This is a genomic window from Sphingobium lignivorans (assembly GCF_014203955.1).
GTDB lineage: Bacteria > Pseudomonadota > Alphaproteobacteria > Sphingomonadales > Sphingomonadaceae > Sphingobium > Sphingobium lignivorans.
On the sequence record NZ_JACHKA010000001.1, the window covers coordinates 728468 to 955272 of the forward strand.

Genomic DNA, 226805 nt, shown 5'->3' on the forward strand with positions numbered 1-226805 from the left:
ACGGTCTCGACCTGCGGATGGGCGAGGTAGAAAGCGCGCGCTTCCTTGAGCACCTGCGCCTGCTGTGCGGGCGTGAGGCTGCGGTTGACGTAGACGTCACCAAAGGGGCCGGTGCCGAGGATGAGATCGCCGGTGAGGCCGGTCTTCGCCGCCAGCGCCGCGCTGACCGCCTTGGGGTAAAGCGACGGCTGCACGCGCGCGGCATCGCTCGCTGCCTGTTCGCGCTGCCGCTCGGGCAGGTCCTGCCCGCCATGATCGGCCGTGAGCGCGACCATATAATCGATCCCCGCGGCATCCAGCCGGTCGAAGAAAGCGCCCAGCTCGCGATCGAGGCTGTCCATCTGCAGGCACATTTCCGCGCCGCGCGTGCCAAAGCTGTGGCCGATATAATCGGTGGCGGAGAGGCCGAGGATGAGCAGGTCCGTCGCATCGCCCCGGCCCAGCTTCTGGTCCTCCAGCAGGCTGGCGCCGAGCGCGAGCACTGCCGCGTCATATTCCGGCGAGGCGCGGAAAGCGCGGATGTCGCCTGCCTTGCGCGCGAAATGGCCGGCGCCCACGGAGACGGTCGGCGTCACCTGCACGGGCCGATCCACCGCGCGGCACTGATCGGGGATGTCCATGGCGGGGCGATCCTGATCGATCAGCATCTTCACGCCCGCATTCACGCGCTGCACCAGCGGCGTCACCGCCGTGCCCTTGTAGCTGGTGAACCCATCCGCGCCCCACCACCAGATCTGATCGAGCTTGCGCCCGCCCATCATGATCGCCGCGCGGTCCTTGCCCGCGACGGACACGACCTTCGAGGCGGGATTGGCAGTCTTCATGTAATCGCCGAGCGTGGGCACGCGCAGGAACTGGACCGACGCGACATAATCGCGCGAGCTGCTGCCGGGTTGCGCGGGATCCTCCGAGCAATAGACCGTCTTGTCCGCCCGGGCGACGGACTGGTCGATCCAGTCATTGGCGACGATGCCGGTATGGCCCGGGCGATTGCCGGTGAGGATCGTCGAGTGGCCGGGGCAGGTCTCCGTCGCGGCGTGGCTCTGATAGCCCTTGGGGAAGACGGCGCCCTGCGTCAGCCGGGCAAGGCCGCCGGTCCATGAAGCGCGATGGGCCGCGAAGACGTCTGCCGAGAACTGGTCGACGGAAATCACCACCAGCAGCCGGGGCGGTTTGGCGGGCGTCGCGGCGGGCGCGGAAACGGGGGCAGGGGCGGGCTGGGCGCTTGTCGGCACCGATAGGGCCAGCATGGTGCCTGTGAGAAAGCCCGCGAGCATGCGCTTCATGAAATTCTCCTTGGGATGACGATAGGCTGCGCCTAGATATCCGGCCGATGGATCGCTCCATGGACCTTCCCTTGCGCCTGCTCAATGGCCTTTTGATGGCTGCCTGCCTGCTGCTGGCGGCGCTGGCGAGCGCCTCGGGCGCCCATGCCCAGGCGGGCGGCGCCTTCGCGCAGAACGGCACGCCGCATATCCGCGCATCGCTGGCGGCCGAGACGCCGACGCCGGCGGCGGGCGAAACGGTGACGCTCGCCATCGTCATGCGCCCGGACAAGGGCTGGCACGGATATTGGGAGAATCCGGGGGATGCAGGCGCGGGCATGCGCGTGGCATGGGACCTGCCCGAAGGCGTGAAGGCGGGGTCGTTCCGCTATCCGGTGCCGGAGCGGCTGCTGATCGCGGGCCTCATGAACCATGTCTACGAGCATGACTATGCGGTGCTGCTCGACGTCACCCTGCCGGCCGGTCTGGCGAAGGGGACAAGGCTGCCCATTCGCGGCAAGGCGCAATGGCTGGCCTGCACGGACAGCATCTGCGTGCCCGAGCAAGGCGAGATCGCGACCACGCTGACCATTGGCGACGGCGCGATCCGGCCCGGGGACCGGGCGCTGTTCGACGGTTTCCGCGCGGCGCTGCCTCGGCCGCTCGACCAGCAGGCGAGCTATGCGGCGCAGGACGGGCGCATCGCCATCGCTGTGCCTTATCCCGCCGCCGCGCCGGTGAGCGAGCCGTGGTTCTTTGCACAGACACCGCAGCGCGTGCGCTATGCCGAGCCCCAGCGGGCGCGGCGGATGGGCGATGCGCTGGTGATCGAGATGCAGGCAAGCGACGGCGCGGCGACGGACGGCGTGATCGAGGGCGTGCTGGCGATCTCGCCAGGCGTTGCGCTGCAGATTCGCGCGGCGCCGGGAACGGTGCCGTCCGGCGGGGCCTGGGTCGACGGTGGCGGCGATATGGCAGCCAGCGGGGGCCTCAGTCTGGCCGGCGTGCTGCTGGCGCTGGGCGGGGCCTTCCTCGGCGGGCTCGTCCTCAACATCATGCCCTGCGTCTTCCCGATCCTGAGCCTCAAGGCGATCAGTCTCGCGAAAGCCGGGGGTGACCAGCGGCAGGCGCGCGGGGAAGCGCTGGCCTATACCGCCGGCATCCTGCTCACCTGCCTTGCGCTGGGCGCGCTGATGCTGGCCATTCGCGCGGGCGGCGCGCAGATCGGCTGGGCGTTCCAGCTCCAGGACCCGCGCGTCATTGCGCTGCTGCTGGTGCTGATGGTGGCGATCACGCTCAATCTGGCCGGCGCCTTCGAGATCGGCACCATCGGCGTGGGACAGGGCAAGGCTGGGCAGGGCGGCCATGTCGGCGCGTTCTGGACCGGCATCCTCGCCGCCTTCGTCGCCACGCCCTGCACCGGGCCCTTCATGGGCGCGGCCATGGGCGCCGCGCTGGTGCTGCCCTGGCCGCTCGCGCTGACCGTCTTCGCCGGGCTGGGACTGGGCCTCGCCACGCCGTTCATCGCCATTGCCTTCGTTCCCGCGTTGCGCCGGCTGATGCCGCGCCCGGGCGGCTGGATGACGCGCTTCCGCAGGATCATGGCCGTGCCGATGGGGCTGACGGCGCTGGGGCTGGCGTGGCTGCTCTCGCGCCAGCTCGGGACGGGCGGCATCGCGCTCGGCGCGGCGCTGGCGCTGGTGACCGTCGTTCTGCTCGTGCTGCTCGGCCGCCGCCAGCGACTGGGCCATGTCACGCCCCGGGCGGCGGGCGCGCTGGCGCTGGTGCTGCTGGGCACGGCAGCGATCGCCGCGCCGCCGCTGGTGCGCTCGGACCGGCCGGCCACGGGCGCGGCGCTGGCGGGAGAACCCTTCAATGCCGCGCGCCTTGCCGCGCTGCGGGCGGAGAAGCGCCCGGTCTTCCTCTATTTCACGGCGGACTGGTGCCTCACCTGCAAGGTGAACGAAGCCAACGCCATCGACCGGGCCGAGGTGCGCCGCGCCTTCGAGCGGGGCAATGTGGCCGTGATGGTGGGCGACTGGACCAATGCGGACCCCGCCATCAGCCGCTTCCTGGAGGAGCACGGGCGCTCGGGCGTGCCGCTCTACCTTCATTATGCGCCGGGCGCCGCGCAGCCGGCCGCGCTGCCGCAAGTGCTGACGCCCGCCATGCTCACCGCCCTCGTGAAGAACTGAGCCCATGGCGAAGAAACGGCTCGACCAGCTGCTGGTGGACCGCGGGCTGGCGGAGAGCCGCACCCGCGCGCAGGCGCTCATCATGGCCGGCAATGTGCTGGTGGGCGACAAGCCGGTCGACAAGGCGGGGCAGGCGGTGGCCGAGGATGCCGCGATCACCCTGCGCGGGCGCGATCATCCATGGGTCTCGCGCGGGGGGCTGAAGCTCGCCCATGCGCTGGCGCATTTTGCGCTCGACGTGAGCGGCCGCGTGGCCATGGACGTGGGCAGCTCCACCGGCGGCTTCACCGACGTGCTGCTGACGAACGGGGCGGCGCGGGTCTATGCGATCGACAGCGGCACCAACCAGCTCGCCTGGAAGCTGCGGCAGGACCCGCGCGTCGTCGTCCATGAGCAGACGAGCGCCCGCATCCTCACCGAGGCCCATGTGCCCGAGCCGATCGACATCATCGTGTGCGATGCGAGCTTCATCAGCCTTGCCAAGGTGCTGGAGCGTCCGCTCGGCTTCGCGGCGCCCGGCGCGCTGCTGGTGGCACTCATCAAGCCCCAGTTCGAGGCGGGGCGCGCCGATGTCGGCAAGGGCGGCGTGGTGCGCGACCCGGCGATCCATGCGCGCGTGTGCGATGATGTGCGCAGCTGGCTCGCCGCGCAGCCGGGCTGGCAGGTGATCGGCATCACCCCGAGCCCCATCACCGGGCCGGAAGGCAATGTGGAATTTCTCATCGCGGCACAGCGCGCCACGACCTGACACGATCCTGTCTCGCATCTGCGGCATTTCCGCTTGCGTGGCAGGATGAGAGGCCGCAAACCTTGCGCATCCGGGATTTCAGCGGTTGGGGGATTCGGAAAATGAGCTCTGGCTTCGAGGCGTACGCGTGAACGAAATAGCCTCGCGAGGACAGCTTCGCCTTTCCTATCTCCGCTGGGCACTGGTCACCGTGCCCACCATCATGTTCCTGGGCGTGGTCTCGGGCTATGTCTCCGGCAGCGGCTACGGCAATCGCTGGTTCGCCGCGCTGGACAAGCCGGACGTCACGCCGCCGGGCTGGGTGTTCGGCACCGTCTGGCCGCTGCTCTACCTGCTCATGGGCCTCGCGCTGGCGATGGTGCTCCATGCGCGCGGCGCGCGGGGGCGGGGCATCGCGATCACATTGTTCCTCGTCCAGCTCGCCTGCAACCTCGCCTGGTCGCCGCTGTTCTTCGGCGCGCACGAAGCAACGCTGGCTTTCTATCTCATCCTCGTGATCCTCGCGCTGGCGGTGGTCACGACGCTGCTGTTCGGCCGCGTGCGGACGCTGGCGGCCTGGCTGATGGTGCCCTATCTCGTCTGGCTATCCTTCGCGAGCATACTCGCCTACCAGATCGACCGCGCAAATCCTGACGCGGAAAGCCTTGTGCCGCCCGGTGTGCGTACCCAAATCTGATGATATGCCGCCACGGGGGCGGAAAGGAATTCGAACGATGCAGAGCGAGAACCGTTTTTTCGACGACCTCTCAAGGATCATCAACGGGGCCGCGGGCACGGTCGCGGGCATGACCCGCGAGTTTGAAGGCAATGCCCGCGAGCGCGCGCGCGAATGGATCGGCGGGCTGGATTTCGTCAGCCGCGAGGAATTCGATGCCGTGAAGCAGATGGCTGCCGAGGCGCGCGAGCAGGTCGCGCAGCTCGAGGCCCGGCTGGCCGCGCTCGAGGGCAAGGCGCCGGCCGCGCCTGCCGCCGCAGCGCAGGCCAAGCCCCGCGCCCGGGCCGCCCGGAAGCCGGACTGAGCGCCGGCCGCGTTTCGGCGCAGACCTATCTTTCGCCTGCCCTGCCGGAACGCGGGGCAGGCGCATGCTTGTCCGTTGAAAGCGCGCCGGATCGGCTGTGGCGCATCGGCGTGCCGCCCGAGGGACGAGCGCGTTTCGTCCCCGCCTTATCCACAGCTTATCCACCATTTGGCGCACAATGGCGGCCTCGGATGGCGGTGCCGGTGCCCCCGGCGCTTTGCGCTCCAGCGGCGCCATGCTAGATATGGTGTGACAAGGGCGGACTGCGGCCGGCCCCAACAGACACGGATTTGCGATATTTTGAGATGATGGACCGGGACGGATTTACCATCGGCGAGCAGGAAGCCGAACCGATCGACATGCTCGCTGCCTATTTCGAAGCGCATGAATGGGCCTTCGAGCATGTCGGCGAGGACGAGATCGTGGCGCGCCACCGCGGGAGCTGGACCGAATATGAGGTCCGGGCGATCTGGCGGGACGACGACATGGTGCTCCAGCTGCTCGTCCTGCCCGACATCCGCGTGGCGGACGACAAGCGCATCGCCATTTGCGAGACCATCGCGCTCATCAACGAGCAGCTCTGGCTCGGCCATTTCGAACTCTGGTCGGCCAGCAGCACATTGCTGTTCCGCCATGGTGCGCTGCTGGGGCCGAGCGGATCGCTCACGCTGGATCAGGCGCAATTGCTGGTGGAAAGCGCGATCGACGAGTGCGAGCGCTTCTACCCCGTGTTCCAGTTCGTGCTGTGGGGCGGCAAGACCCCTCTCGAAGCGATGGCGGCAAGCATGATCGAGACGCATGGCGAAGCCTGACGCGGACGCCGGCTGGCCGGCGCGACTTCTGCTCATCGGTTGCGGGAACATGGCGGGCGCCATGCTGGCCCGCTGGCTGGAACTTGGCCTGCCGGCGGAGCGCGTGACCGTCGTCCGCCCGAGCGGCCGGCCCGTCGCGCCGGGCGTAACCGTCGTCACGCAGGTCGAAGGGCCACTGGAGCCCGGCACGGTGGTGATGCTGGCCTTCAAGCCGCAGCAGCTCGGCGCGGTCGCGCCCGGGCTGACCGGACTGATCGGCCCCGAGACCGTGCTTCTTTCCATCCTCGCCGGCGTTCCCGCCGCGCGGTTGCGCAGCGCCTTTCCGCAAGCAGGCGCGATCCTGCGCTGCATGCCCAATCTGCCGGTGCGCATCGGCAAGGGCGTCTCCACGCTCTATGGCGAGCCGGGCATGCCGGACGGCGTGTGGGCGCAGGCCGATGCCCTGTGCCGCGCGCTGGGGCTGGTGGAATGGCTCGAGGACGAAGCGCTGTTCGATACGGCGACCGCGCTGGCCGGTTGCGGTCCCGCTTTCGTCTACCGGTTCATCGACGCGTTGAGCACGGCCGGCGCAGAGCTCGGCCTTGCGCCCGACATGGCGGCGCGCATGGCGCTCGCGACCATGGAAGGCGCCGCGCTGAGTGCCGCATCGAGTGACGTGGCACCCGCCGCGATGGCCGATGCGGTGGCCAGCAAGGGCGGCATGACCCGGGAAGGGCTGAACGTGCTGGACGAGGAGGACGGGCTTGCCCCGCTCATTGCCCGCACCGTGCGCGCGGCACGCGATCGCGGCGCAGCGCTGGCAGCGGCATCGCAGCAGGCGGACTAGGGCTAATCGACATTGTCCTACGGACGCCTTCAGCTCCAGCGCTGTCGGCCTGCAAATCGCGGTTTCCCGGGCTTCCGGTGCTCACGTACCTTGAGTACGCTGCGCGCCGGGTCCCGGAAAACCACCATTTTCGTCACGCCATCATCTGAATGTCGATCAGCCCTAAGCCTCAGGCCGAAAAATAAGCGTACCAGGCGACGAGCAGGACAAGGCGGGGCGCGAAGGGGCCGCCGCTGAGCATCGCCAGCCCGAGCGCCCCGGCCGAGGCCGCCGCCCCGGTGCCGAGCGCGAGCAGCAGCGGATCGGGCGAGAGGCGGACCAGCGCGGCAGGCAGCGCCATCAGCAGCGCCCAGAGCGTGCCCGCCGCCAGGAAGGCAGCGCGGCGCGCGGCCGGCGTGACGCATGTCGTGCGGGTCAGCATGAGCAATCCGCGCGCCTCGCACCGGCCCGCATGGGCACTCAGCGCGAAGGCGAGCAGCAACAGCGCAGCGACGCTGCCCCCGCGCCGATAATCCCCGGCCAGCCCGATGGCGGCGGCCGCGCTCGCCAGCAGCAGGAAGACCCGGCCCGTGCCGATGAGCCTGAGCTCGCTCCACAGCAGGCCCGCGAACGGCCGGCGCGCGGGCAGGGCGGGCGACGCTGCCGGATCGGCGGGAGGCGGGGGGCCGGCCGAGAGAAGGCGGGCGAGGCGGCCCTGCATCGGTGCGCGCCGGCCGGCCCGGTGCGGCCGATAAGCGAGCCCCGAGAGGATCACCAGGAGAATGGCGATGCCGATCCACGCCATGCGCGAGGCGGCATAGCCGGGTGCGCCCAGCGCCTTCGCCACGTCCAGCACGACGCGCCCGGGCTCGACCTCCACCCCGCCGATGGCGAAATCGCTGGCGCCGCCCGGCGCCCCGGCGACCAGCGGCCGGTAATAGCCGGCGAAATCGAGCAGATTGCTGCTGAAGGAGGAGGCGCTGCCCTGCATCATGGCGGGCATGGCGATGGACGTGAGCCACAGCAGGACGAACAGCAGATCGCCCGCCCCGCCGCGCAGCCAGGGCCGCGCGCTCAGCCAGCAGCGCAAGGCGGCAAGACCGATGAGCGAGGGCGCCGCGATGATCCACAGGCCATAGCTCATGCCCGGCAGATCGAGCGGGCCTTGCGCGAGCAGCCAGCAGAGGAACCAGCCGGCCAGCGTGAGCGCGGTGAGCGCGGCGAGGAGGACCGCCGCATCGGCAACGAAACGCCCCAGCATGATCGCGATGCGGGACGCCGCGGTCACCTCCTCCACCTGCCAGGGCTGGCGACGTGTGACGTTCGCGCGCAGATAGGCATAAGCCACCGGCAGCAGCAGCGTGGAGACCACGATGCCCAGCCACAGGCCGAGCACCGGCGCGGTGAGCAGGGGCAGCCGATTGTCGATGGCGATGTGCACGCCGCCGCTCTCGTCCCCGATCATGAAGCGCGCGCCGACCGGCGCGACAAGCAGCAGCAGCCACAAGCCCCAGCTGCGGCGATAGCGCAGCAGGCCCGCGCGGGCGGCCGAGCGGACTACGCCGGCCGCGCTCATGACGCGGCAGTCATCTTGCCCGCCTCGACCCGCAGCACCTGCACGGCCTGCGGCGCCAGCGCATCGGCCAGATGCGTCGTCATGATGACGCAAGCCTCCTGCGCGCGCTCGAGAATGAGCAGGCCGACATGATGCGCGGTCTCCGCATCCAGCTCGGCCGTCGGCTCGTCAAGCACCAGCAGGCGCGGCGTGCCGAGCAGCGCCTGCGCGAAGACCAGCCGCCGACGCATCCCGCCCGAATAAGTGGCGATCCGCCCGTTGATGTCCGCATGAAGGCCGATGCGATCGGTGATGGCACCGAACTGCGCATCGGCGGTCCGCAGATCGAGCCCCTTGAGCGCCGCCATGTGCATGGCGAACTCGCGGCCGGTGAGTTCCTCGGGCAGGTCGACGGCCTGCGGCGCATAGCCGAGCGTCCGGCGCAGGGCCGCGCGGGCGCGGGGAAGCGGCACGCCTTCCCATCCGATCACCCCGCCATCGGGCTTTTCCGCCGTGGCGATGAGGCGCAGCAGCGTGGACTTGCCCGCGCCGCTCGGCCCGACAAGCAGCGAAAGGCCGACCGGGAAATGCGCGGACACGCCAGCCAGCACCGCCTTGCGGCGGTAGGATCGGGACAATCGGGTGACGGTCAGCATCATCGTGTACTATACCAATAACACAGTTCGTGCAATCATTGCAGGTGGCGGGCGCGGCGCGCACGCGCGGTTCATTCAGGCCGTAATCCTGGACCTGAGCGGCTAGGCGCCGATCTGGAGCCCCGCGACCATCCGCTGATGATCGGCATCGAGCAGGTTTTCGAGCACGCGCCAGAAGCCGGTCACGGAGCCCTGTCCGGCGGCGGAATAAGCCGCGGCGACTCGCTCGCGCATGGCATCGAACAGGGCTCTTTCGATCGCCTCGCCGCTCGCGGTGAGGCGCAGCAGCCGCTGGCGCCGGTCCCGCAGGCCGGGCGCCATCTCCACGAAGCCGCGCTCGGCGAGCTCGTCCAGCACGCGCCCGAGCGACTGCTTGGTCACCCCCAACAGGCGGATCAGCGCGGAGACGCTGAGATCGGGCCGGCGGGCAATGAAATAAAGCGCGCGCTGGTGCGCCCGGCCGAGCCCGTGGGTCGCCAGCACCGGCTCCATCACCTCCGCCAGCGCGGCATGGCCGAACTGCAGCAATTCGATGCCGCGCCGGATCTCCTCCTCGCGCAGGAAGAGGGGGGAGGCGGCGGGACTGGAACCGGGCAACGTCATGACTGCCTCCTAGCCCATCGCGCGCCGGGCGCAAATCCGCTCGCGCGACGGACACGGCCGCTTGGCTTTTGCCCCCAGCGCGCTATATGACGCCGCTCTCGGCGCGATGCCGCGATGCTGGGGCGTAGCCAAGCGGTAAGGCAGCGGTTTTTGGTACCGCCATGCGGAGGTTCGAATCCTCCCGCCCCAGCCAAATTTCCAGATTTCGATCGGGCCTAGGCGATCGCGACATCCGAACCGGCGCGTTCGATCTGTCCCCGGCCGCGCAGGATGCGTATCGCCACGACGGCCCCGATCATGACCGGTGCGCAATGCAGCAGGCGGATCGCCACGGTGCGCAGGTCATCCCACGCTTCGCCCGAAACCAGAGCGAGCCCCCAGAGCACGCCGCCGCTGCCGAGGCCCATCGCGATCTTCAGGGCAATGCTGCTCACGCCATAATAGCTGCCGGCCACGGTCGTGCCGTCCGCATCCTTGTCCGACAGATCGGCAACCATCGCGCGCAGCAACATGAAGTCCACGCCCCAGCCAAGGCCTTTCAGCACCAGGATGCCGGCGAGCATGAGCGGTGCACCCGGGGGCAGGGCCAGCAGCATCGCGACGCAGACGGCCTGCCAGCCATAAGAGATCATCAGGACGTTGCGCCGCCCGATCCGGGCACTGAGGCGACTCCAGACCGGCAGCGCGACCAGCGCCACCACGGGCTGGATGAGCAGGAGCGAGGCGCCCCACCGCTCCAGCGACAAGGCATCCTCCACGAGATAAAGAAAGCTGCTCGCCGCGGCGGCATCTCCGATGCCCGTGACCATGTAGAGCATCAGCAGCGCGCGCATCGCGGGATCGCGGAGCATGGCGAGGAAGAGGCGCGCCGGATGCCGGGGGGCGTGCGCGACCGGCGTGGCGCGCTCCTGGAACAGGAGAATGACGCACAGCACCGTCAGGGGCGCGAGAAGCGCGATCGTCCAGCCGACCAGCGCCATTTCCGCGCGCAGCGATATGCCGAAGCCGCGCTCCAGAATCGCCAGAATGCCCAGCATGGCGAGGGACCCGAGCACCCCGAACCACACCTTGGCGCCCATAATGCGCGTGCGCTGGTGCCTGTCCCGCGAAAGCTCCAGTCCCCAGCCGCCATGAGGCGTGATGATGAACGAATAGCCGATGTGAAGGAGCAGGCTCGCGATGACGATGGTCCCGAACGCCGAGCCCGCCGGGGCCAGGAACAGCGGCAGCGCACCGAGCGGCACGAGGATGGCGCCGACCGCCATCCACGGCTTGCGCCGGCCGAAGCGCGTCGGCCGCATGTCGCTCAGCCAGCCCAGCAGAGGGTCCGCCATCGCGTCGAGCAGCCGCGCGCCCAGCATCAGCGCACCGACGAGACCCAGCGCGATGCCGACATCGAGGTTGAGGAACCGGGGAAGATAAGCGCGCCAGGCCATCTCGATCGCCTGGAACAGCAGCACCGGCAAGGTGAAGGCCGCCAGATGGAGGCGGCTGATGCGCACGTCCGCCAAAGGCGGTGCGGCGGCAGTCGCCTGCGAGTCTGGGCTGGCTTGCATGTCCCGCCGTTAGGGGGCGGCGATGACATTGCTGTGACCGCGCGTGTCAGAGCAGGGAGACCATGTTCTCGATCGCCTGCCGGATGCGCGGGCGCGCATCCCCCGGCGCGTCATCGGCATGCATGCGCGGCAGCGAGGACAGGAAGCTGGACAGCAGGGCAGCCTCCAGATGGCTCGGCTCGGCACGATCGGGCCGGAGCATTGCCAGCAGCGACCCCGAGGTCATGCCGCGCAGGTAGCGCAGCTGCAGGCCGAAGGGGCGCAGGGCCGGATCGCGGGCAACGGCGAGGTGCAGCGCGTGAACGCCCTGACCGCGCAGGGACTGGCTCATGAAGTCCGCCAGGCCATCGAGTGTCGCGTCCGCCGTCGCGGGGCTGATCGTCGAGGTGTGCTCGCGCAGGCGAATCACCGCGGTGAGATAGACAGCCTCGTAACCGGCCTGAAGCAGGTCCGTCTTGGTGCGCAGCTTGTGCGAAACAACGCCAAGCGTGAGGTCGGTCCGCTCGGCGACGGCGCGGTGCGTCACGCCGGACGGGCCAGCCTCCTCGATCAGGGCGGCGGTGGCAGCGGCGATGCGGCTGGTCGTGCCGTCGTGGCTCGGCATCACGGGCGTCGCCCGGAGCGCCTCGGTGCGGGCGAAGTCGCGCCAGGGGGCCGGCGGCACCGGCTCGCCGCTCATCCAGGCACTGACACCCCGCGCGAACTCGTCAAGTCCGGCCCGGTCAACGGCCCTGTGCCAACCGATCATGTGGACGAAGGACTCATTCTCGAACAGGTGCTCGGCAAGCCAGGCGCGATCCCCGAGGCCAAATCGGTCGCAAGCTTCCTGCCAGAAGGCGGCCCACAGCTGGCGCCAGCCGAGTCGCATCTGCATGCCGGGCTCGCCATCGATGCGCAGCATCTGTCCTTCCCGCCATGCGAAGGCGAGTCGCCGCTGCTGATGCACCCAATCGTCGATGGTCGCCGCGAAGAAGGGGGCGAAGGCCCGTGCATCCGCGGAGAAGCCCGCCAGCTGGTCGAGTCGCGTCTCGCACCAGTCGCGCGCGCAGGCTTGCGCCTGTTCCTGAGCCAGAACCAACAACTGTTCCAGAGAGCCGAAGTGATGATAGATGGACGACACCGGCACGGCGGCATTGGCAGACACCTGACGGGCGGAAACCACCTCATTCCCGCCGCTCTCCCAGAGGTCGATAACCGCGTTCAACAACCTGTTATCTGAGGATAATTCAGCCATTTTCATTGTTATTACCCAAGCGTTGCTCGGCGCGCAGCATAGCCATGTCCTCCCCGAGTGACGAGAGTGTTTCCGCAGGGAACGATCGTTCCATCATCTTCGACAACTGTCACATAGCTTACATACAAGCGTTCTAGTCGCCGCGGCAAGCCAGACCAGATCCACCCAGGGAGCCGACCATGACCTTGCCCAGCGCCTTGCTTTTGCGCACGACCGCGATTTGCGGCGTGCTCCTGTTGACTCAGCCATCCGTTGCCCTGGCGCAGCAGACGGTCGCGCCGGAAGAGGGCGCCGAAGAAGCCGACGAAATCGTCATCACCGGCTCCATCCTCTCGGCGCAGCAGGACTCGATCGCCCTCAAGCGCAATGCGCCCAACCTCTCGGACGTCGCGGCATCGGACGCGGTGGGCCGCTTCCCCGACCAGAATGCGGCCGCAGCCTTGTCCCGCCTGCCCGCCGTCGCCGTGCAGCGCGACCAGGGGCAGGAGCGCTACATTCAGGTGCGCGGAGCGCCCAATCGCTGGACGTCCGTCAGCATCGACGGCATTCCGATGGTCGGCGTGGACGAGGGCGGCGACACGCGCGCTTTCCGCTTCGATGCCATTCCCGCAGTGCTGCTCTCGCAGATGGTCATCAACAAGTCGCTGACCAGCGACCTGCAGGCCGACGCGGTGGTCGCGACCATTGACCTTCGCACCTATTCGCCGATGGATCGCAAGGGACTGCATGTCTCGGGCGATCTCGGCTATGGCCAGATGAGCCTGGGTGGGGGCGAGCAGCGCCAGGGCTCGCTGCGCCTCTCCTGGTCGAACGACAATTTCGGCGTGGTGATCGGCGGCTCGCATTATCGCCGCAAGCAGCTGACCGACAATCGCGAGGTGGGCGCGTACGACGCCAAGGGCCCGACCGAGTTCGATATCCGCCAATATGAGATCGAGCGCTGGAACAACGGCCTGTTCGGCGGCGTGGAGTTCGATCCGGGCAATGGCCTGCGCCTCTACGCCAAGGCGATCTTCTCCGAATTCAACGACAATGAGCAGCGCAACCAGTATGAGTTCCGCCTCGACCGCGCGACCGGCGGGACGCGCACGCAGGACAGCGGTTCGCTGACCGGCGTGCCGCTGCGCGGCAGCTTCAACTTCGGCGAATATCGCAACCGCAACTATATCGGTACGATCGGCGGAGACTATGACACGGGCGACGGCCTCACCGCCTCGCTCAAGCTGAACTACACGAAGACCGAGAACACGAGCTACCTGCCCCTCGTCCAGGCCTCGACCAGCGGCGCCAACAACCTCTCGCTGAACTACGACAACAGCAACCCCAATTTCCCGATCGTGACGATCAACGGAACGTTCAATCAGGCCAGCATGACGAGCGCCGGCGCCTACATGATCGCGGCGCGGCAAAAGACGGTGTCGGACAGCTACACGGCCAAGCTCGACGTCGCGAAGGAAATGGGTGACCTCACCCTGTCCGCCGGCGCCCTCTATGCGGACCGCGACATTGACGGGACGCTCTTTTCGACCTCCAACCTGGCGATGATCGGCGCGCAGGGCGCGGCTGTCGGCCAGCCCTTCGATATCAACAGCTACGTCACCAACCGGCCGTGGGACACCGGCTTCCCCCTCGGCGTGACATTCAATTATATGGACAATGTCGCCATGCGCCGCGACATCGACACGCTGCTGGTGCGGATGCAGGCGGCCGGCCTCTACAACCCCGCGCTCGATACGCCCGCGAGCGATCGCTACGCCCAGCGCGAGAAAACGCTGGCCGGCTATGTCATGGGCAAGGTGGAAAGCGGCGCGCTGACCGCCGTGGGCGGCATCCGTGTGGAGCGGTACAGCATGGACAATCGCGGCACCGTGATCGCGGGCGGCGTCGCCACGCCGCTCAGCTACGACCGCACAAAGACCGACATCTTCCCCAGCCTGAACCTCAAATATGCCGCCACCGACAATCTGGTGCTGCGCCTGGCGGGCCAGCGCGGCGTATCCCGCCCCGCTTATGGCGCGATCCGCGTCGGCGCCTCGATCAACGACACGAACAGTCCCGGCACGATCGGCGGCGGCAATCCCATGCTGCGTCCCGAATATACCTGGGGTGCGGACGCCAGCATCGAATATTATCTGCCCGGCAACGGCATGATCTCGGTCGCCGCCTTCCATCGCTGGGTCGACAATGTGCTTTACCAGAGCCAGGCGGTCGTCAGCACGGACTTCTATAATTTCGGTGGTGTCGATCGCTCCGGCTACCTGCTGAGCGGCACTTACAATGGCGAGAGCGGCAAGCTCTACGGCGTCGAGTTCAATCTGCTCAAGCAGTTCGACTTCCTGCCCGGCGCGCTCGACGGCCTGGGCTTCCAGGGTAACGTCACTCTGCTTGATGGCAGTTTCGATACGCCGACCGAGAAGGACATCGCGTTCCAGGGCATGTCCAAGACCATCGCCAATGCCTCGCTCTTCTACGAGAAATACGGCATCTCGGCACGCGTGAGCTATCAGTGGCGCTCGCACTGGCTGGACACGCTCGGCGGCCTGGGCAGCGGCGAATATCGCCAGGGCTACGAAAATCTCGACGTGTCGCTGCGCTACGCGCTCACCGACAATCTGACGCTGTTCGCCGATCTCGCGAACCTCACCGACGAAACCTACATCGCCTATCAGGGCACACCCGCCACGCCGACCGAGGTCGAGCAGATCGGTGCGCGCTACCTGTTCGGCGTCCGCTTCAGCTTTTGACGGGAGCCAGACCCATGCGCATCACTCACATCACCTTTTTCGCGGCCCTCGCCGCATCGACCGCCAGTCCCGCCCTCGCGCGGGAGGCAGCCACTGTCACGCGCATCGATGCCCAGAGCGTGACGCTCGACCGGGGCGAAACCGCCCCGGTCGCGATCTGGATCAGCAAGGATGCGATAATCGACGCGTCCGACCAGAAGGTCGACGCGGCGACCATCAAGGCCGCGGGCAAGGACGGCAGCATCAGGCTGGCCATCCCGGCCAGCGAGCGCCGCTATGTGCTCCTTGACGATGGCAAGGGGGGGCGTCACGGTCGTCGCCGAACGCGTGCTGCCGTCCGAGCAGGGCAGCAACTTCCGCGACATCGGTGGCTATGTCACCAGGGACGGGCACATCGTCCGCTGGGGCAAGGCCTTCCGCTCCGGCGCCATGCCCATGCTGACGAAGGCCGACTACAGCCTTATCGACCAGCTCGGGCTCAACGCCGTGGTGGACCTGCGTTCGCTCGAGGAACGCGAGGTGGCGCCCGATCAGGTGGACGATCGCACCGGTGCCCTGTTCGTCGCCAATGATTATTCGCTCAAGCCGCTGCTTGCCGCTTACGGAAAGGGCGATGGCGAGAATGCCTATCGCGGCATGGAGAAACTGCTGATCCCACAGCTTCGCTCGCTCTATCGGCTTCTCGCCGCCGATGACGGCGCCGTTCTCTACCACTGCTCGGCGGGGCAGGACCGCACCGGCATGGCGACGGCGCTGCTCTATGACATGCTTGGCGTCGATCGCGAGACGATCCTCAAGGACTATCATGCCTCGACGGCGCTGCGCCGGCCGCAATGGGAAATGCCGGACGTCGACCCGGCCGACTATCCCAACAACCCGATCCTGCGTTTCTACATCGACAAGGACGGCAAGAAGCGCACGGTGGCCGAGCCGCTCTACACGCCGAGCGGCGCCTCGCATCTGGCGCAGTTCTTCACGTATATCGACACGCAATATGGCGGTTCGGAAGCCTTCATGAAGCAGGCGCTGCGTCTGGACGAAAGCGATATCGCCAAGCTGCGCAAGACCATGCTGGACTGAGTGATGTAGCCGATATGCCGCCCCGAACAGCGGCATATCGGCCGGGCTTCTCCGCCGTCGCCGCGTTGCCTCGGCTTGCTAGGCGGTTTCGGATGCCCGGCTGCGTCGGCGGATTTCCATGCAGAAGCAGGCGCCGCCGTTCAGCGGCTCATAGGTCGCCTCACCGCCATGCGCCCGGGCGATGACGCGCACGACCGAGAGGCCGAGGCCGCTGCCTTTCGCGCTGCCGCCCTGCGCCATGTAGCGCCGGAATGGGTCGAAGGCGTGCCGCGCGAAATCCCCGTGCAGGCCGGGCCCCTGGTCCGCGACGCTGAGACGGACATGCTCTTCCCCGATCCGCAGCGCAACGTCGAGCCGTGCCGGGAGCGCATGGCGCCGGGCATTGTCCAGGAGGGCAAGGAGCGCCTGGCGGATGCGGGCGGTATCGACTTCGCAGAACCCCCTGTCGAGGCTGGCGGAAATGGTGAAGCCGGCTGACTCGAGAGAGGGCTGCATGAGGCGGATGACGGCCTCGATCTCTTCCGACAGCTCCACCGATTGAAACTGCATCTCCATCCGTCCGCCCTCAAGCAGGCTGACGGTGCGCAGGTCCTCGATCAGCCGCGCCAGCGCATCGACCTGCGCCACGAGCGAGCGGAACAAGGCCTCGTCCGGCTTGAACACCCCGTCGGCGAGCCCCTGCAGGCGGCCGCTCAGGATCGTGACGGGCGTACGCAGTTCGTGCGCGATGGTCGCGTTCCAGCGCAGCAGGGCTTCCGAGGCGCGCGCCAGCTCATCGGCGAGATGGTTGAAATCCTCGACCAGCATCGTCGCCTCGATCGTGGCGCGATCGCCGGCTTCGGCCCGCGCCGTCAGATCCCGCGCGACAATGCTGCGCGCGCTCTGCGCCACCGAGACGAGCGGCTTGACCACGCGGCGGGCAAGACGCGTCGCCATCGCTGCGGAAATACCCGCCGCGACGAAGCACAGGGCCAGGATCACCAGCCATTCGACTCCGCGCGGCAGCCACTGGTCGTTGAGTGGAAACAGGAGGTCGGGCGCGACGCGGATGACGACGCCGTAGAAGATATAAAGGCCGGCGATCGCGACCATGACGGAGGTCAGCGTGGCGATCACCGTGGAGAGGATGATCTCCCGGCCGAGGCCAGAGGAGGAGCGCTTTCTCACGACACGTCCGCCAGCCGGAACCCGACGCCCCGGACGTTATTGACGAGCCCCGGCGCGCCTGCTTCCTCGAGCTTGCGGCGCAGCTTGCTCAGATGCGTGTCGACAGTGCGGTCGAGCGCCTCACCCCCGGGGAGGCAGGCATCGACCAGCTCGCTGCGCGAGAAGGCCCGGCGGGGTGCACGCGCCATATGGGCCAGAATGCGGAACTCGGTGAGCGTCAGCGGCAGCGTCACGCGATCTGCATTTTCCTGCGCGACCACGCTCGCGAGATGACTGTCGAGATCGACCTCGACGGCCCCCACCCGCAATGTCTTGCCATTGCCGCCACCCGAGCGGCGCAGCACCGCCCGGGTGCGCACCGCGACTTCCATGGCATTGAACGGTTTCACCACATAATCGTCCGCGCCGATCCGCAGGGCCTGCAGCTTGTCGATATCCTGATCCAGCGCCGTCAGCATGATCACCGGCGTGTCGCCCCGCCGACGCAGTTCCGCGAGCACGGCCCATCCATCGAGGCGCGGCATCTGCACGTCGAGCATCACGAGATCGGGCTTGAGAGCGAGATGAAGCTCCAGCGCCGAACGCCCGTCGGCTGCCCGCACCGTGCGGAAACCCTCGCGTTCCAGATAGGCGGCGATGACCTCGGCAATCTCGGGCTCGTCTTCGGCCACCAGGATGAGGGCATTGTCGGTATTCATGGTGGGCACGCTCTCCGTTGGCCGTATAATGCGCGACATACAGCCTGCGCGCTATGCATCTCCACACTCTCTCCACATTGTTTCGACAATTGTTCGACAAGGCGAGTGCAAGGCCGCAGCGACACGAAAGCCAGAGCAAAGCGATGATGATACCCTCCCGCCCCGGGCGTTGCCACGCCCTGTTCGTCATGGCCTCTGCGCTGACGCTGTCCGCCTGCTCCGGAGACGCGCCGCCCCCTGCGCCTCCGCCGCCAGACGTGTCCGTCGTGCGGGTCTCCCCCACGCAGATGGCCGTGGCGGACGAACTGCCGGGCCGGGTCGTGGCGTTCCGCGTGGCCGAAATCCGGCCCCAGGTGAACGGCGTGATCCAGCGCCGGCTGTTCGAGCAGGGGACGGAAGTGCGGGCCGGGCAGCCCCTGTTCCAGATCAATCCCGCGCCTTTCCGTGCCGATGCCAACAGCGCCGCCGCCGCCGTGCAGCGCGCGCAGGCGGCGCTCGCGCGCGCCAGCCTGCAGGAAAAGCGCCTCGCCCCGCTGGTGAAGGCCGACGCGGTGAGCGGGCAGGATTATGACGATGCCGTGGCCACCCGCGACCAGGCTGCCGCCGATCTCGCGGCGAGCCGGGCGGATCTGGCGCGCAGGCAGGTCGATCTCGGCTTCGCCACGGTGCGCTCGCCGATCAGCGGGCGGATCGACCAGGCGGTGTTCACCGAGGGCGCCCTTGCCAGCATGACCAGCGAGCAGCCGCTCGCCACCGTTCAACAGATTGACCGCGTCTATGTGGACGTGCGTCAGCCGGCCGCCCGCCTCGAAATGCTGCGCGAGGCGGCGCGTGCCGGTACTGCCGCCAAGGGCGCGCCAGTGGAAATCGTCTCCAGCGACGGACGCGCGCTGCCGGTCAAGGGCCGGCTGCTCTTCTCCGGCATCAGCGTGGACCCGAGCACTGGCGAAGTGATCGCCCGCGTCGAGGTGCCCAATGCCGACCGCGCGCTGCTGCCCGGCATGTTCGTGCGTGCCCGCCTGCCGCGCCTCGCCATTCCCGACGCCCTGACCGTGCCCGAACAGGCCGTGCAGCGCGACCCGACCGGAAAGGCGAGCGTCAGCGTCGTGGGCAAGGACGGCAAGGTCGCGCCCCGGCCGATCCAGACCGGCGACACGCGCGACGGCAAGATCATCGTGACCGGCGGCCTCAAGGCCGGCGAGACGATCATCGTCGAGGGGCAGGACCGCGTCCAGCCCGGCATGGTCGTGAAGCCGCAGCCCTGGCGCGGCGCCGCGCCGGCGCAGCGCTGAGCCGCGCCGATGCCCCGTTTCTTCATCGACCGGCCCGTCTTCGCCTGGGTCATCGCGATCGTCATCGTGCTGATCGGCGTGATCTCGATCCCGCAATTGCCGATCGAGCGCTATCCGAGCATCGCGCCGCCGAGCATCCAGATCACCGCGACCTATCCGGGCGCCACACCGCAGACGATGAACGACAGCGTCGTCAGCCTGATCGAGCGCGAGCTTTCGAGCGTCAAGAAGCTGCTCTATTTCGAGAGCTCGGTTGATACGTCGGGACAGGCGACGATCACCGCGACCTTCCAGCCGGGCACCGATCCGGAGCTGGCGCAGGTCGACGTGCAGAACCGCCTGAAGACCGCCGAGCCGCGCCTGCCGCAAGTGGTGCGCCAGCTCGGCATCGTGGTCGAGGCGGCCAATCCGAACTTCCTCCAGCTCGTCAACATCGAGTCCAAGAATGGCGATCTCGATGCGACCGCGCTGACCGATTATGCCGCGCGTTACGTGGTCGAGGACCTCAAGCGCGTGAACGGCGTGGGCCGGGTGCAGCTGTTCGGCTCCGAGCGGGCCATGCGCATCTGGGTGGACCCGGCCAGGCTTGCCGCCGTCAACCTCGCCATGAACGATGTGACGCAGGCGATCGGATCGCAGAACGCGCTCATCGCGCCGGGCGCGCTCGGCAGCGAGCCGACCGCGAGCGGCCAGCGCGTGACCGTGCCGCTGCTCATCGACGGGCAGCTCCAGACGCCCGAACAGTTCCAGCAGATCGTGCTGCGCGCCAATCCTGACGGATCGAGCGTCAAGCTCGGCGACGTGGCGCGCGTCGAGCTCGGCTCGCAGGCCTTCTGGTTCAAGACCCGCTCCAACGGCAAGCCGGTGGCGCTCGTCGCGGTGCAGCTCGCACCCGGCGCGAATGCGGTCGCCACCTCCGCCGCCGTCAGCGAGCGGATGGCGGAACTCGCCAAGGCGATGCCGCAGAACATCACCTATCGCATCCCGTTCGACACCGCGCCTTATGTGCGGATCTCGATCGAGAAGGTGGTGACCACGCTGATCGAGGCGATGGTGCTCGTCTTCCTCGTGATGTTCCTCTTCCTCCAGAAGTTCCGCTACACGCTGATCCCTGCGATCGTCGCGCCGATCGCGCTGCTCGGCACTTTCTCGATCATGCTGATCGCGGGCTTTTCCATCAACGTGCTGACCATGTTCGGCATGGTGCTGGCGATCGGCATCATCGTCGACGACGCCATCGTGGTCGTCGAGAATGTCGAGCGCATCATGGCCGAGGAAGGTCTGTCGCCGCTCGAAGCGACGCGCAAGGCAATGACCGAGATCACCGGCGCGATCATCGGCATCACGCTGGTGCTGACCGCCGTGTTCATCCCGATGGCCTTCTCCTCGGGCTCGGTGGGGGCGATCTATCGCCAGTTCACCATCTCGATGGCAGTTTCCATCCTATTCTCCGCCTTCCTCGCGCTCACGCTGACCCCGGCCCTTTGCGCGACTCTGCTCAAGCCGGTGCATGGCCATGAGGAAAAGCGCGGCTTCTTCGGCTGGTTCGACCGCAAGTTCGACGCGATGGCCAATGGCTACCAGAGCTGGGTGGCGAAACTGCTCAAGCGGACCGGCCGGATGATGGCGGCGTTCGCCGTGGTGATCGTGCTGCTCGGCGTGGGCTTCATGAGCGTGCCGTCCGCCTTCCTGCCCGAAGAGGACCAGGGCTATTATCTGACCCTGTTCCAGCTGCCGCCCGACTCCACCGCGGAGCGGACGCTGGAAGCGATCAATGTGCTGGAGAAGCACAGCGTCGGCCGCAAGGGCGTGGCGGATATCGAGGCTGTGCAGGGCTGGGGCTTTTCCGGCGCGGGCTCGAATGTGGGCATCGCCTTCACGATCCTCAGTCCCTGGGGTGAACGCGAGGGCGCCACGGCTGCCGGCGAGGTTGCCGCCGCCAATCAGGCGACATCCGTGGTGCGCGAAGGCATGATCATGAGCGTGATGCCGCCGTCCATCGACGGGCTCGGCACGACCAGCGGCTTCTCGCTGCGTCTCGAGGATCGCGCCGGGCATGGCAATGCGGCGCTGATGGCGGCGCAGTTCCAGCTGCTCGGCATGGCCGCGAAGAGCCCGGCGCTGGTCGGCGTCTATCCCGAAGGCCTGCCGCCCGGCAGCGCCATCAAGCTGGAGATCGACCGGCAGAAGGCGCAGGCCTTGGGCGTTCCCTTCGAATCCATCGCCGCCACGCTCGGCACGGCCATGGGCTCGACCTATGTGAACGACTTCCCCAGCAATGGCCGCATGCAGCAGGTGATCGTGCAGGCCGAAGCCTCCGCGCGCATGCATCTGGAAGACGTGCTCAAGCTCTATGTGCGCAATAGCGCCGGCCAGCCGGTGCCGCTCGCCGAAGTGGTGACGCCCAAATGGGAGCAGAGCCCGCTGCAGCTCGTGCGCTACAATGGCTATCCGGCGATGCGCATCTCCGGCGCGGCTGCGCCCGGCCATTCGAGCGGCGAGGCAATGGCCGAGATGGAGCGGCTTGCAGCCCAATTGCCGCCCGGCTTCGCGGTCGAATGGAGCGGGCAGTCGCTGCAGGAGATCCTGGCGGGCGACGAGGCGCTGGTGCTGATGGCGCTTTCCATGCTGGTGGTGTTCCTGGTGCTTGCCGCGCTTTATGAGAGCTGGGCGATCCCGCTCTCCGTGATGCTGGTGGTGCCGCTCGGCCTCATCGGCGCGGTGGCGGCGGTGCTGCTGCGCGGCTTCCCCAACGACGTGTTCTTCAAGGTCGGCCTCATCACGCTGATCGGCCTCTCTGCGAAGAACGCGATCCTGATCGTCGAGTTCGCCAAGAGCGCGCGGGAGCAGGGCATGTCGACGATCGACGCGACGATCCACGCCGCGCGGCTGCGCCTGCGTCCGATCCTGATGACCAGCCTTGCCTTCACGCTCGGCGTGGTCCCGCTGATGATTGCGGGCGGCGCCAGCAAGGAGACGCAGCAGGCGATCGGCACCGGCGTGTTCGGCGGCATGATCAGCGCGACGGCGCTCGCGATCTTCTTCGTGCCCGTCTTCTTCGTCGTCGTGCTCGGGCTCGTCGAGCGGTTGCGGCGGCGGCGCGGCAAGGCCGGCCCGGCTGCCGAACAGACGGTGGAGGGATGACCATGCGCAAGCTTTCGCTGATCGCCCTGCTCCTGACGGGCGCCTGCTCGATGAACCCGAAGCTGGAAGTGCCGGCGGCGCCCGTGGCGCAGACCTATCCGGATGCGCAGGCGGCGGAAGCGGCGAGCGCGGCAGGCATCGACTGGCCCAGCATGTTCGGCGATCCGCGCCTGCAGCGGATCATCGCGCTGGCGCTGGAGAATAATCGCGACCTGCGCATCGCGGCGCTCAACGTCGAGGCGGCGCGCTCCCAGTTCCGCGTGGCGCGCGGCGCGCAATTGCCGCAAGTCGATGCGACCGGGAGCTATACCCGCCAACGCGTTCCGACTGCCGCCGCGACGGCCGGCATTGGCGGCGTTCCGGGCAATGGCGACACGCCGAGCGGCTTCGAGTTCGAGCAATATACGGCGAGCGCCGCGCTCACGAGCTTCGAGATCGATCTGTTCGGCCGGCTGCGCTCGCAGAGCCAGGCGGCATTCGAGCGCTATCTCGCGTCCGACGAGGGGCGGCGGGCTGCCCGCATCGCGCTGATCGGATCGGTGGTCGACGCCTATCTGGAGGAGCGGCTGGCGCAGGAGCAGCTTGCGCTCACCGAGCGGATGCTGGCGGACTGGACAGCTTCGCTCGACATCACGCAAAAACGCCATGCGGCGCGGCAGGCGAGCGGGATGGATCTGGCGCAGGCCGAGGGGCAAGTGCGTCAGGCGGAGGCCGATCAGGCGATGCGGACGCGCGCGCTCTCCCAGGCGCGCAATGCGCTGCAACTGCTCGTGGGCGGGCCGCTGCCCGATGACCTGCCCGCGCCGATGAGTCTCATGGACCAGCCGGTCCGCACGCAATTGCCCGCCGGCCTGCCGTCCGACCTTTTGCGCAACCGGCCCGACATCCGCCAGGCGGAGCATACGCTGATCGCCGCGAATGCCGATGTCGGCGCGGCGCGGGCGGCCTTCTTCCCGCGCCTTTCGCTGACCGCGATGTTCGGCTTCACCAGCCTGGCGTTCGACGGGCTGTTCGACAACGACAACCGCAACTGGTCCTTCTCCCCGCAAGTGACGCAGCCGATCTTCCGGGGCGGCAGCCTGCGCGGCGAGTTGCGACTGGCGGAAGTGCGCAAGTCGATCGCGGTTGCCGAATATGAGCGTGCCATCCAGGCCGCCTTCCGCGAGGTGGCCGACGGGCTTGCCGGTCGCGCCACCTTCGCCACCCAGTCGGAGGCGCAGCGCAAGGCAACGCAGGCCGCGGCGCGGCGCGTGGAGCTCTCGACGCTGCGCTATCGCGCCGGGCTCGACAGCCGCCTCGAACTGCTCGATGCCCAGCGCAGCGACTATGCCGCGCAGCAGGCGCTGCTCGACCTGCGGCGGCAGGAACTTTCCAGCGCGGCGGGCCTGTATCGCGCGCTCGGGGGCGGGGACGAAGAGCCTGACGGGAACTGACCGGCCGGGCGGGATCGTCCGGGCCGACGCCCGCGATCAGATCTTCGGCGACAGACCCTTCACGGCGGAGGCGATCAGAAGGCCGGACGAATTGACGAATTTGGGGATGGGCCCGCGTTGGGGGGTCGTGTCTCCGCCGAAATCGATCTCCACCTCGTCGACATAACACCAGCCCCAGCCTTCGGGCGGATCATAGCCCTCGATGATCGGATGGCCCGTCGCGTGGAAATGCGCGGTCGCGTGGCGATTGGGGGAATCGTCGCAGCAGCCGACATGGCCGCAGGCACGGCACAGGCGCAGATGCACCCACCAGCTGCCGCTGGCGAGGCACTCGGCACAGCCGAGGCTCTGTGGCGTGACGTCGTTGACGGTGGCGGCATGATCGCAACCTTCGGCCATGCTTTACTCCTTCGCGCTGTCCTCATCCTGACTTACCATGGCCTCATCGCGTCGCGAACGATTCGATCCGCTGCCGAGCGAGTGCCTGAATGCGCGTACAATGAGCCAAAGTTTCGATGCCATCATCATCGGTGCCGGGCAGGCGGGGCCGCCCCTTGCAGGTCGCCTGACCGCGGCGGGCATGAACGTGGCTCTCATCGAGCGCAAGCTGATCGGCGGCACCTGCGTCAACACGGGCTGCATGCCGACCAAGGCGCTGGTCGCAAGCGCTTATGCCGCGCATCTGGCACGGCGGCACGACCTCGGCGTGATCGCCCGCGACGTGCGGGTCGACATGAAGGCGGTGGCGGCGCGCGCGCAGAAAGTGGCGAGCGATGCGCGCGGGCGCAACGAGAGCTGGCTCGGGAAGATGGATGGCCTCACATTGCTGCGCGGCCATGCGCGGCTGACCGGCCCGACCAGCGTGACCGTGGACGGCGCGGCGCTGACGGCGCCGCGCATCTTCCTGAATGTCGGTGGACGGGCGAGCGTGCCGGACATGCCGGGCGTGGGCGACGTGCCGCATCTCGACAATACAGACATGGTGGCGCTTGACAGCCTGCCCGCGCACCTCGTGGTTGTCGGCGGCAGCTATATCGGCCTTGAATTCGCGCAGATGTACGCGCGCTTCGGCGCCCGGGTCACGATCGTGGAGCGGGCCGGGCGGCTGATCGCGCGCGAGGACCCGGAAATTTCCGAGGCGATCCGCGATTTTCTCGAAGCCGAAGGCATCACGGTGCGCACCGATGCCGATTGCATCGGCTTCAAGCCGCATCCCAATGGCGCCATCGTGACAGTCGCTTGCCGGAGCGGCGAGCCGGAAGTGGTGGGCAGCCATGTCCTGCTGGCGGTCGGGCGGCGGCCAAACACGGATGATCTCGGCCTGGATGCCGCGGGCGTCGCGACCGACGAGCGCGGCTATATCAAGGTGGATGACCGGCTCGCGACCAATGTGCCGGGGATCTGGGCGCTGGGCGATTGCAATGGCCGGGGGGCGTTCACCCATACGGCCTATAATGATTTCGAGATCGTCGCGGCGAACCTGCTCGACGGGGAGGACCGCAGGCTCAGCCAGCGCATCACGGGCTATGCGCTCTATACCGATCCGCCGCTCGGCCGCGCGGGCATGACCGAGACGGAGGCACGCGCGAAGGGGCATGACATCCTTGTCTCGACCCGGCCGATGTCCCGCGTCGGCCGTGCCGTCGAGAAAGGCGAGACGCTTGGGCTGATGAAGGTGATCGCCGAGCGGACGACCCGGCGCATCCTGGGCGCGGCGATCCTGGGGACGAGCGGCGACGAGGCGATCCACGGCATTATCGATGCCATGTCGGCGGACGAACCGTTCGACACGCTGCGCTGGGCCGTGCCGGTGCACCCGACCGTATCGGAACTGATCCCGACATTGCTGCTGGGGCTGGACGAGGGGAAAGCATGAGATGAGCGTGGTCGAGGAGCGGGCGGCACAGCTCTTTCCGGTGCTGGACAAGACGCAGATCGAGATCGCATCCCGCTTTGCCAGCGGGCCGGCGCGACGCTTCGGGCCGGGGGAGGCGCTTTATACGATCGGCGACACCGGCGATCCGGCATGGCTGGTGCTGGAGGGCTGCATCGAGGCGATCCGGCGCGACGGGATCGCGGGGGAAGCGCTGATCCACCGGCATGGCCCGGGCGAACTCAGTGGCGAGGTCAACCAGCTGGCGGGCCGGCCATCTCTGGCGAGCGGGCGTGCCGGCGAGGAGGGCTGCCTCGCGCTGCCTTTCGATGCGCCGCATCTGCGCGCCTTGATGGTCGGCGCGGCGGAGCTGGGCGAGACGATCATGCGGGCGCTGATCCTGCGGCGTGTCGGGCTGATCGAGGAGGGCGCCGGCTCGATCCTGATCGGCCGGCCCGGGTCCGCCGATCTCGTGCGGATCCAGAATTTCCTGACGCGCAGCGGCTATCCCCATCTCGTGCTCGATGCCGACGCCGAAGGGGAAGGCCATGATCTCGTGGCGCAATTGGGCGTCGGCCCTGCCGACCTGCCGATCATGGTCTGTCCCAATGGCAGTTTCCTCAAGCGGCCGCAGGATGTCGAGGTGGCTGCCTGCCTCGGCATGGCGCCGGAGATCTCGCCGGACACGCTTTACGACGTCGCAATCGTGGGAGCAGGGCCGGCAGGCCTCGCTGCAGCTGTCTATGCCGCGTCCGAGGGGCTCTCGGTGCTGGTGCTGGACGAGCGGTCCTTTGGCGGACAGGCGGGCGCATCGATGCGGATCGAGAATTATCTCGGCTTTCCGACCGGCATCACGGGGCAGGCGCTGGCCGGCCGCGCTTTCAACCAGGCACTCAAGTTCGGCGCGGAGATCGCGATCCCGAACTGCGTTTCCCATCTCGACTGCGGCGGCGATGACGGCGTGCATCAGCTCGTGCTGGCGGGCGACGAGCGCGCCCGGGCCCGCACGGTCATCATCGCATCGGGCGCGCGATACCGCCGGCCCGACATTCCGGGCATCGAGGCCTTCGACAATGTCGGCATTTCCTACTGGGCCTCGCCGATCGAGGCCAAGCTGGTGCAGGGGCAGGTTGTCGGGCTCGTCGGCGGCGGGAATTCGGCGGGGCAGGCAGCCGTCTATCTCGCGCCCTTCGTGGAGCGGCTGCACCTCGTGGTGCGTCGCCCGCTGGAAGCCACCATGTCGCAATATCTGATCGAGCGCATCGCCAGCCAGCCCAATATCGAGGTGCATGTCGGCAAGGAGATTTCCTCCCTCGAGGGGCCGGGCGACGGCAGCATTTCTGCGGCCAGCTTCCGGTGCCGCACGCATGGCGAGATCGTGAGCCAGGCGATGCAGCATCTGTTCCTGTTCATCGGCGCGGAGCCCAATGCGGACTGGACACGCGGCTGCGTCGCTACCGATCCGGGCGGCTTCATCCTGACGGGGCGCGATATTCCCGGGGATGCGCGGACGCCGGGCAATGACGCGCAATCGCTCGAGACGAGCATGCCGGGTGTCTTCGCGATCGGCGATGTGCGCGCGGGCTCGACCAAGCGGGTCGCGGCGGCCGTGGGCGAAGGCGCCGCCGTCGTCGCGCAGATCCATCAGGCGCTGCAGGCGGCGCGCTGAACGTCGATCAGCCCTCGGCGCGGCGCAGCAGGACGCCCTGATCCACGAGGCGCGACTGGAGACTGGCCATGTCCACCTGGCGGGGCGGCACGCCGGTCCGGCAGGCAAGGCTGGCGGCCGCTCCCGCAGCCTCGCCCATGGACATGCAGGTCGCCTGATCCCGCACCGCACCGAGCGCCGCGAATGTCGTCGAGACGCAGCGGCCCGCGACGATCAGGCCGTCCACATCCTTGGGCAGCAGGCAGCGATAGGGAATGTCATAGGGCGCCTTGAACGGTGAGGCCACGCCTTCGCCCCACAGGCCGGTGACCGAATGGAGATCGGGCCCGCGCGGGCCGCCCATGGCGATCGCGTCGTCGAACCGGCGGCCCGCGAGCACGTCCTGCTCGGTCAGGACATAATCGCCAATGATCCGTCGGCCTTCCCGGGCGCCGCCGGTCGGCGATTCCATGACGATATAGGCATCCTCGAAGCCGGGGATGCGCTCGCGCAGGAAATTGAGATAGACCCGGTTGAGCTTGCGCCGATAGATCAGCGACTTGCTGACTTCCTCCTCATTGGTGTGGTCGTACCAGACTTCATAGACGCCGGACATCATCTGGCCGTCGCGCATCTTGCCGTGGCGGAATATGCCGGGGCTGCCAAAGCGCGGGGGCGGGTAGACCGGCGCCACCGCGCCAAGCAGCAGGGGCACCTTGCCGGCCTTGATATAATCCACCCATTCCCGGTCCAGCCCGGCCGGCAGCGGCACATATTTGCCATCCACCCTGGGGGCCGTGGCCTTGCCGGGAATGGGTCCCCCGGCGGCCGGCGAGAGGCGTAGCCTGGGAATGCCCCCGGCCGCGCGGATGCGATCGACCTCGTCCCAGTCGGTGGGCTGCACCACCGGCTCGCTGTAGAGCGTCTCGCCATCGAGGGACTTGTAGACATTCGGCGGGCGGCCGCCGCCCATCAGTTCGGAACGCTCGCGGTCCAGCTCGGCGCGCTCCTCTTCGGTGAGGAGGGGCTGGGCGCGCAGATAGGCGATCAGCCTGTCGACATCGATGCCGCCGATCTGCATGTCCATGGACCCGCCATGATGGCGCCCGTCCTCCTCGCGCCCATGGTTGAATGGCGCCCCGGCCCAGGCGGCGATATCGGCATCGGCGGACGCATCGATGACGACATCGGCCAGCACGACCTGGCCGCCGGACTTGTTGGCGATCGCCACGCCTTTCACCCGGCCATCCTCGACGAAGGTATCGAACACCATGGTGTTGAACAGGACCTCGACGCCGGCTTCCTCCATCATGTCGTCGAGGAGGCTCGTCATCATGACCGAATCGGTCGGATGCCGGGCGATGGGGTCCCCTTCGGGCGCGCCGCCGATGGCCTGGATGCGATGGAGAATCTCCAGCGAGATGCCCTTCACGACGGGCGTGCCGACGCCCTTCTCGATGATATAGCCATTGATGCCGATGCCGCCGATGCCGCCGCCGGTCATCATGCCGCCAAGATAGCCGACGCGTTCGATCAGCATGACGGCGGCGCCGTTTCGCGCTGCGCTCAGCGCGGCGACGCAGCCGGCAGGTCCGCCGCCTACGACGACGACATCCTTCTTCTTCGCAAGCCGCAACGACGTGCTGAAGCCGTCATCCTGATTGTTGATCGACATCCTGTCCTCCCGTCGCGCGGTAAGCCCCCGCTGATTGCATCGCTTCACCGCGTGCGCAGTGAAGGATTGTATAATGAATAAATAGTATTACAGTTTAAGCAGGGAGCCGCAAGGCCGGCCTTGATCCGGGCCGTGTAGCTCTTGGGCAAAAGCGCATGTTGCTTCTGCCCAGAGCCGGCGAACCGTGGCAGAACAGGTTCAAGCGCTGGCGGCGAGTCTGCCGTTCGACCTGATCGAGCGCGGCAATTCCGACTATGATCGCGACGTCGTCGTGTCCTGGCTGACCGCTTTCAGGCGCCGTCGAGCGGAAGCGGAACGGCAGAGAAGTTGTGAAAAGCGGACCTTAGGAAACACTGCGAACTAGGCGGCGAATGCCTCACGCACCGCTGTGAAGCTGCGCAATCCATTTTTCACGGGTCTCTTTGGAATGAAGGGGGAAGATTGTTAGTTCGCCATCTGTCACGAACTCCACACAATCTTCACTCCCAAGGAACGCGAAGTGCTGAACGTTGGGATAAATGGCACGCAGAATGTCGCCCTCATAGGTTTGCAATAATGAAGATCGCCGTGCGCGCTTAATGTAGGTCTTGCCGTCATATGCGAGGGTAGGAAGACCGTGAGCCGTTACCGAGTAATCGAATTCATCGACAACCCAATGCAACAGCGTACGCGCGGACACGCCGTAGCCCTCGATGGGTGTTTGATCCCCCGTAACGAGCAAGTTAATGGTGCCGGGCAAGCCCCCAATCAGATGGACATACGGGTAACGTATCCCATCCATGATCGACGGATATCCTTCCCACTCGCTGTTGGTGTCCGGGAACAAGGCACGATCCTCTGATCATCGAAGCTGTCCCCGCCGCTCAGCCTTTCGGAGCGGCATCCGCGGCGGCGCGGGCCTGATCGCTCATCTGCTTGAGGCGGTAGAGCATGGATTGCCGGCGATCGAGCAGGTGGGCGCGCATGGCGGTGAAGGCGCCTTCGGGGTCATGCGCCGCGATGCGATCGTAGATGCCCTGAAGCGCCTTGTAGCCGATGCGGCTGCTTTTCGGTGAGGCCTCGATCGCCGTGAAAAGGTTCAGCAGCGCGTGTTCGAGCGCATGCATGAGCGTGACGAGCGTGCGCGCGCCGGACGCCTCGACGATCGCGCGGTGGAAGGCGAGAATGCGCTCGACGGCTTCGGGGCGGGAAATGTCCGGCTCCATGATGCGATCCAGCGCGGCCTTGAGCGCCGCCAGCTGCGCATCGTCGATCCGCTCGGCCGCCAGCTCCGCCGCCCGGCATTCGATGCCGAGGCGAGCGTCGAAAACCTCTTCCGCCGTCACCTGGATGAGCATGAACTGGACGGCGAGCGCCGTGGCGAACTGATCGGGCTTGCCTTCGGCGATCGTGGCGCCGCCGCCGACACCGGTCTTCACGGTGATCACGCCCAGCGCCTCGAGCCGCCCCAGTGCCTCGCGGATCGGCACGCGGCTGGTCTGGAAGGTTTCGGCCAACTGCGCCTCGGTGCCGAGAAACTCGCCGGGCTTGAACTGCCCCGCGAACAGGGCGGCGATGACCTGCGACACGATGCGCGACGCCAGCGATTGCGACCGGATGGAGCTGAAAACGGGTTCTGAATCGGCCACGCGCAAGCAACTTTCTCTGGAACAGCCCCGGAAGCGGGCAGGCGGCATTCTGTCTTTTCGTATGATGAATCCCCGCAATTCACCAGATGCCGCTTGAGAGCTGGCTTGACAAGCCGAACCCTTCCTTCGAAAAGAAATAACGATAATATAGTTATATATTCGAGGAGGCGGCATGCGGGCAGACGAGAACAGGACCCTGACGCAAACGGGCCCCGAAACGCCGATGGGACGCCTCATGCGGCAATACTGGATCCCGGCCTTTCTCCCGGAGGAGACCCCGGCCGGCGGCGCGCCGCTGCGCTTGCGCCTGCTGGGCGAGAACTTCCTGGCGTTCCGCTCGCCGGACGGGAACCTCGGCGTGGTGGACCATCGCTGTGCCCATCGCTGCGCCTCGCTTTTCTACGGGCGCAACGAGGAGGGCGGCATCCGCTGCGTCTATCATGGCTGGAAGTTCGACCGGACCGGCCAGTGCATCGAGATGCCCAGCGAACCGCCCGAAACGGACTACAAGCATCTCGTGAAGATCCGCGCGCTGCCGGTGGTCGAGCGCTATGGCGTGGCCTGGGTCTATATGGGGGATCGTGACGTCCCGCCGCCCTTGCCGCATTTCGACCTCGACGAACTGGGCGCGGACGAGCCGATCTCGGTGAGCTTCATGATGCGCGAGTGCAACTGGCTGCAGGCGCTGGAAGGCGACATCGACACTTGCCATGTCGGCTTCCTGCATCTGGGCGGCGCGAGCCCGGACCAGTTCGAGGAAGGCTCGATCAATTATTATCGCCAGCTGCCGGAGAATCTGGCGCCGCGCTACGAAGCCATCGAGACGGATTATGGCGCCGTCTACTGCGCCTATCGCCATGCTGGGCCGGACAATCTCTATCACCGCATCGGCCATTTCGCGCTGCCCTTCTGGACCATGTCGCCGTCCGAACCGATGGATCATATCCGGGTACGGGCCTGGGTGCCGATCGACGATCATCACGCCATGCTGGTCGTCATCGGCGGACCGCGTACGGGTGGCACGACGCTGACCAGGGAGGGCAAGCCCCTGCCGGGCACGACCTCGCCGATCAAATTCCTGCCCAACAGCAGCGACTGGCTGGGCCGCTGGCGCATCGAGGCCAATCTGCGCAACGATCATCTCATCTCGCGGGAGGTCCAGTCGACGCAGAGCTACAGCGGGATCGAGGCGATTCCGGTGCAGGACCAGGCCGTCACCGAAAGCATGGGGCCGATCGTCGATCGCACCATGGAGCATCTGGGCACCAGCGACCGGATGATCGTGCTCACCCGGCGCAAGCTCCTGCGGACGGCTGCGGCGCTCAGCAATGAAGGGGTCGTGCCCGCCGGGGTCGATGAGGCCGGCATCTATCACGACATGCGCTCCGGCTTCGCCGTGCTGCCCGCCGATGAGGACTGGCTGGCTTATTATAACGCGCGCCGCGCAGCCTGGAGCGGCGGCAAGGCAAAACCGATCGCCCGCAGACCAAAATCCCTGCCCGTATCCGCTTGAGGAGCAGCCATTCATGTCCGATTCCGTGAAGCCCGGCCCGCATTTCCTGCAATTGCCGGGGCCGACGACCACGCCGCTGCGGATGATGGAGGCCATCGCACGACCGACCATCAATCATCGCGGCCCCGAGTTCCGTGCGCTGACCGTCGAGGTGCTGGAGGGGATCAGGACGATCTTCAAGACCTCCGGGCCGGTCATCATCTACCCCTCCTCGGGGACCGGCGCGTGGGAAGCGGCGCTGGTCAACGCCCTGTCCCCGGGTGACGCGGTGCTCATGTACGAGACCGGCTGGTTCGCCACGCTCTGGTGCCGGCTGGCGCGCAAGATCGGCCTTGAGCCCGAGCTTCTGGCAGGCGACTGGCGCAGCCCGGTCGATGCCGAGGCAATCGGCGCGCGGCTGCGCGAGGACAAGGCGCACCGGATCAAGGCGGTGTGCGTTGTCCATAACGAGACATCGACCGGCGTCACGTCCGACATCGCCGCCGTGCGGCGCGCAATCGACGCGGCGGGGCACCCCGCACTGCTGATGGCGGACCTCGTGTCGTCGTTGGCGTCGGTCGATTATCGTCATGACGAATGGGGCGTGGATGTCGCCGTCGGCGGTTCCCAGAAGGGGCTGATGCTGCCGCCCGGCCTGTCCTTCAATGCGCTGTCCGAAAAGGCGATCCGGGCCGCCGAAACATCGCGCATGGCGCGCGCCTACTGGGACTGGGCCGAGATGCTGGACGCCAACCGGCGGGGCTTCTTTCCCTACACACCTGCCATCAACCTGTTGCAGGGGCTGCGCGTCGCCATCGAGATGCTGAACGAGGAGGGGCTGGACGCCGTATTCGCCCGTCACCGGCGCGCGGCGGCCGCCACGCGGGCGGCGGTGGCCCGCTGGGGCTTCGAGACGCAGTGCAGCGATGCGACCGCGCATTCGCCGGTGCTCACCGCGGTCCGGATGCCCGAGGGCGTATCCGCCGACGCGGTGCGCGACCATGCGCTCGAGCGCTGCAACATGAGCCTGGGCAATGGCCTCGGGCAACTCGATGATCGCGTGTTCCGCATCGGCCATCTCGGCGATTTCAGCGAGCCGCTGCTGCTCGGGACGATCGCCGGCATCGAAGCCGCGCTTGGCTATGCGGGCGTCGCGCATCGGCGCGGCGGGACCGAAGCGGCCATTGCGGCGCTGAGCGGCACCGGGATGGCCGGCGCGGCCGATATGGCGGCATGACCGCGCCACGGGAACGATGCCGCGGCTGACGCAGCGAGAAGGGGAGAGCGGACGATGACGAGCCTGTCGGTCTTTCAGGAGAAGCTCGGCATCCTCCGGGCGAACTGGCGCTACCCCGGCTGGGGGATCGTCGCCAAGGCGTTCGTCATCTTCTTCCTGGCGTTCGGCGCGCCGCTCACCATGCCGTTCGTCTATCCGGAGGTCATGAAGGAGTTCGGCTGGACGCTGACGCAGGCCACGCTGATCTACACCTACAAGAGCATCACCGGCGCCATCATGGCGCTGTTCATCATCGGACCGCTCGTCGAGCGGCTGGGGCTGAAGGCGGTGCTGGTGACCGCGATGGTCGCCGAGGCGATCGGCCTCGCCAGTTTCCTGTTCGTCCAGTCGCTCTGGAGCTATTATCTCGTCGGCTTCATGATCGGTACTGGCCAGGCAGCGGTCATCATCAGCCTCAAGCTGCTGGTGTCGCGCTGGTTCATGCGCAATGTGGGGCTGGCCGGCGGGATCGCGATCGTGGGCGCGAGCTTCGGCGGTGTCGTCTTTCCGTTAGTCACCAGCCAGCTCATCCCGGTCTATGGCTGGCGCGTGGCGTTCGCGTGCCTCAGTCTCGGCATCTTCCTCGTGTCGATCCCGCTGGCCCTCTCGGCCCGGGCCAATCCGACCGAGGAGGACGTGCTACCCGAGGCAGTGCAGGCCAGCGCCGGCGTGAGTGGCGAGCGGCTGCGGGCGGTGGAGCTCGATTTCGGATTTCGCGACCTGTTCCGGCAACGCAGCTTCTGGTTCATTGCGCTCGCGACCTGCCTCTCCGCGGCAGTGGACCAGGCGCTGTTCCAGCACAGCATCTTCTACCTCACCAACGAAGTGGGCCTGACGCGGACGCTGGCGGCCAGCGCATGGTCCGTTACCTTCCTGGTGGGCATGGCCGCGAAATTCGTGGCCGGCGCGACGTTCGACCGCTTCTCGCTGAAAGGCGTCGCTTTCTGGAACCTGCTGCTGGGCACGGCAATCATCCTGGCGCTGCCCGCGCAGGGCCTGCTCACCGCCCTCGTCTTCACGTCCGTGCTGGGGCTGGCGCATGGCGGGCTGGTGGTGGACAGTCCCGTCGTCGCCAAGCATGTCTATGGGCCGCGCCACATGAACCGGCTGCTCCCGCTGCTCTCCGGCTTCAACACGCTGGGGTCGGCGATCGGGCCAGTGCTGCTCGCGAGCACATATGACCGGACGGGGACATATCTGGCGGGCTTTATGCTGTATCTGGGCCTGACCGTCGTCGCGGCGCTGCTGCTCTGGCGCGTGCAGCCCGTCTATCGGGACCGATTGCGCGCCCTGCTGCACGGCTGACCGGCGACCGGCAGGGCGCGCAGGCGCTCAGCCGACCGGCACGGTCACGACCTGCATTTCCATGTAGGAGCGCATGCCCTCGACGCCCTGCTCGCGGCCATAGCCTGAATATTTGGCGCCGCCGAACGGCACGTCCCGCCCGTTGCCGCCATGCCGGTTCACCCAGACGAGGCCGGCCTGCATATGCCCGGCCACGCGCGCCCCCTCGCGCAGGTCGCGCGTCCAGACCGACGCGCCAAGGCCGAACTCGGTGGCATTCGCGCGCGCGATCGCATCGTCGACATCGTCATAGCGCAGGATGGGGAGGACCGGCCCGAATTGCTCCTCGCGGACCAGCGGCGCGTCGTCCGGGAGGCCGGTGACGATCGTTGGATCGATGAAATAACCGCTGCCCTCGTGGACGGTGCCGCCTGTGACGATGCGCGCCCCGGGGGTTTGCTTCACCTCGCGGAGGAGAGTGACCACTTTCTCGAACTGCATGCGGTTCTGGATCGGCCCCATGCGCGTGTCGGGCGCAGTGCCCGGTCCGGTCCTGATGGCCGCGGCGCGCGTGGCGATGGCCTCGACCACAGCGTCATAAAGGGAAGCATGAACGAAGACGCGCTTGATCGCCATGCAGACCTGCCCGCAATTGGCGAAGGCGCTGCGGACGATGCCTTCGGCGGTGAGGTCGAGATCCGCGTCGGGCAGGATGATGGCGGGATCATTGCCGCCCAGTTCCAGCGTCACACGCTTGAAGGTGCCCGCCGCACTTTCCAGCACGCGCCGGCCGGTGGCGACCGTGCCGGTAAAGCTGATCTTGTCGATGCCGGGATGGCTGGTGATCCACGCGCCGAGATCATTGCCGCCGCTCACGATGTTGACCGTGCCCGCCGGCGCGATGTCCGCGATGGCCTGGCCGATCGCCAGCGTGGAGAGGGGCGTGAAGGGGGACGGTTTCAGGATGATCGTGTTGCCGGTGTAGAGCGCCTGCGCGACCTTCACCATCGCGAGCATCACGGGCACGTTCCAGGGCGTGATGCCGCCGACCACGCCGAGCGGCCGGTAGCGGATCTCGACGCGCTCGCGCGCGTCCTCGCGCAACAGCTGGTCGGAAAGATCGAGCATGGTCAGCGCTTCGATATGATCGGCCGCGCGTCGGATTTCGCCGATCGCGTCGCCCAGCGGCTTGCCCTGCTCGGCCGTGAGCAGCGCGCCGATCGGCTCGGCCCTTTCCCGCAGGCGCGCGGCAATGGCGTGAACGACCGCGCGCCGGTCTTCCGGCGATCGGGCCGTCCAGCCCGGGAAGGCGGCCCGCGCCGCTGCGACGGCCCGATCCAGATCATCGCGCGTGGCCGCCGGGGCAAGGGCGAAAGCCTCGCCCGTCGCCGGATCGATCACCGGCAAGGGCTGACCATTCCCGGCGATCATCTCCCCGCCGATGAGTATTGCGGTTGCGAGGGGATGCCGTGTGAGAGACGGCGCGATCATTGTCTGGACATCGTTCATTTGCTCTCCTGGGGGCCGTGGCGCTTGCGACCTGCGACTTAAAAGATATGATGGTTGTACAGTTATAGCAATGAGTGCTGGGAGGGGTGATGCTCGACGATTTCGTGACCTTCGGTCGATCCGGCCTGCGGGTCAGCCGCATGGCGCTGGGTGGTTTCAATTTCGGCGGCGGGCAGCCGTGGAGCCTCGATGGCAAGGCGGCCGGGCAACTGATATCGCGCTATCGCGACCTCGGCGGCAATCTTCTCGACGTTGCCAACAGCTATGGCGGCGGGGAAGCGGAGACGATCGTCGGGGACTATCTTGCCGCGCATTCCGGCGTCCGTGACCGGATGGTCATTGCCAGCAAATTCGGATCGAACGTGCATGCCGGCGATCCCAATGCCGGCGGGGGCGGTCGCAAGGCCATCATCCAGAGCTGCGAGGACTCGCTGCGCAAGCTCAAGACGGACCGGATCGATCTCTACTGGATGCATATCCATGATCCGATGACGCCGGTGGACGAGACGCTGCGGGCGCTCGACGATCTGGTGCGGGCGGGCAAGCTGCTGCATGTCGGCCTCTCCAACCTGCCGGCATGGCAGGTGGCGGAAGCGCACTGGCTGGCGCAGTTCCGCGACAGGACACCGATCGTCGGGCTGCAGCTCCAATATTCGCTCATGGAGCGGAGCATCGAGATCGAGCATGTGCCGATGGCGCAGGCCTATGGACTGGGGATCGCGGCCTGGTCGCCGCTCAAGAGCGGGGCGTTGAGCGGCCGGTACCGGCGCGACGATACGGCCAATCATGACGCCGAGGGCCGCGGCGCCTTCCTGGCGCGCATCCTCGATGAGAAGGCGGAACGCATTCTCGCGGTCGTGACGGAGATTGCGGATCGGATGGGCGTGAGCCCTGCGCAAGTGTCGCTGGCATGGCTGCTCGCCCGGCCCTGCGTGTCCACGATCCTCATCGGCGCGAACGATGTCGCGCAGTTGGAGGAAAATGCCGGCGCGAGCAGCATCATGCTCGCGCCGGAGGACCTCGCCGCGCTGGAGGAGGTGGGGCGGCCCGCCATGCCTTATCCCGCCGACTTCGCCCGGCGGGCGATGGGATCGATCAGTGGCGGGACACGGATCAACGGCGTCGCGCCCCCCACCGGTGGCGGCTCGCCGAGCCAGGCACGCCGCTGATCCCGCTCCGCGCTACAAGGTGAGGGCGGCATAGCGTTCGAGATGATGGTTTCGATCGCCATATGAGAGCTCGAACAGGCCGAGCCGCGCGAAGAGATGGGCGGCCTGATATTCCTGCACCAGCCCCATGCCGCCGTGCAGCTGCACGCATTGCTCGCCGACGAGGCGCGCGGCTTCGCCGACCCTGACCTTCGCCGCCGAGACGGCGCGCATCCGCGCGGTCGCATCGCTCCCGTCGCAGGCGGCGATGGCGGTATCGGTGATCGCGGCGGCAAAGGCCTCATCGATGAGCATGTCGACGAGGCGATGCTGGAGGACCTGGAAGCTGTCCAGGCTCCGGCCGAACTGGCGGCGCGTGTGCGTATGATCGCGCGTCAGCCGGTTGGCGGCCCGGATGCTGCCGACCGCATCGGCGCAGGCCAGTGCCGTCGCTTCGTCCAGAGCGGCAGAGAGAGCGTCCTCGCCGCAAGGCAGCCGTGCATCGTTCGGCAGGTCGACATTGTCGAGCAGGATGTCTGCCGCGCCCGTCCAGTCGAAGCAGCGATAGGCGCGCCGCTCCACTGCGCCGGCCGGCACGAGGAAGAGCGCGATCGCATCGTCAAGCCGGGCTGAGACGATGAGCAGATCGGCGCTGTCGCCGCCCGCGACGGTGAGCTTGCGACCCCGGAGGCGCCAGCCATCCCCATGCCGGATGGCGAGGACGGGACGCGCGCCGTCATCCTCATGCGCCAGAGCCGCGCGGACGCGGCCTTTCACGATGCCGGGCAACCAGGCCGCTTGCTGCGCTGGAGTTGCACCAGCGGCGATCAGGCGCGCCGCCACCATCGTAGGGATATAGGGTTCCAGCACCATGGCGCCGCCCATGGTCTCGGCGGCCATGGCGATGTCTGCAAAGGCAGCGGGCAGGCCGCCCTGCTCCTCGGGCAGGGACAAGGCCAGCAGGCCGAGCTCGGCATAAGCCGACCAGGCCGCCGCCGATTCCCGCGCTTCGGATTCATGGGCATCGCGCCGTTGTTCGAAACTATAGTGGCGGGCCAGAACCGTCTCCAGCGACTGGCGCAACTGGTCACGGATGTCCCCGGAGTCGTCGGTCTGGTCGATGGCCGGTGCGGGGTCTGCAAATGTCGAAATGGTCATTTCCCGCCTCCAAGGCCAAGTGTCTTTGCGATGATGTTGCGCTGGATCTCGTTCGAGCCGCCGTAGATGCTGACGACGCGCGTATCGAAGTGGTTCTTGAACAGCCGGTGTGCCCAGGGTCGGTCCGGGTCGCGGGCCTCCGCGCCATGGCGGGCGGCGCTTCGACCCGCCGCTTCGACCAGCAGGCGCGTGAGGCGTTGCTGCAACTCGGAGCCCCGGATCTTGAGCATGTTCGCCTCGATGCCCGGGACGAAGCCGGCCCGGACCCGAGCGAGCATCCCCATGGCGAGGGCTTCGATCGCGGCCAGCTCGATCTCCGCTTCCGCGATGCGCGCGCGGAAGGTCGGCGATGCGGTGAGGCCCTGCTCACCGGCGATGCGCTTGAGCCGGGCGAGCTGGCGGCGGTTGATGCCGATCCGTGCGATGGAAAGCCGCTCATTGCCGAGCACCACGCGCGAATAGGTCCAGCCCTTGTTCGCCTCGCCGACCAGATTGGCCGCCGGGACCTTCACATTGTCGAAGAAGACCTCGTTGGTCGTGCGCTCGCCGTTCAGCAGGATGATCGGCCTGATGTCGATGCCCGGCGTGTTGGCCAGATCGATCAGCAGCATGGAGATGCCCATCTGCGGCTTGGGCGCCGCCGGATCGGTGCGGACCAGAGCGAACATCATGTTCGCCTCATGGGCCATGGTCGTCCACATCTTCTGGCCATTGACCACCCAGTGATCGTCGACAAGCTCGGCGCGCGTTTTCAGGGATGCGAGGTCGGACCCGGCGCCCGGTTCCGAGAAACCCTGGCACCAGATGTCCTCGCCGGAGAGGATGCGCGGCAGATAGCGGCTCTTCTGGGCCTGCGTGCCATAATGCATGAGCGTGGGCCCAAGCATCTTCAGTCCGAAGGAGCCCAGGTCCGGCGCGCCTTCCTCGGCGAGCGTCTCCGCGAAGATATAGCACTGGATGGCGCTCCAGCCCGTGCCGCCATGCTCGAGCGGCCAATGCGGCGCTGCCCAGCCGCGCGCATGGAGCGCCCTGTGCCAGGCCTGCCGCTCGGCAGCGGTTATGCCTGCCGCCTCGCTGACCTTCGCGCGGACCTCCGCCGGACAATGCGACCGGACGAACTGACGCACTTCCTCCGCAAATTCCTGTTCCTGAGCCGTAAACATCTCTCTCCCTCCGCAAGGCGGCTTTGGCCGCTTCGACGCGTTTATATGACAAGCAGCTTTATATAAAGCGACTGAAGAAATATAGTTGTCATTAGCATCGATATGCGCAACAATCGAATCGGCCATGCGAGTGGCTTGAAGCCCGGCCCAGGGCTGGGAGGAGGCGGAGGAATCGCAAGCGGACGGCCACGCCAAGGCAGCGCGGCTCTGACTGGAAGTGCCATCCGGCTCTGGCGAATAAAGATAATATAGTTATACCATCGTATTGACTTGACCGGTGCGGTCGCTAGTTTTTTCAAACGCCAGCGGGACACTCGATCTCGCGGCCAAGGAGGAGAGGAATATGGCTCGCGGAACGTACTTGCTCGCATCCGTCGCGGCTTGCGGTGTCCTGGCATTCGTGTCGCCGGCGCATGCGCAGCAGGCGGCTCAGGAAATGACGGCGCAACAGGCTCAGGACATCATCGTCACCGGGTCGCGCGTGGCCCGAAGCGGGTTTGACGCGCCGACGCCGACACTCGTCATGACCGCGGAGACGATCGCGGAGCGCGGTGCGACGAATATCGGCGACTTCCTCAACGAAGTGCCTTCGTTCCGGCCGAGTGTGACCAACCAGACCAACACCCAGTCATCCAATCTTTCCGGCGCGACCTTCGCGGACCTTCGCGCGCTGGGGAACATCCGCACGCTGGTGCTGGTCGACAACCGGCGGCACGTGCCGACATCGCCCACCGGCCAGGTCGATCTCAATCTCATTCCGACCGTGCTGATCGAGCGTGTCGATGTCGTGACGGGCGGCGCGTCCGCCGTCTACGGCTCGGACGCCATATCGGGCGTGGTCAATGTGATCGTCAACAAGACGTTCGAGGGTTTCCGGGGCGATCTTTCGCTCGGCCTCTCGGAGGAGGGCGACAATTTCGAGCGCCGCGTCGGGCTTGCGTGGGGCACGAGCTTCGCGGATGGGCGCGGGCATTTCGTCATCGGCGGCGAATATGTGAAGTCGGACGGCATCGACTCGTTCGAGGAGCGGGCTTGGAGCCGGCGCTACGATGAATCGGTGTCCTTCGCTGCCAACCGGCCGGCGGGGACGCCTTCTCGCATGTTCGCGAGCGGCGTGCGGTTCATCAATTCCCTCTTCGGCGGCGTCATCCTCGGCAACAATGCCGACGAGAACCCGGCGAACGGCGCGGATGTGCTGCGCGGAATCTATTTCCCCGATCCCGGCGTCGTGGGCTCGTTCACTTATGGCGAGAATTCGGGCGGCTCCTCCTACAACATGTCCAGCTCCGTGGGCACGCCCCCGCGCGCGGGCCACACGCTGGTTCTCCCGATCGATCGCCATGTCGTCATGGGTCACATGGACTATGAACTGAGCGATTCGATCGGCTTCTTCGCCGAGGGCAGCTACGGTCGCTCGGGGTCCGATTATTCGGGGCCGATGCCGCGCGACACTGCCGTGAGCGGTGCCCGGGCGGTCATCATCCAACGGGACAACGCCTTCCTGCCGGCCGAGGTCGCCTCGATCATGGACGCCAACAATATCCGCTCCTTCGTGCTCGGCCGGTCCAATCCCGATTTCTCGTCGACCCGGATCGTCAATTTCAACAGCACTTATCGCCTTGCTGCCGGCCTGAAGGGTGATCTCGGCAATAGCTGGGGATGGGATGCCTATGTGCAATATGGCGAGAACAAGCTCGACTCCCAGATCCGCAACATGCGCATCCAGCAGAACTTCATGTGGGCCTTCGATGCGATCCGGCTGCCCAATGGCCAGATCGTCTGCCGGAACGAAACGGCGCGTGCGCAAGGCTGCGTGCCGCTCAATCTCTTTGGGCTGGGCGCCATGTCGCCGGAGTCAGTTGATTATGTGAACGGGACGCAGTTCCAGTCGATCACCACGACCCAGACGGTCGCGGCCGTCAATCTTCAGGGCCAGCCTTTCTCCACCTGGGCCGGGCCCGTGGCCTTCGCGATCGGCGGCGAGTATCGGCGGGACAGCGCGCAGAGCATTGTGGACTCGCTGGCCGAGGCCGGTGCGTATAATTTCTCGAACCCCGCTCCCTATTCCGGCGCGTTCGTCACCAAGGAAGGCTATGTCGAAGTGCTCGTTCCGCTGGCGCGAGACATGCCGTTCCTCCGCTCGCTCGATGTGAACGGCGCGGTTCGCTACACCGACTATGAGACCTCGGGAGGCGTCACCACCTGGAAGCTCGGCGCGACCTGGGAGCCACTGGACGGGCTGCGGTTCCGGACCACGCGCTCGCGGGACATTCGCGCACCTAACAGCGCGGAACTCTTCTCGGTTACCTCGACGCAATCGACCTTGCGCAATCCGTTCAACGGCGTCTCGCGCTCCTACACCGTCGCCTTCGCGCCGAGCGCCACGCTGGCCCCGGAAAAGGCGAATACCTTCACCATCGGTGCCGTGGTTTCGCCGCCCTTCCTGCCCGGGCTCTCCGCGTCGGTCGATTATTACAACATCGATATCGGCGGCGCGATCGCCAGCTTCCCGGCGCAGCAGATTCTCGACAATTGCTATGCGGAGATCCAGGCCGGAAGCCCTGGGAGTTTCTGCAACAATGTCGAGCTCTCGGGCAGCGGCGCGGCAACCGAGATCGACTCCGTCACGGTGCAGCTGCTGAACCTCGCCTCGCTCAAGACGCGCGGCGTGGACTTCGAGCTGAGCTATCGCTTCAACATGGGGCCGGGCCGGGTGACCACGCGCCTGTTCGGCACCTATGTCGCGGAGCTGACCTCTGACGATGGCCTCGGCGTGGCGCCCTCCTATAATGCGGCGGGCATCATCCAGACCCGCGGCAGCGTGATCGACCGCGCGGGGCAGCTCGGCGGATTTACGTCCGGCCTCAACACGGGCGCGACGAGCGTTCCTCACTGGCAGCTCAATGCCAGCCTCAACTACGAGACAAGCAAGTGGGGCACTTCGCTCACCGCACGCTGGATCGACGGCGGCATCGTGGATGCAACGCTCGTTCAGCCCGGGGACCCCGACTACAATCCTGCCTCGCCGATCTCGGTCGCGGACATGAACGTCAATTCGCGCCTGTATCTCTACTGGTCGGGCAACGTCACCCTGATGGAGCGCGACGGCAAGCGCGTGCAGCTCTACGCCGTCATCAACAACCTGCTCGACAAGGATCCGCCGTTCCCGAACACCCAGCTGGCCGGCTTCTACGACCGTATCGGCCGCGCCTACAAAGTCGGCGTGCGGTTCGGCTTCTGAAGACACAGGAGCGGCGGCCGATGCATGCGGCCGCCGCTCTCATCCCCTCACTGGCAGGGCGGACGGAAAGCGCCCCGGATTCACGATTGGAATGACATGACTGCCACCTTGCTGCCCGCCAGAACCGAATCACCCAGGGGCGCGGAGGCAGTTGCCCTCTTCATGCGACCGAGATCCATCGCGGTGATCGGCGTCTCCGCCAAGCCAAAGACGGCGGGCCGCACCGTGCTCGCCAATCTCCAGCTCAACGGATATGCAGGCGACGTCCATGTCGTGGGCCGCGCCGAGGGCGAGATCGACGGCTATCCCGTCACGCAGAGCGTGGACGAGCTTCCCGAAGGCATTGACCTGGCGGTCTTCACCTTGCCCGCGGCGGGGGTGAAGGATGCGCTGGAGGCCTGTGCGCGGCGTGGGGTGCGGGCGGTCACGGTCTTCTCCTCGGGCTTCGCCGAAGCGGGCAATCGCGCCGGGCAGGATGAGCTGGTGAAGATTGCGCAGGAGGGCGGCGTTGCCCTGCTCGGGCCGAACTGCCTTGGCTACACCAATCTCGTGCAGGGTCTCCCGATCGGCTTTGCAAATGCCCGCAAGGTCGCGCGGCTTGAAAAGGACAATCCCAATCCGGCCGTCGCGATGGTGTCCCAGAGCGGTGGCCTGATGGCTTATGCCAGCACCAACCTTGCCGCGCGGCACTTGCCGGTCGCCTATACCGTCTCCACCGGGAACGAGGCCGGCATCGGCATCCCCGACTTCATCGATTTCTTCGCGCAGGACGAAGCAACCGCCGTCATCGCGCTCTACCTTGAGGAAGTGCGCGATCCGCAGGCCTTTCTCGCGGCGGCGCGGCGCGCGCGGGCCGCGGGCAAGTCGCTCGTCGCGATCCATCCCGGCCGGGGCGAGAAGGGCAAGGCAGCGATCCAGTCGCACACCGGCGCCCTCGCCGGCGACTATGCGACGATGCAGCTTCATCTCGAACGGGCAGGCGTCGTGCTGGTCGAGACGCTGGAGGAATGGGTCGACGTCATCGAACTGCTCGCCCGCTATCCCGTCCCGCCCACCAAGGGGCCGGGCGTGCTGACCTTCTCCGGCGGCTTCTGCGCCATCGCGCATGATTATTTCGAGAAGCTGGACATGGAAATGCCGGCGCTCTCGGAAGAGACGCGCGCGTCGCTGGCGCCGCAATTGCCTGTCTTCATCCCGCCCCGGAATCCGCTCGATCTCGGCACGCAGGCGATCTTCCAGCCCGAGCTGATGCCGATGGGGACCAATGCCCTCATGGCGGACAGCGAGGTCGGCAGCGTGCTGATCGCCATCAACAGTGGCACGGCCGCCTCGCAGCGTGGCTATGGCCATTATTTCGTCGATGCCATCAAGGGGAAGGCGCGCCCTGCCATCCTCGCATTTCCCGCGCCCGAACTGGACCCCGGCTTCGAGGCATCAATCCGCGAGAACCAGCTCATCCTCAGCCGGTCGATCGAGCGATCCATGACTGCGCTCGCACGCGTGACGCATCATGGGCGGTCGCTCGAACGTGCCGCGCGCTCGGTAAGCCATGCGCCGTTCGCCGATCTTCCCGCGCTGGGCGCCGGCCCGCAGCCCGAGTGGCTGGGCAAGCAGTTGCTCGCGGCCATCGGGGTGCGCGTGCCGGACGGCGGGCTCGCCCGGAGTCCAGATGAGGCGGAAGCCATTGCCGAACGCGTCGGCTACCCGGTCGCCATCAAGGCGCAGGCAGGCGCCCTGGCGCACAAGACGGAAGCGGGCGGCGTGCTGCTGGGCATTCGCGATGCCGCGCAACTGCGCGCGGCATGGCAGGACCTGCAGAACAATATCGCCCGTGCCCAGCCCGGCCTCGTCCTCGACGGCGTGCTCGTCGAGCGGATGGCGCCCAAGGGCCTCGAACTGATGATCGGCGCGAAGCGCGATGCCAAGTGGGGGCCGGTTGTGCTCGTCGGCCTCGGCGGCATCTGGGTCGAGGCGTTGGGCGATGCCCGCTTGATTCCGGCGGACATGGCGGAAGCGGACATCCTGGCCGAGATCATGAAGCTGCGCACCGCGAAGCTGCTCAAGGGCTTCCGGGGTTCGCCGCCGGTCGACGTCCAGGCCGTGGCGCGCACGGCATCGCTGGTCGGCCGCCTGATGACGACCGTGCCGGACATCGAGGAGATCGATCTCAATCCGGTCTTCGTTCATCCCGAGGGGGAGGGGCTGACCGCTGTCGACGCCCTTGTCATCACGAAGAAGGTGGGGTGAGGCGATGAGCGACACATTCGCAACCTATGCGCTCGAAGGCGATGTCGCCCTCATCGGCATCAACCGGGCGGCCAAGCGCAACGCGGTCAGCGCGGCCGTCATGGCCGATCTGCACGAGGCCTTCGAGCGCGCGGTGTCCGAAGCGCGGGTCGGCATCCTGTTCGGCCATGGCGGCAATTTCTCGGCCGGGCTCGATCTGGCCGAGGCTGCCTCACGCATGCAGGGCGGCAGCGCGCCGAAACCCTGGGAGCGCGGGCGCTGGACGGTGCCGCTCGACCTGATCGCGCGCGGTCCGATCCCCTGGATCGCCGCGCTCGAAGGCGCCTGCATCGGCGGAGGGCTTGAGATCGCATCGGCTTGCCATGTGCGCGTGGCGGATGCGACGACCTTCTTCGCCTTGCCGGAAGGCAAGCGCGGCATCTTCGTCGGGGGTGGGGGTGCGGTGCGCATCCAGCGGCTGATGGGCTATGCGCGCATGGCGGACATGATGCTCACGGGGCGGGTGCTCAGCGCGGCGGAAGGCGAGCGGGCCAATCTTTGCCAATATGTCGTGCCGGCGGGTCAATCCATGGAGACGGCACGCGAGCTGGCGCTCAAGATCGCCAGCAACGCGCCCAACACCAACTGGGCGATCTGCGCCGCGCTGCCACGCATTGGCGACATGGGGCATGGCGACGGCCTGTTCTTCGAGGGGCTGATCGGCGGCGCGTCGCGCAACAGCGAGGGCGCCAGCCGGATCGCCGCCTTCATCGAGCGCGGCGAGAACAAGGTGGCCGCGCCGCCGCCCTCCTCCGCGGACGGGGAGGACTGACCGGTGGCGCTCAGTGACATGGCGATCGTCGGCTATGCCGAGACCAAGATCGTGTTGCGCAGTGAGGTCGATGTCTGGGAGCTGGGTGCGGAAATCCTGGACTCGCTGCTGGAACGCACCGGTTTCGAGAAAGGGGAGATCAATGGATTGATCCTGTCCTCATCCTCGACCGGCGCGGGCAATATCTTCTGGTCGCAGACCACGGCCGACCAGCTCGCGGTCGAACTGGACTTCTGCCAGACGGTCGACATCGGCGGGAGCTCGCCGGTGGGTACGGTCGCGCGGGCCGCCGCCGCGATCGATGCGGGCCTTTGCGATACGGTGCTGTGCCTTTTTGCGGACACCGCCGTGGCGGAGAATAATGGCCGGCCGCGTTCCTATGGCGCGGAATGGACCACGCCTTATGGCTATCTCGGCGCGCCGGCCGCTTTCGGCATGCTGAGCCGCTACTATGATGATCGCTTCGGCCTCGATGCGCGCGCGCTGGGCAAGCTCGCGGTCGCGCAGCGTGCGCACGCGGTCCTCAACGAGAATGCCTGCGAGAAGCTGCGCAAGCCGATCACGGTCGACGATTATGTGCACTCGCGGATGATCAACGATCCGATCCGCCTGCTGGACTGCGTGATGCCCTGCGACGGGGCGAGCGGCATTCTCATCACGCGCCGCAAGACTGCCGAGCAGCGGGGCCTGACGCGCTGCGCCGTGCCGGTGGGCTATGGCGAGCGCACCAATGTCGGCGCGGCAAGCGCAATCGTCGATCCGACGCTGACCGGCCATCGCGAAGCCAGCGAGCGTGCGTTCGCACAGGCCGGATTGCGCCCGGCGCAGATCGGCTCCTTCCATCCCTATGACGACTTCATCATCGCCATCATGATGCAGCTCGAGATGCTCGGCTTCTGCGCGCACGGGCAGGGCGCAGCCTTCATCCGGGAAACGGACTTCAGCTTCTCGGGCGATCTTCCGCTGAATACGGGTGGCGGGCAGATCTCCGCCGGCCAGTGCGGGCTCGCGGGTGGGGGCACCAATCTGGTCGAGGCTGTGCGGCAGCTTTTCGGGGAAGGTGGCAGCCGGCAGGTCAGTGATACGGCTCATGCGCTGGTCACCGGGATCGGCGGCATTCCTTACGGCCGAAACTGGAACAGCAGCACCGTGCTGATCCTCTCTTCCAATGCATGAGGCGAGGCATGACCGACATCAATGACCTGCTCTCGATCGATCGGCCGCTGCCCCCCGAGCGGAGCTTTTCACGCCCCTTCTGGGAAGCCAGCCGGGAAAAGCGGCTGCTCGTCCAGTATGACAAGGTCGCCGGCGCCTATCAGTTCTATCCGCGCCCGACGAGCATCTACACGGGCCGGCGGGACAATCTGGAGTGGCGGGAAGTGTCCGGGCGCGGCGTGCTCTTCAGCCACACGATCGTGCGGCGTGCCCGCCCGCCCTTCCGCGATCATGAGCCCTATGTGCTGGCCATGGTGACGCTGGACGAGGGCGTGAACGTGATGAGCAACATCATCCATTGTGCCGAAGAGGATCTCAGGCCCGGCCTTCGCGTGAAGCCCTACTGGCATCCGCTGCCGGACGGTCGGCACCTGCTCCTGTTCCAGCCCGACACATGATCGCGGACATTCCCTATCGGCACCTCGCGGGCTGGCAGGGAATGCTGGATATCCATCTGCCCGCTGGCGATGGTCCGCATCCGGCGCTGCTCTACCTCCATGGCGGCGGCTGGCGCATGGGCGACAAGACGGCCGTCGCCGCGCACGCGCCTTTCTGGTCCGCCATGGGCCTGGCCGTCGTCTCGGCCAGCTATCGACTTGCGGATGAAGCGCCAGCACCCGCCGCGTTCGAGGATGCGGCTGCTGCGCTGGACTGGCTGGGCGACGAGGGCGCTGCCTATGGGATCGATACAACCCGCTTGCTGATCGGCGGTCATTCGGCGGGCGCCACGCTTGCCCTGGCGGTCGCCTACACGCATGCGCGGCAACCCCGCGCGGCGCTGGCCTGGAGCGCCCATGCCGATCTCGCCGCTTATCATGACGAGCGCAAGCGCGCCGGCGAGCCGGTGGCATGGCTGGCGGCTTCGGCGGACCCGAATGGCCTTGCGCGGGCGCTGTCTCCCCAGGCCCTCGCGCGGCCGGGACTGCCGTCCACGCTGCTGGTCCATAGCGATCGCGATCCGCGCGTCCCTTATGCCGCGGCTGCGCGGTTGGCGGCAAGCCTCTCGGGACATGGCGTCTGCGCGGAACTCGTGACGATGCGCAGCGATCATCATTTGCCCAAGGATCATCCGCCGGACGAGATCGCCCGCGCTCATGCCCGCACCCGGGCGTTTCTCCACAGGGTCGGGTTGATCGGCGAAGCGGTTCCTCATCCGGCGGAAGCTGGTTAGTTGTCTATGACAACGAATATGTTGACACCCCCGGCAGCCGCATGGGATGCGTTGCCCTCAAAAGATAAACCAAAAGATTCGCGGACTCCATGGAGAGGATGACGATGGCAACCAATCTCGCGCCGGACGGCAAGCTTGCCACCGGCATTCACTATCCCGGCTGGTGGGTCGTCGCGGCGGGCTTCGTCATTTTCTTCCTGTCGTTCGGCGGGCCCACTTACTCGCTGTCGCTCCTCTATAACGAGGTCGTGGCGGAGTTCGGATGGACCCGTGCGCAGGCGACCGGCATCTATGCCTGGAAAGGGGTGACCGGCGCTGTCGTCGCCATCTTTCTGATCGGGCCCGCAGTGCAACGCTTCGGCCTGAAGCCGGTGTTCCTGACCGTGCTCGTTATCCAGGCGCTGGGGTTCTTCACCTTTCTCAACGTGACCTCCATCACCACCTATTTTCTGGCCGGTTTTCTGATCGGTCTGGGCCAGGGAGCCGTGCTGCTCTGCATCAAGCTGATGGTGGCACGCTGGTTCATGCGCAATGTCGGCTTTGCGAGCGCCATGGCGTTGATCGGCGGCAGCGCGGGCGGCGTCGTCTTCCCCATCGTGATCGCCTCCCTACTGCCGGACCTGGGCTGGCGCACGACCTATGCCCTGATCGGCGTCGCCATCCTCGCGATCTCGGTGCCTCTCGTCATGTTCGTCAAGCAGAACCCGAGCGAGGAGGACCTGCTCCCTGAAAGCCTTTCTTCCAAGGGCGTTCCGCCCAGTCCCGCGCTGACCGCAGCGACGCGCGCGGCGGACATTCCGGTGACCTATGGCGAGCTGATCCGCAAGCCGATGTTCTGGGGCATCACCATCGGCGTGTTCATCATCGCCGGCGTGGACCAGGGACTGTTCCAGAATATGCAGCTCTACTTCGTGCAGGAGGTGGGCCTCAGCCGGGAGACCGCCGCCTGGCTGCTCTCGCTGACGTCGCTTATCGGCCTCTTCTCGAAATTCGTGGCCGGCAAGTTCTTCGATGTCTTCTCGGTCAAGGGCATCTCGGCCTGGTATCTGCTCATTGCCGTGATGGTCCTGCTGGCATTTCCGGTGTCCAGCCTCTCCACCGCCATCATCTTCACCTGTGCGCTGGGGCTCGCCCATGGCGGCCTCGTGTGCGAGGGGCCAGTGCTGGCCAAGCATGTGTTCGGCCCGCGCAACATGGACAAGGTACTGCCCATCGTGACGGGGTGCTTTGCGCTCGGTTCCTCGGTGGGGCCGGTCACGCTGGCCTATATCTACGACACGACCGGCCATTACAGCTGGGGCTTCGGGCTGTTCTCCGCGCTGGCGGTATTCGCGGCCTTTCTGCTGACGTTCGTCCGCCCGCTCTACCGGGACAGGCTGCGCACCGCGACCGCTAAAATCCCGGACTGAGGAAGCGCGGTCGGGACAATTGCGTGATCGAACAACGTTGCATATGACATTTATATTGTTTACTCAGTCTACAATATAAATGCGGTGCCGAAGAGGAGGCTGGGAGAGGATATGGCGGAAATCGTGCTGGGTATGTGGACGTCGCACGGGCCGACCCTGTCCACCACGCCGGAGCAATGGACGCTCCGGGTTTCCGCGGATCTGAAGCGGAAGCACCCGTTCCGTGGCGAGGAATACAGCTTCGAGGAACTGGTCTCGCTGCGCAGCGAAGAGAAGCTGGCGGAGGCCTGCTCCCTTCCCGAGCGCGAGCGACGCGCGGCCGGGTGCCAGAGCGCGATCGCCGACATGGCCGACCGTTTTTCCGCCGCGAAGATCGACGTCGCGGTTATCATGGGCAACGACCAGCGCGAGCTGTTCCTCGAGGATGTTACCCCGGCCATCACTGTCTATCTCGGCGAGACGATCTGGGACCAGCCGGCCACGCCCCAGCAGGCCGCGCGGATGCCGCCGGGCATTCACGAGGCGGAATGGGGGCATAGCCCGCCCGAGCGGCGGGAATATCCCTGCCAGCCCGATCTCGGCATGCATGTGTGCAAATCCCTGGTGCCCCAGGGCTTCGATCTCGCCGTCTCCAAGAAGCTGCCCGAGCCGGCCGGGCACTGGTCGAGTGGCGCGCCGCATTCGCTCGGCTTCATCTACCGCCAGATCATGCGGGACCAGGTGGTGCCCAACCTGCCGATCATCATCAACACCTTCTTCCCGCCGAACCAGCCGACCGCCCGGCGCTGCTTCGAGCTTGGGCGCGCGGTGGGCAAGGCGATCCGGAGTTGGAAAGAGGACCTGCGTGTCGGGGTGTTCGGCTCGGGCGGGATGAGCCACTTCGTCATCGACGAGGATTTCGACCGCATGTTCTTCGAGGCGCTGCGCACGCGCGACGCGGAGACGCTCTGCGCCATCGAGGACAAGCATCTGCAGTCCGGCACGTCTGAACTCAAGACCTGGATCGCGGCCGCCGGCGCGCTGTTCGACACGGACCTGAAGGGCGACGTGGTGGGCTATGAGCCCTGCTACCGCTCCGAAGCCGGGACCGGCACCGCCAACGGCTTCGTCGCCTGGCAATAAGCCCACGCGTTTTCAAAGGACGGATGATGACTGCACCAGACCCCCATGTCGCGCGCCTGCGCAAGCTGGATGCCTGCGCGGTGTCGGACACGCTGGACAAGCTGGGGCTTGCCGGTTGCGTGACCGGCCTGCGCTCGGCCTCGCCGGGCAGGCGGATCGCGGGGCGAGTGCATACGGTGAAGCTCAAGGCTGGCAACGCGCCTGCCGATCGCCCGCCGGTGCATCTGGGCGCGGCGGCGATCGATGCGAGCGGGCCGGACGATGTGATCGTGGTCGAGCAGCGCACGGGCATCGATGCGGGCTGCTGGGGCGGCATTCTGTCGCGCGGGGCGCAGCACAAGGGCGTCGCTGGCGTGATCTGCGAGGGACTGGCGCGGGATGTCGACGAGGCGCGCGAGATCGGCTTCCCGGTGTTCTGCCGGGGCTACACCGCCCGCACCGCGCGCAACCGGGTATACGAGGATGCGACCGATGTACCCGTGACGGTGGGGGATTTCACGGTCGAGCCCGGCTTCTACGTCATCTGCGATTCCAGCGCGGCCGTGTTCATCGCGCCGGCTGACATCGCCCGCGTGCTCGATGCCGCCGAGGATATCGTGCGCCGCGAAGGCGAGATGACGCGCAGGCTGGCCACCGGTGAGAGTGCCAGCGCCGTGCTCGGTGCGAATTACGAATATATGCTCAAGGGCGATGATTGATGAGTGAAGACGCCAACGTCGCGCGCGCCGCCGCGCTCGACACTGCAACGCTCAGTGATGCGCTCGATCGGCTCGGCATTGTCGGCCAGTGCTACAAGATCGCGGGGCGCGACCCGGACTTCCGCATGGCAGGGCGCGCCTACACCATGCTTTGCGGCCCGGCCTCGACGCCGCCCGGCACGGTCGGCGATTATATCGATGACGTGCCCCCCGGCCATGTCGTGGTGATCGACAATGGCGGGCGGGACGATGCCACCATCTGGGGCGATATCCTGACCGAGATCGCGCATCGCCGCGGCCTTGCCGGCACGGTGATCGACGGCATCAGCCGCGATGTCTCGCTGTGCCGGGCGCTCGGCTATCCGGTGTTCAGCAAGGGCCACTGGATGCGCACCGGCAAGGACCGGGTGCAGGTGGAAGTCACCAATTGCCCCGTCAACATCGGCGGCGCGCGTGTGGCCCCCGGCGACATTTTACGGGGCGACCCGGACGGCGTCATCGTCATCCCGCAGGCGCATGAAGACGCGGTGCTCGATGCCGCCGAGGAGATCCACGCCGCCGAGGAAAGCATCCGCGCCGCCTGCCGCACCGGCATGCGCCTCGATGAGGCGCGCAAGCAGTTCAAATATCACAGCCTTCAGACACGTCAGAAATAAGGGGATCACCCGATGATCATCGACTGCCATGGTCACGTCAGCGCTCCGGTGGAGCTTTGGGCCTATAAGGCGAGCCTGCTCGCGCATCGCGGCTCGCACGGGCGCGGGGGCGTCAAGGTGACGGACGAGCAGATCATTGCCGCCGCGCATCACAAGGAGACCTGGCCGGACGGGCACATCGAACTGCTGCACAATCACGGTACGGACATGCAGCTCATCTCGCCGCGCCCGTTCCAGATGATGAACTCGGCCAAGCCCGCGCGCGTCGTCCACTGGTTCTGCGAGGAGGTGAACACCCTCATCCACCGCCAGTGCACGCTGATCCCGGAGATGTTCATACCGGTCGCTGGCCTGCCGCAGGTGGCGGGCGAGCCCATCGAGAATGTGTTTGCGGAGATGGACCGCTGCGTCGCCATGGGCTTCAAGGGCTTCCTGCTCAATCCGGACCCCTATGAGAATGGCGCCGAGGAAGCCCCGCCGCTGGGCGACCGCTACTGGTATCCGCTCTATGAGAAGCTGTGCGAGCTGGACCTGCCCGCGCATATCCACGCCACCGGATCGCAATCCGAGCGGACGCCTTATTCGCTGCACTTCATCAATGAAGAGACGATCGCCACCTATAACCTCTGCACCTCTTCGGTGTTCGATGATTTTCCGCAGCTCAAGGTGGTGGTGAGCCATGGCGGCGGCGCCATCCCCTATCAGCTCGGCCGCTTCGAATCCCAGTCGCGCCGCAGCAAGCACCTCTTCTCCGAGCGCATGGCCAAGCTCTATTTCGATACCGTGCTCTACACCGAAGGCGCCTTGCGCCTGCTCATCGAGACCGTCGGCCCCGAGCGCTGCCTGTTCGGCTCCGAATGTCCCGGCGTGGGCTCCACCATCGATCCCGCCACCGGCAAGCAGATGGACCACATCGCGCCCTTCATCCAGAAATTCGACTTCCTGAGCGACGCCGACAAGAAGCTGATCTTCGAGGATAATGCGCGGAAGGTGTTTAATTTGGAGGTTTGAGGGGGGAGGCATAAGTCTTGGATGGCAGAGGGTGCGAGAACACCAATACCAGTCTGTGTGTGCTTGATCGCGTCCTAAAGATCGCGACTTCAGCGCCGGAACGAATTGAGTTGCTCAACCCGAGCCGTAAAGTCCCCGAGGGGCCTAGTCTCTGGCGTTAGATGTTCTCGCAAAAACTATGTATCAGTATTCTCTGCCGCTTCGCAACTGCCGGCGGACAAGGGTGTGACGGAGGCGCACTCCGGCCCAATCGACAAAACCGATAAGTTTCGCGATTTCTAATGTCGCTTGGGAGGTGACCAAGCCTATCCTGCCCGCAGCCGAATCGGGTTGCAGCGCTAGGTTCAGTAAAGCCGTCTTTCTGTGAATATCGAGGTCGGGCGAGCTGAGCATGTCGCAGAACAGGAGATATGTTTCAGTTTCTATCATGAGCTGGGCCGTGCGAGTTTCTAGCCATCTTTCAGTGCGATTATTCAGTTCTGCCAGCACAAGGGCGAAATGAGTACTGTCGCGGAGCATGCAAAATTTCGCGGTGATATAGGCTCGATAGTCGCCGGTGCGGCCAGCCAAGTCTATGATCGCAGTCTCGGCAGTGCGATTTCGAACGAAGCGATCGTTAAAGGCATGCGAACCCGTGAGCAGCAGGTTGCAAACCTCCACCGAATCCAAAGGGCGATTTCCGATCACGATCGTGAGTAGCTCAATCAGTTCTTCGAAGATGAGGTTGTGTAGCCACTCCGACTGCTCTGACCTCATTGAATCGATAACTGGCAGAACAGAAGTGACCAGCAATGCGAGATTAAAACCGGTCCGGACACGGAAATCGAGCGCCGCCACGTAAAACGCAATCTCCATTATCGCGGCGGTTATCTGTGCTGCGCAATCTCGTGACACGTCGTCGCGAGCTGACTTCAAGTAAGTTATGGCTTCGCTGCAGATACGACGCAGCTTCCACATGAGCCAGCCGCTGATGTTGTGGAACCCCACCTCAGAGGGGGACGCCGCTAGCCGCAAGTCGCGCAGCTTTTGTCGAATATCGGTTACAACGGACCGGTGCTCACTAAATTCAGGTGCGCAAGTCGCCGTTCTAACACTCCTTCCAACGGCGTCCACGATTTCTGCCATCTCACGTTTCAATCTGCTGATCGAGCTCACAAATGGCCGCAGTGCGACAGATCGCTTCTCTACATTGAGGTACAATTTATACTCGGCCAGAAGTTCAGCTAGTGTTCGCTCGACTAGTTCGATATCTGCGTCGCTGTTGCCAAAAATGAAATAATCGTCGACGTAGCGGCGAACGACGACCGCGTCATCTCCTAAACGAGTGGCCGAAAGGCGCTCGTGCAATGATTTGTCAATTGCTTGAAAGATGATTTCAGCGAAGATTCGGCTGATCTCTGGGCCGACAACGATACCATTAGTTTCGTTGTAATTAGCTAACTGCATCAGATGGTCGAACTCACCCTCGAAAGTGAAGGCCTTCAGCTGGGATTTCGCGAACGCCTTGGTTTTGACGGCCCAAGAAATTGAATGAGTATAAATGTTGTAAAAGCACTTCGAAATATCCAGCGACAGCATATGAGAATACCGGCGCTCAAGATCAACTATTTCCGTCGAATCCATAAACTTCGCGAGAATGTTAAACCGTCGCAGACGAAAATAGGAAGCCATCCGGGAGAAATCTGGCGTGTTGCCTTCAAGTAATTCGTGGGGCAAGCCATCGCGCGCGGTCGCTTCACGTTCCAATGGTGCATTGGTATGCTGACTGACTACCGCGAAAGGATGGCGCAGGGAAGTTTCGGTCTTATTGCAATAGGCGATGATTGTCTCGGCATAATTGTCGATGAAAGCCGACCATTTGAGTTGTATCGCAGGATGAATAATGCTGAGCTGCGTTGTTCGACCCCGATCCTTCACAATGTTATAGTTATAGGGTATTGTGAACCCCCGAGCTTTTCTCAAAAGCGCCAAAGCCTGGCCAGTCTGTGGATCGCCCCGCAGGGGCAGCGTACTCGCAAAAAAGAAGTCGTTGGTGAAAATGACAGGTACTTCGAAGGGAAGCACGTCGGCAATGAGCGCGCGATTGCGCAGGCTGCGTGGCTGAAAGTTAGACATTCTTCCAAATCTGCTTGATAAGCTTCACATCTGTGCTTTTGAATCCAGTCGCAAATATTTTCGAGTGACCCTGGGCGAAGGACATTTTTCGTAAGGCGGCCAACTGCCGTGTATTGAGCTTTGCGAGAACTTTTCTTCCAATTTCCGCTCGACTGCCGAGAACGGTGTTCTGAAGGAACCAGTCGAGTTGCCTGAGTTCCGACATCGGATGAGTCGAGCGCGCCGCACCTTGGTACTCGCCACAGTAGCGGTAATTGTAGAATATGCCCGATCTAACCATCGACCGTCCCGAACCTGCGAGTGGTCTCCGCTTTTGGAACTTATAGTTACCTGCCAGGTAACGAATACGTGCGTGAAAATGATCGAATCGTCCGCCTCTAGAAAAAGCCATCGCAGAAAGAAGTAGCCTCGTCTTGATCCGATCTATTTTCGACTTGGCAATCGTCACGCTTATTTTACGAGGCTTTTCCCGGCTATGCTGAAGATTGATCGTATACCTATAGCCGAGGTACTCAAAATACTCGCGCCGATCAATATCGCCACTTGGCCGTTCAAGGCTAATATCTATTGACTTGGAACGATTCAGCTTGAGTGGTGATGGAAGCAGCTTCTCAAGTTCCGAGGAGATATTCTGGGCGTCCCCGCTCGTGAAAAGGATTATGTCGTCGACAAAGCGATGATAGCGGTACACGCCCGGAATCAGTCGGATTGACTGGTCCACTGGCCTCAAAACATATTCCGAGAGAATTGCGCTGAGTCCGAGCCCGCGTGGAAGTCCGACGCTATCTTGGCAATGTGCTGTAAAGAAAGCCTCGAGCATACGCCGTGCGCGGGGTGGCAGAACATCCCGATAGAGAAGTTCGTCTCGCACTGCCTCGGTTGGGACATGCTCATAGAAGGACGAAATATCCCGTCGCAGGATGTTCATTTCAGAGGAGTCGGACAATGCCTGAATGATGCCACGCGTGATTGTATGGCGCGTATCCGATTGGAGAGCGTAACGTCGTTTAAGATAGGTTCCCAGTATACGCAGTGCTAAGACTGTGGAATAATTGCTATAGGAAACGGCTTGGCGAGGCCCCACTTGGAAGCGATTGAAATTGCTGAGAAATGAATGGGGTTCCGCGATTATTTGTTCAGCTTCGGAGATGTAGTCGTCGAGCGGCTGATCGAACTCGATGCCATAATCTGGTCCATCCGTGGACCGTATTTCTGCTCTCAAGCTTCGGCTGGTGAAGCGCGCTGTCCCCATAAGTTAATCCTTCCCCCTCATTATGCGGGCATGTTCATTCCTCCGGTGCGGAATTTCAAGTGCGTCGGCGCTGCGAGGGGCTGCCCACGTCCGAGTGAGGCGCAGTTATCCGTAATTTCTTAGCGGGTAGAAAATTCGGCTTTTAGGCGAATCAGCCAAACTTATCCGGGGATTTGTCTATTTCCGGTTCTCTCAACAAAAAGCCCGGCCAGATCACTCCAGCCGGGCCAGTCTGATGCCGAGAGAGGTCGGCCGATCCGTCGTAGGCTCCCCCGCCGCCGTCAGGCGTCGACATAGCCCTTATTGTCCTGGCTGATGCGCATCGCTTCCTGCTGCATCTTCAGCACATGGTCGGGCTGGCCATATTGGAAGATGAAGCGCTTGAGGTGCAGCGCGCCGCCGGCTTCGATTTCCTCGGCGGTCATGCCTTCCATCACGGCGTCGCGGTGGATGGTCGGCAGGGGGATCGCCTTGTTGATCGCGGGGTCGCGAATGATCGCCTTGGGGTCTTCGCCGCGGCTGATCTTCTCCATGTCGCGCAGGAACTGGCGGCGCATCATGCCGATGCCCTTGTCGCTGAGGCCGAGATTTTCCTGCGTCCGGTCCGAGATGGTGCCCTGGCCGATCCAGGCGACGAAATCCTGGTTCATCACATGGCTGGTGATCCACTCGCCCTTCTCGTCCTTGATCGGGCCATGCCAGACGGGGATGGACTCCTGCACATAGGGCTCGGCATCGCGCGGCACGCGGGTGAAGAACCAGCCGACGCTCATCATCGTCTCATCGTCGATGGGCACGCGATATTCGAAATGGTCGCCGGTGAACATCGCATTGGGCCACAGGCAGGCGCGCCCGATGGTCCACAGCGGATTGGTCTCGTCCGTATCCTCGCGGATGCGGTTGTAAGTGAAGCCATAGTCATATTCGCGGAAGTCGATCTTGAGATGCTTGGGGCCATAGGGGCCGGTCTCGCCGCGCAGGCGCTTGCTCCAGTTGGCGTGCATCCACTCGAAATGGATCGGGTCCATCGAGTTTTCCTGCCCCTGCAGCCAGTTGCACGGCAGCACGGAAATGACGATCTGGCGGAAGCCGTTCTTCCAGGAGAAGGGCTCCCAGTCCGGCAGCTCGGGCGCGGGGAGGGGGCCCATATAGGCCCAGAGCAGGCCGCCCAGCGCGCGGACGGGATAGGCCTTGATGCGGACCTTGTCCTTGTAACGCCCCTTGGGATTGGCGGTATCCTCGAAGGGCTGCTCGGTGCAGGCGCCCTGCGCATCGAACATCCAGCCATGATAGCTGCAGCGCAGGCCATCCGCCTCCACCATGCCGCACGCCATGTCCGCGCGGCGATGGGGGCAGTGGCGATCCATCAACCCGTAATTGCCGGAGAGATCCTTGTAGAGGACGAGGTCCTCGCCCATCAGGCGGACGGGGCGCGTGGCCCGGGTCTCGAACTCGCTCTCGCCGCCGATCGGATGCCAGTAGCGACGCAGCAATTCTCCCATGGGCGTCCCCGGCCCGACGCGCGCCAGCTTGTCATTCTGCTCTGCGGACAGCATTGGCCTCTCTCTCCTGGCTGCTGGCGCCCTGCGTGGGCGCGTGTTTGTGTCGAACCATTTCGTTGTCATAGACAACAAACAAGGTCAAGCCATGCCATTGCGTCCCGCGAGAATTGTTGTGCTCGCCAACATCCTCGCCCTATAGTGCCGGTCCACGCATGAGGGGGACTTATCCTGTGGCCACCCAGAAGGCCGATGCTGCGGTGAAGCGTCCGAACTTCCGCAGCCTGATGACTTTTCGCCTGCACATGGTCGCCAGATTTTCTGAAGGTATTTCAGAGGATTATTATCGCAAGCATCTGGGGCTCTCGCTGCCGGAATGCCGGGTGATCGGCATCACCGCGAGCTATGGTTCGGTCTCCTTCAAGCAGGTGGCAGCCGACGCGCATCTGGAGAAAAGCTATGCGAGCCGGGTCGTGTCCTCGCTGGTCGATCGGGGCCTGATCGAGAAGCTCGCCAACCCCGCGGACAGCCGCTCCGTGCTGCTGCAGCTGACCGAATCGGGCCGCATGATTCACGAGCAAACCTATGCGCTTGCGCTGCGTTTGAACGAGGTTCTGCAGGCGCCGTTCACGCGCGCGCAGGTGGATGCCTTCACCGCGTTCCTCACCACGCTCGACCAGCAGCTCAAGCGCGTGAGCGGTGTCGTCGAGGATGTGAGCGCCCTTGGCGCCATGCCGCGGCTGGAGATGGTGAGCGGCGGCGATCGGGAAGGGCGCCCGGCCGAGGAGACGCTGCCGCTGGATCGCGATTTCGCCCGGCGGCTGCATGATCTGCTCGGGCAATATCTGGCGTCCACGCCCTGAATTCCACGCTCGTACGAATAAGGGTTGTGGATTCAGGCAACAATATTCATGCTCCCCGCATTGTTGAGGGAGAAGGATATGAGCGAGGTGGACGGGCTCAACCGCTTGCAGTTTGCGGATGGTGCCGATGCGCATCTGATCGGCGGGCGGCCAGTGACGGGCAATGCAGGGTTCGAGGTGATCGATCCCGCCACGGGCCGCGCGTTCGCGCTGTGCCCCGATGCGTCCCGCGCGGATCTGGATGCCGCCGTGGCGGCCGCGCGCGCCGCTTTCCCGGGCTGGGCCGCACGGACCTATGAGGACAGGCGCGCGCTGATCGCAGCCCTGGCCGACCGGATCAGCGCGGCGGCCGACGATCTCGCGCCGCTGCTCACGCGGGAGCATGGCAAGCCCCTCGCGCAGGCGCGCATGGAACTGGCGGTCTCGGGCCATCACATGAAGCAGCTCTCCGCGCTCGACCTGGCTGACGAGGTGCTGCGTGACGATGAGCGCGGGAAAGTGGAGCTGCGCTGGCATCCCCTGGGCGTCGTCGGCGCGATCGCGCCCTGGAACTTCCCGATTGCGCTCGCCATGCACAAGGTCGCGCAGGCGCTCTATACCGGCAACACGCTGATCCTGAAGCCATCGCCCTACACGCCGCTCACCACGCTGGCGATCGGCCGTCTGGTGGCTGACCTGCTCCCGCCCGGCGTGCTCAACATCCTGGCCGGTGGCAATGATCTGGGCGCCTGGATGACCGCGCATGAGGGGATCGACAAGATCAGCTTCACCGGCTCGGTCGCCACCGGCAAGAAGGTGATGGCCAGCGCCGCCGCCACGCTCAAGCGCATCACGCTGGAGCTGGGCGGCAATGATGCGACGCTGGTGCTGGAGGATGCCGATCTCGATCTGGCGGCGGCCGGGGTGGCGCGCAGCGGCTTCTACAATTGCGGGCAGATCTGCATGGCCATCAAGCGCGTCTATGTGGCCGAGCCCGTGCGCGATGCCTTTCTCGGCAAGCTGGTCGAGAAGGTGAGCGCGCTCAAGGTGGGCCCCGGCAGCGCGGGCGGCATGGACATGGGGCCGATCCAGAACGGACCGCAATATGAGAAGGTGAAGGCCTATCTCGCCGATGCCCTTGCCCGTCCCGGCGCGCAGGTGCTGACGGGTGGGCAAGTGCTGCCGGGAGAAGGCTATTTCATCGAGCCGACCGTCATCGCCGGGCTGGACGAGACCGTGCCGCTGGTCTGCGAGGAGCAGTTCGGCCCGGTCATGCCCGTGCTCAGCTTCGCCAGCGAGGATGAAGCCGTGCAGCGCGCCAATGACAGCCGCTTCGGCCTCGGCGCCTCCGTCTGGAGCACGGACGAAACCCGCGCGCGCGCCGTCGCCGGGCAACTGATGGCCGGCACGGTCTGGATCAACCGCCACGGCCTCAATGAGTCAGACGTGCCCTTCGGCGGCATGAAGGAGTCCGGCTACGGCCGCGAGCATGGCGTGCTGGGGATACGGGCGTATCAGGAACTGCAGGTGGTGAGCCGGCCGGTGGGGTGAGGGGGCTGGCGAAAACTGAAGCTGGGACCGGGGCGCTTTTAAATTGTGCTATGAGGCCAAAAGCGCATTCAGCGACCTTACGCTAGAATACGCTTCGTGCATTCATCTGGGAAAACTAGATGAGCATTTTGTGCTCGGACGGCGTCGATTTCCTTGGCCTCTTCAAATGTCATTAAAGAGAGATCCAGTGGAAGCGGGAGATACTCCGGATCCACCTCATGGCGCAATGTATCAGCCTGTTGATCGCTTATGCATAGTATCAGTAAATCGATATCGGCAGCCGCGGGATCGTCCCGATCAACCGAACCAAAAAGATACCACTCGCTTCCGTCCGGAAGGGTTCCGAGGCTTCTCGCCAAATTGATTATAGATCGAACTACGGAATCGCGCATCAGTGTCGAAGTCTCTGCATCAACCCTTTGAATGTTAATACTTCCGCGCCCATGGAAGCGGCGGCCTCTTCAGCGGCGCTTGTGACTGAACCATAGCTGGTCTTTTTGACTGCAAGATCAAATGTTCCAAACCGATCACGTGCGCTTCTTACATCTTCTGCACTTACGTGATAGCCATCTACAAGCGCGATTTTCAGAGCTCCTCCCTTTCGGCGATGAGCTTCGAAAACCTCGTCATAAATTCGGGTGACGGAGCGAACGTTAGAATGCTGGCTGATCGCCTGCTCGAAGAAAGCCCAGTTTTTATTGCGATAGCCGGTGACGTCGCCGCTACGAGCGGCTTTGCTAAGGTCTCCTAACGTTCCAAAGGCCGCTGGAGCTGCAAAAATTACCGATATCGCACCTCCGCTCCAGAGCGTCTTCGAAGGCACATTAACGACAAACTGTGGTTTATCTGAATTCGAAAAGAGCGGCTGTACGTGCTCACGCAAAATCACATCTTTGATACCGATGACAGCGACGTGGATTGGATCGAAATTATGAGGTTTAATCAAAAGAAAGTTTGAAGGTGTGCGGCCAACAACAGTCAGGCCATCATCCGGATCGATCTTGCTTACGACCCAGTCGGTGACATTTCCCATCGATCAACTCCCCAAAATGGAGGCCATTGCGTCTGGAAAGCGCGAGGCGTCATTATTCAAGTTCTCGATATGATATGCCTCAAGGTCATCAATATGCTGACGGAACAGTTCCAGCGTCGCTCGCTCATTTCCACGGAGCAGTATTCGGTTCGCGTCCAGCAGTGCAAGCATGCGTTTGTTGTTCGGTAAGATGCAGGTGAGCATCTTCCGCTTCCACCGCTCAGCCGCCCCGCTTTCAGGATTTTGAGCAGCTTCAATGTGGGGGCCATATCGGTCGAACACTACCCGGTTCTGGCACAAGGTTGGTTCTATTGCCGCCCTAGCTGCTTCGCGCGAATCGAAGGCTACGACACCAAACAACGTCTTGAGTTTCTCGGCATGGCCGCGCTTCCAGCCCAATATCGTCTCGTCAGTGTAAGCGTCGGGAGCCTTGTCAACGATGGTGTGACAGTTCGCGCAAAGCATCACAAGATTGTCGAACGAACCTCGCTCAGCCTCTGTCAGACCGCCCGTGCCCCTAGGGCCTGCCCCGCTTGCAGCGAAGACATGGGCCATTTCTGCAATGTGAACGGACCTGCCATCTGCATCGATGAATAGCTCACGTTCGCAGGCAGGATTCTGGCAATATCCGGCCGAGGCGGCAAAGAGCCGTCGCTGTGTGTGGGAGTCTGGCGAGGCCGCGCCACGGGGACAGGCCATTTCGTTCGTTACCTATTTGGGTTAATCGTAGAAATGAAGGTTATGATTTGCGCTGGCTCGGCGATGACCGAATGACGGCGCGTTTTAGTCAAAATAGGTTTACAAATCTACTCCCCCTACCGCCCCACCTTCACCTCCACCAACACCTGCCGCTTCTCCTCCCGGATCACCCGCGCCGCCTCGCGCAGCGTGTCGGCCAGCGCGGTCGGCTCGGCCACGCGTGCGGTCCAGGCGCGTGAGGCCTGCGCGATCTTGCAGAAGTCGGGCAGCGGCTCGAGCGAGGTGATCGGCATCACATTGGCGCGCGCGGCGTGGCCCTTGGGGTAGATGCCCAGGGTCGATCCGCGCACCGCGCCCCAGATGCCGTTATTATAGACGATGGTGAGCAGCGGCAGGCCGTGCGCCTCGGCGATCTGGTGGCAGGCAACCGGATTGGCGAACATGTAGCTGCCATCGCCCACCGTCGCGATGACGAGCCGGTCACGGTCCGCCAGTTGCACGCCCAGCGCGGCGGGGAGCCCCCAGCCGAGCCCGCCGGAAATCGGGTTCTGGAAGAACTGGTTGCCGCGCAGGCCGGTCACGAATTCCGGCTTGGCGCCCAGCTCGCTGACGATGCAGCCCTCCGCGCCGATCAGCTCCACGATGGTGCGGGTGACGAAGGCGGCGGACATGGGCGGCCCGGCGCGCACGGCGCTGTCCAGCTGCGCGCGCCGCGCGGCGTGGCGCTCGGCCAGCCGGGCGAAGCGGGCGGTATGGTCGCGCGCGGGCGTCATGGCCTGCATCGCATTGTCCAGCGCGGCGATGATGTGAGCAGACTCGCCGGTCAGCGCCAGATCGGTGGCGAAGCCGCGCAGGGGCACTTCCAACTGGTGCGGGTCTGCCCCGGCCTGGATCACCGTCGCCTGCTCGGCAAAGCCGTGGCGGTGCGGCAGCCAGGGCACAATGGCATCGAGAACCAGCACCACGTCCGCCGCCGCCAGGTCCTCGCCCGGGTCGAACCCGCCATGCATGGGCGAGGCGCCGTCGATGGAGAGCTGCGAGGGCCAGAACTCGACCACGGGGATCGCGTGGCGCTCGGCAAAGGCTGTGAGTGCGTCGAACCCGCCGCCGCGTGCGCCAGTACGAAAGGCGATGATCAGCGGGCGCTCCGCGGCATCGAGCAGCCGCGCGGCCTGCGCCAGATCTTCCGGGTGCGGCGCGGCGCGGGCGGGGGCATTGCGTGGCTTGCTGTCTCGATAGGTCGTCACCTCGCACAGCGCCTCGCGCGGCAGGCCCAGATACACCGGGCCGCGCGGGCTGGAGGTGGCGATGGCCACGGCGCGATCGACCAGCGGGGCGATCTGCTCGGGGCGGGAGAGGGTGGCGTCCCACTTCACCGGCTCGCGCACCATCGCGGTCTGGTCGCGCATGTTCTGGCCCCAGTTGATCGGCGAGTTGCGGTGGCCGAGGGGGCCGTGTTCCGTATGCGGGGTGATGCCGCTGGCGAGGATCATCGGCACCTGGTCGGATGCCGCGTTGAGCACGCCCATCACGCAATTGGCCAGCCCGACATTGGTGTGGACCATCACCGCTTGCGGGCGTCCGGTCGCGAGGTAATAGCCATGCGCCATGCCGAGCGCGGCCGTCTCATGCGGCACGATGACCGGGGTGGGCACCTTGAAATCGGCGGTCTGCGCATGGGCATAGCCCTCGATGATGGGTGCGAAATCGGTGCCGCCATTGGCGAAAAGATAATCGATGCCGTTGGCCGCGAGGCGTCGCAGGAAGATCTCGCCAGCGGAGGCCTCGATCTCGTCGCTGCCAGCGGATCGGAGCGCGTGGGCGGTCGGCGTGGTCATGGTCTCTCCCGGTCCATTGTTGCTGTTATGGTTGTCATTGATAACGAAATTGATATCTGGTTCAAGGAAACAAGAGAGAGGGCCCGGGGAATCGGGTCGTGCCGATTGTTTCCTTGATCCACAAAAATGCCACGCCAGCGGGAGAGATTTTCGATGAAGCCAGCGCCGTTCCGTGCCGACCATGTCGGCAGTCTGATCCGCCCCGATTATCTCATCGAGGCGCGCAATCGCCATGCGAACGGGGAGATCGACGCGGACGAGCTGACCACCATCCAGCAGAAAGCCATTCGCGAGGTGGTCGCGCTGCAGGAAGGGCTGGGGCTCAAGTCCATCACCGATGGCGAATATAATCGCGGCAGCTGGCATACCGACTTCCTGCTGCGCTTCGAGAATGTCGAGCCGTGGCAGTCCAAGTACAAGACGACGTTCCACAATGAGCAGGGCACGGTGGAGAGCAAGCCGCACACCGTGCGCGTCGCCGGCAAGCTCGCGCGGCCGAAGCCGATCTTCGTGGAGGATTTCAAATATCTGAAGTCGGTGACGAAGGAGACGCCCAAGATCACCATTCCTTCGCCCTCGATCATGCATTTTCGTGGAGGGCGCGAAGCGATCGACACGGAAGCCTATCCGACGATGGAGGAATTCTATGCCGATCTCGCGGCCGTCTATGCCGAGGAGATCGGGGACCTGATCGATGCAGGCTGCCGCTATCTGCAGATCGACGAGACGAACTTTGCCTATCTGTGCGATCCCAGCCTGCGCGCGCAGGTGCAGACCAGCATCGGCGAGGATCCGGACGAACTGCCCCATGTCTATGCCCGGCTCATCAATGCGGCGATTGCCGCTCGCCCGGATGACATGGCGGTCTGCATGCATGTGTGTCGCGGCAATTTCGCGGGGCGCTGGGTTGCGGAAGGCGGCTATGAACCAATCGCGGACGTGATGTTCAATGAGCTGAATATCGACGGCTATTTCCTCGAATATGATTCGGACCGCGCGGGCGGTTTCGAGCCGCTGCGCTTCGTGCCGAAGGGCAAGACCGTCGTGCTGGGCCTGGTGACGACCAAGCGCGGCCAGATGGAAAGTGCTGACGAACTCAAGCGCCGCATCGAGGAAGCTTCGAAGTTCGTGAGCATCGATCAGCTCGCGCTTTCGCCGCAATGCGGCTTCTCGAGCGGCATCGGCGGCAACACGATGGGCATCGAGGACGAGAAGCAGAAGCTGGCGCTGGTGGTGAAGGTGGCCGAGGAAGTCTGGGGCTGAGCCGAGGCGGTCTGACGGGCGTCGCAAGGGCGCGATGCCCGCAGGGCCTCAGGCGATGCGGAAGATGCGCGCGGCATTGCCGCCCGCGACCATCGCCTTCACATCCTCCGGGATCGGCGCCGTCCTGATGAACTGCACGGCCGGCGCCATCGGCTGATAGGGATAGTCGATGGCCCACATCACATTTTCAGGCCCGAGCACCTCGATCGAATAACGCAGCGCCGCGTGGCTCTCCACGCCGCTGGTGGTGATCGCGAAGTTGCGGCGGAAATATTCCGACGGCCTGAGCTTGAGCTTCGGCGCTCCGCCGAACGTCGTTGCATTGCCGTGCATATAGTCGAGGCGCCAGAGCCAGAAGGGAATGGCCTCCCCCATATGCCCGAGCACGATCTTCAGCCGGGGGAAACGGTCGAACAGGCCGGAGAGGATCATGCGCACCGCATTGGTGCTGGTCTCGATGCCATAGCCCCAGATCGCCGAGTTCATGCCATAGTCGCGAAACGCCCGGTCGATCTGCTTTGAGGGCGCGCGGGGATGGATGTACAGCGCGAGACCGCTCGCCTCGATCGCTTCGAAGATCGGATGGAAGAAGGGGTCGTCATAATAAAGATCATTGGTGTGGCTGTTGATCACCAGCCCGTTGAGCCGAAGCTGCGTAGCGACGCGCTCGATCTCGCGGGCCGCGCTGGCGGGATCCTGTGGCGCGAAGGTGCCGAGCCCCGCGAAGCGCGCCGGATTGGCCGCGACCGTCTGGGCCATGAGGTCATTGGCGATCCGCGCGAGCCGGGTGCCCGTCTCCGCGTCGAACATCTGCACGCCGGGCGCTGTGAGGGACAGGAGATGCATGTCGATCCCATTGCTGTCCATCTCGGCAAGCCGCTCGCCGGTCACGTCGCTGAGCCGACCGATCATGGCGGGGCGGGCAGGCTCGTCGCCATAGACATCCCGCACCAAAATCATGTCGAGGCTGGCATCGTCCGTCCGCGAATGGGCGCGGAGCGCGTCCACCACGGGCTGAAAGGTGACGGCTTCCTCGGTGGCGATCAGTCGCATCGGCACGCTCTCCTCTTTTCCGCAGCTTGACATCAGCCGGTTTTCATATCAAGCAACTTGATATAAATTCACTTGTCAATTGGGCGGACTCTTCATGGCCATTGCTGCCGAGAAACGGGCGATCACGGGGGGGAATGGCCGCGCGCGCTATCGGCTGCTCTATCTGCTCAAGCGGAGTTACACCGTCGCCAAGCTCGGACTGGATGACGTTGTCCGCGAGCATGGCCTGTCCGCGAGCGATTTCACGCTGCTCTCCTTCCTGCGCCAGCTTGAGCCCTGCTCGGCCGCCGACCTCGCCCGCGCGCAGAATGTGACGCCGCAGGCCACGACGCAGCAGGTCGCCCAGCTGAAGGCCAAGCAACTCGTCGTCAGCGAAGCCAGTCCGGTCAATCGGCGCATCTCGCTGATCACCATGACGCCGCTGGGGCGCGCTCGGCTCGCCGAAGTGAGCAAGCAGGCGCGGCGTCTGGAGGACGAGATGATGGCCGGCCTGAGCGATGCGGAACGCACCGCGCTCATCGGCCTGCTGGGGCGCATGATCGAAACTGTCGAACACAAAGAGAATGAGGATGCCGATGTCGGATGAACTGACATTCGAGACCGTGAAGGTCACGCTTGATGACGGAATTGCCTGGGTTGCGCTCAACCGGCCCGAGAAGCGCAATGCGATGAGCCCCACCGTCAACCGCGAGATGTGGGTTGCGCTCGACGAGCTGGAAATCCGCGACGACGTGGGCGTCGTCGTGCTGACGGGCGAGGGCGAAGCCTTTTCCGCCGGCATGGATCTCAAGGAATATTTCCGGGAAACCGAGGGCGAGTCGGCGATCGTGCAGGCGCGCTATCGCCGCGCAGCGACGGACTGGATGTGGCGGCGCCTGATGCATTATCCCAAGCCGACCATCGCCATGGTCAATGGCTGGTGCTTCGGCGGTGCCTTCACACCGCTCGTCGCCTGCGATCTTGCCATTGCCGCCGACGAGGCGACGTTCGGGCTTTCCGAGATCAACTGGGGCATCATCCCGGCCGGCAATGTCACTCGCGCCGTCGCGCAGGTCATGAACCACCGCGATGCGCTCCATTATATCATGACCGGCGATCCCTTCGATGGGAAGGAAGCGGCGAAGATGGGGCTGGTCAATCGCTCCGTCCCGCTGGCCGAGTTGCGCGGCGAAGTCGAGGCGCTTGCCCGCAAGCTGCTTTCCAAGAACCCGACCATCCTGCGCCATGCCAAATCAGCGTTCAAATATGTTGAGCGCCTGGACTGGGACACGTCCGAGGCCATGCTGGGTGCGCTGGCCGCAACGGCCGCCTCGCAGGATACCGAGCGCGGCCGGCGCAAGGGCATGACCCAGTTCCTCGACGAGAAATCCTTCAAGCCCGGGCTGGGTGGCTATCGCCGCGAGGACTGAGCGGCCCGCCCTGCGGCGGCACCCGGGCATCCCCAGGGGGAGGGGCTGCCCGGGTGGCTCGCCGATCAGCTCACCAGCACATTGAGACCGCGACTGGCCAGCGTCTCCCGAACCTGCGCCACGCGCACCTTGCTGCGGTCGAGATTGGTCCCGCCCTCCACTAGCATCGCACGCACTGCCGCGATGTCCACCTGGCGCGGCGTCACGCCATCGCGCACGGCGAGGGCGGCCGCGGTGCCCGCCGCTTCGCCCATGGCCATGCATTCCGGCATCAGACGCACCCTCTGGTGCGCTTCGTTATCGAATGAGACAGTCTTGCCGGTGACGATAAGGTTCTCCATGCCGACGGGCAGCATGCAGCGATAGGGCAGGCCGAGCACCACGATCGAAATCGGCATTTCGGTCAGGTCATGACCCTTGCCGCCTTCGCTCCCGTCCGGCTTGTGGCGAACCCAGCCCTTGAGATTGGGCCCGCGATAGACCTTGAGCGCAATCTCGTCGTCGAAGACCGCGCCGTCGAAGATGTCGTCGCGCGTCAGCGTGTAATCGCCGACGATGCGGCGGCTGTCCCGCACCCCGATCTGCGGCGCCATATCGATGAGATAGGCGTCTTCCATGCCGGGAATGCGCTTCACGAAGGGAAGGAAGTCGCGTGCACGCCGCCGCCCTTCGATCTCGGCACCGGTGAGGTCGGCGGCATCGGTCGGATCGCGATCGAGCACCTGCACGGCGTAGAGATAACCGATGCCGCGCTCCAGATTGGCAGGCGTGGCGCCGAAGATCGAGATGTGATGGCCAAATGTCCCGGGCAGGCTGCCTTCCGCCTTGCCCTGGGCAACGAGCGACTTCCAGCCCGTGAGATGCACATATTGCGCGCCGTCGAGGCGATTGGCGGGCGTGCCCCAGAGCTTGGAGAAATCGTCTGGATTGTCGCGGGCATGCGCTTCCATGCGCCGCCAGTCGACGCCGCCCATGCGGCACAGCATCATCATCGGCTGGGGCGCCTCGCGCGGATGCATCGGCAGGCCGGCGCGCGCCGCGACATCGGCATCGCCGCTCGCGTCGATCACCACGTCCGCGAAAATGGCCTGGCGGCCCGACTTGTTCTCGATGATGACGCCCTTGAGGGCATCGCCTTCCCGGACCACATCCACGACCGAGGTGTTGAGCAGCAGCTCGACACCGGACTCGACCAGCATGTCCAGCACGACCAGCTTCAACATTTCCGGGTCATAAGCGAGGTTGAAATATTCCGGCAGGAACGTCTCAGGCGCGGCGCCATGGGCAGCGAGCCGCTGCTGCACTTCGCGCAGGATGCCGCCGATATTCTCGCAGCTGAGGAACTCGGTCACGAAGGACATGGGGCCGGTTCCGCCCACCACGGCGTTGCGCTCGATGAGGAGAACCTCGGCGCCGTGCCGCGCCGCCCGGATCGCGGCGGGGTAGCCGCCCGCCCCGGCGCCCACCACCAGCACCTGCGTGCGCCTGGCGACCGGAATGGTCCGGGCTGGTTCAATGAATGTCTCCTGCGTCACGACGACTCCTCTATCCTGTTTAAAAGTAATATCGTTATATCATTGATCGGGCAACGGCTTGCAAAAGATATTATGGTTATATATTTGACAGGCGAGCAAGAGAAAAAGAGGGGCACTGTCCATGGCTGAGAGTGGCGATATCGAATGGATCGATGAGCCCGGCCGAACGATTCCGGTGTGGCGCGAGACGGAGGTTCTTGTCTGCGGCGGCGGCGCAGGCGGCGTCGCGGCAGCGGTAGCCGCGGCGCGCAACGGCGCGCGGGTCCTGATGATCGAACGGGATACGACGCTGGGCGGAACCGGCCCCCGATCCTTCGTGACCGAATATCATCAGGCGTTCTTCACCGGTGGAATCATGAAGGAAGTCATCGAGCGCCTGCGGGCGGTGGGCGGTGCCGATCCCGATCTGGAGGACGGGCATTTCGCCGTTCCCTTCGATCCCGAGATCCTCAAATTCGTTCTGGCCGAGATCGTGGAGGGAGCCGGCGTCGAGGTGCTCACCCGCACCTGGGTCACCGACGCCATCATCGAGGATGGGGCCGTGAAGGGCGTCATCATCGAGAACAAGGGCGGCCGCCAGGCAATCCTGGCCGATATCGTGATCGACGCCACTGGCGACGCGGACATCGCCGCCCGGGCTGGCGCGCCGATGCAGGACTATAATCCCCCGCAGCCGATGGTGATGCTCTTCCAGATCGGCGGCGTGGATTATACGCGCAGCCAGGACCGCAAGGGCCGCACCGAGCTGGTCAAGGCCGCCAAGGACGCGGGGCTGCTCAGCGACGATCTCTATCTCGACAATTTCTCCAATTTCGGCATCGCGCCTTCCACGCGCGAGGGGCAGATGGGCTATATCTACGGGGTGCGCGTCCTGCGCCGCGATCCCTATGATGCCGATGACCTCACCGATGCCGAAATCCGCGCGCGCGAGGGCGTGCGGGCGTTCATCCCTTTCCTGCGCACCGTGCCGGGTTTCGAGCAAGCCTTTCTGATCAAGGCCGCGCCCATGATCGGCGTGCGGGACTCGCGGCGCATCCTGGGCGACTACACGCTGACCCGCGAGGATATATTGGGCGGCATCTTTCACCCCGATGATATCTTCAAGCGCTATCACCGCTTGCCGGATACCCCCGGTTTCGTCCGGCACCCGACCGACGGGAGCGAGACGACTGCCGCATTCCGCGAGAAACTCGCCAAGTCGACGATGGTCACATCCGTGTTCGGCGTGCCTTATGGCTGCCTGCTGCCGCAGACGCTGGAAAATCTTCTGGTGGCTGGGAAGACGGTATCGATGAGCTATGAAGCGCATTCGCGCTGTCGCCAGATCCCGGACTGCATGGCCTTCGGGCAAGCGGCGGGAACGGCCGCTGCCCTTGCCTGCCGCCATGGCGTTTCCCTGCGCAAGGTCGACATCGAGGAACTGCAGGCGCTGCTTATCGCGCAGGGCCAGAATCTGGCCGATGGCGCGATCGACATCACCAAGGCCAAGCTTCACAACATGGTGCAGGATTGAGCGACATGAACATCGAGGCAACGGGGCTGAGGGCCATCGCCGCCAGCCAGGACATCGCTCTTCCCGCCCGCCGGACGCCCGTCTACCGATCGGTGGACGTGGTGGTATGCGGGGGCGGCCCGGCGGGCGTCGCGGCGGCCGTCACGGCGGCACGGGGCGGCGCGCGGACGCTGCTGGTCGAGCGCCATGTGGTGCTGGGCGGCAATGGCCCGCTGTCCTTCGACATCGATCTCGGCCAACATCCGGAAGGGATCGCGGCGGAAGTGGCCGCGCGGCTCGAACAGGCCGGCGAAGCGGGGCCGGACCGGATGGGAGAGGGCCGCGTCCATGACCCCGAGGCGATGAAATATGCCTTGCTGGATATTGCCCGGGAAGCAGGCGTCAGCTTCCTGCTCTCGACCTGGGTATCGGACCCGATCATGCGCGACGGCGAAACGCGGGGCGTGATGGTGGAGAACAAGTCCGGCCGGTTCGCGGTCCTCGCTGGAATCGTGATCGACGCGACCGGTGATGGCGAACTGGCGTCGCGGGCGGGGGTCGCCATCGCCACGGTCGATCAGCCGGCTGCCGTGCAGCTGAACGCCAGGATCGGCGGCATCGATTTCGATCGGGCCCTGGCGGGGCGGCCTCAGTGGCCCGCGCTGGTGGCCGAAGCGAAGCGGGAAGGGCGCCTCGCCGACGATCAGCCAGACACGATCGAACTCTATGGAGTGCTGCAGCCGGAGCGGAAGATCGCTTTCCTGCGTGGACCCCGGATCGAAGGGCAGGGCGGGCGCGATGTGGAGGGCCTGAGCCGTGCCGAGGCTCATCTGCGAAACCTGATGCGGGAATTCCTCCCCTTCCTGAAAGGCGTTCCCGGCTTCGAGAGCAGTTTTCTCGTCGACGTGGCGGGCGCGCTCCAGCTTGGCGATGGGCGTCGGACCAAGGCTTCACGGCCAGCGAGCGCGGTCGATGCAGAGGAGCGCTCGGCCGTGCCCGACTGGCTCGAGGGCGATGTGGCAGCGCAATTGCTCAAGATAGGTGCGAAACCGGCCGGGGTGGAGCGCCTGCTCATCGTGGAGCGCTGAGATCGCCGGGCCGGTTTCCGATCCCCGTCGCCTTCCCGGATGTACCCGATCCCGGCAGGGCGCTTGGGTCCCGATCCGGATTGCCATCTGTCATGACTCGGATCGGGACATCTCCCTTCGGCCCGCACCTTCGGGTTCGGGATGCAAGGGGATCAGAAGGAATAGGCGAGGCTGAGGCTTCCGACGAACTGGTCGCTGCTGCCCACATCGGATACGATCGGACTGTTTTTCGCGCCTTCGAACAGCTTGCTGTATCCCGCGATTCCCAGCAGGCTCCAGCGGCCGCTAAGGGAATAGGTGCCGGTGAGAACGGCTCCGGTATCGACGAGGCCACCCTTGGGACGATAGGCCGCCAGCCCGGAAGCAGCCGCGTCGGCAGCGTCGATGCCGAAATAGCGCTGCACATAGGCATCGTCGCCGAGCGTCGCGCTCAGCATCAGGCCGAGCGTGGCCTTCCTTGAAACGGGCAACCGATAGGCGATGCCGGGCTGGATCGTGTAGCCCTTGTGAACGTCGCTGACGTCGAACAGCAACTTGCTGGTGATTTCCAGCGAGTCGTGTTCGGAGGCGACGCCGGAGAAACCAAGTCCCACCATGCCGCCAGCTTCCCAGGCGTCGTCGATCCGCCCGAGTGTGCCGACGGCCGCGCTCTTGATGTCCGCCGGCCTGCGTCCGATACGGAAATTGATCGCGGGCCCCAGCAGGACATGATCGATGGGCGAGAGGTTGGCGACAAGGCCGGAGCCCTCGCTGCGCACGAACATCTTTCCATAGTGGACGGAGAATCCGCCGAAGGGTGTGACGCGATATTCGTCGGAACCGACATAATCGGGCGCGACGATCGGCCCCAGATAGACGGTGCCGTGGATTTCATCGCCGGATGTCGCCTGGGCGATCGAGGCCGAGGGAAGGAACAGGTATAGCGGCGCGGCGAAGAGGAAAAAACGCATGGGGTGACCTCGGGATTGTGGATGATCCGCCAGGCAAGGGCATCACGGCGCTCTTCCGAACCGCGTGTGTCTGATTGTGCGACTTGCTCTTGGCGTGTCGCAAAATATCCGCGAAACAGGCGTTCCCTTACTCGCTTTGGACATTACCGGCGTGTCGATTCCCCAGGAGCTTCATCCCCGGAAAAATCCCCGCCAGGGCCGGGCCCAGGCGACGGTCGACGCCATTCTGGAAGCGACTGCTCACATTTTGGCGAAGCGCGGCTATGACGGTATGACGACCAATCATGTCGCCGAGCGAGCCGGCGTCAGCATCGGTTCGCTCTACCAATATTTCCCGAGCAAGGAATCGCTGGTCGCGGCGCTGCTGCAGAAGAATGCCGGGGACAATCTGCGCACGCTCCAGCAGGCGATCGGTCGTGCGGCGGGGCTGCCGCTCGTCCAGGCGCTCGAAATCCTGATCGACGACTTCCTCGAGCTGCACGCGACCAATCCGCAGCACCATGCCGTGCTGATCGACGGCGCGCCGCAGATCGGCATCCTGGAATGGGAACGCACATCGACGAAGGACAATCTCGGCGTCCTAGCCGCGTTCCTTTCTACGTATAGCGATGAATTCCGGCCCGGGCTGGATCTTCCGCTGGCGCTCACGGTGCTCGCGGCCATGACGAGATCCATTTTCGACCGTCTGGTGGTTCATGATCCCGCAGGCCTGAAGAGCGATGCCATTCGCCGCGAAATCCTGATGGTGATCATCGTCTATCTGACCGGGCGCGCGCCCGGCCCCCGAAGCGACGCCGCCGACTGAGCGCGCGGCCAAAGGCGAGCCGGACGGAACCTTTCGATCCGGGCTTGAAGCCGGAGAGTCCGAAATTCCTCGGGTCCGGCGGAGCGCTGGACCTACGCAGTTATGCGAGTTGTCAGGGCGCCGCCGATCTTCCAGCTTTCCTCCGCTTCAGGAGGACAAGCGATGCAGGATAAGGAATATTCCCGACGCGAGGCGCTGCGCGGGGCCGGCATGTCCAGCGTCGGCATGGCTCTGGCGATGGGCGCCAGCATGCCGGGCCTGCCGGCCCATGCGGCGGGTGGCGAGGGGGCCGCCAAGCCATGGTTCGAGCTCGAGCTCATGCCCGATCCGATCCTCAATCAGGTGCTGCTCTTCTATCTTGGCGGAACCTGGCAGAAGATGTCCGACATTGGCGAATGCCTCCAAACGGCGAGCCGTGTGGATGGCGCCGACCCTTATAGCTGGTCGCGCGAATGGCAGGCCACGGCGAGGCGGCTGGTCAGGACCGCCAGCGAAAGCCGCAAAGGAGGGCATGCGATCAGCGCGGGCGAAGTCGACATGCGCGCCGCGAATTATTTCATCGCGGCGCTTCATCGTCATCCCGATCCCTGGGCGCGCGATGTGGCGGGGCTCACCCGCGAGGCAGAGGCGGCCTATCGACGGGCATTGCAGGACCTGCCGCTGGGTGCCGAGCCGGTGGCCATTCCCTATGAGACGACGAAGCTGCCAGGTTATTTCTTCGCGGCGCCGGGAAAGAAGCGTGGTCGCGCCCCGCTGGTGATTGCGTTCAACGGACGCGATGCCTGGGCGGAGCAATGCAAATATATCGCCGAGGCGGCGAATGCGCGGGGGATGCATTGCCTGATCTTCGATGGCCCCGGCCAGGGCAAGGTCATCCGCCTGCAGGGCCTGCCCTTCCGGCCGGACTGGGAGAATGTCGTGCGCCCCGTCGTCGATTTCGCGGTTCGGATGCCGGGCGTCGACCCGAACCGGATCGCGCTGATGGGTCTCAGCATGGGCGGTGCCCTGGCGCCGCGCGCAGCCGCCTTCGAGCATCGGCTGAAGCTCTGCATCGCCAATCCCGGCATTCTGAACTGGCGCGACGTGATCCGCCGCTTCTTCGAAGAGGCGCTCGGCAGTGACATGCTGGCCCTGGCGGAACGCAACCCCGGAGCGTTCGACCGCCGGATGAAGGATGTGATGGCGAGCATGCCCCTCATTGCGTGGGGCGTCACAGATTCGATGTGGAAGCATGGCGTGCGGACGCCCTCCGCGCTCATCGCCGATATGAATCGCTATCGGGCCGAAGACGTCGTGGACAGGATCCGGTGCCGCACACTCGTCATGGATGGCGAGATGGACGAGTTCAGCCAGGCCCGCGCGCTTTTCGAGAAGCTGAGATGTCCCAAGGACTTCATCCTGTTCACGCGTGAGGAGACTGCCATGCTCCACAATCAGGTCGGCGCGCTCGCGGTTTCGACCCAGCGCAGCTTCGACTGGATCGAGGCTCATATCTAGGCGCGTGAATGGCTTTCCGTGCGCGGGCGGCCTGCCGGCCTGTGCATAAGCCGAGCCGGCTGTCGCTTCAGGTCGATGTCGGTGCGTGGACCTTGCGCAGCAGGGCGATCAGGGTCTCGCGTTCCTCCGTCGTGAGGTTCTGGAGCATCCGGTCTTCGTGAGTGCGGATCTGCTCGAGCATTTCGCGCAGCTTCGCTTCCCCGGCCGGCGTCAGGTTAAGCGAGAAAGCGCGGCGATCGCGGCGGGCCGTCTTGCGCGCGACGAGGCCGAGATCGACCAGATCATTCACCAGCGCCACCATGTTGGCGCGCTGGATGCCGAGCGCCTCGCCGACCTTGCCCTGGCTCGTACCCGGCGCTGCCGAGACCACGGACAGGACGCCGAACAGCACCTGTCGCATGGCTGTCTCCGCGAAGGTCTGCGCGAAGTCCGACTTCATCGCCGATGACGCGCGCCTGAGATGATAGCCGACAAGCTCGTCGAGCGGGCCAAGGGCCGTCATGTCGTCGCTGTTCCGATGGTCGCGCGTTCACCCCTCTGGCGCATGTCTCTCTCCCAAGCCTGTTTTTCTGTCCGGGAAGACCGGTGCCCGACCGGGTACCGAGATCCGCACGGATTTTATCGCATGTTTCCATGCCATATTGCCACACATTGTTTTATCATATAACTAAATTCACAGGCCCGCTTGTGCCACTGACCGCAAAGATGCGGCCGTCATTTTTCAGGATCCAAAGGGGAGAGGCGTCATGAGAGTCCGATTGTTGAGCAGCGTAGCGTCCGGCACGCTTCTGATATTGTCATGGGCAGCGCCGGCCCAGGCTCAGCAGCCACAGGCAGACATGGCCGTGAGCGATGAAGGCGCGACCGACGTGATCATTGTGACGGCGCGGCGAAGGGCGGAGTCGTTGCAGGATACGCCCGTCGCCATCTCGGCCTTCGATGCCGAGACCCTGCAGGAGCGCCAGATCAATCGCGCGAGCGATCTCGAGCAGATCACGCCCAGCCTCCAGTTCAAACCCGCCGGCCAGCTTTCCGGCAACAGTTCAGCCTCGGTGGTCTTCATCCGTGGCGTGGGCCAGCTCGACCCCACAGCGGCGGTCGATCCCGGCGTCGGCATCTACATCGACGAGGTCTATGTCGGGCGCGCCGTCGGCGGCGCGATCGACTTTGGTGACATTGCCGGCGTCGAGGTGCTGCGCGGCCCGCAGGGAACGCTGTTCGGCCGCAATACGATCGGCGGCGCCATTCTCGTGCGCACCAAGGAGCCGGAGATCGGCCATTTCGGCGGCGAAGCGCGCTTGCGCACCGGCACGGACAACCTCTTCGAAGGCTTCGGCGTCCTCAACCTTCCGCTGGGCGACACGGCCGCAGCGCGCGTATCCGGCGGCTTCCGCAAGCGCGACGGTTATGTCATCCGCGAGTTCGACGGGCTCGATCTGGGCAATGACAACGGCTTCACCCTGAACGGCGCGGTGCTCTGGAAGCCTTCGCCCGACATTCGCGTGAACCTGCGCGCCGACTACACCAAGCGTGACGAACATGGCGCTCCGTTCGTGTTCGCCGGGATCAACGAGCAGGCGCCGGTCGCGGCGATCGCGAGTGTAGCAGCCGGTTGCCCGGGCGCCACCATCCCGTTCGCGCCGCTGACGCCGGGCGATCCGCGCTTCGGCGCGCCGAATGTCCCGCTCATCAACGATGCGCGGTGCGCCAATGATTTTCAGGCGCGTGGTCCGTTCGTGAACGGCGGTACAGCGGAGGTGCTGAGCACGTCCGAAGTCTGGGGCGTGTCCGGAACGATCGTTGCCGATCTGAGCCCGCGCTTCACGCTCAAGTCGATCAGCGCCTATCGCTCGACCGAAGCGCGCGGCATCCGCGATGCGGACAACACGCCGTTCCTGCTGATTACCACGGACGTGGGTGCGCAGTCCGACCAGTTCAGCCAGGAACTCCAGCTTCAATATGCCTCGCGCAGCGTGAACGCGATTCTTGGCGGCTATTATTTCCACGAGAAGACCAACGAGCGGGCGACGGTGCCCCTGTCCTTCCCGCCGTCGCCGCCCGTCATTGCCTCGCTGCTGGCCGGCGGACCGGGGTCGCGCGACTTGCAGGTTTCGGACCTCAAGACGAAGTCCTTCGCGGTCTTCGGCGAAGTGTCGGTCAAGCCGATCGAGAATCTCGAAGTGTCGGGCGGCCTGCGCTATACGCGGGACGAGAAATATTATCGCGGCACGGTGCTCAACCTGTTCCCCGCGACTCTGCCCGATCCCGACCCGCTGCCCACCACCGCCATTCCGGATGGCGGGCCGCTGTTCATCTATCCGGGGCCTTATGAGCGGGCCTTCTCGGCACTCACCGGATCCGCGAGCATCCGCTATTCCTGGTCCCGCGCGATCAGCACTTATGCGTCCTATGCCCGCAGCTTCAAGTCCGGCGGCTTCAACACGCGCTACAATGCCGCCCCTCCGGGCAACGTGCCGACGCCATTCGACGAGGAGACGGTCGACAGCTACGAGATCGGCGCGAAATTCGATCTTGGCGATGTCCGCCTGAGCGCGGCGGCATTCATTGCCGAATATACGGATATCCAGCTGATCTTCCGGCAGGGCGTGGTGCCGCTGCTGTTCAATGCCGGCAAGGCGCGGATCAAGGGCCTGGAAGGCGAGCTCAATTATCGCTCGCGCAATTCCGGCCTGCAGCTCGACCTGTCGGGCAGCGTGCTGGATGACCGAATCCTCAGCATCACGCCGGTGCCGGGCGCCACCGCGACCGTCGCACCGGGCGACGATCTGCCGTTCACGCCCTCCTTCCAGGGCAGTTTCGGCATCGGATATGAAATTCCGATCGACCGCATGACGCTGACGCCCCGGTTCGACGGCACTTACAACACGAAGATCACCTTCATTACCGGCAGCGTCCCGGAAATCGAGCAGGGCGACTATTTCGTCGGCAATGCCTCGATCACCCTGGCCGACAAGGATCGCGGCTGGAAGCTGACCGGCGGTGTGCTCAACCTGTTCGACGAGCGCTACCTGGTCCAGGGCAACGCGTCGCTCGGCACGCTGGGCTACGCGGAGAAGATCTACGCGCGGCCGAGGAACTGGTATCTTCAGGCCTCCTTCTCGTTCTGAGCGAGGAACACGAGGCGGGGGCGCCTGTCCCCGCCTCGCTTGAAGGAAGAAGCGGTCTTCAGGCCGCGATCATGATCCGGATTTCTGTGGTCGCGCCTTCGCGTCGGGGAGATTGCCACTGCGCGCCATTCGCATGACCATGCGTGAGCGGGCGTGGCTTTGCAGGCGTGGCTGGTGCATTGTTTCCGGGGGCGTTGGTCGATCCAGCCCTGATGGCGCCGGTGACGGCCGGTGGAGGGAGCGCGCATGAGGCCACATAAGGAACAGCATCTCGTCTCGCGCATCGGCTGGCTACGTGCGGCGGTGTTGGGCGCGAACGACGGCATCGTCTCCACGGCGAGCCTCATCCTCGGCGTTGCTGCTTCCGGCGCGGATCGCCCGGCCTTGCTGATTGCCGGCGCTGCAGGGCTGGTGGCCGGTGCGATGTCGATGGCGGCCGGGGAATATGTCTCCGTCAGCTCGCAGGCCGACACCGAGCAATCCGACCTCGCGCGCGAACGGAAAGAGCTTGCCACGGCGCCCGAAGCCGAACTTTCGGAACTGGCCGACATTTACGCGGCTCGGGGCGTCGATCCCGCGACGGCACGCTCGGTGGCAGAGCAGATGATGCGTTTCGATGCCCTCAAGGCGCATGCGCGCGACGAGCTGCACATCAACGAAGTGACGACCGCCAGACCGGTCATTGCGGCTCTCACGTCGGCAGCCACCTTCACGGTGGGCGCCGCGCTGCCACTCCTGCTCGCCGCCTTGCTCCCCATGTCGATGATGGTCGCGGGCGAAGCGGCCGGATCGATCCTGTTCCTGGGCACCCTCGGCGCTGTCGGCGCCATTGCGGGCGGCGCCCGACCATTGAAACCCGTGATGCGCGTGGTCTTCTGGGGCGCGCTTGCCATGGCCATCACCGCGGGGATCGGTCGACTGGTGGGGACCGCCGTCTGAGGACGCGGCCTGCTGGCCCGTTCCGCTTGCCTAATCCATCCACAGCATGTGTGAGTCGATCCGCAGCTTGAGGATGAGGCGTGCCGCGGCGGCGCGCGCGGTGAGTTCCTGCGCGCGGGCTTCATTCGCCTGCCGGTCGGCGTAGAGGCGATCGGCGAGATCGATCGCGCCCAGTTGCTGGCCCCGCGCGGCCAGCGCGGCGCTCTGCTCGGCGCGCGAGACGGCGTCGCGGCTGGCCTCCCAGGCGGTGTGGCGCGCGCGATATTCGGCGACGTCGGCCGCGGCATCGCCGATGATCTCGCGCTCGACGGCGGTGAGTTCGGATTGGGCTGCGGAGGCCTGGGCTTCGGCGCGGCGCGCAACGGCGCGGCGGTGGCCGCCACCCAGAGGGAGGGAGACGAAAAGGCCTGCGCCGCGTTCCTCGCCGCCCCGTTCGCTGAACAGGCGGACGCCGAGCGAGGGATCGGCGATGCGATCGGCCCGGGCACGCTGGGCAAGCACGGACTCGCGCGCCGCTTCCCCGCTGGCGGCGGCAATTTCGTGGCTGCGTTCGACGATCAGCATCTGCAGCTCGCTAAGCTCCTCGGCCGATGCGACCGGCGCCAGGATGCTGGGGGGCTCGATCGGCAGAGGCAGGTCCGGGAAGCGGCTGGCGAGCAGTGCGCGTGCCCGGTCGCGCATGGCTGCCGCATCGCCGCGCTGTGCCTGGGCAAGCGCCAGCGCCGCTTCGGCCTGCTGGAGATCGAGCTCGGCAGCGTCCCGCGCGCGCACGCGCCTGCGCGTGCCGTCCACCAGCGCCTGCTGGGTCTGCACCAGCGCATCGGCATTGCGATGCAGCTCCGTGGCCAGCAGCCAGTCGTACCACAAGCTGCCCAGCGTCAACGCCGCATGATGGCGCACATCCTCCATCCGGTCCTGGGCGATCTCGACGCCGAGCGCGCCCGCGCGCCTGTCCAGCGCCGCCTTGCCGGGCAGGCGGAAGGGCCGGCTGATCGTGGCGTCATATTCGGCGAAGCGATCGCCCTGCTCGATGGAGCGGCGCGAGGCGGTGCCTTGCGCCGTGATCTCGTGCGGCCCGATGCGCATCGCGTCGCCTTCCGCCCGCGCCGCCGCGACCCGGGCGACAGCGGCCTCGACGGTCGGCTGGGCATCGAGCGCGCGCGCGGCGAGTTCGGCTGGCGGCAGGTCGCTCTGCGCGAGCGCCGGCATCGTCGCGCCGGCCAGCAGGAGCCACGCCCATCTCATTCCACACGTCCTCCATCGAGCATCGCCACGGTGCGCCAGCGGAACGGCAGCCGACGCCGCGCGCGGCTCGCCGTCGCGACAGCTTCGGCCACCTGTCCGGCCATGATTTCCACCTCCACCGCCATGCGGAGCAGCGTGCCCGCGACCCGCTCGCCCGTGCCGGCATCGCCGAAATCCCGGCCGAGCACATCTTCGCGGCGCAGGTGGACGGGCGCGTCCAGCGCGTCTCGCAGGGCGGCGGCGATCGTCTGGCCGTCGCTCGCTGCGCAGAAGATGGTCAGCACCAGCCGGCTCATGCCTGCGCCTCCTTGCGGCTTTCGCCGAAGCGTTCGTAGAGGATGGGCAGCAGCACCAGAGTGAGCAGCGTCGAGGTGAACAGCCCGCCGATCACCACGATGGCGAGCGGCCGCTGGATCTCCGATCCCGGTCCGGTCGCGAACAGCAGCGGCACGAGGCCGAAGGCCGTGATGCTCGCCGTCATCATCACCGGGCGCAGGCGCCGCTCCGCCCCGGTGCGCACGGCCTGCGCCATCGGCAACCCTTCCTCGCGCAGCTGGCGGAAATAGGCGACCAGGACCAGTCCGTTGAGCACTGCGATGCCGAGCAGCGCGATGAACCCGACCGAGGCCGGCACGGAAAGATACTCGCCCGTCATCCACAGGGCGATGATCCCGCCCACGGCGGCGAAGGGAATGTTGGCGAGGATCAGCAGCGATCCGCGCAGTGACTTGAGCGTCACGTAGAGCACGCAGAAGATCAGCAGCAGTGCGAGCGGAATGACCAGCATCAGCCGCGCCGAGGCGCGCTGCTGGTTCTCGAACTGGCCGCCCCAGACGAGCCGATAGCCGGCGGGCAGTGCGACTTCGGCCGCGACCCTGGTCCGCGCCTCGTCGACATAGCCGACGAGATCGCGCCCGGAGACGAACGCCTGCACCAGCGCATAGCGCGAGCCGCTCTCGTGATCGAGGCGTATCGGCCCCTCCACGCGCTCGATGCGGGCAAGATCGCTGACCCGCGCCAGCTCGCCCGAGGGCGTCGTCACCTGCAGGTCGGCAAAGCTCATGGGATCGCTGCGCACGTCTTCCGCGCCGCGGATCACCACCGGCACGCGCTTCTGTCCTTCCGCGACCACGCCGGCGGGCAGGCCCTCCAGCTGTGCCCGCAAGCTGTCCTGCAGCATGTCGACGGGCATGGCAGCGCGCCCGGCGGCGGCACGATCGATGTCGAGCTGGAGATAGTCGATAGTCTCGTTGGCAACGGTCAGCACTTCGGAGGCGCCGCGCGTGGACTGGAGCACGCGCTGTATTCTGCCGGCCAGCTCCGCCAGCGTGGCGAGGTCCGGCCCGAAGATCTTAACCGCGAGGTCGCCGCGCGCGCCGGTGAGCATCTCGGCGACGCGCATCTCGATCGGCTGGGTGAAGCTCGGGTCGAAACCGGGCATGCCTTCCAGCGTCTTGCGCATCTCCTCCACGACGAACGCGCGATCGCCGCGCCACTCGGACGAAGGCCGGAGCGTCACGAACAGGTCGGTCTCGTTGAGCCCCATCGGATCGAGCCCGATCTCGTCGGTACCGGTACGCGAGATGACGCCGGTCACTTCCGGCACTTTCGCCATCAGCTCCGCCTCGATCCGCGTGGTCAGCGCCAGCGAGCGGTCGAGACCGACGGTCGGCAGCTTGGTGACCTGGATCACCACCGATCCCTCGTCCATCGTCGGCATGAAGGTCTTGCCGACTGAACCATAAGCCAGCCCTGCGAGCACCAGCCCGGCGGCCGCCAGCCCGTAGACCAGCTTCTTGCGCGCGAAGGCGCCGCCGAGCAGCGCGGCATAGCGCGGCGAGAGCTTGCGCATGATCCAGGGCTCGCCATGATGACCCGCCTTGAGGCCAAAGGAAGCCAGCACCGGCACCAGCGTGAGCGCGAGCAGCAGTGACCCGGCGAGCGCGAACATGATGGTGAGCGCGACCGGCGCGAACAGCTTGCCTTCCAGTCCCTGCAGCGAGAGCAGGGGCAGGAAGACCAGCGCGATGATGACGAGCCCGGCCGAGACCGGCACGATGACTTCGGCGGTCGCGCGGAACACGACATGAAGGCGCGGAACTGCCTCGTCCTTCGCGTGATTGAGCCGGTCCACGACATTCTCGACGACGACCACGGCGCCATCGACCAGCATGCCGATGGCGATGGCGAGGCCACCCAGGCTCATGAGGTTCGCCGAGAGCCCCATGCCGCGCATGAACAGGAAGGTGGTGAGCGCCGCCATCGGCAGCGTCGAGGCCACGATCGCTGCCGCGCGCCAGTCGCCCAGAAACAGGATGAGCAGCACGATGACGAGCACCGTCGCCTCGATCAGCGCCTTCTGCACCGTGTTCACGGCCCGGCCGATGAGGTCCGAGCGATCGTAGAAGATCGTGAGCCGGGTGCCTTTGGGCATGCTGTGCTGCAGTTCGGCCACCCGCGCATTGATCCCGTCGACCACGAGCCGGGCATCGGCGCCGCGCAGGGCGATGACGAGGCCCTGCACGGCCTCGCCCTTGCCATGCGCCGTGACGCCGCCATAGCGCGTCAGGGACCCCGCGCCGACGCTGGCGACATCCCCCACGCGGACGATCGCGCCGTTGCGCGTGACGATCGCCATACGCTCGATGTCGGCGGCGTCGCGGATGGCGCCGACCGCACGGACGATCAGCGCTTCCTCGCCCACCGAGAGGCGGCCCGCGCCATCGTTGCGGTTGCCGCGCTCGATGGCGTTCCTGAGATCATCGACGGAAAGGCGCGCCGCCGCCAGTGCCACCGGATCGGGCCGCACCTCATATGTGCGGACATGCCCGCCCAGCGCATTCACGTCCGCGACGCCCGGCACGGTGCGCAAAGCGGGGCGGATCGTCCAGTCCAGCAGCTCGCGTTTTTCCGTCAGCGACAGGGGGCCGTCGATCGTGAACATGAAGACGTCCGAGAGCGGCGTGGAAATGGGCGCCATGCCGCCGGTCACGCCCTCGGGCATGTCCGCCATCACCCCTGCCAGCCGCTCGCCGACCTGCTGGCGCGCCCAGTAGATGTCCGTGCCGTCGGTGAAATCGATGGTGATGTCGGCAATGGCATATTTCGCCGTCGAGCGCAGCACGGCCTGATTGGGCAGACCCAGCATCTCCAGTTCGATGGGCGCGATTACCCGCGTCTCGACTTCCTCGGGCGTCATGCCCGGTGCCTTGAGGATGATCTTGACCTGGGTCTGGGCCATGTTCGGGTAGGCATCGACCGGCAGCGAGGCATAGGCAAGGGCGCCCAGCACGCCGACGGTGAGCGTCAGCGCCAGCACGAGCAGGCGGTAGGAAAGCGACCAGGTGACCAGCGCGCGCAGCATCAGTCCTGCCCCGCAATCGCCTTGAGTTCGCTCATGCCGGCGACGGCGATCTGCTCGCCCGGCCGCAGCCCCGCGCGGATGAGCACGCGGCCGTCTGCCTGGTCGCCCACGCTCACCGCGCGCACCGCCACGCCTTGCGGCGTGCGCACGAACAGGCTGGGTTTGCCGTTCACATCCAGCACCGCGCCGGCGGGGACGAGGAATGTGCCCGCCGGGGCCGGGGCCAGGATGGTGACAGGGAGAGCGCGTCCGGAGACGATGCCGGGCCCGGGAGGAATGCGGGCGCGCAGCGTAGCTGAGCGGGTCTGGGGATCCAGCACCGTGCCGACGCTGGTGATCTCGCCGCGTATGTCGCCGGGCAGGCGCACGCCCATGCCGGTGCGGACCTGCCCCAGCAGGCGCTCGGGCAACTGGGCGGTCAGCTCATAGCGGCTCGCAGCGTCGATCACATAGGCAGCGGTCGATTCGCTCACGGGGCTGCCGGTCTGGATGGAGGCCGTGGTGATCCGCCCCGCAATGGGCGCGGTCAGCGTATAGCTGCCTTGCCCGGGCGAACCGTTGACGAGTCGGACGATGCGCTTCTGCTCGTTCAGCTCCGCCTGCGCCTCCCGCAAGGCCGCACGCGCTTCATCGGCCCGCGCGCCTGCGATGACGCCCTCGCGGGCAAGCTGGCCCAGCCGCCGGTCGCTGGCGCGTGCCACCTCGACGCGGGCCGCGGCCTGCTCGATACCCGCGCCGAGCGTGAACAGCTCGCGCGCGGTGACCACGGCCAGCGGCTGGCCGGCACGGACCATGTCCCCTTCGACGACCAGTGTGCGCGTCACCACGCCGGGGATGACGGCTGCGACCGCAACGCGGGCATTGGGCGGCGGCGCCAGCGTCCCGGGTACGGTGGCGACGGGAATGTCATTTGCGGTCTCGGCAGCGGCGAAGCGGACACCGATCCGATCCATTTCCGCTGCGGACAAGGGAAGAATGCCGGCCGGCGCTCCGGGGCCGTCCTGCGCGGCGGCATCATTGCCGGCAGTCTCGCTCCCGTTCCCGGAACAGCCGCCCAGGGCGGCAAGCAGAGCAAGCGTCGGCAGGAGCCGGGATCCCAGCATATGAACGTCCCCGTTTTTTCGTGCGGTGCAACATCTAGCTTCGCAACCTGACAGAATGCTGTCAGAAGCGGGGCCATGCGGATCCTCCTCGTCGAAGACGAACCCGCGCTCGCGCAGCGCGTGACGGCCAATCTGGCCCGTCACGGCATGACCTGCGAATGGCTGTCGAACGCGGAGGATGCGCTCGATTTCGCGAGCGATGGTTTCACCGTTCTGGTCGTGGATGTCGGCTTGCCCGGCATGTCCGGCATCGATCTGGTCCGGGCGTTGCGCGCGCGATCGCTGGCGACGCCGATCCTTATCCTTACGGCCCGCAGCAGCTGGGAAGAGAAGGTGGAGGGGCTCAATGCCGGCGCGGACGACTTCATCGTCAAGCCGGTACGCACGGAGGAACTGGTCGCGCGCCTCCATGCGCTGGCCCGCCGCGCCTTCGGGCACAGCGCGACGCGGATCGCTGTCGGCGCCATCGCGATCGATACGGCGAGCAGCGAGGCCTGGCTCGACGATGCACCGCTGGCGCTCACCGCCAGCGAATTCCGCCTCCTGCAGATGCTGGCCTACCGGGCCGGGCGGACGCTGACGCGGCAGACAATCCTCGACAATCTCTACAGCCTCGCCAGCGAGCGGGACGAGAATGCGATAGAGGTGCTGGTCGGCCGCCTGCGCCGCAAGATCGGCCGCGAGCGGATCGTGACCGTGCGCGGCCTTGGCTATCGGCTGGAGGCATGAGCATGGGGCAGGGCCTGCGTCTGCGCGGCAGCCTGCAATTTCGCCTGATCGTCGGTTCGGCGGTGGGGGTGGTGCTGGCGGTCCTGCTGGCCGGGCTCTTCATCGGCAATCTCTACCGGATCCACACCACCGAGCGCTTCCAGAGCGAACTGGACCATCATTTGAGCGAGCTGATCGCGATGACCCGGGTGGACGCGGCCGGGATGCCGAGGATCCCCCAGCCGCTCTCCGATCCGCAGTTCAATGCGCGGCATTCGGGGCTCTACTGGCAAGTGGATGGCGGCGAGGGGCGCATTGCGCGCTCCGTCTCGCTCGGTGCGGATCGCCTTGCGGTGCATAGCGATGACAGCGCGTGGGAAACGGGCCGGGCGGGCGACCAGATGCTGCTCCAGCGCAGTGCGCGCGTGACCCTGGACGGACATGAGGTCGTCGCCACGATCGCCTCGGCGCAGGAGTTGCTGGAAGAGCAGATCAGCCATTTCTGGAGCGATCTCGCCTGGTCCATGTCCGCGGTCGGCCTGCTGCTGCTCGCTGGCGCCATCGCGCTGGTCCGCTTCGGCCTGGCGCCCGTGCGGCGGCTTGGCGAGGAAGTCGACCGCCTGCGGCATGGCGAGGTGGCGCGGCTCGACCCGGACGTGCCGACGGAATTCGCGCCGCTCGTCGAGCGCCTCAATGCCCTGCTTGCCGCGCAGGCGCAGCTCATCAGCCGCGCTCGCACACAGTCCGGCAATCTCGCGCACAATCTGCGCACCCCGCTGGCGCTGATCATGGACGAGGCCGAGCAGTTGCGCCTCGCCGGCCATGTCGAGACGGCGGACTTCCTGCTGGGGCGCAGCGCGCTGATGCAGCGCCAGATCGACTATCACCTGACGCGCGCGGCCGCCGGCGGCACGCGCGGCGCCGGCACGCTCACGGAAGTCGCGCCCCTGCTGGACCAGATCATCACGGCCATGAAGCGCCTGCACGCGGGCCGCGACATCGCCTTCGAGGTCGACCTGCCGCCCGGCCTGCGGCTCCCCTGCGATCGCGGCGACCTGGCGGAAATTCTTTCCAACCTCATCGACAATGCCTGCAAATGGTGCCGCCACCGCGTCATCATCACCGGGGCGCCCGGGGGCATCGAGGTCCGCGACGACGGCAAGGGCATCGCGGCGGCCAATCTTCAGGCGGTGCTCATCCCCGGCACCCGGCTCGATCCCGAGACGCCGGGCACGGGCCTGGGACTGGCCGCGACGGCCGATCTCCTGAAATTCTCCGGAGGCGAGCTGACGCTCGGCGCGGCGAGCGAAGGCGGATTGTCCGCCAGAGTGTCCTTCGCGGAAGAGCGCTGAGAGAGTCCTGGCGCGGCGGCCCTCCGGGTGCTCTCGCGCCTCGGGGGGGGCGGATCAATCGGGCAGGGGCCGATCGATCCGGCCGCTGTCGAGGAGCGGGGCCGCGTCCATGCCGGCCGCATCGAGCAGCATGGCAAGGCGCTCGGTCGCGGCGAGCAGCATCCCCTGCTCCCATGTCGGCAGGGACGCGAACCGCTGGGTGAAGCTCGTCTGCAGCGGATCGGCCACTTCCACCAGCGCCGCCCGGCCCGCCGGCGTCACGTCCAGCAGGAACTGCCGCTTGTCCCTGTCGCTGCGGCGGCGCTGAACGAAGTCGAGGGCAACCAGCCGGTCGACAAGGGCCGTGATCGTCGCCTGGCTGAACTGAAGCGCATGCGCCACCGCACTCGGGTTGGTCTGGCCGCGCGATTCGATTTCACGCAGCACAAGCCATTGCGAGGGCGTGAGGCCCGTCGCCAGCGCCAGCTCCCGGTTTCCGATTTCCGTGGTGCGCAGCACACGACGCAAGGCGCGCAGCGTGAGCGTTGCAAGATCCGTATCCAAGCGACCTTCCTTATTGCGATGCCTGCCAGACTAGGTCGGCAGAGCCGCCCGCGGCAAGCCTTGACGCTGTCGTCTCCGGCATGCCGCTCCTGGGGGGCTACGGAATGGTCCCGAGGAAGAAATAAAATTGCTTCATTAAACGAATGATTTTTGGGAGCTATTCCGGCTTTCGAAGGTTCTCAGGGTCCGAGATGGGTTGAAAATGGAGCATATACAGATATATAAAGCAGCAACAGTTTGAAGCGGCGTGGACCGCCAGCAGAAAATAATTCGGGAGATAAATCATTATCGACATGCAACCTGATGAGGCCGCGTCGCGGCCGCAGACGGCTGTGCACGGCGATCCCCGGGGTGGGGCAAGGGGCAAGGGCGAGATCGATCTGCGCCTTCCCCGAAGCACCGACGGACCTGCGATCACCGGTCTCATCGCGGCCTGTCCGCCGCTCGACCGGAATTCCGCCTACTGTAATCTTGTGCAGTGCACGCACTTTGCCGACAGCTGCGTCGTTGCCGAGCGCGACGGCGACATCGTCGGCTGGGTATCCGGGCACCGTCCGCCATCCGATCCCGCCAGCTTCTTCGTCTGGCAGGTGGCGGTGGGCGCGCAGGCCCGGGGTCTCGGCCTGGCCGGCCGCATGATCGAGGCCTTGCTCGATCGCCCCCAGGCGGCGGGCGTCACCAGCCTCATCACCACCGTCACTGCCGACAACCGCGCCTCATGGGCGCTGTTCGAAAGCCTTTCCCGCCGATGGAGCGCGCCACTCGAGAAGAGCGTGCTGTTCGATCGCGACATTCATTTCGCCGGTGCGCACGCCACTGAATGGCAGGCGCGCATTGGCCCCCTGCCGCAGCGAGAGCGGCCGCAAACCCGCCAGGAGCTTTGAGATCATGACCATCACTCTTCCCGAGCCGACCAAGGCCATTCCCGACCGGGCGATCTATGAGCGGCGTGAGTCCGGCGTGCGCAGCTATGCCCGCTCCATGCCGCGCCAGTTCAACCGGGCCGAGCATGTGTGGTTGCACGACAATCAGGGCGGCCGTTATCTCGACTTCCTGTCAGGCTGCTCGACGCTGAACTATGGCCACAACCACCCGATCCTGAAGCAGGCGCTGCTCGATTATATCACGAGCGACGGCATCGCGCATGGCCTGGACCTGCATACCGATGCCAAGGCCGATTTCCTCGAGACGTTCGAGGCGCTGATCCTCCAGCCTCGCGGCCTCGATTATCGCGCGATGTTCACTGGCCCGACCGGCACCAACGCGGTCGAGGCGGCGATCAAGCTGGCGCGCAAGGTGACTGGTCGCGAGATGGTCATCGCCTTCACCAACGGCTTCCACGGCATGACGCTCGGTGCGCTGGCCTGCACCGGCAATGCCGCCAAGCGCGGCGGGGCAGGGGTGCCGCTCAGCCATGTCTCGCACGAGCCCTATGACGGCTATCATGGGCCGGGCGTCGACACGGCCGAGCTGCTGGAGCGCCGCCTGTCCGATCCATCGAGTGGGCTCGATGCGCCGGCCGCCATCCTCGTCGAGACGGTGCAGGGCGAGGGCGGGCTCAATGTCGCGTCCCCGGAATGGCTGCGCAGGATTGCCGAGATCGCGAAGCGCCATGGCGCCCTGCTGATCGTCGACGACATCCAGGCCGGCTGCGGGCGCACCGGCGGCTTCTTCAGCTTCGAGGACATGGGCTTCACGCCCGACATCGTCACGCTGGCGAAATCGCTCTCCGGAATGGGCCTGCCTTTCGCGCTCACCCTGTTCCGTCCGGAGCTCGACCAGTGGTCGCCGGGCGAGCACAACGGCACCTTCCGGGGCAACAATCATGCCTTCGTGACGGCCACTGCGGCGCTTCGCCACTTCTGGAGCGATGGCCACTTCCAGGAGGATGTCCGCCGGCGCGGCGCGATGCTGGAGCGTCGCCTCGACGCCATGGCGGCCGAGCACGGCCTTTCCACGCGCGGGCGCGGCATGATGCGCGGCATCCATGTCGGCTCGGGCGAAGTCGCCGAAGCCATCACCCGGGCCTGCTTCGCGCAGGGCCTCATCATCGAGACCAGCGGCGCGCATGACGAGATCGTCAAGGTGCTGGCGCCTCTCGTGATCGACGACGCCATTCTTTCCGCGGGCCTCGACATTCTCGAGGAGAGCCTCCGCGAGGCGTTGACCGTCACTTATGGCGTGGCCGCAGAATAAGAAAAGGAATCCAACATCATGATCGTTCGCAAGCTGAAAGACGTCCGCAAGTCGGATAAGCACGTCAAATCCAAGGGTTGGAGCAGCACCCGCCTGCTCCTCAAGGATGACGGCATGGGCTTCTCCTTCCATCTCACCACGATGTTCGCGGGCGAGGAACTGCACATGCATTACCAGAACCATCTGGAGGCGGTGCTGGTCCTCAAGGGCAACGGCACGATCGAGGATCTCGAGACCGGCATCATGCACGAGCTGGCGCCGGGCGTCATGTACGCGCTGAATGCCAATGACCGGCACGTCGTGCGGCCCGCGACCGACATCCTGTGCGCCTGCGTGTTCAATCCGCCCGTCACTGGCCGGGAAGTGCATGATGAGAATGGTGCCTATCCGGCCGATCCGCAGCTCGGGAAAGAGCCGGAACTGACCGACTGAAGAACAAACAAGACTGAAAAGGGAGAAGTCCCGTGAAAGACATCTACCCCTCGCGCCACGCCAAGCAGGCGGAGTTTCTGCCGCGCCATGATCCGGTCGTCCGCAGCGACTGGACCGAAGACGCGCCGCTCAGCCGCGCGCAGACGGAACAATTTGAGCGTGACGGCTATCTCGTGCTCGAAGACATTTTCTCCGAGGAGGAAGTGGCTTTCCTGCAGCGCGAAGCTCGCAAGTTGCTTGCCGATCCGGCCGCGCTGGACGCGGAAACCGTCATCAGCGAGCCGGGCGGGAAGGAAATCCGCTCGATCTTCGAGATCCATGCCCAGAGCCGCGTGATCGAACGCCTGGCCGCCGACGCGCGGCTGGCCGAGGCGGCGCGCTTCCTGCTGGGCGACGAAGTGTATCTCCACCAGTCGCGCCTCAACTACAAGCCGGGCTTCCAAGGCAAGGAATTCTACTGGCACAGCGATTTCGAGACCTGGCACGTGGAGGATGGAATGCCGCGCATGCGCGCCCTTTCCATGTCGGTCCTGCTTGCGGAGAACACGCCCAACAACGGCCCGCTGATGCTGATCCCGGGATCGCATCGCACGTTCCTCACCTGCGTGGGCGAGACGCCGGAGGATCATTATCGCATGTCCCTCAAAAAGCAGGAATATGGCGTGCCGGACGAGGACAGTCTCGCCGAGCTGGCCTACAAGCACGGCATTGTCGCGCCGACCGGGAAGCCGGGCAGCGTGGTGATCTTCGATTGCAACGTGATGCATGGCTCCAACGGCAACATCACGCCGTTCCCCCGCGCCAATGCCTTCCTCGTTTACAATGCGGTGAGCAACCGGCTGCAGGCGCCCTTCGGCGTCGAGAAGCCCCGGCCCGGCTTCATTGCCGCGCGCGGCGAACCGCGAGTCATCGCGCCCCGTCATGGCCGGCTGACCGAGGAGGCAATGGCATGAGCGGCGTCCACAGCGTCGAGAAGATCGGCGGCACGTCCATGGCCGCGACGGCCACATTGCTCGACAATGTGCTGATCGCCGGCCGCAGCGGCGCGGACCTCTACAATCGCATCTTCGTCGTCTCGGGCCTATGCCGGGATGACGGACCTGCTGCTGGAGCACAAGAAGACCGGCGAGTCCGGCGTCTATGCCCGCTTCGTGGCGGATGAGGACGCGAACGGCTGGCGCCGCGCCATGGAGACGGTGCGCGACGCGATGCACGCGCGCAATGCCGAGATGTTCGCGCGGCCGGAGAGCCAGCTCGAAGCGGACCGTTTCGTCGACATGCGGATCGATGCCGCGACGCAGTGTCTGGACGACCTCGCGCGGTTGCGCAGCCATGGCCGTTTCGCGCTCAAGGAACAGCTTCTCACCGTGCGCGAACTGCTCGCGGGGCTTGGCGAGGCGCACAGCGCGCACTCGACCGCGCTGCTGCTGCGCGAGCGGGGCGTGAATGCGCGCTTCATCGACCTGACCCTCTGGAACCAGGATGACAGGCGCGGGCTGGACGAGCGCATCGAGCAGGCTCTCGCGCCGATCGAACTCGCCACAACATTGCCGATCGTGACCGGTTATGCCGGCTGCAGCGACGGCATGGTGCGCCGCTATGCCCGCGGTTATTCGGAAATGACCTTCTCGCGCATCGCGGTCCTCACCGGTGCGCGCGAGGCGATCATTCACAAGGAATTCCATCTTTCGAGCGCGGACCCGAAGCTGGTCGGCACGAACAAGGCGCGTAAGATCGGCCGGACCAATTATGACGTCGCGGACCAGCTCGCCAATCTGGGCATGGAAGCCATCCATCCCGGTGCCGGCCGTGGCCTGCGGCAGACCGCCATTCCGCTGCGCGTGCGGAACACATTCGACCGGGAGGACGGCGGCACGCTGATCTCCGGCGACTATGTCTCGGAGCAGCCGAGAGTCGAGATCGTCACCGGCATCCGGCAGATGCAGGCGCTGCAGTTCTTCGAGCAGGACATGGTCGGTGTGAAGGGCTATGACGCCGCGATCCTCGAGGCGCTGACTCGCCATGGCGCGTGGATCGTCAGCAAGTCGTCCAACGCCAACACCATCACCCATTATCTCTCGGCCGATGTGGCGACGATGAAGCGGGTGATCGCGGACCTGCAGAAGCGCTATCCCGATGCCGCGATCACGGCGCAGCCCGTGGCGATGGTTTCGGTCATCGGCAGCGATATCGCACGGCCGGGGCTGATCACCGACGCGCTTGGCGCGCTGGCTTGTGCCGGCATCGACGTCATCGCGATGCAGCACCAGATCCGCAATGTGGACGTTCAGTTCATCATCGAGGTCAGCCAGTTCGAAGGCGCCATCCGCGCGTTGCACGCCGCGCTCGTGGAAGGCGACGGGGACCGGACGGAGGAAAGCGAGCGGGCGGCCGCCTGACGGCGCCCCGCTGAATGCCCGTGCTCGCCGCGATCGCTCCCGTCCGCAGCCTGCTGATCGCCATCTTCATGCTGATGGCGGGCAGCGGCTTCATGGCCACTTTGCTCAGTCTGCGCCTGGAGCGCGCCGGACAAGGCACCATCCTCATCGGCGCGGTGGCGACCGCTTATTTTGGAGGGCTGGTGCTCGGCGCGATCCGCGCCGGGCAGGTCGTCAGGCGGGTGGGCCATATCCGCGCCTTCGCGGCATTCGTGGCGATGCTCTCGGCGAGCACGCTCGCTTATGCTCTCATCGACGGACCGCTCTTCTGGGCGGGACTGCGCTTCATTGATGGCGTCTGCGTGGCCGGCGTCTTCGTCTGCCTGGAAAGCTGGCTGAACGACCGGGCGGAAGCGCGAACGCGCGGCACCATCCTCGCGGCCTATATGGTGGCGCTATATTGCGGGCAGGCGGTGGGGCAGTCCCTGCTCGGCGCGACCGGCACGCTGCCCGGCATGCCGTTCCAGATCGCGTCCATCCTCATTTCGCTGGCGATCATTCCGCTGTGCCTCACCCGCAGTTCCGCGCCGCCGCCGCTGGAGGCCAGCGCCTTCTCGATCCGCGCCCTGCTGGCGATCTCGCCGCTCGGGGCGCTCGGGGCAGCGGCGACGGGGCTGATGCTTGGCGCTTTCTATGGTCTGGCGGCCGTCCATGTGCGGCGGCTGGGTCTCGACCTGACCGAGACCGCTGCCTTCATGATGATCGTGATCCTGGGGGGCGTGGCGCTTCAGGCGCCGCTCGGGCATCTCTCCGACCGGTTCGACAGGCGGCGCGTGATCGTGCTGAGCTTTGCCGCAACGGCGTTCGTCAGCATGGCCCTGGCGCTGTGGCCCGGCGGCGGTGTGCCGTTGCTGGTGCTTGGCGCCCTGTTCGGCGGCCTGAGCTTCGCGCTCTATCCGCTCTGCGTCGCGCAGTGCAATGACAGGCTGCTGGCCGCCGACCGGGTCGCCGCGAGCGGACGGCTGGTGCTCCTCTATTCCATCGGCGCGGCGCTCGGTCCGCTTGGCGGGGCCGTGTTCATGAGCGTGATCGGCACCGGGGGCCTGTTCCTCTTCATCGCCCTGTGCGCTTCCGCCATGCTGGTCTTTGGCCTGTGGCGCCAGGCCTTCTTCGCACCGGTGCCGGCGCCGGCGCAGCAGGATTTCCAGATCGTGCCGCGCACCACGCCCATGGCGTCGCTGCTCGACCCCAACACGCCCGATGACGCGGCACCCGCAGGACAGACAGAATGACGCAGACTGACCGCCTCCATCCCCCGATCAACGCCGTCGCGACCGAATCCACGGACCCGGCCGACCGGGCCGTGCTGCACCGCGCGATCGCCGCGTCGGCGCTGGGCAACGCCACCGAGTGGTTCGACTACGGAATCTATGCCTATGGCGTGACGTACATATCGGCCGCCCTGTTCCCCGGGGATGTGGAGGAAGCGGTGCTGTTCGCGCTGGCGACCTTCGCCATCTCCTTTCTGGTCCGTCCGCTCGGCGGATTGTTCTGGGGGCCGCTGGGCGACCGGCTGGGGCGCAAATCGGTGCTGGCGCTCACGATCCTGCTCATGTCTCTCGCCACGCTCTGCGTGGGGCTCATCCCCTCTTATGCGACGATCGGCTTCTGGGCGCCGGTGTTGCTGATCCTGCTGCGCATGGTCCAGGGCTTCTCGACCGGCGGCGAATATGGCGGGGCGGCGACCTTCATGGCCGAATATGCGCCCGATGACCGGCGCGGCTTCTATGGCAGCTTCCTCGAGGTCGGCACATTGGCGGGCTTCTCCCTGGGCGCTGTGCTGATGCTCGGCTTCTCGCTGCTGCTGGGCGACGTGGCCATGTATGACTGGGGCTGGCGCGTGCCCTTTCTCGTCGCGGCGCCGCTCGGGCTGATCGGCCTTTATCTGCGCTCTCGTATGGAGGACACGCCTGTCTTCCGCGCGCATGAGAAGACCAGCGAGGACCTGCCCTCGCCGGGGCTGGGCACACTGATGCGCCATCACTGGCGGCCGATGCTGGTGGTGAGTGGGCTCGTCGTGGCTCTCAACGTCGTCAACTACACCCTGCTCAGCTACATGCCGACCTATCTGCAGCGGCGCATCGGCCTCTCGGGGGATGAAGCTCTCATCGTGCCGATCATCGGCATGCTGTTCATGATGATGCTCCTGCCGTTCATGGGCGGGCTTTCGGACCGGATCGGCCGGCGACCGCTCTGGCGTTTCTCGCTGATCGGGCTGCTGGTGGGTGTCGTTCCGCTCTACATTTTGATGGGGACAGGCCTGCCCGGGGCCATGCTCGCCTTCGTTCTGCTCGGCCTGCTCTATGCACCGCAGCTTGCCACCATCTCGGCGACCTTTCCGGCGATGTTCCCCACTTATGTACGCTTCGCCGGCTTTGCGATCGCCTATAATGTCGCCACGTCCATCTTCGGCGGGACGGCCCCGGCGATCGGGAGCGGCCTCATCACGCTCACCGGCAATCCGCTGATGCCCGCCTTCTACATGATGGGGGCCTGCGCCGTCGGGCTGGTCGCGCTGCGCTTCATGCCGGAGACGGCGCGCTGTTCCCTGCATGACGATCCGTTCGCAAGTCGGGCGTCAGGCGAGGGCAGGACAGTCGCGCGCGCCTGATGTGGCGAGGCGAGGCGGTCAGCGCCGCAGCCGCCAGTTCGCGACATGGCCGGCAATGAGGAGCACGCTGCCGGTGACGGTCAGCCACAATTCCCCGCCTTCCCCGACATCGGGCAGCAGCGCCAGCGCGAGGAGCAGGAGGCCGACCCCGCCGGCCAGAGCGACATGGCCGCTGCCGTGGCGGCGATAGCCAAGCCAGAATGCCAGACCAGCGCTCGGCGCGAGCAGGGCCAGCGCGACGACATGGAAAGCCTCTGATTGCGCGAACAGCAGCATGGTGCCCGGCAGAAGGAGCAACAGGGCGGGCAGGGCGAGGCAGTGAAGCAGGCAGATCAGCGAGCCGGAAATGGCCGCACTTTCAATGACATTGATCCCGGCCCGGGAAGAGCCCGTTGAAGTCCGATTAAGCGCCATGGCATCCAGATTCCCGTTAATGTATGATATAACGTATCATAATAGGTACGTGCTCATGAATGTTGAAGGGGGCCAGGCATGAATATTTGCGCCTCCTTTCTCTCGGCGGTGTCGGCTGTCGCTCCGTTGGCGGCTCCGGCGGGAAAAGCGCTTTCGTTTTCCCTTTACCCTTGGCCCTTTACCCTCGGAGCGCAGGCTGTATCAGGAGACCAGCCTATTTAGGAGATTCCCCTGATGCATGAGATACCCCGTCTTGCGAGCGGGATAAGCGGACTGGACAAGGTTCTGGCCGGCGGATTCATCACCGGGGCCTCCTATATCATCCAGGGCCGGCCGGGCGCCGGGAAGACCATCCTCTCCAACCAGATTGCCTGCGCGCATGTCGCTGGCGGCGGGCGCGTCCTCTATGTCACGCTCCTTTCGGAAAGCCACGAGCGCCTGTTCCAGTCCCTGGACTCGCTGTCCTTCTTCGATCGCGGGAAGCTGGGCAGCGAGATCATCTATGTGAGCGTCTTCCAGACGTTGAGGGACGAAGGCCTCGACGCGGTCGTGAAGCTGCTGCGCAAGGAGACGAAGCGGCAGGATGCCACGTTGCTCGTGTTCGACGGGCTGCTCAATGCGCGCGACCGGGCGGACACTGACTTCGACGTGAAGACCTTCGTTGCCGAAGTGCAGGGACAGGCGGCCTTCGTCGGATGCACGGTTCTCTTCCTCACGAGCTCGCGCGCGAATGAGGTCTGCCCCGAGCACACGATGGTGGACGGCGTGATCGAATTGACGGACACGCTGGCCGGCGCGCGCACGGTTCGCCAGCTTCAGGTCCGCAAGTCGCGGGGCAGCAAGGCGCTTGGCGGGCTGCACAAGTTCGAGATCACGGACGAGGGCATCACTGTGTTTCCCCGGATCGAGACGCTGGTCACGCCCGAGATCGTGGATGCGCCGGTGCGGGAGGGCTGTCTCACCACTGGCATCCCGAACCTGGATGCCCTGATCGGCGGCGGCTTCCCTGTGGGTTCGGTCACGCTGCTTGCAGGTCCCACGGGCAGCGGCAAGACAACCATCGGTCTGCATTTCCTCTCGCAATCGACCGAGGAGGAGCCGGGGCTTCATTTCGGCTTTTTCGAGACGCCCCAGCGGCTACGAGCCAAGGCAAGGGCGCTGGGCTTCGCTCTGGCGGAGGAAGGCGATCCTTCGCTGACGGTGGAGTGGACTCCGCTTGCAGACAATATCCTGGACAAGCTCGCCCACCGCCTGATCGATCGGGTACGGGCGCAGGGCGTCCGGCGGCTTTTCATCGACGGGCTGGGTGGGTTCGAGCGTGCCGCTGTGTATCGTCCGCGGCTGGTGGAGTTTTTTGCTTCGCTCATGGATCAGTTGAGGGCGGACGGGGTTACCACGTTAGCGACATGGGAAATCCGGCAACTCCTCGGCTCCGACGTGGAGGCGCCTGCGACCGATATCTCGGCCATTCTGGACAACATGATCCTATTACGTCGTTGGGAGGAAGATCATCGCAGTATCAGGTCTGTATCCGTTCAAAAGATGCGCGATCGGCCTTTTAACCCGGCGATCTGCGCGATTGACTTCACGGAGCAGGGACTGGTTGTCGGCGGGCCACTGAGTGATCGCCGCGCGTCCTCTCCAGTTCCTCCGAACCAAGGCTGACGGTTATAATTGGGCCCGCGGGATTCTGAACATGGCGCTTGTCCTTGTAGTCGATGACGAATTTCTGCTGGCCACGATGCTTGCCGATATTCTGGAGGACGAGGGCTATGAAGTGGAGACCGCTTCGAATGGCCAGCTTGCGCTGGCGGCCGTCCGGCAGAGAAAGCCGGATCTGGTCATTACCGACTTCATGATGCCGACCATGACGGGCCTGGAATTTGCGGAAGCCGTGCGCGCCGACGAGGCCCTGTCCGACCTGCCGATCATTCTCGTAAGCGGAGCGCAAGGTGCCATCGCGCGCGAGCATCCGCAGCTCTTCCAGGCGGTGTTTGACAAGCCTTACGCAAATCGCAACATCATTGAAGAGGTCGAGCGGCACGTCAAACCGACCCCGGCGGGATAGCAGCGCCGCCACCGCTTGAGAGCGGGGCCGATCGGCCGCTACATTTTCAGACGCCCCGCAACCGGTCCGCTTCCTGCCTGCTCAGGGCAGAAGTTCGCGGTGCCCCGCCGCATCGCTGGCCCTTTAAGCGGGCAGAATCTGCAATCGATTGTAGACAAGAGCGCGTCTCCATGGAAAGCGGGGAACGGATCGGAAAGCCAAGAGGGCGGACATGACGGGAGCGGATTTGGACGGGCCGGGTATCGACCGCAGGCGAGTCATGGCGGGCTCGCTTGCCGCGCTGGCCAGCATAGTGGCACTCGCGGAGCCGGCCCGGGCTGCTCCTGCCTCCGCGAGGCCGAATCCCGCTCGTCCGATTCCGGCGCAATGGAATGCCGCGCCGACCATGCAGCTTTGGCCGGATGGTCCGCCCACAGGCGGCTTCGCTCCCATTCCGCTGCCGATACCCGAGGCACCGCCGGTCTTCCTTCACAATGTCGCCGAGCCTTATCTGAAAGTGTTCCGGCCGGCGCGTTCGAATGGCCGCGCGGTTCTGGCCATGCCGGGCGGCGCCTATATCTTCGTCTCGATTGACAATGAGGGTGCGGAACTTGCCCAAGCCCTGACGGCGCGCGGTTATACCGTGTTCGTGCTGGTTTATCGTCTGCCTGGCGAGGGCTGGGCGGGTCGCGCCGACGTGCCGTTGCAGGATGCCCAGCGCGCCATGCGGCTGATCCGCGCCAGCGCCCGGGACCATGACTATGATCCGGCCCGGATTGCGGCGATCGGCTTCTCCGCCGGCGGGCATCTAGCCGCTTCGCTCGCCACCGATTTCGCGGAGCCATTGTTTGCACCGCGCGATGCGCTGGACCGGCTCGATGCCCGCCCGTTCGTGACCGGCCTCATCTATCCGGTCATCAGCATGAGCGCGCCGATCACGCATGCCGATTCGGCGCTGCGGCTGCTGGGGCCAAAGCCCGGCGACGCGCTGGTCGCCCGCCGCTCGCCCGCCGCGCATGTCGGCCCGGATACGCCGCCCACCTTCATCATGCATGCGCTCGATGATCCGGCCGTGCCCCCGGAAAACAGCTTCGAGATGCTGCAGGCCCTGCGCGTGGCGCAGCGGCCTGTCGAGGCGCATTTCTTCGAGGAAGGCGGCCATGGTTTCGGTCTCGGCGATCCGGCCTTGCCGGCGCATGGCTGGCTGGACCTGTGGACGGCTTTTGTGGACCGGCATGCGGCCGCCTGAGCGAGCCGGAATTGGGAGTGCGAGTGAGATGAGAAACATGAACAGGCGCGATCTCGGCCGGCTGGGCGCGGCCGCTTTGGTCACCATGATGGCCGGACGCATGGGCCAGGCAGCCCAATTGCCCTCCGACGATCCGCTCGCCTATCTCGACCCCGAACTTTTGCCGGCGGCGCGAGAAGTCATTGCACAGAATGAGGGGCTGACGTGGACGAAGGAGGCGCTCGCGCGGATCCGGGCCGGGACGCCGCCAGCGCCGCCGCACCTGCCCGACGTGCCGGTACAGCAGCTTCGCCTGCCCGTGGGGCCGGGCCAGCCCGACGTGCCCGTCTTCATCATCAATGCCCGGCCGGGGACGCGCCGCCCGGGCATCCTGCACATGCATGGCGGCGGCTACATCCTCGGCAGCGCCGGGCTCGAAGTGGCCTATGAGCAGGCGCTGGCGCGCGAGCTGGATTGCGTGATCGTCACGGTGGATTACCGGCTGGCGCCGGAAACGACCTATCTCGGCTCGGTCGAGGACAATTACGCCGCGCTGCGATGGATGTACCATGAGGCCGCGAGGCTGGGGCTGGACCCTGCGCGGATCGTCGCCATGGGCGAGAGCGCCGGCGGTGGTCATGCGGCGCGCCTTGCCATCACCGCGCGTGACCGGGGCGAGGTGCCGCTGGCAGGGCAGATGCTCATCTATCCGATGCTGGACGATCGCACGGGGAGCAGCGTCCACCTGCCGCCCTTCATTGGCGCGTTCGGCTGGACCGGGCAGGCCAATCGCTTCGGCTGGACGAGTTTCCTCGGCATGGAGCCGGGCGGACCGGACGTGCCGGCAGCCGGCGTGCCCGCACGAGTCACCGATCTGTCCGACCTGCCGCCTGCGTTCGTCGCGGTGGGCGGCGTCGACCTCTTCGTGCGGGAGGACATCGACTATGCACGTCGCCTGACGGAGGCCGGCGTGCCGACCGACCTGCTGGTCGTGCCCGGTGCGTTCCATGCCTTCGATCGCGTGGCGCCGGAGGCCAAGGTCTCGCAGCGCTTCACGGCCTGGAAGATGGACGCCCTGCGCCGGGCTTTCGGCGCCTGAGCGGTGGGTCGGCCGGGGCGTGGCTTGGCTCGATTATCCCGCAGCCGAGGGCGCCCCGCGCTCATCTAAGCAGGCTGCCTGCGCGAGCGCGATGCAGCCCAGGGGGCCGGCCTGATCGCCCAGATGCGCGGGGCCGATCATGGCCGTGGCCGACCGGGTATCGAACGCCGGCAGATAGCCCTGCAGCAGATCGAGCGCCCGCGCCCGGATCCGCGGGAACAGAAAGCCCCGGCGGACCGCGACGCCGCCGCCGAACAGGATCGCCTGCGCTGCGGTGGTCAACAGCAGCATGGCGGAAATCTCGGCCAGATCGGAGGCGACATGCTCCCAGAGCGCATCGTCGTCGTCCACCGTCTCCATCGGACGGCCGAAGCGGGCGGCCAGAGCAGGGCCGGATACGAGGCCTTCCACGCAATCGCCATGGAAAGGGCAGGTGCCCGCGAAACGATCCCCCGCTGCGCGTCGCGCGCGAACATGGCCGATCTCGGGATGCAGGGCGCCATGGACCGGCCGCCCGCCAATCAGCAGGCCGCCACCCACGCCGGTGCCGATGGTGATGTAGCAGAGGCTGTCGAGCTCGGCGCCGCCGCCCCAGCGATATTCCGCCAGCGCCGCGCCATTGACGTCGGTGTCGATCGCCCATGGGCAATCGATGCCCCGCGTCAGCCCGCCAGCGACATCGGCATGTGTCCACCCATGCTTGGGGGTCGGGAGCATATGGCCGAAATCCGGTGCTGTCCGGTCAAGGCGGATCGGGCCGAAGGACGCGATGCCGATGCCATCCAGCGGCGCCTCGGCATGCCAGGCGATCAGTTGGCCATGGGCGCGGGCCAGCGTTTCGGCGGGCGTGGTCGTCGGGATGGTCTCGCGCGCGATGATCGCGTCGCCATGGGCAAGCACGGCGATCGTCTTGGTGCCGCCGAGTTCGACACCGCCAAAACGGCCTCCGTCACGCCGGGTCATGGCGCTGCCCGCAGGCGGGCCCGCTCGCCATCGAGTGCGAGCGCGAGGAAGGGCGCGAAGGTGCCCCCGAAGCGCCGGGTGTCGGCATGATCGGCGCCATGCCCCCAATCATCCACGAAGCTGGTGACGCGCAGATCGGGCAGCACGAGCCAGCTATAGGCCTGTCGCGGCGCTTCCGGGGGATTGGCAATCACGAGGCCGGTGCCGTTGAGGGGCCGCCACTCGCCCTCCAGCCGGTCCGAGACCATGCCGTAGAGGCCGGTGGGGCCGACCGGCCCGGCCGGATCGAACACATGCGACTGGGTGGACCAGAAGAGATAATAGAGGCCGGCATGGTGGATGACATGCGGGCGTTCAAGCTCATTGTTAAGGCCGTCCGCGCTGATCACCGGGGGCACGATTCGCCACGGGTCATCGGGGCCTCCCGCGCCGCGCGCCGCGCCGATCACGCCGTTGAAAGCGGATGCCGAGCCAGCCCGCGAACCGGTGAAGAAAAGCCAGGCCTCGCCCGTCGCGGGATCCCGAAAGAAGCCGGGGTCGCGGAATGCCTTGATGGTGCCGATGCCGCCGCCGCCGCTCAGCGGGTCCATGTAGAGGCGCTCGTCCAGCGCCACGCTTTCGCGCAGGTCACGCCAGTCGGTCAGACGTGGAGCGTCGGCATTCTCGGCGAGCCTTGCCCTTGCCTGGAACAGGCGTTGCCCGAAGGTCGGTTGCGCCTCGCCGCGCGTGCCGGCGGCCGTGAAATAGAGCGTCAGTCCGCCACCATCGGCATCCATGATCGCCGAGCCGGACCATTCCCGGCTGCCCGGCGCAAAGCCTTCCGGCATGGCCGGTCCGAGGCTGCGCCAGCCGGATGCCTGCCGCAGGAGAAGATGGATCCGCGCATGAGCATGCCTGTCGTCGGGATTTTCGAACCAGGGCGCGCCCAGCGCCATCCACAAGCTGGCGCCATCCGCGAAGCGATGGATGGACCCATCGTCGTTCTGGACGGGCCAGGCATCCCACAAGCCAAGCTCCGGCAGCGCGTCCGCGAGATCGGCTGCTCCGATCAGGGGCGCGGCAAAAGACGCGAGGGGGCCAATAGCCGCGACATGATCGGCGCTCCAGAGAGTGCCGGCCGTTTGACCGGAAGGCATGGCGGACGTGTCAGGCAAGATCGATACCCCTGTCGGAGAGCGAGGAAAGGCGGGCCGGCAAGGGCAGGGCGGCGCCGGAAGACGGCGTGCCGCTTCCGCAAGCCTTTCGGCATTCCGGGCTCCCCTGCATCGATCCGAGGGGTTGATACACGGACAGCGAAATCGATTGCAAAGCAAATTTTGCGCGCATGTAGTGGGTCTTGCGGATGCAATGCCGGACGTCGCCGTGAGCGCTCAGCTCGTCCCGCGGACGACCAGTTCGGGGTTGAGGACGATCGAGCCGGTCTGCTTGCCGTCGATGCGGCGGAACAGGCAATCGATCATCTGCCCCGCGCCGGTCTGGATATCCTGCCGGATGGTGGTGAGCGGCGGGACGGTGCTGCGGGCAATCGGCAGATCGTCGAAGCCGACGACCCGCACGTCGCCGGGCACCGACGTGCCGCGCGACGCGAGGATCTGGATGGCGGTCTGCGCGATCATGTCGGAGGCTGCGAAAATGCCGTCCGGCATGCGCTCGACGCTGTCCAGATAAGCCGCGATATCGCCGGCGCTCAATTCGCTGGCGAGGTGGATGGTGACTTCCGCCAGCTCGACCGGCGCGCCGGCCCGCGCGCACCGCTGCCTTGGCGCCCTCGAGGCGCTGCGCGATCTCAATCGCCTGCGTGTTGCCCAGAAAGACGATGTTACGGCTGCCCCTCGCGATGAGATGCTCCGTCGCCATGCGGCCGCCCAGGAAATTGTCCGTCCCGACGGAGCAATGCACCTGGCCCCGCGTGAAGGCGCCCCAGGCGACCATCGGCAGATAAGTGCGGGCAGCTGCATCGAGCACGGCCGACTGGTCGGACTGCCCGATGATGATGAAGCCATCGACCCGCGCCTTGGCGATCATGGTTTCCAGCCAGTTCGGCTTGTCCGGGATCACGCGGGACAGAACCAGGTCGAAATCGCGCTCGGTCAGTTCGTCGGCGAGGCAACCGATCATCGTCATGAAGAACGGGTCGGAGATATGCTGCGCGCGCTCGTGGCCGAGCGGGATCACGACACCGATCGCGCCGCTGCGCCGGGTCCGCAGATTGCGCGCCAGCGCGCTGGGCTGGAAACCGTGCTGCTGCGCCAGCTTGCGGATGCGTTCGGCCGTCTCGTTGCTGACGACGGTCTTGGCCGCCAGCGCCCGCGACACGGTGGCGGCGGATACGCCGGCCAGTTCCGCCAGATCGTAGATCGTCCGGATCTGTTTTGGCTTCACCGCTGTCACGCCCTTTCCTGTTCCGGCAACCTGAATAGAAGATCGCGTTTCGATTTCAGCACGGATTTTCCGGCGCGCGCGAATAATCCGCCTGGTTGCGTGCCAGCAGCCGGGCGGCGAATGGCGCGCGCCGCCAGTTCCACAGGCAGAGCCCGGTCAGCACCGTGGCGAACAGCGCCCCCAGAAGGATGCTGTAGCCGCTGTCGCCCAGCCAGTCGCCCAGCAGGGCCATGGCCAGCGGCGCAAGCACGGCGCTCACGCAGGTGTAGAAGAGCAGCAGTCCGGCGATGGAGCCGTGCCGGCTCTTCTCGTAGCAACTGATGCCGGTGGAATTGATGGTGGGATAGAGCACGGACATGAACAGGCCTGTCGCGGGCAGGGCGAAGACGGCGATCTCGGGGCCGCCCGCCAGCGCCATCCAGAACAGCACGGTCATGCCGAAGGTGCAGACAAGCAGGACGACGCTCCAGTCGAGGCGGGACAGCAGCCAGGCACCGAGAAACCGGCCCAGCGCGCGCAGCACGAAGAAGACCGAGACGGCATAGAGGGCAAGCCACGGGAAGGGCCCGGAATAGCCTGCCAGATAGGTGGGCACCCAGACATAGATGGCTGCTTCCGCGCCGACATAGAGCATGAGGGCGATGCTGAAGAACCAGGCCGTCGGCTCCCCCATCATGCGCATGGCATCGCGCGGGTCCGCCGGCTGTGCCTGCTCGCGAACCGGCGCCGGAAAGCGCGCCAGCGCAATGCCGATCAGCAGTGCCGCGCAGAGCATCGCGGCGATCAGGTAAATCCATTTCCAGCTGGTCTGCTGCTGGAGGAGGAAGGCGACCAGCGCCGGGCCGACGATCGCGCCGACTCCGAAAAAGCCCTCGACCAGATTCATCGTCGCGGCATGCTCGCGGGTGGAGCTTGTCAGATCGCCGATCAGTGCGAGCGCGCCCGATTTGAAAATGCCGATGCCAAGGCCCGAAAAGAACAGCAAGACGACGAAAAACGCCATGCTGTGCCCCGCTGCGAACAGGCCCGAGCCCACGCCGAACAGCATCAGCCCCAGCAGGATGGTCCACTTGCGCCCGATCCGGTCGGCGAGGAAACCCAGCGATATGGCGGCAACGCCGATGCCCGACATGGTGGCATATTGGAACGAGCCGCCGGCGGTCAGGCCGAGATCGAACTCGCGAATCACTTCCGGGATCACCGTGCCGACCGCATCGGTCGTCATCGCGAACATCGCGAACATGAGGAAGATGAGGAGCTTGAGGAGATGGTTGGCCGGCCGATCGGCCCGACTGACTGCATTCGGCATGAATCTCCCCTTCGTTCTTTCTATCTGGCCCTGTCCGCGCAGGGCGTGGCCGCGGGATGAATGTCGGTGCATGGGTTCCGGAACGCAATCGGTTGTGATTGGCCGATCCCATGCGCCGGCTGGCGCCTGTGACATTTTTGCAAGCGAAGGTCAAAGCATAGCACTTCTGTTGATTCTACACATTGTGCTGCAGCAAGATCTTCGCTAGACGGCGACGCAATCGATTGCATAACATCGATGGAATGACAGTGCGAGAGGGTGGGCCGGAATCATGGCACTTTTCCTCCGCCAGGCATCGAGAGCAGCTCGCAAACGCATGTGGGCGAACTCTCTTTCGTGCATCCATCGCACCCGGTTGAAAGCGGCCAGAGCCGTCGACCGGGTTTTCGGTCCGTGCATCGAGGGTCCGGAAGGTGACCGAGTCTTTGGGAGTTGGCAGTTGAAACGCAGTAATCTCTTCATCGCATGCAGCATCCTCGCGCTTGCGACCCCGGCATTCGCGCAGGATAACAGCGCGCCCGACGAGCCCTATGATGGCGGCGAGATCATCGTGACCGCGCAGAAGAGCGCGGAAAGCCTCACCAAGGCGCCGATCGCCGTGTCGGTCGTGCAGCAGGATGCGCTGGACCGTCAGGGTCTTTCGAGCGCCGACGCGCTGGTGACCACCGCGCCGAACCTGCAGCTCAGCCAGAACGGTTTCTCGATCCGCGGCATCGGCAGCAACAACAGCTTCAGCGGCTATTCGACGGTCGCGACGCAGATCGACGGCATCTACGATCCCTCCGCGCAGGTGCTGCAGCTCGGCCTCTTCGACATCGGGGCGGTGGAAGTGCTGCGCGGCCCGCAGGGCACGGTCTACGGCCGCAACGCCACGGCCGGCGTGGTCAACATCAACACGGCCGACCCGGGCTTCCGCTTCGCCGCGGAAGGCGACATCCAGTATGCCAGCCGCAACCAGATGCGCGTGCGCGCCGCAGTCGACCTGCCTGTCACCGACACGCTGGCTATCCGCGTCGCGGGCTTCCGCCTCGCGGATGACGGGCTCGATCCGTATCTGGGCGCCGGCGAGGCATGGGGCAAGACTGACCTCTCGGCTGTGCGCGTCACGGCCCTCTGGGAGCCCACCTCGACGGTCAGCTGGCGGGTTTCGCTGAACTATGGCGAGAACCAGGGCACCATCCCGCTCAGCTATATGCGCAGCTACAATTACTATCCCGACGCCGACATGGCCTATACGGGCACGGACATCCGCAACGGGCTCTTCGGGCCGGGCGTCACGGTCTATGACAAGCAGTACAATCCCGGCGTCGAGGATGTCACCGACAACCGGATCAACACCAAATATTATGCCGCCCGCTCGCGCCTGAGCTGGGATGTGACGCCCAATCTCACCGCCACCTGGCTGGCGGGCTACTCGATGCTCAAGGACAATGGCGTCACGGCTTCCACCGGCGTGTTCGAGCAGCGCGCCGTCGATGCCAAGACCGAGACCTGGTCGCACGAGCTCGATCTCAATTACGAGATCGGCCGTTTCTCCATGGTCGCAGGCGCCTACATCTATCAGGACAAGAAGCCGTCCGGCAGCGCCCTGATCCATGCCGGCAACACGGCGCCCTATCCGTTCAACAGCGTCTTCAACATGTTCGGCGCCAAGGTCGTTGGCGAGGGCTTCAACATCTCCACGATCGATGCCGTGGATGTGGTGAACTACAATTCCAACGTCGGCAGCAAGTCACAGGCGCTGTTCGGTCAGGCCAAATATGAGCTGCTCGACGGCCTGAACATCACGGGCGGCGTGCGCGCCACGTGGGATCAGGTGCTGAGCCGCAACACGCAGCTGGTCTGCGCCGGCGGCACGGTGACGCTCGAGACGATGAACCCGACCACATGCCCGGTCGGCGATCCCATCGCCTTCACCGACGACACCGATCGCCCCGAGGCGAAGTACAGCAAGGTCAACTGGAGAGCCGGGCTCGATTATCAAATCACGCCGCAGCTCATGGCCTATGGCACGGTGAGCACCGGCTATCGCAGCGGTGGCCTTCAGTCGAGTTCCAACCCGGTCGCTTTCCGGTCCTACGAGCCCGAGACGGTGACCAATTACGAGGCCGGCATCCGCGCCGACCTCTTCGATCGCCGCCTGTTCCTGGGCCTCACGGCCTATCAGATGGATTACAACAACCTGCAGGTGGCCTCGATCATCGTCGATCCCATCCAGGGGCCGATCCCGGTTTCGACCAACGCGGCCAAGGCGCGCATCCGTGGCGTCGAGCTGGAAACGCGCTTCTCGCCGACGCGCAACGACCACTTCTCCGGCTATGTGTCGTTCCTCGACACCAATTTCCTGTCCTTCCCCAATGGCCAGGACAATCTCTATTCGGCCGACACGATGTACAACATCTTCGGCCCGATCCTCGGCTTCTCGTCGATCCCGTCCCAGACGGCGGACTTCTCGGGGAACGAGCTGCCCAATGCGCCGCGCTGGAGCGGACGGGTGAGCTATGCGCATGATTTCTACATCGGTGACGGCAAGCTGACGCCGGCTGTGGACTTCTACGTGCAGTCGCGGACCTTCGCGGACATTGGCAACTATGCGCAGAGCCGCAACGGGTCCTACACCAAGACCGACCTCAACCTCACTTATGTGTTCCCGGGCGAGAATCTGACGCTGACCGCCTTCGTGAACAATCTCGAGGATGAGCGGATCGCCCAGAATGTGACGACGGTCTGGAGCTCCACGGTGGTGAACTACAGCGCGCCGCGCACGATCGGCGGGCGTGTCGGCTTCCGGTTCTGAGCCGATAAAAAATCAACGGGGCGGGCGGGTCTCTCGCTCGCCCCGGTTGCTTCACGGCGCGAAGCCGTCTGTAAAGGGGACAATCTCCGGCGACAGACCGGATGAAGCCGATCGCTGCCGGCGAGAGTTGTGGAGATGAAGATCATGCGCACCCGACGACTGAAGTCTGCCGCCCTGCTGATGGCATCCGCTGCTGCCCTTTGCGCGATGCCCGCTCAGGCGAAGGATACCGCCGCGCCGCCCGCCGCCGCCCGGTGCGAAGCGCTGGCCGGGCAGTCCTTCGGCCCGGACGTCAAGATCCTCTCGGCGCGCCACGTCGCCGCAACGCCGCCCAGCGACCAGCTGAATGCCCATGGCTGGCGCCTCTCCTCCGCGCTCCCGGGACACTGCCGGGTCGATGGCATCATCAATGAGCGGCAGGGCGCCGGCGGCAAGACCTATGGCATCCGCTACGCGATCGCGATGCCGGACGACTGGCAGGGCCGCTTCCTCCTGCAGGGCGGTGGCGGACTGAATGGTTCGGTGCTGGAGCCGACGGGCCCGGTCGCGGCCAATGGCGTGCCAGCGCTGGCGCGCGGCTTTGCCGTCATCAGCCATGACAGCGGCCATGAAGGCGCGGTGTTCGACAACAGTTTCATGGCCGACCAGCGGGCCGCGCTGGATTTTGCCGAGACTTCGGTCCGCACGGCCACGCTGCTGGGCAAGAAGGTGACCACCGCTTATTATGGCCGGGACATCGCGCACAGCTATATGGCGGGCTGCTCGACCGGCGGCCGCGAGGCCATGCTGGCTTCCCAGCGCTATCCCGAGCTGTTCGACGGCATCATTGCCGGTGCCCCGGCCATGCGCACGGGGGATTCCAATCTCGCCATCGACTATTCGCATGTCCTGTTTAATCAGGTCGCCTCGAAGGGTGCGGACGGCAAGCCGGACGTCTCCGCCCTGTTCAGCGATGCGGTGCGCCAGACCATCCTCCACGGGCTGCTGGCCCAGTGCGATGGGCTCGACGGCCTCAAGGACGGCATGATCGAGAATGTCGCGCAATGCCGCTTCGATCCCGCGAAGCTGGTCTGCAAGCCGGGCCAGAGCAAGGACTGCATCAGCGCGGGTCTGGCGGGCGCGCTCAAGGTGGGGTTCGCGGGGCCGCGCGACAAGGCTGGCTATCCCCTCTACACGGCGATGCCTTTCGATACCGGCATTGTCGTGAAGCCGATGGGTTATCTGCCTACCGGTGCCCCCGGCCCGTTCGGCCCGCCCAGTACGGATACCGCCATTGATCTCGATGCGCGCATCCAGGCCATCCGCAACGATCCCGTGCAGCGCCTGACCGACACGAACTACTGGACCAATCTCGGAACATTCCTCGATCGCGGCGGGAAGATGCTCTTCTTCCACGGCGTTTCGGACTTCTGGTTCTCGGCGCAGGCGACCTGGGACTATTATGAGCGCGCGGCCGAGACGAACGGCAAGGCATTCACGAATGCCACGCGCTTCTACATGGTGCCGGGCATGCTGCATTGTCAGGGCGGCAATGCCTTCGACCAGTTCGACATGCTTGGCGCGCTGGTCGACTGGGTGGAAGAGGGCAAGGCGCCCGAGGCCATTGTCGCCGCGCGGAAGGACCAGCCGGAGGAAACCCGGCCGCTCTGTCCCTATCCCGGCCATGCCCGCTATGTGGGCGGCGACGCGAAGAAGGCGAGCGCCTTTGCCTGCACGCCGGCACAGGACGGCCCGGCGGGCGATTGAGGCCGGCAGCGGGGGCGTTCTCGCCGGACGGGGCCCACGCTGATTATCGAGGCTGCGGCCTTGTCCGTCCTGCGTCTGCGCAGGCAGGGGGAGCGCGATCGGAAGGACCGCGCTCCCATTCTTGCGGATCAGCTTGCCTTGGTGGCAGCGATCCAGTCGTCGATCTTCTTCTCGAGCACGGTCATGGGCAGCGAGCCCGTCATGAGAACCTGGGCATGGAATGCCTTGGCATCGAACTTCGGCCCCAGCTCGTCCTGCGCCTTCTTCTTGAGCCGCTGGATGGTCAGCGCGCCGATCTTGTAGGCAAGGGCCTGGCTGGGGATGGCGATGTAGCGCTCCACTTCCGCCGTGGCGTCCGTCTTGCCCATCGAGCTGTTGTCCAGCATGTACTGGATCGCCTGCTCGCGGGTCCATCCCTTGGCATGGATGCCGCTGTCGACGACCAGCCGCATCGCGCGGAGCATCTCGTCGTCATAATGACCCATGCGCTGATAGGGGTCCTCAAACAGGCCGAAGTCGAAGCCCAGCGTCTCCGCATAGAGGGCCCAGCCCTCGACATAGGCCGTGTTGCCTCCGAAGCGCATGAAGGCGGGGAGACCTTCATTCTCCTGCGCGAGGCTGAGCTGGAAATGATGCCCCGGTGCGCCTTCGTGCAGATAGAGCGTGGTCATGCCCGGCAGGCTGCGCGAGGGCAGGTCGTAGGCATTGAAGTAGAACACGCCCGGCCGCGAGCCATCGGGTGTCCCGTTCTCATAGGAGCCGCCCGCCTCGAACTTCTCGCGAAACTCGGGATAGGGCCGGATTTCCAGCGGCGCCTTGGGCAGGGTCGAGAACTGGCTTCCCACTTTCTGGTCCACCACTTTCCCGATGCGATAGAATTCCTCCGTCATCCATTCGCGCGACTTGGGATGGAATTCCGGCGAATCCCGCAAATGCGCGAAGAACTGCTGGAGCGTCCCCTTGAAGCCCACTTCCTCGCGCACCGCCTCCATGTTCTTCTGGATGCGGGCGACCTCGGAGAGGCCGAGCTGGTGGACATAGTCGGCGGTGAGGGGGAGGGTGGTCGTGCCGCGGATCAGCTCGGCATAGAGCAGGTCGCCACCCTTCATGGTGCTGAGCCCGACCGTCTCCCGGGCGACGGGCAGATATTCGGTGGCCAGGAAATCCCGCATCCGCTTCTGCGCCGGATTGATGCCGTTCACGATGATGTCGCGATAGGCAGCAGTGAGGCGGGTCTTGTCCGCGTCGGAGATGCCTTCAGGGAAGTTGAGCACGGGCTGGTAGAAAGGCGATTCCTCGACACTCTGCGCGGCCAGATTGTCGAACTGCTGGATCACATTGTTGATCGTGAGCCTGGTTTCCACCACGCCGCTGGCCATGCCTTGCCGGAAGCGCTCGATGGCGCGGTCCGTGAGCGCGATATAGTCCTTGTGGCGCTTGAGATTGTTCTCGTGATCCTCGAGCGTCTTGAACGGTGCGGCGCCCTTGCCCGACGCGAAGGTCGGATAGAAGGTGTGGAAGCCGCTGAAGTGATTGACGGGCCGGACGATCGTCAGGGCCAGGATCTCGGGGCGGAGTCCCCTCAGCGCCTCGTCGGTCTGCCATTCGAACACGTCATAGGCGATCTGGTTCTGCGCGGTCAGTCTGGACCGGTCGATGGTTTTCAGGGCTGCCAGATCCTGCTCGGCCGCCTTGCGTTCGGCATCGATATAGGCGTCCGTCAGATAATCCCCCAGCCGGTCCGCATAGCGCAGGTCGCCGCGGAAGATGGCGTTGATGGGATTGCGCTTCAGATTGGCTTCGTCCGAAGCGGCGAACAAGGCGAAGAGCTTCTGGTCTTCGCTCTGGGCGGATTGCGTCGCGGGCGCGGCGCCATGGCCTTCATGCTGGGCCAGGGCCGGCGCGGCGAGCATCGCCGTTCCGAGCAGAAGGGCAATCGCCCGGGTGGTTCGCGAGGCGCGAGACATGCATCATCCTTTCGATCTGAGAGCGATCATCGCTGATCGTGTGTTGCGTGCCTAACACTGTGCGTGCGGCCTCGCAATCTGCCCGGAACATGGATGTGTGCATGAGGGCAGGCCCCCTCCGTCGATGCGGAAGGGGCCTGCGCAGGAGGATCAGCGGAAGGCGTTGTGGACGACCTTCACAACGCGTCCGGTCTTGATGTTGACGAGCAGCGCATCGTTATAGTGGCGCACCCAGCGCTGGTTCACGCCCGGCTTGGCCCAGCGGAAGCGGCCATAATCCGAGACGACATAGGCGCGGCCATAATAAGCCGGCTGGATGCGCGCGCCGGGCTGGAACCGCTGGTAGCGGAAGGTGGCGCGCCAGGGATGGGCGCGATTATAGTCCCGGACCTCGCGTGCATAGTCCCAGCGGGCGTCCCGAACATCGCGCTTGGCCTCGCGCAGGTCCTGCCGGGCATCGTGCACCTTGCGCGCGTCCTTCTGCGCCTGATGGCGCTCCTGCTGATAATGGCTGGCCGGCTGCGCCATGGCGGTGGCCGGCAGGAGGGCCAGGGTGGCGAGGCCGGCAAGGATCAGTTTCTTCATGGCATGACACTCCTTGTATCTTTGCCGGGCGCGGCGTGGATGCCGTGAGGAGGAGGAGCAGAACCGCCGCCGCACCCGACATGGCTCTTATGGAGCCGGAGCGCTGAACAGCGCGGGAACGGCGCTGTCAGCTTTCGCTCATAAGTGTCTCAAATTGTCTGCAGGCGCAGGGGGCGGAGGCGAGTTCAGGGCTTGCTGTGCGGTTCCCAGCGCCGCTCGCGATACCAGCGAGTCACGACATATTTGACGCCCCGGCTCACGGGTAGCGCCGCGTGGAGCGTGTCATGGTTGGGCGACCCGTCCGCATTCATGTTGTTCCACATCAGCAGCGTGCCCGTGCGTGGCGGCACGGTAAGGCCGAGGCGCGGGAAGTGCGTTTCGCCGCCCTCCTCGACGTCGCAGAGATAGGCCATCGCCGTCCAGCAGCGCTGCCCGCCGCTCACGCGCATGGCGGGCCAGTAATGCACATTGCCGGGGAAATAATCGCAGTGGAGATGATATTGCTGGGTCTGCTCGTAGCGCTGGCCCTGGAGCAGCTCTCCATGGTCGCCTTCCATCCCCATCAGCGCATCGATGCGTTTCGTGATGGCGATGATGAACGGATCGTAGATGTCGAGGTTACAACTGCTGCTGGTGCGGTAGCCGGAGTCGGTGCCCGAAAACAGCTTGGATGGCTTGCAGCCCGCGTCGATCTTGTCGATCAGCTTCGCGCATTCCGCAGGCGACACCAGGCCGTGGCGCAGGAACATCTCGGCTTTGTCGGTGGGCAGGCGGCTGACCATGGGATTGCGCGAGAGGCGCTGGCGAGTCCGCTCGCCAATCTCCGCCCGTGCCTGCGATGGAACGTCTGCGTCATCGAGCCATGTCTGCGTCATGAGGGAGGCTCCTGCCATCGGTCGAACGCTGGGGCAAGAGCGCAGAGCAGCGTCGAGAGGCAGGACGTGCAGCGAAAAAGGACCGACTCTCGCCGTTTGGAGAGCCGGTCCAGTCTTTCCTGAAGGCCGATCAGGAAGTCGTCCCGGGAAGCGGTGGCGCTTACCAGAAGAAGTTGTGGATCACGTCGACGACATAGCCATCGCGGATGTCCACGAGCAGGGCATCGTCATAATAGCGGACCCAGCGGAGCGAGCCGTAGGCGGGCGGCAGGCGATAATAATAAGGGTCGTTGATCCAGTAGCTGGACGAAAACAGCATGTTGCTCAGGTAGAAACCGATCGAGAACGACCGGTAGCCATAGCTCCAGCCATAAGGCGCGCGGTAGGCCGGCAGCCTGTAGATCGTGCGGTGGCGCACTCGATAGCTGTTCCAGTCATAGCGCCTGTCGTTGCGCCAGCGATTGTCCCAGCGCCGCTGATCCGACCATCGCTCGCGTTCGTTCAGCCGGCGCTGCTCGTTCCAGCCCCGCTGGCGCGACCAGTCGTCCCGGTCGCGTGACCAGCCCTCGCGGTTCCGGGCATCGTCGCGGTTCCGAGCATCGTCGCGGCGGCGATCATCCCGCTGCCAGTCGGCGCGTCGCCGGTCATCGCCATTACGCGACCAGGTCCCGTCGTTCCGCCCGCGATTATCGCGTGCTTCCTCGCCGGGGCGCCGATCACCGCGGCGCGGTCCGTCGTTCTGGCTGCGGTCATCATTGCCGCGGCTCCAGTTGGGCCGCGGTCGATTGGCGGGGGGAACAGTCGCTCCCGGGCCGGGTTCGACAGGCGTCAGGCGACGCTGGTCGGGCCAGTTGGTCACTTCCGGGCGTCCGACCCGGTTATCCCGATCATTGCCCCTTCGCTGGCCGTTGTCGCCCTGCGCCCGCGAAGGCGGAACCCGCGTGGTCGTGACTGCCGAAGGGGGACGCTGCTGCCGGACAGAGGGTGCGGCCGAAGGAGCGGACTGCCGCCGTTCGGTTCGGGGTGTGGGTTGGGGGCGCGCGGACATATTGCCTTCGACAGCCACGCGCGGGCGATTGCGCCCTTCGTTCGGCTGGGCGAGAGCCGGCGCGGTGGTGCCCAGCACGGTGGTCACCATCAAACCCAGGGAAAGCATCCGTCTCATCAGGACTTCCTCAAAAACAGGCGAATCGTCGCCATTGAGGACGTTATGCAGCCGGGGGGCTGTCCCGGTGCTGAACATCTGTGTCAGCCAGCCGCAAGCTTGCCCCAAAGCGGGACCGGCGCGATCTATGGCTCCTTGCTGTCTGCCGGCGGGGTGAGGCCGGGAACGCGCCGGGCTGCGTCATCGGGCGCGATGCCGGGAGCGGGCGCGGCGGCCACGCGTTCCTCACCGCGCATGATCCGCCCGGCCTGCCGAATGGCTTCCCGGATGCGGGGATAGGTGCCGCAACGACAGATGTTGGTCATTGCCGCCTCGATCTCGGCGTCGGTCGGATTGCTGTTGCGCTTGAGCAGCACGGACGCGGTCATGATCATGCCGGACTGGCAATAGCCGCACTGGGGCACGTTCTGGGCCGCCCAGGCCTGCTGGAGCGGGTGGCTGCGATCCGGCGAAAGGCCCTCGATGGTCGTGACGAAACGCCCCTCGATCGCCGCGATGGTGACCTGGCAGGCGCGGATGGCCTGCCCGTCCACATCGACCGTGCAGGCGCCGCAGTCGCCCGTGCCGCAGCCATATTTGGTGCCCGTGAGGTTCGAGGCATCGCGCAGCGCCCAGAGCAGCGGGGTCTGCGAGTCCATGCGGTACTGCACCGGGCGATCGTTGACGGTAAACTTGGTCATGGCAGGTGAACGGCCCTTAAAGCAGTTTCACGTCGGATGGGAGCACCTCGCGGTTGGAAAATGCGAGGCGCCCCTGCCGCCACGGCCTTGAACGCTTATAGCCTGACGCTCGCCTGTCTCAGCTCAGTCGCGCCAGCTGGGGTCGATCCGGTCGATGATGCGCACATAGGCGCCGAATTCGGCCACGCCGCGCTGCTCGGGCGGGGTGGCCAGGAAGACATCGCGCTGGTGGACGGCAATCACCGCATCGGGCACGCGCAGCGGTGTGCCGGCGCTGCGCGTCGCCATCTGGATCTGGCAGGCCCGCTCGATGACATAATAGTTCACGAATGCCGCCGGCAGGGTTGGTGCCATCACCAGCAGGCCGTGATTGCGCAGGATCATGAAGCGCTTGTCGCCCAGATTCTCGATCAGCCGCGCGCCTTCCTCCTCCCGGACAGTGACGCCCTCGAAATCATGATAAGCGACTTGCCCGGCAAGCAGGCCGGAATAGAAATCGGTCGGCTGGAGACCCTCGGCCGTGGAGGCGATCGCCATGCCGGCGGTCGTATGCGTGTGGATGATGCAATGGGCATCGGGCACATGGCGGTGAAAGACGCTGTGCTGCACGAAGCCGGCGCGATTGACGGGATAGGGGCTCTCGCCGAGCTTGTTGCCGTCGATATCGATCTTGACGAGATTGGACGCCGTCACTTCGGAATAATGAAGGCCGAAGGGATTGATGAGGAAAGCGTGGTCCTCGCCCGGGACCCGCAGTGATATGTGATTGTAGATCAGTTCGTCCCAGCCCAGATGGGCGAAGATGCGGTAGCAGGCGGCGAGCTGCTGGCGGGCCTGCCATTCGGCATCGGTGAGCGCGGGTGGTCTCAGCGCGGTGGCCATGACTTTCTCTCCTTGCGACATGTTCCTGCCCTTCGCTGGCGAGGGCTTGCGGCAGTCATGCGCGCGAGGGTGGAAAATGTCGAGGTGGCCGCAGAGGACGCCTTCTTCCGTCCACGCGATCTGCTATGGGGCGCCGCACGGTATCCCGAATGAATGAGGTTGCAGGATGATCGGTCGGCTTGGCGCTCCATTGGCTCTGCTGTTGCTGGCGGCCTGTGCGCAGATCGACAGTGGCGATCTCGGACGGCCGGGCGCGAGTCCGGCGGATGTGACGACGCTTCAGGTGATCGCCTTCAATGACTTTCACGGCCATATTGTGCCGGACGACCAGAGCGTCGTGCCTCCGGACGGCGCGGTCGATGCGCCGCGAGTCAAGGCCGGCGGCGCTGTGCATTTTGCCGAGGCGGTCGCACGGCTGCGGGCGGAAAACAGCAACAGCGCAGTTGTGTCCGCTGGCGATCTCATCAGCGCGTCACCGCTGATTTCCGGGCATTTTCTGGATGAACCGACAATCCGGGTGATGAACGACATCGCCATCGACTTCAATGCGCTGGGCAATCACGAATTCGACCGCGGGCAGGACGAGATCCGTCGCATGCAATCGGGCGGTTGTGCGGGCTATACCGTCCTGGAGCCCTGCCGCGTCATGCCGGACTTTCCCGGTGCGCGTTTCGGCTTCCTTGCCGCCAATACCCACCAGACTGACGGAACGACTCTTTTTGCGCCTTACGGCATCAAGCGTTTCGATATCGGCGGAAAGACGGTGCGCATTGCCTTTGTCGGCATGACGCTCAAGGGCACGCCGGAGATCGTGTCACCCCGCTCCGTCGCCGGCCTGCGCTTCGCGGACGAGGCGGAGACGGCGAACGCCCTGATCCCCAGGCTGCGCGCGGAAGGGGCGGACATCCTCGCGATCCTCGTCCACGAAGGCGGCGTCATGGCGCCCGAGGGCGACAGGAGCGACTGCAATGGCCTGACCGGCGCGTTGAAGCCGATTCTCGAAAGGCTGGACCCGGCGTTCGATCTGGTGATTTCCGGCCACACGCATCAGGCTTATGTCTGTTCCTATGCGCAGGTCGATCCGACTCGGCCCTTTCTTGTCACCAGCGCCGGACAATATGGCACGCTGCTGACCCGAATCACGCTCAGCTACGATCTCAGTGCCCGTCACCTCGTCTCCAAGCAGGCGGAGAATCTGGTCGTGCAGCAAAGCGGCGAGGCTGCCGCGCACCAGCCGGACATCGCGGCATTGGTGAGTCGCTATCAGGCGGCTGCGGCAGACGTGACCGGCCGCGTCGTGGGACGGGTTGCCGGGCCGCTGGAAAAGACGGCCGATGCCACTGGCCAGAGCACCCTTGGCAATTTGATTGCCGATGCGCAGCGTGCTGCCATGGCCGCGCCGGCCTCCGGCGGCGCGCAGATCGCGTTCATGAATCCCGGCGGCATTCGCGGTTCGATCACGCCAGGGCCGGACGGCACCGTGCTTTTCGGCGATCTCTACCGGGTCCAGCCCTTCGGCAACACGCTGGTCGTGAAGGCGCTGACCGGCGCGCAAATCCGGGAAGCGCTGGAATTCCAGTTCCTGCGCGCCGAAAGCCCAAGCATTCTCTCGGTTTCGAAAGGATTTTCCTTTGCTTTCGACCTGCGCCGTCCGGCTGGGCAGCGCATCGTGGAGGCGACACTGGACGGGGTGCCCCTCAATGACGGGACGACCTATCGCGTCGCGATGAGCAACTTCCTGGGGCAGGGGGGCGATGGCTTCACGATGTTCGCCAACGCGCCGCTTGTCGTGGAAGGTCCGCTCGATGTCGCTGCGCTGGAGGCCTATGTCGCGTCCCGCCCAGGCATGGCCGTCCCCGCGCTCGACCGCATCCGCAACCTGTCACCGCAATGAGGCGGCCGGGAGCGAAAGGCGGTTCCCCGCGCCTTTCCGGTCTTGATCCGGTAACCTCTCCCTGATATGGGGCGGGCCGAGCCGCCGTGACTGATTGTCGCGGCGCGTGTTGTTTTTGGTGTCCGCGTGTGTGCGTTCGGTGACCGAGCCGCGCGGAGCAGCATGGAATTGGAGACTGACGAGCTTATGCAAATCATCGTGCGCGACAACAACGTCGATCAGGCGCTGCGGGCGCTCAAGAAGAAGCTGCAGCGTGAAGGCGTGTATCGTGAGATGAAGCTGCGTCGTCACTATGAGAAGCCGTCCGAGAAGCGCGCGCGTGAGAAGGCTGCTGCCGTGCGTCGTGCCCGCAAGCTCGAGCGCAAGCGCGCCGAGCGCGACGGCGCGCGTTAAGACGCTCTGCCGGCCGACGGGGCCGGCACGGGATGAATCTGCGAACAACATACAAGGTAGGCGGCCATGTCGGTGACGGCGGTTCCATTGCGACCCATCCAGCGCGGGTCCGTCCGCCGTTTCTGGCTCGCCGCCATTCTGGTCCTTGCGCTGGCCTTCGTGCTGGCCTGGGCCGGAAGCCAGCAGTTCGGCCGCACTGAAAGCGGCCTTCGCTACCAGATCACGCAGCAAGGCACCGGCGGCAGCCCCACGCGCGAGGATTTCGCGCTGGTGGCCTATAAGGGCATGCTGCCTGATGGCACGGTGTTCGACGAGAATCCGGGCGCACCGATGGAGCTGGCCTCCACCGTGCCGGGCTTCTCCGAGGCCGTGACTCTGCTCAAGAAAGGCGGAAGCCTGCGGGTGTGGATTCCGGCCGAGCTCGGCTATGGCGCCAACCCGCCCCCGGGAGGCGCTATTCCTCCGGACAGCCCGCTGCAGTTCGATATCCGCCTGATCGAGTTCAAGACGCGCGCGGAAATCATGGAAACGCAGCGCATGATGCAGATGCAGCAGATGATGCAGCAGCAGATGGGTGGACCGCCGCCCGAGGCGATGGAGCAGGGCGGGCAGCCCTGACAAGCTGACTTTGCCGGCCCGTCATGGGCCGGCTTTCCAGTCCTGACTTGCCTGTGCCTCGGCGGATGTGGCCATGCCACGCTGTGCAGCGAAGCCGCTCCTGCCCTGAAGACCCGCCAGACATTTTGCGAAAATGAGGTGACGTCGGGTCGGGGCCGGGTCAGCGCCCTTCTGTCGGGCCGGTCCCGTTGTCGCGGATCGGTCTGCCTTGTTCGTGCCGTTTCGTGCGGACAGCGGTCCCGGCTCAGGACTGCTGCTGCCTGGCCATGCGGCGTTTGGCGCGTTCCTCCAGGAAGACTTTCATCACCGCGAGAATCGGGTCCGCCAGGGCCAGCCCGAGCACGCCGAACAGCGTGCCGAACAGGATCTGCGCGCCCAGCACGATGGCCGGGGCGATATCCACGGCGCGGCGGGCCACTGTGGGCGTGATGAGATAGCTCTCGACCGTCTGCACGGCGAAATAGATGCCGATCGCGAAGAGGCCGTGCTGCACGTCCACGGAAAAGCCGACCAGCGTGATGAGCACGCCTGAAAGGATGGCGCCGATATTAGGCAGGAAAGCAAGCATGAAGGTGAGCACGCCGAGCAGGGTCGCCATCGGGATGCCCACGAGCGTCAGCAGGATGCCGGTGAGCACGCCCGTGACGGCCATGCCGACCAGCCGCCCAGCCATCAGCCGGCGCAGGGTGAAGCCAAGCTTGTCGATCAGGGCATGGGCCTCGTCGCGTTTGTCGACCGGCACGAACCACGCGATGCCGCGCGAATAGAAGCGCGACTCCGCCGCCAGGAAAATGGCGAGCACGCCCATCATGATGAGGCTGGACATCAGTCCCGCGGCACTGCTGAGCGCGGCAGTCACGCGGCCGAGCGATCCCATGAGCTGCTCGCCGGCCTGCCGCATGTCTGAAAAGCCGATGTCGATGCCGTGCCCGGCGAGCCATGCCGATATTCGCGCGACCTGCGATTCGATGAGGGGCGGCAATTGCGCAGCCTGTTGTGCGACCTGGGTCCCCGTCAGCCAGACAGTCCAGGACACAAAGGCTGCGATTCCCACCATCAGGATCGCGAGCCGCCAGCCGCGCCCGATCGGCAGCACCCGGCCAAGCAGGCGAGTGCCGCCGTCCAGCATGACCGCGATAACGATCGCGCCCATGATGTAGAGCAGGGGCTGGATCAGGAGAACGACGAGCGCTGCGCCCCCGACGACGCCGACCCAGATGAGGGCGCGTTTGATTTCTCGCCAGAATTCAACGCTGTGGGCATCGGCCGGGCCGGGGCGTTCATCGGCCCCGCCTTGCGGCTTGCTGTCCTTGGGGGCCGGCGCGGCATCCGATTGTCTGCCGCTCGCGCCTGACCCGGTCATTGAGCGGGCGTTTCCGCATGTTCGGGACGCAGCGAGGTGCCCGCGCGACCGCCCCGGAAGCTGCTGAACCATGTTGCGGGATTGAGGGTCGTGGTTCCATCGAGCGAGAAGGTGATGAATTCAGCGCGTCCGCCGATCGTTTCCCACGGGATCGGGCCGCCAAGCCCCTGCTGCTCCAGGCTCACGCGGCTGTCCGCGCTGTTGTCCCGGTTGTCGCCCATCAGGAACACATGGCCCTCGGGGATGCGAACCGGCCCATACCAGTCGATCTCGCGCGGGCCGGTGTCCACGATCGTGTAACTGGCGCCATTGGGCAGCGTCTCGCGCTTGACCGGCAGAACGCAAACGGTCGAGCCATCCGGTTCGACCTGCAGGGCACCGGGCAGCTGGCGGGGGTCGCAGGGTGAATTGGCATCCACCGCCAGCCTGAGCGGGGTCAGCCATTCCTGCTTCACGGGCGTGCCATTGAGGATGACGATGCCTTCTCGCACTTCCAGCGTGTCGCCGGGAAGGCCGATGACCCGCTTGATATAATCCTCGTTGCTGTGCCGGGGCGTCGCGATCACGATGTCGCCGCGCTCGGGCATCTTGCCCCAGATGCGGCCCTCCATGAAGGGCAGAGTGATGCCCCATGGCTCGGGCGGCGAACGCAGCACCACGTTACGGAAGATCGCCACGGGATTGGGGATGGTCGGCGAAACGTAGGACCAGCCATAGGCATATTTGGAGACGACGAGACGGTCGCCCACCAGCAGGCCCGGCATCATCGACTCGGAAGGAATATAGAAAGGCTTGGCGATGAAGCTGTGGAAGCCCAGCACGGCGAGCAGAAGCAGCGTGATGCTCTTCACCTCGGCCCACCAGTCGGTGCCCTTGCTCTCCTTGCCTGTTCTGCCGGCCCGGATGCTCCTGGTCGGTTTGATCGATGCGTCGTCCGTCACGGAAACCGAGCCTCCAATATGACGAACGCCTGCGCCCAAGGGTGATCGTCGGTCAATGTCACATGAACAAATAGGCTGGCGCCCGGCGGGGTCAAGGCATCGAGACGCGCTCTCGCGCCACCCGTCAGCGCCAGCGTGGGCGCGCCGGATGGCAGGTTGACCACGCCGATGTCCTTCATGAACACGCCGGCCTTGAAGCCTGTGCCCACCGCTTTCGAGAAAGCTTCCTTCGCGGCGAAGCGCTTGGCCAGCGTCGCGGCTTTGGTGAAGGGCCGGCGGTTCGCCTTGGCGCGCTCGACGTCCGTGAACACGCGCGCTTCGAATTTCTCGCCGAAGCGGTCCAGAGACGCCTGGATTCGCTCGATATTGCAGAGATCGGAGCCAAGGCCGATGATCATGGGAGCGTCCTCATCCGCGCGCCGCATCCATTTGCCGGCGCATTTCAGCCACGCTTTCGTGCAGGCCGAGGAAAATCGCTTCGCCGATCAGGAAATGGCCGATGTTGAGCTCGGCGATCTGCGGAATGGCAGCGATTGGCCCGACATTGTCATAAGTGAGGCCATGGCCGGCATGGGGCTCGATGCCGTTCTTGGCGGCCAGGGCGGCCATGTCGGCGATGCGGCGCAATTCCGCTGTGCGTTCTGTGCCTTCGACCTCGCAATAACGGCCGGTATGCAGCTCGACGACAGGCGCGCGCAGGCGCAGCGCCGCCTCGATCTGACGTGGATCCGCCTCGATGAACAGCGACACCCGGCAGCCGGCCTCGCGCAGCCGGTCGATCATCGGCGCCAGATGATTGTGCAGTCCCGCCGCGTCGAGTCCACCCTCGGTCGTTCGTTCCTCGCGCCGCTCGGGCACGAGACACACGGCATGCGGCCGGTGGCGCAGCGCGATCGCCAGCATTTCCTCCGTCGCGGCCATCTCGAAATTGAACGGGATGTCCAGTTCGGCCGAGAGGCGGGCGATGTCCTCATCGGTGATGTGTCGCCTGTCCTCGCGCAGATGCGCGGTGATGCCGTCCGCACCGGCGGCCTGCGCCGCCAGCGCTGCGCGCACCGGGTCAGGATAGCGGGTTCCGCGCGCGTTCCGGATTGTCGCGACATGGTCGATATTGACGCCAAGGCGCAGATGGTCGGTCATGGGCAGACTACTTTCGAGAGGATGTCATATGCGAATCCCCCATTTGCCCGAGGATCGCCGAAACCGCTGAAAAGCGCGCCATCGAGCCGGCCAGGAATTGAGGCCGATTCGGCGAGCCAATATATAAAGCCGGGCAGGGCCGCCGCCACCGCGATGAGTAGCAGGGCCCCGGCCCGGATCACTGCCGGCTGCCGGGCTTCGTCGCTGGGATCGCCGCCAGTTCCGGCGGCACTTCGTCCGGTTCGTAGACCGGGAAGTTGAGGCTCACCAGATTGAAGAAAGGCACGCCCAGATTGGCTTCGCCCGCCGAGCGATCCACCAGCGCGGCCTCCGCGATCACTTCGCCCCCCGCTGCGCGCACGGCGTCCATGGCCTGCCGCGAGGAGAGGCCCGTCGTGACGACGTCTTCCACCATCAGCACTTTCTGGCCCGGCGCGAGCGCGAAGCCGCGGCGGAAGACGAAGGTGCCTTCCGGGCGCTCCAGGAACAAGGCATCGCAGTTCAGCGCGCGGCCCATCTCATGGCCGATGATGACGCCGCCCATGGCCGGCGAAACGACCACATCCACGGCGGAGCGAATGTCGCGCGGCAGCTTCTGGGCCAGCGCGATGGCGAGGCGTGCGGCGCGCTCCGGGTTCATGAGCACGCGCGCGCATTGCAGATAGCTGGCGCTGTGCTTGCCCGAGGAAAGCAGGAAATGCCCCTGCAGCAGGGCATCGGCCGCCCGGAACTCGGCGAGCACTTCTGATTCTGTCATTGGTCCATGGGCCTTCTTTATGTGCGCGGGGCAGATAGCGGCGGATGCGCGGACAATCAACGTCTCCCGCTGCCATTTGAGTGCTTGAGGCATCGGGAATGCCTGCGTATATGGCCCGGTGATGAAAGAGGGGGGCCGTTGTTTCCGCCTGGGAACCAGCGGCCTGAAAACGTAAGGCAGGTCGACCGCATGAACATAAGAATCAAGGGCTTCATGATGGCGATGGCCATGGGACTGAGCGCGCTTGCGCCGTCCGCGGCTATGGCGCAGGCTGAAGCGGCTCCGGTCGCGGCGGCTCCGGCTCCGGAGACGCCCGCAACCACTGGTGAGGCAGCGGCGACCGCCGCGGCCCCGGCTTTCGACCATGCTAGGCCCGTCGAGGGCGTCGGCATGCCCAAGCCGGGCGAAACCTATTTCCAGGAGCAGGTGACGCCGACCGGCCGTTATGCCTGGTGGATGCACTCTTATGTGCTGATGCCGGTGATCACGATCATTTCGCTGTTCGTGCTCGGCCTTCTGCTCTGGGTGATGGTGCGCTATCGCCGCGCCGCGAACCCCGACGCCTCGCGCACCTCGCACAATACGCTGATCGAGATCATCTGGACGGTCGTCCCGGTGCTCATCCTGGTCGGCATCGCCATTCCCTCGATCGACCTGCTCGCCAAGCAGTTCAAGCCCGCGCCTGCCGATGCGGTCACCGTCAAGGTCACCGGCTATCAGTGGTACTGGGGCTATGAATATCCCGACAACGGGATCGGCGAATATGTCTCGAACATGCTGACCGACGAGCAGGCGCTCGAGCGCGGCGAGCCGCGTCTGCTGGGCGTGGATAACCGTATCGTCCTGCCCGTCGGCGTACCGGTCAAGCTCATCATCACGGGCGCCGACGTCATTCACAGCTTCTCCATTCCGGCCTTCTGGGTGAAGGAGGATGCCGTGCCCGGCCGCCTCAACGAGAAGACCTTCACGATCGAGAAGGAAGGCGTCTATTACGGCGTGTGTTCCGAGCTGTGCGGCGCGCGTCACGGCTTCATGCCGATCGCCGTCGAGGCCGTGAGCCCCGAACGATTCGCGCAGTGGGTCAGGTCGCAGGGCGGCACGATGCCCGGCGAAGAGGCCGCCGCCGAACCCGCCGCCGCCAACGCTGCCGCGCCCGCCCCGGCGCCCGCTACCGCTTCCTGAGGTAACCAATCATGACCACCACCACCGCAGATGAGCTCCACGGCGGGCATGCGCACCACGACCATGATGCCGAGCACAAGCCCGGCTTCTTTGCCCGCTGGTTCATGTCCACGAACCACAAGGACATCGGCACACTCTATCTGATCTTCGCGATCATCGCCGGCGTCATCGGCGGCGCGATCTCCGGCCTCATGCGGGCCGAGCTCGCCGAGCCGGGCATTCAGTATCTCCAGCTCTGGGCGCAGTACTCGGACGGTTCCGGCGCCACGATCGACCAGGCCTATCACCTGTGGAACGTGCTGATCACGGCACATGGCCTCATCATGGTGTTCTTCATGGTGATGCCGGCGATCATCGGCGGGTTCGGCAACTGGTTCGTGCCGATCATGATCGGCGCGCCGGACATGGCCTTCCCGCGCATGAACAACATCAGCTTCTGGCTACTGATCCCCGCCTTCCTGCTGCTTCTCGGCTCGACCTTCGTGCCCGGCGGCACGGGCAACGGCGCCGGGACCGGCTGGACCGTCTATGCGCCGCTCTCCACCAGCGGCAGCGCGGGTCCGGCAGTGGACATGGCGATCCTCTCGCTGCACATCGCGGGCGCCAGCTCGATCCTCGGCGCGATCAATTTCATCACCACGATCTTCAACATGCGTGCGCCGGGCATGACCCTGCACAAGATGCCGCTGTTCGTCTGGTCGGTGCTGGTCACGGCGTTCCTGCTGCTGCTGTCGCTGCCGGTTCTGGCCGCCGCCATCACCATGCTGCTGACGGACCGCAATTTCGGCACCGTGTTCTATGACGCCGCCGGCGGTGGCGACCCGGTGCTCTACCAGCATCTGTTCTGGTTCTTCGGCCACCCCGAAGTGTACATCATGATCCTGCCGGGCTTCGGCATCGTCAGCCAGATCGTCTCCACCTTCAGCCGCAAGCCCGTCTTCGGTTATCTCGGCATGGCCTATGCCATGGTCGCGATCGGCGTCGTCGGCTTCATCGTGTGGGCCCACCACATGTTCACTACTGGCCTCAGCGTGAACGTGAAGATGTACTTCACGGCCGCGACGATGGTCATCGCCGTGCCAACGGGCGTGAAGATCTTCTCGTGGATCGCGACCATGTGGGGCGGCTCCATGAGCTTCAAGACCCCCATGGTCTGGGCGCTCGGCTTCATCTTCATGTTCACGGTCGGCGGCGTGACGGGCGTGGTGCTCGCTAATGGCGGCATCGACGACAATCTCCACGACACTTATTATGTGGTGGCGCACTTCCACTATGTGCTGTCGCTGGGTGCCGTGTTCTCGCTGTTCGCCGGCTTCTACTACTGGTTCCCCAAGATGTCGGGCCGGATGTACAACGAGTTCCTCGGCCAGCTGCACTTCTGGGTGTTCTTCATCGGCGTGAACATCCTGTTCTTCCCGATGCACTTCCTCGGCATGAGCGGCATGCAGCGCCGCGTCCCGGACTATACCGACGCGCTTGCCTACTGGAACGGCATTGCCTCCTGGGGCTATGTCATCATGGCCGTAGGCGTGGGCATCTGGTTCGTGAACATCATCCTGTCGCTCGCGGCCGGCCGCAAGGCGGAAGGCAATCCCTGGGGCGAAGGCGCCACGACGCTGGAATGGACGCTGTCCAGCCCGCCGCCCTACCACCAGTTCGAGACCCTGCCGGTCGTCGACTGAGGGACGCGAACCTGTCCCCGGCAAGGCTCGCCGGGTGACAGTGCGGATGAAATGAATGGGGGCGAGGGCGCGCAGGTGTCCTCGCTGCACCGTTGAAACACTATGGAAAACTGAGCCAGAGGTTTAGGTTTTGGCGAGCAAGGCAACTCTTCCCCCGGGCGACGCGATGACGGCATCGGTTCCCCTGCCGGCCGAGTGGCGCGATTTCGTCGCGCTGACCAAGCCGCGCGTGATGACGCTGGTCGTCTTCACCGGCCTGTGCGGGCTGCTCGTCGCGCCGGGCACCCTCCCGCCGGCGCTGGCGTTCACGGCGATCCTGTGCATCGCGCTCGGCGCGGGTGCCGCGGGTGCGCTAAACCAGTGGTACGAGGCGGACCGGGACGCGCGGATGAAGCGCACGGCCGGGCGTCCTCTCCCTGCCGGGCGGATGAGCCGTGAAAGCGCGCTCCACTTCGGCGTGGGACTGTCCTTCTTCTCGGTGCTGCTGATGGGCGTGGCGACCAACTGGTTCGCCGCTGCCGTCCTCGCCGTTTCCATCCTCTTCTATGTCTTCATCTACACCATCTGGCTGAAACCGCGCACCGCGCAGAACATCGTCATCGGCGGCGCGGCCGGCGCCTTCCCGCCGCTGATCGGCTGGGCAGCGGTAACCGGAGACATCGCGGCGCTGCCGATCGCGCTCTTCGCGCTCATCTTCTTCTGGACGCCGCCGCATTTCTGGTCGCTCGCCCTGTTCGTGCGGATGGACTATGCCAATGCCGGCATCCCGATGCTGCCGGTGGTGGCGGGCGAAACGGCGACCCGGCGGCAGATCCTGCTCTACACGGCGATCATGGCTGTCGCCGCGCTCGCGCCCGTTCTGCTGCGGCTGACCGGCCTGATCTACGGGCTCACGGCGCTGGTGGCGACCGGCATCTTCGCCGCCATGGCGCTGCAGGTTTCCCTGCGGCGAGAGACCGATCCGGCGCGCATGGGGCCGGAGAAGCGGCTGTTCAAATATTCCGTGCTGTATCTCTTCCTGCTGTTCGCGGCGGTGGTTGTCGATCACTGGGTGCGCGGCGCATGACTCCGGAAGAGCAGAAGCTGATCCAGGAGCGTCAGCGGGCGCGGGCCCGCGTCATGGCGCTGGTGCTGGGCGCGCTTGCGATCCTGTTCTTCGCGATCACTATCGCCAAGATGTCGAACTGAGGCGCCGATGACGAGCATCACAGGGCAGCATTCGGGCAACCGGCGCACCGCGGTCATCGCGGGGCTGATCGCGCTGGCCATGCTCGGGCTCGGTTTCGCGTCGGTCCCGCTTTACCGGCTTTTCTGTCAGGTCACCGGCTATGGCGGCACGACGCAGCGCGTCACGCAGGATCAGGCCGTTGCCCAGAAGATCGAGACTCAGGGCCGCCAGCTTTCGATTCGCTTCGATTCCAATGTGAGCAGTGGCCTTCCCTGGGATTTCTATCCCGAGAAGCGCCGCCTCAACGTGGGCGTCGGCGGCAAGTCGATGGCCATCTTCATCGCGAAGAACCGGTCGGACAAGCCGGTGAAGGGCCGGGCGGTGTTTAACGTCACGCCGGAGCAGGCGGGGCGGTTCTTCTCGAAGATCGAATGCTTCTGCTTCACCGAGCAGACGCTGCAGCCGGGACAGCAGGTCCGCATGCCCGTGCTGTTCTATGTCGACAAGGAATTCCTGGACGATCCGGACAACAAGGATGTCCAGGAAATCACGTTGAGCTACACTTTCTATCCGGTTGAGAAGCCGGGCAACGAGAGCTAAACAGGCGCGCGAACAGAGCGCTCAGATACGGGGAACATCATATGGCCGGCGCCAAGAATCACGATTATCATATTCTGCCACCCAGTTTCTGGCCGTTCATGGGCTCCATGTCGGCGCTCGTGATGGCGATGGGCGCTGTCGCCTGGATGCACCCGGACGCTCTGGGCGGCTGGGGCGGCACCGGCTTCCTGCTCGGTCTCCTCGGCGTGCTCGCCACGATGTTCTTCTGGTGGGCGGATGTCATTAAGGAAGCACATGCCGGCGACCATACGCCGGTGGTCCAGCTTCACCTGCGCTACGGCATGATCCTGTTCATCGCCTCGGAAGTGATGTTCTTCCTCGGCTGGTTCTGGGCATTCTTCGATTTCTCGCTGTTCCCGACCGAGCTGCCGCCGATCAACGGGCTGTTCCCGTCCGAGGGCATCGAGGTGCTGAGCGCGTTCGAACTGCCGCTGCTCAACACGCTGATCCTGCTCTGCTCGGGCACCACGATCACCTGGGCGCACCATGCGATCATCCATGGCGATCGCGACAGCTTCAAGAAGGGCCTGTGGCTCACGATCCTGCTGGGTGTGCTCTTCACCTGCATCCAGGCTTATGAATATATGCATGCGCCTTTCGCGTTCGGTGAGACGCCTTATGGTTCGGCCTTCTACATGGCGACCGGTTTCCATGGCTTCCACGTGCTCGTCGGCACGATCTTCCTGATCGTCTGCCTCGTGCGCGCCTACAAGGGCCACTTCACGCCCCGCCAGCATTTCGGCTTCGAAGCCGCTGCCTGGTACTGGCATTTCGTCGACGTCGTCTGGCTGTTCCTCTTCATCGCCGTCTATGTCTGGGGCGGCTGGGGCGCGCCGGTCTACGCCGGCTGACCATGACAACAAGCGCTGACCAGACCGCGCGGGCGACACCGCTCGTTCGCGCGGCCCTGGCGGCGCGCTGCCCCCGCTGCGACGTGGGGCCATTGTTCGACGGTTGGGTGCGGTTCGCGCCCCGATGCCGGGCCTGCGGGCTGGACATAAACCAGTTCAATGTCGGTGACGGTCCGGCGGCTTTTCTCATCCTCATCGTCGGCGGCCTCGTGACCGCGCTGGCGCTGTTCCTCCAGCTGGCGGCGAGCCCGCCCTTCTGGGTGCATATCCTGCTCTGGGTCCCGCTGACGACTGTCCTGGTCGTGCTGTGCCTGCGGGCCTCCAAGGCGGCCCTGCTCATCCTCGAATATCGCAATCAGGCGCGGGAAGGGCGCCTTGCCGCCCAGCCGACGGTGCCGGACGAGACGACATGATCCGGCCCGTTCCGCTGGTCCCGACGATCATCGTGGCGCTGGCCATCGCGCTGATGATCGCGCTGGGCCTGTGGCAGCTCGATCGCGCCCACGAGAAGGAAGCCGCCATAGCCATCTGGCAGCGGAACATGGCGCTGCCCGCCACGGCCTATCCGGTTGCCAATCCCGTGGACGAAAGCCTCCTGTTCCGGCGCCTCTCCGCCCATTGCCTGCGCGTGGTGGACTGGCGCGTGATTGGCGGACGCTCGCGGGATGGCCGGCCGGGCTGGAGACATGTGGCCTATTGCGCCACGGGAGCGGAAGGCCCTGGACTGGTGGTTGATGTCGGCGTGAGCCTCGCGCCCGATGCCCGCGTCGCCTGGACCGGCGGTCCCGTGCAGGGCCTCGCGACCCACGAGCCGGACAGCACGCCCTGGCTCGACCGGCTGGCGCGCCGCTCCGCGCCGCTGCGCCTCATGATCGTGGCCGAAACGCCTGCGCCGGGACTCGTCGCGTCCGCGCCGCCCGATCCGGCCTCGGTTCCGAATAATCATCGCTCCTACATGGTGCAGTGGTGGCTGTTCGCGCTCGTGGCGGCCGTCATTTATGGGCTCGCGCTGCGCAAGCGCTGGCGCGGGCGCTCGCAGGGCGCGGTTTCATCCCCGCCGCCGCCGGGGTCCTGAACGTCCGTCAGCCGCGTGCGAACGGCGGCATTTGCGAAGCCCCCTTATCCTGCCATGTGTCCGGGCGAGTTGCAGGGCGCGCAACTCAAGGCTAAGAGCGCCCCGTCATGCAGTATGTGAGCACCAGGGGGCGCGCGGACGCGCTGGATTTCGAAGGCGCGACCCTGGCGGGGCTCGCGAGCGACGGCGGGCTCTATCTGCCCGAGCGCTGGCCGACCTTCACGGCGGAGGACCTCTCCGCCATGCGCGGGCTCTCTTATGTGGAAACGGCGGTGCGAGTCATCCTGCCTTTCGTGGGGGATAGCCTCAGCGAGGATGAACTGCGCGATCTGTGCACCCAGGCTTATGGCCGCTTCGCGCATGCCGCCGTCACGCCGCTCGTCCAGCTCGACCATGGTCACTGGCTGCTGGAGCTGTTTCACGGCCCGACGCTGGCGTTCAAGGATGTCGCGCTTCAGCTGCTGGGGCTGCTGTTCGAGAAGTTCCTGAGCCGCCGCGAGACTCATCTCACGATCATCGGCGCCACCTCCGGCGACACCGGCTCGGCAGCGATCGATGCTGTCGCGGGGCGCGCCGGGATCGACATCTTCATGCTGCACCCGGCCGGTCGCGTGTCGGACGTGCAGCGGCGGCAGATGACGACGGTGCTGGCGCCCAACGTCCATAACATCGCCATCGAGGGCAGTTTCGATGATGCGCAGGCGCTGGTGAAGCGCGCGTTCAACGATCCCGATTTCTCGTCCCGCTATGATCTGTCGGCGGTCAACAGCATCAACTGGGCGCGGCTGGTCGCGCAGGTGGTCTATTATATCTATGCCGGCGTCCGCCTCGGCGCGCCGGATCGCTCGGTGGCCTTCGCCGTGCCGACGGGCAATTTCGGCGACGTGTTCGCGGGCTATGTCGCCTCGCGCATGGGCCTGCCGATCGAGCGGCTGGTCGTCGCCACCAACGTCAACGACATCCTTCACCGCGCGCTGTCCGAAGGCGATTACAGCCAGGGCACGGTCGTCCCCACCGCGACGCCGAGCATGGATATCCAGGTCTCGTCCAATTTCGAACGGCTGCTGTTCGACCTGAACGGCCGGGACGGCGCGGCGCTGGCCGAGCAGATGAAGGGCTTCGAGCAGACAAGGGCCATGCGCCTCACCAATGCGCAGCGCGACGGGGCGGCTGCCCTGTTCTCCTCCGCGCGGATCGATGCGGACGGCATGTCCCGGGCCATGCGCTGGGCCTATGACGCGGCCGGGCAGATCATCGATCCGCATAGCGCGATCGGCCTTGCTGCCGCCCACACTGCGGCAGTGGACCCATCCGTGCCCATGGTGACGCTGGCAACGGCGCACCCCGCCAAGTTCCGCGATGCCGTCGAGCGCGCGACAGGTGTTCGGCCGGGGCTGCCGTCCCGCACGGGCGACCTGTTCGGACGCGAGGAGCGCTACGTGACGCTGCCGGCGACCTTCGAGGCCGTGACCTACTATATCGCCGGGCACGCCGTGAAGCGGGGCAGCTGAGATCAGCGCTCCGCGCGCCGGATCGATGAGGGGAAGGCGGCGCCACGGGGCCTCACGTCCCCGCCATCGGCGTGCGGAAGACCTGCTCGCCGCTTTCCGGCCTTTGCGGGCTGGCGATCGCACGACAGAATGAGGCATCGAGACGCCATGCAACTCCAGACCCTCATAGGCGAGCCCTGGCCCGATTACGGCCTTGTGGATTCAGGCGCGGGCCGCAAGCTGGAGCGCTACGGGCGCTATCGCTTCATCCGCCCCGAGCCGCAGGCGATGTGGCAGCCCGCCACCGCGGACTGGGCGGCGGACGCGAGCTTCATTCCCGCATCGGATGAGGATGGCGGTGGTCGCTGGCATTTTGAGCGGCCCGTCCCGCGCGAGGGCTGGCCGCTCGTCTGGAACGAGGTGCGCTTTCAGGCGAGCTGCACGCCCTTCCGCCATCTCGGCTTCTTTCCGGACATGGCACCGGTGTGGCAATGGGGACGGGCGCAACTCGCCGGACTCGCAGAGCCGCAGTTCCTCAATCTGTTCGGCTATACCGGCGTCGGCACGCTGTCATTCTCGGCAGCCGGTGCGCAGTGCGTGCATGTCGATGCCTCCAAGAAATCCGTAGCGCAGGCGCGCGCCAATGCCGGCCTGTCCGGCATGGAGGCCAATCCGGTCCGCTGGATCGTGGAGGATGCGGCCCGCTTCGTTGCGCGCGAAGTGCGGCGGGGTCGGCGCTATGACGGCATCCTGCTCGATCCGCCCAAATATGGCCGCGGGCCGGATGGCGAGATCTGGCGGCTCGAAGAGGATCTGCCCGGTCTCATCGCGGATTGCCGGCGACTGCTCGATGGCGAAAGCCGTTTCCTTTTCCTCACTGTCTATGCCGTGCGCATGTCCGCGCTGGCGATCGGCGAGCTGCTGCGCGCGCATCTGGCGGATCTCCCCGGTCGCATCGAATGCGGCGAACTGGCAGTGCGCGAGGAAGCACGCGGGCTGCTGCTGCCCACGGCCATCTGGGCGCGCTGGTCGCGGGATTGAGCCGCAGCGCCGCCGCCGGCCCTATTCCCGTCCGGCCCGCAGCGCCGCGCCGCCAGCGACGGGCGCGGCCGCGCACAACAGCAGCGAGCAGGCAGCGACGAGCTTGAGCGCGCCGACGCCGCCGGACTGAAGCGCGCCGGCGCCGAAGGTGAGGATCGGGACGGCGAGCGGCAGCACCAGCAGCCCGGTGAGCGCCCCGCTGCCGCGCAGGCCCGCCGTCAGCGCCGCCACGAGAAGCGCAAGCGCGGCGAGGCCGGGCGTGCCGACCGCCAGTCCCAGCATCACGATGCCCAGCATCTCCGGCTCCAGCTTGAGCAAGGCGCCGGCGGGAAGCGCTGCGAGTAGCAGCGGCGGTCCAAAACTCAGCCAGTGCGCGATGCCCTTGGCGAAGAGGATCGTGCCTTCGCCCGCGCCGCGCAGCACGAGCTGATCGATGACGCCGCTTTCGCGATCCGGCTCGATCAGCCGGTCGATGGGCAGCAGGCTGGCGAGCAAGGCGGCGATCCAGAGCAGGCCGCCGCCCGTCCGCGCGAGCACCGTGGCATCCGGCCCGACTGCGAAGGGAAAGAGCGCCGCGATGAGCAGCAGGAACGCGAGCGGAAGCCATATGCCGCCGCTGCGGAAGGCGCGGGCGAGATCACGCCGGACGATCGCGCCGATCATGCCGGCATGTCCTCTTCCATGTTGCCCATCTCGTCCGCCGGTCGCTGGAGATGGATGGTGACATCCTGCGCCCATGCCAGCGGCAGGTGGGACGCGGCGAGGACGATCCCGCCCGCCGCGCGGTGCCGATCCACAAGGCCGCCAAGGGCAGCGGCGGAAGCCGTGTCGAGACCGTTGGCGGGCTCGTCGAGCAGCCAGACCGGCGCGCCGCTGACGAGCGTGCGGGCCAGCGCAGCGCGCTTGCGCTGGCCGGTCGAGAGCATCCGCACCGGCACGTCTGCAAGGTGCGGGATGTCGAGATCGTCGAGCGCGGCCGCGATGCGCGTGACCGGCACCTCATCGATCCGCGCCCAGAAGGCCAGGGCGTCCTGCACGGTCCTGTCGCGGTCCAGCGCGACGAGTTCATCGGTGAGCGCGACGGCGCCTTCGCACTGGACCGTGCCTGCGAAGGGGCGCAGCAGCCCCGCCACGATGCGCAGCAGGCTGGATTTGCCGATCCCGTTGGGCCCCGCGATCTGGGCGCTGTCCCCCGGCCCGAGCGCGAGATCGACGCCGGTGAACAGCAATCGCCCGCCGCGCAGGCAGGCCAGGCCGCGAATGGAAAGGGCCGCGCCGCTCATCGCTTGACCGCGCAAGGGCGACTGGTCGAGAAGGGGCGCCAGATCAAGGAGAGTGTCATGCCACGCATCGCCCGCCTCACGAACGAAGAGCGCGCCGCCGCGCTGGCCACGCTGCCCCAGTGGCGCCTCGCAGATGATGCCAGCGGGATCAGCCGCAGCTTCAATTTCCCGGACTTCGTGACGGCATTCGGGTTCATGAGCCGGGTCGCCCTGCTGGCCGAGCGCGCCGATCATCACCCGGAATGGTCGAATGTCTATGGCCGCGTCGATATCCGCCTGACCACGCATGATGCCGATGGCCTGAGCCAGCGGGATATCGCGCTGGCGCGGGAGATCGAGGTGCTGCTCGCCGTCTAGGCATCGCCCTAGAGCACTTTGGTATTGTAGTGATGCCAGGCCATCAGCGCCATCGCGCTGCGGTGCGGCCGCCAGGGTTCGGCGAGGCTGCGCGTCAGCTTCTCGTCGGGGCGCTCGCCAAGGCCGAGGATCTGCCCGACGGCGATCTGCACAGCAAGATCGCCCGCCGGCCAGATATCCTTCCGCCCCTCCGCGAACAGCAGGTAGATCTCCGCCGACCAGCGGCCGATCCCCTTGATCCGCACCAGCTCCGCAATGGCTTCCTCGTCATCGTGCGGCAGGGCATGCAGGTCGAGTGCGCCGCTCGTCACCAGCTCGGCAAGGCTGCGAGCATAGCCCTGCTTTTGGCGCGAAAGGCCGCAGGCGCGCAATGTGTCGAAGTCGCTGGCCAGCAGCGCTTCGGGCGCACAGCCGGCGCCCAGCGCGGTTTCGAGTTTGGTCCAGACCGACGCGGCGGCCGCGACGCTCACCTGCTGGCCGACGATCGTCCGCAGCAGCGTCTCATAGCCCGGGACGCGTTGCCGGGGCGGGGGATAGCCGAGCCGCCCGATCAATGCCCCGATCGCGGGATGCCCGGCGGCGATCGTGTCCAGGGATGAGCGCAGGGCCGTTTCGTCGAGCATCGCTTGTTCCAAACATCCGCGCCGGCGCGCATGTGCCGGTTGATTTCTCGCTTTCCGCCCCTCATAGCGAGCCCGACCACGGATTGGAGAGAAAAATGGCGCAGCTGAAGGTCGTGACGCGGGATGGCAGTCTTCATGAGTTCGAGGCCCCTGACGGCTACACGGTCATGGAAGCCATTCGCGATCAGGGCATCGATGAATTGCTGGCCATCTGCGGCGGTTGCTGCTCCTGCGCAACCTGCCATGTCTTCGTGGAAGAGGCATTTCTCGACAAGCTCCCGCCGCTGAAGGGCGACGAGGACGATCTGCTCGACAGCTCCGATCATCGCCAGGCGAACAGCCGCCTGTCCTGCCAGCTTCCCATCGGCCCGGAGCTGGGCGGCATGACCGTCACCATCGCCCCGGAGGATTGACTCGGGGCCATGAGGGCTGGGCGGCCCTTGCCGGCCGGTTCAGTCCATCCGCGTCCAGACCTGTGATTTGCAGCCCACTCTCCCGAGCAGGCATCCCGTCGCGCGCATGGTCCGCTCATCCACGGTGGTGATCGTGCCGGAGAAGGTCTTGCGCAGATCGGGCACGAAGACCTTGCCGCGCCAGGTGGTCTCGTCTTCGCGCACGAAGCCGCTGAACAGTTGGGCGCCCACGAGCTGCTCCGTGCCGCCCTTGCGCGCATCCGCCTGCGCCTTGTCATTGGCCCACACCACGGTGCCGCACATCGCCGGCGCGCAGGGATGGACCTTCACGCGGACACTGCGCTGCGGGTTGGTCCATATCCCGTAGGAGGCTCTCTCCGGCTGGGTCCCGCCCGCTTCGAGCGGAGCAAGGGCGACAAGGCCGGCCATGAGGCAGCCTGCGGCGATGCGGAGCCTGCGCTGCGCGCCTCGGTTGCGGAGCAGGCCCATGTCAGGGCAGGGGCCTTAGGCGCAGCACCGCCATTGGTGCATCACGCGTGCCGGGATTGACCGGCCATACCAGTCGCTTCGTTCCATCGGGCATTGTCTCGACCCCATCTTCCTGATTCTGGCTCACGATGTCCGCGTCGGTGGTGAGCGTGAAGCGTCCATCCAGCATCGATCCGGGCCGCTCGCTCGCGCCCGGGGCGCCCATGCCCGTCATGGAGCCGGGGCCGGACTGATCATTCGCAAAGCCGGGCGCCTTGATGCGCACGCGGTCCTTGCCGCGCAGTTCCACGGCGACGAACGGAATGAGGACTTCTCCGTCCGGATTGAACGGAAAGACGAAGGCATGGTCGAGCCGCCCGCTGATCCGGTAATCCACCGCAAGCTTGCGGCCCCCGATGTAGCGGGCCGACCGAAAGCCATATTCCTGCGAAAGCGCCTCGGCGAGCCTGCCGAGCTGCGCGGCCTCTTCCTTGCTGTCCGCCGTCGCCAGGGCAAAGTCGGCCTCCGCCTCGTTCTGGGCGGAGGTCATCGATGCCAGCGCCGTATCGCCGTGCTTCGCGTTCCACGACCCGATCTCGCCGGTCCCTGCCGGCTCTTCGCTCTCCAGGTCAGGCGTGCCGGAGCGGAGCAACTGCACTTCGCCCACATAAGTGAAGGTGAAGCTGCGGTCGGCCCGGATATCCAGCGTGGAGACGAATTTCGCGGGGACGAGCAGGCAACTCGTCAGCAGTAGCGGCGCGGCCAGCAGCACGGGCCAACGCAGCCATCTCGCCATGCCCATTGCCACGCCCATCTGCTGCGTTCCTCCTCGCGGCCCGGCGCGGCAAGGCCTACCGCGTCATGCAGGCATATAGCGCGATGGCCGCCGCGTTGGAAACGTTGAGACTCTCCATGCGCGGGCTGATCGGCAGCTTCGCCAGCATGTCGCAATGATTGATGCTGTTGAGCCGCAGGCCTTCGCCTTCCGCGCCGAGTACCAGCGCGACCCGATTCGCGCCTTCGAGCGCCTTGCCCAGCGTTTCCGTTGCCTCGCCGTCCAGCGCGATTCGCCAGTATCCGGCCTCCGCAATCTCATCGAGCGCACGGGCGAGATTGACCACGCGCACCCAAGGCACGATCTCCAGCGCCCCGGCCGCCGCGCGCGCGATCACGCCGGATTCGGGCGGGGCATGCCTGTCCTGCGTGACGATGCCGAGCGCGTCGAACGCGGCGGCCGAGCGCAGGATCGCGCCGACATTGTGGGGATCGGTGACCTGATCGAGCACCAATATGGGGCGCCGCGCGGCGTCATCCGCTGCGCCGTCCTCCAGCAGATCGCCCAGCCAGATGTCTTCCAGCGGCTCGACTTCCGCGACGATCCCCTGATGCGGCGCGTCATTGGGCACCATGCGGCCCAGATCCGCCACGTCCGAATAGACGATGGGCAGGACGGGCGGCAGTTCCAGCGCGCCAATGGCTTCGCGCGTGCCCCATATCTTGCGGATGACCCGTGCGGGATTGGCGAGCGCTGCCGTGACGGCGTGACGCCCGTAAAGGCGGGGATAGCCGCCCTTTGGTTTACCTGTGCGATGACCTCTCTTCATTCGCAGCGCTTTTCCACAGCGTGGCATTGACAGGCAAGGCCCCATTCGTCATTGAGCGCCCCTCCCGTCCGTTCGGCGATGCATGCCGGGCGGATAAGGCGCCTTTGGAAGGGTGGCCGAGTGGTTAAAGGCAGCAGACTGTAAATCTGCCCGCGTGAGCGTACGCTGGTTCGAATCCAGCCCCTTCCACCAAAAATTTGACATCCCCTTGCCCGGCCGTGTTCATATCTTGCTGGGGCAGGGCAAGACGGGAGAGTCCACAAATCGTGCTGCAGCCAGGCGAGAATTGCTGGCGGATCGAGCAGGCGGACCGCTTTGCTCTCATCGTCGATGCCGCCGATTATTTCGAGGCGGCGCGCGCGGCGATGATGACCGCGCGCAAGAGCATTTTCCTCATCGGCTGGGATTTCGACACCCGCATCCGCTTTGGCAGCAGGGACGACGAGGGGCCGGAGAAACTCGGCGATTTCTTCCTGTGGCTCGCGAAGCGGAGCCCCGACCTCGAGATACGCGTGCTGCGATGGGATACCGGGGCGTTCAAGGCGATGTTCCGGGGAAGCACGCTAGCGACTATCCTGCGCTGGAAAGCGCATCCCCGTATCACGCTGAAGCTCGACGGCGCTCACCCGATCGCGGCCTCGCATCACCAGAAGGTCGTGGTCATCGACGATTGCCTGGCCTTCTGCGGCGGCATCGACATGACGATCGGGCGATGGGATCGACGGGCGCATGAAGATGACGACCCTGAGAGGCAGGCGCCCAACGGCAAGCCCTATGGTCCCTGGCACGACGCGACCAGCGCCCTGGATGGCGCCGCCGCACGTGCGATGGGGCAGCTCGCGCGGGACCGCTGGCAAGCCGCGACGGGCGAAACGCTGGAGCCGGTCGACGCGGGGCGGGATTGCTGGCCGTCCGGCCTTGAGCCCACTTTCAAGAATGTCAGGCTCGGTATCGCGCGCACCCGGCCCGAAATGGCGGACGTCACGCCGATCCACGAGATCGAGCAGGCCTATCTCGACCTGATCGCGCGGGCGAAAAAGTGGATATACGCCGAAAGCCAGTATTTCGCGTCCCGCAAGATCGCGCGCGCCATCGCGCAGCGGCTGGCCGAGGAGGATGGCCCGGAAGTCGTCGTCATCAATCCCGTTTCGGCGGACGGATGGCTCGAGCCGCTCGCCATGGACACAGCGCGCGCCCGGCTGGTGGAAGCGCTCCGGCGTCTGGACCGGCACGGGCCGCTTCCGCGTCTATCATCCCGTCTCAGCAGGCGGGCAGCCAATCTATGTCCATGCCAAGGTGATGGTGGTGGACGATTGCTGCCTGCGCGTCGGCTCGTCCAATTTCAACAATCGTTCGCTGCGGCTGGACACCGAGTGCGATGTGGTGCTGTCGGCCGACGAGGCGGGGAATGAAGGCATTTCGGCCACGATCGCGGCGATCCGCAATGATCTGATCGCCGAACATCTGGATGTGGATGCCGGGGACGTGGCCGCTCGCCTGAAGGCGGAAGGGTCGCTCATCCGTGCGATCGAGGCGCTGCGCCAGGATGGGCGAACGCTCGTCGATTACGAGCTTCCCGAACTGAGCGCCACGGAGGAGTGGCTCGCCGACAACGAGATCCTCGATCCGGAAGGGCCGGACGCCATGTTCGAGGCGTTGAGCCAACGGAGCCTGTTCAAGGGATGGCGCCTGCCCTGGCGGAAGCGATGACGGCGCCCGGGGCAGGCCCGGAGGCAGCGGCCCGGTTCGTCAGCCGACCGCGAGGCCGGCCTTGGGCGGCAGTTCGTTCATGCGCGCCAGCTCCGCGATGTAGCGTTCGATCTCGGAGCGGTCCTGCGGGTTGTTGAGCGACGCCAGCAATCTCTGGGCGCGCTCCAGCTCCGCGCGGATATGTGACATGCCTTCGGTCATGCGTGAACTGTCTTTCCCTCGTGGCGATCGGGCTGAAAGCGCAAAACGCGCGCCATTGCAGCAGCGCTGTGGTCAACCGCTCCGCTTCCACGACAGGACGATGCGGCAGGCTCTTTCCCTCAGGGGTAGCGGGAAAATTCCTGCTCCTGCGATGTCATGAATTCCAGCAATGCCGGTTTTCCCGCCTCCGTCGCGGCGATGGCGCGTCGGATCGCCGGCACGATCTCCTCCACGGCGCTGATTCGCTCGCCATGGCCCCCCAGCGCGGTCGCGAACTGCGCGTAGTTGCCGGAGATGTCGGTGGAGCGGAACCGGTCCGTCGCCATCGGCATCACCTTGAGCTCCATCGCCATGGAGGCATTGTTGAGCAGGATGGACAGGATCGGCAGCCGCTCGCGCACCGCCGTCTCGAAATCCATGCCCGTGAAGCCGATGGCGGCATCGCCCCACACGTTGATGCACAATTTGTCCGGGCAGGCGAGCTTGGCGCCCATCGCGAGACCCAGGCCGTAGCCAAGCTGCGTGGTCTTGCCCCAGCCCAGGAAGCTGTGCGGCGCGCGTGTCTTCCAGAAAGGCGAGAGCTGGTCGCGCGGACTGCCGGCATCATGCGTGATGATGGTGTTGGCGACGTCGACCGTGTTCTGGAGATCCCAGAGTACGCGATAGGGCGTGATCGGCACCTGATCGCTGGTGAGCTTCGGCATCCACTTCGCGAGCCAGGCATCGTCCAGCTTGCGAATCTCGGCCGTGACGGCGCTCATGTCGCGCGGCGCGCCACCGGTGAGGGCCCTGCAGGCCGCGATGAGCGCGCTCAGCGTCAGCTTCGCGTCGCCGATGAGCGCGACATCGGTCTCGACCGCGCGATTGAGCTCGACCGGATCGAGCGTGGCGTGAAGCACCGTCTTGCCCGTTGGCATGCGGATGCCGAAGGCCGTGCTGGTAAAGGAGCAGCCCACCCCCAGGATCACATCGGCTTCATCGAGGAAATGGCGCACCGCATGCGGCATCGCCGCCCCGCCGGAGCCGAGCGCCAGCGGATGCGTCTCATCGAAGCTGCTCTTGCCGGGCAGGCTGGTGCAGACCGGGATGGCGAGCAGCTCGGCCAGTTCCTTCAGTTCGGCATAAGCACCGGACCAGTGAATGCCTTGTCCCGCATAGAGCACAGGGCGCTTCGCTGCGCACAGCAGGCTCGCGGCGCGGGCAATGCTCTCGCCGTCCGGCGCGAAGCGGCTGCGCAGTACCGGCTGATAAGCGACCTGCGCGCCATCCTGTTCGAGGACATCGAAAGGCAGTTCCACCAGTGCCGGGCCGCCGCGTCCGTTGCGCAGGGCCGTGAAGGCGCGGCGCATCACCGCATTGACGTGCGAGGGAAAATTCAGCGGCTCGGCCGACTTGGTGATCTGCGCCATGTTGCGCACGCTGTTGAAGTTGCGCCCGACATGCGCCGTGGCCGTGGGATATCCGCCGGGCAGGACGAGGATGGGTACCGATTCGCCATAGGCCTGCGCCACGCCGGCATAGGCCACTTCCGCGCCCGGCCCGTGCTGGCAGCAGAAGACGCCGATCTTCTCGCCCCGCGTCAGGCGCGAATAGGCGTCGGCCATGTGGAGGCCAATGCGCTCCTGCCGGGGAATGATGGTACGGATATTCGCCTGCGCCGCCGCTTCGAGAAGGGCATTGCGCGGATAGCCGAACAGGACGTCCACGCCTTCCAGCTTGAGGATCTCGACGATGGCATCGCAGGTCTTCATTCATACTCTCCCGGGCCGGCATTCGGCAGGACCGGCCTCTTATGGGCCGGAAACGCCAGCAACAGCCTGTCCTAGGGTCAAGCCGCGCGCGGCGCTAGAGGCGAGTGGACATGCTCAACCCGGATGCCGCGCAGTGAAAGTGACGGTGCGCCCTCTCCTAGGGCTAATCGTCGGCCGGCAGGGCGAGCCCGCCCTCGATCCGTTCGAGCAGGACGGAGAGGAAGCCGACGCTGGCGCGGACATCGTCCAGCGGGATGTCCGCCAGCAACTGGCTGCGCAGCTTGCTGGTCAGGTTCAGCATGTCTGCCAGCGCGTCGAATCCGGCCGGCGTGAGCTTCATGTGCTTGTTGCGCCGGTCGGTGGGATCGGGGAGGCGCTCCACCAGACCGTCCGCCTCCAGCATGTCGAGCGTGCGCGTGAGCGTGGGCCCCTCGATGCCGATCCGCTTGGCGATCTGGATCTGCGTGGCGCGCGGCGGCGCATAGGCGATGGCGGCCATCGCCTCCATGCGCGAGGCGCTGTGGCCCAGCGCCCGCAGTTGCTCGTCGATCAGGGAGCGCCAGCGCCGGCCGGCCAGCACGATCGACATCGTGAGGCCAAGCTCGGGCGGCGGATAGTCTTCCCGGGCGGGAAGCGTCGATCCGAACGGATTGCCTGCATCATTCACTGCTTCGGCTGTCGCGCCGTCCGCCACGTCCCGATCCTTTCATGAGAAGCCGGACGGTCGGCCTTGATTTTGTCCGGATCGATGACGTTAGTTCCTGAATGATTTCAATTCAACTGTCCTTCGCGTCGCCCTGGCGCGCGATGCCACATGCGTCCGCCCTCACCCCGCCGCGACGATGGCATACGCTCCGCGATTTCCTGAAACGAGCAGTGGCGGAGGACGCGATGCCTTGATATCCCTCGCGCGTGCCGCACTGCGGCATGCACAATGGGGAAGGGAAAGCACCGCATGGCAACCATCGAATCCGCGACCGAAAAAGGCCTCCAGGCGCGGATCGTCGATGCGCTGGTCCATCGGATCGGGAAGGATGCGCAGGCGGCGCTGCCCCATGACTGGCTCGCCGCCACTATCTATGCCTTGCGGGACGACATCATCGAGCGATGGATGATCTCGTCCAAGGCGGCGCATGCTGCAGGTGCGAAAAGAGTCTATTATCTCAGCCTCGAGTTCCTCATCGGACGCCTGCTGCGCGACGCGCTGAGCAATCTGGGCGTCTCGGAGGAAGTGCGGGCGGCGCTGGCCGAGCATGGCGTCGACCTTGACGAGATCGAGGAGATCGAGCCCGATGCGGCATTGGGCAATGGCGGCCTGGGCCGGCTTGCCGCCTGCTTCATGGAAAGCCTCGCCACGCTCGATATCCCCGCTTATGGCTACGGCATCCGCTATGTGAACGGCATGTTCCGCCAGCGCATCGATGATGGCTGGCAGGTGGAGCTGCCCGAGAACTGGCTCGCCCATGGCAATCCGTGGGAATTCGAGCGGCGGGAAAGCGCCTATCGCATCGGTTTCGGCGGCGAAGTGATCGGCGACATTGATGGCAGGATCGAGTGGCGGCCCGCCGAGCAGGTGATCGCCACGGCGGTCGATACTCCCATCGTCGGCTGGCGCGGCAAGCGGGTCAATACGCTGCGCCTGTGGAACGCCTTCCCGGTCGATCCCATCCGGCTGGATGCGTTCAATGCCGGCGACCATGCCGGGGCGCTGGCCGAGCAGGTGCGCGCGGAGAGCCTGGTGCGCGTGCTCTATCCTGCGGACTCGACAGCGGCCGGCCAGGAGCTGCGCCTGCGGCAGGAGTATTTCTTCTCCGCCGCGTCGATCCAGGACATCCTCCGGCGGCACATGCAATATCATGGCGACATCCGGACCCTGCCGGACAAGGTCGCCATCCAGCTCAATGACACGCACCCGGCGGTCTCGGTCGCCGAGCTGATGCGCTTGCTGATGGATGACCATGGGCTCGAATTGCCCGACGCCTGGACGATCACGCGCAAGACATTCGGTTATACCAACCACACGCTCCTGCCGGAGGCGCTGGAGAGCTGGCCCCTGCCGTTGTTCGAGCGGATGCTGCCGCGCCACATGCAGATCATCTACGCCATCAATGCGATGGTGCTGAGGGAAGCGAGGCTCAGCAAGAAGCTGGACGAAAGCGCCATTTCGGCCATCTCGCTCATTGATGAAGGCGGCGAACGGCGCGTGCGGATGGCCAATCTCGCCTTTGCCGGCGCGCACAGCGTGAACGGCGTGGCGGCCCTGCACACCGAACTGATGAAGCAGACCGTCTTCGCGGATTTCCACCGGCTCTATCCCGAGCGGATCAACAACAAGACCAATGGCGTGACGCCCCGGCGCTGGCTGCTGGAATGCAATCCCGGGCTGACGGACCTCATCCGCGAGGCAATTGGCGATCGCTTCATGGACGATGCCGAGGAGCTCGTGGATCTCGCGGCATTCGCCACGGACGGCGCCTTTGCCGAGCGCGTCGGGGCCATCAAGCGCGCTAACAAGGAAGCGCTGGCCAATCATCTGCGCGTGCACATGGGAATCCGCCTCGATCCCGCCGCGATGTTCGACGTGCAGATCAAGCGCATCCATGAATATAAGCGCCAGTTGCTCAATCTGATCGAGACCGTGGCGCTCTACGACCAGATTCGCAGCCATCCCGAGCGTGACTGGATGCCGCGCGTGAAGATCTTCGGCGGCAAGGCGGCGCCGAGCTATCACAACGCCAAGCTCATCATCAAACTGGCCAATGACATCGCGCGCCGGGTGAACAGCGATCCGTCTGTCGGCGGCCTGCTCAAGGTCGTGTTCGTGCCGAACTACAATGTCAGTCTCGCCGAGAAGATCATCCCGGCCGCCGATCTCTCCGAGCAGATTTCCACTGCGGGCATGGAGGCATCGGGCACCGGCAACATGAAGTTCGCGCTCAATGGCGCTCTCACCATCGGCACGCTGGACGGCGCCAATATCGAGATCAAGGACCGGGTCGGCGACGACAATATCGTGATCTTCGGCCTCACGGCGGACGAAGTGGCCGAGAAGCGTGCCAATGGCTACAATCCCCGGGAGGTCATCGAGGGGTCGCGCGAGCTGCAGCAGGCCGTCTCGGCAATCGCGTCAGGCGTCTTCTCCCCCGACGATCCTGGGCGCTATGCCGATCTCATCGGCGGTCTCTACGATCATGACTGGTTCATGGTCGCGGCGGATTTCGAGAGCTACAGCCACGCCCAGCGGGCTGTGGACCAGCGCTGGAGCGATCCTTCGCAATGGCAGGCATCAGCGATCAGGAACATTGCGAACGTTGGATGGTTTTCATCTGACCGCACCATCGCTGAATATGCGAAAGACATCTGGGGAGTATTGTGAAGCCGCCCACAGCGGCCATTGAAGCCCTGCTGGCAGGCACGCACGCTGATCCCTTCTCGCTTCTGGGTGTCCATGAGGGCCCCGGGGGCGCGCATGCGAGGGTCATCGTGCCGGGTGCCGAGAGCGTAGAGGCGCATGATCTCAGCGGTAACTCGCTGGGCCTGCTCGGCTGCGCCGACCAGCGCGGCCTCTTCGAGGGACCCATAGCCGGTGGTCGCCAGCCCATTCGCTATTGCGCGCGCGCCGGCGCAGCGGAGTGGTGGCTGAGCGATCCCTACAGCTTCGGCCCGGTGCTGGGACCGGTCGATGACCTGCTCATGGCGGAAGGCACGCATTTTCGCCTGTTTGACAAGCTGGGCGCGCACCTCATCAGCCACGAGGGCGCGGAAGGCGTGCATTTCGCCGTCTGGGCGCCCAATGCCCAGCGCGTCGCTCTGGTCGGGGATTTCAATGACTGGGATGGCCGGCGGCACGTCATGCGTCGCCGTGCCGACATCGGCGTGTGGGAAATCTTCATCCCGGATATCGGCGCCTGGCATGCCTATAAATATCTCATCATCGGTCCCGATGGCACCGCACAGCCCCTCAAGGCCGATCCCTACGCCTTCGCGTCCGAGCTGCGCCCGAAAACGGCATCGCTGACCTACGAGACCGGCACGCATGAGTGGGGCGACGCGGCGCACCGGGCCCATTGGGCCTCCGTCGATCCCCGCCGCACCCCGATCAGCATCTACGAGGTTCATCCCGGCTCCTGGCAGCGGGACGAGAATGACTGGTTCCTGCCATGGGACGAGCTTGCGGCCCGGCTCATTCCCTATGTAGTGGAGATGGGCTTCACGCACATCGAGTTCCTGCCGATTTCCGAGCATCCTTATGATCCCAGCTGGGGCTACCAGACCACGGGTCTCTATGCGCCCACGGCGCGGTTCGGCGATCCCGACGGTTTTGCGCGCTTCGTGGACGGGGCGCATCGGGCCGGCGTGGGCGTTCTTCTCGACTGGGTGCCCGCGCATTTCCCGACAGATGCGCACGGGCTGGGCCGGTTCGACGGGACCGCGCTCTACGAGCATGAGGATCCGCGCCTGGGCTTCCATCCCGACTGGAACACGGCCATCTACAATTTCGGGCGGCGCGAAGTCTCCAGCTTCCTCGTCAACAACGCGCTGTTCTGGGCCGAGCGCTACCATGTCGACGGGCTGCGCGTGGATGCCGTCGCGTCCATGCTCTACCGGGATTACAGCCGGCCCGCCGACCAGTGGATTCCCAATCCGGAGGGGGGGCGCGAGAACTGGGAAGCGGTGGCGTTCCTCCAGGCCATGAACAAGGCCGTCTACGGGACGCATTCCGGCATCGTGACGATCGCCGAGGAATCGACCGCATGGCCAGGCGTCACGCATCCCGTTCATGACAACGGGCTGGGGTTCGGTTTCAAATGGAACATGGGCTTCATGCATGACACGCTCAGCTATCTGGCGCGTGACCCGGCGCACCGGCGCTATCATCATGACGAGATCACATTCGGTCTGATGTACGCCTATAGCGAGAATTATGTGCTGCCGCTCAGCCATGATGAAGTGGTGCATGGCAAGGGCTCGCTGCTCACCAAGATGGCGGGCGACGACTGGCAGAAATTCGCAAATCTCAGGGCCTTCTACGCGCTGATGTGGGGATATCCCGGCAAGAAGCTGCTGTTCATGGGGCAGGAGTTCGCGCAGCGGCGGGAATGGAGCGAAGGGCGTTCGCTCGACTGGGACCTGCTGGATGCGCCCGCCCATGAAGGTGTCCGCACGCTCGTGCGCGATCTCAATCACTTGTACCGCGATCTTCCCGCCCTGCATGAGCGGGATTGCGAGGCGGACGGGTTCGAGTGGCTGATCGCCGACGACCGGGACAATTCGGTTTTCGCCTGGCTCCGCAAGGCGCCGGGCGCTCCGCCGGTGGCGATCATCGCCAATCTGACACCTCAGGTCCGGGACAATTACGAAGTGCCGCTGCCGCTGGACGGCGTCTGGCGCGAAATGCTTAACAGTGATGCAACCATCTATGGCGGAAAGGGTATCGGCAACATGGGCAAGGTGACGGCCGAACATGGCCGGGCCGTCATGACCCTGCCGCCGCTGGGAACGATCATGCTGCTTGGTGAGGGATGACGGAATCGGACGCCGTCAGCAGGGAAAGGAACGGTACGCGTGTCAAGTCGGGAGAGATGGGGACAACCTCTGGCGCGTGACGCCATGGCTTATGTACTGGCCGGCGGCAGGGGCAGCCGCCTCATGGAATTGACGGACAATCGCGCCAAGCCCGCGGTCTATTTCGGCGGCATGTCGCGCATCATCGATTTCGCGCTGTCCAACGCGCTCAACAGCGGCATCCGGCGCATCGGCGTGGCAACGCAGTACAAGGCGCATTCGCTCATCCGCCACATGCAGCGCGCCTGGAACTTCATGCGTCCCGAGCGCAACGAGAGCTTCGACATCCTGCCCGCCTCGCAGCGCATCGACGAGTTTCACTGGTATGAAGGCACGGCGGATGCGGTGTTCCAGAACATCGACATCATCGCGAGCCACGCCCCGCAATATATCGTCATCCTCGCGGGCGATCACATCTACAAGATGGATTATGAGCTCATGCTCCAGCAGCATGTGCAGGAAGGCGCGGACGTCACGGTCGGATGCATTGAGGTGCCCCGCATGCAGGCCACGGCCTTCGGCGTGATGCATGTCGATGAGAACGGGCAAATCACCAGCTTCCTGGAGAAGCCCAAGGACCCGCCGGCCATGCCGGGCAAGCCGGACGTCGCGCTGGCGTCCATGGGCATTTATGTGTTCACGACCGAGTTCCTGTTCGAGCAGCTCCGCCGAGACGCGGACGATCCGGAAAGCAGGCGCGATTTCGGCGGGGACATCATCCCCTATATCGTGAAGCACGGAAAGGCGGTCGCGCACCTCTTCTCGTCCAGCGCCATCCGCGCGGGCGCGCAGATCGAGGAATATTGGCGCGATGTCGGCACGCTCGATGCCTATTGGGAAGCCAATATCGATCTCACGGACGTGGTGCCCAAGCTCAACATGTATGATCGCGAGTGGCCGATCTGGACGGACCAGATCATCGCCGCTCCGGCCAAGTTCGTGCATGATGAGGAGGGGCGGCGCGGCATGGCCGTTTCCTCGCTCATCTCGCAGGATTGCATTGTCTCGGGCGCCAGCGCCTGGCGCAGCCTGTTGTTCACCGGCGTGAAGATGGGCAGCTTCTCCGATGTGCAGGAAGGAGTCATCCTGCCTTATTGCAACATCGGCCGGGGCGCGCGGCTCAAGCGTGTCATTGTCGACAGTGGCGTGCGCATTCCCGAAGGGCTGGTGGTCGGGGAGGATCCCGTCGCGGACGCGCAGCGCTTCCGGCGCACGGACAGCGGGATCTGCCTCATCACCAAATCGATGATCGACAGATTGGACTAGCGGCATTGGCGGGCCGGTTGCCGGATCGTCCTGCGGCCGGCGTCCCGCCCCGACGCTCCTCAAACGGATCTCTCTGGTCTACGGCCAGTTACGCAGCTTAAAACAGAAGCATGAGATGCACGTCTTTGATCCAGTTGCAAGTGAACCAGCCATGTCGATGAGTGCCATGCTGACCGTGCATGCGCGACCGGGAAGCTGCCGGTGAGCCCGCTTTCGGTCCTCTCCGTGGCGTCGGAATGCTGGCCGCTCGTCAAGACCGGCGGGTTGGCGGACGTCGTCGGCGCCCTGCCCGCCGCCGTTGCGCCGCACGACGTTGCGATGACCGCGTTCATCCCTGGCTACCCCGCCGTGCTGCGGGCGCTGGAGCGCAAGCGCACCGTTCATCGCTATGCCTCGCTGCTCGGCGCGCCGGCGCGCATTCTCGCATGCAGGCATGAGGACCGCCCGCTGCTGGTGCTCGACGCGCCGGCCTATTTCGATCGGGATGGCGGGCCCTATTCCGATGCGATGGGGCGCGACTGGCTCGACAATGGCCTGCGCTTCGCGGCGCTGGCCAAGGCAGCGGCCGACATTGCATCAGGGCAGGCGGGCGTGAAGCCCTTCGACGTCCTGCATGCGCATGACTGGCAAGCCGGCCTCGCGCCGGCCTATCTGGTCTACACGCAGGATCCATCCACCCGGCCGGCCAGCGTCATGACGATCCACAATATGGCGTTCCAGGGCTATTTCGGCGCGGACTTCTTCCACCGGCTCGAACTGCCGCCCACGGCCTGGTCGATCGACGGCGTCGAATATCATGGCGGCGTGGGCATGCTGAAGGCAGGGCTCATGCTGGCCGATGCCATCACCACGGTCAGCCCGGGTTACGCCGAGGAGATCCGCAAGCCCGAGTTCGGCATGGGGCTGGAGGGGCTCATCAACGGCCGGCAGGATCGTCTCTCCGGCATCGTGAACGGCATCGACACCCGGGAGTGGAATGCGCGGACCGATCCTGCCCTTCCGGCCCATTATTCGGCCGAGACGCTGGAGGATCGCGCGGCCAACAAGCGCGCGGTGGAAGCCGCCTTCGGTCTTGAGCCGGGCAACGGGCCCCTGTTCACCGTCATCAGCCGCCTGACCTGGCAGAAGGGCATGGATGTCCTGCTCGAAGTGCTCGATCATCTGGTGGGGCTCGGGGGTCGGCTGGCCCTGCTCGGCACGGGCGATTCCGCGATCGAAGCGGGCCTGCACGCCGCCGCCGCACGGCATCCCGGGCGGATCGGCATCCGCATCGGCTATGACGAGCCGCTTGCCCATCTCATGCAGGGCGGCTGCGATGCCATTCTCATCCCTTCGCGCTTCGAGCCGTGCGGCCTCACGCAGCTTTATGGCCTTGCTTATGGCTGCGTGCCGGTTGTGGCGCGCACCGGCGGACTGGGCGACACGGTGGTCGATGCCAATGTCGCTGCGCTCGCCGCCGGTGCGGCGACCGGCATCCAGTTTTCACCCGTGAGCTATGAGGGTTTGTCCGACGCCATCACCCGCACCGTGCGGCTCTTCGCCGACCGGGAGACCTGGGTGCAGATCCAGCGGAGCGGGATGCTGACAGATTTTTCCTGGGCCAAGAGCGGCCGGGCCTATGCCGCCCTGTATCGGCGACTGAAGGAGCATGCATGACCATCCGGACCGTTGAGACGACGCCTTTCGAGGGGCAGAAGCCCGGCACTTCCGGCCTGCGCAAGAAAGTGAAGATCTTCCAGCAGCCCAATTATTCCGAGAACTTCATCCAGTCGGTGTTCGACGTGGTGGAAGGCAAGGAAGGCGCGCTGCTCGTCATCGGAGGCGACGGGCGCTACCACAACCGCACTGTCATCCAGCAGGCGATCCGCATGGCGGCCGCCAATGGTTTCGGCAAGGTCATGGTGGGGCAGGGCGGCATTCTCTCCACGCCCGCGGCCAGCCATCTCATCCGCAAATATGGCGCGCTTGGCGGGCTGGTCCTCTCGGCCAGCCATAATCCCGGCGGGCCGGACGAGGATTTCGGCATCAAGTATAATGTCGCCAATGGCGGCCCCGCGCCGGAGAAGGTGACGGACGCCATCTTCGCGCGGACGCAGGTCATCGATCGCTGGCTCGCCATCGAGGCGCCGGATATCGACCTCGACGCGCCGGGCACGGTCATGGTCGGCGGGATGACGGTCGAAGTGGTTGATCCCGTGACCGACTATGCCGCGCTCATGGAGACGCTGTTCGATTTCGAGGCCATCCGCGCGATGGTGGCGGGCGGCTTCACGATGGCCTTCGACGCGATGAGCGCCGTCACCGGCCCTTATGCGACGGAGATCCTCGAGCGGCGGCTCGGCTTCGCGCCCGGCACCGTGCGCAATGGCGTGCCGCTGGAGGATTTCGGCCATCATCACCCGGATCCCAATCTCGTCCATGCCCGCGCGCTTTATGATCTGATGATGAGCGATGCCGCACCGGACTTCGGCGCCGCGTCGGATGGAGACGGGGACCGCAATCTCATCATCGGGCGTGGCCGCTTCATCACGCCATCGGACTCGCTCGCGATGCTGGCCGCGAATGCGCATCTGGCGAAGGGCTATGCTGGTGGTCTCAAGGGGATTGCCCGCTCGATGCCGACCAGCGCGGCGGCGGACCGGGTGGCGGAGGCGCTGGGCATTCCCTGCCACGAGACGCCGACCGGCTGGAAATTCTTCGGCAATCTGCTCGATGCCGGCATGGCGACCATCTGCGGCGAGGAAAGCGCGGGCACCGGCAGCGACCATGTCCGCGAGAAGGATGGTCTGTGGGCCGTGCTGCTCTGGCTCAACATCCTGGCCGTGCGCAAGATCCCGGTCGATGCGCTGGCGCGGGACCACTGGGCCCGCTTCGGCCGGAACTATTATGCGCGGCACGATTATGAGGCGATCGAGACGGACAGGGCCGACGCGCTGATGGCAGCGCTCACCGCGGCCCTTCCGGCGCTTCCGGGCGCGCGGTTCGGCGCGCTGACCGTCGCGGCGGCGGACAGCTTCTCCTATGTCGATCCGGTCGATGGCTCCGTCAGTGCCAACCAGGGCCTGCGGGTCATGTTCGAGGGCGGGTCGCGCGTCGTGTTCCGCCTGTCTGGCACGGGCACGCAGGGCGCCACGCTGCGCGTCTATCTGGAGCGCTATGAGCCCGCCGACGGTGCGCTGGACGAGGAGACGCCGGCAATGCTCGCGGCCCTCATCGCCGCCGCCGATGTCATTGCCGGGATCGAGCGCCACACCGGCCGGACGGCGCCTGATGTCGTGACATGAGCGACGAGCGGGGCGCCCGGCTCACGCGGGGCGGGACGCAATTCGCCGTCTGGGCGCCCGACGCGACTGGCCTGACCCTGTGCCTGTTCGATGCGCAGGGCGAGGAGCGGCAATATCCCATGGCCCGGGAAGGCGATGTCTGGCGCGCGGCGGTGCGCGGCGTCGGGGCCGGGCAGCGATACGGCTTTCGCGCGGAGGGGCCGTGGAACCCCGCGCAGGGCTTCTGCTTCGATCCATCCAAGCTGCTTGTCGATCCCTGGGCGCGTGCCATCGACCGCCCGTTCGTCCATGATCCGCGCCTTGGCGAGCGCGGCGTCGACACGGCCGCTTTGGTCCCAAAGGCAGTCGTCGAAAAGCCCCTGCCGGACGTGCGCAAGGCGCCGGTGCATTTCCGTCCGGGCGGCCTCATCTACGAATTGAACGTGCGCGGCTTCACCATGTTGCACCCTGACGTGCCGGAGGCCCAGCGCGGCACTGTGGCGGCGCTGGCGCATCCGGCGGTCATCGCTCATCTGCGCAAACTGCATGTGTCCGCCATCGAGCTGATGCCGATCGTGGCGTGGATCGACGAGCGGCATCTTCCGCCGCTCGGGCTCCGCAACGCCTGGGGCTATAATCCGGTGGTGCCCATGCCGCTCGATCCCCGGCTGTGCCCGGGCGGCATGGCCGAGCTGCGCGCCACCGTGGCGCGGCTCCACCGCGCGGGCATCGGCGTGATCCTCGATCTCGTGTTCAATCACAGCGGCGAGAGCGACAGGCAGGGGGCGACCCTCTCGATGCGCGGCCTTGGCGAGCGCTGCTATTATGCGCTGGCGCCGGACGGGAGCCTCATCAACGACGCCGGCACTGGCAATGTGCTCAACGCCGCCGCACCGGACGTGCGCGCGCTCAAGCTCGCAAGCCTGCGTCATTTCGTGCGGCAGGCCGGCGTGGACGGCTTCCGCTTCGATCTCGCGACGGTGCTGGCGCGGGAGCCCGGCTTCAACCCGCAGGCGCCGATCTTTGGCGAGATCGCTGCCGATCCCTGGCTCGGCGACCGGCTGATGATCGCGGAGCCCTGGGACGTGGGGCCGGGCGGCTATCAGCTCGGCAATTTTCCCGATGGCTGGCTGGAATGGAATGATCGCTATCGCGACGATGTCCGCCGCTTCTGGCGCGGGGACGGATCGATCGGCACGCTGGCGACCCGCATGGCCGGCTCGGCGGACATATTCGGCAAGCCCAGCCGCAGCGTGAATTTCCTCGCCGCGCATGACGGTTTCACCCTCGCCGACACGGTGGCTTATGCGGCGAAGCACAACGAGGCCAATGGCGAGGGAAATCGCGATGGCCATGACGACAATCTCAGCTGGAACAACGGCATCGAGGGCCCGACCGACGATCCATCGGTGAATGCGCGCCGGCAGGCGGACCTGCGCGCGCTGCTCGCCACGTTGTTTGCGTCCACCGGCGCGGTGATGCTCACGGCAGGCGACGAGTTCGGCCGCACGCAGCACGGCAACAACAATGCTTATGCCCAGGACAATGCGCTGAGCTGGGTGGATTGGGCCGGGCGGGATCGTGCGCTGGAAGATTTCACGGCCGCGCTGTCCGCCGCCCGCGCCGCCGATCCGGAGGTTTTTGCGCTGTTCCCCGAACCCGGACGATGGTTGCGGCCCGATGGAGCGGAGATGACGGTGTCCGACTGGGAAGCGCCCGAGGCGGACGGTTTCGTCTATGAGGCCCCGCTCCCCGATGGCCGACTGTTCCGGCTCTCGGTCGATCGCACGGGGCGTCGGGTCTTTGTTGACATTGTCCGGAAATGAGTGGAAACCCGCGCTAAGCAGATGGCGCGGGCATCGTTGGCCGGCACTCGGCATGAGGTCACTCATGACAGGCCGGTCAGCCGGTTGGCTGGCGCGTCATCGGCCGTAGAAATCAGGAGAGGGTCGGAATGAAGGATTTCCAGGATCAGGTCGCGTTCATCACGGGCGGCGCGTCGGGCGCCGGCTTCGGCCAGGCCAAAGTGTTCGGTCAGGCAGGCGCGAAGATCGTGGTGGCGGACGTGCGGGCCGAAGCGGTTAAGAAGGCCGTCGCCGAGCTGCAAGCGCTCGGGATCACGGCGCATGGCATCGTGCTCGATATCATGGACCGCGAGGCCTATGCCCGGGCGGCGGACGAAGTGGAAGCCGTGTTCGGCCAGGCGCCGACGCTTCTCTCGAACACCGCGGGCGTGAACAGCTTCGGGCCGATCGAGAAGACCACTTATGATGATTTCGACTGGATCATCGGCGTCAACCTGAACGGCGTCATCAACGGCATGGTGACCTTCGTGCCGCGCATGATCGCGAGCGGCCGGCCGGGGCACATCGTCACCGTCTCGTCACTCGGCGGCTTCATGGGCAGCGCGCTCGCCGGACCCTATTCGGCAGCCAAGGCGGCGAGCATCAACCTGATGGAAGGCTATCGCCAGGGGCTGGAGAAATACGGCATCGGCGTCTCCGTCTGCACGCCGGCCAACATCAAGTCGAACATCGCGGAAGCCTCGCGCCTGCGTCCCGCGAAATACGGCACCAGCGGCTATGTGGAGAACGAGGAATCGATTGCCTCGCTGCACTCGATTCACCAGCACGGGCTCGAGCCGGAGAAGCTGGCGGAAGCGATCAAGAAGGGCGTCGAGGACAATGCCCTCTACATCATTCCCTATCCCGAAGTGCGCGAAGGACTGGAGAAGCATTTCCAGGCCATCATCGATTCGGTCGCGCCGATGGAAAGCGATCCGGAAGGCGCCCGCCAGCGGGTCGAGGCGCTGATGGCCTGGGGACGGGACCGCACGCGCGTCTTCGCCGAGGGCGACAAGAAAGGCGCCTGACGAAATACAGGGGCGTGGCGGCTTAACCGCCGCGCCCGTTTCGCTCATGACGAGATGACAAGAGATCTGGGAGACAGGAATGACGTTGAAACTCTACAGCTTCGGTCCCGGGGCGAACTCGCTCAAGCCGCTCGCGACGCTTTACGAGAAGGGCCTCGAATTCGAGCAGGTCTTCGTGGATCCGAGCAAGTTCGAGCAGCATTCGGACTGGTTCAAGAAGATCAATCCGCGCGGTCAGGTGCCGGCGCTCTGGCATGAAGGCAAGGTCGTCACCGAATCGACGGTGATCTGCGAATATCTGGAGGACGTGTTCCCCGAGGCGGGCAATTCGCTGCGCCCGGCCGATCCCTTCAAGCGCGCCGAGATGCGGGTGTGGACCAAGTGGGTCGATGAATATTTCTGCTGGTGCGTCTCGACCATCGGCTGGGCCTTCGGCATCAAGGCGATCGCGCAGAAGATGAGCGACGAGGAGTTCGAGGAGCACATCAACAAGAATGTGCCGATCCCCGAGCAGCAGCTCAAATGGCGCCGCGCGCGCAACGGCTTCCCGCAGGAGATGCTGGACGAGGAATTCCGCAAGGTCGGCGTCTCGGTGGCGCGGCTGGAAGAGACGCTCTCGAAGCAGGACTATCTGGTCGACACCGGTTACAGCCTCGCGGACATCTGCAATTTCGCCATCGCCAATGGCCTCCAGCGTCCCGGCGGCTTCTTCGGCGACTATGTGAACCAGGAAAAGACGCCCGGCCTGTGCGCCTGGCTCGACCGGATCAATGCGCGTCCGGCGATCAAGGAAATGTTCGAGAAATCGAAGCGCGAGGACCTGCTCAAGCGGCAGAACGAGAAAGTCGCCTAAACAGGAAAGCGCGTCCCGGCGCGCGCCGGACAAGGCCAGCCATTTGACGTTCGCCTTGTCCGGCAGCGCCGTTCGCGCGGCTCGGGCGCGCTGAATGATGGAGAGGATTGCCGATGGCCAGGAACAACACCATCACTCTGTATGACCTGCAGCTCGAATCCGGCTGTACGATCAGTCCCTATGTCTGGCGCACCAAATATGCGCTCAAGCACAAGGGCTTCGACATCGACATCGTGCCCGGCGGCTTCACCGGCATTCTCGAGCGGACCGGCGGCCGGTCCGAGCGCGTGCCGGTCATCGTGGACGACGGCGAGTGGGTGCTCGACAGCTGGGTGATCGCGGAATATCTCGACGAGAAATATCCTGATCGCCCCATGCTGTTCGAGGGGCCGGCCCAGAAGAACCTCATGAAGTTCCTGGACAACTGGCTGTGGTCCACGGCGGTGGGCCCGTGGTTCCGCTGCTACATCCTCGATTATCACGATCTCTCGCTGCCGCAGGACCGCGATTATGTGCGCTGGAGCCGCGAGCAGTGGTTCCTGGGCGGGCAGCGCCTGGAAGACGTGCAGGCCGGCCGCGAGGAGCGCCTGCCGCTCGTGCCGCCGACGCTCGAGCCCTTCCGCCGCATTCTCGCGGAAACCAAGTGGCTCGGCGGCGACCAGCCGAACTTCGCGGACTATTCGGCGCTGGCGGTGTTCCTCTGGACCGCGTCCGTTGCCCGCACGCCGCCGCTCACCGAGGATGATCCGCTGCGGGACTGGCTGGACCGGGGCTTCGACCTGTTTGACGGCCTCGGCCGCCATCCCGGCATGAACCCGCTGTTCGGGCTCAAGCTGCGGGAAGGCGATCCCGAGCCCTTCGTCCGGCAGACCGGTCCTGCCGGCGCTGGCGGACAGGCTCTCAACAAGGGGCCGCAGACCACGAAGATGCCGCCGCGCGTCGCCGAGAAAGCGGACTGACGGAAGGGGAGGCGGGGGCGCCGCCTCTCGCCTCCGGGAAGCCTGAAGACAGCGGACACGAGGACACAGGAGCAAGCATGGCCGAACCACAGGAACTGACGATCTATCATATCCCCGGCTGCCCCTTCTCCGAGCGGGTGGAAATCATGCTTGAGCTCAAGGGCCTGCGCATGAAGGATGTCGAGATCGACATTTCCAAGCCGCGCCCGGACTGGCTGCTTGCCAAGACCGGGGGCACGACTGCGCTTCCGCTTCTCGACGTCGAGAATGGCGAGAGCCTCAAGGAAAGCATGGTCATCCTGCGCTATCTGGAGCAGCGCTATCCCGACCCGGCGGTGGCGCATCCCGATCCCTTCTGTCACGCGGTGGAAGGCATGCTGGCGGAACTGTCCGGCCCCTTCTCCGGCGCGGGCTACCGGATGATCCTCAACCGGGACATCGGCAAGCGGGAGGAGATGCGCGCTGCCGTCGATGCCGAGTTCGGCAAGGTGGACGCGTTCCTCAAACGCTATGCGACCGGCAGCGACTTTCTGTTCGACGATCGCTTCGGCTGGGCGGAAGTGGCGTTCACGCCGATGTTCAAGCGCCTGTGGTTCCTGGACTATTATGAGGATTATGAAGTGCCGGCACGCTTCGACCGGGTGCTGCGCTGGCGCGCGGCGTGCACGGCGCATCCGGCCGCGCAATATCGCTCGAAGGAAGAGCTGCTGAAGCTCTATTATGACTACACGCAAGGCGGCGGGAATGGCCGCATTCCCGAGGGGCGCAGCATCTCCAGCTTCTCGCCGGATTTCGACTGGCGCGCGCGCCCGATGCCGCCCCGCGACAAATGGGGGCACGCGGCGACCGACGCGGAACTGGGTCTCACCCGCTGACGCCCGGGGGCGGGGCTGCCTCGCTTCGTGACGCAGCCCTTCCGCAGCTGGAGCGCAACGCAGGCCGGCCTTGCGGGGCGATCTGCTGGCCAGCCACGTCCCGTTAAGGGAGTCCATGGCATGGAAGCTGCTTCGGGCTATCGCGGCCTAGCGAGGGCTAGGTAAAGCAGCTACATAGCCCACCATCCGGCGCTGACGGGGCAACAGGCTGTTTCCCAGGCGCCATCCTTTTCCTCAACCGGGAGATGACCAGTTGATGTCGATGAGTTTGTTGCTGGCTGCCGCGGCTGCCGCCGGATCGGCCAATTACATCCCGTCCTCACCGGACCTGGGGATTGAAGAAGGACGCTGCCGCCCGAACGAGAGTGGTCCCTCCTTCCTCATCACCCTGGCAGGTCTCAAGGATCGCAAGGGCCGCGTGAAGGTCGAGCTCTATCCCAACAATGACGATGATTTCCTGCAGGACGACAATATCCTCGTGATGGCGGGCAAGGCCTTCCGCCGGGTCGAGATGCCTGTGCCGCAGACCGGCCCGGTCGTGCTCTGCATCCGCGCGCCTGCAGCGGGAAATTACACGCTCAGCCTGCTTCATGATCGCGACGCCAATCGCAAGTTCGGGCTGTCCGTCGATGGCATCGGCTTCCCCGGCGATCCCAAGCTCGGCTGGTCCAAGCCCAAGGCCCGCAGCGCGGCGGCGGCGGTCGGCAATGGCCCGACGCGCATCACCGTGACGATGCAGTATCGCAAGGGCCTGTTCAGCTTCGGCCCGCTCAACAAGTAACGGGTCGCTTGCCTCAGGCGCGATGCCGGCCTTCGGCCTCGTCGCGCTCTCAGCCGACGGGCGGGCGGGAGCGGTCAACCACCGGATTGGCCACCAGCTTTTCGTAATAAGCGAAGAGGTCCGCGAAATGCTCGTCGATCGTGCGCACGTTGCGGGCATGCTCCAGCGCGCGGGCACGCACCGCCTCGCGCGGGGCGGCGATGAAGTCCAGAATGGCCTTTGCGGCTGATCGCGGATCTGCCGACGCGTAGAGCCAGCCGTCCGCCAGACGGGCATGGTCCGCCGCACCGCCCCGGTCCGGCATGATGAGCGGCAGGCCGGCCGCGCGCGCTTCGCCGCCGACCGTGCAGAAGACTTCCGCCTCGCAGCCGTGGATCAGCGCGTCGCAGCTCGCAAAGAGTCGCGCGACTTCGTGCCGGTCCGAGATCGGCGAGATGAGATGCACGTGCGGATTCTCCGCAGCAGCGGCCACCACGCGGGCCTGATCGCGCCCGTCGCCGGCGATGATGAGGCCCACCGGCGCGTGAACGCCGGCGGCCGTGACGGCTTCGATCACCATCGGCCAGCGCTTTTCCGGCCCGTGCCGCCCCGCCCCGAGCAGCAGGGTCGCGGACGGATCGAGCGCGCATCGGGCGAGCAGGCGGGCGCGCAGGCCCTCGTCGCGATAAGCGGGGGAGAAGATGCCCGGCTGCACGCCCATGGGATTGGTGATGACCCGCGTCATGCCGCCCGCGAGCAGCCGGTTGGTCTGGTCCTCGCCCGTGGTGATCGCGCCGTCGAAGAGCTGGTCCATGCGCTGGAGATGCCGCCAGAACATGCCGAAGGCGCGGTCGATGACCGGGCGGGAAGCGATGGGGTCGAACCAGCGATAGGCATAAGCGGACATGGGGTCCGCGTGCATGATGAGCGCCCGTGGCGCCTTGCCGGGCCATTCGCCCACGAAGCGCGCACTGCGCCAAGGCGAGGATGCTTCCACGATGTCCGGCGCGAGCTGGTCCAGCGTGGCGTGGAGCGTCTCCACATCCCGGAAATAATGATAGCGCCGGTCGAGCGGAAACTGCGGATCCTTGAGATAGACGATCCGCGCGCCCGGCCCCCGGTCCTCGACGCGATAGCCAGGCCCCGGCGCAATGACGATGATCTCGTGCCCGGCCGCCGGGCCGGCGAGCAGCTTTCGCTCGATATAGGTTTTTACGCCACCGCCGAAGGGCGTGTAGAAGGCTGCGACATCGACAATCCGCATGGCGTCAGTCGGGCAGGCCGGTGCCGGCGGCGCCCGTGGACGGGAGCGCGCGCATCAGTCTGCCTTGCCGCGCCTGGGGGGCAACGTGACGAGATCGCCGATCGCAAGGGCGGCGCCGACCAGAAGATGCGTGAGCAGCATGAGCGTCGCCATCAACGCCATGAGGATCTGGATCTCCTTGTCGTTGCCGACGACGAGCACCGCGAAGGCGGCGAAGATCACATCCTTGTTGCTGATGAGCGGCAGGCGCCCAAGCAGCATCTTGGCGGTCGCCAGCACCAGCCACCAGCCGAGCGCCACCTGTGGCAGCGCGATGCTCCAGAGCACCGCCATGAGCACGTTGGAGACAATGAGCCGCACCGCATGGAGCGCGGAAATGCCCCATAGCTGCCCCTTGCTCAGGCTGAAGATATGCTTGCTGAACAGAGCAACGATCAGGGAGATGAGCGTGATGACGCCGACCGAAGCGGCGAGCGCGGTGCTCGTCAGCCCCAGGTTGAATGTCCGGGCGAAGGGATAGACCATCGCCATCATCACCAGCGTCACGATGTTGGAGACGAAGGCCGAGAGAATGGCCACGTCCTTCACCGCGCCGAAGGGCGAAGTGGTCATCTTCACCTTCTTGCGCGCCCAGCTGTAGAAATAGGCCTCGCCCAGATAATCGACGAGAAGCTGGTTGCTCACATTCTTGCGGGCCAGCGCGACCATCCCCTCGAGAGGAATGCCCCATAGCCAGCGAAAGATGATGAAATCGAAGACGATGCCCGTCATGTAATATATGACGAACACGCCCCAGAAGAGGGGGCTCTTGGGCACCACCGCGATCAGTTGCTGGAAATCGAAGGTCCGGAAATGCCAGGCCACGATCGCCAATATGGCGATGGACAGCGCGGGCGTGATCCAGACCCACCAGGAATGCTGGCGCACCGGCAACGGTAGTGGGTCATTGGGAGCGGCGCTGTCGAGAGTCGCCGAAATCTGCCTCGTCAAGATCGGTACTCAGACATGGCCTTTATACATGGCGGGCCGATAGCAATAATATTCGGCGCCTCAAAGGACTATTTCCGCGCCACCTTGCGGAACAGGCCGATCCACTGATCGATCGTCGCTTCTAGGGTGAAACGCGCGGCGCGCGCGCGCATGGCCGGGACATCGACCGGATCGTTCCCGATGGCGTCCATCGCGGCCGCCAATGCCGTAGCGTCACGGACCGGCACCAGCCGCCCCGCGCCTTCGATCATCGAAGGGATGGTTACCGCGCAATCGGTGGCGACGATCGGCAGGCCCGCCGCCAGTGCTTCCACCAGCACGGCCGGAAGGCCCTCGAAATCGGACGAAAGGATGAAGGCATCGGCACGGGCGAACCACGGGTCGACGGGGTGGCAATGCCCCGGCAGATCCAGTTGCCCGGCAATGCCGAGATCCTGCGCCTGCCGTGTCAGGGGCTCGCGCAGCGGTCCCTCGCCCACGATGGTCAGTCGGTCTTCGGGCCGGGCGATCCGGGCGAAGGCCTCCAGCAGCAGCGCGAAGTTCTTCTGGGGGGAAAGGCGACCGACTGCGAGGAAATGCCGGCCGGCATGGTCGCGGGGCGTGGCGTCGCGCAAGGTGGCAAGCCGCTCTGCCGTGGCACGAGCGAGCGCGCCATTGTTGATGACGGTCACGGCCTGCGGCGAGACGCCCATTTCCTCGATGATCTCGTCCCGCAGCGGCGGCGCCATTGCCACGATGGCAGCGTAGATGCGGCCATGCAGGCGCAGCAGCGCGCGGTGGAGCCGGTGATGCAGCCCGCTCCAGTGGGGCGGGCGCAGGCTGTTGCTGGTGCGCAGCACGATGGGCGGGCAGTCCCGGCCGAGACGCAGCTTCGTTACCGCGGCGACGGCCATCAATCCGTTGCTGGCGAAGAACAGCACGTCCGGCCGCTCCTGCCGGATGATGGCGGGCAGGCGCAGCATCATCCACAAGCTCTCGGTCTCGATGCGCGCCAGCCGGCCCTTCTTCGGGATGATATAGGGAACGTCCGGCGCTTCTTCCTCCAGCCGGCCCTCGCGGCGACCGAGCGCGATGCGCGCGTCGACTCCCGCGTCCCGCCAGCCTTTGGTGAAGCGCAGCACGTCCCGCTCCACGCCGCCCGGTTCCAGACTGTGCAGCGCGCTCAGCACGCGCAGCGGCCGGGATTGCGTCATCCGCCGTGGAGGTCCGCGTAGCGTGACGGCCGGTGCGTGCGCACGAACTTGGCGTAAGTGGCATCGATGCTGTCGAGCAGGGCCGGAACGGTCGTGTCCGGCGGATGGACCGCGATGCGCGCGTTCTGCAGCGCCCAGGGCGCCGCGCGGGCCGCCGCGGCCACCATCAGCGAACTGGCGACACGGCCTCGGGTGCGGCTGGCCCATGTGATGACCGGCCCCTTCGCGACCACGCGTCCGGTCGTCGGCTCCCACACCTTGAGATGATCCTCGGCAAGCGGAAAGCCGCCGTCGCGCAGCGCATCGAGGCTGCCGGGCGAATAAAGCCATGCCGGCGCCACGAAGCCGGTGAGCGGCCGCCCCAGCGCATCCTCGACGACCGCGCGGCCGCGCTCCAGCCGGCGCAGCGCTTCCGTGCGGGAAAGCTGGGCGAATTCGCCCGCGCCGGCGGTCATGTGCTTCTGCATGAAGCCCTTCACGCGCGCATCGTCGCGATGGCACCAGCCATGCAGGAACATCTCGACCCCGGCGTCGGCCCAGCCACGCAGCTTGCCGGCGAAAGCGGCATTGCCCGCGAGCGGCGCCTTGTCCTCGAAATCCGGCACCACCAGCATGGCGAGGCGAGGGCCGCCCAGCAGGCCGCTCAGCCGGTCGAACAACGCATCGACCTCGCTTTCGAAATGCGGTGTCACATCATGGATGGAAGCGAAAAGGCGCGGCGACATGCGCGCGCCGTTACACGCTTTCCGGCGCCGCGTCACGCCCCCGCGCTGCGAAGGGGAGAGCAGGCGGGCGATTCCCTCGGGGCCCACGCAGCGCGGCCGCTTGACTCGCGCTGACGGCAGGCGCAAGGGCGATTCCATGATCGTTCGTGCTGCCCCATCCAGCGTTTATTGGCTTCGTCACACATAGACGCGGCCCGTTCGATCATGTGAGTGAAACTGGTGCCGCCGCTGGAGCGGCATCGCAGCACAAGAACCAGTGGCGGACCTTGCGAGGAGGCTACTGTGTTGCAATCCGACGATATACGAGAAGGGCGGGGCCGCGTGCGGCCCATGGACCGGCATGATCTGGCCGTGGTGGCAGACATGATCGTCCGGCTGGCGCGCCATCATGGCGATGATCCGGCGATCGATGCGGCCCGGCTGGAGGTCGATCTGTTTGGCGAGGCCCGCTGGCTGCACGGTCTCGTTGTCGAGCGTTTCGGCTATGTCGTGGGCTATGCGCTGCTGGTGCCGCGCTATCGTGCGCAGCTCACCTTGCGCGGGCTCGATCTTCACCATCTCTTCGTGCTGGAAGGATCGCGCGGCCTTGGTCTGGGCCGGCTGCTGGTGGCCGGCGCGCAGGCCGCGGCGCGGGAGGCCGGCTGCGCATTCCTCACCGTGGGCGCGCGTGCGGAGAATGGCCGGGCACAGGATTTCTATCGCTCGCTCGGTTTTCAGCCCCATCTGGCGGCAGGTCAGGGCTTCGCGATGACCCTGTGAGGGCGCTCTTTTGGACGGGGGGATTGCCTCCCCGCCCTCAGAAGGCGCGCGTAATGCCGAGGTCGATGGTGGTGCGGCGATAATCGTAGATGCCGACGGTCGAGATGTTGCGCTCGTAGGCGAGTCGCACCACCGGCGAGAAGCCCGCCACCTCAATCTGGCGGAACGTCGCGCCGGCCGCGCCGCGCAGGAACCATTCCTTGCGCCGGTCCGTGAAGGGGAAGAGCCGCGCATCGGATTCGAGGCGCCGGGCCGTGACATGGCCGAAGACCGTCATGCGGCCCATGTCGCGCCAGCCGAGCAGCGTCACGCCGCCCGCTGCGGTCGAGAAGCCGGGGTCGCGGGCGGTCTGGCGGGTGCCGCTCAGCGTCACGCCGATGCCGGTGCGGGGAGAGAGCGCGCGCTCGATCCCCGCGCTCAGGTTGAACAGGTCGCCATCCTGCATCTCGTTGAACAGATAATGCGTCCGGCCATAGGAGAAGCCGACCTCGCTCTGTGCGCGGCGGCCGACGCGCTGGGTCCAGCGCAGGTCCGCCGTGGCGGTGCGCGCATAGGCCCTGCCACCATAAGTGCGCCACGTGGCGCCGAAGGAGGGCATGAGGCGCGTGCCGCCCGCCTGCCATTCGAAGCCGAGCAGGGCGCTGCCGGAAAGATCGTTGAACTGGCTCTTGCCATAGAAGGTCCCGTCGCCGGAGAGGCGCGGCACCAGCGTCAGGCGCGGGGTCAGGCCAAGGCGCGCGAAGACCTGGCCAGTCAGGTGCAGGCCTATGCCGGACTGCTGGCGCGCGTCGTCGGAAAGGTTGAGGGGCGCGATCACGGTGTCCAGCTCTCGGGCATCGGTAGCCCGGTTGACGTTGCTGTCCGGCGCCATGGCCAGCTCGAAATTGCCGCCGAAGCGCCGGTTCGAGCGCAGGGCGGTCGCGAAGCGGTCTACAACCTGCGCCACGTCCGGCGGCAGGCCGCTGGCCTGCGCCTGGCGAAGCTGCTGGCGCGCCCGGCCTTCCTCGCCCATCGCGGCAAGCACGCGGGCAAGCTCCAGCCGGACACGGGCGGCCTTGGGGCGCTCGTCCAGCAGGGCGCGGAATGTGAGGGCTGCGTCGGCATGACGGCCCTGATCGGCCTGCATCATGCCCAGCCGAAAACGCGCCTCGGCCCGCACTTCGCCATCCGGGTCCCGCGCAAGCGCGGCATAGATAGCTTCGGCATCAGCAAGGCGGCCGGCAACACGTGCCTGATCGGCGATGTCGAAAAGCTGCGCCGCGCTCAGTCCGCTGAGCGCCGCGCCGTCCTGCGTTACGCGCGGTGTCGGCGCCGGCGTGCTGGCCCCGGCGCGATCCGGGGCAGCTTCGCTCTCTGCCTGAGCGTGGGCGGGGCCGGCGGCGCTGGCAAGCGCGATGACGGCACTCATCATGCCCAGCCCCGCAGCGACGCGGCGCCTCATGATCGCTGGCCCCGAATCCCGATCCCGGTCAATTCCCCGTCCGCGTCCCGACGATCACGCCGCTGAGATAAGCGGCATTGGAGCTGCCCGCGCCGCCACTGTCGGTATTTTCCGTCTGCATGCCGAAGCTGCCGGCGACCTCGGTCGCGCGCGGTCCGTAAAGCGCGCCTTCGAAGAAGCCGAGATAGGCATTGTTGTTGTTCACGATGTCCGCGGTGAGCCCCGCGTCGAGGTCGATCGCGCCGCGGGCGAAAGCGAAGGTGCCGAAATCGCGGGTCGCGCCGTCGCTCAGGCTCGTGCCGATCGGATTGAGCGAGCCGGTGAAGGTGCCCCCGGCGAAGTCCATGCTGAAGTTGCTCGTGCCACTGAGCGCATAGACCGGGCCGCCCCGGAAACGCGCGGCCGTACCCTGGATGATGCCGGCGAATTCGCCGGTCCCGCTCGGGATCTGGAAGCCGTTGGTGCGGATGCCCCAGGTGAACCAGCGGTCGATCCGGTCGCTTGCCGATGCCTGCGCGCGTTCCCAGCGGCCGAAGCTCGCATAGCTGAGCTGGATGGCCGGATTGCCCGCGCCCGGCTGGTTGAGCGTCAGCCGGTAGGTCAGGCCGTCGCTGCCGGTGAAGCTGTAGACCGCGAGCCGTGCATCCGTCTCGGCCGCGACCAGCTGCGCGGGGCTGAAATCCATGTCGATCCCGCGTGCCGTGTCGAGGTAGCGATAGGTGGCCGTATCGGCGTCATAGCCTAGATAGGCATCGGAGCGCAGGAGTTCGGCGTTATCGGCGCTACGGCCCCCGCCCAGATCGGTGAAGCTCAGCTCGCTGAAGCGGTGCGCAAAGCCTTGGTCGAAGACGAGAGGCGTCAGTGTCCAGTTGACCGGCTCGATCGTGCCGTCCTGCCGCCCCAGCATATAGCCTGCCGCGACTTGTCCATCGGCGCTGGTGAGATGCCAGGCCGCGCCGACTTCCTCCGCCTCGGGGCCGTAGAAACGTCCGGCCCATCCGCCCGTGAAGCGGGTGCCGTCGTCCATGAAGAAATCGCCGGAGAAATTGTTCGCCGTGCTGGAGAGGCTGGCCTCGCCGAAATAGACGCCGATCCCCTTTATCAGCCCGGTGCCGACGTCGATGCTGGTCAACACGCCGCTGCTGGCCAGCGATCCGCTCAGAAAGTCGACCTGCAGCGTGCCGCTGCCGGCCATGGCGTAGGGCGCTTCCATGGCGCGGGCCCCGACAAGGCTCACGGCATAGACGCCCGTGCCCGTCCGGGCGAGCGACGTGTCGGGCGTCTCGATGCCGTAGGTGAAGGGATCGTATGAGAAGTCCAGCTGATCGCCGGAAACGGTCGCGCGTTCCCAGGCGCCGCCGCCGACATAGCGATAGGTCAGCGCGCCGGACGTGCCGGGCCGCGTCAGGGTCAGCGCTTCGCTCGTCGTGCCGAGCTTCTCGAAGCTGATGAAATCAGGCGAGCCGGATTCGACCAGGTCGGCTGGCGCGAAGGTTGCGCTCCGGCCGGCCGTGCTAATCGTGTAGCTCCGGCTCCCGGCATCATAGGCAATGGTAAGCGCGCCGGAAGCGGCCTGGCCATTCTCCACCGGCCGTCCATCCCCGAAGAACCGCGCCGAGGCATTGGCCCCGTCGTTCGTGAAGGATTCGCTTTGCAGCGGCCCGATCAGATCATGATTGACCCCGGGTGTGGGCGGGGGCGTGGGTGTGGGAGTCGGCGTTGGTGAGGGAGTCGGGGTAGGTGTCGGTGTTGGGGTAGGCGTCGGAGTCGGCGTCGGCGTCGGCGTAGGGGACGGCGTTGGGCTGGGCGTAGGAGACGGCGTCGGGCTTGGCGAAGGAGTCGGGCTGGGCGTCGGCGTGGGTGCCGGAGGGGGCGCGGGCGTCGAGCTGACGCCACCGCCTCCACCACCACCGCACGAAGCCAGCAACGAAACAAGCAATGGCAGGGCCCATTTTGCTTGGCGGGACATGGTTAAGATCTCCGGACAGCCTTGCGTGTCTTTCAACGCAGAAGTAGCCAGGACGTTGCTCACAACATAGTTAACGAAAAGTAACCATTGAAAGCGCCGGAGACTTGATGCGCCGCTTTTTGCGGCGAGCGGTTGCGGAACAGTGCAGGGGCGGGCCAGTCCATGGCTGAAAGAGCGGCGGAATCCGGCGAGGCGCATGTCCCAAAACAGCGCGTTCTCGCGTTAACCATCTTTGGCTCTTCCTGGGCTGTTAACGCTTTGGTAACCCTTTTTCTTATGAAACGGCCTCTCGTCCTGACGCATGAGCAAGCGCGGCATCCCTTCCGGCAGTCGCTGCCGCGGCATGTCTTCGCGCCCCTCGTGGAAACGGCGCAGCCGGCGCCGCCAGCCCGGTCTGATGATGAGGATTGGAAGCTCTTCGTGCTGAGCTTCGCGGCGTTTTTCACGGTGGCTTACACGTTCATCGCCTGACCGCTGCGCATTCGCCGACGGGCCCAAGCCAGCCGGGGCGGCCGTCGCACGTCTTCAGCCGGCGCGTCTGCCCCGCGCGGGGAGGCTGCCGGCCTCGCGATCGCAGGCCCGCTGGAGGCGCATGGCCATGAAGGCGGAGACGAAGCACATGCCGCAGACGATCAGCAGCGCATGGCGGCTCGAGAGGCCCGCGCCCGTCGCACCTATGATGACCAGCGCGCCGAACACCATCGCCCCGGAATTGACGACATTGTTGGCCGCGACCGTGCGCGCGGTCTGGTCCTTGCTCACCGTGGTGGTGAGGAAAGCGTAGAGCGGCACGACGAACATGCCGCCGAACACCGCGATGCCGAACAGGGCGAGGAGGATGCGCCAGCTGTGCGGCGCGGCCAGAAAGTCCGGCACGGAGTAGAGAACACCGTCCGGCGCCGGCATCCAGCCGGCCGAGGCGAACTGGAAGAACCAGACGAACGCCGCCATGATCACGACCGATATGGGCGCATAGCGTGCCGAGACATGGCCCTGCAGCAGCCGGTTGATGGCGACTGATCCCACCGCGACGCCGATGGAGAAGATCGCGAGGAACATGCTCGCCACTTCCTTGGTGGCGGTGAAATCATTCTTCACCATCGGGGGGAAGATGATGATGAGCACCGTGGCGATCATCCAGAAGAAGCTGATCGACATGATCGCGAGGAACAGCCGGCGGATGTGCATCGTGGCGGAGATGAGGCGCCAGGAGGCGCGGAACGGGTTGAAGTCCAGCACGACCGGCGGGCCGAGCCTTGGCGCGGGCGGCACCATGCGCCCGGAGAGATAGCCGATGATCGCCACGCCGAGCACCACGCCCGCCGCCGCCACCGGGCTGATCCATCCGGCAACGATGGTGCCCGCGAGGATCGCGACATAGGTGCCGGCCTCCACCAGCCCGGTGCCTCCCAGCACATGCTCCTGCTCGAGATGCTGGGGCAGCACGGCATATTTGATCGGGCCGAAGAAGGTGGAGTGGATGCCCATGGCGAACACCGCGCCGAGCATGAGCGCCACGCCGACCATGGGATAGGCGCCCGAGACCAGCAGGCCCGTCGCGCCCACCAGCATGATGAAGATTTCCGCCAGCTTCACCATGCGGATGATCCGGGCCTTGTCCATATTGTCGGCAAGCTGGCCGGAAAGGGCGGAGAGCAGGAAGAAGGGCAGGATGAACAGCCCGGTCGCGAGCGCGTTGAAGTTCGATTCCTGCTGCGGGTCGCCAAAGACTTCGTACGTGGCGAAGAGAATCATCGCCGTCTTGAACAGATTGTCGTTGAAGGCCCCGAGAAACTGAGTGACGAAAAGGGGAAGGAATTTCCGGTGGGCGAGCAGCCGCAGGGATGCCTGCATGGGTGCGAAAACTCTTGTGGCCTGGCGGTGTGCGTGCCGTCCCGGGGCTTCTAGCGACGAAATGGGACAGTGAAAAGACGGACATTGCGCTGCGATGGCGAGCCCCTTGTCTGCCCGCGCCGGCTGTGGCAGGCCAGCGGGGCCGTGATGTTGTTGCCGAACCTCCTGACCCTGTCCCGCATCCTTGCGGTGCCGCTGCTTGTGGCGCTGCTGTGGCCGGCCGACTCAGGTCATGCCTGGCGCCTGGGCTATCTGGCGGCGTTCGCGCTATATTGCCTCATGGGCATCACGGACTATTTCGACGGCTATCTGGCGCGTGCGCAGGGCACTGTCTCGCGCCTCGGCGTGTTCCTGGATCCGATCGCGGACAAGATCATGATCGGCGCGGTGATCCTCATCCTCTGCGCGGCGCGGGACATACAGGGCGTGCACATCGTGGCCGCCCTGGTCATCCTGCTGCGCGAGATTGCCGTCTCGGGCCTGCGCGAGTTTCTGGCGGGCCTGCGCATTTCCGTGCCGGTTTCCCGGCTCGCCAAGTGGAAGACGACATTCCAGCTCGTGTCGCTCGGCGCGCTCATCCTGGCCGGGGGGCTGCCGGAATTCGCGTTCGTGAAGACGACCGGCCTGCTCACGCTCTGGGCAGCGGCGCTGCTCACGCTCGTGACCGGGTGGGACTATCTGCGAGCCGGCCTCAAGCACATGAACGCCTGAGCCATGGCGGCGCTCAGGATCCTCTATTTCGCCTGGGTGCGCGAGCGGATCGGGCTCGACGAGCAGGAAATCGCGCCGCCCGCGCCGGACGTCACGGTCGCTGCGCTGCTGGACCGGCTGGCGGCGGAGAGTGCTGGGCATGCCGCTGCCTTCGCCGAGCGGGGCCGCCTGCGCGCGGCACTGGATCAGCGCTTCGTTCCGCTCGATACGCCGATCGGCGAGGCGCAGGAGCTCGCCATCTTCCCGCCGGTCACCGGGGGCTGACATGACGCCGCGACTCCAGGTGCGCGTCACGACCGAGGACTTCGAGCCGGCCGTGGAGCTGAGCCAGCTTGAGGCGCTGCCTGGCGGGGCAGTGGCGAGCTTCACGGGCCTCGTGCGCGACGATGGCGGGCTGGAGGCCCTGCATCTCGAGCAATATCCCGGCATGACCCAGCGGCAGCTTGAGGCGGTCGTCGCGCAGGCAGCCGATCGCTGGCCGCTGCTTGGCATCACGGTGATCCATCGCCACGGCACCCTGCCAGTGGGTGCGCGGATCGTCTTCGTGGGCACGTCCTCGTCCCACCGCGTGGCGGCGCTCGAATCCTGCGCCTTCCTCATCGACTGGCTGAAAGTCTCGGCGCCTTTCTGGAAGCGCGCCATCCGCGCGGATGGCACGGGCGAGTGGGTGGAAGCGCATCACGCCGACGATGCGCGTGCGGCAGCCTGGCGCCCGGACTGAGCTGTGCGTCAGTGCGCTGCCGTCACCAGCAGCGCGACCAGGAACGCCACCGTGCAGGCAACGGCTGTCTCGTAGCGGGCGTGCCGGTTCCATTCCCAGACTTTCAGGCCGACCAGCACCGGCATGTTCCGCCGCTTCCCCTCATCGGACGCTTCGATCCACTGATATTCCCGCTGCGTGACTTCCCGGACGATGCAGACGGCGCAGGCGGCAAAGCAGCCAAGCCACAGCGCGGCGGCATCGGGGATTCCCACGACCTTGCCCAACAGCCAGGCGGCGAACTGAACGAACAGGACGAGAGGGATGTGGGCGACCATGGTCGGGAAACGCAGTGAGCCCCGGTCGGTTTCCGGCTGTTTTCGAGCAGGGGCGTTCGGGCGTTTCTGAGCCGCTGGCGCCCGCCGCCGCTCAGGCCGCCAGCGCCTCCCGCTGCTGGAGAGCGGCATTGCGCAGGATGCCGGCCATCAAGCGGAAATCCGTCTCCCGGGGGGAATTGCGACGCCAGATCAGCGCGATGTCCCGGTGAGCTTCGGGGGACCGGATCGGCCGCGCGACGATGTCCGTGTTGGCGAGAATGCCGCCCCTGATGGCCATTTCGGGCAGAAGGGTGAGGCCCAGCCCATTGTCGACCATCTGCACGAGCGTGTGCAGCGATGTCCCGGTGATCGTCGCTTCGCTGCGCAGCTCGGCGCGATTGCAGGCGGCGAGCGCATGCTCCTTGAGGCAGTGCCCATCCTCGAGCAGCAGCAGCCTTGTCCCGTCGATCATGTCCGGCGCGACCTGGGCGGGCGGGTCGCGGGGATCGTCCTTGGGGAAGGCGACATAGAGCGGGTCCTCGAACAGAATTTCGGTCTCGACATCGCCGCACGGAAAGGGAAGCGCGAGCAGCACGCAATCGGCATGGCCATGACGCAGCGAATCGAGCGCTGCGTGGCTGGTTTCCTCGCGCAGATAGAGCTGGAGCGCCGGCCGTTCCGCCCGCAGCCGGGGCAGCAGGCTCGGCAGCAGGAAAGGCGCGATGGTCGGGATCACGCTCATCCGCAGTTCGCCCGCGAGCGGCGAGCCCGATGCCTGGGCGATCGCCGCCAGCTCTTCCGCTTCGCGAAGCACGCGATGCGCTTTTTCCACAATCCGGTCGCCCAGCGCCGTGAAGCGAACGATGCGGCGCGTGCGCTCCACCAGCGTGACGCCGATCAGCGTCTCCAGTTCGCGGATGCCCGCGGACAATGTCGATTGCGTCACGAAGCAGGCATCGGCGGCACGGCCGAAATGACCCTGCTCCTTCAGCGCCACAAGATATTGCAGCTGCTTCAGGGTGGGCATGTAGGTCGACATTGATCGTTCCTCTCGATGGCTTGGAGAGGAATTAAGTGACTTAGCCGATCAATTCAAGCGACCGAAGAATGCCATAGCCTGTGGTGAGCGTGAGCACGGCGCCGACCATGATGAGGAGCGGCCGCGCGGGGACGTGGCGCGCGATCCAGGCGCCCAGCGGTGCCGCGATCACGCCGCCCACCAGCAGGCCGATCGTCGCGGTCGTGAAGGTTTCCCAGCCCAGATGCAGCAGGAACGTGAAGCTGATCGACAGCGTGAGGAAGAATTCCACCGTGTTGACCGTGCCGATCGTGTGGCGCGGGCTCGATCCCTGAATGAGCAGGTTGGACGTGACCACAGGACCCCAGCCACCGCCACCCGATGCGTCCAGAAAGCCCCCAACCAGACCGAGCGGCGTCACAAAACGTGCGTCGTCGAACCGCTGGGGCGGGTAGCGCAGGCCGCGCCAGAGCAGCCACAGGCCGATGAAGGCGAGATAGGCGAGCACATAGGGGCGGATCAGCTCGCCATCGATGTTGGAGAGGAAGGAAGCGCCCGCGACGCCGCCCAGCACGCCGGGCACAAGAAGCTTCCAGAAGAGCTTCCAGTCCACATTCCGGTGTATCACATGGCTGATGGCCGAGACCGCCGTCGTGCAGGTCTCGGCGGCATGTACGCTTGCCGACGCGGCCCGGGGAGGAACGCCAAGCGCGAGAAGCAGGCTGCTCGAGATCACCCCATAGGCCATGCCCAGTGCGCCATCGATGATCTGCGCGCCGAATCCCACGAGAATGAAGGGCAATAACAACTGCAGGAATTCCAGCCAGGCATCGGGCACATGCATTCCTTTTCTCAATCAATTTCATGGAGAATTACGGGCACTTGTCGTGAGTGTCAATCCGGGGCGCGGGCTGGAAATTCGCTCCCGCGGGGACTAGATAGTGGTTCTTGTCATCTACAGGGGCGCTTGCCATGGGACTGCTGTCCTATCTCGATTCCGTGAAGGCGCGCGATCCTGCGCCGCGGTCCCGCATGGAAGTACTGATCTACCCGGGCGTCTGGGCGCTGGGCTTCCATCGGATCGCTCATCGGCTGTTTCGCTGGCGCCTTTTCTTCCTGGCTCGCCTCGTCAATCATTTCTCGCGTTTCCTCACCGCGATCGACATCCACCCGGGCGCCAAGATCGGCCGCCACTTCTTCATCGACCACGGCTTCACAGTGATCGGCGAGACGGCGGTCATCGGCAATGACGTGACGATCTATCAATGCGTCACGCTCGGTGGGACGGACCCTTCCAACGGCGTGGCCGGCAAGCGGCATCCCACGATCGAGGACGGCGCCATTCTGGGCTCGGGCTCGCAGGTGCTGGGGCCGATCACCGTCGGCAAGCGGGCGCGCGTCGGCGCCAATGCGGTGGTGACGAAGGATGTGCCGCCCGGTGCGGTCATGATCGGCATTCCCGCGCGGGCCACGCTGGTCGACGCGAAGGAGTATCAGAAATCCTTCGTGCCTTATGGCACGCCCTGCAGCGAGATGTTCGATCCCGCCACGCAGAAGCTGGAAGCGCTTCAATGCGAGGTGGAAGGGCTGCGGCAACGGCTGGCCGAATTGCTGGCCGAACGCGATGCCGCCCGTGAAGTGCCCGAAAGCCAGTCGCGTACGTCGGCTTGATGAGCAACATCACACCGTTTCCGCGCAAGCAGGCGGGCGGACCGGCCCAGACCGGTTTTGATCGCATAGAATTGTCCCGCATCATGGATCTCTATGGCCGTATGGTCTCGGCGGGCCATTGGCGGGATTATGCCATAGACCTGACGCGCGACGTGGCGATTTTCTCGGCCTTCAGGCGGACTGCGGAACGGCCCGAGTTCCGCATCGAGAAGCGGCCGGCCCTGCGCCATCGCCAGGGCATGTGGGCGCTCATCGGGGAGGCGGGCGCGGTGTTGCGTCGCGGGCATGATCTTGCGGGCGTGCTGGCCCCGGTCGAGCGTCGGCTCGTGAAGCTGGTGGAAGATTAGGGCCGCTTTGGCGCGGGAGGGGCCCGTGTCGCTTCCTTCTGCCTCTCTTCCCGACTTTCTCCCCAATGACTTCCTGACGTCGTAAATCTGTAACAAAACTGTCATAGCCGCCGCGAACCTCGTTACGCCGAAGCAGGATACCCGGATACGTGCGACCCCAGATGGCTGTGCTCCTTGCCGCAAGCATGCTTTCCGTCCCGGCCACGCCAGCCATGGCGCAGGACGATGCGGCTGTGGCCGCCATGCGGGACGAGATTGCCCGGCTGCGCGCGCAGGTCGCCGCTCTGGAAGAGAGGCTGGACCTGATGGCCGCCGAGGGGAGCAAGACCGGCTCCACGCCCCCGTCCGCGCCGCTCTCCGCTTCCCTGACGACATCGCAGCCGGCGCCGGAGCGCGTCGCGAGCGCCTCGGGCAGCGCACAGCCCCCGGCCCTCGCCGTGCCGGCCGCCTCTCCACCCGCGCCGGCGCCGGCTTCGGGCTTCACGCTCAAGCCGCGCGGTCGCCTGCAGTTCGATGGCAATATCGTGTCCCGTCCGGCTGGCATGACGGAGCCTACGCTTGGCTGGTCCACCGATGTGCGCCGGGCATTTCTTGGCGTCGAGGGCAATTTCGGCGGTGGCCTCGGCTATCGTTTCGAGATGGACTTCGCGAGCGGTGACCCGTTGTTCACCGATCTCTGGCTGACCTACAAGAAAGGTTCCTGGACCGTCACGCTCGGCCACGACCGAATGACCACGCTCGAAGACCTGACGAGCGACCTTCAGACGAGCTTTCTCGAACGGTCCGGCTTCATCCAGGCGTTCGGCTTCGAGCGCCGACTGGGCCTTTCCGCTGCTTACAAGGACAGCGACGTCGTCCTGAGCGCGGGCATCTATTCGGATGATCTGGAGACGCTGGGCTCCGGCGTTGCGGACAACAGCTATTCGTTGGATACGCGCTGGGTCTACATGCCGAAATTGGGGAAGGTTCAGTTGCACCTCGGCGGCTCCCTCCATCATCGTGAGCTGAACGACCTGGCGGACAGCCTGCGCTACCGGGCGCGGCCCGGCGCGCGCACGACGAGCGCCCGGTTCGTCGATACCGGCTCCTTCAGCGCCTCGGCGGAAACCGGCTACGGGATCGAGTTCGCGGCATTGCGCGGGCCTTTCCACGTCGCGGCGGAAAGCTACTGGCAGAATGTCGACCGCCCGAATCTGGCGGACCCCACCTTCTTCGGCATCTATGGCGAGATCGGCTATGTCTTTGCCGGGGGCGAGGCGCGGGGATATCGGGCGGGCTCTTTCTCGTCGATCAAGCCGACGAAGGGGATCGACAAGGGGGGCGCCGGCGCCTGGCAAGTGAATCTTCGCTATGACTGGCTCGACCTGAACGACGCCGGGGTGCGGGGCGGGGAGCAGGCGATAGCGGGCCTCTCACTGATCTGGGTGCCGCTCGAGCATGTGAAGTTCATGGCCAATTATCTGCATGTCGATGTCCGCGACACGCCAATCCTGTCGGACGGTCGCGATGACTATGATGCCGATGTCTTCGGGTTGCGCGCGCAATATGACTTCTGAGCCCGCGCCGGGGGAAGTCGCTCCGGCGCGGCCCTGACGGGCTGGTCAGACGGCGTCGGCGTCCAGGGAATAGCCTGCGGATCGAACGGTCCGGATGATGTCCGGCCGTCCGTTCGCGTTGATCGCCTTGCGCAAGCGGCGGATGTGGACGTCGACGGTGCGCAGTTCGATCTCGCTGTCCTGCCCCCAGACGCTGTCCAGCAGCCGCTCGCGGGAGAAGACCCAGCCGGGATGCTCGAGCAGGTGACGCAGAAGCCGGAACTCCGTCGGGCCGAGCGGCACGAGTTCGCCGCCGCGCCGGACCTTGTGCGCGACCGTGTCCATTTCGAGATCGCCGAAGGTGAGGACTTCGCCCGCCAGCGCTGGCCGCACGCGGCGGAGCACGGCATTGACCCGCGCGATCAGCTCGCGGGGCGAGAAGGGCTTGGTCACATAATCGTCGGCGCCGGTTTCGAGGCCGCGAACCCGGTCCTCCTCTTCGCCGCGCGCGGTCAGCATGATGATGGGCACGTTCGCCGTCTCGGGCATGCGGCGCAATCTCCGGCAAACCTCGATTCCCGAGAGATTCTCGACCATCCAGTCGAGCAGGACGATGTCCGGTGTCCGTTCCTGAGCCAGGATCAGCGCTTCTTCGCCGTCGGGCGTCTGCGCGACGTCGAAGTCCTCCCGCTGGAAATGCCAGGTCAGGAGTTCGGCCAGCGCGGCATCATCCTCGACCAGAAGCATTTTCGCCCGCGCCATGGTTCAGCGCTCCGTCAGAGGATCGATAACGACGGATTTTTCGCGCTCCGGCGGCTTTTCCCCGGTCGCGACATAATGCACCATCTCGGCGATGTTCGTCGCATGGTCGCCGATGCGCTCCAGATTCTTGGCGATGAAAAGCACATGCGCGCTTTCCGAGATCATCTTCTGATTTTCCATCATGAAGGTGACCATGGTGCGGAAGATGGAGTTGTAGAAATCGTCCACCGCCCGGTCGCGGTCGATCACCGCCAGGGCGAGATTGGCGTCGCGCGCGGCGAAGGCATCGAGTGCCGACTTGACCATCTCGCGCGCGATCTGGGCCATGGAGGGCAGCAGGGAGAGCGGTTCGAGGCGGCTCGACGCCGTGACCGTCTCGACACGCTTGGCGATGTTCTTCGCATAATCCGCCATGCGCTCGACGATGCCGGAGATCTTGAGCACCGCGATGATTTCCCGCAGGTCGTCTGCCAGCGGCGCCCGCAAGGCGATGGTCTGGACGACCAGCCTTTCGATCTGCGCGTCCAGCTCGTCGATGCGCGCATCGCCGGCCACCACGCTCTTGGCCAGTGCGATGTCGCGGGTCGTCAGCGCCCGCATCGCATTGTCGATCGCGTCTTCGGTCAGACCACCCATTTCCGCGATCAGTGCGCGCAGGGCATTGATGTCGTCGTCGAAGGCCTTGACTGTATGTTCCGTCATGACTTCGTTCCCGTCCGTAAAAGTGCCGGATCAGCCATAGCGACCGGTGATGTAGTCCTTCGTGCGTTCTTCGCGCGGATTGGTGAATATCTCGGTAGTCGGCCCCTGTTCGACAAGGCGGCCGAGATGAAAGAAGGCGGTCCGCTGCGAGACGCGCGCGGCCTGCTGCATGTTGTGCGTGACGATCACGATGGCGTAGTTCCCGCGCAGGTCGAGGATGAGTTCCTCGATCTTGGCGGTGGCGATCGGGTCGAGGGCCGAGCAGGGCTCGTCCATCAGGATGACTTCCGGCTCCACCGCGATGGCGCGGCCGATGCACAGGCGCTGCTGCTGGCCGCCGGAAAGGGCAGTGCCGCTGTCGTGCAGCCGGTCCTTCACCTCTTCCCACAGCCCCGCCCGTCGCAGGGATTTCTCCACGATCTGGTCGAGCTCGGCCTTGCCGGACGCCAGGCCGTGGATGCGGGGGCCATAAGCGATGTTCTCGTAGATGGATTTCGGGAACGGGTTCGGCTTCTGGAACACCATGCCCACGCGGGCGCGCAGCTGCACCACGTCCATGCCGGATGCGTAGATATCATCGCCGTCCAGCGTGATCGTGCCGGTCACGCGTGCGCTTGGCACCGTGTCGTTCATGCGGTTGAGCGTCCGCAGGAATGTCGACTTGCCGCAGCCGGACGGGCCGATGAAGGCCGTCACATTGTCAAGATCGACGTCGATCGAGACGTCCTGGATCGCCTGCTTCTCGCCATAGAAGACATTGACGTTCCGCGCCGACATCTTGGTGGGGGTGGTGGTCTCGGAGTCAGCCATGGGTGTGGGTCACCATTTCTTCTCGAACTTGTTGCGCAGGTAGATGGCGATGCTGTTCATCGTCAGCAGGAAGACCAGCAGCACGATGATGGCCGCCGATGTCTTTTCGATAAAGCCCCGGCCGACCTCGTCCGACCAGAGGAAGATCTGGACAGGCAGCACGGTCGCCGGATCGGTGAAGCCGCCGGGCGGAGACGCGACGAAGGCGCGCATGCCGATCATCAGCAGCGGTGCGGTCTCGCCAAGCGCCCGGGCCATGCCGATGATCGTGCCGGTGAGGATGCCCGGCAGCGCCAGCGGCAGCACATGGTGGAACACCACCTGCACCGGCGATGCGCCGATGCCCAGCGCGGCATCGCGGATGGAAGGCGGGACGGCCTTGATCGCGTTGCGCCCGGCAATGACGATGATCGGCATGGTCATCAGCGCGAGCGTCATGCCGCCGACCAGCGGCGCGGAGCGCGGCAGATGCATGGTGTTGAGGAAGATGGACAAGCCCAGCAAACCGAAGATGATCGAAGGCACGGCCGCGAGATTGTTGATCGACACTTCGATCAGGTCGGTCCAGCGATTGCGCGGCGCATATTCTTCCAGATAGAGCGCCGCGAAGACGCCGATGGGGAAGCTCAGCAGGAGCGTGATGCCCATGGTGAGCAGCGATCCCTTCAACGCGCCCCAGATGCCCACGGTGGTGGGGTCCGTGCCGTCGCTGCCCAGCAGGAAGCGATAATTGAGCGCGGTGGAGATCAGTCCGGCTTCATCCAGCCGGTCCGCGATGGCTTCGTCGGCCGCGCTGCCCTTGCCCTTCACGGCAAGGTCGATGCCTTCCGAGGCGGGAACGGAGATGACGACCTTGCGATCGAGGATCGCGGGATCCGCGAGGATCGCGTCGCGCACCGCCACCACGGCACCCGAGGAAACGAACCGTTCGCCCCCCTCTCCGAACGCTGTCTGTGCTGCCTGATCGACGACCGACGGCAGGTTGGCATTGGCAAGCACCTGAGCCGGATTGGTCTTCAGCGCCGCAGGATCGAGCAGGATCGGCGAGCGCGGAAAGTCGACGGTGAGGGCGATCTCCGCGCGCGTGAAGCCCTTCACGCCATTGGCCATCATCGTGACGAGCAGGAACACGAGGAAGCCCGCGGACAGCAGCACGGAGAACAGCCCCAGCAGCTTGAAGCGTCGCTCGGCGGCATAACGGCGCGCGATGCGGCGGCGCATCTCGTTGCCGCGCCAGTCCGTCGGCGCGCGCGGGGTGGAAAGAGTCGCGGCGGTCACTCGTAAGCCTCCCGATACTTCTTCACGACGCGCAGCGCGACGATGTTGAGCAGCAGCGTGACGATGAACAGCACGAGGCCGAGCGCGAATGCCGCCAGCGTCTTGGCACTGTCGAATTCCTGGTCGCCCGTGAGGAGCTGGACCATCTGCGTCGTCACCGTGGTCACGCTGGCGAACGGATTGAGCGTGAGATTGGCGGCAAGGCCTGCTGCCATCACCACGATCATCGTCTCGCCGATGGCGCGGCTCACGGCCAGCAACACGCCGCCGACGACACCGGGCAGGGCTGCGGGAATGAGCACCTTGCGGATCGTCTCGCTGGTCGTCGCGCCCATGGCAAGACTGCCATCCCGCATCGATTGGGGGACGGCGGCAATGCTGTCATCCGCCATCGAGGAGACGAAGGGGATGATCATGACGCCCATGACGAGACCGGCCGCCAGCGCGCTTTCCGATGATGCGCCGGGGATGCCGATGGTGGCGGCGAGGTTGCGCAGCGCCGGTGCGACGGTGAGTGCCGCGAAATAGCCGTAGACGACCGTGGGGACGCCGGCGAGCACTTCCAGCATCGGCTTCATCCACTTGCGCACCTCGGGCCGGGCATATTGCGTGAGATAGATGGCGCTCATGAGCCCGAGCGGGATGGCGACGATCATGGCGATGATCGCGCCGATGAAGATCGTGCCCCAGAACAGCGGGACCGCGCCGAAGGCGTCGTCATTCCCGTAGCCCATCGCTGCCGACTGCGGGCTCCATTTGAGACCGAAGAGGAAATCCAGCGGATTGACCATCGAGAAGAAGCGCATCGATTCGAAGATCAGCGAGGCGACGATCCCGGCCGTGGTGATGATCGCGATGAGGGAGGCCAGCAGCAGCGTCCACATGACCACCCGCTCCACGCGGTTGCGGGCCGTGAAGGAGGGGCCGACGCGCGAAAAGGCAAAGGCGCCGCCCGCGAAGGCGAGGATCGCGGCGAGCAGCGCACCTGCTGCGGAATAGCGCGCCGTCGCGTCCCGGAAAGGCTCGACCAGCGTCATCGACTGCGGATTGAACGCAGCGGCCTGCGCGCCGCGCGCGATCGCATTCGCTTCGCCGAGAATGACGTTGCGGGAGAAGTCATCGGCCGGGAGCGACTGGGCGGCCGGCGAGGAGAGCACGGAGTCGAACACCAGCCTCGGCATCACATTGGCCCACACCATCAGGAAGGCGAGGGCGGGCAGCGCCGTCCACAGCGCGACATACCAGCCATATTGGCTAGGCCGGCTGTTTGTCGCCAGACGCCCGACCTCTGCCTGGAAACGCGTTGCGCGAGCGCGCGCGAAGATCCAGCCAGTGGCCGCAAGCGCGATTATGATGATGACGATCATGGCGCCACTCATCGGTCAATGCCCCCCGTGCTTTTGCATGCCCCGGAAAAACGCCTTGCTGAACCGCCTGCGCTCACTTGAGATCGTCGCCAGTCATGACGGTCAGGTTGGTGACGACATCGGCATTGGCCTGCCGGACGTTTTCCTGCGCGGCCACCATGCCGCGCCGGGTCAGCGGACCGCCCGGGTTCCAGTTCCGGGAGAAGGCTTCCACATAGGCCTTCAGGCCGGGGACCGCAGCGATGTGCGCCTTCTTGACGTAGATGTAGAGCGGCCGGGCGCCCGGATAGGCGCCTGACGCGACGGCATCATAAGTGGCCTCGACGCCGTCGAGGGGGATGTCATTCAGCTTGTCCCGGTTCGCATCGAGATAGGAGAAGCCGAACACGCCTACGGCGTCGGGATTGGCTGCCAGCTTCTGGACAATGAGATTGTCGTTCTCCCCCGCGTCCACATAAGCGCCATCTTCCCGGATCTGGGTGCACAGCTGCTTGTGCCGGGCCTCGTCGCTGTCCTTCAGCGCCTTCATGGCGGGATCGCTGTCACACCCGACGGTCAGCACCAGTTCGGCAAGCGAATCGCGCGTGCCGGACGTGGACGGCGGGCCGAAGACCGAGATCGCCACCGAGGGAAGCGAAGGATCGACATCCTTCCAGGTCTTCGCCTTGTTGGGCCCCTTGCCATAAGGATTGGCCGCAAGCGCTTCATAAACCAGCTTGGGCGTGAGGCTGTAGCCCGGGCCCTTGTTCGATTCGGCGAAAGCGATGCCGTCGACGCCGATCTGGACTTCGATGATCTCTTTCACGCCATTGGCCTGGCACTGATCGAACTCGCTCTTCTTCATGCGGCGCGATGCATTCTCGATGTCGGGATACTGGCTGCCGACGCCCGCGCAGAACAGCTTCATCCCCGCGCCCGTGCCGGTCGATTCGATGATCGGCGCCTTCATGCCGGGGTTGGTCTGGGTGAACAGGCCGACCGCTTCCTGAGCGAAGGGATAGACGGTCGACGAGCCGACAGCGCGGATCTGATCGCGCGCGGCGCCCGAGCCGGGCTGGCCCTGGCAACCGGCAAGCACCAACAGGGAGGCCGTTAGAATGGCGTAACGCATGAAATTCTCCTGAGGCGATCTTGCGCGAGTTCCGGACACGCCTTGGACCGGGTTCGTCGCGCCTTTGTGACGATTTTATTGCGCTTTTGTGACATCTGCGACGGGTGCATTCAAAGTTTCGCTGTCGGTCCTCACCGGATGGTCGCCGGGGGGCGCGGCAAATCGCGGTAATTCGACCCGAACCGTCGTGCCGATCCCGACCGTGCTTTCGAGGTTCAAAACCCCTCCATGCCGTTGAACGATATGCTTCACGATGGCGAGGCCCAGACCCGTTCCTCCCATCGCGCGGCTGCGACTCGAGTCGACACGGTAGAACCGCTCGGTGAGCCGGGGAAGATGCTCGGGCAGAATGCCATCCCCCTGATCGCTCACGCGCAATTCCACCATGTCCCGCTCGATCGGCTGGACGCTGACAGTGATCGGCGTGCCGGGGCTGCCATATTTGGCGGCGTTGCTGATGAGATTGTGAAGGAGCTGGCTGAGCTGCGCGCGATCCCCCCTGACAAGCGGCAGGGCCGGGTCGACGTCGATCACGACGTCCTGCCCGCGCTTGTTCTGACCCTGGCGGAAGACGGCCGCCACTTCCTCGACCAGCGATTGCAGCGCCACGGGCTGATCGGGCAATCGATATTTGTCGGCCTCGATGCGGGAGAGGGACATCAGGTCGTCGACCAGCCGCTGCATCCGCCGCGCTTCGCCGTCCATGATGGTGAGGAACCGCTCGCGCGTGGCCTGATCTGCCCCGGCAACCGGGTCGCGGAGCGTTTCGATGAAGCCGAGGATGCCGGCGAGCGGCGTGCGCAGCTCATGGCTGGCATTCGCCACGAAGTCGACGCGCATGCGCTCGGTGGCCTGCCGCCCGCTCTGGTCGAACAGCATCACCAGCAGGCGCTGTCCCGTGATCGGCTGGATGTCGAGTTCCCAGCTCTGCTCGGCGGCGCCGAGGCCCACGATCTCGATCCGCGCCGGTCCCGTCGTGGCCCGGGCGCCCGCCAGCAGGTCGATCGCCGCCGGATGGCGCAGCGCGAGTCGAACGTCCTGGCCCAGGATATGGCGGCCCAGCAGCGCGAGCCCGGCTTCATTGCAGCGCTCGATGCGTCCAGCGTGCACGATGAGCGAGGGATGGGGCAATGCGCGCAACAGGGCGTCGATGTCGTCCAGCTCGGTCCCGCCCTTGGATGCCGCGGGCATGCGGACAGCCGTCGAGACCGTCCGGCGCTCGACGGCGTCGAACAACATGGCGACCCCGAACAGACCGCCGACGGCGCAAACCAGTGTCGCTTCCCAGCTGTTGGTGATCAGAAAGACGAGAATGGCTGCCGCAGTCCCGGAAAGGCACAGGGTCCAGATCGATCGGTCGATACGGCTCATGGCCGCAGCCCCTAGATTATTTTGCCAAAGACTGCGATGCCCAATAAAAGGCACGACCAGTGGCGAGTGGGGGCATGAGGGCGAAAGCATGAGCGAGAGCAACCGGCCGGAGTCCCCGGTTCAGCCCGCGCAGGTGGCGGGCGACGGCGAGGCCGGGGCCACGTCGAGGCGGCAATTGCTGCGCCTGGGCGCCGCGGCGGGGACCGTCGTGCTGACCATACAGCCGGGCATTGCCCAGGCCGCGACCTCGGTGCTCACCTGCACCATTCCCGTGCCGGACCCGGCAAGAGCGGGGCAGGCGATCGCGCCGGACGGGACCACCGTCCCGCGCGGCACCTCCGGTGCCTTTCCCGGCGGGCGTTCCTTCACGGGAGAAGATGTGCGGTCGGGTCTTCGCGGCGGCAATCTGCCCGGAACCGGTTATGAGGAAGGCCAGGCCTATCTCAATTACATCCGTCGTCTGCGCCATGGCCGGAGCGGCTTCACCTGCTATGCGTCGCTGATGGCCGCCCGCTAGGGCGGATCGCCATTCAGATGATGGCGTGGCGAAAATGGTGGTTTTTCGGGACCCGGCGCGCAGCGTACTCAAGGTACGTGAGCACCGGAAGACCGGAAAACCGCCATTTGCAGGCCGCCAGCGCTGAATGTCGATCCGCCCTAGGCCGGGCAGAGAGGATGGTGGGGATGATCTACCGGGCGGAGCCGCCGGGCCAGATCCTGCTCGAAAGCCTTGGGCCTATCGACGCTCTTTTCCACAAGCGCTCGGGCGCCACGCATCTGGTGGCGGCGCCGGTCCCGCAGATCCTCGCCGCGCTTGCGGAAGGCCCGGCGGATATCGATGTCTTGCTGGCGCGGCTGGCCACCCGGTTCGATCTGGAGGGGGAGGCGGTTGCCGTGCGGGCTGCCTTGCAGGCGCGCCTTGCGGAGCTCGCGGCACTCGGCCTGGTCCATGGCGACCGGCCGGCGGCGGGCTGACGGCGGCAGTGCGCCACGAGATCGCTCTTGGCATCGGTCCGGTCGTTTTTCGGGTCGGCTCGGCCTGGCCTGAGCCGGTCCGGCAACTCGCGGCGCTATATGCCGCTTATCCGCCGGTCGATCCTGCCCGGCGCGTGCCCGATTTCACCGTGCGGCTGCAGCCGACCCGTCCCTGGCGACGGCTGATCCGGCCTTCCGTCTTCGTGGCCGGCGATCACTGGCTGCCCGACGCTGCCCCGATGGCGCTGGCGCATGGCCTGCTGGCGGCCGAGATGGGCATGAATCTGCAGATGGCGCTGGGATGGCGGCGGCATGTCCTCCTCCATGCGTCCTGCGTGGAGAAAGAGGGGCGCGCCATCGTCATCACCGGCGAGTCCGGCAGCGGCAAGTCCACGCTCGCGGCGCTGCTGGGGGAGCGCGGCTGGCGCCTGATGGGCGACGAGTTCGCCTTGCTCGATCCCGCGAGCGGCGCCGTGTTCGGCTTCCCGCGCCTCATCAGCCTGAAGAACGAAGCCATCGACGTCGCCACCGCCGGCATCGATCCGCGGCGGCTCGGGCCGCGCCTTGAGGGAACGGCGAAAGGCACGATCCGCCATCTCGTGCCGGCGGCTGACGCGATCGCGCGCATGGCCGAGCCTGCCGAGCCCGCGCTGCTCCTCATGCCGCGCTTCGGATTCGCGGCTGCGCAGAGGCCGGTGGAGTCCGGCGAGGCCTTCATGCGGCTGACCGAAGCCTCGACCAATTATGTCGCGCTCGGCGAAGCGGGCTTCAGGGCGCTGACCCGCTTCGTGCGCCATGTGCCTGCCGTTGCGCTCGATTATCTGGACAGCGCGACGGCGCTCGACCAGGTGGATGCCCTGTGGAGCGGGCTCGCATGAGGGCGGCGTGGCTGCTTGTCGCCGTGCTGCGCGATCCGGCGCTGGCGGAGCGTTTGGAGGCTCGTGACTGGACGGCGCTGCTCACCGCAGCCCGGGCGGAGCGCCTGATCGGCACGCTGGCCGGGAAGCTGGATGGCCTCCCTGTGCCCGAGGACGTCGCCGCCATTCTCGCCGATGCGCGCGCGGATGCACTGCGCGACCGGCAGCAGGCCTTGTGGGAAATCGATCGCGCCATGGCCGCGCTCGCGCCGCTCGAATGCCCGGTCGTGCTGCTGAAGGGCAGCGCGTTCGTGGCGGCGGGCCTGCTTGCGGGGCAGGGCCGAGCGATCGGCGATCTCGACATTCTCGTGCCGCGCGACCGGCTGGATGCGGTCGAGGCGGCGCTGCTGGCGGCCGGCTGGGAATGGGTGAAGCCGGACCCCTATGATGATGCTTATTATCGGCGATGGATGCATGAGTTGCCGCCGCTCATCCATGTCGAGCGGGACAGGATGATCGACGTTCACCACACGATCCTGCCCCTCACTGCCCGGCGGCGGCCGGACGCGGCGGGGCTCATCGCGCAGGCGGTGGACCTGCCCCGCTCAGGCGACGGAATTTCGCCCGTGCGCGTGCTGCGGGTGGAGGAAATGCTGTGCCATGCCGCCGCGCACCTGCTCGCCGACGGGGACCTGACCGGCGGGCTGAGAAACCTCTGGGATATCCATTGCCTCATCATGGAGCATCGCGAGGCGCCGGGCTTCTGGGAAGCGCTGGCCGCCCGTGCCGCGCATCATGATCTGACCGGTCCCGTGCGGCGCGCGGCGCGTCTTTCCGCGCGCATCTTCGGGACCGACATAACCCGGTCATGGCGCCAGAGCCGCTTCACGGACAGCCTGTTCGCTGCCCGGCTCACCTGCCGGACGGGATGGGGCACCGAGAGCCGCCCCCTCCTGCGACAGGGCTTCTACATCCGCTCGCACCTGCTGCGCATGCCGCCGCTCATGCTCGCCCGGCACCTCTGGACGAAGTGGCGCAAGGGATATCGCCCGGCCGGCTGAGTGCGGCTCTGCATGGCCGCCCGCGTCAGGCCCAGCGCTCGAGGAGCGGCACGAGCTCATCATAATGATCGATGCCGGCATCGGCGCCGAGTTCCTCGGCCGTGCAGGCGACGAAGCCGAAGCTGACTGCGATGGAGGGAATGCCCGCCGCGCGCGCGGCGATGGTGTCATTGTCCGTATCGCCCAGGAAGATCGCGCGTCCGCCGCCTGCGCGCGTCACCATCTCGTCGACCAGATCGGGCAGGGGCTTGAGGCGATTCGGCCCCAGCGTGTCTCCGCCGACGATCGCGGCGAAGCGCGTCGCAAGGCCCAGCGTCTCCAGCAGCGGGCGAGCGAGATACTCGCGCTTGTTGGTGCAGACCGCCAGCCGCACGCCCCGGGCCTCAAGCACGTCCATCGCCGCGATCAGCCCGGGATAGGGCCGGGTGTGGACGGCGATATTGGCGGCATAATGATCCAGCATGATCGGCTGGAGCGCGTCGAGCAGCGCTTCGTCCGTGACGCCGGCCACGGCGAGTGCCCGCTCCAGCATGCGCCGCGCGCCCCGCCCGATGAAGGGACGGATCGTCTCGACCGGGAACGGGCCATGGCCAAGCGTGCCGAGCGCGTGATTGACGGCGGCGGTCAGGTCGGCGCTCGTATCGAGCAGCGTGCCATCCAGGTCGAAGCCGACGATATCGAAGGGAATTTTGGTCATCGGGCTCCCCATGCCCGTTGTGCGGTGGCGCGATCAAGCCAAACATGGCAAGGGCGCGGGGCGACAAGGCGCCGGTGTCCGGTGGCTTCGTGCAGAGCGGCCGGGGTCCGGCGCGTGCGGAGCGGCGTCTCCGCTGCGCGGCGCAGGCGAGACGCTCTTCATGGCCACCGGGGCAGGGGCGCCTTTTGCCCGGGAGAAGCGGGCGCGGGAAGGCGGACCCGCGTCCCGACCGACGCGAAGACGCTCCGGTCCCCGTCCGTCGTCATTTGGTCCGGACATGCGGGGCTGTGCCTCCATTCCGGTCAGGGAGGATTGTGAATCGTGTCCACGTCGCCTCATGCGCCGCTTGCCGTGATCATTCTTGCCGCCGGGCAGGGAACCCGCATGAAGTCGCGCGTCCACAAGGTTCTGCATCCCGTGGCGGGGCGGCCGATGCTGCTGCATCTGCTGGCCAGTGCCGGCGAACTGGCCCCCGCGCGGCAAGTCGTCGTGGTGGGTGCCGGCCGGGAGCAGGTGGAGCGCGCGGTCGCGGGCAAGGGCGTCGACATGGCCGTGCAGGCGCAGCAGCTCGGCACGGGCCATGCCGTGGCGCAGGCGAAGGAGGCTCTGGCCGGCTTCGAGGGCGATGTCCTCATTCTCTATGGGGACGTGCCGCTCGTGCGCGCGGAAACGATGCAGGCGATGGTCCGCCGCCTGCACGGGGCGGATGATCCGGCCCTGCGTGGTGCTCGGCTTCCGGCCCGCCGACGCGGCGGCTTATGGTCGCATCATCGCGGACGCGGACGGGCGCATCGCGCGCATGGTCGAATTCAAGGATGCCGATGAGGCGGAGCGCGCTGTCGATCTGTGCAACAGCGGCCTCATGGCCGTGCGCTCGGCCGATCTCTTCGCCCTGCTGGAGCGGGTGGGCAATGACAATGCGGCGGGCGAATATTATCTGCCGGACATCGTGATGCTGGCTGCCTCCGACGGCCGCGCGAGCGCGGTGATCGAGACGGACGCGCACGAGGTTGCCGGCGTCAACAGCCGCGCGGAACTGGCGGCGGTGGAAGCGATCTGGCAGGACCGCCGGCGCGCGGACGCGATGCGCGAGGGCGTGACGCTGGTGGCGCCCGCGACCGTGTTCTTCGCGCATGATACGCAGATCGCGGCGGACGTGACGATCGAGCCAAACGTGGTCTTCGGCCCCGGCGTGCGGATCGAGGAAGGCGCGGTGATCCATGCCTTCTGTCATCTGGAAGGCGCGCGCGTGGGGCCGGGCGTCTCGGTCGGCCCCTATGCGCGGCTGCGGCCCGGCGCGGTGCTCGAGGAGAAGGCCCGCGTCGGCAATTTCGTCGAGATCAAGAATGCCACGCTCGGCAAGGGGGCCAAGGCGAATCACCTTTCCTATGTCGGCGATGCGACGGTCGGCGAGGATGTGAACATCGGCGCGGGCACCATCACCTGCAATTATGATGGCTATTTCAAGCACCAGACGATCATCGGCGACCGGGCCTTCATCGGTTCGAACAGCGCTCTGATCGCGCCGGTGAAGATCGGGCGTGACGCAATCGTCGCGGCGGGCAGCGCCGTCTCGCGGGACGTGGCGGACGGGGAATTGCGGCTGGTCCGGGCGGAGCAGCTCGTCAAGCCGGGCTGGGCGGACCGCTTCCACGACGCCATGCGCAAGAAGAAGGCGGCCGACAAGAAGGCGGATTAAGCGCCGCGGACGAATGCGGGGGCAGCGCGCCATCGGGCGCCCGGCGCCTGTTCGCGTCCAGCGCCCGCTATCCCTGCGCCCAAATGATGGTGCAGTGCGACAAAATGGGGCGATTTCCTTGCCCGATGACGAAATTATGCAATCGTTTCTTCGCCAGCCATGCCAGACCAGCCTTCGCGACGGGCTTTGGTCCGGGCGCGGAATCGCTCGTCCGGATGAGTGTGGGGCTCCTTGGACAGCGTTTCACCGCGTTTCCCGAGCTGGCGCGCTGGCTCGACATCACGTCTCCGTGGGAGGTGCGCGAGAGCGCATGCGAGGCGTTCATGTGGGAAGGGGAGAGGGCGGCGCCTGCGCCGCCCTCTCTTCAGCCGGTCGACCGGTCGCCAGACGGCCCCGTCATATCCTCAGCGCTCCACTTTCGCGTCGCTGCTCATCAGCAGCGCGACAGGACGAAGCGTCGGCACCACGCGGCACAGATCGACAAGGAGCGCGGTGAGCGGAGTCGCCAGGAGCGTGCCTGCCGCGCCCCAGGCCCATGTCCAGACGAGCAGCGAGACGAGCACCACCAGCGAGGAGAGGGCCATCTGCTTCCCCATCACGCGCGGATCGACATAATTGCCCATGATCTGCTCGATCACCAGCAGGCCCGCACCAATGACCAGCGCCGTGCCGACATCGCGCGTTATCGCGACATAAGCGGCGGGCAGCGCCCCGGCGATGATCGATCCGATCGTCGGAATGAAATTCAGCAGCAGCGCGAGCAGGCCCCAGGTGAGGAGTAGATCGACCCCGAAAAAGGAGAGCCATAGCGCATAGAGAGCGCCGGTGACCGCGCCCAGCAGCAGGCGAACCAGCAGGAAGCGCCGGAGTTGGGCGCCGGCCTGTTCGATGGCCCCAAGCCAGGCCCCGTCTCCCCCGATTGCTTCCATCTTCTGCCGCCAGACCGGGCCCTCCAGCAGCATCAGCAGCACGAGGAAGAGGATGAGCACGAGCCCGCTCACGATGGTGGCGGTGGTCCCCAGCAGGCCTTGCGTGATGGCGAACGCCGGTTCCATCAGGCGCGCCGCAAGTCCCTGCAATTGCTGGGGTTCCATGATGGAGGCGCCGAGCAGAATGTCGCCGCCGCTCTGCGCCAGCTGCTTGGTCCGCTCGGCGACGGCGGGCGCCATCGAGACAATCTGGCCACCGGCGATGGAAAGGCCCGCACCCAGCGCGACGATGAGCGCGAGGACCAGGCCGGTCGCGGCAAGCGGCCCGAGCCAGCCCAGGGAGGGCGGCACGGCGCGGCTGATGCGCCTTGCGAGCGGTGCGACCGCCAGTGCGGCGAGCAACGCCGCGACGACCGGCACCGCGACCATCGCGGTGGCGCGCAATGTCCACGCGACGACCAGCACGGCGATGAGCGCGAGCAGGGCGTTGCGGGTCGGCAGGGCCATCAGGATGCGCCTTCTTGCTGGCGATGAGGAAGGACCGGCGCTGTGCGGCCGGAGCGGCGTCTTTCGAACGACTCCCGGAACGGAATGCCGGGGCGCGCGGCAAGTTCCCTCGCGCCCAGGGGCGAATGACGGGGAACGATCCTGTCCCGGGCCCGTAATGAACCGGAAAGGCCGGTCCTGCGGGATTTCGGGATCATGAAGGGAGGCGCCAGCAGCATGGCAGGGAAGCCCATTGTCCTCATCACGGGCGCCGCCGGCAATGTCGGCCGCTCGCTCGCCACCGCGCTGCGGGAGCGCTACCGGATCGTCGGGTTCGATGTGAAGAGCGGCGACACCGATTATCCCGTGCTCGAAGTCGACCTGACCGACAAGGCAAGTGTCGAGGACGTGCTGCGCCGGGTGCGGGAGGAGCATGGCGAGCGGATCGCCAGCGTCGTGCATCTCGCGGCTTATTTCGACTTCACTGGCGAGGATGCGCCGCAATATCGCGCCGTCAACGTGGAGGGCAGCCGCAACCTCGTGGAAGCGCTCCGGGATTTCGAGGTGGAGCAGTTCCTCTATTCGGGCACGATGCTGGTCCATGAGGCCACTCGTCCGGGCGAGCGCATCGACGAGTCCCGGCCCATTGCGCCCGGCTGGGCCTATCCCCGGTCCAAGGCGGAAGCGGAAGCCGCCATCAGTGCCGCGCGCGGCGACATGCCGGTGGTCTTTCTCCATCTCGCCGGCCTGTATGACGAGCGCAGCTCGGTCCCGACGTTCGCCAATCAGATCGCCCGCATCTACGAGCGGGATTTCCAGAGCCATCTTTATTCCGGCGATACCGATGCCGGGCAGGCAATGGTGCATCGCGAGGACATGATCGACGCCTTCGTGCGGACGATCGACCGGCGCGACCGCTTGCCCGGGGAGACCGTCATCCTGGTCGGCGAGCCGGATGCGATCGGCTATGCGGACTTGCAGGATCGGCTGGGCTGCCTGATCCATGGTGAGGAGGAATGGGCGACGCTGCGCGTTCCGGCGCCGGTCGCCGCCGCGGGGGCATGGGCGCAGGACAAGGCGGAGCCGCTCGTGCCCGATGCGCTGGATGGCGGCGAGAAGCCCTTCATCCAGCCCTTCATGACGCGCATGGCCAGCGATCATTATGCGCTGGACATCAGCCGGGCCCGCGATCTGCTGGGATGGGAACCGCGCCACCGGCTTGCCGACAAGCTCCCCGCCATCGTCGCCGCGCTGAAGGAAGATCCGGCCGGTTGGTATGAAGCGAACCGCGTTCCGCCGCCCGCCTTCGTTGCCGAAGCACAGGATGTCGGCCTGCATGCCGAGACGCTGCGGGCCGATCATGAGACCTGGCTGCGCACGGTCCATGGCGAATGGCGCTGGGCGCATTTCGTTAACATGGCGCTGGGCTGCTGGATCCTCGTGCAGCCCGTGATCGTGCAGGTGAGGGAGCCGGCGCTGTTCTGTTCCGAGATCGTGCTGGGCGCCGCGCTCATGCTGTTCTCGGGTCTTTCCCTCTCCTGGCGCATGGGCTGGGCGCGATGGGCAAGTGCGGCCGTGGCGGCGGGCATCATGGCAGTGCCCTTTATGTTCTGGACGAGCAATCCGGCGGCGTTTCTGTCCGACACACTGGTCGGCGCCTTCGCCTTCGGCCTCGCAGTGGGGACACGGCCGGAGCCCGGCCCTTCCATGGTCGCCGCGATGACCGGACCGGACGTGCCGCCGGGCTGGAGCTACAATCCCTCGACCTGGACGCAGCGCGTGCCGATCATCGTCCTTGCGCTCGTCGGCCTGCTGGTGGCGCGCTACCTCACCGCTTACCAGCTCGGGCAGATCGACAGCGTGTGGGAGCCGTTCTTCCCCGGCCTGCCCGACGACCCCGCGAAGAACGGGACAGAGGCGGTCATCACGTCGCATGTCTCGGAGGCATTCCCCATCCCCGATGCGGCGCTGGGCGGCTACACCTACGCGCTGGAGATCGTGACCGGCATCGTCGGCTCGCGTGCGCGCTGGCGCACCATGCCATGGCTGGTCTTCCTGTTCGGGCTGATGATCGCGCCGCTCGGCGTGGTCTCCATCCTGTTCGTCATCATCCAGCCCGTGGTCATCGGCACATGGGCGACGCTCACGCTCGTCGGCGCGGCCGCGATGCTCATCCAGATACCCTATTCGCTCGACGAGCTGCTCGCGACGCTGCAATTCGTGCGGCGCCGCGCGAAGGCGGGGCGGCCCTGGCTGCGCGTGTTCCTGTTCGGCGACACCGATGAGGGGCCGCGCCCGACGCGTGAGGATGAGTTCGACCGGGGCGCCGGGGAAATCGTTCGCGACATGTGGGCGGGCGGGGTCAATCTGCCCTGGAATCTCGCGCTGGCGGGCGTCCTTGCGGCCTCCTTGCTGTTCACGCGACTGACCTTCGGCGCGCAGGGCGCGATGGCCCATGCCGATCACATCATCGGCTTCCTCGCGCTCACCGTCATTTCGCTCGCCGCGGCCGAAATGGCGCGCGCCTTGCGCTACCTGCTCATTCCGCTCGGTGGCGCGCTGGCCGCCGCGCCGTTCCTGCTCGGGGCGGATGGAGCACACACCGCCGCAAGCGTTGTCATCGGCATTGCGCTGGCCTTGCTGAGCCTGCGCCGTGGACCGGTGCATGAGCATTATGGGCGGTGGGATCGGCTGATCGTCTGAGCCGGGGGGAGGGGCCGGCCCCCCCGCGCCTTCACTGGGAGAGCAGGGCGGGGAGGGCCTGCCAGAGGATGGCGACGCCGCCAAGCAGCAGCCCCCCGAGCGTGGATTGCCGGCGCCAGCGCTCGTGACCATCGACCGGCGCCGCTCGCCACAGCTTGAGGAAGATCGCGGCGGCGATGCCAAGCGCTGCGAGCGTGAGCAGGGCGACTGCGATGCGCGGGGCGAGCCCTTCGCCCCAGAATTCGCCGATGCCGTAGAGAAGGAAGAAATGCCCGGCCCACAGGACGAGCCCGGAAAGCAGGATCAGCCAGCCGCGCATCTCAGCCCGCCCCGATCAGGCGGCTGAATACCGAGCCGACGAGGCCTTCCGCCGCCGCGAAGCCAATGAACAGCGCGCAGACGTCGACCGTGGTGTTGGCCGGCACGCTGACGAGCCCGCGCAGGACGCGTGCGGCGCAATATCCGGCCATGAGCCCGCCGACCGCGAACGTGCAGCCCTGCAGGAGCTGGATGGCATAGACGATCGCGGCCTGCCCGCTCATCTGGGGATGAAGGCCCGTGGCCATCCACTGGCCATTGTCCAGCGCCAGCGCGAGAGCGCCGCACGCCACGGCACCCACCAGAGCGCCGCTGGCCCAGCCGGCGCCGATCCGGAGCAGACGGCGCGTCGCCACCGCGAGCGCGAGCGCGGCGCCGTGCAGGGCGAGCGTCGGCAGGCCGGCCAGGAGCGACGGCGGCGCGCTCCAGAAGTCCGGCTGATTGGAGCGCAGATAAGCGAGGCCGAACAGGGCCATGGCGAACATCATGCCGAGCACGACAAGCAGCGTGACCGTCGCCCACCATCCGAGGGAGGAGGGACCCGTCACATAAGTCGGCACCTGGATGCCCGCGCCGATGTCGACGCGCTCCATCGGAAGGCGGCGGTCCGTGTCCCACAGCCAGCGCAGCATGGCCATGACCGCGAGGATCGCGCTCGCGAAGCCGAACGCATAGGCCTGCACGGTGAGGGACAAGAAGAAACCGGCCGTGAACACCGCTGCGGCGAGCGGCCAGGCCGATGGCGTCGGCATGACCTGGAGATATTGCGGTTCCGCGCGCAGCGGGCTGGTGACCATCGTTTCGCGCAGGCCGGTCGCCGAGCCGGGCAGGAAATAGCGGCCCTGCGCCACGTCGTCCGCCAGCGCGGGATCGTTCCAGAGCGGCTCCCGGCTATGGACGATCGGGATCGACCGGGCCGAATAGAGTTTCGTCGGCAGCCATTCGAGCGTCCCCGCGCCATGGACGTTCCCCGCATTGCCGCCGCTCGGCGACAGCCGGAAATTGCGCAGCAGATCGATCACGAACAGCAGGACTCCTACCGCGAACATGAAGGCGCCGATGGTGGAAATGAGATTGGGCAGGTCCCAGCCATGCTCGGGCAGATAGGTATAGACGCGCCGCGGCATGCCCATGAACCCGGTGAGGTGCATCGGCATGAAGGCGATGTTCATGCCCAGGAACATCAGCCCGAACACCCATCTGGCGAGCCGCTCCGAGAGGGCGCGGCGGCTTATCATGGGCACCCAGTGGTAGAAGGCGGCGAACAGCGGGAACACCATCCCGCCGATCAGCACATAATGGAAATGGGCGACGATGAAGTAGGTGTCGTGCACTTGCCAGTCGAACGGAACGAGCGCGACCATGACGCCGGTGAGCCCGCCGGTGACGAAGATGATGATGCTGCCGAGCACGAACAGGCCGGGGCCGTTGTAGCGCGGCCGGCCCGTGGCGAGCGTGGCGATCCAGGAGAAGACCTGAATGCCGGCCGGCACGCTCACCGCCATGGACGCGGCGGAGAAGAAGCCCGTCGTCATCGGCGGCATGCCGGTCGTGAACATGTGGTGCGCCCAGACGCCGAAGCTGATGAAGCCGGTCGCCAGCATGGCCAGCACGATGAGCCGGTAACCCACGAGCTCGGTGCGCGCCACCACCGGCACGATCATGCTCATCATGCCCGCCGCGGGCAGGAAGATGATGTAGACTTCCGGATGTCCGAAGAACCAGAAGAGATGCTGCCAGAGCAACGGGTCGCCCCCGCGCGCGGATTCGAAGAAGGGCCAGTTGAACGCGCGTTCGATCTCCAGCAGCAGGGTGGCGAGAATGACGCTCGGAAAAGCGATGATGATCATCACCGCGAAGACCAGCATCGCCCAGGCGAAGATCGGCATCTTGTCCAGCGTCATGCCCGGCGCGCGCGTGCGCAGCACGCCCACGATGATCTCGATGGCGCCGGCAATGGCGCTGATCTCGATGAAGCCGATGCCGAGCAGCCAGAAATCGGTGTTGATGCCGGGCGAAAAGGCCTTGGAGGTGAGCGGCGGGTACATGAACCAGCCGCCGTCCGGCGCCAAGCCCACGAAGAGCGAGGCGAAGAAGCACAGGCCGCCCACCGCATAGGCCCAGAAGGCATAAGCGGAGAGGCGAGGGAAAGGCAGGTCGCGCGCGGCCAGCATCTGTGGAAGCAGCAGCACGGCTGCTGCTTCCACGGCGGGCACCGCGAAAAGGAACATCATCACCGTGCCATGCATGGTGAAGACCTGATTGTAGGTGTCCTGCGGCAGCACGTCGAGCAGCGGCGCCGCTAGCTGGACCCGCATCAGCAGGCCGAGAATTCCCGCCAGCAGGAAAAACAGGAACGCGATGCCGACATAATAGACGCCGACATAGTTGTTGTTGACGACGGTGAGATATTCGAGCCCCCGGGGCTTGCACCAGATGCGGCGCAGCGTCTCTTCCTCTTCCGGGGGACGCGGCTCCTGCGTGGGAAAACGCGCGTACAGCGTGGGATCGAAACCGGTCTCGGAGGTCACTGGCGCGTCGCCAGATAGTCGCCGAGCGCGCGCAGCTCCTCGCCCGAGAACTGATGATAGGCCGGCATGCGGTTCGCTGGCTTGATCGCCTGGCTGTCCGCGATCCAGCCATTCAGCGTGCCCGGATTATTGGGCAGGATGCCCGCGCCCAGCGTGCGACGCGTGCCGACATGCGTGAGATCGGGCCCGGCGAGGCCGTTCGCTTCCGTGCCCCGGATCGTGTGGCAGGCCGCGCAGCCGCTGGAGAGGAACAGGGCGGCGCCACGCGCGGCGGTGCTGCCCGGTGCGGGGGCGGGGGCCGGGCGGCGGCTGGCCTGCCAGCGCGCGAAATCGTCCGGCGCATGCGCGATGACGACAAAGCCCATGAGAGCATGAGGGCCGCCGCAATATTCGGCACATTGCCCCCAGTAGACACCCGGCTTGTCGGCCTGGATCAGCAGGCGGTTGGTGCGGCCCGGGATCATGTCCATCTTCCCGCTGAGGCGCGGCACCCAGAAGCTGTGGATCACGTCCGCCGCGTCCAGCTCCAGCAGCACCGGCTCCCCGACGGGGATGTGCAGTTCGTTGGCGTCACGCAGGGTTTCGCGGCCGCTCTGGTCGAGATAATGCACGCGCCACCACCACATCTCGCCGATCACCCGCACGCGCATTTCCTGCCCGGTCACGCGATGCGCGGAAAGGTGGCTGGTCAGCGAGAGCCCCCAGACCAGCAGGCCGGTCAGCACGACAACGGGGAAGGCAAAGCCGCCGATCCAGATCGCTTTCTCGCCGCCCAGTTTCGCCTTGAGCGACGGCGTGCCGAACAGCGCGATCCAGAGCGCGGCGAGCACGATGCCGAGGATCGCGAAGCCGCCGGCGAGCAGCACCCACGCAAGCGTCGTCACCGGCTCCGAAAACGGACCGGCCGCGTCGAGAACGGGTGGCAGCCAGCCGCTACCCGTCGCGGGGACTGGCGCCTCAGCGCGCACGGAAGCTTTGCAGCCAGGCCGCGATGTCGCGCGCTTCCTCGTCCTTCATCGGGATGGCGGGCATGGCGGTGCCGGGCGCGATTGACGGCGCATCGCGAACGAACCGGGCAAGCTGCTCGGGTCGATTGGGCACGCGGCCCGCGATCAGCGCACGGTCGCCATAGCCGTGAAGATCCGGCCCGACGCGCCCCTGCGGCCAGCCGATGCCCGGCATCGTATGGCAGGCGCCGCAGCCCAGCCGCGCGGCAGCGTCCTGTCCGCGTGCGATTGCCTGGGCGTCCGCCTCACGCGGCCGCAACTCGGCCGGCTTGCAGGCGCCAAGTGCAGTGGTCGTCAGTCCGATTGCCGCCATCAAGACGATTCCCCTTGGGCGGAGCATGATTGTCCCCGAGTCTGCGTTCATGACTGGAACCGCTCTGCGGCCCGATCCGTTCCCGGCAATGTGCAGCTTCGTTTCATCCTTGCCCTGCTTCCGCTCGCCGGTTGCGACCTGCCGCCTCGGGACAATCGCTTCCGTGCCACGGGGGAAGTGATCGCGTTCAGCGGCGCGGACGGCGGCGCGCCGGCTGCCTGCTTCTCCTGTCATGGCGTCGATGGCGAAGGCGATGGCGGGGCGACGCCGCGCCTCGCCGGTCTCGATGCGGGCTATCTGCATCGCCAGCTGGACGACTATGCGTCCGGGCGGCGCGACCATGCGCCCATGCGCGCCATAGCGCAGCATCTCGACGCGGATGATCGGGAGAAAGTCGCCGCTTATTATGCGGGACTGGCACCCACATGGGCGCCTTCTGCCGCCACGGCCTCCGCGACCGATCCGCATGCTGCGCGATTATACAGCGAAGGCGACCCCGCGCGGGGTCTGCAGGCCTGCGCGCAGTGCCATGGCGAAAGCGGCGAAGGTGGCGGGCCGGGCAATCCGCCGCTCGCGGGCCAGCCAGCCGACTATATGGCGCGGCAATTATGGGCCTGGAGGACCGGAAAGCGCCTCAATGATCCGCTCGGCGAGATGCTGGCGGTCAGCCGCCGGCTTTCTCCGGAGGAGGTGGCGGCGGTTGCAGCCCATGCCGCGGCACTTCCAGGGGCGCATCTTCCGGAAGCTCCGGCAGCATCCCGCGCAGCACGTCGTGTCGATTCCAGAAATGATGCTTCAGGGCCGCGCCCACATGCAGCGGGATCATCACGATAAGCAGCAGGATCAGGATGGCATGGATGCTCTCCCCCCAGTGCAGGGCCAGCCACTGGACGGGCACCGGCGTCGCGGCGAAGGGCATGAGGGGCCAGGGGATGACGCCTGCGAGGCGGAGCGGCGGGCCGCCGTCGATCGCTGACCACATTGCCCAGCCGCTCAGCGGCAGGCCGAAGAAGCAGATGTAGAAGAGGACATGCGTCACGTAAGCGGCGCGGGTCTGCCATCCGAGATCATTGGCGTCGTTGATGGGCGCCGGAACGATGAACCGCCAGAGCAGGCGCAGCAGCGCGAGCATGAGCATCAGCAGGCCGATCTCGGCATGGACCTCGAAGGCGCGCAGCTTGTCGCCCCCCGCCGGCAGCCGGCTCATGTACCAGCCCCAGCCGAGCTGGAAGAGGATGAGCGCGGCCATGGTCCAGTGGAAGACCTGCCCAATCGGGGAGTAGCGCCGTTCCGCCGTGTGACGGGCCGCCCAGGCCCGGATCGCCTCGATCATGCCCGCGCCTCGATCATGCCGGCAGGGCTCGCGCGGGCGTGAGCATCCGCCAGCCGCGCAGCAGCGCGGCGCCGAGATAAAGCGCGGAGGCCGGCGCCCACATGATGAGGCCGCCCACCTGCTGGTCCTCCAGCGGCGTGAGGCCCCAGGGCTGCGTGCTCAGCCAGTGCGGCGCGTACATGGGTTGCGTGGCGAAGGTGATGAGCGCGCCGAGCAGGCCCATCTGCACCATCATGATGAGCAGCAGGCCGATGGCCGAGCTGTCCGCCGTGCCTCGCAGCGCTGCCCAGAAGCCGAGGGCGCTGCCGAGCAGGCTGGCCTGCATCAGCCAGTAGGCGGCATCGCTGGAGAGCGCGAAGGCATAAGGCCCCGGCGCATGCCATATCCAGAACAGCAGCGCGTGCGCGCCTGCCCAGTAAGCCGCGCCGCCCGGCGAGCGCAGCCCCAGACCCCGGACGAGCAACGGCGCCGCCACCGCCGTCAGCAGGACATGATGGACCACGCGCACCCCGAACAGCGCGGAAGACAGCGCGCAGAGCGGCGATAGGAAGAGCAGCGCAAGGCAGGCAAGGCCGAGGCTCGCGGATGTCCGGTCCGCCCCACGCCGCCAGGCCCAGAGGCCCGCCAGCAGCAGCGCGGCGATCACGAGCGGATCGAAATTCCAGCGCGTCAGCCAGTCGGACGGCAGTGGCGCCACGCCGCAATAAGGTATCCAGGTGCGATCCATCAGTCGGTTCCTTCCCCACTTCGGGAACCTTGGCAGGAGCGTGCGGTTCCCAAGGAAGGCTTGTGGAGAGGATTTCCCGGAGAGGAATTCCCGGAATGATGTCTCTGCCGGCCGAGAATGATCGCGCCGCGTCCCGGCAGTCCGCAACCGGAGGAATGCACCCATGACCGCTTTGCACCCCAGAAGGGAGACGGTGCTTCATCCCATTCACGCCATTCTGCTGAGCTTTCCCGTCGCCATGTTTTCCGGCGCGCTTGTCTCGGACCTTGCCTATTTGAAGACGGCGGAGATCCAGTGGTCCAATTTTTCCGCGTGGCTGATCACGGGGGCGATGCTCGGCGGCACGGGCGCGCTGGTCTGGGCCGCGCTGTCCTTTGTCCTCGGCAAGCGGACGGCGCCGGGACGCCCGCGCGCGCTTGGCTATCTGCTGATCCTCGCGGCCATGTGGATACTCGGCCTCATCAATGCCTTCCAGCACAGCCGTGACGGCTGGAGCTCGGTGGGCGGCGCGGGTCTGGCGCTCTCCATCCTCTCCACGCTGCTGGCCCTGCTCGCGGCATGGATCGGTTTTTCCGGCATCCGCCGCAAGGAGGTGGTGGCATGATCGGCCTCATGAAGATGCGTGCGCTGCGCCGCCAGTCGGTCTCGCGCCCGGCCGTGGCCGGCCTGGCGCTCAGCCTGGCGCTGGCGGGATGTTCCGACGGTCCGCTGCCGCCGGAGCAGATCGGGTCCCGCCCGCATCTGCCCGAGCCTGCGGAGACGCTGGTCCCGCCCATGAAGATCGCCTCGCCGACGGGCTGGGACGGCGCGAAGCCTCGTGCCCCGGCAGGCTTCACCGTTACCGCTGTCGCGACCGATCTCAAGGTGCCGCGCCAGATGCTCGTGCTGCCCAATGGCGACCTGTTGGTGGCGGAGGGCCGGGGTGGCGGCGCACCGGTGATGCGGCCCAAGGATCTCATCGCCGGCGTCATCAAGAGTCGCGGCAAGAGCGGCACCGAAGGCGGTGACCGCATCACCCTGTTGCGGGATGAGGATGGCGACGGCCGGGCCGAGTTTCGCACCACCTTCATTTCCGGGCTGAACGCGCCTTATGGCCTCGCGCTGGTGGATGGCAGCCTTTACGTCGCCAATCAGGATGCCCTGCTGCGCTTCCCTTATCAGGACGGCCAGACGCGGATCACCACGCCCGGCACGCAAGTCACCAAACTGCCCTCGCGGCTCAATCACCACTGGACCAAGGCGCTGGTCCCCAGTGCCGATGGCACGAAGCTTTATGTGGGGATCGGCTCCAACAGTAATGTCGGCGAGCGGGGCATGGCGGTGGAAGAGGAGCGCGCCGTCATCTGGGAAATCGACCGCGAGACCGGCGCCCGCCGGACCTATGTGACCGGCATCCGCAATCCCACCGCGCTGGCCATCGAGCCGCGCACCCGTGCTCTCTGGGCCGTGGTGAACGAGCGGGACGAGATCGGGGCCAATCTGGTGCCGGATTATCTCACCGCCGTGCGCCCGGGCGCATTCTATGGCTGGCCCTACAGCTACTGGGGCCGGCACATCGATCCACGCGTGCGCCCGCAGAGGCCGGAGCTGGTCGCCAGCGCGGTCACGCCGGATTATTCGCTGGGCTCCCATGTCGCGCCGCTGGGCCTTGCCTTCGTGCGCGGCCCGGGTTTCGCCGGCAGCTACGGCGAGGGCGCGTTCGTGGGCCAGCATGGCAGCTGGAACCGCCGGACCCTCGTCGGCTACAATGTCGTGTGGGTGCCGTTCTCCAATGGCCGGCCCGCCGGTCCGCCGCGTCCCTTTCTGACCGGCTTCATCGATGAGGATGGCAAGGCGCGGGGCCGGCCGGTCGGCGTCACTTATGATCCCGCGCGCCGGGCGCTGTTCGTCGCGGACGATCTCTCGAACACCATCTGGCGCGTCGCGCCGGCCACCCGATGAAGCGCGCCCTGCTGGTCCATAATGACAATGCAGGCACTGATCCGGTGCCACGCCATGTCATCGAGGCGTATCTGCGCCGCGCGGGCTACGAGAGCCGATATTGCTCGCATCTGGATGAGGAGCTCGAGGCCGCTCTCGAGGGTCCGTTCGATCTGATCGTCGCTGCGGGCGGCGATGGCACCGTGGCCGATGTGGTCTCGGCGCTGAAGGATCAGGATGTGCCGATCGGCATCCTGCCCCTCGGCGGCGCCAACAACATCGCCGGCGCGCTCGGCGTCGACGGAGACTGGCGCACGATCCCCGAGCGCTGGTCGGCCGAGCGCTGGACGCTGCTCGACCGCTGCGAGGCGGATGGCCCATGGGGCCGCCGCCGGTTCGTGGAGGCCGTCGGCACGGGCGTGCTTACGGACGCCGTGGACGATGCGGAGGAAGCCCCCAGAACGGCCGCCGAGAAACGGGAGAACGGCCGTGCGGCCTTCCGCGCCGCGCTGTGCCGGGCCGAGCCGTTCGATTGCGCGATCGAAACGCCCGATAGGCGCTGGCAGGGCCAATGCCTGATGGTGGAGATGCTGAACATTCCCTTTGTCGGGTCCACGCTGGCACTCGCGCCGGGCGCGCTCGCGGGCGACGGGTTGTTCGACATCGTGGTCGTGCAGCCGCACCAGCGCGACCTGCTGCACGAATGGGCGCTCGATCCGGACTCGGCCCCCTGCCCGTTGCCGGTGTGGCGCGCCACCCGAGCCCGGCTGACCGTGCATGACCGGCCCTTCCGCCTCGATGATCGCTCACCCGATGCGACACTGTCCGGCAGCGTGGAGGTCCGCTTGCGCCGCCCGGTGAAGATCCTCCAGCCATGGGAGCCGACATGATGACTCGCGACAAGGACGAGAGCGCCCCGCTCGACGATGCCCTCCTGACCGACATCGAGGCGCTTGCCGTCGAGCTTGCCCAGCTGGGCGGCACCGAAATCCGCGCCGCGCTCGGCGGCATGCTGCGCGTGCGCTATAAGAGCAGCGAGGAGGATAGCGCGCATTTCCGCGATCCGGTGTCGGAAGTGGATGCCCATGTCGAAACCGTCATCCGCGAGCGGCTGGCGGTGCATTTCCCCGATCATGACATCATCGGGGAGGAAATGGATCATCGGCCGGGCCGTGGCCATGATTTCCTCTGGGCGGTCGACCCGATCGACGGCACCACCAATTTCATTAACGGCTTTCCGTTGTTTGCCTCTTCGGTGGGCGTCCTTTTCCGGGGACGGCCCATTGCCGGCGCGGTCTGGTGCAGCACCAGCCACGCCCTTGAGGCTGGCGTCTATCATGCTGCGGTCAACGGACCGCTGCGGTTCAACGGCGCGACGCTGGACAGTCAGGTCAACCCGGCCGTGCGGCGCCGCCTGCGGGGCGTCCCCAGCGCGCCGTCCCGTCCGGCGCCGGACTGGGACAGCCGCAAGACGGGATCGGCCGCTATCGAATGCGCTTTCGTCGCGGCCGGACTGCTCGAAATGGCATGGTTCGAAAGGCCCAATATCTGGGATGTCGCCGCCGGCGCCGCCCTTGGCATCGCGGCCGGCAAGACCATGCTGGAGAAGCAGGGAGGCGACGACTGGCAGCCCTTCGACGGTTTCCAGTCAGTCGATCGGGAGCCCGGGCTCTGGGCCGCCCCGATGGCCATCGGAAGCCCGGAGGCGGTGGAGCGGTTCCTGCGCGAACCCGCCGGCTGAAACGGGCGGAATGGCCCGGCTCCGGGGGCAGGTGTCAGAACGGCGCATGTTCTGCCGAGCCGGGCTCTCCAGCGGCGGTCGCCCGTGGCGGCACCAGAATGAGCGTTCGCCCCTCCACGCGCCATGAGGCCAGCTTGGAGAGGAAATTCATGCCCAGCACGTCCATCGGGCCCAGAGCGGGCGAGATCACGACCTTGAGGCCCTGGGCCTGAATGCCGCCGAGCTGGAGCCGCTCGACCGTCCCAGTGCGCGCTTCCACCGCACCGTTTGCCGTCCGCAGGATCACGGGCACCATGCTGGCGTCGCGCTGGACCGAAGCCAGATCGGCGGTCTGCGCCGAAAGGGCGGTAATGGTGGCGCCGCTGTCGATGAGCATGCGGCGCTTCACGCCGTTGATCCGCACGTCGGCCCAGAAATGACCATCCCGCGCCATCGGGATATGGACTTCCTCGCCCTCTATCCGCTGCCCGTCGATCCCCATGCGATCGGTGAGGCGCGCGAGGTTGGGATCGAAGGGTGCATGCTGGAACAGCAGGAACAGGCAGAAAACCAGGATCGCGAAGGAGAGGAGCGCGCGCAATATCCGCCCCACATAGGGGATGTTGAAAAGGATGATGAGCAGCAGCGCCGCGCCCGCCGCATAAAGCGCGAGCTGCTGCCACTCGGGGTTGGTTGTTATGGGCATGGCGTTCAGCTCCTGCCGACCGGCCGCGGGTCGAGCCGCGGCCCATTCGCGCAGCCGGGCAGGGGGCGAGGCGAACCGCTGCCCGAGCGGGCATCCAATCCGCCGCCGGTGCGTTCGCAAGAGAGGCCCATGACGATCATGAAAGGAGAGCAATCATGGCTGATCTGAGTCAGGTGCGTGAGCATATGGACATCATCGGGGCGGACGGCGTGCACATCGGCACCGTCGACAAGGTCGAGGGCGACCGGATCAAGATGACGAAGGCGGACAGCGGCTCGCATGGAAGCCACCATCATTATCTGTCGGGCGGACTGGTCGCCGAGATCGAGGGCGATCAGGTCCGTCTGTCGGCGACGGGTGCTGCGGCACTGCTGTTCGAGGAAGAAAAGGACGGCGAAGCGATCGCTGATCGAAACTGACGGGGTGCAGGTCGCAGCCGGTGAGGAGCGGGAGGCGCTGGCCCTCACGCCCCCTCGCCGGCGACGGCCTGCTGGCGCATCTTCATGCGCGCGATCACCACCACGCCGATGAGCGTGACCACCGGATTGCGGATCGCGAACCGGATCGCGCCATCCACGAGACGCGGCGTGGCAGCGGCCAGCGCCATCTTCGCGAGCGTGCTGGGCTGCTCGCTTCGCAGCGAACGCATCACCGGCTCGGCGAGCGCGATCCCCGCCTCACCCGTGGTGAGGCATGCCTGTCCCACCGAGCGGGCGACGGCGCGGGCCTTAGGCGCGACGGCGCCCTTCGCGGGTGTCGAAAGCGCCTTGCCCGCCGGAGCCTTGCCCGCCGAAGTTGCAGTGTGTGAAGCTGTGGAAGCCGCCATGTCGGATCTCCTTCGCGCGTGAACCTTTTGTCATGCCAACGCCCGGAAACCCGGCCTGTTCCCGTGGCCTGTCCCCATGTTCTGCCGTTCAGGATACGCGGCTGGCGCGATGCGCGGCCTCCCGCCGGCGCTTCTTCTCCATGAGCAGCCGGCTCGCCCGGTCGAGCGCGACACTGTCCGCCATCACCGCGCCCCGCTGGCCCATCGGGCGGTCCGGGCCGACGGTCGAATCGACCATCGTCTGCCGTTCCATCTCGCTGTTCACTTCCGCGCCGATCAGCACCGCGAAAGCGGACACGAACAGCCACATGAGAAAGATGACGACCGCCGCGAGCGAGCCATAAGTGGCGTTGTAGTTCGTGATGTTGGCGACATAGAAGCCGAAGCCCAGCGTGATCGCCAGCCAGAGCACCGTAGAGAGGACCGAGCCCACGGAGAGCCACCGCCATTTGGCGGCGCGCCGGTCCGGCGCGTAGCGAAAGAACACCGCGAAGGTCAGGCTGATGAGCGCGCCCGCGAACAGCCAGGTCAGCCCCTGGATGAGCAGGGCGGCCGCGCTTCCGATATAAGGCGCGAGGAAATTGCGCGCATATGTGAACAGTGAGATCGCCACCGTGCCGATGATGGCGACCATGACCATGCCGAGCGTGATGGCAGCGGCGAGGCCGGTTGTGCGGATGAAGTTGCGCGTCTCATATTCCTCGTAGATCACGTTGAGCGCGGTGATCATCGCGGTGGCCGCGCGCATCGCGCCGTAGAGCGAAAAGAAGAGCGCGATGAAGAGGCCGAGGCCTTGCGCCGTCTTGCTGCTGGTGACGATGGCCAGCAGCTGCTCCTTCAGGATGGTCAGCACCTCGGGCGGCACGATGCCTTCGAGCAGCGTGACGTTGGCGGCGACGCTCTGCGGATCGCCGATCAGGCCGTACAGGAGGACGATGGACGCGATGAGCGGCACGAAGGCGAGAAAAGCGTAGAAAGCCACGCCCGCGGCCAAGAGGCTGAGATTGTGGAAGCCGATCATCACGTAGATGCGCTTGACGATCGACCACCAGGCGGCGCGCGGAAGCTGCAGCGGGGATTCTCCCCGTGCGCCGGGCAGCGTATCGGCCAGCATCTCCGCTTCCTGACGGGAAATCGGCTGGCCGTCCTCCGTGACTGGTCCCTCGCTCGGCGTCATGGCTGGGCCTGATTGACCATGGTGTCGGGCGCGTTCGGATCGGTGCGGAGCCGGCCGGCCTGCGCGGAGGCATTCATTTGCCGGCTCAACTCCTCCTGGATGTTGCTCGCGGTCGTATCGATCGACTGCGCCTGCTCGTTGTAGCGCTCGTCGAAGCTCTGGTCGCTGCCGCAGGCCACGAGCAGCATCGGGCAGCAAAGGACAAGGAAACGGCGCATCAATAATCCTTCCGATAGCGCAGGTTCACGCTCGATCCGCCGAAGCTGCCCATCGAGCTGAGCACCGAAAGGGCGCGGGACAGGCTGACTTCGAGCTGGGTGGCGGTGTATCCCCGCGCGTCCGTCACGATCTCCACATAGATGTCGTTGCTGATATATTGCCCCACCGCGAGGGAAGTTCCCCGGCCGGTCTCCTCGTCCGCGCCGAGGATGCGCAGCCGGTCGATGCCGCTGGCGGATTGCAGCACGCCGAGCGGATTGAGCCCGCCGCCGCTGCCGCGCAGGCTGTTGAGCGAGGCGGCGAGCTGGACCGCCTGGATCGTGCTCAGTTCCCCGACCGAATTGCCGAACAGGATGCGGGCCATCAGCTCGTCCTGGGGGAGGCTTGGCGTCGAGCTGAACGCGATCTGGGGGTCGCCGGCCGAACCGGTGATGGTGATGTTGATCGTCACGTCCTCGACATCGCCGCTGGCCACGATGCGCAGTTCCGGATTGGTCATTTCGTCGCCGCTGAAGGTGAGACGGCCTTCCTGAAGCTCGAACGAGCGGCCGGCAAAGCCGAGCGTGCCGCGCACGAGCCGCACGTCCCCGGTGATCCGCGGGGCGCCGCTGGTGCCGCCGACGTGGATATCCGCGCTCCATTCGGATTCAAGGCCCATGCCGCTCACATAGATGCGGTTGTCCGCCCGGAGCCGTACGTCCAGCCGCCAGTCGGACGGGATGCTCTCCATCGGCTCGGGCGCGCCGCTGATCCGCTCGCGTCCGAGCGCCGGCTTGCGGCGCACGCCGGTGAGCGTGGGCACCTGCGCCGAACCCTGGCGGACGATGCGATAGCGCGTCTCGGGCAGCGCGATGCTCCCGCTGATCGTCGCCGGGGTGCCCGGGCCGTTGACCACGCGCAGCTGCCCGGTCGTGCGGGCCTCCATGTCGGATCCGCTCGCGAGCTGGGCATTGTTCATGTCGATGCCGAGCTGGATGGGGAAGCCCTGCGCTGAGCTCAGCGAGACGAAGCCGCTGGCGCTCACCGTGCCGTCGCCCGCATTGGCGGTGAGGCTCTCGACCTGCAGGCGGTCGTTGGTGAAGCGGCCGCGCACCGCAAGCTGGGTCAGGCGCGTGCCGAACTGCGTGTTCTCATAGACGAGATTGTTCGCGCGGACGACGCCGGTGAGCTGCGGCGCGCTCACCCGCCCGGTGAAGTCCGCGGCAAGGCCAACGGGTCCGCGCAGGCTCTGGTCGGGCAGGGCCGCGAGCGAGAACAGCACGTCCGCCGGGCCATTGTAGCGCACGCCGCCGGAGAGGGGCGCTGCCATGAGGCGCGTGGTCCAGCTGCCGGCGCCGGGGGGCAGGGGGCGAAGATCGACCTGCAGGCGCCCGATCGCGGCGCCGCGCCGGCGGATGATGGCGCGGGCATTGCCGCCATCCGGCACCAGCCGGCCCACGAAGCTCATGTCGACCGGCTCGGAGACCGCCGCGAGGCTCGTGCGGGTGAAATTGTCGATCCGCAAACGAGCATCCGCGCTCGGGAAGGCACTGTCCGAAGGCTGCGAGAAATCGACGCTGCCATTGGCCATGCCGCCGAGGCCGAGGCCGGGTGCGAACGGATTGGCGAGCGCCAGATTGACGTCCTGCAGGCGCGCCTGGAGGGACATGCCCGGGCCATAGCGGCCGGCCAGCCGCAGCGTGCCCTGTCCGATCGACAGCGCGGCGGGGCGAAGCGTGTATCCGCTGTCCTCCGGCACGATCCGCATGGCCTCGCGCGTTTTCACGTCGATGCCGTTGAGCCGCCCGTCGATCGCGACGCGCCAGAGCGCGGGATCGAAGCGGGTGTTGGCGGCGAGCCGGAAAGGGTAACGCGTGCGTCCCTCGACCAGCATCTTCGCCTGACCGCTACCGCCGCGATAATTCACGTCGGCGCGCGCTGCGGCGATGCTGAGTTCGCCCATGCGGGCGCCGGCGAGCTCCATGGCGGCTACCACCTGCGGCTGGTCGGCGAGCAGGACGTCGGCATTCACGAAGCCGCGGGCGAGGCTGACAGTGGCGTTGCCGGGCAGGCTCGCGTCGCGGGCGCGCGCATTGACGAGCAGGCGCTGCGAGCCGCCCTGATCCGAGAGGTCCACCCGTCCGTTGAGGCCGGAGCCATTGGCGAGCAGCGTGCCCGCGAACGGGCCAGCGCGCGTCTGCGTGATCTGACCGGTCAAGCCGATGCCGGCGAAATTGGTCCCCTGCCGCACGTCGATCGCCAGCGCGCCACCGGTGCGCACCGCCACGTCGGCCTTGAGCGGTCCGTAATCGGTGACGCCCTGGGCATCGACCAGATAGGTGCCGTCATTGCCGCGCACCGTCGCTTCCAGATCGGCAAGGCCGATGCCGAGCCCCGGGCGCGGCGCGGCGAGGCGCACCACCGGCCGCGCGACCGAACCCGTCACGTCCAGGCTCAAGGGGCCATATTGATCCGAACTGCCGCTCGCGGCGAAGCGCAGCGATCCGTCCGCCCCATAACGGCCCCGGCCGCCGGTGAGCCGGAATTGCGGGGCCGACACGTCCAGCCGGTCGAGGCTGGCCACGCCATTGCTGTCATAACCCACATTCGCGACGATGAGCGCGTTGCCGCCGAGGAACGTCTGCACGCTATCATTCAGCAGCCGGGTGGAGCGGGCGGCGACGCGGCCGCCGAGCCGGAAATAGCCATTGGCCCCGGTCTTGAGGTCCATGTCCGTCTGCAGGTTGAAGATGCCTACGCTCTCCACCCGGTAGTCGTTGACCCGGCCATTGAGCGCGCCGCTGTACAGCGCCTTGTCGAGATCGGCGACGATCACGGCGGTGGCATCGATGCGGTCCGAGCGCAGGCGGATATTGTCCGAGAGCAGCCGGGCGTTCGCATAAGCAAGGTCGCCATCGATGCGCACATTGGTGAGCAGCGGGGCAACGCTCTCGTTGACGCCGATGATCCGCCGGGCGCTGCCGTGCAGGGGAATGCGCCATTGCTCCTTCTCCAGCGCGGCGCTGCCCGAGACGCTCAGCCCTTCCACCACCGTCGCGCCGAAGCCGATCCGCTGCGCGGTCAGCCCGTAGGCGATTTCCGGCGCAGCGAAGCTGCCGTTGAGCGTTGCCGTCGCGGCGATGTCCGCGCCGCTCAGATTTTCGGCGATGACACTCGGCTTGAGCAGGCGGAAGCCGAGTTGGAGATCGCGCATCGTGCTGGCGCCCAGGTCAACCTGCCCGTCGGCGCCGAAGGTGAAATTGTCGCTCGTCACGCCGCCGTGCAGATGAGCGCGCCGCTCGGCCAGCGTGGCGGAGAGATCGAGCTGGGTGACCGGTTCCAGCATCGCCCGCCCGGGGCCGGTGATGAACAGGCCGGGGCGGATCGGCCCCCGCGCCGTGAAGGTGCCGTCCCGCGCGGTGATGACGACATTGGCGAGGTCCTCCGCGCCCATCGTGCCCGAGAGCCGCCCGTCCCAAATCTGCCAGTCGCCTTTGCCCGAGACCGTGAGCGCGACGGGTTGCGCGACGCCGCTGTAGCTCGCGACGAGCCCGTCGGCCGGGCCCGCCAGCCGCATCTCGATGGCGAGGCGATTGCTTTCCGGCACTGCGTCGAGCACCAGCGCGAGCCGGTCGCCTCCGGCCACGCCCGGGGCGGCGATGGCGCGCCCGTCCGCCTTGATCTGTGCGCGGCGGTCGGCAATGTGTACCGTGCCGGCAAGGCCCAGCAGATGGCGCCGTCCGGTGACCGGCGCGTCGATCTGCAAGCGGCCGATCTCCAGTCGGTTCACATCGATGTCGAGATCGGGCAGCAGCGGGCCTTCGCTCGGCGGCGTCGGGTTGAACTGCGGATTGCGATGGAACCGCGCCTGCGGGATGAGCAGCGCGCGGATGTCCACGTGATTGCTGAGATAAGCGAACGGGCGCCAGTCCATGTCGATCAGCGGGGCGCTGAGGAATGTGCCCCGGGGGTCGCGCAGGGCGACATCGCGCAGCCGCAGGGCGCCGAAGATCGAGCCCTCGATCCGGCCGACGCGGATCTGCATGCCATTCTCGAAGCTCAGCCCTTCCACTTGCCGTGCCACGAAGCGCCGGCCGCTGTCCGTGCCCAGCCAGGCATAGCCGCCGATCGCCAGCGCGAGCAGCAGGCCCAGCAGCCCGAGAAGGCCGAGCGCCACGCGGCGGCCCCAGCGGGCGCGGCGGGGCGGGGGAGCCTCGGGCAGCGGCGCGGGCGTCATGTCGCTGGTCTCCGCCATCAGAAGGCCTGCCCGATCGAGATATAGACGGAAACGCGCGATTCACCCGGCTGGCGATTGATCGGCGTGGCGACGTCCAGCCGCATCGGCCCGAAATTGGTGTAGAAGCGTCCGCCGATGCCGACGCCGAAGCGCCAGTCCGTGAAGCGCGGCATCTCGCTGGTGTAGACCTGCCCGCCATCGATGAAGCCGACGATGCCGTAATTGCCGAAGCGGTAGCGCACTTCCGCTGCCGCCTCGACCAGGCTGCGCCCGCCGATCGGTCGGTTGTCCGGGTCCTTGGGCCCCAGCTCCTGATAGCCGAAGCCACGCACCGAGCCGCCGCCGCCGCCATAGAAACGCCGCGATGGCGCTATCTGCGCGCGCGCTGCGCCGCCGATCATGCCCACGCGGGCGCGTCCGGCGAGCACCACATCGTCCGAGACGGGGTAATAGCCCGTGCCCTCGAACAGCGTGCGGGCATAGGCCTGCGCGCCGCTGCCCAGCGAGCTCTCCGGGGAGATGCGCGCAGAGAGGCGGAAACCGCGCGTGGGGTCGAGCAGCGAGTTGGAGGTGTCGAACGTGATCTGCCCGGGCAACGCCAGCACATAATATGTGCGCCGCCGCCGCTCGCCCGCGTCGAAATCATAGTCCTGCTCATTGGTGCCGATCAGCTCGAAGCCATAATTATAGGTCCAGCGCTTCTGCCAGATCGGCGTGCTGTCATAGGAGACGCGGCCATAGAGCCGCCCGGTCAGCGCCTCATAAGCCTCGAAGTCACTGCGCCGCGCGTCGACGCCCAGTTCCACCGTGCGGTCGCGCCGGCCGGCATTGGAGCGGCGGAAGGCGACGCCGAGCCCCTGTTCCTGCGTGCCGGCGGTTCCCTGCACGACCAGCGCGCCTTCCGGCGGGAACATGTTGCGGTGCGTCCAGCTTCCGTCGATCTTGATGCCTTGTCCGGTCTCGTAGCCCGCCTGCGCCGCCAGCGTGCGGGGCGGCCCGGCTTCCTGGCTGACGACCAGTGTCGCATAGTCCGTGCCGTCGCCGGCCGGGACGCCGCTCGGCTCGGGGTCGACCGAGACGACCGAGAACAGCCCGGTCGCGACCAGCGCGCGGCGCAGGTCGTCCACTTTCCGGCTGTCGTAGAGCTCGCCCTTGCGGAACCGCGCGATCCGCTCGATGTGCCCGGGCTCGAACACGGCTTCCTCGCCCCGGTTCACGATGTCGCCGAAGCTGCTGCGCGGGCCGGGCGTCACGGGCAGCGTATAGTCCCCGGTGCGCGTCTCCGCATCGAGCAGGATGTCGCGCTCGCCGATCTCGACAAAAGGATAGCCGTTCTGCGGCAGTTCCACCGCGATGCTGGCCTCGCCCGCGAGAATGTCCTCCGCCTCGATGGGGTCGCCGGTCTGCGGTTTGAATGCACTGACGATGAGGTCCTCGGGGATCACCGGCGCCGCGTCGAAGCGGATGGCACCCAGCACGTAGCGGGGGCCGGGCGTCACTTCGAGGAGCACGCGGACCGGATCGTCGCTGCCTGTCTCGCCGAGCTGGAGGCTCCCGCGTACGCTGGAATCGAAGAAGCCGTGGCTCGAAAGAATGTCCGCGAGGAGCTTCTGGTCCTCCTCCAGCCGGGCATTGATCATCGCGCCGTTCGCCGCGCGGCCATCGCCGTCCTCCAGCGCGGAGAGGGACTGGAACTGGGCGCGGATCGTATCGGCGTCCACCGGGGCCTTGCTGCCTGCCTCGTTCAGCGTGTCGAGGCCTTCGACGCTGTAATTGTACCGCGTCTCGGCGGCGCGGCTTTCCTCCTCCTCGGTATAGCGGCTGTCGTCGAAGGGCTCGACGTCGAAGGCCTCGATCGGGGTCAGCGGCTGGTCCGCCTCGGGGTCGTCGGGCAGGGGCGCGCCGATGTCATCCACGGGCGGCAGGGCCTGCTCGCCCGACGTGGCGGCGCGGCGATCGGCCTCGGCTTCCCAATCCGAGACGGAGCCCATCGCGCCGGCGGGATCGTCGGAAATCGGCGGGATGCTCTCGTCGAATTCCTCGTCGGAGATGATGGGCTCATCGGGCTGCGCGTCTGACGGGGCGGCGTCATCCGCTTCCGCGCCGGTCAGCACGGGCGGGTCGGCAGGCACGGCAGGCTGGCGCGCGCGGACGGGCTGGCCCGCGACGATGAGCGCGGTCAGCACCAGCGGTGACGCCGCGAGGAGACGCAATGCGCGGCTCCGGGCGGCTCCACCAGAGCCAAAGCCTCCTGAGCCGAACTCGATCGAAGACAAGCAGGACCCCCATTTATCGCGCCTGTCCTGAAGACCTATGCGCCGCCTTGCTCAACACAACACGCTGGAGGCCGGTTGGTTTCTGGGGAATTTCCCTCGGCGCCTCATGGGCGGCCCGAAGCGGGACGGTGGTGCGGGCCGGGGGGGCGCCTGATCGACCGGACGCAGCGGGCGAGAAACCGGTTGGGTTTCCTGCGCGTTGGCGTTTAACCTGGCCTTTCCGCGGCCGCTCCAGGGAAGTCCAGTCTCGCCGATGATCACTCTCTCTCAGGTCAGCAAGAGCCATGGCGAGCGCCGCGCGCTCGACGATGTGACGCTCGCCATCGAGAGCGGATGCTTCCTCGCCATCGTCGGACAGTCGGGCGCGGGCAAGACGACGCTGCTCAAGGCGATCAACCGGCTGGCCGATATCGATGCCGGGCAAATCATGGTGGATGGCGAGGATGTGAGTGCCCAGCCGCTCGCCGCGCTGCGCCGTCGCATCGGCTATGTGTTCCAGGGCATCGGGCTTTTCCCGCACATGAGCGTCGCGGAGAATATCTGGCTGGTGCCGCGCCTGCAGGGCATGGCGCGCGCGGGGCGGGCGGCGCGGGTCGCCGAGCTGCTGGCACTCGTCTCGCTGCCGGCGGATTTTGCGGAGCGCTATCCGGCGCAGCTGTCCGGCGGGCAGGCGCAGCGCGTCGGCTTCGCGCGGGCACTGGCGGCAGGCCCCTCGATCATGCTGATGGACGAGCCTTTCGGTGCGCTCGATCCGGTGACGCGTGCCGAGCTCGGCACGGCGTATCGCGCGCTGCACGATCGGCTCGGCCTCACCAGCCTGCTCGTGACGCATGACATGAGCGAAGCGCTGCTGCTCGCGGATCGGGTGGTCGTGATGGATGAGGGGCAGGTGCTGGCGGACATGCCGCCCCGCGCGCTGATCCGCCACCGGGGCGATCCGCGCATCGATGCGATGCTGGACGCGGCGCGGGGCGCGGCCGCTGCCCTCGAAGCCCTGGCGCGCGACGCATGAGCGCGCTGGGCGTGAGTTGGGCCGAGCTGGCCAATCTTGCCCGGGAGCACCTGTTGCTCAGCGGATGCGCGGTGTTGCTCGCCATCGCGATTGGCCTGCCGCTTGCCATTCTCGCGGCGCATCGTCGCGGCGCGCGCGGGCCATTGCTGGCGCTCGTCAGCCTGCTGCAGACCATACCGGGGCTGGCGCTTCTGGCGCTGTTCTATCCGCTGCTGCTGTTCCTCGCGGATCTGAGCGGCCTTGCGATTCCGGCGCTTGGCTTCCTGCCCGCGCTGCTCGCGCTCACCGTCTATGCCCTGCTGCCGATCGTGCGCAACGGCGTGGCGGCGATCCGCGGCATCGATCCTGCGCTGATCGAAGCTGCGGAAGGTCTCGGCATGACGGCGGGGCAGCGGCTGCGGCTGGTCGAGCTGCCCTTGGGCGCGCCGGTGATCCTCGCCGGCATCCGCACGGCCGCCGTCTGGACGATCGGCACGGCCACGCTTGCCACCACCATCGGCCAGCCGACGCTGGGCGATCTCATCTTCTCCGGCCTGCAGATCGAGGACTGGCGGCGGGTGCTGGCCGGCTGCATCGCGGCGGCGCTGCTTGCCTTGCTGGTCGATGCGATGCTGGCGCAGGTGGAGGCTGGGCTCGCGACCCGCTCGCGCGCGCGGCTCTGGGCTGGGCTGGGTCTTCTGCTGCTCGCGCTGGCGGCGGCGTTCATGCCCCTGCCTTCGAGCGGCGGCGTGGCCGGCAGGGCGCCCGGCGAACCGGCCGGGAAGCCGGTGGTGATCGGCGCCAAGAATTTCTCCGAGCAATATATCCTCGCCCGCGTCATCGAGGCGCGGCTGCGCGCGGCCGGCTATCGCACCGAGCGGCGGGACAATCTCGGCTCCTCGGTCGCCTATCGCGCGCTCGCGGCGGGCGATATCGCGGTCTATGTCGATTATGCCGGCACGCTCTGGGCCAATGTCCTGCAACGCGAGGACAGGCCGGACGGCGCGGCGATGATGCGCACGCTATCGCGGGAGCTGGCGCGCCGGGACGGGGTGAAGCTGCTCGGCCCGCTCGGGTTCGAGAATGCCTATGCCTTCGCCATGCGCCGCGATCGCGCCGAGGCGCTCGGCATCGCGACGCTGGCGGATCTCGCGCGGGAATCGCCGCGCCTGCGCCTCGGCAGCGATCTCGAGTTCCTCAGCCGCCCGGAGTGGCGCGCGGTGGAAGCCGGCTATGGCCCCGCGTTCCGCTCGCAGCGGGCCTATAGCCCCACCTTCATGTATCGCGCGCTGGCGGACGGCTCGGTGGACGTGATCTCCGCTTTCTCCTCGGACGGGCGCATCGCCGCGCTCGATCTCGTGACGCTGGACGATCCGGCCGGCGCGCTGCCCCGCTATGACGCGCTGCTGCTCCTTTCCGGGGCGGCCGCGCGGGACCCCGGGCTGGTCGCGGCGCTGCAGCCGCTCGTCGGGTCGATCCCCATGGATGCCATGCGCGCGGCGAACTGGATGGTGGACCGCGATGCCGACAAGCGCACGCCCGTCGAGGCGGCGCGCTGGCTGCTGGCCCGCCAAGGCGCGGTCCCCGCCCGATAGCCGGCGTGGACGAATTCCGAGCCATAACGGCGCACCATCTCTCGTCATTCACGACGTCATCCCGGACTCGATCCGGGATCCCGCTTCTTCCTTTTCTCAACCGGCTGGACCCGGCGATCTTCAAGGCAGCGGGATCCCGGATCGAGTCCGGGATGACAATGAAAAGGGGGGATGCGCGCGTCTGACCCTCAAAGTCCGCGAATTCGTCCCCGCCCGCTAGTTGTCCTGCCGCACGCGGCACTATAACCAAAGTATCGGTGGTAACCAAAACCGCGCTCGTGCGTAATCGTAGCGGAAGGGCGTGAGCACGCGGCCATCGGTGGTCGTGAAGGAGGGTCAGAACCATGAGCATCACGACTGCGCCAGCTCCCCTGGCGGCGGCGGACAGCGAGGCGCTGGCCCAGCGATATCGCGACGTGCGCGCGCTCAGCCTCGCGCTGGCAGCGCCCCTTTCCGATGCCGACGCGACGGCCCAGTCCATGCCCGATGCATCCCCCGCCAAATGGCATCTGGCGCACAGCAGCTGGTTTTTCGAAACTTTCGTGCTGCGCGATCATCTGCCGGGTTATCGGCTGGTCGACGAGCGCTGGCCCTATCTTTTCAACAGCTATTATGAAGCCGAGGGCGAGCGCCATGCGCGCCCGCGCCGGGGCCTGCTCACGCGGCCGGCGCTGGACGAGGTGCTGACCTATCGTGCCCGGGTGGACGAGGCATTTCTCTCCGCCCTGCCGATGCTTGCGGAGACCTGTCCCGAGCTCATCGAGCTCGGCCTCCAGCATGAGCAGCAGCATCAGGAGCTGCTGCTGACGGACATCAAGCATCTCTTCTCGTGCAATCCGCTCGGCCCGGCCCTGTGGCCGCCGGTGCATGAGCCGCAGCATTACCCCACGCCGCTGGTCTGGCATGCCGGGCCGGAGGGCATCGTGGAGATCGGCGCGGGCGCTGCCGGCTTCGCCTTCGATAATGAGCGGCCGGCGCATCCCGCGCTCCTGGCGCCCCATGCGCTCGCCAACCGCACGATCACCAATGGCGAATGGTTTGAGTTCATCGACGACAATGGCTATGCGACGCCCACGCTCTGGCTCTCGGACGGGTGGGACTGGGTGAACCGCGAGAGCGTCGAGCATCCGCTCTACTGGCGCCGAAGCCATCATGTCTGGGAGCAGTTCACGCTCGCGGGCTGGCAGCCGGTCGATCCGGCGGCGCCGGTCACCCATGTCAGCTTCTACGAGGCGGATGCCTATGCCGCCTGGGCGGGCGCGCGATTGCCGACCGAGCAGGAATGGGAAGCCGCCGCGCGCACGGCCGATCCCATGGCGGGCGTGCAGCTCGATGGCCCGGGGCCGGTCGGCCCGCGCTTCGAGGAAGCGGGCGAGGGCTTCACGTCGCTGTTCGGCAATGTCTGGGAATGGACCGGCTCGGCCTATCGCCCTTATCCGGGTTTTCGAACGGCACCGGGCGCGGTCGGCGAGTATAACGGCAAGTTCATGAGCAGCCAGTTCGTGCTCAAGGGCGGCAGCTGCGCCACCCCGCGCGGGCATGTCCGCGCTTCCTACCGCAATTTCTTCCATCCCCATCAGCGCTGGCAATTCACTGGCCTGCGCCTCGCCAAGGATCTTTGAATGATGATGGTGCACACCAATCTGAAGCTGATCGAGCGGGACGGCGAGGGCGTCGATCCGGCGTTTCGCGACGATGTGCTGAAGGGCATGGCCCAGCGCCAGAAGGCCATTCCCGCCCGCTGGTTCTATGATCTCGCCGGGTCCGAGCTGTTCGAGCGCATCACTGCCCTGCCGGAATATTATCCCACGCGTGCCGAGACCGCGCTGCTGGAGCGGCACGGGCAGGACATCGCCCGGCTGGTCGGGCCGGGGCGTGCCGTGGTGGAGTTCGGCTCGGGCAGCTCGGTCAAGACGCCGCTGCTGCTGCGCGAGATATCTCCGGCGGCTTATGTGCCGATCGACATTTCCGGCGAGTTCCTGCGCCAGTCCAGCGAGGCGCTGGCGCAGGCCTTCCCGACGCTGCCGGTGATGCCGGTGGAAGCGGACTTCATGAAGACGGTGGAATTGCCCGCTGCCGTGAAGGCCTTCGGCATGCTCGGTTTCTTCCCGGGCTCGACGATCGGCAATCTCGTGCCCCGCACCGCCGTCGACCTGCTGCGATCGATGCGCGAAACGCTCGGCGACCGGGCGCAGCTGCTGATCGGGGTGGACCGCGTGAAGGACATCGACCGGCTGGTCCGCGCCTATGACGATACGCAGGGCATCACCGCGCGCTTCAATCTCAACCTGCTGCTGCGGATCAATCGCGAGCTCGGCGCGGACATTCCGGTCGAGCAGTTCCGCCATGTTGCGCGGTGGAATCCGGACTGGAGCCGCATCGAAATGCATCTCGAAGCCACGCGGGATGTGAGCTTCAGCATTTCGGGCTGCAGCTTCGCGATGCTCGTGGGCGAGACCATCCACACGGAGAACAGCCACAAATACACGCCGGATCAGGCGCGGCTGATCCTGCAGGCCAGCGGCTGGACGCCCAATGCCCAGTGGACCGACGCCGATGGCGACTTCCTCCTGGTGCTGTGCGAAGCGAGCGAGCAGCGGTCCGCGCCCTGAGCGGCACGGAACGAGGCTCGCGCGATTGCAGCAGAATGCAGGCCGATGGGACCAGATGGAAACATGCGGGGCATAAGGCCCGCCGGCCCGGCCCGGGCCCCCGCGACAAGCGCTGAAATCCGGGCATTTCGTAGCATGACAGCGCATCGGCAGAGCGCCGCCTGCGGCCATGGTTCGGAAGAGCAGGACCGGCGGGGATGACCGGCCGGGCCGGCCGGAGCCGGCAAAAGGGCATGAAAGGCGCGCTTTTCCGGGCGCGATCACGGATGCCCTTTCTAGCTGCGGCAATTCAACTCTCTATCTCGGTCAAAGCCTCGCAGCGGGCGCCAGAATAATTTAGCAGCAGGCCACAGAAGGATGCCGGGCTGCGGAACCCGCAGTCCGGATACACTGCTGGCGGTTTGGCAAAGAATGAATGAGCCGGCGAAGTCCGGCAGGGAGGGGAGTCTGACATGACGGTTTTACGGCATAGTCTCGCGCGCACGATATCGCGGATCGGCCTGGCGAGCAGTAGCATTCTCGCCAGCGCGGCCATCCTCGCGACCGCCGCGCAGGCGCAGGCGCAGGCGCAGGGCACGGCGACAGCCGCCGCGGACGAGAATGACGACGATGTGATCGTGGTCACTGCCCAGATGCGCGAGCAGAACCTGCAGGATGTTCCGCTCGCGATCACCGCCGTCAGCGGCGCGCAGCTCGAGGCGCGCAGCCAGACGCGGCTCACGGACATCACCGCGCAGTCGCCGAACGTGATCCTGCAGCAGAACCCTGCCGGCTCCGGCAACTCGATGCGCGCCTTCATTCGCGGCGTCGGCCAGTCCGACCAGAGCCCCTCGGTGGAGCCGGGCGTCGGCATCTATATCGATGACATCTATTTCGGCACGGTGACGGCCTCGGCCTTCGACTTGACCGACCTCGATCGCGTCGAGGTGCTGCGCGGCCCGCAAGGCACACTCGCGGGCATGAACTCGCAGGGCGGCGCCATCAGGCTCTATTCCAAGAAGCCGCAGGGCGAAGGCGGTTCCGTCGAGGTGGCGCTCGGCAATTTCAAGCGCCGCGACATCAAGGCCAGCGCGGATTTCACCGTGGTGCCCGACGCGCTCTACGCCCGCATCACCGGCGTCACGCGCAATCGCGACGGCTATGTGACGCGCTATGATTATGCCTGCCTCAATCCGAGCGATTCCGATGTGGTCTCGGGCGCCATCCCGCGCCTCGCCGCGGTCGGCACGGACTGCAAGCTCGGGGAGCTGGGCAACCAGTCCATGTATGCGTTGCGCGGGTCGCTGCGCCTCGCGCCGGCGGGCAGCCCGCTCGAGATCAATGTCTCGGCCGACTACACGCGGGACGAGTCCGCCACGCAGGCATCGGTGCTGATCGCATCGGCGGAATCAGCCTCGAAAGGCACCGCCAGCCCCTCCAACCGCTCGGGCATGAGCATTCCCTATCAGGGCGTCGCGTTCGACGATCGCTTCGTGCCTTATGGCAAGTATCGCCGGGCCAGTTCGCCGCTGAACGATGGCTATGCGAGCTATGCCAATTTCTACGATCCCGGCGTTATGTACTCGGCCGCCGGACCGCAGCCCGCCGGTGCGCCGCCCAGCGCCATTCCCGCCGGCGCGCCGCTCGGCCCGTTCATCGCGCCGTCCGCCAGCCAGGTGGATGGCTGGGGCGTCTCGGGCACGATCGATTATGAGATCAGCCCCTTCTTCTCGCTCAAGTCGATCACCGGCTATCGCAAATATTTCAGCCAGAGCGGATCGGACAACGACAACTCGCCGATCGTATTCATCCAGGACAATTCCAAGTTCCATCACCGCCAGTTCAGCCAGGAGCTGCGTCTCTCGGGCAATCTGGTCAACGATACGGTGCATGTGACGCTGGGCGGCTATTATTATGACGCCGCGACCCGGTATGAGGCGCGCATCCACACGCCCTTCTCCGGCTTCTGCGCGGCTGCGACGCCCTGCTTCTCGTTCATCAATGACGATACGGCCGATCTCACGACCTATGCCGGCTTCGGCAATGTCGCCTGGGACGTGACGGACCGGCTGACGCTGGAAGGCGGCGTGCGCGTCACGCACCAGCGCAAGGATTATACGTTCGGCCGTTTCAATCCGGATGGGCTCGGCGAATATCTGCCGCTCAGCAACCCGGAGAATCCGCTGTCCGGTCAGGTCGGCACCTACAAGGAGACGCTGACCGACCTGCGCCTCGCCGCGTCCTACAAGGTGACGCCGGACGTGATGCTCTATGCGCAGTACGCGACCGGCTTCAAGGGCGGCGGCATTTCCCCGCGTCCCTACAGCTTCTACCAGATCCGCCCGTTCGGCGCCGAGAAGCTGAAATCCTATGAGCTTGGCTTCAAGGGCGACTTCCTCGACCGCCGGGTGCGCCTGAACGTCACCGGCTTCTACATGGATTATGAGGGCTATCAGGGCGTGCCGCAGGTCTGCATCGGGCTTGACGGCCAGGAACTGCCGCCGGATCGCGGCGGCGTCTCGGGCCTGTGCGGCCAGTATCTGAACATCGGCAATGCCGAGGTGAAGGGTTTCGAGCTCGAGACGACGATCCGCCCGGTGCGCGGCTGGTCGATCGACGGATCGTGGAGCCTCACGGACTTCACCTTCACCTCCATCAATTATCCCACCACCTCCATCGTGGTCGGGGCCAGCCGGCCGGGCATCGGCAAGTGGAAGTGGAGCATCGGCACTCAGTATGAAGCCGATCTCGGCTTCGGCACGCTCACCCCGCGCGTCGACGTGAACTACACGCCCGGCTATTGCGGCGACTTCCTCTGCTCGCCCAACGCGCAGGTCGCCAAGTTCACGATGGTCAATGCGCGCATCGCGTTCCAGACCATCGAGAAGGACTGGACCGTCGCGGTGGAAGCCACGAACCTGTTCGACAAATATTATTTCCTGAACAAGTTCCAGAACGCGTTCTACACCACGGGCCAGCCGGGCCGCCCGCGCGAAGTGGCGCTGACGGTGCGTCGCAACTTCTGATCCTGCAGGGCCGGCGCCGACGAAGACCGTCGCGCCGGCCCTGACGGACAGGTTTTCAGCTGTTTCTTTTGTCATCCCGGACTCGATCCGGGATCCCGCTTCTTCCTGTTTCTCGAACCGGCTGGACCCGGCGAGATTCAAGGCAGCGGGGGCCATGCTGGCCCGGCGATCGTTATCCCAATGGATATTCCCCAGCGGGAAAGCCGGCCCGGCACGCGCTAGGGCGGATCGACATTCAACCTCTGGAGCGCGTTGTCTCCCCAGAACAACGTCATGCTGAACTTGTTTCAGCATCCATCGCGCCTTCAAGCTCCGGGCTCGGACGCGAAATGGATGCTGAAACAAGTTCAGCATGACGAGAATATTGGCGGGAAGGGTGCCTGCTCAACGGAAGAAATGAATGTCGATCCGCCCTAGATACGGATGCCATTCATCTCCTCTATCCATTCGGCATGGAGGCTCCTGAGCGCTGCGGTCCGGCTGGAACTCGAAGCTTCATCATCGGTCAGGCGATCGATGACCTCGAAGGTGAACGTCTCGCTTCCATGCGCAGTCCATGCCTCCTGAAGCGATCGATGCGAATTACGGCCCTGTTGCAGCGTAAACCAGAGACGGTTCCGGATGGTGGACAGATCCGGCGCGCTGCCGATCCACAGTTGATCGGATGCCGTGCATCGGACGGCATAGATGCCGGCCTCCACCTTTCGTTCCTTGTAGGCCGCGACAGCCGCCTTCCGATCCTCGCTCTTCATGTGCCACCTCCGATGTTGGCGCCGCCTTACTCTGCGCACCCGGCCAACGCAATATCACCCGGGTGTATTGACATCAAATTATACCCGGTTAAAAAGGGGCATGACCAGTTATCTGTCCACACCCTGCACGGCCTTTGCCGGCCACCAGCGCATCGCCAGCGGCGCGCTGATCGATGTGGCCTTGGCGATCAAGGCAGCCGAAGCCGGAACGCAAGGCCCGGTTCTCACCTTCAATGACACGACCGGCGCGGTGATCGAGCTCGATCTTCGGGGCACCACTGCGGAGATCGTCACCCGGTTGACCGAGCGCAGCGAGCTTGAGGGGGCAGCCGGGACGCGGCATGCGCCGGCCGGTGTGCCCGGCCGTTCGCGAGGCCGGCCAAAGCTGGGCGTCGTTGCGCGTGAAGTGACTTTGCTGCCGCGTCATTGGGAATGGCTTGCAAGGCAGTCGGGAGGCGCCTCGCAGGCGTTGCGCCGCCTCGTTGACGAAGCCCGTCGGGCCGATGGCGGGCGGACCGATCGCAAGGCCGCACAGGAGCGCTGCTACCGCTTCCTGTCCACGCTCGCAGGCAACCTGCCGGGTTATGAGGAAGCGATCCGCGCTCTGTTCGCTGGCGAGGATGAAGATTTCGTCGACCGGATGGCGAGCTGGCCTCCGGATGTTCGGGACTATGCCCGGGCGCTGGCCCGGCCGAATCCCGATGAGGAACGATCATGACGACGCAGGATAAGCGCAAGCAGCGGCTCGCCGCTTTCATCCGGCAGATCTGGGATGAAGGTGAAGCGGACGCGGCTGACGGCTATATCGCGGAAACATACAGGATTCACCACGATCCGGGCGATCCCTGGGAGGGCCAAAGCCTTGATCGCGCCGGGTTCAGGGAGCGGGTGCGCATGTCGCGGGCGGCCTTTCCCGACCAGCGCTTCGACATCCAGGCCTTGTTCGCCGATGGCGACGCTGTCGTCATGACCTGGCTCTGGACCGGCACGCATCAAGGCGACCTTCCGGGCTTCCCGGCAACCGGCCGAGCGATCCACATGTCGGGCGCAACGGTCTATATGTTCGACAGCGCAGAGCGTCTGACCGGTCATTGGCAGGTCACGGATCGGCTCGGCGTCTTTCAGCAGCTCCAGCGCAACCGGTGAGCATTTCCCGGCCGCAGCATTGCGGCCCCGGCTTGCGCCGGGGCCTTCCTCTCAACCGATCCGGCCGAGCCGGTGGAACAGGTTCGAATATTTGTTGGATTCCGGCTTGTCCTTCACCTCGCGGGCATAATGCGCGACGGCGGTGCGGATCAGGCGGAAGTCCTCGGTCGAGAAGACCGCGCGGGATCGTTGGGGTTCACTCATTCCATGTCTCCTTGGCTTTCTCTGCCGGCCTGATGGTCAGGCGGCGAACTGGTTCATGGTGTTGGCGCCGCCACCGGCCTTGAGCGCGGCGTCCCCGGCGAAATAATCCTTGTGATCGTCGCCGATGTCCGATCCCGCCATATTCTGGTGCTTCACGCAGGCGATGCCTTCGCGGATTTCCCGGCGCTGCACGCCCGCGACATAGCCGAGCATGCCCTGTTCGCCGAAATAGTCGCGCGCCAGATTGTCCGTGCTCAGCGCCGCCGTGTGATAGGTCGGCAGGGTGATGAGGTGATGGAAGATGCCGGCGCGGGCCGAGGCATCGCGCTGGAACGTGCGGATGCGCTCGTCCGCTTCGCTGGCCAGCGCCGTGCCGTCATAGTCCGCGCTCATCAGCGTCGCGCGGTCATAGGCCGAGACGTCGCGGCCTTCCGCTTCCCAGGCATCGAACACCTGCTGGCGGAAATTGAGCGTCCAGTTGAAGCTCGGCGAATTATTGTAGACCAGCTTCGCGTTGGGGATCACCGCGCGGATGCGATCCATCATGCCGGCGATCTGCCCGATATGCGGCTTCTCGGTTTCGATCCACAGCAGGTCCGCGCCGTTGCGCAGCGCCGTGATGCTGTCCAGCACGCAGCGATCCTCTCCCGTGCCGGGGCGGAACTGGTAGAGATTCGAGGGCAGGCGCTTCGGGCGCAGCAGCTTGCCCGCACGGCTGATGAACACTTCCCCGTTGCCGATATCGGCGGGGTCGATCTCCTCGCAATCGAGGAAGCCATTATACTGGTCGCCCAGGTCGCCGGGCTCGCGGCTATAGGCGATCTGCTTGGTGAGCCCTGCGCCGAGCGAATCCGTGCGCGCGACGATGATGCCGTCCTCCACGCCCAGTTCGAGGAAGGCATAGCGGATCGCGCGGATCTTCTGCAGGAAGTCCTCGTGCGGCACGGTGACCTTGCCGTCCTGATGGCCGCACTGCTTCTCGTCCGAGACCTGGTTCTCGATCTGGAGCGCGCAGGCGCCTGCCTCGATCATCTTCTTGGCCAGAAGATAGGTCGCCTCGGCATTGCCGAACCCGGCATCGATGTCCGCGATGATGGGCACGACATGCGTCTCGTGCGTCTCGATGGCATTGATGAGGCGCATTTCGTCGAGCTGGTTATGCGTGCGCCTGGCGTCGTCCAGCGCGCGGAACAGCCCGCCCAGCTCGCGGGCATCGGCTTGCCGCAGGAAGGTGTAGAGTTCCGCTATCAGGGCAGGCACGCTGGTCTTCTCGTGCATGGACTGGTCCGGCAGCGGGCCGAATTCGCTGCGCAGGGCCGCGATCATCCAGCCCGAGAGATAGAGATAGCGCCCGCGCGTGCTGCCGAAATGTTTCTTGATGGCGATCAGCTTCTGCTGCCCGATGAAGCCGTGCCAGCAGCCCAGCGACTGGGTGTAGTTGCCGGGGTCGAGATCATAGGCCGCCATGTCGCGGCGCATGATGCCGGCCGTGTAGCGGGCGATGTCCAGCCCGGTGCGAAAGCGGTTCTGCGCGCGCATCCGTGCGGCGGATTCGGGATCGATCGAGGCCCAGCCAGGGCCCTGCAGGGCAATGCTGTCCGTCAGCCGCTCGATCTCTGCATGATAGGTCATCGTCGTCATCCTCCGCTTGGGGTGCGTCGAGCGATGCCAGCGAAAACCTCCGGCAGAAATGCGCGCCGGTGTCATGATGTCTTACTTTACAAGAATAGTTTGTAATGTTGTAATCAGCGCACGAATGTCGGGAGGCCGCCATGGCACGCAATGCGCTTTACATGGGCCCGCGCCTCAAGCGGGTCCGCCGCGATCTGGGGCTTACCCAGGCCAATATGGCCGCCGATCTCGATATCTCGCCCTCCTATGTGGCGCTGATGGAGCGTAACCAGCGGCCGGTGACGGCGGAGCTGCTGCTCCGGCTCGCCCGTACATATCATGTCGACATCGGCGCCCTTGCCGAGGATGGCGGCGAGGAACTGGCGGCCCGGCTCGGCGCCGTGCTCAGGGAGCCGATCTTTGCCGATATCGATCTTCCCGCGCTGGACGTTGCGGACATCGCGACCAGCTATCCCGGTTTCGCCGAGGCGCTGCTGCGCCTCCATACGGCTTATGGCGAGGAGCGGCTGGAGCTGGCGCAGCGGCGGGAAACCGGCGCGGGCGAGGGGGCGGCCGGGCCGTCGCTCTCCAACCCGGTCGCCGAGGCACGCACCTTCCTCGCCGCGCGGCGCAATTGCTTCCCGCGGCTGGACGACAGTGCCGCCGCCGTCGCCGAGGGGATGCCGGGGCAGGGGCAGGGGCAGGACGCGCTGGTCCGCCGCTTCGAGGAGCGGCACGGGCTGCGCGTGCTCTTCGTCGAGCCGGACCTGATCCTGGGCGCGCAGCGCTTCCATGATCTGCATCGCCGGCAGCTCATGATCAGCAAGCGGCTGGACCATCCCTCGCGGCGCTTCCAGCTTGCCCTGCAACTCGCGCTGCTGGAAGCGGATGGCGAGATCGGCCGGCTGGTGAGCGAGGGGGCTTTCACCAGCGATAATGCCCGGCGCATGGCGCGCCGCGCGCTCGCCGGCTACTGGGCGGCCGCTTTGCTGATGCCCTATCGCCCGTTCCTGCGGGCGGCACGGCAGACGCGCTATGATGTCGAGGCGCTATCCCGCGAGTTCGGCGTCAGCTTCGAGCAGGCGGCGCATCGCCTCACCACGCTTCAGCGGGCGGGGGAGGAAGGCGTGCCTTTCTTCTTCATCCGGCTCGATGCGGCGGGCAATGTCTCCAAGCGACTGGACGGGGCAGGCTTCCCCTTCGCGCGTCATGGCGGCGCCTGCCCGCTCTGGACCGTCCATTCCGTCTTCCAGACCCCCGGGCGCATCGTCACCCAGCGGCTGGAGTTGCCGGACGGCGAGCGCTTCTTCTCCATCGCGCGCACCGTCTCCGCGGGGGGCGGGGCGTGGGGCGCGCCGGTCATGTCGCGGGCCGTGGCGCTGGCCTGCGCGGAGGAGCATATGGGCCTGCTGGTCTATGGCGACGGTGCCGCAGCGATGGCGCCCACGCCCATCGGCATCGCCTGCCATCTGTGCCACCGCCCCCGATGCCTTGCCCGCGCCGCCCCGCCGCTGGGGCGCGACCTGCGCTCCGACGATTATCGCGACACCGGCATCCCCTTCGCCTTCGCGGGCGACTAGGTCGCGCGGACAAATCAGGCCTGCTGGCCGGAACGTTGTGGTGAGCGACCGTAGCCCTCTCCCCTTCAGGGGAGAGGGTTGGGAGAGGGGGGGGGAGGCTGCTCGCCCCCTCTCAACTTCGGCTAATCAGCACGCTGACAAGCCTCCGTTTCTCTCCCCTGAAGGGGAGAGAGCAACAACAGCAACGTCGTCGTGTCCTGACAGGCTGCTTCTGGACGAAATGCCCTAAGGCGGCCATTCGCAATACTATCGAATTTGTCCACGCCGCTTAGCCCCAAAGCGGTGCGACAAATTCGCGGACTTGGAGAGAGCAAAGCCAGCTTTTCAGCCATTTCCTGCGTCATCCCGGACCTGCTCCGGGATCCCGCTTCTTCTGGTTTCAACCTGCTGACCCGCCGACTTCAAGGCAGCGGGATCCCGGATCGAGTCCGGGATGACCTCTTGAATGACGAGATGGTGCGCCGCCATCGCCGCGGAATTGCACGCCCTTAGGGCAGTGGTGGCACACCCCAGGGTGCGATGAATCGTTGCACCTTTGCAACAGTTGCATCGCCTCCTGCGCTCCGGGCGGCGCGGCAACAGTTTTTCACACGAAAAGGTGTTGAGGACTCAAGACGTCGTTGATAGTCAGTGTTCGTTGCATCTCATCGTCGGGCGCTTTTCTGCGGTCGCGCTCTGGTGGGATTCGTTGCCCAAGAATCTGGATTGCCAATCGGCACCGTGATCAGGAGAGGAGTACACATGCCCGCACTCATCCTTCAACCGCGTCTTCCGGCGTTCGCCGCCGGTGCGAGCCTTCGCGCGCTGGGTGTGAGCCTTGCCCTGCTCGCAAGCCCGGCTCTCGCTCAGGAGTCCGCGCCGCTGCCGCAGGACACCGCTGTTCCGCAGGAAGAGCCCGTCTCGGAAGAAGCGATCGTCGTCACGGGTTCGCGCATCGCGCGGTCCGGCTTCGATCAGCCCACGCCCGTGACCGTGGTCGGCGCGGACCAGATCCAGCGCCAGGCCGCCGTGAACGTGGCGCAGGTCCTCAATGACCTTCCGTCCTTCCGGCCGCAGGCGACCCCGACGACCAACGCCATCTTCACGAACAACATCGGCGCATCCACCGCCGACCTTCGCGGCCTCGGCGCCAACCGCACGCTGGTGCTGGTCAATGGCCGCCGCGTCGTTCCCTCGACCGTGCAGGGCGGCTCCTTCGCCAGCGCCGGCGCTGTCGACCTCAACATGATCCCGGCCTCGCTCATCCAGCGCGCCGAAGTCGTGACGGGCGGCGCCTCGGCAGCTTATGGTTCGGACGCCGTCGCCGGCGTGGTGAACATCCTGCTCGATACGCGCCTCAACGGTATCACCGGTTCGGCACAATATGGCATCAACGATGTCGGTGACGGCAAGCAGTACATGCTCTCGCTGGCGGCAGGCACCGGCTTCGCCGGCGGCCGCGGCCACATCGTCGCGGGCATCGAATATTCGGACGACAAGGGTTCGCGCGATTGCTACTCGCGCGACTGGTGTGCCCAGTCCTACAATACGGTGAGCAATCCCTATGTTGCCGGCAGCGGCAACACCCGCCGTGTCCTCGAGGGCCAGCCGGGCGTGCTCATCCTGCCCAACACGCGCACCGCCACCGCGGCCGAGAACGGCCTCATCCCCCGCCTGCCCGGACCGCCGAACCCGGCACTGATCGCGTCCGGCCTGCTCGGCATGGAGTTCCGTCCCGACGGCACGCTCGTTCCGCACGATTATGGCGCTTATTACGGCGTGCCGATCTTCCAGAGCGGCGGCGGCGATCCCCAGCAGGCGTTCTACATGAACTTCCCGATCTCGGCGCCGGTCGAGCGGCTCAACGGCTTCGCGCATGCGGAGTTCGAGCTGAGCGACGTCGTGACGATCTTCGCCGAGGGGTCCTATGGCCGCGTCAAGGGCAGCACGCTCAGCGCCCAGCGCCGCGATCTCGGCAATCTCACGATCCGTGCCGACAATGCCTTCCTGCCGGATAGCGTCGCCAATGCGATGGCCGCCAATCGCCTTGCGACCATTCCGTTCGGTCGCGTCTGGAATGACATCGGCCCGCAGCGCGCGGAAGTGACGCGCGAGACCTATCGCGCCGTCGTCGGCCTGAATGCCAAGATGTGGGGCGACTGGACGTTCGACGCTTATTACCAGTTCGGCCGCACCGATTATTCGCAGCGCGGTTACAACACCACGATCACGCCCCGCATCAATTTCGCGATGGATGCGGTTGACGACGGCAGCGGCAACATCGTCTGCCGCGGCGTGCGCGATGGCGTGGCGGCGGCTGCCGGCTGCGTTCCCATCAATCCCTTCGGCAATGGTTCGGCCATCACCAATCCGGCGGCTGTCGCTTATGTCACCGGCACGGTGGAGCAGGACACGCGCCTGACGCAGAATGTCGTCGCGGCGACCATGCAGGGCACGCTGTTCGAGGGCTGGGCAGGCGCGATCAAGGGCGCGACCGGCGTCGAGTTCCGTCAGGACCTCGCGCGCGGCGATGCCGATCCGATCTCCCGCGCGCTGCAGTTCTACACCGGCCCGGGCTCGCCGATCAGCGGCAAGGTCGATGTGTTCGAGGCGTTCGGCGAGCTGGTGGTGCCGCTGATGCCGGGTGCGGAAGTCAATGGCGCCGTGCGCTATACCGACTATTCGACCAGCGGCGACGTCATCACCTGGAAGGTCGGCCTCGATGTCGCCCCGCTCGACTGGCTGCGCTTCCGCGGCACGCGTTCGCGTGACATCCGCGCGCCCAACCTGTTCGAGCTGTTCGGCCCGACGCAGACCAGCTTCCAGTCGGTGCCCAACCCCTGGCGCGGCGGTGCGCAGGATCTCCCGATGGTGCTGCTCGGCGGCAACACGCAGCTGGTGCCCGAGGAAGCGGATACCTGGACCGTCGGTGTCGTGCTCCAGCCGAACATCGGTTCGGCCGGTCGCCTTCGCCTGTCCGTCGACTATTACGACATCAAGCTGGAGAAGGCCGTTTCGACGCTCGGCGGCGCGGTCATCGTCAATGGCTGCTTCAACGGTGTGACCGAGCTCTGCTCGCTCATCACGCGCAGCGACACGGACGAGATCACGCAGATCGTCAACCGCAACATCAACCTGGGCAGCCTGACCACGCGTGGCTGGGACGTCGAGGCGAGCTACACCTTGCCGTTCGACCTGCTGGGCGGCCAGATCTCGCTGCGCGGCCTTGCCACCATCGTCGATGATCTCATCACGGACTCGGCGAGCGGCCGCGTCAACCGCGCGGGCATGAACGGTTCGCCGGTGTCGCTGCCCTCGGGCGTGCCGGACTACACGATCAACGGCTATGTCACGTACACGAGCGATCTGGCGACCCTGCAGCTGCAGGTGCGTCACATCTCGAGCGGCGTCTACAATGCCGAGCTCATCGGTCCGCATCAGGACGGCTATGATCCGCTGCTGCCCAACAGCATCAGCGACAACTATATCGGCGCCTGGACCTATTTTAACATCAATGCCGGCGTGAACGTGTGGAAGCGTGGCGACCAGAAGCTGGAAATCTTCGGCGTCATCAACAACCTGTTCGACAAGGATCCGCCGAAGGACGCACCGTCCAGCTTCGGTCCGACGAATAACGTTCTCTATGACGTGCTGGGCCGCGCTTATCGCATCGGCGCGCGCTTCAAGTTCTGACAACTCTCTGACGCCCGGCGGCCTTCATGGTCGCCGGGCGCTGTCTTTTTTCCGGGGAGGATAGCCGATGACCGGCGAAACAGGCTTCACGCTCATCATGCAGGAGGGCGTGGATCCCACCACGGCCCCGAACAAACCGCCGCTTCCCCCGCGCGATCATGTGCAATGGGAGGAGGAGGGGCTCCTCATCGATCGCAACATCCCCGTCACGCTGCGGGATGGCGTCACCATCTACATCGATGTCTATCGCCCCGCCGACAGGCCGGATGGCCCCATGCCGGTGCTGCTGGGCTGGAGCCCTTATGGCAAGCATGGCCTGTCGGACAGCCTGTGGCCGCCCTCCGGCGTGGAGAAGGGCTGGATGTCGCGCTTCACGGCGTTCGAGGCGCCGGACCCGGCTTACTGGTGTGCCCATGGCTACGCCGTCTGTTTCGCCGATCCGCGCGG

The 226805-nt window shown here is 66.1% G+C and carries 198 protein-coding genes, 2 tRNA genes and 5 pseudogenes (2 of these 205 running past the window's edge); 113 read left to right on the top strand and 92 right to left on the bottom strand.

The features are described from left to right. Positions 1 to 1277, bottom strand: partial view of an alkaline phosphatase family protein gene (locus HNP60_RS03425; protein ID WP_420825239.1) — the 5' portion only. Its footprint begins 385 nt before the window's first position; the window shows 1277 of its 1662 coding nt (coding positions 1-1277); it begins with the start codon at positions 1275 to 1277; its stop codon lies off the left edge, out of view. A gap of 56 nt (positions 1278 to 1333) precedes the next feature. Here HNP60_RS03425 and HNP60_RS03430 point away from each other — a divergent pair, with 56 nt between their 5' ends. The 6 genes from HNP60_RS03430 to HNP60_RS03455 all read left to right on the top strand — a co-directional run bounded on the left by HNP60_RS03430 (position 1334) and on the right by HNP60_RS03455 (position 6865). After that, positions 1334 to 3460, top strand: coding sequence for a protein-disulfide reductase DsbD family protein (locus tag HNP60_RS03430; RefSeq protein WP_260394628.1), 2127 nt, complete (start codon positions 1334 to 1336; stop codon positions 3458 to 3460). A gap of 4 nt (positions 3461 to 3464) precedes the next feature. Continuing rightward, positions 3465 to 4208 (top strand): TlyA family RNA methyltransferase, encoded by a 744-nt coding sequence (locus HNP60_RS03435; RefSeq protein ID WP_184150235.1) that lies wholly within the window; start codon positions 3465 to 3467, stop codon positions 4206 to 4208. Positions 4209 to 4335: 127 nt separating this feature from the next. After that, positions 4336 to 4884, top strand: coding sequence for a TspO/MBR family protein (locus tag HNP60_RS03440; protein ID WP_014075062.1), 549 nt, complete (start codon positions 4336 to 4338; stop codon positions 4882 to 4884). A 37-nt stretch (positions 4885 to 4921) separates the two neighbouring features. Continuing rightward, a complete protein-coding gene (locus HNP60_RS03445; RefSeq protein WP_184150238.1) occupies positions 4922 to 5227 on the top strand; it encodes an accessory factor UbiK family protein in 306 nt (101 codons plus the stop codon). A gap of 305 nt (positions 5228 to 5532) precedes the next feature. Further along, positions 5533 to 6039 (top strand): type III secretion system chaperone family protein, encoded by a 507-nt coding sequence (locus HNP60_RS03450; protein ID WP_014075064.1) that lies wholly within the window; start codon positions 5533 to 5535, stop codon positions 6037 to 6039. Continuing rightward, positions 6026 to 6865 carry a pyrroline-5-carboxylate reductase family protein gene (locus HNP60_RS03455; RefSeq protein WP_184150241.1) on the top strand — a complete coding sequence of 280 codons (840 nt, stop codon included), beginning with the start codon at positions 6026 to 6028 and terminating at the stop codon, positions 6863 to 6865. Before HNP60_RS03450 ends, HNP60_RS03455 begins: the two co-directional genes overlap by 14 nt. Before the next feature lie 169 nt (positions 6866 to 7034). Here HNP60_RS03455 and HNP60_RS03460 read toward each other — a convergent pair whose 3' ends face one another. The 3 genes from HNP60_RS03460 to HNP60_RS03470 all read right to left on the bottom strand — a co-directional run bounded on the left by HNP60_RS03460 (position 7035) and on the right by HNP60_RS03470 (position 9658). Further along, a complete protein-coding gene (locus HNP60_RS03460; protein WP_184150244.1) occupies positions 7035 to 8420 on the bottom strand; it encodes a hypothetical protein in 1386 nt (461 codons plus the stop codon). After that, positions 8417 to 9058 carry an ATP-binding cassette domain-containing protein gene (locus tag HNP60_RS03465; RefSeq protein WP_184150247.1) on the bottom strand — a complete coding sequence of 214 codons (642 nt, stop codon included), beginning with the start codon at positions 9056 to 9058 and terminating at the stop codon, positions 8417 to 8419. Before HNP60_RS03465 ends, HNP60_RS03460 begins: the two co-directional genes overlap by 4 nt. A 99-nt stretch (positions 9059 to 9157) precedes the next feature. Continuing rightward, positions 9158 to 9658 carry a MarR family winged helix-turn-helix transcriptional regulator gene (locus tag HNP60_RS03470; RefSeq protein WP_014075068.1) on the bottom strand — a complete coding sequence of 167 codons (501 nt, stop codon included), beginning with the start codon at positions 9656 to 9658 and terminating at the stop codon, positions 9158 to 9160. A 118-nt stretch (positions 9659 to 9776) separates the two neighbouring features. Between HNP60_RS03470 and HNP60_RS03475 the strand changes: the two genes are divergently transcribed. Beyond that, positions 9777 to 9851: transfer RNA gene (locus tag HNP60_RS03475), tRNA-Gln, on the top strand. A 22-nt stretch (positions 9852 to 9873) separates the two neighbouring features. Here the strand turns inward: HNP60_RS03475 and HNP60_RS03480 are convergent. Together HNP60_RS03480 and HNP60_RS03485 are read right to left on the bottom strand one after the other, a co-directional pair. After that, positions 9874 to 11214, bottom strand: a complete 1341-nt coding sequence (locus HNP60_RS03480; protein WP_184150250.1) for an MFS transporter — start codon at positions 11212 to 11214, stop codon at positions 9874 to 9876. Positions 11215 to 11260: 46 nt separating this feature from the next. Next, the gene (locus HNP60_RS03485) at positions 11261 to 12421 is read right to left on the bottom strand and encodes a TetR/AcrR family transcriptional regulator (protein WP_260394629.1); all 1161 of its coding nucleotides are present in this window, start codon (positions 12419 to 12421) and stop codon (positions 11261 to 11263) included. A 206-nt stretch (positions 12422 to 12627) separates the two neighbouring features. Between HNP60_RS03485 and HNP60_RS03490 the strand changes: the two genes are divergently transcribed. After that, on the top strand, positions 12628 to 15192 hold the full coding sequence (locus HNP60_RS03490; protein WP_184150257.1) for a TonB-dependent receptor: 2565 nt from the start codon (positions 12628 to 12630) through the stop codon (positions 15190 to 15192). 25 nt (positions 15193 to 15217) lie between these two features. On the opposite strand, the gene HNP60_RS19840 is transcribed toward HNP60_RS03490, so the two are convergent. Continuing rightward, positions 15218 to 15448 (bottom strand): hypothetical protein, encoded by a 231-nt coding sequence (locus tag HNP60_RS19840; protein WP_260394630.1) that lies wholly within the window; start codon positions 15446 to 15448, stop codon positions 15218 to 15220. A gap of 35 nt (positions 15449 to 15483) precedes the next feature. Between HNP60_RS19840 and HNP60_RS03495 the strand changes: the two genes are divergently transcribed. Next, the gene (locus tag HNP60_RS03495) at positions 15484 to 16272 is read left to right on the top strand and encodes a tyrosine-protein phosphatase (protein WP_260395002.1); all 789 of its coding nucleotides are present in this window, start codon (positions 15484 to 15486) and stop codon (positions 16270 to 16272) included. Positions 16273 to 16350: 78 nt separating this feature from the next. Here HNP60_RS03495 and HNP60_RS03500 read toward each other — a convergent pair whose 3' ends face one another. After that, positions 16351 to 17439, bottom strand: a complete 1089-nt coding sequence (locus HNP60_RS03500) for an ATP-binding protein (RefSeq protein ID WP_184150260.1) — start codon at positions 17437 to 17439, stop codon at positions 16351 to 16353. Further along, on the bottom strand, positions 17436 to 18137 hold the full coding sequence (locus HNP60_RS03505; RefSeq protein WP_184150263.1) for a response regulator transcription factor: 702 nt from the start codon (positions 18135 to 18137) through the stop codon (positions 17436 to 17438). Before HNP60_RS03505 ends, HNP60_RS03500 begins: the two co-directional genes overlap by 4 nt. A 143-nt stretch (positions 18138 to 18280) precedes the next feature. Between HNP60_RS03505 and HNP60_RS03510 the strand changes: the two genes are divergently transcribed. Genes HNP60_RS03510 through HNP60_RS03520 form a run of 3 tightly spaced genes read left to right on the top strand, consistent with a single transcriptional unit; the run spans position 18281 to position 24006 of the window. Further along, the gene (locus HNP60_RS03510) at positions 18281 to 19429 is read left to right on the top strand and encodes an efflux RND transporter periplasmic adaptor subunit (RefSeq protein ID WP_184150266.1); all 1149 of its coding nucleotides are present in this window, start codon (positions 18281 to 18283) and stop codon (positions 19427 to 19429) included. Positions 19430 to 19438: 9 nt separating this feature from the next. Further along, positions 19439 to 22573, top strand: a complete 3135-nt coding sequence (locus HNP60_RS03515) for an efflux RND transporter permease subunit (protein ID WP_184150269.1) — start codon at positions 19439 to 19441, stop codon at positions 22571 to 22573. A 2-nt stretch (positions 22574 to 22575) separates the two neighbouring features. Further along, positions 22576 to 24006 carry an efflux transporter outer membrane subunit gene (locus HNP60_RS03520; RefSeq protein WP_184150272.1) on the top strand — a complete coding sequence of 477 codons (1431 nt, stop codon included), beginning with the start codon at positions 22576 to 22578 and terminating at the stop codon, positions 24004 to 24006. A 36-nt stretch (positions 24007 to 24042) separates the two neighbouring features. On the opposite strand, the gene HNP60_RS03525 is transcribed toward HNP60_RS03520, so the two are convergent. Continuing rightward, complete coding sequence (locus HNP60_RS03525; RefSeq protein ID WP_184150276.1) at positions 24043 to 24405, bottom strand: UBP-type zinc finger domain-containing protein; 363 nt, start codon at positions 24403 to 24405, stop codon at positions 24043 to 24045. 100 nt (positions 24406 to 24505) lie between these two features. On the opposite strand from HNP60_RS03525, the gene HNP60_RS03530 reads away from it, so the two are divergent. Together HNP60_RS03530 and HNP60_RS03535 are read left to right on the top strand one after the other, a co-directional pair. Beyond that, complete coding sequence (locus tag HNP60_RS03530) at positions 24506 to 25882, top strand: FAD-containing oxidoreductase (protein ID WP_184150279.1); 1377 nt, start codon at positions 24506 to 24508, stop codon at positions 25880 to 25882. Between the two features lies 1 nt (position 25883). Then, complete coding sequence (locus HNP60_RS03535; protein WP_184150282.1) at positions 25884 to 27548, top strand: FAD-dependent oxidoreductase; 1665 nt, start codon at positions 25884 to 25886, stop codon at positions 27546 to 27548. 7 nt (positions 27549 to 27555) lie between these two features. Here HNP60_RS03535 and HNP60_RS03540 read toward each other — a convergent pair whose 3' ends face one another. The 3 genes from HNP60_RS03540 to HNP60_RS03550 all read right to left on the bottom strand — a co-directional run bounded on the left by HNP60_RS03540 (position 27556) and on the right by HNP60_RS03550 (position 30770). Continuing rightward, a complete protein-coding gene (locus HNP60_RS03540) occupies positions 27556 to 29202 on the bottom strand; it encodes an FAD-dependent oxidoreductase (RefSeq protein ID WP_184150285.1) in 1647 nt (548 codons plus the stop codon). Between the two features lie 376 nt (positions 29203 to 29578). Further along, complete coding sequence (locus HNP60_RS03545) at positions 29579 to 30028, bottom strand: hypothetical protein (RefSeq protein ID WP_184150288.1); 450 nt, start codon at positions 30026 to 30028, stop codon at positions 29579 to 29581. 37 nt (positions 30029 to 30065) lie between these two features. Beyond that, positions 30066 to 30770 carry a FadR/GntR family transcriptional regulator gene (locus tag HNP60_RS03550; protein ID WP_158512671.1) on the bottom strand — a complete coding sequence of 235 codons (705 nt, stop codon included), beginning with the start codon at positions 30768 to 30770 and terminating at the stop codon, positions 30066 to 30068. Positions 30771 to 31002: 232 nt separating this feature from the next. Between HNP60_RS03550 and HNP60_RS03555 the strand changes: the two genes are divergently transcribed. The 3 genes from HNP60_RS03555 to HNP60_RS03565 are packed head-to-tail and all read left to right on the top strand — an operon-like array spanning position 31003 to position 34903. Next, positions 31003 to 32343 (top strand): Rieske 2Fe-2S domain-containing protein, encoded by a 1341-nt coding sequence (locus tag HNP60_RS03555; protein ID WP_184150303.1) that lies wholly within the window; start codon positions 31003 to 31005, stop codon positions 32341 to 32343. Between the two features lie 13 nt (positions 32344 to 32356). Beyond that, the gene (locus tag HNP60_RS03560) at positions 32357 to 33559 is read left to right on the top strand and encodes a pyridoxal-phosphate-dependent aminotransferase family protein (protein WP_184150306.1); all 1203 of its coding nucleotides are present in this window, start codon (positions 32357 to 32359) and stop codon (positions 33557 to 33559) included. A gap of 54 nt (positions 33560 to 33613) precedes the next feature. Continuing rightward, positions 33614 to 34903, top strand: a complete 1290-nt coding sequence (locus HNP60_RS03565; protein WP_184150309.1) for an MFS transporter — start codon at positions 33614 to 33616, stop codon at positions 34901 to 34903. A 27-nt stretch (positions 34904 to 34930) separates the two neighbouring features. Here HNP60_RS03565 and HNP60_RS03570 read toward each other — a convergent pair whose 3' ends face one another. Continuing rightward, complete coding sequence (locus tag HNP60_RS03570; RefSeq protein ID WP_184150312.1) at positions 34931 to 36391, bottom strand: aldehyde dehydrogenase family protein; 1461 nt, start codon at positions 36389 to 36391, stop codon at positions 34931 to 34933. A gap of 89 nt (positions 36392 to 36480) precedes the next feature. Between HNP60_RS03570 and HNP60_RS03575 the strand changes: the two genes are divergently transcribed. Further along, positions 36481 to 37560 carry an aldo/keto reductase gene (locus tag HNP60_RS03575; protein ID WP_184150315.1) on the top strand — a complete coding sequence of 360 codons (1080 nt, stop codon included), beginning with the start codon at positions 36481 to 36483 and terminating at the stop codon, positions 37558 to 37560. Between the two features lie 12 nt (positions 37561 to 37572). Here the strand turns inward: HNP60_RS03575 and HNP60_RS03580 are convergent, their stop codons facing one another. After that, a complete protein-coding gene (locus tag HNP60_RS03580; RefSeq protein ID WP_184150318.1) occupies positions 37573 to 38697 on the bottom strand; it encodes an acyl-CoA dehydrogenase family protein in 1125 nt (374 codons plus the stop codon). Continuing rightward, positions 38694 to 39860 carry an acyl-CoA dehydrogenase family protein gene (locus HNP60_RS03585; RefSeq protein ID WP_184150321.1) on the bottom strand — a complete coding sequence of 389 codons (1167 nt, stop codon included), beginning with the start codon at positions 39858 to 39860 and terminating at the stop codon, positions 38694 to 38696. The genes HNP60_RS03580 and HNP60_RS03585 overlap by 4 nt, the downstream gene beginning before the upstream one ends. 343 nt (positions 39861 to 40203) lie before the next feature. Here HNP60_RS03585 and HNP60_RS03590 point away from each other — a divergent pair, with 343 nt between their 5' ends. The 11 genes from HNP60_RS03590 (at position 40204) to HNP60_RS03640 (ending at position 53441) form a co-directional block, all read left to right on the top strand. Beyond that, positions 40204 to 43101 (top strand): TonB-dependent receptor plug domain-containing protein, encoded by a 2898-nt coding sequence (locus HNP60_RS03590; protein ID WP_184050721.1) that lies wholly within the window; start codon positions 40204 to 40206, stop codon positions 43099 to 43101. A 162-nt stretch (positions 43102 to 43263) separates the two neighbouring features. Then, positions 43264 to 45348 carry an acetate--CoA ligase family protein gene (locus HNP60_RS03595; protein WP_184150324.1) on the top strand — a complete coding sequence of 695 codons (2085 nt, stop codon included), beginning with the start codon at positions 43264 to 43266 and terminating at the stop codon, positions 45346 to 45348. A gap of 4 nt (positions 45349 to 45352) precedes the next feature. Then, positions 45353 to 46159: a crotonase/enoyl-CoA hydratase family protein gene (locus tag HNP60_RS03600; RefSeq protein WP_184150326.1), complete on the top strand. Its 807-nt coding sequence runs from the start codon at positions 45353 to 45355 to the stop codon at positions 46157 to 46159. 3 nt (positions 46160 to 46162) lie between these two features. Beyond that, positions 46163 to 47335, top strand: a complete 1173-nt coding sequence (locus HNP60_RS03605) for a thiolase C-terminal domain-containing protein (RefSeq protein WP_184150328.1) — start codon at positions 46163 to 46165, stop codon at positions 47333 to 47335. 8 nt (positions 47336 to 47343) lie between these two features. Next, on the top strand, positions 47344 to 47772 hold the full coding sequence (locus HNP60_RS03610; RefSeq protein ID WP_184150330.1) for a Zn-ribbon domain-containing OB-fold protein: 429 nt from the start codon (positions 47344 to 47346) through the stop codon (positions 47770 to 47772). Continuing rightward, positions 47769 to 48545, top strand: a complete 777-nt coding sequence (locus tag HNP60_RS03615) for an alpha/beta hydrolase (protein WP_184150332.1) — start codon at positions 47769 to 47771, stop codon at positions 48543 to 48545. Before HNP60_RS03610 ends, HNP60_RS03615 begins: the two co-directional genes overlap by 4 nt. A 104-nt stretch (positions 48546 to 48649) precedes the next feature. Next, on the top strand, positions 48650 to 49954 hold the full coding sequence (locus tag HNP60_RS03620; RefSeq protein ID WP_260394632.1) for an MFS transporter: 1305 nt from the start codon (positions 48650 to 48652) through the stop codon (positions 49952 to 49954). Between the two features lie 111 nt (positions 49955 to 50065). Then, positions 50066 to 51076, top strand: a complete 1011-nt coding sequence (locus tag HNP60_RS03625) for a DODA-type extradiol aromatic ring-opening family dioxygenase (RefSeq protein ID WP_184150334.1) — start codon at positions 50066 to 50068, stop codon at positions 51074 to 51076. A 26-nt stretch (positions 51077 to 51102) separates the two neighbouring features. Further along, positions 51103 to 51774: an RraA family protein gene (locus HNP60_RS03630; RefSeq protein WP_184150336.1), complete on the top strand. Its 672-nt coding sequence runs from the start codon at positions 51103 to 51105 to the stop codon at positions 51772 to 51774. Beyond that, positions 51774 to 52430, top strand: coding sequence for an RraA family protein (locus HNP60_RS03635; protein ID WP_184150339.1), 657 nt, complete (start codon positions 51774 to 51776; stop codon positions 52428 to 52430). The genes HNP60_RS03630 and HNP60_RS03635 overlap by 1 nt, the downstream gene beginning before the upstream one ends. Positions 52431 to 52442: 12 nt before the next feature. Then, positions 52443 to 53441, top strand: coding sequence for an amidohydrolase family protein (locus tag HNP60_RS03640; RefSeq protein WP_184050701.1), 999 nt, complete (start codon positions 52443 to 52445; stop codon positions 53439 to 53441). A gap of 183 nt (positions 53442 to 53624) precedes the next feature. Here HNP60_RS03640 and drt3b read toward each other — a convergent pair whose 3' ends face one another. The 3 genes from drt3b to HNP60_RS03655 form a co-directional block, all read right to left on the bottom strand. Next, the gene (gene drt3b, locus HNP60_RS03645; RefSeq protein WP_184150342.1) at positions 53625 to 55556 is read right to left on the bottom strand and encodes an antiviral reverse transcriptase Drt3b; all 1932 of its coding nucleotides are present in this window, start codon (positions 55554 to 55556) and stop codon (positions 53625 to 53627) included. Further along, positions 55549 to 56808 carry an antiviral reverse transcriptase Drt3a gene (drt3a, locus tag HNP60_RS03650; protein ID WP_184150345.1) on the bottom strand — a complete coding sequence of 420 codons (1260 nt, stop codon included), beginning with the start codon at positions 56806 to 56808 and terminating at the stop codon, positions 55549 to 55551. Before drt3a ends, drt3b begins: the two co-directional genes overlap by 8 nt. 281 nt (positions 56809 to 57089) lie before the next feature. Beyond that, complete coding sequence (locus HNP60_RS03655) at positions 57090 to 58364, bottom strand: aromatic ring-hydroxylating oxygenase subunit alpha (RefSeq protein WP_184150348.1); 1275 nt, start codon at positions 58362 to 58364, stop codon at positions 57090 to 57092. Positions 58365 to 58522: 158 nt separating this feature from the next. Between HNP60_RS03655 and HNP60_RS03660 the strand changes: the two genes are divergently transcribed. Both HNP60_RS03660 and HNP60_RS03665 read left to right on the top strand, forming a co-directional pair. Next, positions 58523 to 59170, top strand: a complete 648-nt coding sequence (locus HNP60_RS03660) for a MarR family winged helix-turn-helix transcriptional regulator (protein WP_014075104.1) — start codon at positions 58523 to 58525, stop codon at positions 59168 to 59170. A gap of 78 nt (positions 59171 to 59248) precedes the next feature. Next, a complete protein-coding gene (locus HNP60_RS03665) occupies positions 59249 to 60700 on the top strand; it encodes an aldehyde dehydrogenase family protein (RefSeq protein ID WP_184150351.1) in 1452 nt (483 codons plus the stop codon). 391 nt (positions 60701 to 61091) lie between these two features. Here the strand turns inward: HNP60_RS03665 and HNP60_RS03670 are convergent, their stop codons facing one another. The 3 genes from HNP60_RS03670 to HNP60_RS03680 form a co-directional block, all read right to left on the bottom strand. Then, positions 61092 to 61733 carry a hypothetical protein gene (locus tag HNP60_RS03670; RefSeq protein WP_184150354.1) on the bottom strand — a complete coding sequence of 214 codons (642 nt, stop codon included), beginning with the start codon at positions 61731 to 61733 and terminating at the stop codon, positions 61092 to 61094. Between the two features lie 3 nt (positions 61734 to 61736). Further along, positions 61737 to 62288, bottom strand: a complete 552-nt coding sequence (locus HNP60_RS03675; RefSeq protein WP_184150357.1) for a hypothetical protein — start codon at positions 62286 to 62288, stop codon at positions 61737 to 61739. A gap of 260 nt (positions 62289 to 62548) precedes the next feature. Then, positions 62549 to 64270 (bottom strand): thiamine pyrophosphate-requiring protein, encoded by a 1722-nt coding sequence (locus HNP60_RS03680; RefSeq protein WP_184150360.1) that lies wholly within the window; start codon positions 64268 to 64270, stop codon positions 62549 to 62551. Between the two features lie 153 nt (positions 64271 to 64423). On the opposite strand from HNP60_RS03680, the gene HNP60_RS03685 reads away from it, so the two are divergent. Next, positions 64424 to 65533, top strand: a complete 1110-nt coding sequence (locus tag HNP60_RS03685; protein ID WP_184150363.1) for a 5-methyltetrahydropteroyltriglutamate--homocysteine S-methyltransferase — start codon at positions 64424 to 64426, stop codon at positions 65531 to 65533. 48 nt (positions 65534 to 65581) lie between these two features. Here HNP60_RS03685 and ligW read toward each other — a convergent pair whose 3' ends face one another. Beyond that, positions 65582 to 66586 carry a 5-carboxyvanillate decarboxylase gene (gene ligW / locus HNP60_RS03690; RefSeq protein WP_184150366.1) on the bottom strand — a complete coding sequence of 335 codons (1005 nt, stop codon included), beginning with the start codon at positions 66584 to 66586 and terminating at the stop codon, positions 65582 to 65584. Positions 66587 to 66680: 94 nt separating this feature from the next. On the opposite strand from ligW, the gene HNP60_RS03695 reads away from it, so the two are divergent. Together HNP60_RS03695 and HNP60_RS03700 are read left to right on the top strand one after the other, a co-directional pair. Beyond that, on the top strand, positions 66681 to 67172 hold the full coding sequence (locus tag HNP60_RS03695; protein ID WP_184150369.1) for a MarR family winged helix-turn-helix transcriptional regulator: 492 nt from the start codon (positions 66681 to 66683) through the stop codon (positions 67170 to 67172). After that, positions 67162 to 67995 (top strand): p-hydroxycinnamoyl CoA hydratase/lyase, encoded by an 834-nt coding sequence (locus tag HNP60_RS03700; protein WP_184150372.1) that lies wholly within the window; start codon positions 67162 to 67164, stop codon positions 67993 to 67995. The genes HNP60_RS03695 and HNP60_RS03700 overlap by 11 nt, the downstream gene beginning before the upstream one ends. Positions 67996 to 68060: 65 nt before the next feature. Here HNP60_RS03700 and HNP60_RS03705 read toward each other — a convergent pair whose 3' ends face one another. Then, the gene (locus tag HNP60_RS03705) at positions 68061 to 69530 is read right to left on the bottom strand and encodes an FAD-dependent oxidoreductase (RefSeq protein ID WP_184150375.1); all 1470 of its coding nucleotides are present in this window, start codon (positions 69528 to 69530) and stop codon (positions 68061 to 68063) included. A gap of 121 nt (positions 69531 to 69651) precedes the next feature. Between HNP60_RS03705 and HNP60_RS03710 the strand changes: the two genes are divergently transcribed. Both HNP60_RS03710 and HNP60_RS03715 read left to right on the top strand, forming a co-directional pair. After that, positions 69652 to 71043, top strand: coding sequence for an FAD-dependent oxidoreductase (locus tag HNP60_RS03710; protein ID WP_184150377.1), 1392 nt, complete (start codon positions 69652 to 69654; stop codon positions 71041 to 71043). A gap of 5 nt (positions 71044 to 71048) precedes the next feature. Further along, positions 71049 to 72110: an FAD-dependent oxidoreductase gene (locus tag HNP60_RS03715; RefSeq protein ID WP_184150380.1), complete on the top strand. Its 1062-nt coding sequence runs from the start codon at positions 71049 to 71051 to the stop codon at positions 72108 to 72110. Positions 72111 to 72262: 152 nt separating this feature from the next. Here HNP60_RS03715 and HNP60_RS03720 read toward each other — a convergent pair whose 3' ends face one another. After that, positions 72263 to 73060: a MipA/OmpV family protein gene (locus tag HNP60_RS03720; RefSeq protein WP_184150383.1), complete on the bottom strand. Its 798-nt coding sequence runs from the start codon at positions 73058 to 73060 to the stop codon at positions 72263 to 72265. Positions 73061 to 73211: 151 nt separating this feature from the next. Here HNP60_RS03720 and HNP60_RS03725 point away from each other — a divergent pair, with 151 nt between their 5' ends. Both HNP60_RS03725 and HNP60_RS03730 read left to right on the top strand, forming a co-directional pair. After that, positions 73212 to 73865 (top strand): TetR family transcriptional regulator, encoded by a 654-nt coding sequence (locus tag HNP60_RS03725; protein ID WP_184150386.1) that lies wholly within the window; start codon positions 73212 to 73214, stop codon positions 73863 to 73865. Positions 73866 to 74027: 162 nt separating this feature from the next. After that, entirely contained in the window at positions 74028 to 75362 is a 1335-nt protein-coding gene (locus HNP60_RS03730; protein ID WP_184150389.1) for an alpha/beta hydrolase family protein, read from the top strand. A 67-nt stretch (positions 75363 to 75429) separates the two neighbouring features. On the opposite strand, the gene HNP60_RS03735 is transcribed toward HNP60_RS03730, so the two are convergent. Next, the gene (locus HNP60_RS03735; protein ID WP_184150392.1) at positions 75430 to 75864 is read right to left on the bottom strand and encodes a MarR family winged helix-turn-helix transcriptional regulator; all 435 of its coding nucleotides are present in this window, start codon (positions 75862 to 75864) and stop codon (positions 75430 to 75432) included. 337 nt (positions 75865 to 76201) lie between these two features. Between HNP60_RS03735 and HNP60_RS03740 the strand changes: the two genes are divergently transcribed. After that, entirely contained in the window at positions 76202 to 78490 is a 2289-nt protein-coding gene (locus HNP60_RS03740; protein WP_260394633.1) for a TonB-dependent receptor, read from the top strand. Positions 78491 to 78736: 246 nt separating this feature from the next. Further along, a complete protein-coding gene (locus HNP60_RS03745) occupies positions 78737 to 79429 on the top strand; it encodes a VIT1/CCC1 transporter family protein (protein ID WP_184150398.1) in 693 nt (230 codons plus the stop codon). A 30-nt stretch (positions 79430 to 79459) separates the two neighbouring features. Here the strand turns inward: HNP60_RS03745 and HNP60_RS03750 are convergent, their stop codons facing one another. The 4 genes from HNP60_RS03750 to HNP60_RS03765 are packed head-to-tail and all read right to left on the bottom strand — an operon-like array spanning position 79460 to position 85141. Next, the gene (locus HNP60_RS03750; protein WP_184150401.1) at positions 79460 to 80674 is read right to left on the bottom strand and encodes a TolC family protein; all 1215 of its coding nucleotides are present in this window, start codon (positions 80672 to 80674) and stop codon (positions 79460 to 79462) included. Next, positions 80671 to 80970 (bottom strand): DUF3240 domain-containing protein, encoded by a 300-nt coding sequence (locus tag HNP60_RS03755; protein WP_184150404.1) that lies wholly within the window; start codon positions 80968 to 80970, stop codon positions 80671 to 80673. Before HNP60_RS03755 ends, HNP60_RS03750 begins: the two co-directional genes overlap by 4 nt. Then, the gene (locus HNP60_RS03760; RefSeq protein WP_184150407.1) at positions 80967 to 84038 is read right to left on the bottom strand and encodes an efflux RND transporter permease subunit; all 3072 of its coding nucleotides are present in this window, start codon (positions 84036 to 84038) and stop codon (positions 80967 to 80969) included. The genes HNP60_RS03755 and HNP60_RS03760 overlap by 4 nt, the downstream gene beginning before the upstream one ends. Next, positions 84038 to 85141 carry an efflux RND transporter periplasmic adaptor subunit gene (locus HNP60_RS03765; protein ID WP_184150411.1) on the bottom strand — a complete coding sequence of 368 codons (1104 nt, stop codon included), beginning with the start codon at positions 85139 to 85141 and terminating at the stop codon, positions 84038 to 84040. The genes HNP60_RS03760 and HNP60_RS03765 overlap by 1 nt, the downstream gene beginning before the upstream one ends. A 75-nt stretch (positions 85142 to 85216) precedes the next feature. Between HNP60_RS03765 and HNP60_RS03770 the strand changes: the two genes are divergently transcribed. Both HNP60_RS03770 and HNP60_RS03775 read left to right on the top strand, forming a co-directional pair. Then, positions 85217 to 85870: a response regulator transcription factor gene (locus HNP60_RS03770; protein WP_184150413.1), complete on the top strand. Its 654-nt coding sequence runs from the start codon at positions 85217 to 85219 to the stop codon at positions 85868 to 85870. Continuing rightward, positions 85867 to 87201 carry a sensor histidine kinase gene (locus HNP60_RS03775; RefSeq protein ID WP_184150415.1) on the top strand — a complete coding sequence of 445 codons (1335 nt, stop codon included), beginning with the start codon at positions 85867 to 85869 and terminating at the stop codon, positions 87199 to 87201. Before HNP60_RS03770 ends, HNP60_RS03775 begins: the two co-directional genes overlap by 4 nt. 54 nt (positions 87202 to 87255) lie before the next feature. Here HNP60_RS03775 and HNP60_RS03780 read toward each other — a convergent pair whose 3' ends face one another. Then, positions 87256 to 87744, bottom strand: a complete 489-nt coding sequence (locus HNP60_RS03780; protein WP_184150418.1) for a MarR family winged helix-turn-helix transcriptional regulator — start codon at positions 87742 to 87744, stop codon at positions 87256 to 87258. A 293-nt stretch (positions 87745 to 88037) separates the two neighbouring features. On the opposite strand from HNP60_RS03780, the gene ectA reads away from it, so the two are divergent. The 7 genes and pseudogenes from ectA to HNP60_RS03815 all read left to right on the top strand — a co-directional run bounded on the left by ectA (position 88038) and on the right by HNP60_RS03815 (position 95421). Further along, positions 88038 to 88628, top strand: coding sequence for a diaminobutyrate acetyltransferase (gene ectA, locus HNP60_RS03785; RefSeq protein ID WP_260394636.1), 591 nt, complete (start codon positions 88038 to 88040; stop codon positions 88626 to 88628). A 4-nt stretch (positions 88629 to 88632) separates the two neighbouring features. Beyond that, on the top strand, positions 88633 to 89940 hold the full coding sequence (ectB, locus tag HNP60_RS03790; RefSeq protein WP_184150421.1) for a diaminobutyrate--2-oxoglutarate transaminase: 1308 nt from the start codon (positions 88633 to 88635) through the stop codon (positions 89938 to 89940). Positions 89941 to 89958: 18 nt separating this feature from the next. Beyond that, positions 89959 to 90372 carry an ectoine synthase gene (locus HNP60_RS03795; protein ID WP_014075132.1) on the top strand — a complete coding sequence of 138 codons (414 nt, stop codon included), beginning with the start codon at positions 89959 to 89961 and terminating at the stop codon, positions 90370 to 90372. A gap of 32 nt (positions 90373 to 90404) precedes the next feature. Further along, a complete protein-coding gene (gene thpD / locus HNP60_RS03800) occupies positions 90405 to 91325 on the top strand; it encodes an ectoine hydroxylase (RefSeq protein WP_184150423.1) in 921 nt (306 codons plus the stop codon). After that, positions 91322 to 92771: pseudogene (locus HNP60_RS03805) on the top strand (aspartate kinase). The gene thpD and the pseudogene HNP60_RS03805 overlap by 4 nt, the downstream one beginning before the upstream one ends. 20 nt (positions 92772 to 92791) lie before the next feature. Then, positions 92792 to 94042, top strand: coding sequence for an MFS transporter (locus tag HNP60_RS03810; RefSeq protein ID WP_184156850.1), 1251 nt, complete (start codon positions 92792 to 92794; stop codon positions 94040 to 94042). Next, on the top strand, positions 94039 to 95421 hold the full coding sequence (locus HNP60_RS03815) for an MFS transporter (protein ID WP_221414643.1): 1383 nt from the start codon (positions 94039 to 94041) through the stop codon (positions 95419 to 95421). The genes HNP60_RS03810 and HNP60_RS03815 overlap by 4 nt, the downstream gene beginning before the upstream one ends. 18 nt (positions 95422 to 95439) lie before the next feature. On the opposite strand, the gene HNP60_RS03820 is transcribed toward HNP60_RS03815, so the two are convergent. Then, positions 95440 to 95835 (bottom strand): MerC domain-containing protein, encoded by a 396-nt coding sequence (locus HNP60_RS03820; protein ID WP_014075137.1) that lies wholly within the window; start codon positions 95833 to 95835, stop codon positions 95440 to 95442. A 234-nt stretch (positions 95836 to 96069) separates the two neighbouring features. Between HNP60_RS03820 and HNP60_RS03825 the strand changes: the two genes are divergently transcribed. The 4 genes from HNP60_RS03825 to HNP60_RS03840 all read left to right on the top strand — a co-directional run bounded on the left by HNP60_RS03825 (position 96070) and on the right by HNP60_RS03840 (position 100209). Beyond that, the gene (locus tag HNP60_RS03825) at positions 96070 to 97500 is read left to right on the top strand and encodes a DUF7125 family protein (protein WP_184150425.1); all 1431 of its coding nucleotides are present in this window, start codon (positions 96070 to 96072) and stop codon (positions 97498 to 97500) included. Positions 97501 to 97531: 31 nt separating this feature from the next. Next, positions 97532 to 97903 carry a response regulator gene (locus HNP60_RS03830; RefSeq protein WP_184050633.1) on the top strand — a complete coding sequence of 124 codons (372 nt, stop codon included), beginning with the start codon at positions 97532 to 97534 and terminating at the stop codon, positions 97901 to 97903. A 211-nt stretch (positions 97904 to 98114) separates the two neighbouring features. After that, entirely contained in the window at positions 98115 to 99131 is a 1017-nt protein-coding gene (locus tag HNP60_RS03835) for an alpha/beta hydrolase (protein WP_184150427.1), read from the top strand. A 37-nt stretch (positions 99132 to 99168) separates the two neighbouring features. After that, entirely contained in the window at positions 99169 to 100209 is a 1041-nt protein-coding gene (locus HNP60_RS03840) for an alpha/beta hydrolase (RefSeq protein ID WP_184150428.1), read from the top strand. 33 nt (positions 100210 to 100242) lie between these two features. On the opposite strand, the gene HNP60_RS03845 is transcribed toward HNP60_RS03840, so the two are convergent. The 5 genes and pseudogenes from HNP60_RS03845 to HNP60_RS03860 all read right to left on the bottom strand — a co-directional run bounded on the left by HNP60_RS03845 (position 100243) and on the right by HNP60_RS03860 (position 104863). Beyond that, positions 100243 to 101172, bottom strand: a complete 930-nt coding sequence (locus HNP60_RS03845) for an ROK family protein (protein WP_184150430.1) — start codon at positions 101170 to 101172, stop codon at positions 100243 to 100245. Continuing rightward, a complete protein-coding gene (locus HNP60_RS03850; protein WP_184150432.1) occupies positions 101169 to 102308 on the bottom strand; it encodes a glycoside hydrolase family 68 protein in 1140 nt (379 codons plus the stop codon). The genes HNP60_RS03845 and HNP60_RS03850 overlap by 4 nt, the downstream gene beginning before the upstream one ends. 234 nt (positions 102309 to 102542) lie before the next feature. Then, positions 102543 to 102962 carry a substrate-binding domain-containing protein gene (locus HNP60_RS20140; protein ID WP_338056751.1) on the bottom strand — a complete coding sequence of 140 codons (420 nt, stop codon included), beginning with the start codon at positions 102960 to 102962 and terminating at the stop codon, positions 102543 to 102545. Between the two features lie 13 nt (positions 102963 to 102975). Continuing rightward, a pseudogene (locus tag HNP60_RS20145) lies at positions 102976 to 103563 on the bottom strand (LacI family DNA-binding transcriptional regulator); the annotation flags it as partial. A 46-nt stretch (positions 103564 to 103609) separates the two neighbouring features. Next, the gene (locus HNP60_RS03860) at positions 103610 to 104863 is read right to left on the bottom strand and encodes an MFS transporter (RefSeq protein ID WP_184150434.1); all 1254 of its coding nucleotides are present in this window, start codon (positions 104861 to 104863) and stop codon (positions 103610 to 103612) included. Between the two features lie 439 nt (positions 104864 to 105302). Here HNP60_RS03860 and HNP60_RS03865 point away from each other — a divergent pair, with 439 nt between their 5' ends. Continuing rightward, positions 105303 to 107660: a TonB-dependent receptor gene (locus tag HNP60_RS03865; protein ID WP_184150436.1), complete on the top strand. Its 2358-nt coding sequence runs from the start codon at positions 105303 to 105305 to the stop codon at positions 107658 to 107660. 135 nt (positions 107661 to 107795) lie between these two features. Next, the gene (locus HNP60_RS03870) at positions 107796 to 109406 is read left to right on the top strand and encodes a DUF6351 family protein (RefSeq protein ID WP_184150439.1); all 1611 of its coding nucleotides are present in this window, start codon (positions 107796 to 107798) and stop codon (positions 109404 to 109406) included. Positions 109407 to 109534: 128 nt separating this feature from the next. Here the strand turns inward: HNP60_RS03870 and HNP60_RS03875 are convergent, their stop codons facing one another. From HNP60_RS03875 to HNP60_RS03900, 6 genes are all read right to left on the bottom strand, one after another. Further along, positions 109535 to 111373, bottom strand: a complete 1839-nt coding sequence (locus HNP60_RS03875; RefSeq protein WP_184150442.1) for a DUF885 domain-containing protein — start codon at positions 111371 to 111373, stop codon at positions 109535 to 109537. Between the two features lie 150 nt (positions 111374 to 111523). Beyond that, positions 111524 to 111958: an RcnB family protein gene (locus tag HNP60_RS03880; RefSeq protein WP_184150445.1), complete on the bottom strand. Its 435-nt coding sequence runs from the start codon at positions 111956 to 111958 to the stop codon at positions 111524 to 111526. A gap of 185 nt (positions 111959 to 112143) precedes the next feature. Continuing rightward, positions 112144 to 112833, bottom strand: coding sequence for a prolyl hydroxylase family protein (locus HNP60_RS03885; RefSeq protein ID WP_184150448.1), 690 nt, complete (start codon positions 112831 to 112833; stop codon positions 112144 to 112146). Between the two features lie 160 nt (positions 112834 to 112993). Further along, positions 112994 to 113998, bottom strand: coding sequence for an RcnB family protein (locus HNP60_RS03890; RefSeq protein WP_260394639.1), 1005 nt, complete (start codon positions 113996 to 113998; stop codon positions 112994 to 112996). Positions 113999 to 114123: 125 nt separating this feature from the next. Next, positions 114124 to 114678, bottom strand: coding sequence for a (2Fe-2S)-binding protein (locus HNP60_RS03895; protein WP_184150451.1), 555 nt, complete (start codon positions 114676 to 114678; stop codon positions 114124 to 114126). Between the two features lie 123 nt (positions 114679 to 114801). Next, on the bottom strand, positions 114802 to 115560 hold the full coding sequence (locus HNP60_RS03900; protein WP_184150454.1) for a class II aldolase/adducin family protein: 759 nt from the start codon (positions 115558 to 115560) through the stop codon (positions 114802 to 114804). Between the two features lie 166 nt (positions 115561 to 115726). Between HNP60_RS03900 and HNP60_RS03905 the strand changes: the two genes are divergently transcribed. The 3 genes from HNP60_RS03905 to HNP60_RS03915 all read left to right on the top strand — a co-directional run bounded on the left by HNP60_RS03905 (position 115727) and on the right by HNP60_RS03915 (position 118465). Further along, entirely contained in the window at positions 115727 to 117454 is a 1728-nt protein-coding gene (locus HNP60_RS03905; RefSeq protein ID WP_184150457.1) for a bifunctional metallophosphatase/5'-nucleotidase, read from the top strand. Between the two features lie 186 nt (positions 117455 to 117640). Further along, positions 117641 to 117847, top strand: coding sequence for a 30S ribosomal protein S21 (gene rpsU, locus HNP60_RS03910; protein WP_014075155.1), 207 nt, complete (start codon positions 117641 to 117643; stop codon positions 117845 to 117847). A 66-nt stretch (positions 117848 to 117913) separates the two neighbouring features. Next, the gene (locus HNP60_RS03915) at positions 117914 to 118465 is read left to right on the top strand and encodes an FKBP-type peptidyl-prolyl cis-trans isomerase (protein WP_184150460.1); all 552 of its coding nucleotides are present in this window, start codon (positions 117914 to 117916) and stop codon (positions 118463 to 118465) included. A gap of 244 nt (positions 118466 to 118709) precedes the next feature. On the opposite strand, the gene HNP60_RS03920 is transcribed toward HNP60_RS03915, so the two are convergent. The 5 genes from HNP60_RS03920 to pyrE all read right to left on the bottom strand — a co-directional run bounded on the left by HNP60_RS03920 (position 118710) and on the right by pyrE (position 122666). Continuing rightward, complete coding sequence (locus HNP60_RS03920; protein WP_184150463.1) at positions 118710 to 119828, bottom strand: AI-2E family transporter; 1119 nt, start codon at positions 119826 to 119828, stop codon at positions 118710 to 118712. After that, positions 119825 to 120769, bottom strand: coding sequence for a signal peptidase I (gene lepB, locus HNP60_RS03925; protein WP_184150467.1), 945 nt, complete (start codon positions 120767 to 120769; stop codon positions 119825 to 119827). Before lepB ends, HNP60_RS03920 begins: the two co-directional genes overlap by 4 nt. Continuing rightward, positions 120766 to 121167 (bottom strand): holo-ACP synthase, encoded by a 402-nt coding sequence (gene acpS, locus HNP60_RS03930; RefSeq protein WP_184150470.1) that lies wholly within the window; start codon positions 121165 to 121167, stop codon positions 120766 to 120768. Before acpS ends, lepB begins: the two co-directional genes overlap by 4 nt. 10 nt (positions 121168 to 121177) lie before the next feature. Next, positions 121178 to 121909, bottom strand: coding sequence for a pyridoxine 5'-phosphate synthase (locus HNP60_RS03935; protein ID WP_184150473.1), 732 nt, complete (start codon positions 121907 to 121909; stop codon positions 121178 to 121180). Positions 121910 to 122087: 178 nt separating this feature from the next. Further along, positions 122088 to 122666: an orotate phosphoribosyltransferase gene (gene pyrE, locus HNP60_RS03940; RefSeq protein WP_184150476.1), complete on the bottom strand. Its 579-nt coding sequence runs from the start codon at positions 122664 to 122666 to the stop codon at positions 122088 to 122090. A 189-nt stretch (positions 122667 to 122855) separates the two neighbouring features. On the opposite strand from pyrE, the gene coxB (HNP60_RS03945) reads away from it, so the two are divergent. The 10 genes from coxB (HNP60_RS03945) to HNP60_RS03985 all read left to right on the top strand — a co-directional run bounded on the left by coxB (HNP60_RS03945) (position 122856) and on the right by HNP60_RS03985 (position 131776). After that, a complete protein-coding gene (gene coxB, locus HNP60_RS03945) occupies positions 122856 to 123848 on the top strand; it encodes a cytochrome c oxidase subunit II (protein ID WP_014075162.1) in 993 nt (330 codons plus the stop codon). An 11-nt stretch (positions 123849 to 123859) separates the two neighbouring features. Further along, positions 123860 to 125530, top strand: a complete 1671-nt coding sequence (ctaD, locus tag HNP60_RS03950; protein ID WP_184150479.1) for a cytochrome c oxidase subunit I — start codon at positions 123860 to 123862, stop codon at positions 125528 to 125530. A gap of 166 nt (positions 125531 to 125696) precedes the next feature. Next, entirely contained in the window at positions 125697 to 126596 is a 900-nt protein-coding gene (locus HNP60_RS03955) for a heme o synthase (RefSeq protein ID WP_184150482.1), read from the top strand. Beyond that, entirely contained in the window at positions 126593 to 126718 is a 126-nt protein-coding gene (locus HNP60_RS19845; protein ID WP_014075165.1) for a hypothetical protein, read from the top strand. The genes HNP60_RS03955 and HNP60_RS19845 overlap by 4 nt, the downstream gene beginning before the upstream one ends. Positions 126719 to 126725: 7 nt before the next feature. Next, on the top strand, positions 126726 to 127298 hold the full coding sequence (locus HNP60_RS03960) for a cytochrome c oxidase assembly protein (RefSeq protein WP_014075166.1): 573 nt from the start codon (positions 126726 to 126728) through the stop codon (positions 127296 to 127298). 41 nt (positions 127299 to 127339) lie between these two features. Next, positions 127340 to 128170: a cytochrome c oxidase subunit 3 gene (locus HNP60_RS03965; RefSeq protein WP_184050590.1), complete on the top strand. Its 831-nt coding sequence runs from the start codon at positions 127340 to 127342 to the stop codon at positions 128168 to 128170. A gap of 2 nt (positions 128171 to 128172) precedes the next feature. Next, on the top strand, positions 128173 to 128583 hold the full coding sequence (locus HNP60_RS03970; protein WP_184150485.1) for a DUF983 domain-containing protein: 411 nt from the start codon (positions 128173 to 128175) through the stop codon (positions 128581 to 128583). Then, positions 128580 to 129245, top strand: a complete 666-nt coding sequence (locus tag HNP60_RS03975) for an SURF1 family protein (RefSeq protein ID WP_184150488.1) — start codon at positions 128580 to 128582, stop codon at positions 129243 to 129245. The genes HNP60_RS03970 and HNP60_RS03975 overlap by 4 nt, the downstream gene beginning before the upstream one ends. Before the next feature lie 107 nt (positions 129246 to 129352). Next, positions 129353 to 130756 carry a threonine synthase gene (gene thrC, locus HNP60_RS03980; protein WP_184150491.1) on the top strand — a complete coding sequence of 468 codons (1404 nt, stop codon included), beginning with the start codon at positions 129353 to 129355 and terminating at the stop codon, positions 130754 to 130756. 147 nt (positions 130757 to 130903) lie between these two features. Then, positions 130904 to 131776: a class I SAM-dependent methyltransferase gene (locus HNP60_RS03985; RefSeq protein ID WP_184150494.1), complete on the top strand. Its 873-nt coding sequence runs from the start codon at positions 130904 to 130906 to the stop codon at positions 131774 to 131776. Between the two features lie 21 nt (positions 131777 to 131797). On the opposite strand, the gene HNP60_RS03990 is transcribed toward HNP60_RS03985, so the two are convergent. Both HNP60_RS03990 and ccmA read right to left on the bottom strand, forming a co-directional pair. Then, positions 131798 to 132439, bottom strand: coding sequence for a heme exporter protein CcmB (locus tag HNP60_RS03990; protein ID WP_184150497.1), 642 nt, complete (start codon positions 132437 to 132439; stop codon positions 131798 to 131800). Then, positions 132436 to 133059 (bottom strand): heme ABC exporter ATP-binding protein CcmA, encoded by a 624-nt coding sequence (gene ccmA, locus HNP60_RS03995; RefSeq protein ID WP_184150500.1) that lies wholly within the window; start codon positions 133057 to 133059, stop codon positions 132436 to 132438. Before ccmA ends, HNP60_RS03990 begins: the two co-directional genes overlap by 4 nt. 57 nt (positions 133060 to 133116) lie before the next feature. Between ccmA and HNP60_RS04000 the strand changes: the two genes are divergently transcribed. After that, positions 133117 to 133416 carry a 4a-hydroxytetrahydrobiopterin dehydratase gene (locus tag HNP60_RS04000; protein ID WP_184050577.1) on the top strand — a complete coding sequence of 100 codons (300 nt, stop codon included), beginning with the start codon at positions 133117 to 133119 and terminating at the stop codon, positions 133414 to 133416. A gap of 8 nt (positions 133417 to 133424) precedes the next feature. Here the strand turns inward: HNP60_RS04000 and HNP60_RS04005 are convergent, their stop codons facing one another. Further along, positions 133425 to 134039, bottom strand: a complete 615-nt coding sequence (locus HNP60_RS04005) for a DNA-3-methyladenine glycosylase family protein (protein WP_014075175.1) — start codon at positions 134037 to 134039, stop codon at positions 133425 to 133427. 95 nt (positions 134040 to 134134) lie between these two features. Here HNP60_RS04005 and HNP60_RS04010 point away from each other — a divergent pair, with 95 nt between their 5' ends. After that, positions 134135 to 134452, top strand: a complete 318-nt coding sequence (locus HNP60_RS04010) for a 2Fe-2S iron-sulfur cluster-binding protein (RefSeq protein WP_014075176.1) — start codon at positions 134135 to 134137, stop codon at positions 134450 to 134452. Positions 134453 to 134491: 39 nt separating this feature from the next. Here HNP60_RS04010 and HNP60_RS04015 read toward each other — a convergent pair whose 3' ends face one another. The 3 genes from HNP60_RS04015 to rlmB form a co-directional block, all read right to left on the bottom strand. Next, positions 134492 to 134881, bottom strand: coding sequence for a DUF2147 domain-containing protein (locus HNP60_RS04015; RefSeq protein ID WP_260394640.1), 390 nt, complete (start codon positions 134879 to 134881; stop codon positions 134492 to 134494). 61 nt (positions 134882 to 134942) lie between these two features. Next, positions 134943 to 135734 (bottom strand): hypothetical protein, encoded by a 792-nt coding sequence (locus tag HNP60_RS04020; protein ID WP_260394641.1) that lies wholly within the window; start codon positions 135732 to 135734, stop codon positions 134943 to 134945. Positions 135735 to 135771: 37 nt separating this feature from the next. Further along, complete coding sequence (gene rlmB / locus HNP60_RS04025) at positions 135772 to 136524, bottom strand: 23S rRNA (guanosine(2251)-2'-O)-methyltransferase RlmB (RefSeq protein WP_041391718.1); 753 nt, start codon at positions 136522 to 136524, stop codon at positions 135772 to 135774. Between the two features lie 106 nt (positions 136525 to 136630). Here rlmB and HNP60_RS04030 point away from each other — a divergent pair. Beyond that, a tRNA-Tyr gene (locus tag HNP60_RS04030) sits at positions 136631 to 136716 on the top strand. Positions 136717 to 136790: 74 nt separating this feature from the next. Beyond that, positions 136791 to 138234 (top strand): annotated as a pseudogene (locus HNP60_RS04035) (phospholipase D-like domain-containing protein). A gap of 39 nt (positions 138235 to 138273) precedes the next feature. On the opposite strand, the gene HNP60_RS04040 reads toward HNP60_RS04035, so the two are convergent. The 3 genes from HNP60_RS04040 to HNP60_RS20150 form a co-directional block, all read right to left on the bottom strand. After that, entirely contained in the window at positions 138274 to 138435 is a 162-nt protein-coding gene (locus tag HNP60_RS04040; protein ID WP_184050567.1) for a hypothetical protein, read from the bottom strand. 119 nt (positions 138436 to 138554) lie between these two features. Continuing rightward, a complete protein-coding gene (locus tag HNP60_RS04045) occupies positions 138555 to 140186 on the bottom strand; it encodes a thiamine pyrophosphate-requiring protein (protein WP_184150504.1) in 1632 nt (543 codons plus the stop codon). A gap of 163 nt (positions 140187 to 140349) precedes the next feature. Continuing rightward, a complete protein-coding gene (locus HNP60_RS20150; RefSeq protein ID WP_184150507.1) occupies positions 140350 to 140880 on the bottom strand; it encodes a MarR family transcriptional regulator in 531 nt (176 codons plus the stop codon). A 261-nt stretch (positions 140881 to 141141) separates the two neighbouring features. Between HNP60_RS20150 and HNP60_RS04055 the strand changes: the two genes are divergently transcribed. The 11 genes from HNP60_RS04055 to HNP60_RS04105 all read left to right on the top strand — a co-directional run bounded on the left by HNP60_RS04055 (position 141142) and on the right by HNP60_RS04105 (position 156620). Beyond that, positions 141142 to 143562, top strand: coding sequence for a glycogen/starch/alpha-glucan phosphorylase (locus HNP60_RS04055; protein ID WP_184150510.1), 2421 nt, complete (start codon positions 141142 to 141144; stop codon positions 143560 to 143562). Beyond that, the gene (glgB, locus tag HNP60_RS04060) at positions 143559 to 145712 is read left to right on the top strand and encodes a 1,4-alpha-glucan branching protein GlgB (protein ID WP_184150513.1); all 2154 of its coding nucleotides are present in this window, start codon (positions 143559 to 143561) and stop codon (positions 145710 to 145712) included. Before HNP60_RS04055 ends, glgB begins: the two co-directional genes overlap by 4 nt. Before the next feature lie 39 nt (positions 145713 to 145751). After that, positions 145752 to 147017, top strand: coding sequence for a glucose-1-phosphate adenylyltransferase (glgC, locus tag HNP60_RS04065; RefSeq protein ID WP_184150516.1), 1266 nt, complete (start codon positions 145752 to 145754; stop codon positions 147015 to 147017). A 201-nt stretch (positions 147018 to 147218) separates the two neighbouring features. Beyond that, the gene (gene glgA, locus HNP60_RS04070; RefSeq protein WP_184150519.1) at positions 147219 to 148673 is read left to right on the top strand and encodes a glycogen synthase GlgA; all 1455 of its coding nucleotides are present in this window, start codon (positions 147219 to 147221) and stop codon (positions 148671 to 148673) included. Then, a complete protein-coding gene (locus HNP60_RS04075; RefSeq protein WP_184150522.1) occupies positions 148670 to 150301 on the top strand; it encodes an alpha-D-glucose phosphate-specific phosphoglucomutase in 1632 nt (543 codons plus the stop codon). The genes glgA and HNP60_RS04075 overlap by 4 nt, the downstream gene beginning before the upstream one ends. Beyond that, positions 150298 to 152106: a glycogen debranching protein GlgX gene (glgX, locus tag HNP60_RS04080; protein WP_184150525.1), complete on the top strand. Its 1809-nt coding sequence runs from the start codon at positions 150298 to 150300 to the stop codon at positions 152104 to 152106. The genes HNP60_RS04075 and glgX overlap by 4 nt, the downstream gene beginning before the upstream one ends. 128 nt (positions 152107 to 152234) lie before the next feature. Continuing rightward, positions 152235 to 153152, top strand: a complete 918-nt coding sequence (locus HNP60_RS04085; protein WP_184150528.1) for an SDR family NAD(P)-dependent oxidoreductase — start codon at positions 152235 to 152237, stop codon at positions 153150 to 153152. 79 nt (positions 153153 to 153231) lie between these two features. Continuing rightward, entirely contained in the window at positions 153232 to 154005 is a 774-nt protein-coding gene (locus HNP60_RS04090) for a glutathione S-transferase family protein (protein ID WP_184150531.1), read from the top strand. A 113-nt stretch (positions 154006 to 154118) separates the two neighbouring features. After that, positions 154119 to 154964 carry a beta-etherase gene (locus tag HNP60_RS04095; protein WP_184150534.1) on the top strand — a complete coding sequence of 282 codons (846 nt, stop codon included), beginning with the start codon at positions 154119 to 154121 and terminating at the stop codon, positions 154962 to 154964. Between the two features lie 77 nt (positions 154965 to 155041). Next, positions 155042 to 155839, top strand: coding sequence for a glutathione S-transferase family protein (locus HNP60_RS04100; RefSeq protein WP_184150537.1), 798 nt, complete (start codon positions 155042 to 155044; stop codon positions 155837 to 155839). A 256-nt stretch (positions 155840 to 156095) separates the two neighbouring features. Continuing rightward, positions 156096 to 156620 (top strand): DUF2141 domain-containing protein, encoded by a 525-nt coding sequence (locus HNP60_RS04105; RefSeq protein ID WP_014075194.1) that lies wholly within the window; start codon positions 156096 to 156098, stop codon positions 156618 to 156620. A 49-nt stretch (positions 156621 to 156669) separates the two neighbouring features. Here the strand turns inward: HNP60_RS04105 and HNP60_RS04110 are convergent, their stop codons facing one another. The 4 genes from HNP60_RS04110 to HNP60_RS04125 form a co-directional block, all read right to left on the bottom strand. Next, the gene (locus HNP60_RS04110) at positions 156670 to 157863 is read right to left on the bottom strand and encodes a glycosyltransferase (protein ID WP_184150540.1); all 1194 of its coding nucleotides are present in this window, start codon (positions 157861 to 157863) and stop codon (positions 156670 to 156672) included. A gap of 54 nt (positions 157864 to 157917) precedes the next feature. Further along, positions 157918 to 158790, bottom strand: a complete 873-nt coding sequence (locus tag HNP60_RS04115; RefSeq protein WP_221413693.1) for a hypothetical protein — start codon at positions 158788 to 158790, stop codon at positions 157918 to 157920. Positions 158791 to 158921: 131 nt separating this feature from the next. Beyond that, positions 158922 to 160046 (bottom strand): glycosyltransferase, encoded by a 1125-nt coding sequence (locus tag HNP60_RS04120; RefSeq protein WP_184150543.1) that lies wholly within the window; start codon positions 160044 to 160046, stop codon positions 158922 to 158924. Next, positions 160043 to 160771, bottom strand: coding sequence for a DUF2334 domain-containing protein (locus HNP60_RS04125; protein ID WP_184150546.1), 729 nt, complete (start codon positions 160769 to 160771; stop codon positions 160043 to 160045). The genes HNP60_RS04120 and HNP60_RS04125 overlap by 4 nt, the downstream gene beginning before the upstream one ends. Positions 160772 to 161101: 330 nt before the next feature. On the opposite strand from HNP60_RS04125, the gene HNP60_RS04130 reads away from it, so the two are divergent. After that, the gene (locus tag HNP60_RS04130; protein WP_184150549.1) at positions 161102 to 161530 is read left to right on the top strand and encodes a GNAT family N-acetyltransferase; all 429 of its coding nucleotides are present in this window, start codon (positions 161102 to 161104) and stop codon (positions 161528 to 161530) included. Between the two features lie 37 nt (positions 161531 to 161567). Here HNP60_RS04130 and HNP60_RS04135 read toward each other — a convergent pair whose 3' ends face one another. The 3 genes from HNP60_RS04135 to HNP60_RS19720 form a co-directional block, all read right to left on the bottom strand. Beyond that, entirely contained in the window at positions 161568 to 162971 is a 1404-nt protein-coding gene (locus tag HNP60_RS04135) for a surface lipoprotein assembly modifier (RefSeq protein ID WP_184150551.1), read from the bottom strand. A gap of 28 nt (positions 162972 to 162999) precedes the next feature. Beyond that, positions 163000 to 164559 carry a HupA family protein gene (locus tag HNP60_RS04140; protein WP_184150553.1) on the bottom strand — a complete coding sequence of 520 codons (1560 nt, stop codon included), beginning with the start codon at positions 164557 to 164559 and terminating at the stop codon, positions 163000 to 163002. Positions 164560 to 164641: 82 nt separating this feature from the next. After that, on the bottom strand, positions 164642 to 164887 hold the full coding sequence (locus HNP60_RS19720; RefSeq protein ID WP_221416047.1) for a hypothetical protein: 246 nt from the start codon (positions 164885 to 164887) through the stop codon (positions 164642 to 164644). A gap of 215 nt (positions 164888 to 165102) precedes the next feature. Here HNP60_RS19720 and HNP60_RS20265 point away from each other — a divergent pair, with 215 nt between their 5' ends. Then, positions 165103 to 165411, top strand: coding sequence for a hypothetical protein (locus HNP60_RS20265; protein WP_420825218.1), 309 nt, complete (start codon positions 165103 to 165105; stop codon positions 165409 to 165411). 54 nt (positions 165412 to 165465) lie between these two features. Here HNP60_RS20265 and HNP60_RS04150 read toward each other — a convergent pair whose 3' ends face one another. Next, on the bottom strand, positions 165466 to 166794 hold the full coding sequence (locus tag HNP60_RS04150; RefSeq protein ID WP_184150556.1) for an MFS transporter: 1329 nt from the start codon (positions 166792 to 166794) through the stop codon (positions 165466 to 165468). A gap of 144 nt (positions 166795 to 166938) precedes the next feature. On the opposite strand from HNP60_RS04150, the gene pgsA reads away from it, so the two are divergent. Genes pgsA through HNP60_RS04165 form a run of 3 tightly spaced genes read left to right on the top strand, consistent with a single transcriptional unit; the run spans position 166939 to position 168226 of the window. After that, positions 166939 to 167505, top strand: a complete 567-nt coding sequence (gene pgsA / locus HNP60_RS04155) for a CDP-diacylglycerol--glycerol-3-phosphate 3-phosphatidyltransferase (protein WP_041392600.1) — start codon at positions 166939 to 166941, stop codon at positions 167503 to 167505. A 3-nt stretch (positions 167506 to 167508) separates the two neighbouring features. Next, the gene (locus HNP60_RS04160) at positions 167509 to 167769 is read left to right on the top strand and encodes a MoaD/ThiS family protein (RefSeq protein ID WP_184150559.1); all 261 of its coding nucleotides are present in this window, start codon (positions 167509 to 167511) and stop codon (positions 167767 to 167769) included. 1 nt (position 167770) lies between these two features. Next, positions 167771 to 168226, top strand: coding sequence for a molybdenum cofactor biosynthesis protein MoaE (locus HNP60_RS04165; protein WP_184150562.1), 456 nt, complete (start codon positions 167771 to 167773; stop codon positions 168224 to 168226). An 8-nt stretch (positions 168227 to 168234) separates the two neighbouring features. Here HNP60_RS04165 and HNP60_RS04170 read toward each other — a convergent pair whose 3' ends face one another. From HNP60_RS04170 to HNP60_RS04180, 3 genes are all read right to left on the bottom strand, one after another. After that, a complete protein-coding gene (locus tag HNP60_RS04170) occupies positions 168235 to 168543 on the bottom strand; it encodes a hypothetical protein (RefSeq protein WP_184150565.1) in 309 nt (102 codons plus the stop codon). Positions 168544 to 168634: 91 nt separating this feature from the next. Continuing rightward, positions 168635 to 169561: a hydrogen peroxide-inducible genes activator gene (locus tag HNP60_RS04175; protein ID WP_184150568.1), complete on the bottom strand. Its 927-nt coding sequence runs from the start codon at positions 169559 to 169561 to the stop codon at positions 168635 to 168637. Positions 169562 to 169601: 40 nt separating this feature from the next. Next, the gene (locus HNP60_RS04180) at positions 169602 to 170378 is read right to left on the bottom strand and encodes a sulfite exporter TauE/SafE family protein (protein ID WP_420825240.1); all 777 of its coding nucleotides are present in this window, start codon (positions 170376 to 170378) and stop codon (positions 169602 to 169604) included. A 134-nt stretch (positions 170379 to 170512) separates the two neighbouring features. On the opposite strand from HNP60_RS04180, the gene epsC reads away from it, so the two are divergent. The 3 genes from epsC (at position 170513) to HNP60_RS04195 (ending at position 173114) form a co-directional block, all read left to right on the top strand. Next, the gene (epsC, locus tag HNP60_RS04185; protein ID WP_184150571.1) at positions 170513 to 171211 is read left to right on the top strand and encodes a serine O-acetyltransferase EpsC; all 699 of its coding nucleotides are present in this window, start codon (positions 170513 to 170515) and stop codon (positions 171209 to 171211) included. After that, complete coding sequence (locus HNP60_RS04190) at positions 171211 to 171558, top strand: DUF2794 domain-containing protein (RefSeq protein ID WP_184050510.1); 348 nt, start codon at positions 171211 to 171213, stop codon at positions 171556 to 171558. Before epsC ends, HNP60_RS04190 begins: the two co-directional genes overlap by 1 nt. A gap of 161 nt (positions 171559 to 171719) precedes the next feature. Continuing rightward, positions 171720 to 173114, top strand: a complete 1395-nt coding sequence (locus HNP60_RS04195) for a porin (protein WP_184150574.1) — start codon at positions 171720 to 171722, stop codon at positions 173112 to 173114. 45 nt (positions 173115 to 173159) lie between these two features. Here HNP60_RS04195 and phoB read toward each other — a convergent pair whose 3' ends face one another. The 7 genes from phoB to HNP60_RS04230 form a co-directional block, all read right to left on the bottom strand. Further along, a complete protein-coding gene (gene phoB / locus HNP60_RS04200) occupies positions 173160 to 173855 on the bottom strand; it encodes a phosphate regulon transcriptional regulator PhoB (RefSeq protein ID WP_014075214.1) in 696 nt (231 codons plus the stop codon). Positions 173856 to 173858: 3 nt separating this feature from the next. Continuing rightward, positions 173859 to 174557 (bottom strand): phosphate signaling complex protein PhoU, encoded by a 699-nt coding sequence (gene phoU / locus HNP60_RS04205; protein WP_014075215.1) that lies wholly within the window; start codon positions 174555 to 174557, stop codon positions 173859 to 173861. Positions 174558 to 174587: 30 nt separating this feature from the next. Further along, complete coding sequence (pstB, locus tag HNP60_RS04210; protein WP_184050506.1) at positions 174588 to 175367, bottom strand: phosphate ABC transporter ATP-binding protein PstB; 780 nt, start codon at positions 175365 to 175367, stop codon at positions 174588 to 174590. Positions 175368 to 175376: 9 nt separating this feature from the next. Then, the gene (gene pstA / locus HNP60_RS04215; protein WP_184156860.1) at positions 175377 to 176588 is read right to left on the bottom strand and encodes a phosphate ABC transporter permease PstA; all 1212 of its coding nucleotides are present in this window, start codon (positions 176586 to 176588) and stop codon (positions 175377 to 175379) included. A 53-nt stretch (positions 176589 to 176641) separates the two neighbouring features. Then, a complete protein-coding gene (gene pstC / locus HNP60_RS04220) occupies positions 176642 to 178024 on the bottom strand; it encodes a phosphate ABC transporter permease subunit PstC (RefSeq protein WP_184150578.1) in 1383 nt (460 codons plus the stop codon). Positions 178025 to 178085: 61 nt separating this feature from the next. Further along, positions 178086 to 179123 (bottom strand): substrate-binding domain-containing protein, encoded by a 1038-nt coding sequence (locus HNP60_RS04225; RefSeq protein ID WP_184150581.1) that lies wholly within the window; start codon positions 179121 to 179123, stop codon positions 178086 to 178088. A 75-nt stretch (positions 179124 to 179198) separates the two neighbouring features. After that, on the bottom strand, positions 179199 to 180494 hold the full coding sequence (locus tag HNP60_RS04230) for a sensor histidine kinase (protein ID WP_184150584.1): 1296 nt from the start codon (positions 180492 to 180494) through the stop codon (positions 179199 to 179201). Between the two features lie 88 nt (positions 180495 to 180582). Between HNP60_RS04230 and HNP60_RS04235 the strand changes: the two genes are divergently transcribed. From HNP60_RS04235 to HNP60_RS04250, 4 genes are all read left to right on the top strand, one after another. After that, complete coding sequence (locus HNP60_RS04235) at positions 180583 to 181011, top strand: hypothetical protein (RefSeq protein WP_184150587.1); 429 nt, start codon at positions 180583 to 180585, stop codon at positions 181009 to 181011. 167 nt (positions 181012 to 181178) lie between these two features. Beyond that, positions 181179 to 181469, top strand: coding sequence for an HPr-rel-A system PqqD family peptide chaperone (locus HNP60_RS04240; protein ID WP_184150590.1), 291 nt, complete (start codon positions 181179 to 181181; stop codon positions 181467 to 181469). 8 nt (positions 181470 to 181477) lie between these two features. Further along, positions 181478 to 182347: an HprK-related kinase A gene (locus tag HNP60_RS04245; RefSeq protein ID WP_184150593.1), complete on the top strand. Its 870-nt coding sequence runs from the start codon at positions 181478 to 181480 to the stop codon at positions 182345 to 182347. Next, positions 182344 to 183387: a nucleotidyltransferase domain-containing protein gene (locus HNP60_RS04250; protein WP_184150596.1), complete on the top strand. Its 1044-nt coding sequence runs from the start codon at positions 182344 to 182346 to the stop codon at positions 183385 to 183387. Before HNP60_RS04245 ends, HNP60_RS04250 begins: the two co-directional genes overlap by 4 nt. 25 nt (positions 183388 to 183412) lie before the next feature. Here the strand turns inward: HNP60_RS04250 and HNP60_RS04255 are convergent, their stop codons facing one another. Beyond that, positions 183413 to 184084 (bottom strand): HAD hydrolase-like protein, encoded by a 672-nt coding sequence (locus tag HNP60_RS04255; RefSeq protein WP_184150599.1) that lies wholly within the window; start codon positions 184082 to 184084, stop codon positions 183413 to 183415. 384 nt (positions 184085 to 184468) lie between these two features. Here HNP60_RS04255 and glmU point away from each other — a divergent pair. Beyond that, positions 184469 to 185783: pseudogene (glmU, locus tag HNP60_RS04260) on the top strand (bifunctional UDP-N-acetylglucosamine diphosphorylase/glucosamine-1-phosphate N-acetyltransferase GlmU). Positions 185784 to 186187: 404 nt separating this feature from the next. Here glmU and HNP60_RS04265 read toward each other — a convergent pair. Continuing rightward, positions 186188 to 187219 (bottom strand): AI-2E family transporter, encoded by a 1032-nt coding sequence (locus HNP60_RS04265; RefSeq protein ID WP_184150602.1) that lies wholly within the window; start codon positions 187217 to 187219, stop codon positions 186188 to 186190. A 216-nt stretch (positions 187220 to 187435) separates the two neighbouring features. On the opposite strand from HNP60_RS04265, the gene HNP60_RS04270 reads away from it, so the two are divergent. Continuing rightward, complete coding sequence (locus HNP60_RS04270; RefSeq protein ID WP_184150605.1) at positions 187436 to 189901, top strand: NAD-dependent epimerase/dehydratase family protein; 2466 nt, start codon at positions 187436 to 187438, stop codon at positions 189899 to 189901. A 31-nt stretch (positions 189902 to 189932) separates the two neighbouring features. On the opposite strand, the gene HNP60_RS04275 is transcribed toward HNP60_RS04270, so the two are convergent. From HNP60_RS04275 to HNP60_RS19855, 4 genes are read right to left on the bottom strand one after another with little or no spacing between them, the layout of a single operon-like run. Then, entirely contained in the window at positions 189933 to 190220 is a 288-nt protein-coding gene (locus HNP60_RS04275; RefSeq protein ID WP_184150608.1) for a hypothetical protein, read from the bottom strand. 1 nt (position 190221) lies between these two features. Next, positions 190222 to 192750, bottom strand: a complete 2529-nt coding sequence (locus HNP60_RS04280; protein ID WP_184150611.1) for a cbb3-type cytochrome c oxidase subunit I — start codon at positions 192748 to 192750, stop codon at positions 190222 to 190224. After that, positions 192747 to 193718: a cytochrome c oxidase subunit II gene (gene coxB, locus HNP60_RS04285; RefSeq protein ID WP_184150614.1), complete on the bottom strand. Its 972-nt coding sequence runs from the start codon at positions 193716 to 193718 to the stop codon at positions 192747 to 192749. Before coxB (HNP60_RS04285) ends, HNP60_RS04280 begins: the two co-directional genes overlap by 4 nt. Next, complete coding sequence (locus HNP60_RS19855; RefSeq protein ID WP_420825219.1) at positions 193708 to 194304, bottom strand: c-type cytochrome; 597 nt, start codon at positions 194302 to 194304, stop codon at positions 193708 to 193710. The genes coxB (HNP60_RS04285) and HNP60_RS19855 overlap by 11 nt, the downstream gene beginning before the upstream one ends. On the opposite strand from HNP60_RS19855, the pseudogene HNP60_RS20270 reads away from it, so the two are divergent. Further along, positions 194248 to 194721: pseudogene (locus tag HNP60_RS20270) on the top strand (c-type cytochrome); the annotation flags it as partial. The gene HNP60_RS19855 and the pseudogene HNP60_RS20270 sit on opposite strands and share 57 nt — an antisense overlap. Positions 194722 to 194734: 13 nt before the next feature. On the opposite strand, the gene HNP60_RS04300 reads toward HNP60_RS20270, so the two are convergent. Next, positions 194735 to 195403, bottom strand: coding sequence for a cytochrome b (locus HNP60_RS04300; protein WP_260394646.1), 669 nt, complete (start codon positions 195401 to 195403; stop codon positions 194735 to 194737). A 13-nt stretch (positions 195404 to 195416) separates the two neighbouring features. Then, complete coding sequence (locus HNP60_RS04305) at positions 195417 to 196130, bottom strand: cytochrome c oxidase assembly protein (protein ID WP_184150622.1); 714 nt, start codon at positions 196128 to 196130, stop codon at positions 195417 to 195419. A gap of 163 nt (positions 196131 to 196293) precedes the next feature. On the opposite strand from HNP60_RS04305, the gene HNP60_RS04310 reads away from it, so the two are divergent. The 4 genes from HNP60_RS04310 to HNP60_RS04325 are packed head-to-tail and all read left to right on the top strand — an operon-like array spanning position 196294 to position 199791. Then, on the top strand, positions 196294 to 196734 hold the full coding sequence (locus HNP60_RS04310) for a DUF2231 domain-containing protein (RefSeq protein WP_184150625.1): 441 nt from the start codon (positions 196294 to 196296) through the stop codon (positions 196732 to 196734). A gap of 14 nt (positions 196735 to 196748) precedes the next feature. Further along, positions 196749 to 198071, top strand: a complete 1323-nt coding sequence (locus tag HNP60_RS04315) for a PQQ-dependent sugar dehydrogenase (RefSeq protein ID WP_184156862.1) — start codon at positions 196749 to 196751, stop codon at positions 198069 to 198071. Further along, positions 198068 to 198940, top strand: a complete 873-nt coding sequence (locus HNP60_RS04320; protein WP_184150628.1) for a diacylglycerol/lipid kinase family protein — start codon at positions 198068 to 198070, stop codon at positions 198938 to 198940. The genes HNP60_RS04315 and HNP60_RS04320 overlap by 4 nt, the downstream gene beginning before the upstream one ends. Then, the gene (locus tag HNP60_RS04325; RefSeq protein WP_184150631.1) at positions 198937 to 199791 is read left to right on the top strand and encodes an inositol monophosphatase family protein; all 855 of its coding nucleotides are present in this window, start codon (positions 198937 to 198939) and stop codon (positions 199789 to 199791) included. Before HNP60_RS04320 ends, HNP60_RS04325 begins: the two co-directional genes overlap by 4 nt. Positions 199792 to 199825: 34 nt before the next feature. Here HNP60_RS04325 and HNP60_RS04330 read toward each other — a convergent pair whose 3' ends face one another. Beyond that, entirely contained in the window at positions 199826 to 200476 is a 651-nt protein-coding gene (locus tag HNP60_RS04330; RefSeq protein ID WP_184150634.1) for a retropepsin-like aspartic protease family protein, read from the bottom strand. 155 nt (positions 200477 to 200631) lie between these two features. Here HNP60_RS04330 and HNP60_RS04335 point away from each other — a divergent pair, with 155 nt between their 5' ends. Next, the gene (locus tag HNP60_RS04335; RefSeq protein ID WP_014075241.1) at positions 200632 to 200895 is read left to right on the top strand and encodes a DUF2171 domain-containing protein; all 264 of its coding nucleotides are present in this window, start codon (positions 200632 to 200634) and stop codon (positions 200893 to 200895) included. Positions 200896 to 200939: 44 nt separating this feature from the next. Here HNP60_RS04335 and HNP60_RS04340 read toward each other — a convergent pair whose 3' ends face one another. The 5 genes from HNP60_RS04340 to HNP60_RS04360 form a co-directional block, all read right to left on the bottom strand. Next, positions 200940 to 201302, bottom strand: a complete 363-nt coding sequence (locus HNP60_RS04340; protein ID WP_184150637.1) for a hypothetical protein — start codon at positions 201300 to 201302, stop codon at positions 200940 to 200942. Between the two features lie 88 nt (positions 201303 to 201390). Next, positions 201391 to 202479 (bottom strand): YihY/virulence factor BrkB family protein, encoded by a 1089-nt coding sequence (locus HNP60_RS04345; RefSeq protein WP_184150640.1) that lies wholly within the window; start codon positions 202477 to 202479, stop codon positions 201391 to 201393. After that, positions 202476 to 202697, bottom strand: coding sequence for a hypothetical protein (locus HNP60_RS04350; protein ID WP_184050458.1), 222 nt, complete (start codon positions 202695 to 202697; stop codon positions 202476 to 202478). Before HNP60_RS04350 ends, HNP60_RS04345 begins: the two co-directional genes overlap by 4 nt. Beyond that, the gene (locus HNP60_RS04355) at positions 202697 to 206932 is read right to left on the bottom strand and encodes a translocation/assembly module TamB domain-containing protein (protein ID WP_184150648.1); all 4236 of its coding nucleotides are present in this window, start codon (positions 206930 to 206932) and stop codon (positions 202697 to 202699) included. The genes HNP60_RS04350 and HNP60_RS04355 overlap by 1 nt, the downstream gene beginning before the upstream one ends. Beyond that, on the bottom strand, positions 206932 to 209127 hold the full coding sequence (locus tag HNP60_RS04360) for an autotransporter assembly complex protein TamA (RefSeq protein WP_184150649.1): 2196 nt from the start codon (positions 209125 to 209127) through the stop codon (positions 206932 to 206934). The genes HNP60_RS04355 and HNP60_RS04360 overlap by 1 nt, the downstream gene beginning before the upstream one ends. A 316-nt stretch (positions 209128 to 209443) precedes the next feature. On the opposite strand from HNP60_RS04360, the gene HNP60_RS04365 reads away from it, so the two are divergent. The 5 genes from HNP60_RS04365 (at position 209444) to HNP60_RS04385 (ending at position 217393) form a co-directional block, all read left to right on the top strand. Further along, positions 209444 to 210202, top strand: a complete 759-nt coding sequence (locus tag HNP60_RS04365) for an ATP-binding cassette domain-containing protein (protein ID WP_184150654.1) — start codon at positions 209444 to 209446, stop codon at positions 210200 to 210202. Further along, positions 210199 to 211776: an ABC transporter permease/substrate-binding protein gene (locus HNP60_RS04370; RefSeq protein WP_184150657.1), complete on the top strand. Its 1578-nt coding sequence runs from the start codon at positions 210199 to 210201 to the stop codon at positions 211774 to 211776. Before HNP60_RS04365 ends, HNP60_RS04370 begins: the two co-directional genes overlap by 4 nt. Positions 211777 to 212120: 344 nt before the next feature. After that, positions 212121 to 213398 carry an ergothioneine biosynthesis protein EgtB gene (gene egtB, locus HNP60_RS04375; protein WP_184150660.1) on the top strand — a complete coding sequence of 426 codons (1278 nt, stop codon included), beginning with the start codon at positions 212121 to 212123 and terminating at the stop codon, positions 213396 to 213398. A 3-nt stretch (positions 213399 to 213401) separates the two neighbouring features. Further along, positions 213402 to 214388, top strand: coding sequence for an L-histidine N(alpha)-methyltransferase (egtD, locus tag HNP60_RS04380; protein ID WP_184156864.1), 987 nt, complete (start codon positions 213402 to 213404; stop codon positions 214386 to 214388). 452 nt (positions 214389 to 214840) lie between these two features. Continuing rightward, positions 214841 to 217393 (top strand): TonB-dependent receptor, encoded by a 2553-nt coding sequence (locus HNP60_RS04385; protein ID WP_184150663.1) that lies wholly within the window; start codon positions 214841 to 214843, stop codon positions 217391 to 217393. A gap of 413 nt (positions 217394 to 217806) precedes the next feature. Here HNP60_RS04385 and HNP60_RS04390 read toward each other — a convergent pair whose 3' ends face one another. Continuing rightward, the gene (locus tag HNP60_RS04390) at positions 217807 to 218145 is read right to left on the bottom strand and encodes a GIY-YIG nuclease family protein (RefSeq protein WP_184150666.1); all 339 of its coding nucleotides are present in this window, start codon (positions 218143 to 218145) and stop codon (positions 217807 to 217809) included. Between the two features lie 100 nt (positions 218146 to 218245). Between HNP60_RS04390 and HNP60_RS04395 the strand changes: the two genes are divergently transcribed. Further along, on the top strand, positions 218246 to 218863 hold the full coding sequence (locus tag HNP60_RS04395; protein WP_184150669.1) for a DUF2239 family protein: 618 nt from the start codon (positions 218246 to 218248) through the stop codon (positions 218861 to 218863). Next, positions 218860 to 219291 carry an ester cyclase gene (locus HNP60_RS04400; RefSeq protein ID WP_184150672.1) on the top strand — a complete coding sequence of 144 codons (432 nt, stop codon included), beginning with the start codon at positions 218860 to 218862 and terminating at the stop codon, positions 219289 to 219291. The genes HNP60_RS04395 and HNP60_RS04400 overlap by 4 nt, the downstream gene beginning before the upstream one ends. A 51-nt stretch (positions 219292 to 219342) precedes the next feature. Here HNP60_RS04400 and HNP60_RS04405 read toward each other — a convergent pair whose 3' ends face one another. After that, entirely contained in the window at positions 219343 to 219495 is a 153-nt protein-coding gene (locus tag HNP60_RS04405) for a hypothetical protein (protein WP_184150674.1), read from the bottom strand. 36 nt (positions 219496 to 219531) lie between these two features. Then, the gene (locus HNP60_RS04410) at positions 219532 to 221127 is read right to left on the bottom strand and encodes an isocitrate lyase (protein WP_184150676.1); all 1596 of its coding nucleotides are present in this window, start codon (positions 221125 to 221127) and stop codon (positions 219532 to 219534) included. Between the two features lie 140 nt (positions 221128 to 221267). Here HNP60_RS04410 and HNP60_RS04415 point away from each other — a divergent pair, with 140 nt between their 5' ends. The 3 genes from HNP60_RS04415 to HNP60_RS04425 form a co-directional block, all read left to right on the top strand. Next, on the top strand, positions 221268 to 222686 hold the full coding sequence (locus HNP60_RS04415) for a helix-turn-helix domain-containing protein (RefSeq protein ID WP_184150678.1): 1419 nt from the start codon (positions 221268 to 221270) through the stop codon (positions 222684 to 222686). Between the two features lie 741 nt (positions 222687 to 223427). Beyond that, complete coding sequence (locus HNP60_RS04420) at positions 223428 to 226358, top strand: TonB-dependent receptor plug domain-containing protein (RefSeq protein ID WP_184150679.1); 2931 nt, start codon at positions 223428 to 223430, stop codon at positions 226356 to 226358. Between the two features lie 67 nt (positions 226359 to 226425). Further along, on the top strand, positions 226426 to 226805 hold the beginning of the coding sequence (locus tag HNP60_RS04425; RefSeq protein WP_184150681.1) for a CocE/NonD family hydrolase. It continues 1294 nt past the right edge of the window; only the first 380 of its 1674 coding nucleotides appear in the window; it begins with the start codon at positions 226426 to 226428; its stop codon lies beyond the right edge, outside the window.

What these genes read in the sequence shown, in the direction of transcription:
- HNP60_RS03850 (WP_184150432.1), bottom strand. Translation starts at nt 102,308, where the DNA reads ATGCCTTCCGGTCAAACGGCCGGCACTCTCTGGAGCGCCGATCATGTC.
- glgX (WP_184150525.1), top strand. Translation starts at nt 150,298, where the DNA reads ATGAGCGACGAGCGGGGCGCCCGGCTCACGCGGGGCGGGACGCAATTC.
- thrC (WP_184150491.1), top strand. Translation starts at nt 129,353, where the DNA reads ATGCAGTATGTGAGCACCAGGGGGCGCGCGGACGCGCTGGATTTCGAA.
- HNP60_RS03845 (WP_184150430.1), bottom strand. Translation starts at nt 101,172, where the DNA reads ATGACCCGGCGTGACGGAGGCCGTTTTGGCGGTGTCGAACTCGGCGGC.
- egtB (WP_184150660.1), top strand. Translation starts at nt 212,121, where the DNA reads ATGAGCATCACGACTGCGCCAGCTCCCCTGGCGGCGGCGGACAGCGAG.
- HNP60_RS03830 (WP_184050633.1), top strand. Translation starts at nt 97,532, where the DNA reads ATGGCGCTTGTCCTTGTAGTCGATGACGAATTTCTGCTGGCCACGATG.
- HNP60_RS04340 (WP_184150637.1), bottom strand. Translation starts at nt 201,302, where the DNA reads ATGGCGGCTTCCACAGCTTCACACACTGCAACTTCGGCGGGCAAGGCT.
- HNP60_RS04150 (WP_184150556.1), bottom strand. Translation starts at nt 166,794, where the DNA reads ATGCAGGCATCCCTGCGGCTGCTCGCCCACCGGAAATTCCTTCCCCTT.
- HNP60_RS03900 (WP_184150454.1), bottom strand. Translation starts at nt 115,560, where the DNA reads ATGGCCACCGCGCTGAGACCACCCGCGCTCACCGATGCCGAATGGCAG.
- HNP60_RS03755 (WP_184150404.1), bottom strand. Translation starts at nt 80,970, where the DNA reads ATGAGCCGGCTGGTGCTGACCATCTTCTGCGCAGCGAGCGACGGCCAG.
- HNP60_RS03595 (WP_184150324.1), top strand. Translation starts at nt 43,264, where the DNA reads ATGCGACCGAGATCCATCGCGGTGATCGGCGTCTCCGCCAAGCCAAAG.
- HNP60_RS04395 (WP_184150669.1), top strand. Translation starts at nt 218,246, where the DNA reads ATGACCAGTTATCTGTCCACACCCTGCACGGCCTTTGCCGGCCACCAG.
- HNP60_RS04010 (WP_014075176.1), top strand. Translation starts at nt 134,135, where the DNA reads ATGGCGCAGCTGAAGGTCGTGACGCGGGATGGCAGTCTTCATGAGTTC.
- HNP60_RS03450 (WP_014075064.1), top strand. Translation starts at nt 5,533, where the DNA reads ATGATGGACCGGGACGGATTTACCATCGGCGAGCAGGAAGCCGAACCG.
- HNP60_RS03620 (WP_260394632.1), top strand. Translation starts at nt 48,650, where the DNA reads ATGGCAACCAATCTCGCGCCGGACGGCAAGCTTGCCACCGGCATTCAC.
- HNP60_RS03520 (WP_184150272.1), top strand. Translation starts at nt 22,576, where the DNA reads ATGCGCAAGCTTTCGCTGATCGCCCTGCTCCTGACGGGCGCCTGCTCG.
- HNP60_RS03975 (WP_184150488.1), top strand. Translation starts at nt 128,580, where the DNA reads ATGATCCGGCCCGTTCCGCTGGTCCCGACGATCATCGTGGCGCTGGCC.
- HNP60_RS04385 (WP_184150663.1), top strand. Translation starts at nt 214,841, where the DNA reads ATGACGGTTTTACGGCATAGTCTCGCGCGCACGATATCGCGGATCGGC.
- rlmB (WP_041391718.1), bottom strand. Translation starts at nt 136,524, where the DNA reads ATGAAGAGAGGTCATCGCACAGGTAAACCAAAGGGCGGCTATCCCCGC.
- HNP60_RS04100 (WP_184150537.1), top strand. Translation starts at nt 155,042, where the DNA reads ATGGCCGAACCACAGGAACTGACGATCTATCATATCCCCGGCTGCCCC.
- coxB (WP_014075162.1), top strand. Translation starts at nt 122,856, where the DNA reads ATGAACATAAGAATCAAGGGCTTCATGATGGCGATGGCCATGGGACTG.
- HNP60_RS03815 (WP_221414643.1), top strand. Translation starts at nt 94,039, where the DNA reads ATGACGCAGACTGACCGCCTCCATCCCCCGATCAACGCCGTCGCGACC.
- HNP60_RS03770 (WP_184150413.1), top strand. Translation starts at nt 85,217, where the DNA reads ATGCGGATCCTCCTCGTCGAAGACGAACCCGCGCTCGCGCAGCGCGTG.
- HNP60_RS03590 (WP_184050721.1), top strand. Translation starts at nt 40,204, where the DNA reads ATGGCTCGCGGAACGTACTTGCTCGCATCCGTCGCGGCTTGCGGTGTC.
- HNP60_RS03860 (WP_184150434.1), bottom strand. Translation starts at nt 104,863, where the DNA reads ATGCCGAATGCAGTCAGTCGGGCCGATCGGCCGGCCAACCATCTCCTC.
- HNP60_RS03955 (WP_184150482.1), top strand. Translation starts at nt 125,697, where the DNA reads ATGACGGCATCGGTTCCCCTGCCGGCCGAGTGGCGCGATTTCGTCGCG.
- HNP60_RS04190 (WP_184050510.1), top strand. Translation starts at nt 171,211, where the DNA reads ATGAGCAACATCACACCGTTTCCGCGCAAGCAGGCGGGCGGACCGGCC.
- HNP60_RS04365 (WP_184150654.1), top strand. Translation starts at nt 209,444, where the DNA reads ATGATCACTCTCTCTCAGGTCAGCAAGAGCCATGGCGAGCGCCGCGCG.
- HNP60_RS04055 (WP_184150510.1), top strand. Translation starts at nt 141,142, where the DNA reads ATGGCAACCATCGAATCCGCGACCGAAAAAGGCCTCCAGGCGCGGATC.
- HNP60_RS03470 (WP_014075068.1), bottom strand. Translation starts at nt 9,658, where the DNA reads ATGACGTTGCCCGGTTCCAGTCCCGCCGCCTCCCCCCTCTTCCTGCGC.
- pstB (WP_184050506.1), bottom strand. Translation starts at nt 175,367, where the DNA reads ATGGCTGACTCCGAGACCACCACCCCCACCAAGATGTCGGCGCGGAAC.
- HNP60_RS04130 (WP_184150549.1), top strand. Translation starts at nt 161,102, where the DNA reads ATGGACCGGCATGATCTGGCCGTGGTGGCAGACATGATCGTCCGGCTG.
- HNP60_RS03445 (WP_184150238.1), top strand. Translation starts at nt 4,922, where the DNA reads ATGCAGAGCGAGAACCGTTTTTTCGACGACCTCTCAAGGATCATCAAC.
- acpS (WP_184150470.1), bottom strand. Translation starts at nt 121,167, where the DNA reads ATGATCATCGGCCTTGGCTCCGATCTCTGCAATATCGAGCGAATCCAG.
- HNP60_RS03935 (WP_184150473.1), bottom strand. Translation starts at nt 121,909, where the DNA reads ATGACCGACCATCTGCGCCTTGGCGTCAATATCGACCATGTCGCGACA.
- HNP60_RS04265 (WP_184150602.1), bottom strand. Translation starts at nt 187,219, where the DNA reads ATGGCCCTGCCGACCCGCAACGCCCTGCTCGCGCTCATCGCCGTGCTG.
- HNP60_RS03515 (WP_184150269.1), top strand. Translation starts at nt 19,439, where the DNA reads ATGCCCCGTTTCTTCATCGACCGGCCCGTCTTCGCCTGGGTCATCGCG.
- HNP60_RS03670 (WP_184150354.1), bottom strand. Translation starts at nt 61,733, where the DNA reads ATGGGAAATGTCACCGACTGGGTCGTAAGCAAGATCGATCCGGATGAT.
- HNP60_RS04075 (WP_184150522.1), top strand. Translation starts at nt 148,670, where the DNA reads ATGACCATCCGGACCGTTGAGACGACGCCTTTCGAGGGGCAGAAGCCC.
- HNP60_RS03560 (WP_184150306.1), top strand. Translation starts at nt 32,357, where the DNA reads ATGTCCGATTCCGTGAAGCCCGGCCCGCATTTCCTGCAATTGCCGGGG.
- HNP60_RS03625 (WP_184150334.1), top strand. Translation starts at nt 50,066, where the DNA reads ATGGCGGAAATCGTGCTGGGTATGTGGACGTCGCACGGGCCGACCCTG.
- HNP60_RS03825 (WP_184150425.1), top strand. Translation starts at nt 96,070, where the DNA reads ATGCATGAGATACCCCGTCTTGCGAGCGGGATAAGCGGACTGGACAAG.
- HNP60_RS03840 (WP_184150428.1), top strand. Translation starts at nt 99,169, where the DNA reads ATGAACAGGCGCGATCTCGGCCGGCTGGGCGCGGCCGCTTTGGTCACC.
- HNP60_RS04410 (WP_184150676.1), bottom strand. Translation starts at nt 221,127, where the DNA reads ATGACCTATCATGCAGAGATCGAGCGGCTGACGGACAGCATTGCCCTG.
- HNP60_RS03715 (WP_184150380.1), top strand. Translation starts at nt 71,049, where the DNA reads ATGAACATCGAGGCAACGGGGCTGAGGGCCATCGCCGCCAGCCAGGAC.
- HNP60_RS19855 (WP_420825219.1), bottom strand. Translation starts at nt 194,304, where the DNA reads ATGACAGGAGAAGCAGGCAGCCGGCGCGCCGCCGTCCGCGCCGCTGAA.
- HNP60_RS03610 (WP_184150330.1), top strand. Translation starts at nt 47,344, where the DNA reads ATGACCGACATCAATGACCTGCTCTCGATCGATCGGCCGCTGCCCCCC.
- HNP60_RS03460 (WP_184150244.1), bottom strand. Translation starts at nt 8,420, where the DNA reads ATGAGCGCGGCCGGCGTAGTCCGCTCGGCCGCCCGCGCGGGCCTGCTG.
- HNP60_RS03530 (WP_184150279.1), top strand. Translation starts at nt 24,506, where the DNA reads ATGAGCCAAAGTTTCGATGCCATCATCATCGGTGCCGGGCAGGCGGGG.
- HNP60_RS03985 (WP_184150494.1), top strand. Translation starts at nt 130,904, where the DNA reads ATGCAACTCCAGACCCTCATAGGCGAGCCCTGGCCCGATTACGGCCTT.
- HNP60_RS03765 (WP_184150411.1), bottom strand. Translation starts at nt 85,141, where the DNA reads ATGCTGGGATCCCGGCTCCTGCCGACGCTTGCTCTGCTTGCCGCCCTG.
- HNP60_RS04300 (WP_260394646.1), bottom strand. Translation starts at nt 195,403, where the DNA reads ATGATCGAGGCGATCCGGGCCTGGGCGGCCCGTCACACGGCGGAACGG.
- HNP60_RS03665 (WP_184150351.1), top strand. Translation starts at nt 59,249, where the DNA reads ATGAGCGAGGTGGACGGGCTCAACCGCTTGCAGTTTGCGGATGGTGCC.
- HNP60_RS03585 (WP_184150321.1), bottom strand. Translation starts at nt 39,860, where the DNA reads ATGTTTACGGCTCAGGAACAGGAATTTGCGGAGGAAGTGCGTCAGTTC.
- HNP60_RS03990 (WP_184150497.1), bottom strand. Translation starts at nt 132,439, where the DNA reads ATGATCGGCGCGATCGTCCGGCGTGATCTCGCCCGCGCCTTCCGCAGC.
- HNP60_RS04170 (WP_184150565.1), bottom strand. Translation starts at nt 168,543, where the DNA reads ATGGTCGCCCACATCCCTCTCGTCCTGTTCGTTCAGTTCGCCGCCTGG.
- HNP60_RS04305 (WP_184150622.1), bottom strand. Translation starts at nt 196,130, where the DNA reads ATGGATCGCACCTGGATACCTTATTGCGGCGTGGCGCCACTGCCGTCC.
- HNP60_RS03775 (WP_184150415.1), top strand. Translation starts at nt 85,867, where the DNA reads ATGAGCATGGGGCAGGGCCTGCGTCTGCGCGGCAGCCTGCAATTTCGC.
- HNP60_RS04335 (WP_014075241.1), top strand. Translation starts at nt 200,632, where the DNA reads ATGGCTGATCTGAGTCAGGTGCGTGAGCATATGGACATCATCGGGGCG.
- HNP60_RS03640 (WP_184050701.1), top strand. Translation starts at nt 52,443, where the DNA reads ATGATCATCGACTGCCATGGTCACGTCAGCGCTCCGGTGGAGCTTTGG.
- HNP60_RS03685 (WP_184150363.1), top strand. Translation starts at nt 64,424, where the DNA reads ATGAAGCCAGCGCCGTTCCGTGCCGACCATGTCGGCAGTCTGATCCGC.
- ccmA (WP_184150500.1), bottom strand. Translation starts at nt 133,059, where the DNA reads ATGAGCGGCGCGGCCCTTTCCATTCGCGGCCTGGCCTGCCTGCGCGGC.
- HNP60_RS04315 (WP_184156862.1), top strand. Translation starts at nt 196,749, where the DNA reads ATGCGTGCGCTGCGCCGCCAGTCGGTCTCGCGCCCGGCCGTGGCCGGC.
- HNP60_RS03655 (WP_184150348.1), bottom strand. Translation starts at nt 58,364, where the DNA reads ATGCTGTCCGCAGAGCAGAATGACAAGCTGGCGCGCGTCGGGCCGGGG.
- HNP60_RS04090 (WP_184150531.1), top strand. Translation starts at nt 153,232, where the DNA reads ATGACGTTGAAACTCTACAGCTTCGGTCCCGGGGCGAACTCGCTCAAG.
- HNP60_RS03465 (WP_184150247.1), bottom strand. Translation starts at nt 9,058, where the DNA reads ATGATGCTGACCGTCACCCGATTGTCCCGATCCTACCGCCGCAAGGCG.
- HNP60_RS03835 (WP_184150427.1), top strand. Translation starts at nt 98,115, where the DNA reads ATGACGGGAGCGGATTTGGACGGGCCGGGTATCGACCGCAGGCGAGTC.
- HNP60_RS04105 (WP_014075194.1), top strand. Translation starts at nt 156,096, where the DNA reads ATGTCGATGAGTTTGTTGCTGGCTGCCGCGGCTGCCGCCGGATCGGCC.
- HNP60_RS04015 (WP_260394640.1), bottom strand. Translation starts at nt 134,881, where the DNA reads ATGGCCGGCCTTGTCGCCCTTGCTCCGCTCGAAGCGGGCGGGACCCAG.
- HNP60_RS03555 (WP_184150303.1), top strand. Translation starts at nt 31,003, where the DNA reads ATGCGGGCAGACGAGAACAGGACCCTGACGCAAACGGGCCCCGAAACG.
- HNP60_RS03875 (WP_184150442.1), bottom strand. Translation starts at nt 111,373, where the DNA reads ATGTCTCGCGCCTCGCGAACCACCCGGGCGATTGCCCTTCTGCTCGGA.
- HNP60_RS04420 (WP_184150679.1), top strand. Translation starts at nt 223,428, where the DNA reads ATGCCCGCACTCATCCTTCAACCGCGTCTTCCGGCGTTCGCCGCCGGT.
- HNP60_RS03730 (WP_184150389.1), top strand. Translation starts at nt 74,028, where the DNA reads ATGCAGGATAAGGAATATTCCCGACGCGAGGCGCTGCGCGGGGCCGGC.
- HNP60_RS04000 (WP_184050577.1), top strand. Translation starts at nt 133,117, where the DNA reads ATGCCACGCATCGCCCGCCTCACGAACGAAGAGCGCGCCGCCGCGCTG.
- egtD (WP_184156864.1), top strand. Translation starts at nt 213,402, where the DNA reads ATGATGGTGCACACCAATCTGAAGCTGATCGAGCGGGACGGCGAGGGC.
- ectB (WP_184150421.1), top strand. Translation starts at nt 88,633, where the DNA reads ATGACCATCACTCTTCCCGAGCCGACCAAGGCCATTCCCGACCGGGCG.
- HNP60_RS03525 (WP_184150276.1), bottom strand. Translation starts at nt 24,405, where the DNA reads ATGGCCGAAGGTTGCGATCATGCCGCCACCGTCAACGACGTCACGCCA.
- HNP60_RS04350 (WP_184050458.1), bottom strand. Translation starts at nt 202,697, where the DNA reads ATGCGCCGTTTCCTTGTCCTTTGCTGCCCGATGCTGCTCGTGGCCTGC.
- HNP60_RS03795 (WP_014075132.1), top strand. Translation starts at nt 89,959, where the DNA reads ATGATCGTTCGCAAGCTGAAAGACGTCCGCAAGTCGGATAAGCACGTC.
- HNP60_RS04240 (WP_184150590.1), top strand. Translation starts at nt 181,179, where the DNA reads ATGATCTACCGGGCGGAGCCGCCGGGCCAGATCCTGCTCGAAAGCCTT.
- HNP60_RS04005 (WP_014075175.1), bottom strand. Translation starts at nt 134,039, where the DNA reads ATGCTCGACGAAACGGCCCTGCGCTCATCCCTGGACACGATCGCCGCC.
- HNP60_RS03710 (WP_184150377.1), top strand. Translation starts at nt 69,652, where the DNA reads ATGGCTGAGAGTGGCGATATCGAATGGATCGATGAGCCCGGCCGAACG.
- HNP60_RS03905 (WP_184150457.1), top strand. Translation starts at nt 115,727, where the DNA reads ATGATCGGTCGGCTTGGCGCTCCATTGGCTCTGCTGTTGCTGGCGGCC.
- pyrE (WP_184150476.1), bottom strand. Translation starts at nt 122,666, where the DNA reads ATGACAGAATCAGAAGTGCTCGCCGAGTTCCGGGCGGCCGATGCCCTG.
- HNP60_RS03680 (WP_184150360.1), bottom strand. Translation starts at nt 64,270, where the DNA reads ATGACCACGCCGACCGCCCACGCGCTCCGATCCGCTGGCAGCGACGAG.
- HNP60_RS04120 (WP_184150543.1), bottom strand. Translation starts at nt 160,046, where the DNA reads ATGACGCAATCCCGGCCGCTGCGCGTGCTGAGCGCGCTGCACAGTCTG.
- HNP60_RS03430 (WP_260394628.1), top strand. Translation starts at nt 1,334, where the DNA reads ATGGATCGCTCCATGGACCTTCCCTTGCGCCTGCTCAATGGCCTTTTG.
- HNP60_RS03490 (WP_184150257.1), top strand. Translation starts at nt 12,628, where the DNA reads ATGACCTTGCCCAGCGCCTTGCTTTTGCGCACGACCGCGATTTGCGGC.
- HNP60_RS03760 (WP_184150407.1), bottom strand. Translation starts at nt 84,038, where the DNA reads ATGCTGCGCGCGCTGGTCACCTGGTCGCTTTCCTACCGCCTGCTCGTG.
- HNP60_RS03740 (WP_260394633.1), top strand. Translation starts at nt 76,202, where the DNA reads ATGGCCGTGAGCGATGAAGGCGCGACCGACGTGATCATTGTGACGGCG.
- HNP60_RS03885 (WP_184150448.1), bottom strand. Translation starts at nt 112,833, where the DNA reads ATGACGCAGACATGGCTCGATGACGCAGACGTTCCATCGCAGGCACGG.
- HNP60_RS03750 (WP_184150401.1), bottom strand. Translation starts at nt 80,674, where the DNA reads ATGAGATGGGCGTGGCTCCTGCTGGCCGGCGCGACGATGCCGGCGCTC.
- rpsU (WP_014075155.1), top strand. Translation starts at nt 117,641, where the DNA reads ATGCAAATCATCGTGCGCGACAACAACGTCGATCAGGCGCTGCGGGCG.
- HNP60_RS04095 (WP_184150534.1), top strand. Translation starts at nt 154,119, where the DNA reads ATGGCCAGGAACAACACCATCACTCTGTATGACCTGCAGCTCGAATCC.
- HNP60_RS04175 (WP_184150568.1), bottom strand. Translation starts at nt 169,561, where the DNA reads ATGTCGACCTACATGCCCACCCTGAAGCAGCTGCAATATCTTGTGGCG.
- HNP60_RS03635 (WP_184150339.1), top strand. Translation starts at nt 51,774, where the DNA reads ATGAGTGAAGACGCCAACGTCGCGCGCGCCGCCGCGCTCGACACTGCA.
- HNP60_RS03970 (WP_184150485.1), top strand. Translation starts at nt 128,173, where the DNA reads ATGACAACAAGCGCTGACCAGACCGCGCGGGCGACACCGCTCGTTCGC.
- ctaD (WP_184150479.1), top strand. Translation starts at nt 123,860, where the DNA reads ATGACCACCACCACCGCAGATGAGCTCCACGGCGGGCATGCGCACCAC.
- HNP60_RS03600 (WP_184150326.1), top strand. Translation starts at nt 45,353, where the DNA reads ATGAGCGACACATTCGCAACCTATGCGCTCGAAGGCGATGTCGCCCTC.
- drt3b (WP_184150342.1), bottom strand. Translation starts at nt 55,556, where the DNA reads ATGTCTAACTTTCAGCCACGCAGCCTGCGCAATCGCGCGCTCATTGCC.
- ligW (WP_184150366.1), bottom strand. Translation starts at nt 66,586, where the DNA reads ATGCGACTGATCGCCACCGAGGAAGCCGTCACCTTTCAGCCCGTGGTG.
- HNP60_RS03880 (WP_184150445.1), bottom strand. Translation starts at nt 111,958, where the DNA reads ATGAAGAAACTGATCCTTGCCGGCCTCGCCACCCTGGCCCTCCTGCCG.
- HNP60_RS04040 (WP_184050567.1), bottom strand. Translation starts at nt 138,435, where the DNA reads ATGACCGAAGGCATGTCACATATCCGCGCGGAGCTGGAGCGCGCCCAG.
- HNP60_RS03820 (WP_014075137.1), bottom strand. Translation starts at nt 95,835, where the DNA reads ATGGCGCTTAATCGGACTTCAACGGGCTCTTCCCGGGCCGGGATCAAT.
- HNP60_RS04225 (WP_184150581.1), bottom strand. Translation starts at nt 179,123, where the DNA reads ATGCGTTACGCCATTCTAACGGCCTCCCTGTTGGTGCTTGCCGGTTGC.
- HNP60_RS03580 (WP_184150318.1), bottom strand. Translation starts at nt 38,697, where the DNA reads ATGACCATTTCGACATTTGCAGACCCCGCACCGGCCATCGACCAGACC.
- HNP60_RS19840 (WP_260394630.1), bottom strand. Translation starts at nt 15,448, where the DNA reads ATGGCCAGCCTGATGCTGCCGTCCTTGCCCGCGGCCTTGATGGTCGCC.
- HNP60_RS04345 (WP_184150640.1), bottom strand. Translation starts at nt 202,479, where the DNA reads ATGACGCCGAGCGAGGGACCAGTCACGGAGGACGGCCAGCCGATTTCC.
- HNP60_RS04125 (WP_184150546.1), bottom strand. Translation starts at nt 160,771, where the DNA reads ATGTCGCCGCGCCTTTTCGCTTCCATCCATGATGTGACACCGCATTTC.
- HNP60_RS04255 (WP_184150599.1), bottom strand. Translation starts at nt 184,084, where the DNA reads ATGACCAAAATTCCCTTCGATATCGTCGGCTTCGACCTGGATGGCACG.
- HNP60_RS04310 (WP_184150625.1), top strand. Translation starts at nt 196,294, where the DNA reads ATGACCGCTTTGCACCCCAGAAGGGAGACGGTGCTTCATCCCATTCAC.
- HNP60_RS04355 (WP_184150648.1), bottom strand. Translation starts at nt 206,932, where the DNA reads ATGGCGGAGACCAGCGACATGACGCCCGCGCCGCTGCCCGAGGCTCCC.
- HNP60_RS03965 (WP_184050590.1), top strand. Translation starts at nt 127,340, where the DNA reads ATGGCCGGCGCCAAGAATCACGATTATCATATTCTGCCACCCAGTTTC.
- HNP60_RS04045 (WP_184150504.1), bottom strand. Translation starts at nt 140,186, where the DNA reads ATGAAGACCTGCGATGCCATCGTCGAGATCCTCAAGCTGGAAGGCGTG.
- pstC (WP_184150578.1), bottom strand. Translation starts at nt 178,024, where the DNA reads ATGAGTGGCGCCATGATCGTCATCATCATAATCGCGCTTGCGGCCACT.
- HNP60_RS03915 (WP_184150460.1), top strand. Translation starts at nt 117,914, where the DNA reads ATGTCGGTGACGGCGGTTCCATTGCGACCCATCCAGCGCGGGTCCGTC.
- HNP60_RS03895 (WP_184150451.1), bottom strand. Translation starts at nt 114,678, where the DNA reads ATGACCAAGTTTACCGTCAACGATCGCCCGGTGCAGTACCGCATGGAC.
- HNP60_RS04250 (WP_184150596.1), top strand. Translation starts at nt 182,344, where the DNA reads ATGAGGGCGGCGTGGCTGCTTGTCGCCGTGCTGCGCGATCCGGCGCTG.
- drt3a (WP_184150345.1), bottom strand. Translation starts at nt 56,808, where the DNA reads ATGGGGACAGCGCGCTTCACCAGCCGAAGCTTGAGAGCAGAAATACGG.
- HNP60_RS03870 (WP_184150439.1), top strand. Translation starts at nt 107,796, where the DNA reads ATGAAGATCATGCGCACCCGACGACTGAAGTCTGCCGCCCTGCTGATG.
- HNP60_RS03455 (WP_184150241.1), top strand. Translation starts at nt 6,026, where the DNA reads ATGGCGAAGCCTGACGCGGACGCCGGCTGGCCGGCGCGACTTCTGCTC.
- HNP60_RS04325 (WP_184150631.1), top strand. Translation starts at nt 198,937, where the DNA reads ATGATGACTCGCGACAAGGACGAGAGCGCCCCGCTCGACGATGCCCTC.
- phoB (WP_014075214.1), bottom strand. Translation starts at nt 173,855, where the DNA reads ATGGCGCGGGCGAAAATGCTTCTGGTCGAGGATGATGCCGCGCTGGCC.
- HNP60_RS04160 (WP_184150559.1), top strand. Translation starts at nt 167,509, where the DNA reads ATGGCGGCGCTCAGGATCCTCTATTTCGCCTGGGTGCGCGAGCGGATC.
- HNP60_RS20265 (WP_420825218.1), top strand. Translation starts at nt 165,103, where the DNA reads ATGGCTGAAAGAGCGGCGGAATCCGGCGAGGCGCATGTCCCAAAACAG.
- HNP60_RS04390 (WP_184150666.1), bottom strand. Translation starts at nt 218,145, where the DNA reads ATGAAGAGCGAGGATCGGAAGGCGGCTGTCGCGGCCTACAAGGAACGA.
- HNP60_RS03735 (WP_184150392.1), bottom strand. Translation starts at nt 75,864, where the DNA reads ATGACGGCCCTTGGCCCGCTCGACGAGCTTGTCGGCTATCATCTCAGG.
- phoU (WP_014075215.1), bottom strand. Translation starts at nt 174,557, where the DNA reads ATGACGGAACATACAGTCAAGGCCTTCGACGACGACATCAATGCCCTG.
- HNP60_RS03960 (WP_014075166.1), top strand. Translation starts at nt 126,726, where the DNA reads ATGACGAGCATCACAGGGCAGCATTCGGGCAACCGGCGCACCGCGGTC.
- pstA (WP_184156860.1), bottom strand. Translation starts at nt 176,588, where the DNA reads ATGCGCCGCCGCATCGCGCGCCGTTATGCCGCCGAGCGACGCTTCAAG.
- HNP60_RS04330 (WP_184150634.1), bottom strand. Translation starts at nt 200,476, where the DNA reads ATGCCCATAACAACCAACCCCGAGTGGCAGCAGCTCGCGCTTTATGCG.
- HNP60_RS03435 (WP_184150235.1), top strand. Translation starts at nt 3,465, where the DNA reads ATGGCGAAGAAACGGCTCGACCAGCTGCTGGTGGACCGCGGGCTGGCG.
- HNP60_RS04320 (WP_184150628.1), top strand. Translation starts at nt 198,068, where the DNA reads ATGAAGCGCGCCCTGCTGGTCCATAATGACAATGCAGGCACTGATCCG.
- HNP60_RS04415 (WP_184150678.1), top strand. Translation starts at nt 221,268, where the DNA reads ATGGCACGCAATGCGCTTTACATGGGCCCGCGCCTCAAGCGGGTCCGC.
- HNP60_RS03890 (WP_260394639.1), bottom strand. Translation starts at nt 113,998, where the DNA reads ATGAGACGGATGCTTTCCCTGGGTTTGATGGTGACCACCGTGCTGGGC.
- HNP60_RS04195 (WP_184150574.1), top strand. Translation starts at nt 171,720, where the DNA reads ATGGCTGTGCTCCTTGCCGCAAGCATGCTTTCCGTCCCGGCCACGCCA.
- HNP60_RS04085 (WP_184150528.1), top strand. Translation starts at nt 152,235, where the DNA reads ATGAAGGATTTCCAGGATCAGGTCGCGTTCATCACGGGCGGCGCGTCG.
- HNP60_RS03720 (WP_184150383.1), bottom strand. Translation starts at nt 73,060, where the DNA reads ATGCGTTTTTTCCTCTTCGCCGCGCCGCTATACCTGTTCCTTCCCTCG.
- HNP60_RS03630 (WP_184150336.1), top strand. Translation starts at nt 51,103, where the DNA reads ATGACTGCACCAGACCCCCATGTCGCGCGCCTGCGCAAGCTGGATGCC.
- HNP60_RS04405 (WP_184150674.1), bottom strand. Translation starts at nt 219,495, where the DNA reads ATGAGTGAACCCCAACGATCCCGCGCGGTCTTCTCGACCGAGGACTTC.
- HNP60_RS03920 (WP_184150463.1), bottom strand. Translation starts at nt 119,828, where the DNA reads ATGACCGGGTCAGGCGCGAGCGGCAGACAATCGGATGCCGCGCCGGCC.
- HNP60_RS03570 (WP_184150312.1), bottom strand. Translation starts at nt 36,391, where the DNA reads ATGAACGATGTCCAGACAATGATCGCGCCGTCTCTCACACGGCATCCC.
- HNP60_RS03660 (WP_014075104.1), top strand. Translation starts at nt 58,523, where the DNA reads ATGAGGGGGACTTATCCTGTGGCCACCCAGAAGGCCGATGCTGCGGTG.
- HNP60_RS03505 (WP_184150263.1), bottom strand. Translation starts at nt 18,137, where the DNA reads ATGAATACCGACAATGCCCTCATCCTGGTGGCCGAAGACGAGCCCGAG.
- HNP60_RS03510 (WP_184150266.1), top strand. Translation starts at nt 18,281, where the DNA reads ATGATGATACCCTCCCGCCCCGGGCGTTGCCACGCCCTGTTCGTCATG.
- HNP60_RS03745 (WP_184150398.1), top strand. Translation starts at nt 78,737, where the DNA reads ATGAGGCCACATAAGGAACAGCATCTCGTCTCGCGCATCGGCTGGCTA.
- HNP60_RS03565 (WP_184150309.1), top strand. Translation starts at nt 33,614, where the DNA reads ATGACGAGCCTGTCGGTCTTTCAGGAGAAGCTCGGCATCCTCCGGGCG.
- HNP60_RS04235 (WP_184150587.1), top strand. Translation starts at nt 180,583, where the DNA reads ATGAGCGAGAGCAACCGGCCGGAGTCCCCGGTTCAGCCCGCGCAGGTG.
- HNP60_RS04400 (WP_184150672.1), top strand. Translation starts at nt 218,860, where the DNA reads ATGACGACGCAGGATAAGCGCAAGCAGCGGCTCGCCGCTTTCATCCGG.
- epsC (WP_184150571.1), top strand. Translation starts at nt 170,513, where the DNA reads ATGGGACTGCTGTCCTATCTCGATTCCGTGAAGGCGCGCGATCCTGCG.
- HNP60_RS04135 (WP_184150551.1), bottom strand. Translation starts at nt 162,971, where the DNA reads ATGAGGCGCCGCGTCGCTGCGGGGCTGGGCATGATGAGTGCCGTCATC.
- HNP60_RS04020 (WP_260394641.1), bottom strand. Translation starts at nt 135,734, where the DNA reads ATGGGCGTGGCAATGGGCATGGCGAGATGGCTGCGTTGGCCCGTGCTG.
- HNP60_RS03535 (WP_184150282.1), top strand. Translation starts at nt 25,884, where the DNA reads ATGAGCGTGGTCGAGGAGCGGGCGGCACAGCTCTTTCCGGTGCTGGAC.
- HNP60_RS04110 (WP_184150540.1), bottom strand. Translation starts at nt 157,863, where the DNA reads ATGCGGATTGTCGATGTCGCAGCCTTCTACACGCCCTTCGGCGGTGGC.
- HNP60_RS03480 (WP_184150250.1), bottom strand. Translation starts at nt 11,214, where the DNA reads ATGCAAGCCAGCCCAGACTCGCAGGCGACTGCCGCCGCACCGCCTTTG.
- HNP60_RS04230 (WP_184150584.1), bottom strand. Translation starts at nt 180,494, where the DNA reads ATGAGCCGTATCGACCGATCGATCTGGACCCTGTGCCTTTCCGGGACT.
- HNP60_RS19845 (WP_014075165.1), top strand. Translation starts at nt 126,593, where the DNA reads ATGACTCCGGAAGAGCAGAAGCTGATCCAGGAGCGTCAGCGGGCGCGG.
- HNP60_RS03495 (WP_260395002.1), top strand. Translation starts at nt 15,484, where the DNA reads ATGGCAAGGGGGGGCGTCACGGTCGTCGCCGAACGCGTGCTGCCGTCC.
- HNP60_RS03675 (WP_184150357.1), bottom strand. Translation starts at nt 62,288, where the DNA reads ATGGCCCATGTCTTCGCTGCAAGCGGGGCAGGCCCTAGGGGCACGGGC.
- ectA (WP_260394636.1), top strand. Translation starts at nt 88,038, where the DNA reads ATGCAACCTGATGAGGCCGCGTCGCGGCCGCAGACGGCTGTGCACGGC.
- HNP60_RS03695 (WP_184150369.1), top strand. Translation starts at nt 66,681, where the DNA reads ATGGCCATTGCTGCCGAGAAACGGGCGATCACGGGGGGGAATGGCCGC.
- HNP60_RS03615 (WP_184150332.1), top strand. Translation starts at nt 47,769, where the DNA reads ATGATCGCGGACATTCCCTATCGGCACCTCGCGGGCTGGCAGGGAATG.
- HNP60_RS04275 (WP_184150608.1), bottom strand. Translation starts at nt 190,220, where the DNA reads ATGCGCGGCTGGCTGATCCTGCTTTCCGGGCTCGTCCTGTGGGCCGGG.
- HNP60_RS04270 (WP_184150605.1), top strand. Translation starts at nt 187,436, where the DNA reads ATGGCAGGGAAGCCCATTGTCCTCATCACGGGCGCCGCCGGCAATGTC.
- HNP60_RS04370 (WP_184150657.1), top strand. Translation starts at nt 210,199, where the DNA reads ATGAGCGCGCTGGGCGTGAGTTGGGCCGAGCTGGCCAATCTTGCCCGG.
- HNP60_RS03700 (WP_184150372.1), top strand. Translation starts at nt 67,162, where the DNA reads ATGTCGGATGAACTGACATTCGAGACCGTGAAGGTCACGCTTGATGAC.
- HNP60_RS04165 (WP_184150562.1), top strand. Translation starts at nt 167,771, where the DNA reads ATGACGCCGCGACTCCAGGTGCGCGTCACGACCGAGGACTTCGAGCCG.
- HNP60_RS03575 (WP_184150315.1), top strand. Translation starts at nt 36,481, where the DNA reads ATGCTCGACGATTTCGTGACCTTCGGTCGATCCGGCCTGCGGGTCAGC.
- HNP60_RS03540 (WP_184150285.1), bottom strand. Translation starts at nt 29,202, where the DNA reads ATGTCGATCAACAATCAGGATGACGGCTTCAGCACGTCGTTGCGGCTT.